Genomic DNA, 223,093 nt, shown 5'->3' on the forward strand with positions numbered 1-223,093 from the left:
GCATCAAAAGCGGCGCCTAACCTGTGGATAACGTGCGAAAATCTCATGGTTTCGCCTCCGCCGCCGCGCGCGCCTTCAACTCCTTGCGGATCACCTTGCCGGTGACGGTCATCGGCAAGGCGTCGACAAAGGCGATTTCGCGCGGGTAGGAATAGCTGGCCAGCCGCGATTTGACATGCTCTTGCAGGGCCTCTGCCGTAACCTCGGCCCCGGGTTTCAGAACCACGTAGGCCTTGACGATTTCCGTGCGCAAGCTGTCGGGCTTGCCCACCACACCCACGGTTGCGACTGCCGGATGGGTCAGCAGGCAATCCTCGATCTCGGCAGGGCCGATGCGGTAGCCGGCGCTGGTGATCACGTCATCGTCGCGCCCGACGAAGCGGATATAGCCGTCCTCCAGCCGCCCCCGGTCGCCCATCACCAGCCAGTCGCCGCGAAACTTCGCCGCCGTTTCCTGAGGCCGGTTCCAGTAGCCCAGCATCATCGATGCCGCACCTTGGCGGATGGCGATGTCGCCCTCTCCCGTTTCATCGGCGTCCAGCACCGTCACGTCGAAACCCGGCACCGCCTTGCCGATGCAGCCCGGTTTGGCCGGGAACAAAGCCCCGCAGGACGAGGCGACCATGTTGCATTCGGTCTGGCCATAGAATTCGTTGATCGCCACGCCGAAGGCCTCGCGCCCCCAAGCCAGCATCTCCGCCCCGAGCGGTTCACCCCCCGACGCGACCGAGCGCAGCCCGTCGATCCTGACCCCCTCGGCCTTGAGCATACGCAGGGCCGTGGGCGGGAAAAACACATTGCGAACAGCGCCTTCGCGGATGACGTTCAAGCAGGTGGCCACGTCGAAACGCGGCATCCGGCAGGCGACGACGGGCACGCCAAGCGCCAAGCCCGGCATCAGCACGTCGAACAGCCCGCCGATCCACGCCCAATCCGCAGGCGTCCAGATCACGTCGCCGTCACGCCCCAGAAAGTCATGGCTGACCTCGACCCCCGGCAGATGCCCGGTCAGGACACGGTGGCCATGCAGCGCGCCCTTGGGCGTGCCGGTGGTGCCGGAGGTGTAGATCAGGACGGCGGGCGTCTCTGGCCCTGTCTCCGCCGGGGCCAAGCCCGTGGCCACGCCCAGATCCGCTTCGGTCACGGCCACCACGTCGAAGGGCGTCAGCATCGCGACGCCCTCGTCATCGGTGACCACGACCCGCGCGCCACTGTCGCCCAGACGCGACCTGAGCGCATCCTCGCGGAACAGCTTGAACAGCGGCACCGAAATCGCCGCCATGCGCCAGCAGGCGATATGCGCAGCGGCACACAAGGCCGACTGGCTCAGCAGCACGCCCACGCGGTCGCCGGGCCGCACGCCGCGCTCCTCCAATGCCGCCTGCACCTGCCGCGCCATCAGGGCCAGATCGCCAAAGGTGATCTCTTCGCGCCCCCGGCTGAGGTCCAGAATGGCAAGCCGATCCGGGTCGGCCTTTGCCCGCGCCTCGCAGACCTGCACCGCCATGTTGAGCCTCGCCGGGATGTCCCAGCGAAAGCCCGCGACAAGCGCGTCATATGAGGGCGCGGGCGTCAGCATCAGCCGCGCGACGCCATGGATTCAAGGAATTGCACCTGCCGCGCGGTTTCCTGCATCACGCATTCGATGGAGGCCGGTCCCGCACCGGTGCCGCCGCCCCATGTGCTGGCGACATAGCCGCATTTGGCATCGCGAAAGGGAATCCACTTGCGCTGCATCTCGCGCAGCGCCTCGGCTTGGCTGGGGGCATAGTCGCCGTTCTCGGCATCCATCTCGCGCGCCTGCACCATCAACGCCTGATAGGTGCGGTTCAGGTCCGCATCCCAAGCCTGCCATTCCGCGTCGAAGCACGCGCCCACGATCACCGTGGCATAGCCGCCGGGCGTGTTGGTCATGCAGGCCTGTGCGGATTCGCCGACGCATTGGTCATAGCCGCCGCCCCGGTCGAAACAGTCCATCGTCGCAGACATATCAAAGGTCAATTCCTGCGCCGCGACAGGCGCGGCCAGACAGGACAGAAAGGCAATCAGGTGTTTCATATGGGTCTCCTCAAATCAAATTCCCGCCCCACGCGTGAGCGAGACCAACTGGCCGAACCGGCTGATCCGATAGGTCCACGCCCTCTCGTCCGCGCCGCAGCGCAGGGCGAGCCAAGCCGCCTCGTCGGGTAGGGCGAGGCAGGTGGCCGGATCGCCCCCCGCTTCGCGTGCGTAATGCGCCGCCCAGACCGCCGCCGCCTCGCCGCGATCCATATTGACCCAGACCACGCCATAGCGGTAGCCCAGCAAGGCGCTGGCCAGCAGGATCAGCGACAGCGGCAGATACCAAAGCCAACGCGGCACCTTACATCGCCGCCAGCAGCTCGCGCCCGACCAGCATGCGGCGGATTTCACTGGTGCCCGCGCCGATCTCCATCAGCTTGGCATCGCGGAAGATGCGCGCCACCGGCGCATCGTTGAGGAACCCCGCCCCGCCCATCGCCTGCACCGCCTGATGCGCCTGCACCATGGCCTGTTCGGAGGCATAGAGACAGCAGGCCGCTGCATCGGCGCGGGTGACCTCGCCCCGGTCGCAAGCCTTGGCAACCTCGTAGACATAGGCGCGGGCGCTGTTCATCGCCGTATACATGTCGGCCATCTTGCCCTGCATCAGCTGGAACGAGCCGATCGGTTGGCCGAACTGGTGGCGGTCGCGCATATAGGGCATGATTTCGTCCATGCAGGCGGCCATGATCCCCAGCCCGATCCCGGCCAGCACGACGCGCTCATAATCTAGGCCGGACATCAGCACGCGCACGCCTTTGCCTTCCTCGCCAAGGATGTTCTCGAAGGGCACTTCGACATTCTCGAAGATCAGCTCGGCGGTGTTCGAGCCGCGCATGCCGAGCTTGTCGAAATGCGGCGAGGTGCTGAACCCGGCCATGTCCTTCTCGATCAGGAAGGCGGTGATCCCCTTGGGGCCGGCATCGGGGTCGGTCTTGGCATAGACCACCAGCGTATCCGCGTCGGGGCCGTTGGTGATCCAGTATTTGTTGCCGTTCAGGACAAACCGGTCGTTCTTCTTTTCCGCGCGCAGCTTCATGCTGACCACGTCGGACCCGGCAGAGGGTTCGGACATCGCCAAAGCCCCCACATGCTTGCCAGAAATCAGCCCGGGCAGGTATTTCGCGCGCTGCTCATCCGTGCCGTTCAGCTTGATCTGGTTGACGCACAGGTTGGCATGGGCGCCATAGGACAAGGAGACCGAGGCCGAAGCCCGCGCCAGTTCCTCGACCGCGACCACATGCGCGAGATAGGACATGCCCGCCCCGCCCCACTCCTCAGGGACGGTGATGCCCAAGAGGCCCAGTTCGCCCATCTCGGTCCACAATTCATTCGGGAATTCATTGGTCTTGTCGATCTCGGCGGCCATCGGCTTGACCCGCTCCTGCGCCCAGCGGTGCACCATGTCCCGCAAGGACAGGACATCCTCACCCAGATCGAAATTCATGCTCGCCAGGAACATCGGCCTCTCCTCCCAGATCCGCCGCCGCCCGGCCACCGGCCCGAACGGCTTTATTGAACGCTTGTTCATATCCTAGGAGCGCGCGCCCGAAGGGTCAACGATTCGTGCCGCCACGCAAAAAGGCCCCCCGACCAGCAAGCCGGGGGGCCACGTGTGCCGAGGCAGAGAGAGACAGGGCTCAGCGCACGATATAGACGATCTCGCCGGTTTCCGGGTCGACCAGGGCGTAGGTGTTGTTCAGGTTCACATAGGAATAGGGGCTGTCGGGCACGGTGACGAAGTCGGCATCGCCCTCGATCTTGGCCCCCACGACGACCTCGCCATCGGCATAGATCGGGTCGATCGGGTTCTGTCGGATATAGGTCACCGTGGTTTCCTCGGGGTCGATGGCCGCGCCGGTGCTTGCGCCCAGCATCGCGCCACCGATGATCGCCAGCGGGCCACCCACGGCAGCCGCGGCCAGCGCGCCCCCGGCCACGGCGCCTGCGGCGGCGTTGCCTTCGTTCGGGGCCTCGTAGGTGATGGTTTCCACCTCGACCGTGGCCTCGGGCGAATAGATCGGCACCGGGTTGTCCATCTGATGCGCGAGGTATTCGCCATAGGCCCAGCCCTCGGTGCCGTCATAGCTGACCTTGCACCAGTTGGTCTCGGGCAGGCAGCCCATCACGTCGGTCTGCGCCTGACCATCGATCACGCCGATGATCTCGTGCTGCGGGCCGGGACCTGCGCGCAGGTTCAGGTCGGTGGTGGCAAAGGCGGTGGTGGCCGCAGAAGCGGCGGTGCCGGAAATCAGGGCGATGGCCGAAGCGGCGGCAAGGGTACGAGTCAGCATTTATTCATGCTCCTTCTTCGTTCATGGATGCTGGTCCAACCCGACACCCGCCCAAACCGTTCCCATGCCCCGGCAGGGGGCACGGCGAAATAACGCCTTATGAGCAAGGACTTGCCAATGACGCAGCGGCAGGTGCGCTCAGGCCGCGCCCTGAAAGACCGCGCCGACCTCGGTGCGGATGATGCGGGCGATCAGCGCGCAATCCTCAAGGCTGAAGGTCAGCGGCAGGCGCATGTCCAAGAGCCCCGCAAGGATGCGGTCGCTGGCGGGCAGCGGCTCTGACGGGGCATAGCGCCAGCTGTCATATCGCGAGGTAAAGCCCGTGGGCTCTGCGCCCCCGAACCATTTCAGCTCGACCCCGCGCGCCGCGCAGCGTTCCAGCACGGCTTGCACCCGCGACGGTGCCCAGTCCAGCAGCAGAAACTGGATCGACGAGCCGACCGGGGTTTCGCGCGCGTCGCGCTCGATCACCGTCAGGCCGGGCGTGCCGCGCAGGCCCGCCTCGACCATGCGGTAACGGTCGTTCCAGCGTTTCACCTGCCGGTCGAGCGCGCGCAATTGCGGGCGCAGGATCGCCGCGCGCAGGTTGTCCATCCGTCCCGAGACATTGGGCGTGTCATACTTCACCCGTTCGAAGACCTCGCGCGCAGGCGCGGCCAGATGCCGTTCGTACAGCATGTACGAACCCGACAGGATCACCGCGCGGGCCGCGATCTCTTCGTCATCGGTCACCAGAAAGCCACCCTCGCCAGAATTCACATGCTTGTAGGTCTGGGTCGAATAGCAGCCGATCACCCCATGCCGCCCCGAGGGCACGCCGTTCCACGAGGCCCCCATGGTATGGGCGCAATCCTCGATCACACGCACGCCATGGGCGTCGCAGATCGCCATCAGCCCGTCCATGTCACAGATATGCCCGCGCATATGGGACAGCATCAGCACATCCGCCTGATCCGCCTTGGCCTCCAGATCGTCGAGATCGATCACGAGGCCTTCGGTCACGCCGACGAAGACCGGCACCGCCCCAACCGAGGCAATCGCGCCGGGCACAGGGGCGAGGGTAAAGGCATTGGTCAGCACCCGGTCCCCCGGTTTCACCCCCACGGCGCGCAGGGCGCATCCCAGCGCATAGCCGCCCGAGGCCACCGCCAGCGCGTATGTCGCCCCGGTCAGGGCCGCGACCTCCTGTTCGAGCAGGGCCGTTTCCGACAACTCACCGGGGGCGGTGTTGTAGCGGTGCAGGCGGCCGTGTTGCAGCACGGCGAGTGCGGCGTCGATGCCCTCTTGGGGGATGGGTTCCTGCTGGGTGAAATTGCCGGTGAAACGCTCTGTCATGGCGGTGTTTTGCGCGGGCTTTGCAGCGCGGTCAATGGCTTTCAAAGCCGCTCGGGGCTTTGCCCCGGCCTGCGCGAGGTCGCAGTTGCCATGCTGGCATGTCGCAAACGCTGCGGACGGGCGCGGGCCGCGCGCGCAGGCTGAGGTCATGGACAGCATCGACTTCATTCATTCCGTGCGCTGGTCGGACCTGCCACCCCAGGTGCAGGCCCGCGCCAAGGCCTGCCTGCGCGACCTGCTGGGCGTGGCGGCGGGCGGGCAGGACACCGCGATGGCGCGGATCACCCGCGCGCACGCCGCCGAGGACATGCCCGGCCCGGTGCCGATCCTGTTTTCCGATGCGCGGGCCTCGGCCCCGGCGGCGGCCTTGGCCATAGCGACCGGGATCGACAGCCTTGACGGGCATGATGGGTATAACCCGTCCAAGGGCCATGTGGGTTGCTCGCTGCTGGCGGCGATGCTGGCGCTGGGGCCAGAGGACCTGTCGGGTGAGGCGTTCCTGACGACGCTCGCCATGGGCTACGAGATCGGCAGCCGCTGCGCCGAGGCACAGCATGCCAGCGCGCCGGATTACCACACCTCGGGCAGTTGGGGGGCGGTGTCGGCGGCGGCGGCGGGGGCGCGGCTGCGGGCGCTGACGCGTGACCAGACCCGCCACGCGCTGGGGATCGCCGAGTATCACGGGCCGCGCAGCCAGATGATGCGCTGCATCGATGCGCCGACCATGGTCAAGGACGGCTCGGGCTGGGGGGCGATGGCGGGGGTCTCGGCGGTGCTGATGGCGCGGCGCGGCTTCACCGGCGCGCCTGCGCTGATCGTCGAAGAGGTCACCGGCCCATGGGCCGATCTGGGCCATGACTGGCGGATCCTGAAGCAGTATTTCAAGCCTTGGCCGGTCTGCCGCTGGGCGCAGGCGCCGGTCGCCGCCGCGCTGTCGCTGCGCGCCGCGCATGGGCTGATATCGGCGCAGATCGCGGCGGTGACGGTCGAGACCTTCCACGAATCCTGCCGTCTGGCCTGCGCAGTGCCGCAGACCACCGAAGAGGCGCAATATTCCACCTCCTTCCCGGTCGCCGTGGCGCTGGCGCGCGGCGCCTTAGGGCCTGCGGATCTGGACGGCGAAGCCTTGCACGACCCCGAGATCCTGCGCCTGAGCCGCGCGCTGACGATGGTCGAGGATCCGCAGACCAACGCCGCCTTTCCGCTGAAACGCTACGCGCGGGTGACCCTGACGCTGGTCGATGGGCAAGTGCTGACATCAGAGCGGTTCGAGCCACCTTGGGACTGGGACGCGCCGCCGACAGAGGCGGAGCTGCGCGACAAGTATCACTGTCTGGCGGACCCGGTCCTCGGCGCGGCGCGGGCGGCGGCGATCTCCGACGCGATCAACCGGTTGGACAGTCATCCCTTCGCGACGCTGGCGGCTTTGCTGGACGGGGGGCCAGGGATGACCCCCGGCCTACGCCGCTAGAGCGCGCGCTCAGCCGATCAGGCGGCGGACTTCGTCGGAGAGCGCGTCGAAATGGTCGATCACGCCTTCGGGGTCGAGATCGCGCACCGCCTGCCCCGGCGGCGCGAATGTCACCAGAATCGAGGGCACGCCCGCATTGGCCGAGGTCTTTCGGTCGGTCTCCGTATCGCCCACCAGCAGGCAGGCATCGCGCCGCCCGCCCGCGCCATCGACGGCGGCCCACAGATGCGCCGGGTCGGGTTTCCTGACCGGCAGCGTATCCGCGCCGATCAGCGAGCCGAAGAGATCGCGCACGCCGAGTTCGCGCAGCAGCGCATCCGCCAGACCAAAGGGCTTGTTCGTGGCGATCCCCACCGCGTAGCCGGTTTCGCGCAACCGCTCGACCGCCTCGACCGCGCCGGGATACAGGACCGTATGCACGGCAATCGCCTGCGCATAGGCGTCGAGCAGCCGGGGATACCACTCGAGCACCAGCGCCTCGTCAAAGCGGTCCGCGCGCTGCAACCCGGCAGTCAGCATCGCGCGCCCGCCGCGCAGCGCCACCCCCGCATCCGCCACCGGATCGAGTCGCACCGTCTCACCCATGCCTGAAAAACAGGCATTTGCCGCCGCGACCAGATCCCCGCTGGTATCCGCCAAAGTCCCGTCGAGATCAAAAATTACACATTTCATGGGCTTGGCCCCTTTCTGTCACATGCCGAAATCTTGTGTGAGACGCAGCGCCTTGCCCCGGCAGATACAGCAGATAAAAGGGCCACAAGCGAAAGACAAACCGGATTTGAACATGAGCATTGCCCTGATCGTGCTGGCAGCCGGCAAAGGCACCCGCATGCAAAGCGACCTGCCCAAGGTCCTGCACCGCATCGCCCACGCCCCCATGCTGTGGCACGCCCTGCGCGCAGGGTCCGCACTGGCCCCCGAACGCACCGTCGTCGTCGCCGGACACGGCGCCGACCTCGTGGAAACCTCGGCACTGGAATACGACCCCGAGATGCGCGTCGTGCTGCAAGAGGAACAGCTTGGCACCGCCCACGCGGTGGCACAGGCGCGGCCCGCGCTGGACGGCTTCGAGGGCGACGCCATCGTGCTTTATGGCGACACGCCCTTCATATCCGAGGCGACGCTGAACGCCATGGCCGAGGCGCGGCGCAAGCACGACATCGTCGTGCTGGGCTTCGAGGCAGCAGACCCGGCGCGCTACGGGCGGCTGGTCACCGAGGGTGACGACTTGCTGCGCATCGTCGAATTCAAGGACGCCACCGAAGAGGAGCGCGCCCTCACCCTGTGCAATTCCGGCGTCGTCGCCGCCGATGCGCAGACCATGTTCGAGCTGATCGAGGCGGTGGGCAATGCCAACGCCTCGGGCGAATACTACCTGACCGACATTCCCGGCATCGCCCGCGCACGCGGTCTGTCCGCCACCGTGGTCCGCTGCCCCGAGGCCGAGACGCTGGGCGTGAACTCCCGCGCCGATCTGGCCGCCGCCGAGGCCGCCTTTCAGGCCCGCGCCCGCGCCGAGCTGCTGGACCTGGGTGTCACCCTGCCCGCCCCGGAAACCGTGCATCTGGCATGGGACACCGTCATCGGGCGCGATTCGGAGATCGAGCAGAACGTCGTCTTTGGCCCGCAGGTCACGGTGGAAAGCGGCGCGCGCATCCGTGCCTTCAGCCATCTCGAAGGCTGCCATGTCAGCCGCGGTGCCATCGTCGGCCCCTATGCCCGTCTGCGCCCCGGGGCCGAGCTGGGCGAGGATGTGCATGTGGGCAACTTCGTCGAGGTCAAGAACGCCATCCTGCACGAGGGCGTCAAGGCCAACCACCTGACCTATCTCGGCGACGCCGAGATCGGGCGCAAGACCAATATCGGCGCGGGCACGATCACCTGCAACTATGACGGCGTCTTCAAGCACAAGACAACGATTGGCGAGGGGGCCTTCATCGGGTCCGACACCATGCTGGTCGCCCCCGTCACCATCGGCGACGGCGCCATGACCGGCTCCGGTTCGACCATCACCGAAGACGTCCCCGCCGGCGCTCTGGCCCTGTCGCGCGCGCCGCAACAGGTCAAACCCGGCATGGCCACGAAATTGATGAATATGTTGAGATCGCGCAAGGCCAAGGGCCAATAACGCGACTTATCCACATTAAATGGAAGGTTTTTGGAAATGTGCGGAATTGTAGGCATTCTCGGAAAACACGAGGTCGCGCCGATGCTGGTCGAAGGCCTGCGCAGGCTGGAATATCGCGGCTACGACTCGGCCGGCATCGCCACGGTCAATGACGGCGTGCTCGACCGCCGCCGCGCCGTGGGCAAGCTGGTGAACCTGTCGGACCTTCTGGTGCACCAGCCGCTGGCGGGCAAATCCGGCATCGGCCACACCCGCTGGGCGACCCATGGCGGCCCCTCCGCCACCAATGCCCACCCGCACCGGACCGGCCCCGTCGCCGTCGTGCACAACGGCATCATCGAGAATTACAAGGACCTGCGCGCCGAGCTGGCCAAGGCCGGGATCGACGCCGAGACCGAGACCGACACCGAAACCGTCGCCATGCTGACCAAGCTGCATATCGATCAGGGCATGGCCCCGGTCGACGCGGCCTTTGCCACCGTCGAGCGGCTCGAAGGCGCGTTCGCGCTGGCCTTCCTCTTTGACGGCGAGGGCGACCTGATGGTCGCTGCGCGCAAGGGCTCGCCCTTGGCCATCGGCCATGGCGAGGGCGAGATGTTCGTCGGCTCCGACGCCATCGCGCTCGCCCCCATGACCGACCAGATCACCTATCTGGAAGAAGGCGACCGCGCCGTCCTGACCCGCACCTCGCTGGAAATCCGCGACGAGGCGGGACGTCTGGTCAACCGAGATCAGCGCACCATCCGGATGGATGCGGCCCGCGTCGACAAGGCCGGGCACAAGCACTTCATGTCCAAGGAAATCGCCGAGCAGCCGACCGTCCTTGCCGGTGCGCTGTCGGCCTACCTGACGCAGTCCGGCATCGCCCTGCCCGATCCGGGCATCGACTTCACCAAGGTCGACCGCCTGACCATGGTCGCCTGCGGCACCGCCTATTACGCCTGTTTCACCGCCAAATACTGGTTCGAGCAATTGGCCGGGCTGCCGGTCGAGGTCGATATCGCGTCCGAGTTCCGCTACCGCGAACCGCCGATCACCCCCGGCACCACGGCGCTGTTCGTCAGCCAATCCGGTGAGACCGCCGACACGCTGGCCGCGCTGCGCTATTGCGCGGGCAAGGCCGACAGCATCGTGTCGGTCGTCAACGTCCCCGAAAGCTCGATCGCGCGCGAAAGCGATCTGGCCCTGCCGATCCATGCGGGCGTGGAAATCGGCGTCGCCTCGACCAAGGCCTTCACCTGCCAGCTGACCGTGCTGCTGCTGCTGGCGCTCAAGGCGGCGCAGGCGCGTGGCCGCCTCAGCGATGACCGGCTGACCGGGATTCTGGCGGACCTGCGCGCCCTGCCGGGTACGTTCAACGCCGCGCTCGACCGCGACCACGTGATGAAGGAAGTCAGCCAAGACCTTGCCAAGGCGCGCGACATCCTGTTCCTCGGGCGCGGGCTGATGTATCCGCTGGCGCTGGAAGGTGCACTGAAACTCAAGGAAATCAGCTACATCCACGCCGAAGCTTATGCATCTGGCGAGCTGAAGCATGGCCCCATCGCGCTGATCGACACCTCGGTGCCGGTGGTCGTGATGGCCCCCAAGGACAGCCTCTTCGAAAAGACCATCTCGAATATGCAAGAGGTCATGGCACGGGGCGGCAAGGTGGTTCTGGTGACGGACGCCGCCGGGGCGGCGATTGCCGGTGATGAGGCGTGGAAGACGATCATCCTGCCGCAGGTGCCCGAGGTGCTCTCGCCCCTGCTCTACGCCCTGCCCGCGCAGCTTCTGGCCTATCACACCGCCATCGCCAAGGGGACGGATGTGGACCAGCCGCGCAACCTCGCGAAATCGGTGACGGTGGAGTGACACCCGAAGACGCGCTGGCACAGATCGAGGCGGCGGGCGATCCGGCCCGCGCCGAGGGCATGGCCGCCTATCACAAGGCCCCGCGCCGCTATCTGGGCACGCCCAACCCAGTGCTGAACGACCTCGCGACCGGCTGGCGCCGGACCCTGTCGGTCGGGGACCGCGTGGCGCTGGCCGATGCGCTGTGGCGCACGGACATCCACGAGGCCCGCATCACGGCGGCCAAGCTGCTGACGCAGGCCCGCCTGCGCCCCGATGACGCCGCTTGGGCGCTGATTGCCTCCTGGGTGCCAGAGTTCGACGCTTGGGCCATCGCCGACCACGCCTGCATGGCCGGGCAGCGCCGCCTGCTGGCCGATCCGGCCCGGCTCGACGCGGTCGAGACATGGACGCGGTCCGACCACATGTGGACCCGCCGCGCCGCGCTTGTCATCACCCTGCCTTGGACCAAGCAGAACAACCCCACCAAGGCGGATCTGGCGATCCGCGACCGGGTGCTGGGCTGGGCGGCGGGGTATGTGGACGACCGCGACTGGTTCATCCAGAAGGCCGTGGCGTGGTGGCTGCGCGACCTGTCGAAACACGACCCCGCCCGCACGCGCAGCTTTCTCGACACTCATGGCGACCGGCTCAAAGCCTTCGCCCGCAAGGAAGCCGGGAAATACCTGCCCTAGCGCGGGGCTGCCCCCGCGCACGCCTCACTCGCCGGAATAGACCTCGACCTCGGGCAGGTCCGTCAGCGGCGCCTCGATCAGCCGCATCGCCGCCAGCGAGATTCGGCTGCCGGTCTCGGAGGGGCGCAGTTCGACCTGCGCCGACTTGCCCGTCACCGGATAGACCACGCGCCCCTGCTCGGTCGCCGACACAAGCGGCGTTTCCAGCCAGAATCCCGGCTGCGTCGGATCGCCCAGCGACACCACCGTCGTGCCCAGAAGACGCTCACCACCCGCCGCAGGCGCGGCAGCCTCGGCGCGCTCCTCGGCATTGGTCGTGTCGAACTGCTCGGCGGTGCGCGCCGCCGCGGTGGGAACCGGCGCCTGCGCGGCGCTGTCGGGGCGCGCCTCGGGGCGGGTCTGGCCCGCCTCGGCCACCGGCGCCGCACGGTCGCGCGACTTCAGCCCAAACGGCATCGAACCGCCGCAGCCGGACAAAGCCAGCGCGATGACGCCGATCCAGACATGTTTCATGCGATCTCCCCCTTTGGTCGCAGATGACAGCGCGACCGTACCGCGCCAGTTTGCGTGATACAATTGCACGCGCCACCCTTGCCCCATTCTTTGCCGACGACTAGGTTGCCTGCCATGACCACACCGCTCATAGACCCGTTCCAGCGCCCGATCTCCTATCTTCGGGTTTCCGTCACAGACCGCTGCGATTTCCGCTGCGTCTATTGCATGTCGGAAAACATGACCTTCCTGCCAAAGAAGGAGCTGCTCACGCTGGAGGAGCTGGACCGCATGTGTTCCACCTTCGTCCGGCTGGGCGTGGAAAAGCTGCGCATCACCGGCGGCGAGCCCTTGGTGCGGCGCGACATCATGACCTTCTTCCGGTCGATGACGCGGCATCTGGACAGCGGCGCGCTGAAGGAGCTGACGCTGACCACCAATGGGTCGCAGCTGGCGCGGTTTGCCGACGATCTTTACGCGGCGGGTGTGCGCCGGGTGAACATCTCGCTCGACACGCTGAATGAGCAGAAATTCGCGGATGTGACCCGCTGGGGCCGCCTGCCGCAGGTTCTCAAGGGCATCGATGCCGCGCAGAAGGCTGGTCTTCGGGTCAAGATCAATGCCGTGGCGCTCAAGGGGTTCAACGAGGACGAGCTGATCTCGATGACCGAATGGGCGGCCGAGCGGGACATGGACCTGACCTGGATCGAGGTCATGCCCATGGGCGATATCGGCAACGAGGACCGGCTCGACCAGTATTGGAAGCTGTCCGACCTGCGCGCGCAACTGGCGCAGACCTATACGCTGACCGACCTGCCCGAGCGCACAGGCGGCCCTGCGCGCTATGTCCGGCTGGAAGAGACGGGGCAGAAGATCGGCTTCATCACGCCGCTCACGCATAACTTCTGCGAAAGCTGCAACCGCGTGCGCCTGACCTGTACGGGTGAGCTGTTCATGTGTCTGGGGCAAGAGGACAACGCCGACCTGCGCGCGGCCTTGCGCAATCATCCCGGCGACGATGCCCCGCTTGAGGATGCGATCCGCGCCGCGATCCGGCTGAAGCCCAAGGGCCACGATTTCGACTATTCTCGCCAGACGGTGGACGGTCGTGTCTCGCGCCACATGAGCCACACGGGCGGGTAAGCGCCTTCGAAGGCGCTTGGACCAAGCGTGTTGCAACACGCTTCCAACGCCATTCGAATGGCGTTGATCCAAGGCGCTTCGAAGCGCCTTGCTGCCTAGACCGGACGGCTGATCCTCCCCCCGCCGATGGCCGCTGCCACACCGGTCGTGGTCTTGCAGGAGGTCGGCAAACCCCGCGCCACGCGCGCCGCGAGGAAGGCAAAGGCCTGCGCCTCCAGCATGTCGCCATCGAGACCCGCGGCCTCGACCGGCTCCACCGGGCAATCCAGACCCGCCGCCAGCATCTGCATCATCACCGGGTTGTGCCGTCCGCCCCCCGTCACCAGCAACCGCTCCGGCGGGGAGGGGCAATGCTCCATCCCCTGCATCACCGCCGCCGCCGCCATGCCCGTCATGGTCGCCGCCGCATCCGCGTCGGACAGTTCCCGCACCAGATCCAGCATCAGGGAAAAATCGTCCCGGTCCAGCGACTTGGGCGGGATCTTGCGGAAATAGCCTTCGTCCAGAAACAGCTCCAACGCGCCTTCCTCGACTCGGCCCTTGCGGGCCAGCGCGCCGTCGCGATCGCAGTCCAGCCCCAGCCGCTGCGCCACCAGATCGTTGATCGGTGCATTGGCCGGCCCCGTGTCAAACGCCAAGAGCGCCCCCGGCGCCTCTGGCTTGGCGCTGCGCGGATCGACCCAAGTCAGGTTGCCCACACCGCCGAGGTTGAGAAAGGCCAAGGGCCGTTCCGCCCCGATCCACCGCGCACAGGCCCAGTGGTAGAAGGGCGCCAAGGGCGCCCCCTCGCCGCCCAGTTCCACATCCATCGACCGGAAATCCCAGACCACCGGCAGCCCCAACGCCTCGGCGAGCGCATCGCCATCGCCCAATTGATGCGTGCCGCGCCCGCGCGGCTCATGCGCCAGCGTCTGACCGTGGAACCCCACCAACTCGGCCCGGTCGAAACCCGACAGCACCTCGATATGCGCCCGCTGGATCACCTCCAGCGCCTCGGCCACATCGTCCCCTTGCCAGCGCCCCAGCGCCGCGCGCAGCACCGCGCGCTCCTCCGGCGAATACGCCCGGTAGGCCGACGGCCCGAATTCCAGCACCTGAACCCCGTCCGTCAGCACCATCGCCGCGTCCACACCGTCCAGCGATGTGCCCGACATCGCGCCCAAAACCCAAATCGGCCCTGACACCTTGCCCATGCCGCCTGCCCCACTTATAGCTTCGCGCGTTGTATAAATGAGGCGGACCATGACCTACCATCCCAAATCGGACTTCATGCGTGTCATGATGGAGCGCGGCTTTCTCGCCGATTGCACCGATTATCAGGCGCTCGACGACGCGCTGAACAACGGCGTGGTTCCCGGCTATATCGGCTTCGACGCGACGGCCAAGTCGCTGCATGTGGGCTCCCTCATCCAGATCATGATGCTGCGCTGGCTGCAAAAGACCGGCCACAAACCGATCGTTCTTATGGGCGGCGGCACGACCAAGGTGGGCGATCCCAGCTTTCGCTCCGACGAACGCCCGCTGCTGACGCCCGACCAGATCGATTCCAATATCGCGGGGATAAAACAAGTTTTTGCCAAATATCTGGATTTTGCTTCCTCCGAAGAAGAGCGGTTTTGGGCAGGTAGCGTAGCCGGCAATCCGAACTACAGAATCGATCCCCAAAAACTCAGTCCCGCCGCCCTGATGCTCAACAACGCCGAATGGCTCGACGGGCTGAACTACCTCGAATTCCTGCGCGACATCGGGCGGCATTTCTCCGTCAACCGGATGCTTTCATTCGAATCCGTCAAGTCCCGGCTCGACCGGGAACAGTCGCTCAGCTTCCTCGAATTCAACTACATGATCCTGCAAGCCTATGATTTCCTTGAGCTGAACCGCCGTTATGGCTGCCTCGTGCAGTTCGGCGGCAGCGACCAATGGGGCAATATCGTCAACGGCATCGACCTGACGCGCCGCGTGCTGGATCATGAGATCTTTGGCCTGACCTCGCCGCTGCTGACCACCTCGGACGGCAAGAAGATGGGCAAGAGCCAAGGCGGCGCCATGTGGCTGAACGCCGACATGCTGTCACCTTACGAGTTCTGGCAGTTCTGGCGCAACACGACCGACGCGGATGTGGGGCGCTTCCTCAAGCTCTATACCGAGCTGCCTTTGGAGGAATGCGAGCGTCTTGGCGCGCTGGAAGGGTCCGAGATCAATCAGGCCAAGATCATCCTCGCCAACGAGGTCACGACGCTGTGCCACGGCGCCGAGGCGGCGGCGACGGCGGAACAGACCGCGCGCGAAGTGTTCGAAAAGGGCGGCGTGGGCGACGACCTGCCGACGCTGGAACTCACCCGCGCGGAACTGGGCGACGGGCTGTCCATCGTGCAGGCGCTGGTGCGCTCGGGTCTGGCGAAATCCGGCAAGGACGCGAAACGCCTGATCGCCGAGGATGGCGCACGTCTGGACGACGCGCCGCTGACCAATGCCGGGCTCGTGCTGGACGCCGATGCGCTGGCACAGCCGGTCAAGCTGTCGGCGGGCAAGAAGCGTCACGCGCTGGTCAAACTGGCCGACTAAAGCGCCAGTTGCACCACCGCCAGCGCCAGAAATGGCAGCGACAGCACGCTGGCCAGCAGCAAGGCCGCCGCTGCGGTCGGACGCGGCCGCGCGGCGGCAATCATTTTGGGGCGGGGCGCAGCACGGCGCAGGGAATCGTGTCTCATGCGGTCAAGTTAACCACATGGAAACTTTCCAGGTGGTTAACTCCGGCCATGGATGAATCCCTGGTTCTGCCCCTGCCCCAATCGCCCGAATTCGCACGCACCTGCGACCTGCTCGGGCTGCCGATCCGCCAGTGCAAACGCGAAAGCGGCGGGCAGGCGCATGTCTGGTGGCAGGTGCAGTCGCGCAGGCTGCCGCTCCTTGGCCGTGTCGACCTGATCTCGCGCGGGCCGGTGGCGCGCAGCCCTGCCGATCTCGACGACTGGCTGTCGGGCTGGCTGCGCTGGCATGACAACCGCCCGCTGCTGCTGAATGCCGACGGCATCGCCACCGAAGCCCTGCGCGATGCCGGGTTCTGGCCGCTCATCACGCCCGCCACGCTGGCCCTGCTGCCGCTGGCGGATCGCGCGACCCTGCGCGCGGCGCTGCAGCCGAAATGGCGCAACCGTCTGGTCCGCGCGGAAAATGCCGGGCTGCGGGTCACGCGCCACGGCGTGACCTCCAACCACTGGCTGTTCGAGGCCGAGAAGACCCAGATGCGCACCCGGCGCTATCGCGGTCTGCCCCCGGCGGTCTGCCTCGCCTTCGCCAGCGCCAACCCCGGTCAGGCCGTCCTGTTCGAGGCCCGCAACAAGGGCCGCCCAGTGGCCGCCGCATTGATGCTGCGCCACGGCCCGATGGCCACGTGGCAGATCGGTCATTCGAACGAGGAAGGCCGCCGTTTGAACGCCATGAACCGGCTGTTGTGGGAGGCGATGGGTTGGCTCGCCGATCAAGGCCACACGGTGCTCGACCTCGGCACGATCAACCAGCAGGACGCGCCGGGCCTTGCGCATTTCAAGCTGGGCACCGGCGCGGTTGCGCATCGGCTGGGCGGCACATGGCTGCATCAAGGGGCGCTGGCGCCCTTCGCCCGCCGCCTGCCACGGGCGCTTGCGGCCTAGACCCCGACCGGATCGGCCCAAATCCCCCTTTCTTTGGGCCCCAAATATCCCGGAGAGCGCGAGAGGCAGCGCCTCTCGCACCTTCGCCCAAAGGCGAAGGTCCAAAGCCTCACTCCAGCATCCAAGCCCCGTCGGGCCAGAACGCGTGAAAGGCAAAGGCGAACATCAGGTCATGCGCCACGGGCTCCCCCTGCGCATAGACCCGCACATTGCCCACATCGCGCCCGTCAGCAATCACCGCCGCATCCAGCGCCGAGGCCTGCCCCGCACTCCAATCCAGCACCACGCCCGCCTCCGCGATCCGGCCCGCCTTGCGCAGCCGCTCCAAGGGCCACGCCCGGTCGCCCACCCGCACCACCCGCGCCAAAGGCGCGATCCCGTGCGGCGGCATCTCGCCGCTATACAGGAAGGGCCGATGCGACGAGTCATACTGACGATACGGGTTCTGCCCATACGGCCGGTTCCACGATGGTTCCGCCATGACCAGCCCATCTGGGTTGCGGGCACGGAACACATCGAACCCCTCCATCCAACTCGGGACCTGCGCCAACTCGACCCCGGTCATCTCGCCGACGATCCCCTCGCCGATGGCCTGCTGCCACCAGCTTTGCGTCTCGCGGTCATACATGATCATGTCGGAATGGCGCAGCTTGCCCGACACGCCAAAACTCAGCACCTGCCCGTCCACCCGCCGGTCAAAGGTCAGCGCCGAATTGCACAGTGGGCAGAACGTCACCGCCACCGGCACACCGCCCACCACATCGTTCACGATTTCATGCCATGTCAGGTAGCGGATCGGATAGGCGCGCGGCACCTCTCCGTCGATCTCGACGGCAATCACCGGCTCATTGCCCGCGATCCCGGTCACCGCATCCACCGCAACAAAAGACGGATCGCTCAGCGCCGGAATGCCATCCTTCGGCGGCCCGCCAGAAATGATCTCGACCCAGTTGTCCACCGAAGTCGTCTCGAAATCGGTCTCCGGCCATTCGTGCTTCCAGAACGCCGGGTCTGCCGCCGCCGCGGAGGCCCAGACCATAAGACAGACAAAGAAAAAGCGCATGACACATCCTCCCCGGATGCATTCTGCGCCAAACGCCGCTCTCGAACCAGCGACAAATCCGTTATTCTGGGTCGGCCCGCCACGCGGTCCCCTCCCCCGGTGAAACGGGGGAGGGACAGGGAGGGGGCCGAAGCAGCCTGCGACGCGAAAGCGTCACCGCTGGATCACCCCACCCCGATCACTCGGTCACGGTGACCGTCTCCATCCGATCCGGTTCGCCCAGAACCGCGCCGTTGCGGCCCTCGCCGCGCTTGATCGCGTCGACCACATCCATGCCTTCGGTCACGCGGCCCACGACCGTGTATTGCCCGTTCAGGAAATGGCCTTCGGCAAACATGATGAAGAATTGCGAATTGCCCGAATCCGGGTCCTGCGACCGCGCCATGCCCACGACCCCCCGGTCAAAGGGCACATCCGAGAATTCCGCCTTCAGGTCGGGCCGCTCCGAGCCACCCATCCCCGCCATCTGCATCGAGAAACCGTCGCCGCCCATCTGGCCGAACTGCACATCGCCGGTCTGCGCCATGAACCCGTCGATCACCCGGTGAAAGACGACGCCATCATAGGCACCGCTTTCCGCCAGCGCGGTGATCTGCGCGACATGGCCGGGGGCCACGTCTTCGAGCAGGTCGATCTTCACCACGCCCTTCTCGCCGTCAGGGCCCGCCACGGTGATGTCGATCCCCGTGGCAAAGGCCGGCGCGGCCAGAAGCGTGAACGCCACTGCCAGCTTATGCATCGGCGGCCACCTTGACCGAGATCATCTTGTCCGGGTTCGGCGCAGGCTCGCCCCGGGTGATGGCATCCACGTGCTCCATGCCGGAAATCACCCGGCCATAGACCGTGTATTGCCCGTTCAGGAAATGGTTGTCCTTGAAATTGATGAAGAACTGCGAATTCGCCGAATTCGGGTTCTGCGAGCGCGCCGCGCCCAGCGTGCCCCGGTCATGCGGCAGCTTGGAGAACTCCGCCGGCAGATCCGGCAGGTCCGAGCCGCCCGTGCCCGCGCGACGGATGTTGAAGCTGTCGCTGTCCGCGTTGCCATGCTCGACATCGCCCGACTGCGCCATGAACCCGTCGATCACGCGGTGAAACACCACGCCGTCATACTTGCCCGCGCGCGCCAGCTCCTTCATGCGTTCCGCATGTTTGGGCGCCACATCGGGCAAAAGCTCGATGATGACGGTGCCGTCCTTGAGTTCCATCAGGATGGTGTTTTCCGGATCCTTGATCTCGGCCATGGGTCTCTCCACTGTCAAAACATTGTTGCCGATGTAGCCTGCCGCGCGCGCGATGCCAAGTCAGCGTTGACCTCTGCCGCCGGACAAGGCAGTGAAAGGCAAATTGGATCGGAGTGAGACCATGGCCTGGAAAACCCTCGACGAGATGGATCTTGACGGCAAGCGCGTGCTGACGCGCGTCGACATCAACGTGCCGGTCAAGGACGGCGAGGTGACCGACACCACCCGCATCGAACGCATCGCTGCCACCGTGCAGGACATCCTCGATCGCGGCGGCAAGCCGGTGCTGCTGGCGCATTTCGGCCGCCCCAAGGGCGAACGCCGCGACGACATGAGCCTGCAGGTGCTGATCCCGGCGCTGGAATCTGTGCTGGGCGTGCAGGTGATCTTTGCCGCCGATTGCGTGGGCCCGGCGGCGGCGGCTGTCGTCGACAGCCTTCAGGACGGTCAGGTGGCGCTGCTGGAAAACACCCGCTTTCATCCGGGCGAGGAAAAGAACGCCCCCGAACTGGCGCAGGCCATGGCCGCGCTTGGCGATGTCTATTGCAACGACGCGTTTTCCGCCGCCCACCGGGCGCATGCCTCGACCGAAGGTCTGGCGCATCTGCTGCCCGCCTGCGCGGGCCGTCTGATGCAGGCGGAGCTTTCGGCGCTGGAAGGCGCGCTTGGCTCGCCCGACCGGCCCGTGCTGGCGGTGGTCGGCGGGGCCAAGGTCTCGACCAAGCTCGACCTGCTGGGCAACCTCGTGGAAAAGGTCGACATGCTGGTGATTGGCGGCGGCATGGCCAACACCTTCCTCGCCGCGCAAGGCCACGCTGTTGGTGCGTCGCTCTGCGAGCACGAAATGGCGCAGACCGCGCGCGAGATCCTGTCCAAGGCCGAAGCGGCAGGATGCAAGATCCTGCTGCCCGAGGACGTCGTCGTCGCCCGCGAATTCAAGGAAGGTGCCGCGCATGAAACCGTCGCCGCCCATGCCTGCCCCGAGGATGCGATGATCCTCGATGCGGGTCCCGAGGCGGTCGAGGCGGTCAAGGCGGCGATTGCCGAGGCGAAGACACTGATCTGGAACGGCCCCTTGGGCGCGTTCGAGATCGCGCCCTTCGACACGGCGACGAACGCGGCGGCGCTGTTTGCTGCCGAACAGAGCGAGGCGGGCAAGCTGGTCTCGGTCGCCGGGGGCGGCGACACGGTGGCGGCGCTGAACAAGTCCGGCGCGGCCACCGATTTCACCTATATCTCCACCGCCGGGGGGGCCTTCCTCGAATGGATGGAGGGCAAGACCCTGCCCGGCGTCGCAGCCCTCGGGTAAACGCGCGTGCAAGGCGCTTCGAAGCGCCTTGGATCAAGCGCCTTCGAAGGCGCTTCATACGCAAATTCGAATTTGCGTGGTCCAAGGCTGTTCGAACAGCCTTGCCACCGCTCAGCCTCCAAGCCCCTGCAACAACCGGATCGCGGCGGGCGCGGTGAAGGCGGTGCTGTGGCCACCGGCATCGCCCCCCTCGATCTCGGACAGGTCGACGATCGACACGGGCAGCCCGCCCAGCCCTTCCGTGTCACGGATTGCCCCAAGACGTACCGGCGAAACCGACAGCCACGCCGACAGGCCCAGAATCCGGTCCCGCGCCGAGGTCACCAGCATGAACGGCTCGGGGAAGGGGCGGATTCGCCGCGCCTGCTGAACGAACACCTCGTTGTCGATATCCGGGCTGATCAGCGCCACGCCCGACAAGCCGTCCAGCACCGCGCCCCGGCCGGAAATCGACAGCTGCCGCAGCACCTCCATCACCAGCTGGCTGCCCATGGAATGCCCCACCAGCAGCACCCGCCGCCCGTCCCCGGTCAGCGCCTCCAGCAGCCGCTCCAGCCCGTCGCGTGAGAAGATCACGCTGTCGCGGTCATGCACATAACCGCGCGGATTCCCCGCCGAGGGCCAGCTATAGGCGATCACCGGCAGGTCCGCGTCGAAGTCATGCGCGATCTGCGCCAGCCGGTAGACCGCCTCGGCATGGTTGACGTTGTAGCCATGCACGAACAGCACCACCTCTGGCGCCGGGCCGAACGCCTCCAGCAGCGCCACCTCGGAGCCATACTCCGCCTCGCCCACCGCCACGAAATGCCGCGCGGGGTCCGGCGCGCCCTGCCCCGGCCATTCGATCCGGCCCATCTTGTGCCCCGGCGGGATCGAGATATCGACCCGCCCGAAGCGCAGCCGCGCATCGCGCGTCACCCCCAGCCCGGCCTGTCCCGCGCCGTCCGGCGCATAACGGTTCGTCGCGACGAACACGGCCTGCACCGTGCCCGCATCCCCCGAGGCCATGACAAACGCCCCGCGCGGGGCGCAGGAGGCAACGAAACACAGGCAGATCAGGACCAGATAGCGCATCATGCGCGCAACCTAAGCGCGGATTCGTTAAAGCACCAGAAGCATCACGCGCGCCCCGCGCGGCAGGAATGCAACGCTTGGCCCCGCAACCGCCGCGTTAACCAAAGCCCCCCTTTTCCGGGCCGGGCCGGTCGGGCACACTCTCCCAACGCATCCACCCAAGAGATGCATGAGGCATATCGGCATGACCAACCGCTCCGCGCGCCCGTCCTTCGGGGCCCTGATCTTCTTCACCGTGACGCTCAGCCTCACGGCCTATTTCACCTTTGCCGCCGTGCAGGGCGATTTCGGCCTGTTCCGCCGCGCCGAGATCATGGTCGAAAGCCGCAAGCTGACCGCCGAGCTTGACACGCTGCGCGCCGAGGTCGGGCGGATGGAGAACCTCACCACGCGCCTCAGCAACGAATTCCTCGACACCGACCTGCTCGACCAGCAGGTGCGCGACGTGCTGGGCCTGATCCGCACCGACGAGATCGTCGTCAACTAGGCCATCGCGACAATTCACGGCGAAACAATCTTGCGCACTCTTTACGCGCGCAAGCGGCCTTGCTACGCTTCCCCAAAAGAAGTTTAACACTAAACTTTCAGGGAGGAGCGCCCATGGCCCCGCGCAAAGCAGCGGCTCAGGATACTGTCGCGGCCAAGACCCCCGGCCCGGCGAACATATCCGCCGAGGACCTTACGGCCTATTACCGCGACATGCTCTTGATCCGCCGGTTCGAGGAAAAGGCAGGCCAGCTTTACGGCATGGGGCTGATCGGCGGGTTTTGTCACCTGTATATCGGGCAAGAGGCCGTCGTCGTCGGCCTTGAGGCCGCCACCAAGGAGGGCGACAAGCGCATCACCTCCTATCGCGACCATGGCCACATGCTGGCCTGCGGCATGGACCCGAAAGGCGTCATGGCCGAGCTGACGGGCCGCGAGGGCGGCTATTCCAAGGGCAAGGGCGGCTCCATGCACATGTTCAGCCGCGAGAAACATTTCTACGGCGGGCATGGCATCGTCGGCGCGCAGGTGCCGCTGGGCGCAGGCCTCGCCTTCTCCGACAAGTATCGTGGCAATGACAACGTCACCTTCACCTATTTCGGCGATGGCGCGGCGAACCAAGGACAGGTCTACGAGACCTTCAACATGGCCGCGCTCTGGCAGCTTCCGGTGGTTTTTGTCATTGAAAACAACCAGTACGCCATGGGCACCGCGCAGGCGCGCTCGACCTCCACCCCTGACCTATACACCCGGGGCGCGGCCTTTGGCATCCCCGGCGAGATCGTCGACGGCATGGATGTGCTGGCGGTGAAAACCGCCGGTGAAAAGGCGGTGAAACACTGCCGCGCGGGCAAGGGCCCCTACATCCTTGAGGTCAAGACCTACCGCTATCGCGGCCACTCCATGTCCGATCCGGCGAAATACCGCACCCGCGAAGAGGTGCAGAAGATGCGCGAGGAACGCGATCCCATCGACCATGTGCGCGACCTGCTGCTGACTGGCAAACACGCCACCGAGGATGACCTGAAGACCATCGACAAGGAGATCAAGGCCATCGTCTCGGACAGCGCCGACTTTGCGCGCGAAAGCCCGGAACCCAGCTTGGATGAGCTTTGGACGGATATCTATGCCGAGCCGATCAAAGAAGGGGCCGAGTGATGCCGCATTTCGAAATCCATGTGAACGACGTCCCCCGCGCCAAGGCTTTCTATTCCGGCCTCTTCGGCTGGACGATCACCCCCGCCCCCATGGGCGAGGAAATGCAGTACCAGATCATCACCGGCCCCGGATTCGTCGCGCCCGATGACCCAAATGGCGGTCTGACGGGCGGCATGATGCTGCGCATGGGGCCATCCGCACCTCCCGGCTCGCCCATACGCGGCGGCACCCTGACCTTTGACGTGGACGATTGCGACGAACGCTATGCCTGGGCGCTGGCCAATGGCGGGGCCGAGGCGATGCCGCCCGAAACCATGCCCGGCATTGGCCGTTTCGCCTATGTCGAGGATGGCGAGGGGAATATCGTGGGCTTCCTGTCCCAGATCGCAGAGGGGGCGCAATAATGGCCACGGAAATTCTCATGCCCGCTTTGTCTCCGACGATGGAGGAAGGCACGCTCGCCAAATGGCTGGTCAAAGAGGGCGACACCGTGTCCTCGGGCGACATCATCGCCGAGATCGAGACCGACAAGGCCACGATGGAGTTCGAGGCTGTGGACGAGGGCATCATGGGCAAGATCCTGATCCCCGAGGGCACGGCGGATGTGAAGGTGAACACCCCCATCGCCGTTCTGGTCGAAGCTGGCGAGGAGGTCCCGGATCAAGTCCGGGACGCGGGTGCGCCTGCTCCGGTCCCTGCTGAAAAACCTGAAGAAAATACAACCCCTGCGCGCGCAGAAACGCGATCTACGCAACCGTTTCGCGACGAAACCCCTGCGAAACCCGAACCGGACTGGCCCGAGGGCACCAAGGTCAAATCCCAGACCGTCCGCGAGGCCCTGCGCGATGCCATGGCCGAGGAAATGCGCGGCGACGGCGACGTCTTCCTGATGGGTGAGGAGGTCGCCGAGTACCAAGGCGCCTACAAGATTTCCCAAGGCCTGCTGGACGAATTCGGCTCCAAACGCGTGATCGACACGCCCATCACCGAGCACGGCTTTGCCGGGATCGCCGTGGGGGCGGCCTTTGGCGGCCTCAAGCCCATCGTCGAATTCATGACCTTCAACTTTGCCATGCAGGCCATCGACCAGATCATCAACTCCGCCGCCAAGACGCTCTATATGTCTGGCGGGCAGATGGGCTGCCCCATCGTCTTCCGTGGCCCCAACGGCGCCGCCGCCCGCGTGGGCGCGCAGCACAGCCAGGACTACGCCGCATGGTACAGCCACATTCCCGGGCTGAAGGTCTGCATGCCGTACAGTGCCTCCGACGCCAAGGGCCTGCTGAAATCCGCGATCCGCGACCCCAACCCGGTGATCTTCCTTGAGAATGAAATTCTGTATGGCCGCAGCTTCGACGTGCCGGTCATGGACGATTTCACCGTCCCCTTCGGCAAGGCCCGCATCTGGCAGGAGGGCACGGATGTCACCCTCGTCTCCTTCGGCATCGGCATGAGCCACACTTTGGCCGCCGCCGAAAAGCTGGCCGCCGAAGGGATCAGCGCCGAGGTCATCGACCTGCGCACGCTCCGCCCGATGGACACCGCCACGGTCATCGCGTCGGTGCAGAAAACCAACCGCTGCGTGACGGTTGAGGAGGGCTTCCCCGTCGCCTCGATCGGCAACCACATCACGGCGGTGCTGATGGAGCAGGCCTTTGACTGGCTCGACGCCCCGGTGATCAACGTCACCGGCAAGGACGTGCCCATGCCCTATGCCGCCAACCTCGAACGCCACGCGCTGGTCACGCCCGACGACGTGATCGCCGCCGTGAAAAAAGTCACCTACCGCTGAGGAGCGCCCCATGGCAGACGAGATCGAAATCCTTGGCCTGACGACCCACGGGCTGCATATCGGGCTGGGCCCGGAAACCGCGCTGGCCCCCATGTCGCTGCTGGAACGCGAGATGTCCAACGTGACGGAGGAGGGCGCCGCCGAATGGGCCGCCGCGCAGAAATCCGAACTGGAAGTCGCCATGACCAAGCTGATCAAGGGCGAAAGCCCGCCCGCGCCCTTCGACGGGTTGCAACTGGTGACGGAGGGCTGAACCATGGCCACGGAAATCCTGATGCCCGCCCTCAGCCCCACGATGGAGGAAGGAACGCTGGCCAAATGGCTGGTCAAGGAGGGCGACACCGTCCAGTCCGGCGACATCCTCGCCGAGATCGAAACCGACAAGGCGACGATGGAATTCGAGGCGGTGGATGAGGGCGTGGTGGGCCGCATCCTGATCCCCGAGGGCACGTCCGAGGTCAAGGTCAACACCCCCATCGCCTTGCTGGTCGAAGAGGGCGAGGCCGTGCCGGAGACCACCGGTTCCGCCGCGAAACCTGCTCCGACTGCTGCGCCGGAGCCTCCGGCTCAGCCCGCCCCGGCGGCGCCTGTGGCGCGAGACGGTGAACGCATCTTCGCCTCGCCTCTGGCCCGTCGGATCGCCGAGCAAAAGGGCCTCGACCTGTCGCAGATCACCGGCTCGGGTCCGCGTGGCCGCATCGTCAAGGCGGATGTCGAGGGGAGCTCTGCCCCCGCCACGCCCAAAGCGCCGCCGCCGCCGGTCACGGCCAGCGCTCCTGCCCCTGCCCCCAAGCCGGTCTCCGCCGATGCCATCGCCAAGCTCTACGAGGGCCGCGCCTATACCGAGGTGCCGCTGGACGGCATGCGCAAGACCATCGCCGCACGCCTTACCGAGGCCAAGCAGACCATCCCGCATTTCTACCTGCGCCGGGATATCCACTTGGACAAGCTGCTGGATTTCCGGTCGCAACTGAACGCCCAGCTCAGCGCCCGCGGGGTCAAGCTGTCGGTCAATGACTTCATCATCAAGGCCTGCGCCCTGGCCCTCCAACAGGTCCCCGCCGCCAATGCCGTCTGGGCGGGCGACCGCATCCTGCAACTGACGCCGTCGGACGTGGCGGTCGCCGTCGCCATCGAGGGCGGGCTGTTCACCCCGGTCCTGAAGGATGCCGAGACCAAGACCCTCTCGGCGCTGAGTGCCGAGATGAAAGACCTCGCCACCCGCGCCCGCGACCGCAAGTTGGCCCCCGAGGAATACCAAGGCGGCAGCTTTGCGATTTCCAATCTGGGCATGATGGGGATCGAGAATTTCGACGCGGTCATCAACCCGCCCCACGGGGCCATTCTGGCGGTAGGTGCCGGGGTGAAGAAGCCCGTCGTGGGCGCCGACGATCAGATCACCGTGGCGACGGTGATGAGCGTGACCCTGAGCGTCGACCACCGGGTCATCGACGGGGCCTTGGGGGCCGAGCTGCTGGCCGCGATCAAGGACAACCTCGAGAACCCGATGGCCATGCTGGCCTGAGGGGGCGTTCGGTGGGGTAAGGGTTTGTTAAGAAGGTTTGGTGTGGGGCGGGTCAGGTCTGATTGGGTCCCGGAAATCAGAAATGGCTCGAATGGCAGTCAGAGCCGTCTTCCAGCGAAGCTGCGTTATGGTCGAAAGACTGCCAAGCGCAAGTCTTGCTTCACGCAAAGCGGAAAAGTATCTCAACCTTTCACGGCAGACCCGGCGCTGGAGCGACTGCGGCCTTTAAGGGCTGTTGCTCTGGGTACCATTCTCCAGAGTAGGTGTTAAAACTAACAATTGGAGGGAAGAAGAATGGAGTCGGCTTTGGTTTTTCCCAGTTATTTTTGCCAAAAAACCTAGAGAACACAGACACGCAATCTTCTGGGAGGGTATTTTTTCGGCGAACGTTTAATTCAGGGGCGAGATACGCAATAAGTGCGTGTTCCGTAGCATCCAAGTCGGTGGGAACCTTCTTGCGCCGACGCCCTGCAAGACCTGAAGTAGTAATTTCCCCAATGAAGAATTGCTTTATAATCGGATTGGTTAGCGCATGATGGTTGGCGAAGCGAGTATTGGGTCGTGTGGACAAGCCAATGTAGACGACTCGAAGGTTGCCTGCGTCACCGCCTACGCCCATGTAAACACAACGATTTGTCGTCATCACGCGCGCTTATGAAGTAAATCGCTTGTAAGATCTGTATGGGCCATACCAGTCCACGATAGAAGCTACCGGCATTTTCACCCCTCCCAAAGGTGCACAAAGAGCCAGATCGGTAAGACGACCCAACCCACGGCCCACCATGCTCGTGATACAAAAATGGCAAATGGCGAGTCGTATCGCCATGCAAATAGCCACCTGAAAAATCTAAAGGTCCAAACAAAGTGCAGAAGAAACCAAGCAATGCCGACCGTTACAATCAAAAAAGAATATGCGTGCTCCATGGATACCACCAGATTTGGTCTTAGCCTTCAGTCAATTCATCCTAGAACGGTTCCTCCCTCCTCCAATCGATCCACACTTTACCGCTCACGCGAGGGAACTGCAACTTGCCATGGGCTGATTCCACCTTTCGCGACGGCGCGCCTACTCTTACAGCACCACGCATGAATATCTCGGAAGGGGTGGAAACTCCGTTCGTCCAAAAACAATAAGCGACGCTTTGTCCCAAATCGCGGACGCCACTTCATATTTATCTAGAAATTGCCACGAGTTAATACAAAAAAAGCCCCCATCCGGGGGCCTTTTCCTGTCACAAACCCAAATGCTCAGTCCGGGATGACCGCCGAGAACGCGTGGTCCATGTTGATCGAGGGTTGGTCACAGCCCGCTTCGCCCACGACCTTGGCGGGGACGCCTGCGACGGTGGTGCAGGGCGGGACTTCTTTCAGCACGACCGAGCCTGCGGCGATGCGCGAGCAGTGGCCGACCTTGATATTGCCCAGAACCTTGGCGCCCGCGCCGATCAGCACGCCGTCGCCGATCTTGGGGTGGCGGTCCTCTTCTTCCTTGCCGGTGCCGCCGAGCGTCACGGAATGCAGCATCGAGACGTTGTTGCCGACAACGGCGGTTTCGCCGATCACGATGGCATGGGCGTGGTCGATCATGATGCCCTGCCCGATGCGGGCGGCGGGATGGATGTCGATCCCGAACACCTCGGAGGTGCGCATCTGGAAGAAATACGCGAGGTCCTTACGGCCCTGCTTCCACAGCCAATGGGCGACGCGATAGGCCTGAACAGCTTGGAAGCCCTTGAAGAACAAGAGCGGCTGGAGGAAGCGGTGGCAGGCGGGGTCGCGCTCATAGGTGGCGGCGATGTCGGCTCGGGCGGCCAGCGCCAGCGCCGGTTCGGCGCCATAGGCCTCGTCGCAGATTTCCCGCAGGATCTGTTCCGACATCTCGCCATTGGCGAGCTTGAGCGAGACGCGATAGCTGAGCGCGCGTGCAAGCGTCGGATGGTGCAGGATGGAATAGTGGATCATGCCGCCAAGGAGCGGTTCATGGGTGACAGCCTCTTCGGCCTCGCGCATGATGCGCGCCCAGACCGGGTCGAGTTCTGCCAGTTTTGCGCGGGTTTCTGCCATCGGTCCCTCCGTTCACGGGTCGAGTCTAGCAGATAGGCGGTTTGACGCGAAACGCAAATGCGTGATGGTGCAAATTGCGAAAACTGATCGGAGCCGCGCAAGAAAAACGCCGCCGGGGCGACCGGCGGCGTCATGGGCTCAGGCGATCTGGGTGATCGCGAATGGTCCGGGCCCGTAGCGGCCAGAGATCTGCGCCACGGCGATCTGGAAGGCGCCGGTCAGGCTATCGGCGCTGCGCTGGCTGGCCGGGTAGGTCCAGTCGGGCGTGGTGACGGCGGTCTCGCGGATCACCGTGTCGCCCTGCTGGACGCGGACCAGATAGGTTTCCTGATCCTCGCCAAGGGGCACGTCGTACAGGTCCCAACTGTCGCCGTCGATGCGGGTGCGGCGCGTCCAGCGGACCTCGATATCGCTGCCCGTGTCGCGCGCGCGCAGGTGCACGGGGCGATAGGGGCGCAAGCCGTTGCCGTCGAAGGCGTGGTTCACATGGGTATAGGTCGGGTCGTCATAGCCGCGCTTGGCCGGGCCGATGCGGAAGTGACGGTTGATCCGGCGATGTGCCTGCGCCAGCGCGATCTGGGCGGGAGCACCGTCAAGCGCAACGACGATGGAGCCCGCAGGCCAAACCGGCTGCATCAGCGCGTCGCTGCCCAACTGCCCGCGCAGACGGTGCGAGACCAGCCAGCGATCCTCGGACAGTAGGGTGACATCGCGGAACTGGAACAGTTCCCAATTGTTGGGGCTGCCGTCGCCGATGGCAAAGAGGTTGCCGCCCGCCAGCAGGTCCGCGTCGGGGATGCTTTGCAGCGTGCCGCTGGCGAGGCGCAGTTGCAGCGGCGCACCCCGGTCGATCATGCCGGAGCGCCCCGGCAGAAGGGGCGTTTCGGTGACGCCGATGACGGAGCGCGCCGCAAAGACGCTGTTCAGCGCGTAGTCCGCATCCTGCGCGGCATCATAGACGGCGACAGAGCCGGGCCACGGCTCGGCGGTCAGGGCCAGATGCGGGGCGTGCTCGACCTCGCTGCCGGTGACCAACGGCAGGTCGAGGAAGAACGGCGTGACCGGCACGGCGGGTGTAAAGGGCCGCAGGGTGGCGCCATCCTCGCCATAGCTGCTGGGCTTGTAGACGTCAGGCTCGATCCGGACGGCATCGATGACCTGATGCTCCATCACCTCGACCCGGTCGATCCGCGCCAGCGTCGGGCCGGATTTCGACGGCAGGCGCACGATATCCCCTGCCCCGAGCTCCAGATGCGAGGGCGGCAGCGCAAAGCGCAGGGTATCGCGCGAGACGCGGCCCTCGGTCAGCCAGCGCTCGGTGGTCATGCGGCCTTCGGCGCGGGTCAGCGCAAGGCTGAGTTCGGTTTCGGCCACCGCATGGGTCTGCTCGTCGGGCAGCACGGTTTCCTCGGAGGCCAGTTGATGATCGCTGTCGGCAAGGACAAAGCCAACGCGGACACGGCCCGCCATCTCGGCCTCGGCGGCGCGGGTTTCGCTCAGATCGCCTTCGATCTCGTCGGACAGGGCAAGGTCGGCGAGGGTCAGGTCGGTCGGCATCTGCCCGTCGCGCATGCGGAAGACCACGCGCCCGTCGCGTTCAATGGCGTCAAAGCCATAGGCCAGCATCAAGGGTTGCAGCGCGCGGCGCGCATCGCCCACCTGCGGCACGACATAGCCGCGCACGAACCCGTGCAGGCCCGATGTGTCGATCCGGGTGAGGCCAACGCGGTTGCAGATCTCGGTCACGACCGAGGCAAGGCTGCGCCCCGAGATACGCCCGTTCAGCCAGTGCCCGCGACGGTAATTCGCCCCGTCCGACCACAGGTCGGCATTGCCCGGGAACCACGGGTAAGGCCGCGCATCCCAAGCCCAGACGAAGGCGCGCGTCATGTCCAGCATCGGTCCGCCATAGAGGTCCGATTGCGGGTTGTTCTGCGGATCGCCCCAGTAGCCCAGCATGGCGCGCAGATAGGCGCGCTGCATCTCCTCGTCACGGGTCCCGTTGGAGTAATGCGGCAGCTGGCTTTCGGACGATTTCGGATCGAGGAACTTGTTGGGCTGGTTGGCCCCCTTGTCGAGCGCGGCACAGCCCAGTTCGGTGAACCAGATCGGCTTGGAGCGCGGCTGCCAATCGGTGGGCTGGTCGTTGCGCTGACCGCTCACACGTTCGAAATGGCGGTTCTGCCACCAGTTGCGGATGTCCTTGTAGCGCCAGACCCAAGGCTCGTCATGTTCGCCATCGGTGATTGGCGTGCGCCGCTGGGCATCGCGCGCCTCGGGCGAGTTGTAGTACCAGTCGTAGCCCTCGCCGCCCTCAATATTCGATTGCAGATAGCCGATGTCATACGTGCTTTTCCAATCGGCATCGGCGTGGGTATGGCCATCGCGCCAATCGGCGAGCGGCATGTAGTTGTCGATCCCGACGAAGTCGATCTCGACATCGGCCCAGAGCGGGTCGAGGTGGAAATACAGATCGCCGGAGCCATCCTGCGGGTGGTATCCGAAATACTCGGACCAGTCGGCGGCATAGCCGATCTTGACCGACGGCCCCAGCAGGGCGCGGCACTCTGCAGCGAGCGCCTTGAGCGCGTCGACGGCAGGGAAGCCGTTTGTGCCCCTGATCTGGGTCAGGCCGCGCATCTCTGAACCAATGCAAAAGCTGTCGACACCGCCCGCGGCTGCACAGAGCGCGGCCTGATGCAGGATGAACCGACGATAGGACCATTCGGCGGGGCCGGAATAGGTGACATTGTCGCCGGAGATTGCGAAATCTGCAGCAGACGCCGTGCCGAAGAAGGCCGCGACTTCTGTTTCCGCGTCTGCGGTCCGGTCCGGGCTGCCTTCGACACCGGGGGCGAGCGACAGCGTGATGCGGCCGCGCCATGGCAGCTTGGCCTGTTCGCCAAACCCGCTCCAAGGATCGGTGAGGCCATTGCCGGGCATCTGGTCCATCAGGATGAACGGGTAATACATCACCGCGAGACCCTGATCCTGCATGCGGCGGATCGACTGAATCACGGACTGGTCGGTGGGCGTGCCGCCATAGACCGGGCGCTGGTTTTCGGTCGGGACCATCTGCGCCTGCGCGCGCGACAGGCCCGAGACCGACCACGGCATGGTCTGCGCCTCATACTGGGTCTGCTCGACCTTGGGTTGGATGGTGCATTCGCCACAGCGCAGGTCATCGCCGAACCAGCTGACCACAAGCGACGCGGAACGGCAGTTCGGGGCCTCTTCGACCAGTTGGTCGAGCGAGGTGTTGAAATCCGGCTCTTCGGAGGGTGAGTTGACGTTGACCACGGCCTTGCCGTTCTTGCCCGCGCCAAAGATCCCGTTCGGATCGGCGCTGTAGGTCATGTAGACCGGCTGGGTTGCCAGCGCGTATTCGCCCGTGCCGGGGATCATCGCGACGCCCTGCACCGCTTGCGGCACGTCGTCAGAAGCGGCCTCGGGGCGGGTAACTTCGAAACTAAACTGCGGGACACGGTTGCCGAACCGTTCGAGATACATGTCCTCGATCACCACATAGGCGGTGCCGCGATAGGCGGGCACAAGGCCTGTGCCCTCGACCGCCTCGATCTTGGGGTCGGGCAACTGGTCGCTTGTGCCGCGATAGACCCGCATGTTCAGGTCCTTGACGGGGATTTCGGCGCCGTCGGCCCAGATGCGATTGACGGATGTGATCTCGCCCTCGCACAGCGCGATGGCGAGGCTGATCGAGTAGCTGTATTGCTTGATCTTGGGCTGAGGCGGAGCGCCCTTGCCACCGCCGCCACCCTTGGTCGAGACGTGTTCCTGAAACTCGGTCGACCAGATCACATGGCCACCGACGCGCATCCGGCCATAGACCTGCGCGATGGGCGCGCCTTCACCGGCGCCGGTCAGGCGGAACCGCTCGATCCGGCCCGTCTCGACGGTCTCCGCGCCTTGCCCCATAAGCCGCTGATCCAGCATCCGCCCCATCGAGGCCCCGATGAACCGCCCGACGGCGGTCATCGACAGGCCCAGAACGGACCCGCCGATGGAACTGCCGATTGCCGCGCCTGCGGCGGAAAGAAGGATCGTCGCCATCACTCAATCTCCGTTTGGAAAGGCAAAGCGGGCCACGACCCGCCGCGCCCAAGGCGCGCTCAGCGCGCTTTCGACCACCCCATGCCCCGAATAGGCATGGATGAAAGAGGCGTCGCGCCCGGTCCGCGCCTGCAGCCCCACATGTTTCGCAACCGACCCGTCGCGCATCCGGAACAGCAGGACATCGCCCCGCGCAGCAAGTGCAACCGGTTTGACCAGAAGGTGCCGTTTGGCGGCTTGCCAGAGCCGCTCGTCACCCTGGGGTTCGGACCAGTCCATGCTGTAGGCCGGAACGGGTTCCGGCTCTGCCCCCAGCACCTCGCGCCAGACACCCCGCAGCAGGCCAAGGCAATCGCAGCCCGCGCCCTTGACCGAGGCCTGATGCACATAGGGCGTACCGATCCAGCCCCGTGCCACGTCGACCGCGCGAGTCATCGGCGGCTACCGCCGCCTGTGCGCTTGGACTGTGTGGGGTGGATGGTCATCCAGTCCTCTTCGGGGATGTCCGGAAATCCCTGAAAGTTCAGCACGTTGTTGAATTTCAGCCGACAGGTTTCAAACCGCTTGTCACAGCCTGCAGTGATCCGGATCGTGTCGCCGATCACCGGCTTGGCCCTGAGCGGCTCCCAGATATCGATATGGCGCAGGCCCGTCTCGTCGAACCGGTCACGCTTTACCATGGCCGTCAGCCCCTGAGCCGCGCCGTCGAGGATTTCGACCCGACCGCGCGTGAACCAATCCGGCTCGAAACCGGTCTGCTTGCCAATGCCAAAGGCGCGATTGTCCAGAACCGAGGTCAGCGGCCCTTCGAAGACAAAGCCATTGGCCGCCAGATCAAAGCCACAGGCCGCATCGCCCAGCACGGCCGAACAGGGTTTTTGATAGACCCGCCCGACGGGGCGGTTCAGGGCTTCGGTCAGACCGCGCAGTTCCGCATGAAAGGCGCCTGCACCGCGCCGGATCTCGCCAATATGGCCGCGAAACATAACGCGCCGCGCGGTGACATCGGCCCAGTTGACCAGCCAAGCCACAACCTCGGCCCCGTCAAAGCGACCCGCCGCGATATCCTCTTCGCGGATCGCCGCATCGGACAGCGCGCCCATCGCTTCGGTGTTGTCGATGGACAAGCCCGTCGACTGGCTCAGGGCTTTGGCCGTGAGGCCGGTCTCTGCCTTGAAGACGATGCCGTCGAATTGCAGGTCGAGATCGTGATCGGTAAAGCCGTAGACCGTTCCGTCACGCCGCGTAACCGCCCAAGCGCGCGCCACCGTGCCGATACCGTCGGCCAGGTGCGCATGAAGTGCCTCGGCGCCCATCAGACCCGCACCTCGACCACCGGTACGTCAGGCACTTGGCCTGCGCGGAAACTGGCGACGCTGACATTGATGCGATCCGTGTCGAAGCGCACCGGCACGTCGAATTCGAAACCCACGCTGATCTCGGCATCCTTCAGAGGCGCCTCGACGAAGGTGATGACACCGGTCTCGACATCGATTTCGAAATGGACGCCTTGCAGCATTTCCACGTCTTGAACCGCCGCGAGGATCGTACCCTGCACGGGCTTCTTGATCGGTCGGGCATAGCTTTGCGCACCGGACCGGTAGGTCTTGATCAGCTGAAAGCTCTTTGTGGCGCCATCGCCGCGCGCGATCACCTGATCGCCCGGCTGGACCTGTTTCGACGGCGGGCATGACTTGTAGTCGGCCCAGTCTTTCCAGCGAAAGCCGAACAGCTGTCCCTGCCGCGCCTCGAAGAACGAGATCAGCGCCTCGACATCATCGAGCGATCGCAGACCGAGACCCGCGTCATAGCGCCTGCGCGAATGCGCCCAAGGTGTGTTGCGCTCTTCGTGGCCGCTGGTCAGCGTCACGATATCCGTGCGCCGCTCGGGGCCGCCAATCGAGCCAAAGCTCAGATCGGCGGGAAATCTCACCTCGTGAAACGACATCTGTCCCTCCTTTCACTTGTGTCAGCGATTGCGCGCGCCGCGGCTGAGTGCTTGGCTCATGCGGGCGGCGATCTGGCTTTGGCTGCGCTCGAAACTGCGCGCGTCGGGCGTCTGGATGTTCATCACCACGGTCACACCCTGCCCGCCCCCGGCCGAGCGCACGCCCAGCTTGCCGTCCGGGCCACGGGTCAGCGGCATGATCGCCTCTGGCCCCGCCTCGCCCATCAGCCCTGTGCCACCGCGCATAGGGAAGGTCGTCGGGCCGGACACAACGCCGCCATTGGCGAAGGGCATGACACGCCCTTGGCTAAAGCTGCCACCATTGGCAAAGGGCGAATAGGCGCCGAACATGGACGACACACCGCTGGCCAGCATTCCGCCGATATGGCCAGCAACCGGCTGCACCGCGGCCTTCCAAGCCGCGTCGATCATCGAGTTGGCCACCGTGCGCAGAGCATCGGACAGCTTCATGCCGTCCATCACCACGCCATCGATCGCCCGCGTCACACCCCGTGTCAGGGTGGATTCCAGCCGCTCGGCGCCCTTGCCGGTGGCCGAGAACGTCTCGTTGATGCGTTTGAGTTCGGCATCGAATTCTGCCGCCATGCTCACCGCGCCACCAAGCGAGGCTTCCAACGCCTCGACCTGTGCGCCCAAGTCATCCACTGTTCCGGCCATCGTCATCACCTTTGCTTGCATCGGGGAAGGCCGCCATCAGCTCGTCGAGCCGCGACCGCCCCATGGATCTTGCTCCGCCCTCTTCGCCCAGCATCAGCCGCAGCTCTGCCGGCGTCAGGGCCCAGAATTCGCCGGGCGTCAGGCCGAGGCCGCGCATCCCGGCCTGCATCAGGGCAGGCCAGTCAAACCGGCCCATTTGCCTGCTCCGGCAACATGAAGGCACGCGCCAGCAATTCCGCCGCCGCCCGCGCCGCCGCCATCGGGCCGCCCGCAATCTCGGCCTGCATAAGGTCGCCTGCGCGCCCCTGCCAGCCGCCGCCGCGCAAGCCCGCCACGATCAGCGCCAGCACGTCGCGTGTGCTGAACCCGCCCGCCTCGAAGCGCTGAACCAGCGCGACCAGCGTGTCGCCGTCCAATGATGCCTCCAGCTCGGCCAACGCGCCCAGCGTCAGCCGCATCACGTGGGGCTGGCCATCGATGACCAGCTCCACCTCCCCCCGCCACGGATTGCCCATCACGTCACCGGCTGCGCGGTGAAGGCCAGTTCGCCCGCCGAGGCCAGTGCGACCTCGTAGGTCGCCTCGCCATTGTGCGAGCCCGCATATTCGATGCTGGTCACCTGAAACTTGCCGCGCACCGTGCCGAAATCGGGGATGATCACCTGAAACTCCGGCGTCTCACCATCGAAGAAAATCTGCCGCGCGCGTTCGTCGGTATTGGCGTCCTTGAACACGCCCGAGCCGCTGATCGAGGCGGATTTCACGCCTGCACCGGCCAGCAATTCGCGCCAGCCGCCAGCGGAGTCCAGCGTCGTCACATCGACCTGTTCCGCGTTGAAGCTGACGCGCGTCGCACGCAGCCCCGCCATCGTCTCGAACTGACCGTCCCCGGTCAGATCCACCTTGATCAGAAGATCCTTGCCGTTCTGAGCACCCATCGTCTCACTCCTTCGATAAAAGGTCAGTTGTCTTCCACGCTCGCGCGGAAGGTCAGGTCGATGCGCCGCAGGCCGTCACGCTCGCGCGCGGCCTTGGCCTTGATGAACCACAGCCCCGCCAAGGACCCCCGCGACAGTGTCAGCGTAGCTCCGTCCAGCGCATCGCTGATCGCGCCCGCCGCTTCCTTGGCCGCCTGAAAGCCCGCCACTTCGGTCACGACGCTGACGACGAAGTCATGCACCGCGCCGCAGCCGGTCGAATGGTTCGCGCCGGTCACCGTCTCAGGACCAAGCGCCACGTAGGTGTCGGGCAAAGGCCCGGGTGGGGGCGCGTCGAAGACGTTGCTGCCGACCAGCCCCTGCAAAGCCGCATCCGCGACCAGTGCTTGGTAAACCGCCGCCTGCAGCGGTGCGGAAACCGCGTAAGTCATACCGCCAGCTCCTCTTCACATTGACAGGTCAGGTACAGGCCGCGTTCGTCCGCCTCGCTCACCGCGTCGACGCGAAAGACCCGTGGCCCCATGCGGAACCGCTGCCCCGGACGAGGACGGTTGCTGTGCCCGACTGGCGCCGCGCGCAGGGTAATCCGGTGGCCCGTCGCCGACACCGCCACTGCCTCGCCCGAGACAAGCCGCCCCGTCCGCGCCGTGACCTCGCCCCAGACCGTGCCCAAGGGCGCCCAGGTCTCGATGAAGCCACCGGCCCCGTCGGCGATCCGCTCGGGCGTCTCCAGCAGCAGTTCCATGTTCAGACGCGGGGAACTCATGCGCCCAGCCCCAGCCGTACGGGACGGAAACGCGCAATCAGCGAGGTGACACCAAAAGGCATGCAGCCCTGGCTCAGCGCCGTCTCATCGCGGTATTCGTAATAGTGCGCCGCCAGCAGCAAAACCGCCTGTTGCAGGTCGGCCGGGATGTTGGCAAAGGCGGCCCCGAACCCCGCCGTCAATCGGATTTCTGCCGCGCCACCGGTCGGAATGGTCGGAAGCATTGCGCCCATCGGCGCCAGCTTCGGTTCAAAGGCATCCTTGACCAAGCGGTAACGCCCCGCATCGATCACGGTGGCCACGCCATAGGCATCGATGACGGCCAGCTCCGTGATCGCCGTCACCGGCGAGACCGGCAGAACCTGCGCATCGGTCGCGCGCCAATCCGCCAAGGTAATGACAAAGCCGCGTTCGATCAGCGCCTTGCCGGTGCGGGCCTCGATTGCCGCCATGGCGGCCCGCAAGAACGACCCGAGAACGGAATTCTGCACGTCATCCTCGGCAAAACCCGTGCCCAGCCTCAGGTGCCGCTTCAGCTCCGCCACCGGAAGGGCCACCTCGGGCACTTGTGTTTCTTCCACCAACATCATGTCTCTTCTCCGAAATCCCAGGTCCGCACCGCCCCGCCGGATGGCGGGTCGGGCGCGCGCTCCCCACGCTGCACGGGCGGAGGGACAGCTGGACAGCCAAGGCGCGCGCGCCCTCGGAGGGGTGGAAACCTGCCCCCACCCCTCGTCTCAGGCGCCTCTTACGAGGTCGCGCACTTCAGAAGCTTGATCGCGGCAAAGTCGCTCACGTCGCCGCCCACGCGCTTGGTGGCATAGAACAGCACGTGCGGCTTGGCCGAGAACGGGTCGCGCAGGACGCGCAGATCGGGACGCTCGGCGATGGTGTAGCCTGCACCGAAATCGCCAAACGCGATCGGAACGGTGCCGGTGCCGATATCGGGCATATCCTCGGCGATCAGCACCGGGTAGCCCAGCAGACGCGCCGGTTCAGCCTGGGCAAAGCCATCGGCCCACAGGTGACGACCGTCATTGTCCTTCAGCTTGCGCAGCGCGCCCGCGGTCTTGGAGTTCATGACAAAGGACGCACCCGCGCGGTATTGGGCCCCCAGCGCATAGACCAGATCGATCAGCTTGTCGCCGTCGCCGATATTGTCTGCCACGCCGGTAAAGACATAGCCCAGCGAACCCCAGGCCCAGGTGCTGTCTTCGACCTGGGTATGGTCGAGGATGCCGCGCGGCTTGTCGACGCCGTCGCCATTGATGAAGGCGGACGCTTCGGCGCGGGCGAACTTGTCGGCGATGCGCTTGGCCAGCCAGCCCTCGATATCGAACGCTGCGTCATCCAGCAGGCGCTGCGAGATCTTCGGCAGGGCGTTCAGCTCGTAGAGCGGGATCGAGATGCGCTCGATGGTCGGCGTGCCGGTCTCGGCGGTCGAGGAGGTCTCGTTCGCCCAACCTGCGCCGGTGTCGTTCTGGTCGACCAGCACGTCAAAGGACGAGGCCTCGACATTGACGACATTGGCGATGGCACGGATCGACGCGGTCGAGGACAGCACGCCCTTGATGGTCTCGGCGGTCTGCGGATCGACCAGATAGCCGCCATCCGAGTTCACCGCGGTGTTCATCGACTTGCCTTCCAGCACGAGACCGCGCAGCGCGTCATCGTCACCCGAACGCAGGTAGGCATCGAAGGCCTTCTGATGGGTGCCGTCCAGTTCCGCGCTTGCGGTGGACAGTGCCGGGCGGCCCAGACGGGCGGATTTTTGATCAAGCATGGTCAGTCGCTCTTCCTGTTTGTTAAGCTTCTCTGAGAGGTCGGCCTGAAGGGCCTTGAAATCCCCGATCAGTCCCGCCATCGCGGCACTCACCCGGGCGACCGGGGACACGTCTTCCCCGGTCCGAGACTTGGTCTCGGTTGTGCTCATCCTGATTTACCTTTCACTTGCCCCGCCGCTTTCGCGATACGCGGGCAGATCGGTTGCCCTGCCGCCCGGTTGCCCGGCAACGGCGATGAGTGGCGCGCGTCAGCCGCCCGCCAGGTTGCGGCGCATGTCCTCAAGGACCTCCGCCAATTCACGCCAGTCGCTGGCATCGGGCGCATCGCCCTTGGCCCCGACCCGCGCACTGGGCAGCATCGGGAAGGTCACCAAGGACACCTCCCAAAGCTCCAGTTCCGAAAGGAGCCGCTGCCCCTTGTCATTCTTTGCCGCCTTGACGGTGCGATAGCCGATCGACAGCCCGTCGATCGCGCCCGCCTCGATCAGCGCAGCGGCCTCGCGGCCCTTTTCCACGCTGGCCAGAATGCGGCCCTTCACGTACAGACCGCGCTCATCCTCGCGCACCTCGTCCCAGATGCCGATCGGCTGCGCCGGATCGTGCTGCCACAGCATCTTGACGCCGCGATTTTCTGCGGCGAGCTTTTGCAGGGACCGCGCATAGGCGCCCTTGGCCACCACATCGCCACCTTGATCGCAGGCACCGAACAGGCTGGCATAGCCTTCGATCACCGTGCCATCCTTGGCTTCGGTCACGGCCACATCCGTGCCCAGCCGACAGAACTTGTGTTCCAGATCCATCAATCGTCTCCTCGTTCACGGGGCCGCAGCCACGATCCCCTGAAAGGCCTGCGCCAGGATCACCCCGACGACGCCGTAAACCGTCAGCCAAAGCCGCCGCTCCAGCCGCTCCATCAAGCCTTCGAGCCGCGTCAGCTGGGCTTCGAGCCGCTCGATATGCAGCTTTGATACGCGCTCATGGGCCTCCAGCCGCATCGCGGGAGCGCAGGCAAACGCCTCGCGCCTCAGCCGATCAGTCATCGTCGCTCTCCAGCGCGGGCAGACCCAGCATCGCGCGTTTTTCCGCGGTGGTCAGGAAATCGGCCTTGGCCACGCGCGACCACTGCGCATCGCGTTCCCCGGCCAGCGCGGGAACCTGATCGAGATCAGGCTTCAGCTGCATCTCTTCGCCCAGATGATCCGACAACCAACGCCCGATCTGCGCCGTCACCTTCGAGGCCAGCGGCAGCACCGTCTGGCGATAGAACGCCCGGTGCGCCTCGGCGTAGTTGGCGAATGTCGCCTCGCCCGGAATGCCAAGCAGCATCGGCGGCACACCAAAGGCCACGGCGATCTCGCGCGCCGCCGCTTCCTTGGTCTTCTGGAATTCCATGTCCGAGGGCGAGAAGCCCATCGGTTTCCAGTCCAGACCGCCTTCCAGCAGCATCGGACGGCCCGCATTGCGCGCACCCTGATGATGGCTCTCCATCTCCGAGACCAGCCGGTCATATTGTTCTGGGGTCAGGTGGCCCTGCCCCTCTGCGCCCTTCCAGACAATCGCACCTGACGGACGCGCGGCATTGTCGAGCAGGCCCTTGGACCAGCGTGACGCGCTGTTGTGCACGTCGACCGCCTGCGCCGCCGCCTGCAAGGGCGACAGGCCGTAATGGTCGTCCTGCGGGTGGAAGGACTTGATATGGCAGATCTGGCTGACCGGCCCGGTGACGTCGAAACGATGCTTGCGCGCGCCGACGCTGTATTCATAGGCGATGGGCCAGCCATCGGCGCCCGGCACGACCGCCATGCGATCCGAGCGCAGGACATGCAGTTCGAAGGGCAGTCCCGTCTCGCCGCTGACCGCCTCGACATAGCCGTCGCCCGACAGCAGCATCTGACCATACAGCGCCTCGAACAGCTCGGCGCGGCCCTGGCCCGGATTGGGCTGGGTGATCAGCTTGAGCATCGGGTGGTCCGCATAACGCATCGTCGCATCCTGCAGAACCACCGGCAGCGCCGCGGCAGCCTCCGCAATCAGCTTGACCGCACGAAAGCCCACCGGGTTGCCGGTAAAGGCCTGCTTGGTCAGCGACACCGTATCACGCGGCGACCAGGCCACGCGGCCCGCGCTCATATGGGCGACGACGCGCCCCGTGGCCGAGGCCTTGGCCTCGGGCGCTGCTGCCTCCGTCGTGCTGCGCCGCAGAAAATCGAATACCATCGCTCGCTCCTTTTCCCGGCCCCGGGGGCCAAACCCGCGCCGTTCAGGGAAAGCGCGCTTTCCCCGTCCGGGCCTGTCATCGCTGTTCGGATCAGGTCGAAAGGCTGTCCCTTCATCCGTTGAGAAGCACCCTACGAATGAGAAGTTAAAGGCTTTTCACACCACCGTACGGTGCCCCCAATGCATTGATTCCACATCAAAACTCGGGGGAAGGGCGCTTCGAAGCGCCTTGGACAAGCGCCTTCGAAGGCGCTTGGTCACGCAAATTCGAATTTGCGTCTGCCAAGGCCCTTCGAAGGGCCTTGCACCGCGCCCCTACAGCGACCGGAAACGCGGATTGGTTCCGTCACTGTTCAACGCCTCCGTCACCCCCCAGACCAGCGCATCGACGCGGTCCGGGCTGCCCTGCCCCTGATAGCCCTGCACGGTCATCAGGCACATCTGCTCTTCGAGCCGCTCCAACCCGCGCCCGTGGTAGACCCGGCCCGCCTCATACAGGGCCGCGACCGGTTCCGCCCTGGCAGACTTGCCTTTGGACGCATGCACCATCTTGACCGGCAGAACCGGGTCGACCTGCTGCAGGACCGTGCGCACCATGGCTCCGCCCTGGTTCGCCTCGGCTACTACACGGCCTGCCTCCCAGCGCCGGGCGGCGGCCACCGCCGCCTCGGCCCAGCCGAGCGGCGTCAGCCCCTGCACGCTGGCATCCTCCAGCACATAGGCCTTCCACTGCTGCGGAGGTCCGTCCATCACCGCCCCCACCACGACGATCCCACAGGTATCGGCGCGGGCGCCTTCGCTGGCTGGGGGATCGACCGCAACCACCACGCGCCCCATCTCGGGCAAGCGCCCCACCGATTGCCGATCCAGCACCTCGTGCGTCCAGAGCGCGCCCTCGATATCCTCGACCAGCTCGCCGTCCAGTTCCTGCAGCGCCAGCGCGCCGTGATACCGGCTGCGCACCTCTTCGAGGAAACTCTTCGCCAGATAGGCCCGGTTCGTCTCGGTTTTTGCCTTCGTCACCACGGTCGAGGGCGCCGCCATCAGTTCTTTCAACACCGGCACATTGCGCGGGGTCGTCGTCACGCAGACCTGCGGATGATCGCCCAGACGCAAGCCGAATTGCAGCATGTCCCACGTATCCTGCGCTTTCTTCCACTTGGCGAACTCGTCCACCCAAGCGCCATCAAATTGCGGCCCGCGCAACGCCTCGGGTTCCTGCGCGGAAAACACCATCGCCTCGGCGCCATTGGGCCAGACCAGACAGCGCCGCGTGGCCTTCCATTCCGGGCGGCGGTCGGGCGGCGAACAGGCCATGATGCCGCTTTCGCCGAACACCATCACCTCGCGCGTCTGGTCGAACGTCTCGCCGATCAGCGCCAGCCGCCGCGCGCGTCCACGGTCCAAAGGCTTTGCCCCCTCGACCATCGAGCGCACCCATTCGGACCCGGCGCGCGTCTTGCCCGCGCCGCGCCCGCCCAGGATGACCCATGTCCGCCAGTCCCCCTCGGGGGGCAACTGGTGCGCATGTGCCCAGAAATCGAAAAGATAGGGGAGCGCCATGCGCCCCCCCACCGATAATTCATTCAGAAACCTCTCCCTCTCCGCAGCACTCGCGGATGCGATTGAGACGGCACCAGACCTCAGATCGGGCAGCGTCGAGGTCAAGCCCCCACGCCCCTTCGAGCCCCAGTTCCTTGCGTCGGATGTTTTCAAGTTCGGCCTCCGTTTCCCTGACCGCTTTCAGCCAGTATCTGAGATCACTCAACAATTTGCCGGTCTCGGCTTTCCTCTCGACCTCCCCCTGTCGCAATTGGCCTTGGACAAACCGAATGTCCGCGACCAGTTCATCCAGCGTCTCGGCGATCTCTTGTCGCTGTTCCTCCAAACGCTGGTTGTCGGTCAGTTTCGCGACCAGAAGGGCCGCGGTTTTGTTGTCGTTGCTGCTCATGCTCGACACCTTTCTTGCCTGTAAGGATGCCCCTCCAGAGGCAAGGCACGAAAAAAGCCCGACCGGGGTCACCCCCGACGGGCCTTTGCCGTACCTCGTCCAGCATGTCACAAACACTACTCGGGACCGTTCGATCGGTCAAGCCGGGCACCGCGCGCAAGCCATTGACTTCATTCACACAACTGGACGGATCATTAACCTTTTGGCAACCTGCTTGCCGCGGCTCGCGCGCTCTGGCACCGTGCGCCCAAAAAGGAGTTCGCCCATGCCACATCTGTCCCGGCGCATCACATCCCTCAACGACGGCGGCTCCGACGGGTGGGAGGTCTTCTACCGCGCGCGCCAGATGATCGCCGCAGGCACGCCCGTGACCGAGTTGACCATCGGCGAACACGACATCCGCACCGATCCCAGCATCCTCGACGCCATGGACCGTGCCGCAAAGGCCGGCCATACGGGCTATGCCATGGTCCCTGGGATCGCCCCCCTGCGGGCCGAGGTCGCGCAGCGGATCACGGACCGCACCGGCACGCCGACCACCTCTGACAACATCCTGATCACGCCCGGCGGGCAGGCCGCGCTGTTCGCCGCGCATATCGCCCTGCTGCAACCGGGCGAGACGGCGCTGTATATCGATCCGTACTACGCAACCTATCCGGGCACCATCCGCGCGGCGTCGGGGATCGCCGTGGCCGTCCCGACCCGCGCCCGCGACGCGTTCTACCCCGATGCCGAGCAGATTCGCGCCGCCGCCCGGCAGCACGGCGCGAAAACCCTGCTGATCAATACGCCCAACAACCCGACCGGCACGGTCTATCCCCCCGAAATCCTGCAAGCCATCGCGCAGGTCTGCATCGAGGAAGACCTCTGGCTGATCTCGGACGAGGTCTACGACACCCAGATCTGGGAGGGCGCGCACCTCTCCCCCCGCAGCCTGCCCGGCATGGCCGAGCGCACCTTCGTCGTCGGCTCCATGTCCAAAAGCCACGCCATGACAGGCTCGCGCATCGGCTGGATTTGCGCCCCCGAAGCCGCCATCCCAGCCCTGATCGACCTTGCCACCGTCACCACCTACGGCGTGCCCGGCTATATTCAGGACGCGGCGCTATATGCCCTGCAACAGGGCGCCCCGCTCGAAGACACCGTCGCCGCCCCCTTCAAACGCCGCCGCGCGCTGGCGCTGGACATCCTGTCGAAGCAGGACACCGTGACGGCGATCCCATCCCAAGGGGCGATGTACGTGATGCTCGACATCCGAAAGACCGGGCTGTCGGGCCGCGCCTTCGCCGAAAGCCTGCTTGACGCCCATCACATCGCGACCATGCCGGGCGAAAGCTTTGGCACCTCGTCGGCGGGCCATCTGCGCGTCGCCCTGACCGTGGATGACGACGCCCTCGCCCAAGCCCTGACAACCCTGTGCCACCATGCAGAAAGCCTGATCCCATGAGCTTCCGTGACCTTCACCAGCCCGGCAATCCCTTCATCCTTGCCAATGCATGGGACCGGGGCAGCGCAAAGATGCTGGCAGCACTCGGCGCGCAGGCCATCGCCACCTCGTCTGCCGCACATGCCTTTACTCTTGGTCGGCCCGATGGCGGCACGATCACCCGAGACGAGGCGCTGGCCCATGCCCAAGACCTGATCTCGGCCGTCGACGTCCCCGTCTCCGGCGATTTCGAGAACGGCTTTGGCGACGCACCAGAGACCTGCGCCGAAACCGTGCGCCTGTCGGCTGAGGTGGGCCTTGCGGGCATCTGTATCGAGGACACCGCCCTGCCAAGCGACACCGCCTATCCCCGTGATCTGGCCATCGAACGTATCCGCGCCGCCACCGCTGCGGCCCGCGCCTTGCCGGGCGATTTCGTGCTGTGTGCGCGCGCCGACGGGGTCATGACTGCGGCCTACGACATGGACGAGGCCATCGCCCGCATTCAAGGCTATGAGGACGCCGGCGCCGATTGCGTCTACATCCCCGTGCCCCCGGATTTCGCGGCGCTTCAACGCATCTGCACATCCGTCAGCGTCCCGGTCAACGCGCTGGTGGCCGGACCGATGACCCTGCATTCCCGCGCCGCCTTTGCCGATGCGGGCGTCGCACGGCTGTCGCTGGGCTCGGCGCTCGCCCGCGTCACGCACCGAGCCATTCACGACGCCGCGCGCGCCATGTTCGACACGGGCGACTTCACCCCGCTCGGCCACTCGATCCCCGGCGCAGAGATCGACAAGCTCTTGCGATGAGCACCCCGATCTCGACCATCCGCAACCTTGGCCCCGCCTTCGAACGCGAAGCCGAGGCGGCAGGCATCCCCGACGCGGAAACCCTGCGTAGCCTTGGCGCGCATGAAGCGTATAAACGAATGCTCTCTGCCGGAACGAAGCCGCATTTCATCGGCTATTACGTGCTGCACATGGCCCTGCAAGGCCGCCCGTGGAATGACTGCAAGGGCGCGGAAAAGGACGCTCTGCGCAAGCAATTCGACACGCTCAAAGCGGCCGAGCAGCCCAAGACCGACAGCGCCCTGATGCGCGCGCTGGACGAAATCGGCGTGATCGCCCGCCCCAAATGAAAACGCCCGCCGGATGTCCGACGGGCGTTATGGTCAAATCTGAAGGATCGGCTTAGCCGACCAGTTCCAGACCCGAGAAGAAGTAGGCGATTTCGACCGCGGCGGTTTCCGGTGCGTCGGAGCCGTGGACCGAGTTCTCGCCAACCGATTCGGCGAATTCAGCACGGATGGTGCCCGGTGCCGCGTCGGCGGGGTTGGTCGCGCCCATCACTTCGCGGTTCTTCGCGATGGCGTTCTCGCCTTCCAGCACCTGAGCAACGATCGGAGCCGACGCCATGAATTCGCACAGCTCGTCATAGAAGGGACGCTCGGCGTGGACCTTGTAGAACTCGCCCGCCTGCGCCTTGGTCAGGTGGATGCGCTTTTGTGCGACGATGCGCAGGCCCGCTTCCTCGAACTTGGCATTGATCTTGCCGGTCAGGTTGCGGCGGGTTGCGTCGGGCTTGATGATCGAGAAGGTGCGCTCAAGAGCCATGGGTCTCTCCATAAGTAAAAAGCCGGGCACCACGCCCGACCGAATATCCTGCGCGGCGCGGTAGCACGGGTGGCATCGTTTGAAAAGACCCGTCAGGGCATCGGCACCGCCTGTCCCGCCTCGGTCAACCGGACCTCGCGACGCCGCATTGCCGCGCCATCGCCACGGATTTCCACCAGTGCGGGATCACGCCGCGCCATGTCTTCCAACAGCTTTTGCAAAAAGCCATCGCGTGGATAGTCCTTTGGTCCATCCCGCGGCCCGGCCATGACCTCGGCGACGATGCGTGTCATCTTGCGCCACGCGGGTTGCGTTACGCGCAATAGGTCCCGCTCCAACTCGGTCAGTCCATCCGCCCCGGCCCTCCGCCGCATCAGGGCGGTGCAAACGTCACCATCTAACTGGGCCAGCGCCTCGACATCCCCGTCCACCCAAGACGTCCAAAGGGCCGTGAACCGCGCAATCTCCGCCTCGCGCAGGACTCTCGCAGGCGCGGCCAGCACCTCATCCAACTGCGGAAGACCGTCATGCTGGATCGCGGCGAGCCGCCCGACCCCCGACCTTTGCACCGCGGTCAATAGATAGGCCGCGAACAGAGTCCCTTGGACGCTGTCACCATAGGCGATCACGACACGTTCAGCCTTGGTCACGACCTCTTCCCAAGGCTCCTGCGCCTCCCAACTCTCAAAGAACGCCTCGGCCTCTGCGGTGCTGACCGTCAGCCAGTCGAGCGTTTGCACCGGATAGGTCGGATGCCATGGATCAAGAAGCACCTCCTCATCCCAATCCTGCGTGACCTCGTCAAAGCTGCATGCCAGTTGGAATCGCGCCCGCTGCCGTCGGAACGCTTCCACATCGCGCCAGTCCGACACTGGCCCGACGCTTAAATCATCGATCCACTCAAAGACCCGAACCCCTTCGACCACTGCCCCGCGACAGTCCAGCCCGCCTTGCGCAAGGATAACCCGCATACCCGCTTCTCCCGATTGACAACCTCGCGGCGCTCTGCCACCCGCTACGCCATGTTGCGCATCTCATCCATCAATTTCTCCATCGAGGGCCGTCCGCTCTTCGAAGAAGCCTCCGCCACCATTCCCGAGGGCCACAAGGTTGGCCTTGTCGGGCCCAATGGTGCGGGCAAGACCACGCTGTTCCGCCTGATCCGGGGCGAGCTCACGCTGGATGGCGGAGAGATCTCTCTGCCCTCGCGCGCCCGCATCGGCGGCGTCAGCCAAGAGGTGCCCTCCTCAGAGACCTCGCTGATCGACACCGTGGTCGAAGCCGACACCGAGCGCCACGCCCTGATGGCCGAGGCCGAGACCGCCACCGACAGCCACCGCATCGCCGAGGTGCAGACCCGCCTCGCCGATATCGACGCATGGTCCGCCGAGGCACGCGCCTCGACCATCCTGCGCGGCCTTGGCTTTGACCCCGAACAGCAGCTCATGCCCTGCTCGGCCTTTTCCGGCGGCTGGCGGATGCGTGTCGCGCTGGCGGGTATCCTGTTCGCCCAGCCCGACGTGCTGCTGCTGGACGAACCGACCAACTATCTCGACCTCGAAGGGGCGCTGTGGCTGGAAAGCTACCTCGCGAAATACCCCCACACGGTCATCGTCATCTCCCACGATCGCGGGCTATTGAACCGTGCGGTCGGCAGCATCCTGCACCTCGAAGACCGCAAGCTGACCTATTACGGCGTGCCCTATGACGGCTTCGTCAAGCAGCGCGCCGAAAAGCGCGCGCAGCAGGCCTCGCTCGCCAAGAAGCAACAAGACCGCCGCGCCCATCTGCAAAGCTTCGTCGACCGCTTCCGCGCCAAGGCGACCAAGGCGAAACAGGCCCAAGCCCGCCTCAAGATGATCGAACGGATGGACATGGTCAGCGCCCCCGAAGAGGCGGCTAAGCGTGTCTTCACCTTCCCGCAGCCTGATGAGCTGTCCCCGCCCATCGTCAATATCGAAGGCGGCTCAACGGGTTATGGCGAAACGGTGATCCTGCGCAAACTCAACCTGCGCATCGATCAGGACGACCGCATCGCGCTCTTGGGCAAGAACGGTCAGGGCAAGTCCACCCTGTCGAAACTGCTCGCCGACCGGCTGCCCTTGATCGAGGGCAACCTGACGAAATCCGCCAAGCTGCGCGTCGGCTATTTCGCCCAGCATCAGGTGGACGAACTGCATCTGGACGAAACGCCCCTGCAACATCTGCAACGCGAACGCCCCGACACCCAGCCCGCGCAATTGCGCGCGCGGCTTGCGGGCTTTGGCCTGCACGCCGTTCAGGCCGAAACCGAGGTCGGGCGCCTGTCGGGCGGTCAAAAGGCCCGCCTGTCGTTGCTGCTTGCCACGCTCGACGCGCCGCATATGCTGATCCTCGACGAGCCGACCAACCACCTCGACATCGAATCCCGCGAGGCGCTGATGGAGGCGCTGACCGCCTATTCCGGCGCCGTGATCCTTGTCAGCCACGACATGCACCTGCTGTCGATGGTGGCCGACCGGCTCTGGCTGGTCTCGAACGGCACGGTCAAACCCTATGAGGAAGACCTCGACGCCTATCGCGCCATGCTGCTCGCCCGCGACACGCCCGCCAAACCCGAAAAGCCGAAAGAAAAACCCAAGCGCCCCTCGCGCGACCAGATCCTCGACCTGCGCGCCGAGGTCCGCAAATGCGAGGACCGCATCGCCAAGCTCGAAGACATGCGCGACAAGCTGGCGAAAAAGCTGGCCGATCCTGCGCTCTACGAAAACGACAAGGTTGGCGAGCTGGAAGTCTGGAACAAGAAATACGCCGAGGTCATGGACGGTCTGCACAAGGCCGAAGCGCTGTGGGAAAAGGCTGCGGAAAAGCTGGACGCCGCCGAAAGCGCCTGACCGCTTGACACCCGGCCCACGCGCAGGAAACCCTGACGGCATTCAGCCACAGGATTTCCCATGCGTGCCTTTCTTCTCGCCCTCGCCCTGCCCACGGCCCTCGGCGCTGCCGAACTCAACCCGGTCGGCCCCTTGCCCTATGACGACAGCCATCCCAAGCCCCGCGCGGGCTGTACCCATCGCCTGACCGGCCAGATCGAGGCCGATGATCTGGCCAAGGTGCAGGCCATCCCGACCGATCCGCAGGTGGTGCTGTGCCTCGACAGCCCCGGCGGAGCGTTCCGTGCAGGGGTGCAGATTGGCGCCTTTATCCGGGATGCCGGGATCGGCACCCGGCTGGAGGAAAATGCAATCTGCGAAAGCGCTTGCGCGCTGATCTTCATGTCCGGAAGCTACGTCTCGGACAGCCCACGCTACGCCTTGCAACCCTATGGCATGACTGAGGAGGAAGAGTGGCTTCTGGGTCTGCAACCGTGGCGCACGATGCACCCAACGGCGCGTCTGGGCTTTCACGCGCCGCGCCTGACCGTTCCCGCCGGGCAATATGACGAGGCCACCGTTCAGCGCGCCTATGACATCGCCCTTCTGGGCCTGTCGGAATTCACGTCACAGCTGATGCAGCCCAGCGATTATGAAAGCGAAACCGTGGCTTGGGACCCGGATCTGTTCGCCCGCATGATCGCCACACCGCATGACACGATGTTCTATACCGACACGGTCGAAAAGGCCGGTCGCTACAGGATCGACATCGGCCCGATCGCCAATCCGCCGTCAGCGCCTGACGATCGAACCCTGATCCGGGCCTGCGCCAACGCCATGGGTTGGGGCGAAGGATTCGGGTCATACCTCTACGAAGACGGCATCCCCGGCGCGACCCTGCGCGGCACGAGCCTGGAATTGTCCAACGGCTTGCCCTGCGATTTCGAACGCGGCGGGCGCGACAGCCAGTGGCGCATGTTCCGCTATGACGTGCCCGACATCACCTTCTTCGATCCCGCGACCCCCTTGGCGGCGCTGGCGCCCTGACCGCTGGACAGGGGCAGTCCGACCGGCTACCCCTGAGCCATGGACAGCGCGTTTCTCATCTCTGCCTTCGCCACACTCTTCGTGGTGATCGACCCGATCGGCCTTGCGCCCATCTTCATCGCGCTGACCCAAGGAACGGATGCGAGGCACCGCCGCACGGTGGCCCTGCGTGCCGTAACAATCGCCTTTATCCTGCTGACCCTGTTCGCCTTTTTCGGCGAGGCGGTGCTGGGCTTCATCGGCATCTCCATGCCCGCCTTCCGCATCGCGGGCGGCATCCTGCTGTTCATCACCGCGCTCGACATGCTGTTCGAACGCCGCACCAAGCGGCGCGAGGACAAGGCCGAGGAGCATGACGAGGAACACCCCGATCCAAGCGTCTTTCCCCTCGCCATTCCGTTGATCGCCGGCCCCGGTGCCATCGCCACCATGATCCTGCTGGTGGGTCAGGCCCCCGGCCCCATCGGCATCGCCTCGGTCCTTGGCGTCATGCTGTCGGTGCTGCTGCTCGTGCTGGTCCTGTTCCTGTTGGGCGGCATCATCGAACGCGGGCTTGGGCGCACCGGCATCAACGTCGTCACCCGCCTGCTGGGCATGCTGCTGGCGGCGCTGTCGGTGCAATTCGTGCTGGACGGTCTGCGGGCTTTTGGCATCGGCGCTTTGTAATCCGCCCCGCGCGCCCCTAGATTACCCTCAGGAGGCACGCCCATGACCGAAGACCAGATCGGCAACCTGATATATCTCAGCCTGCTCGGCGGGGCGATTGCCGGTTGGTATCTCGTCAACCAGCGCACGCAGTTGAACAAGAGCCTGCAATATGCCGCGCTCTGGGCGCTGATCTTCATCGGGGTCGTCGCCGTCTACGGGTTGTGGGAGGACCTGCAAGGCACGATACGCCCGCAGCAATCGGTCTTTGCCGAACAAGGTCTGATCGAACTCCCGCGCGAGCGTGACGGGCACTATTACATGACGCTCGACATCAACGGCGCGCCGGTGCGCTTCGTCGTCGATACCGGGGCCAGCGCGATGGTCCTGACGAAATCCGACGCCGCCCGCGCCGGTCTGCACCCCGAAGACCTCGTTTTTCTGGGCGAGGCGATGACGGCGAACGGCCCGGTCCGCACCGCGCCCGTCCGGCTGGACGAGGTCGCGCTTGGCCCTGTCGTAGACCGCAACCTGCGCGCCTATGTGAACGAGGGCGAGATGGACACCTCGCTGCTGGGCATGGAATATCTCAACCGTTTCAATCGCTTGGAAATATCTGGCGGCAAGATGCGGCTGGAACGCTGACCCCGTCCCGGGCTTGACCCGGGACCTCGTGCTCAGGCCTCGGCCTTCATCTCCCAGCGGCCCGACTCCTCGGACCAGTATTGCGCCTTGCAGCCCGCCCCGGTCAGCGCCTTCCATTGCGTGCGGGCAAAGCCCACCGCGTCCATGTCATGCCCGTCGAACAGGATGCAGACCCGCTCCATCGCGTTGACCTCGTCGGGGCTGACCTCTGCCCCGTCGACGCTCATCAGGCAGGTCGGATCGTTTTCAGCCTGCCCGGTCGTCAGCAAGATCGGTTGCAGCGCATCGTGTTCGCCCCCCGCCAATCCATGCGGCAAGAAGCCCTCTTCCGGCCCAAGCCACAACTGCTGGTCCAGCCATTCCAACCGCCCCGGATCGCGCCCGCGCACGGCGACCCGCCAGCCCACGCCCAAGGATTTCTCCAAGAGCACGGGCAAGGTCGCCTCCAGCGGGCGGCGCGTCAGGTGATAGAAAAAGGCCGCTCCCACAGGCGCTTATCCCTCGAACTTCATCCGAACCAAGCGGTCCAGCGCCAGCACGCCCCAGCCGGTCGCACCTTTCGGGGCCAGCGCGGTCTCACCCGGGGTCTGGGCCACCCCCGCGATGTCAAGATGGATCCACGGCATGTCCTCGGCCACGAATTTCTGCAGGAACGCGGCGGCGGTGATCGACCCGGCGGGCCGCCCGCCGGTGTTCTTGATATCGGCCTTCATGCTCTTGATCAGATCGTCATAGGCCTTGCCCAGCGGCATCCGCCACGCGCCTTCGCCCTCGGTCTCCGCCGCCTTGAGAAAGTCCTTCGCGAATCCATCGTCATTGGCAAACACCGCCGCGTTCTCGTGTCCAAGCGCGATGATGCAGGCCCCGGTCAAGGTCGCCAGATCGACCATCGCGGCGGGCTGTTCGGCCTGTTGCGCGTGCCACAGCACATCGGCCAGAACCAAGCGCCCCTCGGCATCGGTGTTGATGACCTCGATCGTGTCACCCTTCATCGAGGCGACGATGTCGCCCGGACGTTGCGCGCGCCCGTCGGGCATGTTTTCCACAAGACCCACCATGCCGGTCACATTGGCCTTGGCCTTGCGCAGCGCCAGCGCCTTCATCACGCCCGCGACGACACCCGCGCCGCCCATGTCCATGGTCATGTCTTCCATGCCCGCGCCGGGTTTCAGGCTGATGCCGCCGGTGTCGAACACCACGCCCTTGCCGATCAGCGCCAAAGGCGCGCCCTCGCCGCCCTTCCAGCGCATGGTGACGACCTTGGACGGGCTTTCCGAGCCTTGGCCCACGCCCAGCAGCGCGCGCATGCCCAGCTTCTCCATCTCCGGCTCGTCCAGCACCTCGACCTCGACGCCAAGGTCCCGCAGCGCCTCCAGTTGGGCGGCGAATTCCGTCGTGGTCAGCACATTGGCCGGTTCCGACACGAGGTCGCGGGTAAAGCACACGCCCGCCGCCAGCGCCCCCGCATCGACCCAAGCCGCCTGCGCCGCCGCGACTTCCTTGACCATGAACACCGCCTTGCCGGGCGTGTCCGAGGGCGTCTCCTTGCGCTTGGTAAAGGCCCAGCTGCGCAGGACCAGCCCCAGCGCGATCTCTTCGGGCGCCTTCTGGCCCTCGGCCAGCACCGTGAGCGTGGCCCCGGCGGCGCGCTTGGCGATGCCGGCCCCGGCCTTGCGCAGGCTCACCGTGTCGGCGCGGCGCTCCAGCTTGACGATCTCGACCGCCTCGGCGGCAAGGCCCGCAGGCCAACCCAGAACCAGCGCCTCGCCCTCGGAAAGCTTGCCGAAGGCCTCGCTTTCGACCGCGCGGGCAACGGCGCCCTTGGTCAGGCGATTGACGCGCCGGGCGGCAGTGCCGATCGTGCCGGCCCCCGGTACGAAAAGGACCAGACGTCCAGCCGCCCCGGCAAGCGTGTCCAGATCGACGTCGGCAAATTCGACGGTGCGCAATTCGGTCATGTCATACCTCGATTAATCCCTCCCCCAGACCTAGCGGCAGGCCGCGCCGATGACCAGTCCCACCTTTCCCCCGCGCGCACGATCCGTTAGGCTGCGCCAAAGACGATGTTCTGGGGGGAACGCGCGGTTGCAACGATTCGACAGATATGTGCTGTCGCAACTTATGGTGCTGTTCGGCTTTTTCGCCCTAGTCCTTGTGGCTGTCTATTGGGTGAACCGGGCAGTGATCCTGTTTGACCAGTTGATCGCCGATGGCCATTCGGCCAGCGTGTTTCTGGAATTTTCCGCCCTGTGGCTGCCCGCCGTCATCGCCAAGGTCCTGCCCATGGCGAGCTTTGCCGCCGCGGTCTATGTCGCCAACCGGCTCAGCTCGGATTCCGAGTTGATCGTCGCCAAGTCCTTTGGCTACTCGCCTTGGCGCTTGGCCCGCCCGGTGCTGGTCTTCGGCCTGATGATCGCTGTGATGATGACCATTCTCGCGCATTTGCTGGTGCCGCAATCGCTGCAGCAATTGCGCCTGCGCGAGCAGGAAATCGCCACCTCGGTCACCGCCCGGCTGCTGCGCGAGGGCACGTTCCAGCACCCGTCGAAGGGCATCACCTTCTACATCCGCGAGATCACCGCCGAGGGCGAGTTGAAGGATGTCCTGCTCTCGGATCGGCGGCTCGAAAACCGCGCGGTGAACTATACCGCCGAACGCGCCTACCTGCTGCGCGACGACGAGGGCACGAAACTGGTGATGCTGGCGGGGATGGCGCAGACCCTCGACATCAAGGACAACCGTCTGTCGACGACCAATTTCTCGGACCTCGTCTTCGACATCACGGCTGTGCTGAGCCCGCCCCGCGCAAAAAGCCGCAAGCTGGAATACATCCCGACGCTCGAATTGCTGACCTCGCCGCAGATCGTGTCGACCGAGGCCCGGGAATCGCTGGGCGAGGTCTTCGAAGAGGCGCATATGCGCTTTCAATCTGCGATCCTGTGCACGGTGGCCGCATTGATCGGCTTCTCGGCGATGATGGTCGGCGGATTTTCGCGGCTGGGGGCGATGCGGCAGGTGGTGCTGGCGATCTTCCTCATGGTGTCAGTCAAGCTGGTCGAAGGCATGGTGACCGATCCGGTGCGCAGCAATGCCGCGCTCTGGCCGCTCGTCTACCTGCCATCGGTCGTGGGCCTCGGCCTGACCGCGGGCCTGTTGTGGCAGGCCGGGCGCGGCTATCGCCCGAGGCGGCGCGCGGCGGAGGTCGCACCGTGACGCTGCATCTGTACTTCGCCAAGCGGTTCCTGCTGATCTTCCTCGCCGTTCTGGCGATCTTTGCGCTGTTGCAAGGCCTGCTCGACCTGATCGAGGAATTGCGCAATCTCGGCGATCAATCGACCTTTGGCCGCGCGCTTCGGCTGACCTTGCTGCGCCTACCCGAGGCGCTGTACGGCATTCTGCCGCTGGTGATGATCCTGTCGACCATCGCCATGTTTCTCGGGCTGGCGCGATCCTCGGAACTGGTCGTCTCGCGGGCCTCGGGGCGGTCGGGCCTGACCACCCTTGCCGCGCCGCTGGCGGTTGCGCTGGCGCTGGGTGGGCTGATCGTGGCCATGGTCAACCCGATCGTCGCGTCGACCTCCAAGCGGTACGTCACCCTGACCGAGACCTACGACACCGGCAGCGCCGCGGCCGTGTCCATCGGCCCCGAGGGCCTTTGGCTGCGGCAAGGCGGCGAGACGGGTCAGGCGGTGATCCGCGCCAGCCGTGCCAATGCCGAGGCGACCGTGCTTTATGATGTCTCTATCGTCTCCTACCGGCCCGAAGGCGGGCCGCAGACCCGCTACGTGGCCGACGAGGCCGAATTGATCGATGGCGAATGGCAGCTGCGCCGGGTCAAGACATGGGACCTGACCGCCGGGCTGAACCCCGAGGTCGGCGCGCGCGAACATGACAGCCTGTCGATCCCCTCGACCCTGACCCGTGACAGCATCCGCGACCGGTTCGGCAAGCCGAACTCCGTGCCGATCTGGGACCTGCCGGACTTCATCGCCGGGCTCGAAGAGGCGGGCTTTTCGGCACGACGCCATCTGGTCTGGTACAATATCGAACTGGCGCGACCGTTGTTTCTGGCGTCGATGGTTCTGCTGGGCGCGGCCTTCACCATGCGACCGGCGCGGCTAGGCCGCACAGGGCTGGCCGTGCTGTCAGCGATCCTTCTGGGGTTTGGCCTGTATTACATCCGCAATTTCGCACAGATCCTTGGGGAAAGCGGCCAGCTTTCGCCGATCGTGGCCGCTTGGGTGCCTCCGGTGGCCTCGATGCTGTTGGCGCTGGGTCTGGTTCTGCATATGGAGGACGGATGATGCGTCTTCTTCGTCTCGCCCTGATCCTCGTCGCGCTGGCCCTGCCTGCCCTCGCTCAGGACGAGGGCGACGCGCAGCCCGCGCTTCTGGTGGCCGACAGCGTCTTTGTCGAGGGGGAAAGCCTGCTGGTCGCCACCGGCAATGTCGAGGTGTTGCAAGGCGACATCCGCATGACCGCGACCGCGATCCGCTATGACGACACCACCGGCGATCTGCAGATCGAAGGGCCGATCCGTCTGGTCGACGGGACCGGCAACATCGTCGTTGCCGACGCGGCCGAGCTGGACCGCGACCTGATGAACGGCCTTCTGACCGGCGCGCGCATGGTGCTGGACCAGCAATTGCAGCTGGCCGCCGTCGAGGCGCGCCGGGTCGAGGGGCGCTATACCCAGCTGTCCAAGGTGGCGGTGACCTCCTGTCAGGTCTGCGAACACAGCCGCACCCCGCTATGGCAAATCCGCGCGCGCCGCGTGATCCATGACGAACAGGAACGGCAACTGTATTTCGACGAGGCGCAACTGCGCGTGCTCGACGTGCCGATCTTCTATCTGCCGCGCATGCGCCTGCCCGACCCCACGCTGGAACGCGCGCGTGGCTTCCTGATCCCGGTGATACGCTCTTCGTCGATCCTTGGCTTCGGCATCAAGACGCCGTATTTCATCCCGCTGGGCGATCATCAGGACATCACGCTGACGCCCTACCTTGCGCCGCGCACCCGCACGCTGGAATACCGGTACCGCCGGGCCTTCCATAACGGCGACCTTCTGGTCGAGGGGGCGCTGTCCTCGGACAACCTGATGCAGGACACCCTGCGCGGTTATCTCTTTGCCGAGGGCAATTTCGACCTGCGCAACGATTTCAAGCTGGAATTCGCGGTCAAGGCCGTGTCCGACATCGCCTATCTCAACGATTACGGCATTCCGGGCGGCGACCGGCTCGACAGCAAGCTGAGTTTGACCCGGACCCGGTGGAATTCGCTGATCGAGGCAAGCGTCATCCATTACCAGTCGCTGCGCGCGGCGGAAAACGACGACACGCAGCCGACGGTCTTGGCGCGCGGGTCGTATGAGCGGCGGATGTTCCCGCGCGGGCTGGGCGGCGAATTCCGCACCAGCATTCAGGCGCAGGGCCATTTGCGCTGGTCCTCGCGCCCGGTCGACGGTCCCGATCCCGATCTGGATGTGGACGGGCGCGACGTGACGCGGGTCAATGCGGAACTCAGCTGGCGCAACCGCTGGACGCTGGCGGGCGGTTTGCGCGCCGGTGTCTCGGGGCATCTGTGGCTGGACCATTACAGCACCGCGCAGGATGCCACCGCCGCACCCAGCGTAAGCCGCGCCATACCCGGCCTCGCGGTCGAACTGCGCCTGCCGTTGGCGCGGCGCGGCGCATTAGGCGGGCGCAGCCTGCTGGAACCGATCCTAATGGCGGGCTATACTGGCGGCGACCGCCTGCAAAACCCCAATGACGAAAGCACCCGGGTCGAGTTCGATCAGGGCAACCTGCTGTCGCTGTCGCGCTTTCCGGCACCGGACCGGCGTGAGCACGGGCTGACCGGCGTGGCCGGTCTGCGCTGGCTGCATCAGGCGCCAAGCGGCTGGACGGCGCAGCTGTCGCTGGGGCGGGTCTGGCGAGAAACGACCGATCCCGCGTTTTCCCGTTCGTCCGGGCTGGAAGGCAACCGGTCCGATTGGCTGATAGCCGGGGCCTTCATGCACCCGGCGGGCCTATCGCTGTCGGCGCGCGGCCTGCTGGACACCGAAAACCGCCTGTCCAAGGCCGAGGCCCGCGCCGGGTTCACCAATGACCGTTTCGATGTCAGCGCGTCCTACCTGCTGTTGACCACCGACCTCGCCGAGGATCGCCCCAAGGCGCAATCCGAATGGACGCTGGACGGCAGCTATCGCATCAACCGCCATTGGTCGACCTCGGTCGAGGCCCGTTATGACCTTGCGGATCGGCGGCTTGACCGCACGGGCCTCGGACTGCAATACCAGAACGAATGCGTTCTGGTGGACATCTCGGCAAGCCGCAAATTCGCCTCTGCCACCAATCTGGAACCGTCTACCGATTTCGACCTGTCCGTCGCGCTGAAAGGCTTCAGCACCGGCGGCAGCGCCAAGGAGTATCGACGCACATGCGCACATTGACCCGTCTGGCGGCCCCTGCCGCCCTTGCCCTGTCGCTGGCCCTTGCCCCGGTCATGGCCCCCGCGCAGGGCCTGTTCGCCCCGGCCATCCTCGTCAATGACGGGGTCATCACCGGATACGAACTGAATCAGCGCGCCGAGATGCTCAAGCTGCTGCGCGCCCCCGGTGATCCGCTCAAGGTGGCCCGCGAACAGCTGGTCGACGACCGTCTGCGCGCGCAGGCCGCCGCCGCCGCGGGCATCCGGCCTTCGGAACAGGACGTGCTAGACGGGATGGACGAATTCGCCGGTCGTGCGAACCTGACGCGCGAGGAGTTCACGCAGGCGCTGGAGGCCAGTGGCGTCGCCGAACAGACCTTCCGCGATTTCGTCGCCGCTGGCGTGGCGTGGCGGATGCTGGTGCGGCAGCGCTTTGCCGGACGGTCCAGCGTGTCCGAATCCGAGATCGACCGCGCCCTGTCCGACACTGGCGGCAGCGGCTCGGGCGTGCGCGTCCTGCTGTCCGAGATCATCATGCCCATGACCCCTGCGACCGAGGACACCGTACGCGCCCGCGCGCAGCGGATCGCCGAACTCGAGGATATCTCGGCCTTCTCGGCACAGGCGCGGCGCTATTCCGCCACCGCGACCCGGGGCTCCGGTGGGCGCTTGCCCTGGCAGGACCTGACCGAACTGCCGCCTGCCTTGCAGCCCATCGTCCTGGGCCTGCGCCCGGGCGAGGTGTCTGACCCGCTGCCCTTGCAAGGCGCGATCGCGCTGTTCCAGCTGCGCGACATCGAGGAAACCGGCTACACGCCGCCCGAGGTGGCCGCAGTCGAATATGCCGCTTATTACATGCCCGGCGGGCGCTCGGACGAGACGCTGGCCAAGGCCCGCGTGCTGGCCTCGAAGGTGGATCGCTGCGACGACCTCTACGGCGTGGCCAAGGGCCAGCCCGCCGAGGTGCTGGAACGCGGCACCCTGCCGCCCTCTGACATCCCGACGGATATCGCCTTTGAACTGTCCAAGCTGGACCCCGGTGAGGTTTCGACAGCCCTGACCCGCGCCAACGGCCAGACGCTGGTCTTCTTGATGCTCTGCGGGCGCACCAATGCCATCGCCGAGGACGCGGATCGCGATCAGGTGGCGCTGGGGCTGCGCAACCAGCGCCTGACCGCGCTGGCCGAAGGCTATCTGGCGCAGCTGCGCGCCGATGCGCGGATCATCGAAAAGTAAGGCCTTGGGCCTGCCCCTTTGACCTGCGGCGTCGGGGCGACCGGCGCCGCGCTTGTTTGACCGGAGAGCCAATGGCTGACTTGCCCATCGCCCTGACCTGCGGCGAACCTGCCGGGATTGGCCCGGAACTGGCCGAAGCCGCATGGTCCGCGCTACGCACCGATCTGCCTTTTGTCTGGCTGGGCGATCCAGCGCATTTGCCCGGGACCGTGCCGGCTCAGGTCGTGACCAATCCGGACGAGGCCCTGCATGTCTGCGCCACGGCCCTGCCGGTTTGGCCTGTGCCCTGTGCCGGGCCACGCACACCCGGCCAGCCACAACCGGCGCAGGCGCAGGGCGTGATCGACAGCATCATGCGCGGGGTCGATCTGGTGCAGGCCGGGCAGGCTTCGGCGCTGTGTACCCTACCGATCCACAAGCAGGCGCTGGCCGAGGGGGCAGGCTTTGCCTATCCCGGCCATACGGAGTTTCTCTGCGCCCTTGGGGGCGTCGACGAGGTGGTCATGATGCTGGCCTCGGACCAGTTGCGCGTGGTGCCGGTGACGATCCATATCGCCGTCGCCGATGTGCCCGCCGCGCTGACGCCCGACCTTCTGGAACGCCGCATCCGCATCACCCATGACGCGCTGGTCCGCAAATTCGGCCTGCCTGCGCCGCGCATCGCCGTCGCTGGGCTGAACCCGCATGCGGGCGAAGGCGGGCGCATGGGCACCGAGGAACAGACCCTGATCGCGCCGGTGCTGGACCGTCTGCGCGCCGAGGGGATGGAGATCGCGGGGCCGCTGCCGGGTGACACCATGTTCCACGCCGCCGCCCGCGCGCGGTATGACGTGGCGGTCTGCATGTATCACGATCAGGCGCTGATCCCGATCAAGACGCTGGATTTCGACCGGGGCGTGAATGTCACGCTGGGCCTGCCCTTCATCCGGACCTCGCCGGATCACGGCACCGCCTTCGACATCGCCGGGACGGGTCTTGCCAATCCCAGTTCGACCATCGAGGCGCTTCGCCTCGCTGCCCGCCTCGCAAGGACCCAAGCATGAGCCGGATCGACGGGTTGCCCCCGCTGCGCGACGTGATCGCCACCCATGGCCTACAGGCCCGCAAATCGCTGGGGCAGAATTTCCTGCTCGACCTGAACCTGACCGCGCGGATCGCGCGCATCCCCGGCGACCTGTCCGGCATGGACGTGCTCGAAGTCGGGCCGGGCCCGGGCGGGCTGACCCGGGGGCTCTTGTCCGAAGGCGCGCGCCGGGTGCTGGCCATCGAAAAGGATCACCGCTGCATGGCCCCGTTGGCCGAAATCGCCGAGGCCTACCCCGATCGCCTGCAGGTGATCGAGGGCGACGCGCTGGAGGTCGACCCGCTGGCGCATCTGACCCCGCCCATCGCGATCTGCGCCAACCTGCCCTACAATGTCGGCACCGAGTTGCTGGTGCGCTGGTTGACACCGAAGGACTGGCCGCCCTTCTGGTCGTCGCTGACGCTGATGTTCCAGAAGGAGGTCGCCGAGCGGATCGTCGCGCAGCCCGGGTCCAAGACCTATGGCCGCCTTGCGATCCTCTCCCAGTGGCGCACCGATGCGCGGATATCGTTGACCTTGCCGCCGGGCGCGTTCACCCCGCCCCCGAAGGTCTCATCGGCGGTGGTGCATCTGACCGCCCTGCCGGAACCGCGTTACCCGGCCGATCCCAAGGTCTTGGAACGGGTCGTGGCACGGGCCTTCAACCAGCGGCGCAAGATGCTGCGGGCGGCGCTGAAAGGCGAGGCGCCCGACATCGAGGACCGGCTTCTGAGCGCCGGAATCCAGCCCACGGACCGGGCCGAGCAGGTGTCTCTGGAACAGTTCTGCGCCTTGGCCCGGGTGATGGAGGCGTGATTTGCGGTAGGATGGGTGATCACCCATCCTCCATCAGGCGCGCGACGAAAAACGGCCCCGCTTGGGGCCGTTTTGTCATTCTGCCGCGTCCTGCGACGTGTCCTTGGGGGCCTCTGCATCGCCACCAGAGGTCTCTTCGGGCTTGGGCTTGGGCTTGCGGGGCGCGCGGGGCCGCTTCGGTTTTTCGCCTTCTTCGGCCTTCGGCGCGTCGGCGGTTGTTTCGGCTTTGGGCTTGCGCGGCGCGCGCGGCTTCTTGGGCTTGGCTTCGGGCTGCGTCTCGGAGCGCGATTCCGGGGTCTCGACCAGACCGCTTTCCTCGTCGCCACCAAAATCCATCACATCCGGCTGCGGTGCCTCGGACAGGTCGCGCTCAGCCCGCTTGGACTGCTGCTGCTCGGCCTGCTCCGGCTGCTTGTCCTGCGGCTGGTCGCCCTGCGGCTTGTCGCGTTCGGACCGCTCGCGGTCGCGCTGCGCCTGACGTTCGCGGTTCTCGCGATCCTGCTGCTCGCGCCGCGCATCCTGCTCCTTCTGAGCCTCGCTCAGCAGGCGCAGGTAATGTTCCGCGTGCTGCTGGAAGTTCTCCGTCGCGACGCGGTCATTGCCAAGCGCCGCATCGCGGGCCAGCTGGTTGTACTTGTCGATGATCTGCTGCGGCGTCCCGCGCACCTTGCCTTCGGGACCATTGCTGTCGAACACGCGGTTGACGACATTGGCCAGCGAATTGCGATTGTTGTTGCGGTTGTTCTTATTCCGCGAGCGGGATTTGGAGGAACGCATAAGTTGATATCCAGCCTGTTCTTCGGCAGCTTGGTGACCCACCGGGCGCAGCGTGCGCCCCAAACCGTGATCACCTTGATTTATGGCTTGGCGTCGAGAGGGAGGGTCAACACCGTCCGCTGTCCCGACTGACCTGACATATGCATACAGGGCCCAAGGTGACAAGGGCAAATGACCAGATTCCGGCCAATTTGACGCAACTACTGGCCGGATTCCGCCGGAGCCGTGGCCGAGACCACACGATCCCGACCATCGAGGTCGGAAATCACGCGGACATCGCGCAGGCCCGCCCGGGTCATCAATTCCGACACCGCCGCGCCTTGGCTTGGGCCGATCTCGACCATCAGCCGCCCACCGGGCGCGAGCCATGGCGCGTGCCCCGCGACGATGGTGCGGTAGCATGACAGACCGTCGCCCTCGTCGGTCAACGCCATGCGGGGCTCATGATCGCGCACCTCCGGTGCAAGGCCCGGCATTTCGTCCAGCGCGATATAGGGCGGGTTCGAGACGATCAGGTCGAATTGCTCGTTCATGCCGGCCAGCGGCTCGTACCAACTGCCCGTTTCCAACGCCGCGCGCGGTTCCAGCTTCAGCGCGTTGCGGTTCCAGAAGGCGACGTTCAGCGCCGCCTCCGACAGATCGGTGCCGACGCCGATGGCGGCCTCGCGTTCGGCCAGCAGCGTCAGCAGGATGCAGCCCGACCCCGTGCCGAGATCCAGCACCGAGCCGAACGGCTCTGCCAGCGCGGCCTCGATCAGGGTTTCGGTTTCCGGGCGCGGGTCGAGCACCTCTGGCGTGACAAGGAATTCGCGCCCGTAGAACAGCCGCCGTCCCGTCAGGTGGCTGACCGGCACGCGCTCGGCCCGGCGCGCCACGAGGGCGTTGTAGATCACCGTCAATTCGGGGGCCACGGGTTCGGGCAGGAACAAGGTCAGCCGACCGGGCGGTACCTTGAGCACATGCGCCAACAGGCGCCGCGCATCGCGCCCGCCATCGGGCACCCCGGCTGCCACCAGCTCTGCGGTGGCCCGCGCCAACAGGTCCGCGCCGCGCATCAGGCCTGCAACTCGGCCAGCAGCCCGGCCTGATGTTCCGTGATCAACGCGTCGACGATCTCGTCAAGGTCGCCCTGCATGATCTGGTCGAGCTTGTATAGCGTCAGGCCGATGCGATGATCGGTCATGCGCCCCTGCGGGAAATTGTAAGTACGAATGCGCTCTGACCGGTCGCCGGAACCGACCTGGCTTTTGCGATCGGCCGAGCGCGCCTCGTCCGCCTTCGACCGCTCAAGATCGAACAGCCGGGCGCGCAGCACCTGCATGGCGATCTCGCGGTTGCGGTGCTGGGATTTCTCGGAACTGGTCACGACGATGCCGGTGGGAATATGGGTGATGCGCACCGCCGAGTCGGTCGTGTTCACATGCTGCCCTCCGGCCCCGGACGAGCGCATCGTATCGATGCGGATGTCGTTGGGATCGATGCGGATATCGACCTCTTCGGCCTCGGGCAGCACGGCGACCGTGGCGGCCGAGGTGTGGATGCGCCCACCGGATTCCGTTTCGGGCACGCGCTGGACACGGTGCACGCCGGATTCGAACTTCAGCCGGGCAAAGACGCCTTCGCCTGCGATGCGCACCACCAGTTCCTTCAGCCCGCCAAGGTCCGAAGGCTGGTCCTCGATCACTTCCCAGCGCCAGCCCCGCGCCTCGGCATATCGCTGATACATCCGCGCGAGGTCACCGGCGAACAGCGCCGCCTCCTCGCCGCCGGTACCGGGACGGATTTCCAGCATGGCAGCGCGGGCATCGGCGGAATCCTTGGGCAGCAAAGCCAACTGCACCGCGTGCTCGACCTGCGGCAGACGGGCCTTGAGCGCGGGCAGTTCTTCCTCTGCCAGTTCGCGCATCTCCGGGTCCGACAGCATCGCCTGAGCCTCGGCCAGATCGGATTGCAGCTGTTCCCAATCCGCGATCACCGCCACCACCGGGCGCAATTCCGCGTATTCCCGTCCAAGCGCGGCAATGTCCCCCGTGCCCGAGGACATGCGCGCCTCGACATATTCGAGGCGTTCCTTGATTTGCCGGATGCGGTCTATCGGGATCATGCCGATGGCATTGCCCATCGCGCGCGGGTCGTCAAGCGGTTACGAACGTTGCGCGACGGTGCGCAGCTGTTCCAGCCAGCCATCGACGCGGGCCTTGTTCACGCCCATGTCGGATTGGCCAAAGCGCAGCCGCCCCCAGATTTCCAACCGGTCGCCATTGAGCATGACGGTGGTGTAGTCGGGAAAGCCCATCCAGCGCGAGCGGCTGACATAGGTGACGTGCCCGTCTTCGACAGACCCGGCAAGACGCTGGGTGCGCGGGGTCTGGCGAATGATCGTATCGAGCTCGGCCAAGGTGCTGCTGTCGGCGGCCAGCTTTCGCCGGACGCCGCCTGCCAGATCCTGGTCGGCGGTGACATGCGGGTCTACGTGCCAGACCTGCGGGTCGGACGGGGCCAGGCGTATCCACGCCAAGCCGCCAATCACGAGAATCAAGAGTGCATAGAAAACCATACGCATGATATGGGCCGCTCCTGCTCTTTGTCCCGCCTCTTTTTCGGTGCCACGTTCCATCGTGATCTGAAAGAGGCGCTTTGGCCAACCGTCAATTTCCTGCCGATCGCCGCGACGGGGTCGGTGAAAACCCGCCTGCCCCCGGACAGCCGGTCGGCAGGCCGCGCAGATTCGGCAGCGTCAGGGTATCGCAGGGGCGCGACCCGCCCAAGCAGAACCCTGTGGATTACCGCCGCGTCCACCCCCAAAGGCAGAGGATTTCCGTCGCGACATGCGCCGCCGCGACCGCCGTCGCCCCGGTGGTGTCGAAGGGCGGCGAGACCTCGACCACGTCGCCGCCGACGAGGGTCACGCCCGCGATCTGCCGCAAGATCACCGCCGCCTGATGGCTGCTCAGCCCGCCCCAGACCGGCGTGCCGGTGCCGGGCGCAAAGGCCGGGTCGAGCGCGTCGATGTCGAAGGTCAGGTAGCAGGGCGCGTCGCCGACGATCTGCCGGATGCGCTGCGCGATGGCTTCGGGGCCTTCGGCATGCACTTGCCGTGCGTCGAGGATGTTGAAGCCCATCGTGTCGGGATTGTCGGTGCGGATGCCGATCTGGACCGAGCGTTCGGGGATCACGATCCCCTCCTTCGCGGCCTTGCCCATGAAGGTGCCGTGATCGACCCGTTTGGGGTCGTCATCGGCCCATGTGTCGGTATGCGCATCGAACTGGATGACACTGAGGGGGCCGTGTTTGGCCGCATGGGCGCGCAGGCAGCCATGGGTGACGGAATGGTCGCCCCCAAGGGCGACGCAGGCGGCGCCCTGCGACAGGATAGCGGCCACATGGGCCTCGATCCGGGCGGGCACGTCCGAGGGCATGGCGTAGTCGAAGGCCATGTCGCCATAATCGGCAATCGCAAACTCGGACAGCACATCGTAGCCCCAGCCGTAGGGCGCATCGCAGGGTTGCAGGAGCGAGGCCTCGCGGATCGCCCGTGGACCAAGCCGGGTGCCGGGGCGGTTGGTGACCGCCTGATCGAAGGGCAGCCCGGTGACGGCGATGTCCACGCCGGTCAGGTCCTTGGTGTATTTTCGGCGCAGGAAACTGGTGGCGCCGGCAAAGACGTTTTCAAAGGACGGCCCCTTGAGGTCGTCTCGGGTAAAGGCGTGGTCGATCTGTTTCTGCGCGTCTTCGAGGCTCAATGTCTCGTGTCCTTTTAAGGGTAGGATGGGTGATCACCCATCCTACACAGGGTCGTTGTGGCAAAGTAGGATGGGTGATCACCCATCCTACCCCGGCTCAGGCCAGCGGCAGCGCCTTCTCGACCAACCGGGCAAAGAAGCTCGCTCCGATCGGCGCGATCTCGTCGCGGAAATCGTATTTCGGGTGGTGACAACTGGGCGTGTCCCCCTGCCCCAGAAACAGATAGGCCCCCGGGCGCGCCTCCAGCATATAGGCGAAATCCTCGCCCGGCATGATCGGCGGCGTATCGAGGTCCACCGCCTCGGCGCCGACCACCTCGCGCGCGACCCCGGCTGCAAATTCCGCCTGCGCCGGATGGTTGATCGTCGGCGGATAGCCCTCGTCATAGACCAGCTCCGCCGTCATCCCAAAGCTACGAGCCTGAAATTCTGCCAGATCCGCCATGCGGGCCTTGACCTCGGCCTGCGCCGCCTTGTCGTAGTAGCGCACCGTGCCGTTCAGCATCGCCTGATCCGGCACGATGTTCATCGCGCTGCCCGTGTGGATCTGCGTCACGCTGACCACCACTTGATCCAGCGCGTCAATATTGCGGCTGACAATCGTCTGAAGGGCCATCACCAAAGACGCCGCCGCGACCACCGGATCGCGCGTCCGGGCCGGTTGCGCCCCATGCCCGCCCACGCCGGTCAAGGTGATGGTGAACTCATCCACCCCCGCCAGCAGCGCGCCGCGATTGGTGACCAGATGCCCCTCGGGCGTGCCGGGCGAGTTGTGGATGCCATAGACCTCGTCGATCCCGAAGCGGTCCATCATGCCCTCCTCGACCATGATCCGCCCACCGCCCTCGTTTTCCTCGGCCGGTTGAAAGATCAGCGCCACGCGGCCTGCGAAATTGCGTGTCTCGGCCAGATATTTCGCCGCTCCCAGCAGCATCGTCGTGTGGCCGTCATGGCCGCAGGTATGCGCCATGCCCGGCACTTTCGATGCGTGCTCCGCCCCCGAGAGGTCCTGCATCGGCAAGGCGTCCATATCGGCGCGCAGACCGATGGTGCGGCCCGGTGCGCGGCCTTCGATGATGGCCACGACGCCGGTGCGGGCGATGCCCTCGTGGATATCCGTGATGCCGAACTCCTTGAGGCGTTCGACGACGAAGGCGGCGGTCTGGTGACAGTCCAGCCCAAGTTCGGGATACTGGTGCAGGTGACGGCGCCAGCCGGTCATCTCGTCGGACAGCGCGGCGATGGAATTGACGATGGGCATGGGCGACTCCTTTTATGGCGCACAGTGGCGCGGGCGAACCGCAAAGAAAAGCCCCCTGTCGCGGCGTCACCCGTGCCGCTTCTCGATCACCCGGGCGAAAAAGCTGGCCCCGACGGGCGCGACCGCGTCGTTGAAGTCAAAGGCCGGGTGGTGCACCGACGGCCCCTTGCCCTGCCCCAGAAACAGGAAGGCACCGGGCCGCGCTTCGAGCATGTAGGAAAAATCCTCGGCCCCCATCTCGGGTGGCAGATCGTCGACGACCTGCCCGGACACCGCGCGTGCAACGTCGACGGCAAAGGCTGTCGGCACGTCATGGTTCACCGTCGCGGGGTAGTTGCGGCGATAGTCGAGATCAGCCGCAACACCGTAAGCCGCAGCCTGCCCGGCGACGATCTCTGTGATCCGCCGTTCGGCCATGTCGCGCACCTCAGGCGTGAAACTGCGCACCGTCCCGCCCAAGCTGACCTCGCCCGGGATGACGTTATAGGCCGATCCGCCCTGCACCATCGTCAAGGACACCACCAGCGCGCCCAAAGGGTCGACATTGCGCGCCACGATGGTCTGAAGCGCCTGCCCGATGGCCAGCGCGCAGGGGATCGGGTCGGCGCAGTCGTGGGGATAGGCGGCGTGTCCGCCCTTGCCGCGCACCGTGATGGTGAACTCGTCCGCGGCCGCCATGATTGGCCCGGCGCAGGTGCGGAACTCGCCCGCATCGCCAAAGGGATCGGTGTGCAGGGCATAGACTTCCTCGATGCCGAACCGGTCCATGATCCCCTCTTCGACCATGATCCGGCCACCGCCGATCGTCTCTTCTGCGGGTTGAAAGATCAGCACGACACGGCCCGAGAAATTGCGCGTCTCGCACAGGTATTTCGCCGCGCCCAGCAGCATCGCCGTATGCCCGTCATGGCCGCAGGCATGCATCCGCCCCGGCACCTTGGAGGCCCAGATCGCGCCCGAGGCCTCCTCCATCGGCAGGGCATCCATATCGGCGCGCAGGCCCGTGACCGGCCCCGGCCCGCGCCCTTCGATCACCGCCACTACGCCAGAGGTGGCAATGCCGGTTTCGATTCTGTCCACACCAAATTCCCGCAGCCGGTCGACGACGAAGGCCGCCGTCTCATGACACTCCAGACACAGTTCGGGATGCATGTGCAAATGCCTGCGCCAGCCCGCCATTTCCTCGGCGAAGCCCGCGATGCGGTTGATGACGGCCATGTGCTGGACTCCCGTGCCTTGATGCCCCATCCCTGACCTGACGCGAAATCCGGGGGACATGCAATGATCGACGATCTGATCCACAATCCCAATGGCGGCATGCCGCGCCTTGTCGAGATCATGCGCCGCCTGCGCGACCCGGAGACCGGCTGCCCGTGGGATCTGGAGCAGGATTTTGCCACCATCGCGCCCTACACGATCGAAGAGGCCTATGAGGTGGCCGATGCCATCGACCGCGAGGCATGGGGCGAGTTGAAGGGCGAGTTGGGCGATCTGCTGTTCCAGTCGGTGTTCCATGCGCAGATGGCATCCGAGCGGGGGTTGTTCACATTCGACGAAGTGGCCGACACGATGAGCGACAAGATGGTCGCCCGCCATCCGCATGTCTTTGGCGGGGAATCGCGCGAAAAGAGCGCGGAACAACAGACCCGCGACTGGGAGACGATCAAGGCCGCCGAGCGCGCGGCCAAGGCCGAGAAGGGCGTTCTGGCCGGGGTGGCGCTGGGTTTGCCCGCGCTGCTGCGGGCGGTGAAGCTGCAAAATCGCGCGGCCCGCGTGGGGTTCGACTGGCCGTCGACCGACGAGGTGCTGGACAAGGTCGCCGAGGAAATGGCTGAACTGCGCGAGGCCGAGGACGAAGACCACCGCTTCGAGGAATTCGGCGATCTGCTGTTCGTCATGGCGAACCTCGCCCGGCATATGAAGATCGACCCGGAAGCTGCCCTGCGCGCGGCCAATGCCAAGTTCACCCGGCGGTTCCAGTCCATCGAGGCGGCGCTGGCCGCGCAGGGGCGCACGCCCGCAGACAGCGATCTGGCCGAGATGGACGCGCTTTGGGATCAGGCCAAAGCGGCAGAGCGTGGCGTGGAGTGATCCAAAGGCGCGCTGACGCGCACAGGGGAGCGGCCTTCGGCCGCCGCTTGGCGCCCGTGGCACGGGACACCGCGGATCAACCGGCGCGCAGGTGGTCAGGACGGGCCTTGCGACGCCCAAAAAATAACCTGAACTTTCTACTCAGGTATTGACCCGACCATTTTACTCGGGTTATCTGCGCCCAATCGAGGACGCAACATCCGGAGGCATTCATGTTCCTGCGCCTAACAACCGCCCTGACCCTTGCCGCAGCCCCTGCGCTGGCTCAGGAGGTCAATCTGTATTCCTATCGCCAGCCCGAATTGCTGGCGCCGTTGACCGACGCCTTTACCGAAGAGACCGGGATCAAGGTTAATGTCGCCTTCCTTGAAAAGGGCATGGTCGAGCGCCTCAAGGCAGAGGGCCGTCGCTCTCCCGCCGACCTGATCTTTACCGTCGACATCTCGCGTCTGGCCGCCGCCGTCGAGGCGGGCGTGACCCAGCCGGTCGACAGCGAAGCTCTGCGCGAAAACGTCCCCGCCCAGTATCACGACCCCGATGGCAACTGGTGGGGTCTGACGACCCGCGCGCGCATCGTCTATGCGTCCAAGGACCGTGTCGATCCCGGTGAGGTCACCACCTACGAGGATCTCGCCGACCCGAAATGGGAAGGCCGCATCTGCACCCGCTCCGGCACCCATGTCTACACCATCGGCCTTGTCGCGGCGATGATCGCGCATCACGGCGAAGACTACACCAAGACTTGGCTCGAAGGCGTGAAATCCAACCTCGCCCGCAAGCCGCAGGGCAACGACCGCGCACAGGTCAAGGCGATCTGGGCCGGCGAATGCGACATCTCGCTGGGCAACACCTATTACATGGGCAAGATGCTGGAAGACGAGGAACAGACCGAATGGGCCAACTCGGTCAACGTGCTGTTCCCGGAATTCGAGGATGGCGGCACGCATGTGAACATCTCGGGCGTGGCGATGACGGCGTCGGCGCCGAACAAGGAAAACGCGCTGAAGATGATGGAATTCCTCGCCTCGCCCAAGGCGCAGGAAATCTACGCCGCCGCGAATTATGAATACCCGATCGCACCGGGCACCGAGGCCATCGACACCGTGCAGGCGTGGGGGGAGTTCGAAGCGGACGACCTGAACCTGATGGACATCGCGGGCTACCGCGCACAGGCGCTGCGTCTGGTCGAAACGGTCGATTTCGACGGCTGACAGAGCGCGCAACACGCCCCGGGCTTGACCCGGGGCCTCCCCTTCAAAGCGCCCTTTCGAGGGCGCTTTGTCACATTCATGACAGACGCCGTTGCGCCGCTCTTTGCGGCCAGACCGTTGCGCCGTCGGACGCCTGCTCACACGTCGATATGGGCATGTGGCGTGGCCGCACTCGCCGCAATCTCATAGCCTAATTCTGAACACCTGCATTCCCGACTGCGCTCAGGCGTGGTTCAGCCTGCCTCGGATGACCGGGCGCAGGTCCTGCGCCCCTCTCAGCCCCGGTCCAATCAGCAAGAGCCGCGCGTCACACCGCCCGCCGGCCAGTCACCGCGCGTCGCCGTCAGTCATCGCACCCGCAGGTCTTCGCTGCCTCCACCAGCAGCGGTCGTCAAAGGGATGGTGGGCGGGGCGATGTGCGCAGCACGAGCGTCCGACCCCATCCCATACAAACGAAAACGGCGCCCCCAAGGGACGCCGCATCGGTACCGGAATGTCCGTCGAAAGCTTACTGGGCTTCCGAGATGAACTTCACCGCGTCGCCGAAGGTCTGGATGGTTTCGGCGGCGTCGTCCGGGATCTCGATGCCGAACTCTTCTTCGAAAGCCATGACCAGCTCGACGGTGTCGAGGCTGTCTGCGCCCAGGTCGTCGATGAACGAAGCGGACTCGGTCACCTTGTCCTCTTCAACGCTCAGGTGCTCGACCACAATCTTCTTCACGCGATCTGCGATGTCGCTCATGTCTTGTCCTCACAGTCTGTTCGGGCTGTCGCCCTGTTTGCCCTGCCCGATCGGGTGGCGTCTGGGTTGCCCGAATTCGGGCGGCTGATTATCCCGGCGGGCCGGGGCGCGCCGAAGGGTGAATCCCCAACGGCTGAAATCAGGGGCGGCTATAGCACAGGCAACGGGGATGGCAAATGCTTTCCGTAGCTGCCGGTGCAAAGCTCATCAGAGCATAGCCATGCCACCATTGACGTGCAGCGTGGTGCCCGTCAGGTAGGCAGCCTCTGCACTGGCCAGAAAAAGCACGCTTGCGGCGATTTCCTCGGGCGTGCCCATCCGCCCCGTGGGGATCTGGGTCAGGATGGCGGATTTCTGGTCGTCGGTCAGCTTGTCGGTCATCGCCGTCTCGATGAAGCCCGGCGCGACCGCGTTCACGGTGATGCCGCGGCTGGCGACCTCGTAGGCGAGCGACTTGGACATGCCGACCATGCCCGCCTTGGCGGCGGCATAGTTGCCCTGACCGGGGTTGCCGGTGGCCCCCACGACGGACGAGATATTGACGATCCGGCCCCAGCGGGCCTTCATCATGCCGCGCAGCACGCCCTTGCACAGGCGGAAGGTCGAGGTCAGGTTCACGTCCAGCACGCTTTGCCATTCGTCGTCGGACATGCGCATGAACAGGTTGTCGCGGGTGATGCCCGCATTGTTCACCAGAATGTCGACAGAGCCCATCGCCTCGGCGGCCTGTTTCGGCAGGGCGGTCACGGCCTCCGCATCGGACAGGTTGCAGGGCAGCACATGGGCGCGCTCGCCCAATTCCGCCGCAAGCGCCTCCAGCGGCTCCACGCGGGTGCCGGACAGGCCCACGGTTGCGCCTGCGCCATGCAACGCCTTGGCGATCGCACCGCCGATGCCCCCGGATGCGCCGGTGATCAATGCATTCTTGCCCGTCAGATCGAACATGTCTCTCTTCCTTCCTCTGTTGCCCTTGGCCGTTCAGGCCGGGGCTTTTCCCTCAGCCCTTCAGGCTGTCGACTGCGGCGGTCACGTCGGCGGCCGCGCCGACATTGCGCACCGTGGCGGGTTTGTGAATCCGGCGGACCATGCCGGACAAGGCCTTGCCCGCGCCGATTTCCCAGAACTCGTCCGCGCCCTGCGCCACCATCCATTCCACCGACTCGCGCCAGCGCACAGCACCACAGACCTGCTCGACCAGAAGCGCGCGGATCGTGTCGGGGTCATTGACCGCCTCGGCGCGCACATTGGCCACAAGCGGCACCACCGGCGTCTTGATCGTCACCTCGGCCAGCGCCTCGGCCATCGCGTCTGCCGCAGGCTGCATCAGCGCACAATGGAAAGGCGCAGAGACCGGCAACAGCAACGCGCGTTTCGCGCCTGCCGCCTTGGCAATGTCCACGGCGCGTTCCACGGCGGCCTTCGCCCCCGAGATCACCACCTGTGCCGGGTCATTGTCATTGGCCGCCTGACAGACCTCGCCCTGCGCGGCCTCGTCAGCGACCTTGCGCACCGCCTCCAGATCGAGGCCCAGCACCGCCGCCATGGCCCCCTGCCCGACCGGCACCGCCGCCTGCATCGCAGCCCCCCGCTTGCGCAGCAGCCGCGCCGCATCCGCCACGCTCAACGCGCCCGCCGCCGTCAGCGCCGAATACTCGCCCAAGCTATGCCCCGCGACGAAATCCGCCTGCGTGACCGACACGCCCTCTGCCTCCAGCGCGCGCATCGCGGCCAGTGACGTCGCCATCAGCGCCGGTTGCGCATTGGCCGTCAGGGTCAGCTCGTCCGCATCGCCTTCCCAGATCAGCGTCGACAGCTTTTCGCCCAAGGCCTCGTCGACCTCGTCGAAGACGGCGCGCGCCGCCGGGTAGCTGTCTGCCAGATCGCGCCCCATGCCGATGGTCTGAGCGCCCTGACCGGGGAAGATGAATGCGCGGGCCATGCCCCTCTCCTCTCGTATTCTGTTTGACCCAAGCCCTTAGCGCCCCACGCGCAAACGCGCAACGCCCCGCGCACCATTGCTGTGCATGCATACAGATTGCGCTGCGACGCGGCATGGCTAGGTCGATGCCAAAGCCTTTACGGAGTCACCCATGACCCTCGCCAATACATCCCGCCGCTACGGCAGCCTGTCGAAGTTCTTTCATTGGTCCATCGCGCTTGGCATCCTGACGCTGATCCCGCTGGGCATCATCGCCACGGACATGGCGGCCGATACCTCGGCGCAGCTGGCGCGCAAGGCCACGCTGTTCTCGATCCACAAGACGCTGGGCATCGCGATCTTTGCCATCGCCGTGGCGCGCATCCTCTGGGCGCTGAGCCAGCCCAAACCCGCGCCGCTGCATCCCGAGCGCAAGCTGGAAACCTTTGCCGCCGAGACGGTCCACTGGCTGCTTTATGCCTCGCTCGTCATCATGCCGCTGTCGGGCTGGGTACACCACGCCGCGACCGATGGCTTTGCGCCGATCTGGCTGATCGGACAGGACCTGCCGTTTGTGCCCAAGGACGAAACCCTGTCCGCCGCCGCGTCCGCCGTGCATTCGATCTTTGAGAAGGTGCTGATCGTCACGCTGATCCTGCACATCGCGGGCGCGTTGAAGCATCACGTGATCGACCGCGACGCCACGCTGCGCCGGATGCTGCCGGGCCGGACCGAGGCCGGGACGCCTGCGCCCCACGCCGTGCTCGCGCCGTTTGGCGGGGCGGTGGCGGTGATCGCGCTGGCGCTTGGCATCGGCTTTGCGACGGGCGCACCGCTGACGGAAACCGGCGCAAGCGCGCCGCAACTGGCGCAGGTGCAATCGGACTGGGAAAAGCAGGACGGCCAGATCGCCCTGACGATCCGCCAGTTCGGCAAGGAGGTGTCCGGCCAGTTCAGCGACTTCACCACCGAGATCAGCTACGAGGACACGCCCGAACCGGGGACGAAGGGCACCGTGCGCGTGACAGTCTCGATCCCGTCGCTGACGCTGGGCTCGGTCACGGATCAGGCGATGGGCCCGGATTTCTTCGACGCCGAGACCCACCCGACGGCCGTTTTCGACGCCGATATCCTGCGCACCGATGACGGCCTGATCGCTGAAGGCAGCTTGATGATCCGCGACCAAAGCGTGCCGCTGTCCCTGCCCTTTGACCTAACCATCGAAGGTGAGACCGCGCGGATGACCGGGCAACTGACGCTGGACCGGCGGGATTTCGGCATCGGCAGCCAGATGGACGATCCGGGCCAGCTGGGTCACGACGTGCAGCTTGACCTGAGCCTGACCGCGACGCGCGCCGCCAAGCAGGATCTGGGCGCCTGAGCGCCGAAAGCTTAGGGGGCGCAGCTTTGCCCCCAGCCATCCAAATTGCGGCCCGTCGCCCTGCGTGACGGGCCGTTTGCTTGTCCGCCCGCCCGAGACGGCCAAAAACCAGCCCCGAGCACACGAAAAATCCCCGGCTCCTGCGGAACCGGGGGTCTGGGTTGTCGCGATGTCCGAAGGGATCAGTCGGCCTTCATCGCCTCGATCGAGATCATCACCTGAACCTCGTCGCTGACATAGGGCGCGAACATGCCGAGGTTGTAGTCGGAGCGCACCAGCGTGGTAGTGGCGTCGAAGCCCGCCCACGGCTTGCCCTCCATCGGGTGGTCGCCCTGCTGGTTCAGCGTGGCGTCCAGCACGACCGACTTGGTCACGCCGTTCAGGGTCAGGTCGCCGGTGATGTTGGCGGTGTTTTCGCCGGTCACTTCGATGCCGGTCGAGGTGAAGGTCACCATCTCATCATCGGCGGCGTCGAAGAAATCGCCGGACATGAAGTGGTCAAAGCGCGCTTCCCAGCCGGTCAGCATGGATTTGACGGGAAAGGACACCTCGACCGAGGACGCGGCGGGGTCTTCCTGATCGAACTGGATCGTGCCGTCGAAGCCCGAGAACATGCCATAGGTGGTCGAATAGCCAAGGTGGTTGTAGGTGAACACCACTTGGCTGTGGCTGGCATCCAGCACGTAGGTTTCTGCTTCTGCGAAGGCGGCAAGGGGCGCCACGGAAAGCAGCGCGGCAAGGGTCAAGTTTTTCATTTTGCACCATTTTTCGGTTGTCACATATGCGCCAACAGATGGGGCAATCGCCGCATTGCGGCAACTCGGCGAAAACTAACAGACCCTGCGCATTTCTGTGGATCAGCGGCGCAGCGCGCTATAGGCACCCACGGCCGCAGCCAGCAGGCCCAGCGACACTCCCAACCGGATCAGCGCAACCCCCGGCCGCCCCGCCAGCCCCGGCATCAGCCAAAGCCCCAGCGCCGCCACGACCAGCACACTCACCGGGAAATACCGCAAGCGCACCCGCCGCACCGGGCCATGATGAAAAACGTCCGACATGACACATACCTTTCAAGATCAAGGTTAATGTATCCTTCAAATCAGGCGACAACGCGGCAGCTTTGCGAAAACCGGTTCCGAGCCTTGCGCATTGGGCCAAAGCGTGTATACCGCGCGGACCTTCCGCGACACATCATGTGAATCGCGCAGTCTCTCGTGGGTTCGGGGCGGAAGGCATGACCCGGCCCTTTGAAATGCGCCTCGATAGAAATGGAGAGCACATGCCCCTGTATGAGCATGTATTCATCTCGCGTCAGGACTTGTCCAACGCGCAGGCCGAAGGCCTGGTGGAACACTTCAGCACCGTTCTGGCGGACAATGGCGGCAAGGTCGTCGATTCCGAGTACTGGGGCGTGAAGACCATGGCCTACAAGATCAACAAGAACCGCAAGGGCCATTACGCCTACCTGCGCACCGACGCGCCCTCGGCCGCCGTGCAGGAAATGGAGCGCCTGATGGGTCTGCATGACGACGTCATGCGCATTCTGACCATCAAGGTCGACGCCCACGAGGAAGGCCCCTCGGTCCAGATGCAAAAGCGTGACGAGCGTGGCGACCGCCGCGAGCGCCGCCCGCGCGACTGATCCCAGAGAACAAGGAGCTAAACCATGGCTGCAAAACCGTTTTTCCGCCGCCGGAAGGTCTGCCCGTTCTCCGGTGAGAACGCGCCCAAGATCGACTACAAGGACACCCGTCTGCTGCAACGCTACATCTCCGAGCGTGGCAAGATCGTGCCCTCGCGCATCACCGCCGTCTCGGCAAAGAAGCAGCGTGAACTGGCCCGCGCCATCAAGCGCGCCCGCTTCCTCGCCCTGCTGCCCTACGCCGTGAAATAAGGAGCGACTGACATGCAAGTTATCCTTCTCGAACGCGTGGCCAAGCTGGGCCAGATGGGCGACGTCGTCGACGTCAAGCCGGGCTTCGCACGCAACTACCTGCTGCTGCAGGGCAAGGCGCTGACCGCCTCGAAAGAGAACATCGCTCATTTCGAAGAGCAGAAAGCGCAGCTCGAAGCACGCAACCTTGAGACCAAGAAAGAAGCAGAGGCTCTGGCCGCGCGTCTGGATGGTCAGCAGTTCATCGTGATTCGCTCTGCTTCCGATGGCGGCAACCTGTACGGCTCCGTCACCACCCGTGACGCGGCTGACAAGGCCACCGAAGAGGGCTTCTCGATCGACCGCAAGCAGGTCATCATCCGCACCCCGATCAAGGTTCTGGGCCTGCACGAAGTCGAGGTGCACCTGCACCCCGAAGTCATGTGCCTCATCACCCTGAACGTCGCCCGTTCGCCGGAAGAGGCCGAGGTTCAGGCCTCCGGCAAGTCGATCCAGGAACTGGCCGCCGAGGAAGAGGCACAGGCCGAATTCGAAGTGTCCGAACTGTTCGACGATCTGGGCAGCGCAGCGTCCGACGACGAGGGTTCGGACGACTGATCCTTCACCGGATGACACAAGACATGACCGCGCGTGGACCAGTCCTCGCGCGGTTTTTTTAACTGCGACATCTTCGCGGCACCTTTTAGGAAATTGTCAGTGAATTTCCGCTAGCTCTCGGTCCAACCCGATATTCTGGAGGATCGAATGAGCCTTTTCAAACGCAGACCCCCACCGCAGCCGGCTCTTTCCGAATCCGACACTGCCTTGTTGCAAATGATCGAACGCTCGCAGGCCGTCATCTCTTTCGAGCCTGACGGCACCATCATCAAGGCCAACGACAACTTTCTTGCGGCGATGGGCTATGAACTGGACGAGATCGTCGGGAAGAACCACGCGATCTTCGTCGATCCCGGCTTTGCCAAATCGCACGAATACCGCGTCTTTTGGGAGGAGTTGCGTAGCGGCAAGTACTTTACCGACCAGTTCGCGAGGCTCCGCAAGGATGGCAGCGTGATCTGGATACAGGCCACCTATTCCGCCGTTGTGAACGGCGAGGGCAAGGCGACCCGCGTCATCAAGATCGCCACCGACATCACCGCGCGGCAACGCTGCATCGACGCGCTGTCAAAGGGGCTGGCCGAGTTGAGCGCTGGAAACCTCGCCCATCGGATCACCGATGAGACCGGCAGCGACCTGATGGAGGTTGTGGATGCCTATAATCACGCGGTCGGCAATCTCGATGCGCTGATCCAGCAGGTGCAAGGCGCATCGGCCACGATCTATTCGGCGGCCGAGGCGATCCGAAGCCTGTCGGAAAACCTGTCTGCCCGGACCGAAAACCAAGCGGCTACGCTGGAACAGACCGCCGCCGCGGTCGAGGAGTTGACCGCGAACGCGACCGCCGCGGCGCGCAATGCGGTGGATGTCGACTCGTCGGCCAACGAAACCCGCGGGGCGGCGCGCGACAGCAGTCAGGTGGTCGACAGCGTGATCAATGCCATGGGCCAGATCGAACAGTCCTCGGACGAGATTTCGCAGATCATCACCGTGATCGACGACATCGCCTTCCAGACCAATCTTCTGTCGCTGAATGCCGGGGTCGAGGCTGCCCGCGCGGGCGAAGCTGGGCGTGGCTTTGCCGTCGTCGCCTCCGAGGTGCGCAGCCTTGCCCAACGCACCGCCGAATCCGCGCGCGAGATCAAGACGCTGATCGCCGAAAGCACGGACTTCGTCGGCAACGGCGTGTCGCTGGTCAACAAGGCCAGCGTGGAATTGTCCCATATCTTCGACGGGGTCGGCACGATTTCCGACAATATCCGCTCGATCTCTTCGGGGTTGTCAGAGCAGTCCAGCACCCTCAACGAGATCAATACCGCCATTTCCGAACTGGATCGCGTGACCCAGTCGAACGCGTCCATGGTGATGGAAACCAATCAGAATACCAGTCTGCTCGCCCGAAATTCGAAGGCGCTGGCGGATGAGGTTTCGCGATTCCGCACCAGCAAATCCGACGGCTGGCATGTTCCCGAAAGCGCCGGTGGGTTCGGTCTGTCCGCCACCGGCTGACGCCCCCCCACACCCAAACGAAAAAGGGCCGCTCGATCGAGCGGCCCTTGATCCGATATAGCGGCGCGACTTATTCGTCGTCCAGCGCCTCGACGGCCTTTTGCAGATCGTCTTTCGAGACTTCCTTTTCCGACACTTTCGCCTGCTCGACGATATGGTCGATGACCTTGTCTTCGAAGATCGGCGCGCGCAGCTGCTGCTGCATCTGCGGGTTCTGGCGGATATAGTCGAAGAACGCGCGTTCCTGGCCCGGATACTGACGCGCCTGGTTCATGATCGCCTGAGTCATCTCGGCTTCGGTCACCTGAACCTCGGCCTTTTGGCCCAGCTCGGCCAGCAGCAGGCCCAGACGGACGCGGCGCTCGGCCAGTTTCACATGCTCGTCGGTGGTCTCGATCTCACCGTGGTTGTGATCGTGAACCTCGGGGTTTTCCTCGTGCCACAGCTGATGCGCGATCTGCTTGGCCTCGGCATCGACGAGCGTCGGCGGCAGGTCGAAGGACACCAGCGCATCAAGCTTGTCGAGCAGGTCACGCTTCATCACCTGACGGGCGGCACCGGAATACTCGGCTTCGAGACGCTCGCGGATCTGGCCCTTGAGGCTTTCGAGATCCTCGGCGCCGAATTTCTTGGCCAGCTCGTCGTCGATCTCTGCGGCCTTGGGCGCCTTCACTTCCTTGACGGTCACGTCAAACACGGCGTCCTTGCCAGCGAGGTTTTCCGCGCCGTATTCCTCGGGGAACTTAACCTCTACGGCCTTCTCGTCACCGGCCTTCACGCCGACCAGCTGCTCTTCGAAACCGGGGATGAACGAGCCCGAGCCAAGCGCCAGCGGGTAGTCCTCGGCGGCGCCACCGTCAAAGGCCTCGCCGTCGATCTTGCCGACGAAATCGATCACGACCTGATCGCCATCCTCGGCCGCGCCGTCCTTGGTTTCGAATTCCTTGGCGGTCTCGGCCAGCGAACCCAGCGTTTCCTCGACGGCTTCGTCCTCGGCCTTCACGACCAGCTTTTCGACTTCGATGCCGGACAGGTCGACTTCGGGCACGTCGGGCAGCGCCTCGTAGGTCATCTCGACGGTGACGTCGTCACCCTCTTTCCACTCTTCGCCATTGGTCATCTTGACCTCGGGCTGGAGCGCCGGGCGGTCGCCCGACTCCTCGAAATGCTTGTTCATCGCGCCGTCGATGGCCTCCTGCATCGACTCGCCCAGAATACGCTGACCGAACTGCTTCTTCAGCAGCGCCATCGGGACCTTGCCCTTGCGGAAACCCTTCATCTCGATTTCCGGCTGCGCTTCTTTCAGCTTTTCATTGACCTTCTCGTCCAGCTCGGCCGCCGTCAGAGTGATGGCGTAGCCGCGCTTGAGGCCTTCGTTCAGCGTCTCGGTGACCTGCATGTATCTTCCCTCGGAATTGCGGAGCGCCCCGGGGGATCCGAGGCGCTGAATACGAATTTGGCACCTTCTATTGTCCGAAAGCGCCCGGTGCAAGCGTGATTCACCGGGGTTTGGCGCTGTTTTGGCGGGTCTCAGCCGCGAAGCGCGTCGATCAACTCGTCCTTGGTCATGTCTGACCGGCCCTCGATCTCAAGCTCTTGCGCGCGCTCGTACAGATCGTCCTTGGTCCAGTCCTCGTAGGGGGGCTGTTCGCCGCCCTTTTTCGACGGGTGCATGTTGTCATTGGCCTGCGCATTGGCGATACGCGCGGCCTTGGACTTGGACATGCCCTCGTCGCGCAGGTCCTCGTACAGTTTGTCATCCTTGATCTGGTTGCCGTGGTCCTTGGTCATGGTCACACTCCTTTATATAACAGCGCGTGAGGCAGGCTCAGGTTCCCGCGAGGTGGATTGTGCGCCGTTTCGTTTCACGGTAACGGAGCGCCATGACCAATCGCCCCGCCCTCCCCGCCGAAATCGCCCGCCGCCGGACATTCGCGATCATCTCGCACCCGGATGCGGGCAAGACGACCCTGACCGAAAAATTCCTTCTGTATGGGGGCGCCATCCAGATGGCCGGTCAGGTGCGCGCCAAGGGCGAGGCACGGCGGACGCGGTCGGACTTCATGCAGATGGAAAAGGATCGCGGGATTTCCGTGTCCGCCTCGGCCATGTCCTTTGATTTCAAGACCGGCGACAAGGATTTCCGGTTCAACCTCGTCGACACGCCCGGCCACTCGGACTTTTCCGAGGACACCTATCGCACGCTGACGGCGGTGGATGCGGCGGTGATGGTGATCGACGGGGCGAAGGGCGTGGAAAGCCAGACGCAGAAGCTGTTCGAGGTCTGCCGGTTGCGCGACCTGCCGATCCTGACCTTTTGCAACAAGATGGACCGCGAGGCGCGCGACACGTTCGAGATCATCGACGAAATTCAGGAAAACCTTGCGATCGACGTGACGCCCGCAAGCTGGCCCATCGGTCAGGGGCGCGATTTCCTCGGCTGCTACGACATGCTCAACGACCGGCTGGAGCTGATGGACCGCGCCGACCGCAACAAGGTGGCGGAATCGATCCGGCTGGAGGGTCTGGATGATCCGCGCATGGCGGAGCACATTCCGGCGGATATGCTGGAGAAACTGCGCGAAGAGGTCGAGATGGCGCGCGAGTTGCTGCCCATGCTCGACCCGCAATCGGTTCTTGAAGGTCACATGACCCCGATCTGGTTTGGCTCGGCGATCAACTCGTTCGGCGTGCAGGAGCTGATGAACGGCATCGGCACCTACGGGCCCGAACCGCAGATCCAGAAAGCCACCCCGCGCGAAATCGCGCCGGAGGAAACCAAGGTCGCGGGCTTCGTCTTCAAGGTGCAGGCCAACATGGACCCCAAGCACCGCGACCGCGTGGCCTTTGTCCGGCTGGCCTCGGGGCATTTCCAGCGCGGCATGAAGCTGACCCATGTGCGCACGAAAAAGCCCATGGCGATTTCCAACCCGGTGCTGTTCCTCGCCTCGGACCGCGAACTGGCCGAAGAGGCATGGGCCGGGGACATCATCGGCATTCCCAACCACGGGCAATTGCGCATCGGCGACACGCTGACCGAGGGCGAGGCGCTGAAGGTGACGGGCATCCCGTCCTTTGCGCCGGAGCTGTTGCAGAATGTGCGCGCGGGCGACCCGATGAAGGCCAAGCATCTGGAAAAGGCACTGATGCAATTCGCCGAGGAAGGCGCTGCGAAAGTGTTCAAACCGATGATCGGTTCGGGCTTTATCGTCGGCGTCGTGGGCGCGCTGCAATTCGAGGTGCTGGGGTCGCGGATCGAGCTGGAATACGGCTTGCCGGTGCGGTTCGAGGGGTCTCAGTTCACCTCGGCGCGCTGGGTGCATGGCGCGAAAGATGCGGTCGAGAAGTTCGTGAACGCGAACAAGCAGCATATCAGCTACGATCACGACGGGGACGTGGTCTATCTGACGCGCCTGCAATGGGACATCGACCGGGTGGTTCGGGATTACCCGGATGTGACGCTGAGCGCGACGAAAGAGATGCTGGTCTGATCGTGGTTTCGGCCCGCTGACGCGGCCCCCTCTGCGCGCGCCTGCGGTATTTTGAGCCAGAAGAAACGAAGACGCGGCGCAAGATCGATGCGCCGCGTCAACGAGGGAAGGGCTAGGCCCGATGATCAGCCGCCGTTCAGCAGCGGCGTGATCCGGCGCACGGCCGCGCGGCGGTTGGCCCGTTCGGCGGTCGGCGTCTGCACCAGCAGGTCGCTTTCGCCATAGCCTTGCAGCACCATGTTTTCCGGCGGCACGTTGAAATACTCGGTCAGGGCAAGCGCCACGGATTCCGCCCGGCGGTCCGACAGGGCAAGGTTGTAGCTGTAGCGCCCGACCGCGTCGGTGTGACCTTCGATCAGAAAGACCTCGCCCGGATTGCGCGCGATCAGCTCGCGCATGGCGTTGCCAAGGGCGGCCAGTTCCTCGGCCTCGTCGGGACGGATCGCCGCCGAGTTGGTCTCGAAGTTGATCGTGTCCACGGACAGCGCGGGCACCAGTTGGCGCACCGCGTCGATGTTGCGGATCTGGTTGAGCGAGAAGCTGCGGCTGACACCGCTTTGCTGCGCGGCCAGCGCGGTGGCCAGATCCTCGGCCTCGACCCGGCGGTAATCGACGGTCCGTCTGTCGGTGGTCTGCGGCAGTTCGTTGACCGCGACATCCTCCTGCGCGCGGGTGTCATCGAACAGGACGACCTCGGACCCGTCCTGCAGGATGCGGGTGCGGCGCAGCACACGCCCATCCGCCGCGCGGATGGTTTCGACCTGCGTGCCATCGTCATAGGCGATCACCGTCCGGGTCGAGCCATCGTCGTAGCGCTGGGTCTGCACATCCGCGCCGGGGCGGCGCAACAGCACGTCATCGTTGCGCAGCACGCGGTAGGAGCCGTCGCCCTGCTGGATGACGATCCGGTCGCCACTGTCGGACACGACCTCTTCGTCATCGGACAGGATTTCGTTCAGTGCAACAGCCCCAAGCCCGAGAAGTGCTGCGGTGCCGAATTTGCGCAGGTTGTCGTTGTCATCATCCGCATCGGCATTTTGGCCGGTCTGGTCGAAGAGGCGCGTGGTGAAATCCTCGGAGGATCGGCGCACGTCGTTCTCGTCGACGGTTTCCTCGACGACCTCGGCATCGGCCTCGTTGCCGTCGCGCCGGGCGGCGGCGGAGTTCGCGGCTTGGGCGTCGCGTTCAGCCACGGCTTCGGCCTGCTCTTCGGCGGTCTGCTGCGGGGGGACCTCTTCGGCGGCCTGCGCGGGCGCGGCGTCCTCGGGCTGGGCTTCGGGTTCGGGCGCCGGTGCCTCGGCCTGCGCGTCGTCCTGAGGAGCCTCGTCGGGCGCCTGCTCTGCGAGTTCATCGCGCAGGGCGTCCACCTCGTCCGCGTCGGCCGGACCCACATTGGCCTCCTCGGCGGTTTGCGCGGGGGCCTCGTCCGCCTGCTGAGGGGCCGGATCGGCCGGGGCCTCGGCTGCTTGTGCGGGGACCTCTTCGACCGGTTCGGGAGCGGGGGCATCTGCGGGGGCTTCGGCGGCGGGCGCTTCGGCGGCCTGCTCATCGGCCGGGACATCCTGCGCGGGCGCGGGTTCTTGCGCGGGCTCGGTCACCTCGGCGTCGGCATTCGCCGTATCGGGCTCATCCCCGGCCATCAACTCCCGAAGAACGCTCGGGTCCTGTGCCAGTGCAGCCTGAAGTTCGGGGGTCTGAGCGATCCGATCGATCAGGGCGCAATCCAACCCGTCGGGCGTCGGCGCGCCGCCATTGCACAGGGTCGACAGCTGGGTGAAGATTTCGGTGATCTCGGCTGCGCTGCGGCCTTGGACCAGCGCCATGGGATCGGCATTCAGCAAGCCTCGCGCGGACTGGTTCTGGGCCTGCGCAAGCTGCGGGGCCGCAAGCGCGATCACGCTGGCGGACACGGTGGCAAGAAGCGTCGTCTTCATCTTCATCATCCTTTTCTGCCCGATTTCGGGCGTTTGCGCCCCAACGTCGCAACCGAGGGTTCGGTTGCATGCGAAAACGGGCGCGCCTGCGGGGCAGGAAAGGGCAATAGAGGGCTGTCAGGCAAAACCATCCGGTTGTTATCGGATGGCAAGGGTCCCGAGATCAGGGGCAAGCCCCTGAAAAGGATGGTTTTTACAGGAGGGCCATTAGGCGCGCCTTTTCGCCCGCATCGTCGGGGCGGGAAATCGCCTGCGCGAGGTCTTCGAGCGAGGCGATGGAGTGGCCGGCGCGGAAACTGTGGACATGGGGCAGCATGGCGCGGATGCCGGTGGCCTTGGGGGCAAACCCATCCCACCGCAGCAGGGGATTGAGCCAGATCAGACGGCGCGAGGAAAGGTGCAGGCGCTCCATCTCCTTTTCCAACTCCCCCGGGTCGTCGCGGTCGAGCCCGTCGGTGATCAGCAGCACAACCGCGCCCTGCCCCATCACGCGGCGCGACCAGTCGCGGTTGAAGGCGTGCAGGCACTGGCCGATGCGCGTGCCGCCCTCCCAATCCTGCGCTTCGGCCCCGGCGGCCTTGAGCGCGGCGTCCACGTCGCGGGTGGCAAGGTGGCGGGTGATGTTGGTCAGGCGGGTGCCAAAGGTGAAGGCGTGCACCTTCGCCCAGCCCGCGCCCTTTTCATTGGCGACCGCATGCAGGAAATGCAGCACCATGCGGCTGTATTGGCTCATGGAGCCGGATATGTCGCAGAGCACCACGAGGTTGGGCCAGCGCGGGCGCGGTTTGGCCTGCGCGATTGTGCGGATCTCGCCGCCCTTGCGCAGCGCCTCGCGCAGGGTGCGGCGGCGGTCCATGCGCTCGCCCAAGGCGGTGGCCATCGACCGGCGCGATTTGATCGGTTTGACGGGCAGTTTCAGGCGCGCGATCATGCGTTTTGCTTGCGCGATTTCTTCGGTCGACATCTGTTCGAAGTCCAGCTTCTTCAGCTTTTCCTCGGTCGAGATGGTCATCGAGGCGTCGATCTCGATCTTCGTCGTCTCTTCCTTGTCCTCACCTTGCGGCATTTCGGGCATGTTGTCGCCCAGCAGGGCCTGCGCGGCGCGCTTTTCCGCCGCCAATGCCAGCTTTTCCTCCTGCACACCGCGGACGGCGGGCAGCATGAGCGACATCATGTGTTCGAGATAGCGCGGATCGCGCCAATAGAGGCGAAAGATCTGGGCAAAGACCACGCGATGCTCGGGCCGGTTCACGAAGCAGGCGTGCAGCGTCCAGTAGAAATCCATCCGGTCGGTGAAGCCCGCCGCCTCGACCGCGCGCACCGCGTCGATCACGCGGCCCGGCCCCACCGGCAGCCCGGCGCGGCGCAGCGCGCGCGCGAAATGCATGATGTTTTGCGCAAGGCGCGGGTTTTCCGGCAATTCGAGCGGGATGTACTCAGCCATGGGCGCGGTTTCTTTCGGCACGCGCCGGGGGTTTCACACCCCCGGACCCCCGTGAGGTATTTTTGGACCAAAGAAGCACTACGCTGTTTCCAGCCCGGCCTTGGCCTCGTCCAGCAGGCGTTTGGCCTCGCCGCCTTCGATCTTGGCGATGTCGTCCTGATATTTGAGGATCGCGCCGAGCGTGTCGGATATGACTTCGGGCGACAGGTCGACCACATCGAGCGCAAGCAGGCATTTTGCCCAGTCGATGGTTTCCGCAACGCCCGGTTTCTTGAAGATGTCCTCGGTGCGCAGGGCCTGCACGAAGGCGATGATTTCGCGGCTGAGGTTTTCGGGCACCTCGGGGGCGCGGGCGTTCAGGATTTCGACCTCGCGGGCGAAATCGGGGTAGTCGACCCAGTGATAGAGGCAGCGGCGCTTGAGCGCGTCATGCACCTCGCGCGTGCGGTTCGAGGTCAGGATGACGATGGGCGGCTCTGGCGCCTTGATCGTGCCGATCTCGGGAATGGTGACCTGAAAGTCGCTCAGCGCCTCCAGCAGGAAGGCCTCGAACGGCTCATCGGTGCGGTCGAGTTCGTCGATCAACAGGATCGGCGCGCCGTTCTCATCCGGGCGCATGGCCTGCAACAAGGGGCGTTCGATCAGGAAATCCGGGCCGAAGAGTTCGGTGTTCAGCGCTGCGCGGTCTGCGCCGCCCTGCGCCTCGGCGGTCCGGATGGCGATCATCTGCGCCGGGAAGTTCCATTCGTAGACCGCCGAGGACGCATCCAGCCCCTCGTAGCATTGCAGCCGGATCAGGCGGCGACCGAGGCAGGCGGCCAGCGCCTTGGCGATCTCGGTCTTGCCGACACCGGCCTCGCCTTCGAGAAACAAGGGCCGACCGAGTTTCAGCGACAGGAACACCACGGTCGCCAGTGCGCGCCCGCAGACGTAACCGGTCTCGGACAGGCGCTGTTGCACCTCGTCGATGGAGCTTGGAATGGGCATGAACGTCCTCCTTGGCCCCCTGTGTCCCAAGCCCCCAAGGCGCGGTCAATAGCGCCAAGGTCGCACATGCCGGGCAATTGGGCGCCCTAGATTGACGTGTTGGCCCGGGCCTGTATGATTCACCTCATAAAAATCGGGGCAAACCCCGGGGGACGAGCAGATGCCAGGTAAAAACGCGGAAGGCGCAGCCATGCGTATCACCGCCGTCACATGCGTGAAGAACGAGGGGCCCTTCCTGCTGGAATGGATCGCCTTCAACCGCTTGTTGGGGGTGACGGATTTCCTGTTTTATTCCAACGATTGCACCGACGGCACCGATGCGCTGCTGGATGCCTTGGCAGAGCGCGACGGAGTCGTTCACCTGCCCAACCCCGCCAAGGGGCGCAACTACCAGATGGAGGCATTGAAGGACGCGCAGCGGCAAGCGGTGGTGCGCAATGCCGATTGGGTCTGGGTGGCGGATGTCGACGAGTTCCTGAACATCCATGTGGGCGATCACACGATCCCCGCGTTGATCGCGGCTTGCGGCAACCCGCAGGCAATTTCCGTGACCTTCCAGTTCTTTGCCAATGACGGGGTGGAGGCGTTCGAGGACCGCCCCGTGATCGAACAATTCACCCGCTCCCACAATCCCGACCTGTGGTGCTCTGAGAGCGCGATCGAGGTCAAGACCCTGACGCGAAAGGACTTTCCGCTGCATTATTACGGCGCGCACCGGCCCTTCTTCAAGGACAAGCTGCCAGAGGCGAAACGGCCGAAATGGACGGATGGCTCGGGGCGCAAGGTCCAGCACAAGTTCCACGTTGCCGCCAACCCGCGCCGCATCCGCAAGTTTCCGGCTGCCGGCGCGCGCGAATTTGCGACGCTGAACCATTACGCGCTGCGCTCGCTCGACAGCTATCTGGTCAAGAACGACCGCGGCGATGTGAACCGCGAGAACCGCGCCTTTGACGACACATATTGGCGCGAGCGCAATGACCGCGCCTATGAGGACCGCTCGATCCTGCGCTACCTTCCGGCGCTGCAGACCGCGCTGGAGGTTATGAAATCCGACGCCGAGATCGCCCGCCTGCATGACGCCTGCTGCGCGGCGCACCGGGCGAAACGCGACGACTTGATGGCGCAGCCCGCCTATGCCGAGATGTTTGCGCATCTGAAAGCCCTTCCGCCTTATCCTCCGGGCGAGGTCGAGTTGATGGAGGAGTTGGGGCTGTCATGAGCGTGAAATTGGTCAATCTCGGCCTGCCGAAATCCGGCACGACGACGCTGGCCCATGCGTTGACGCAGGGCGGCTGGCTGGCGGCGGATCACAAGATCCGGCGGGTGCATACCAAGAACCCCGCGCTTGGCGGCACCTTTGTCGCGCGGCAGATCTATGACGCCTATTTCGCCGGTGAGGACCCGTTTGCCCGCGTCGACCTGTATGACGCGCTGACAGAGATCAGCGTGCTGCAGGCCGAGACCTCGCTCTGGCCGCAATGCGACTACGCGCTGCTCAAGGCGATGCGCCTCGCCCGCCCCGAGATGCTGTTTGTCGCCACGTGGCGCGATCCGGTCGAGGTCGCGGATTCGATGCGGCGCTGGACGAACCTTGGCACGGACCGCTTGCCGCATGGCTGGGTGCCCGGTCTGCCGCGCGGTTATGGCCGTACGGATGCCGAGCTGATCCGCTGGATCGAGGGGCATCATGACATGCTGCGCGACGTGTTTGGCGACGATCCACGCTTTTTGGAACTGCCCGTGGGGGCTGCGGATGCGCGCACGCGTCTGGAGGCCCATGTCGGGATCGAACTGCCTTGGTGGGGGCGCATGAACGAGAACCCGGCCAAGGGGCCGGCGGCGGGGGCGGCGTGACGCGGATTTATGTGCATATCGGGCCGGACGGGGCCTCTTCTGATCGCTTGCAGCGGGTGCTGAGCGACAAGCGCGATCAACTGATCGGCAAGGGCGTGCTCTATGCCCGCTCGCCCGGCGCGCGCAATCATACCCGGCTGTTCCTTGCGGTGACGGATCCGGAAAACGTCGACTCACTGCGCTTCAATCGCGGCTATATTGCGCCGGAAAAACAACAGGTTCTGCGCGAAGACGTGGCCAAGCAACTGCTGGCCGAGGTGACACGCACCAATGCCGACGTGCTGATCCTGTCGGCCCATCAGCTTGGCTCGGGGTTGGTTTCGCGGTCCGAGTTGGAGCGCCTGCGCGCGCTGCTGTTGCCGATTTCGGACGATATCCGCATCGTCGCGCATCTGGATGACCCGGCGCGCATGCTGATCCGCCGCTATGCCGCGCAAATGATGGAGGGCAGGTCCTCCAGCCTGCAAGCGGAGCTGGATTGCCTTGGCGCGGACCGTTTCTGGGACGCAGCCATGGCGACCCGCCCCGCCCCCGACCCGCAAGCAGGCCAGTTCGGCGAGGTTCAGGGCGCTTGTTTCTGGATCGATTTCAAACGGTTGCAAGACGAATGGGAGGCTGTGTTTGGCCCCGGAACGGTCGACTTCCGAACACTGGATTACGCCACCTTCGCATCCGAAACCGTGACCGAGGAACTGCGCGCGGCCTTCGCCATTCCCGAGACCATGGGCAAAGCGGACCCGATCACCTTTGCCGAGCAGCCCTCAGCCGCGTGGCTGACCCGGTGTCGCCTGTTCAACGACGCGGTCGGGCGCTTGTTGGCCCAAAAGGAGGTGATCCTGCCGCGCCAGTTGTGGCGAAAGTTCCTTGGAGAAATCAAGGTGCATGGCGACCCGATCGCACCTGGTAGCCTGTCTGCCCTGTCGCTGCATTTCGAAAAAGATATCAAGGCCTTGTGCAAGGCGCATCCGGCGCTGGACGCAGAGAAGATGAAGCGCGACCGCAAGCTGCCGGACTGGTCGGAAGCCGATCCGACACGCGGTTTCCGCGCCACGCAATACCTGATGGCCTTCCGCTGGCGCATCAATCAGGCCACCAAGGAAGAGTTGGCGAACAAGGCTGCCGATCTGGCCAAGCTGGATACCGTACAGCCCGATACGCCTGTGACAGCCCCCGGAGACGAGGTCGATCAGATCCTCACGCCCACGGCGCGCAAGGTCATGCCACCGTTGGCCAAGCAGAACTTCGTCAAATTGCAAAGCTCGCCCTTTGCACCGCACAACCGGCTGGGCCGCGTCAACGAGGAAGAACTGGCCGCCGCATATACACCGATGCCGCCACGCCAATTGCCCCCCGGCAGCAGCGGCAATGTCATCGTCGGCTGCATGAAGAACGAGGCGCCCTATATCCTCGAATGGGTCGCCTATCACCGTGCCGTCGGCTTTGACAATTTCCTCATCTATACAAATGGCTGCGAAGACGGAACGACCGAGATCCTCGATCGTTTGCAGGAACTGGGTATCCTCCAGCACCGCGACAACAACAATTGGTCGGGAAATTCGCCGCAACAACATGCCTTGGACAACTCCTTGACGGAGCCGGTAATCCAGAATGCCCAATGGATTGCGCATATTGACGTGGATGAGTTCGTCAATATCCGCTGTGGTAATGGCACGCTGGACGATTTCTTTGCCCGTGTGCCCGACGCGACGAATGTTGCCATGACATGGCGGCTGTTCGGGCATAATGACGTGGTCAAGCTCGAAGACAGGCTGGTGATCGAACAATTCGATGCATGCGCGCCGAAATATTGCCCCAAACCCCACACCGTCTGGGGATTCAAAACCATGTTCCGCAATATCGGCGCGTATAAGAAGATCTCCTGCCATCGCCCCAACAAGCTGGTCGACGGCTTTGAGGATAAGGTGAAATGGGTCAATGGTTCGGGCCAGGACATGACCTCGGAAGCGATCAAGAACGGCTGGCGGAATTCCAAGAAATCAATCGGTTATGACCTGTTGCAGCTGAACCATTACGCGCTGCGCTCGGCCGAGAGTTTCCTGATCAAGCGCCAGCGCGGCCGAGCGCTGCATGTGGACCGCAATATCGGCATCAATTACTGGATCCGCATGGATTGGTCCGCCAGCCGCGATATCACCATCAAACGCAACATTCCGCGCGTACGCGAAGAATACGCGCGATTGCTGGCTGATCCGGTATTGGCGGACTGGCATGCAAAAGGGCTTGTGTGGCACCATGCCAAGGCCGCCGAATTGCATGACATGCCGGAATTCGAGGACCTGTTCCAGCAGGCTCTGACCCTGAAACTGACCGAAACGGAACGGGTGGCCTATGCGCTTGCCCTCGACATGGAGAACTGACATGGCCGACGGGACCGAACTCAAGCAACGCTCGCCCTTCATCAATTCGCGCGGACTGAAAATCCCGAAGCATCCGCAATTGACGACGGGGCGCGTGCGTGGCGCCTTGCGCGACAACCTGTATGAGCGCAAGGAATGCGACGCGGTGATGCGCGTCGTCCAGAAAGGCGACCGGGTTCTGGAATTGGGCGGCGGCATCGGCTATATGTCGACCCTGCTGTCTGTGAAGAAACAGGTGGAAAAGGTCGTCAGCTACGAGGCCAATCCCTCGCTTATCCCTTATATCAAGTCCGTGCATGCGGCGAATGACGTCTCGAATGTCGATCTGCGCAATGCCCTGCTGTCACCCGAAGCCGGCGACCCGGTGCCGTTCTACGTGCGCAAGAACTTTCTCGGCTCGTCCATGGATCGCGACGCCGATCCGGACACCATCATCGAAGAGGTGCGGATCGCGCAGCACCCGATCGGCCCGGTGCTGGAGGATCTGAAGCCCGACGTGCTGGTCTGTGATATCGAAGGCGCCGAGGCGCATCTTTTGCCCGCAGGCGACTGGTCCGGCCTGCGCGCGGCGATCATCGAACTGCATCCGCAATGGATTGGCCAGGCCGGTGTGCAGGCTGTGTTCGACGCCATGCACAAGGCCGGGCTGACCTATTTCCCGAAGGCGTCGGAAGCGAAAGTCGTCACCTTCCGGCGCGGATGGTAAGGGCGATGGGGGCTCTGCCCCCGGCCTGCGGCCTCCCCCGCGGTATTTCGGGCCAGAAGAAGACATGACCGCACCGAACATCACCGCCGTTCTTTGCGTCCGCAACGAGGGCGCGTTCCTGCTCGATTGGGTGGCGCATCATCTGCGCGTGGGCGTGAGCCACGTGGTGTCGCTGTCCAATGACTGTCAGGACGGGACCGATCTGATGCTGGATCGGCTCGCCGAGATGGGCCATGTAACCCATATCCGCAATGACGGTCCCTATGACAAAGGCGGTATCCAGTTCACCGGGTTGAAGCTGGCAGATAAGGCGCGGGCGGTGAAGCGGGCCGATTGGTTGCTGGCGCTGGATATCGATGAGTTCGTCAATGTGCATGTGGGGGATCGGACCCTGCCGGCCTTGATCGACGCAACCCAAGCCGACGCGATCACGCTGACCTGGCGCTTGTTCGGCAATGCCGGCGTGGTCCGCTACGAGGACAGGCCGGTGACGGAGCAGTTCAGATCGGCCGCGCCGGAGGTGATGTTCTGGCCATGGCGCGCGGCGATGTTCAAGACGCTCTATCGCAACACCGGAATCTACTGGAAACTTGGTGTACACCGCCCGCGCAACCCCGATCCGGCGCGCGTGGGGCAAGCGCGCTGGGTCGATGGCAATGGCGTGCCGCTGGATGACCAGTTCCGGACGCGGCGGATCTTTTCCAATTACGGTAAAGAGATGTACGGTTTGGCGCAGCTGAATCACTATCCCCTTGGCGCGATGGAAAGCTATCTGCTCAAGGCGGATCGGGGGCGCGCCGTGCATTCGGATCATGTGCTGGGCATGGATTACTGGGTCGAGCGCAACTGGTGCGAGGTCGAGGACGCGACGATCCTGCAGCTGGAGGGGGTCGCCGCGCTACGCGCAGAGCTTGCCTCCGATCCGGTGCTCGGTCCCTTGCACGAACGCGCGGTGGCGTGGCGCAAGGCGAGGTTCGACGCGTTGCTGGCGCAGGAACCCTATCGCGCCCTCTTTGCACGGCTGCTGATGACACCGCCAGCGCGCCCGATCACGCGCGAGGCGGCGCAATTTCTGGCCGGGCACGCGACGCGCGCGCGACAGGCCGAGGGCTGACTCCGCCGAATTTCCACGCATTTACCACAATCTCGCCCAATCCCCCGTTCATTGTTTCCTGAGTAAGCCGCAAATACGTGCGGTCAGAGGAATTGGGCATGCAGCGTAACGATCACTCCTTCCCGCCGGATTTCAGTCGTCTCTCGCGCAGCGAGTGGCTGGGAGCCCTGCGCAAGATCGGGCAGGCGCGTGGCTTTGCCGAACCGTTGGGCAAGGTGCATGCCGGTGTTTTCGTCGAGGAAGGCGATACGCTGCTGGTCAGTTTCGAGACCATGTCGGGGATCGAGGCGCTGTCCGAAACCAAGACGCCGCTGGGCTGGGACATGGTGCAAAGCCATGGCTGGTCGTCGCTGTCGATCCTGAGCCATGGCGAGACATGGTTCCGCGATCCGCGCGTCTACGGGTTCTTCGACCAGTTGCTGGATGACGGCTTTTTCGACGAATTCGAAACCGTCGTGTTCTATGGTGCCGGTCCTTGTGGCTATGCCGCAGCCGCCTATTCCGTCGCCGCCCCCGGCGCGCGCGTGCTGCTGTTGCAGCCGCAGGCGACGCTGGACCCGCGCGTCACCGAATGGGATGACCGGTTCACCGAGCAACGCCGCCGCGACTTTACCTCGCGCTACGGGTTTGCGCCCGACATGATCGACGCCGCGCAGCAGGCGCATGTCATCTACGACCCGCAAGAGCGGCTGGACGCGATGCATTCCGCCCTGTTCGAGCGCCGCAATGTCCAGCGCCACCGCGCGCCCTTCATGGGCGGGGCGTTGCAAGCGGACCTGCGGGTGCTCGACCTGATGCCCAGCTTGCTGTCTGCGGTGGCCGAGGACCGGCTGGACACCCGCACCTTTGCGCAATTGCTGCGCGCGCGACGCAACCATGCGCCCTACCTGCGCAAGCTATTGATGCGGCTCGATCAAGAGGAACGCTTTGGCCTGTCGCGGCTGCTGTGCCAGAACGTGGTCAACCGGATGAAGGCGCCGCGCTTTCGCCGCCGTCTGGCCGAGCTCGAGGCAGAGATGGACGCACCGCCCGCGCCCGGCAGCTAGGGCACTGGCGCGGCGCGCGGCGCCATGCTAACGCGACGTCCATGGACCAGATCACGCTTCGACGCCCCGACGATTGGCACCTGCACCTGCGCGATGGCGCGATGCTGCGGGCTGTCGCCCCTGAAACCGCGCGCCATTTCGCCCGCGCCATCATCATGCCGAACCTCGTGCCGCCGGTGGTCACCGGCGATCAAGCCGCCGCGTACCGCGAGCGTATCCTCGCCGCGCTGCCCGATGGTGATTTCGAGCCGCTGATGACGCTTTACCTGACCGAGGAGACCGATCCGAATGACGTGGCCGCCGCCCATGCCAGCGGTCTGGTCAAGGCGGTCAAGCTGTACCCGGCCGGGGCCACGACGAACTCGGCCTCCGGCGTGCGCGACTTCGACAAGGTGCGCCCGGTGCTGGAAAAGATGGCCGAGATCGGCCTGCCGCTGTGCGTGCATGGCGAGGTCGTGACCCACGATGTCGATATCTTCGACCGCGAGGCGGTCTTCATCGACACGGTGCTGGACCCGCTGCGGCGCGCCACCCCCGGCCTGCGCGTGGTCATGGAACACATCACCACGAAACAGGGCGCGGACTACGCCCGCGCAGGTGGCGATGATCTGGGCGCGACGATCACCACGCATCACCTTGTCATCAACCGCAACGCGATCCTCGTGGGCGGGATCAAGCCGCATTACTACTGCCTGCCCGTCGCCAAGCGCGAAGAACACCGGCTGGCGCTGCGCGCGGCGGCGACCTCGGGCGATGCCAGCTTTTTCCTTGGCACCGACAGCGCCCCGCATGTCGACCCGCTCAAGGAAAACGCCTGCGGCTGCGCGGGCTGTTTCACCGCGACCAACACGATGTCGATCCTTGCCGAGGTGTTCGAGCAGGAAGGCGCGCTGGATCGGCTGGAGGCGTTTACCAGCCTCAACGGCCCGCGTTTCTATGGCCTGCCTGTGAACGAGGGCACGCTGACCCTGACCAAGGGCGACCCCGTCACCTACCCCGCCAAGATCGAGACCGAGGACGGCGCCGTGACGGTCTTCGACCCGATGATGCCGCTGCACTGGCGGGTGGACTGACCGGCCCGGCTGGCCTCACTGGGCGGGTAGCCATTAGACAGATGAGGGTCGATGACCCTATGCACTAACGTGATGTCCGGGCCGCACTCTATGCCAGATGCTGCGGCCCGCGACCGAGGCCCCCAATCGCCCGATCGGACATCTGCTCTAGCGCGTGTGCCATCAAGAACAGGCTGGTCACCGATCCCTTGTCCAACAATCCCGCCGCACTAAATCCCGCCAATTCAACGGCATGCGAGGCGATCTTCAACTGTTGCGCCAACTGTAGCCGGTCTGCCTCGTCTTCCGTTCCCGACCCTTCGGCCTTGTTATCTGTCATGACGCCTCCTGCGTCTTCCTGATGCGCGCCATTTGGCGCGCCTGTCCGTTAATACTTGATTAACAAGTTCGCGATTTCCGATGTATCGCGTTCGGTACCGGAGGAAACCCGCGCAAAGGGCCTATCCTCATCGCAGGAGGATAGGCCGGGTCATCCTTTCGGATAGGTGATCCTTGGCACGGTTGGAAATCGCTGTTTCCCAATGCGCCGCAAGCGGGTAAAGCGGCGCTGATGCATATAGGAGAGTTGCCGATGATCCCGTCCACCTACCCCACCGCCGAAGAAATGGCCCGTCTGACCGCGCGCATGTTGTGGGAGATCGAGGCGGTGAACTTCATGGGCGACGAGCCCTTCAAGCTGGCCTCGGGCCAGCTGAGCCCGGTCTATATCGACTGCCGCAAGCTGATCTCCTATCCACGCATCCGATCGACTCTGATGGATTTCCTGACCATCACGGTTATGCGCAATGCGGGCTTCGAGGCGTTCGACAACATCGCCGGGGGCGAAACGGCGGGCATCCCCTTTGCCGCGCTGGTGGCCGAGCGCATGGGCCTGCCCATGACCTATGTGCGCAAGAAGCCCAAGGGCTATGGCAAGAATGCCCGCATCGAAGGCGCCATGACCGAGGGCCAGCGCGTGCTGCTGGTCGAGGATCTGACCACCGATGGCGGGTCGAAATTGTCCTTCGTCGATGCGATCCGCGACACCGGCGCGACCTGCGCGCATACGGCGGTGATCTTTTACTATGGCATCTTCCCCGAGACGATCAAAACGCTGGGCGATCACAGCGTGTCGCTGCACCATCTGTGCACGTGGTGGGAGGTGCTGGCCGAGGCCCCCGAAAAGCACAAGGGCGTGCTGGGCGAGGTCGAGTCGTTCCTCAAGGACCCGCACGCTTGGCGGGCCGCGCGGGCCTGACAAGGCCTGCCGCCTATCCCGAAGGATAGGCAGGGGATTTGAGCTTTGACTTGTGGCCTTCGGGCCACGAGAGTCGTCCACAGCCACCAGATGTTGACGGCAGGATGACAAAGATGCCAAGATGCTGGGGCACGTGACCAGCTGAGTTATCCACCGAGATATACAATTTGCGCCCGCCCCGCGGGACGCAGTAGTCAGCCCACCTGAGCAGTTGGGGGACAAACATGAACGAGATCACGACCATCAATCCGACAGGCGTCCAAGTCGAGGCCGCCGACACGATGCCCCATTCCATCGAGGCGGAACAACAGCTTCTGGGGGCGATCCTCACCGATAACGAGATCTATGACCGCGTCGCCGCGATCATCAATTCCAAGCATTTCTACGACCCGGTCCACCAGCGAATCTATGAAATCGCCGCCGCACGGATTTCCAAGAACAACCTCGCCTCGCCCGTGACGCTCAAGGCCTTTATGGAGGATGATGATGGGCTGAAGGAACTGGGCGGTCCGGCCTATCTGGTGCGGCTGGCGGGCTCTGCCGTGTCGACCTTTGCGGTGCGCGACTATGCGCAGATGATCTATGATCTGTCGGTGCGCCGCGACCTGATCCGTCTGGGCCGCGACATCGCCGACCGCGCCGCCAAGATGGACGTGCGCGAAGAGCCCAAGGAACAGATCGTCGCCGCCGAACAGGCGCTTTACAAGATGGCCGAACAGGGTCAGGCGGATTCGGGCTTCAAATCCTTCCTCGCCGCCGCAACGCAGGCCGTGAACGTCGCCAACGCGGCCTATCAGCGCGAGGGCGGCCTTGCGGGCATTTCCACCGGCCTGATCGACATGGATGCCAAGCTGGGCGGGTTGCACAAATCCGACCTTCTGATCCTTGCCGGGCGTCCGTCGATGGGCAAGACCTCGCTGGCGACCAACCTCGCCTTCAATATCGCCAAGGCCTACCGCAAGGGCGATTTGCCGGACGGGTCCAAGGGCGCGGTCGAGGGCGGCGTGGTGGGCTTCTTCAGCCTCGAAATGAGCGCCGAGCAGCTGGCGAGCCGTATCCTCGCCGAGGCGTCCGAAATCTCCAGCCACAAGATCCGTCAGGGCGACATGGACGAACGCGAATTCCGCCGTTTCGTCGAGGCCGCCAAGGAGTTGGAGGCCTGCCCGCTCTACATCGACGACACGCCCGCCCTGCCGATTTCGCAGGTCGCCGCGCGGTCGCGACGGCTGAAACGGACGCACGGGCTGGACCTGATCATCGTCGACTACCTGCAACTTCTGCGCGGCACCGCCGACAACCGGGTGCAGGAAATCGCCGAAATCTCGATGGGCCTGAAGGCCATCGCGAAGGAACTGAACATCCCGGTGATCGCCCTGTCACAGCTGTCGCGTCAGGTCGAAAGCCGCGACGACAAGCGCCCGCAGCTGTCCGACCTGCGGGAATCGGGCTCGATCGAGCAAGATGCCGACGTGGTCATGTTCGTGTTCCGCGAGGAATATTACGTGGAACGGGAAAAGCCCTCGGACGACCGGCTGGACGAGATGGCGGCTTGGCAGGAACGCATGAGCCGGTTGCACGGCAAGGCCGAGGTGATCATTGGCAAGCAGCGTCACGGCCCGATCGGCACGGTGGAACTGTCCTTCGAAAGCCAGTTCACGAGGTTCGGAAACCTTGTGAAGCCATGGCAGAACGGTCAGGGCGGCGGCGAGTTTTGACGGGGTTGGGGGCGCTGCCCCCCGCCTTCGGCTCCCCCCGAGGTATTTCGGGACCAAAGAAGCCAACGTGTGTGTGGGTGCGTGCCCGGATGCCACGGGCGCCCGCACGAGGCATAGGGCGCAGCCCGGCGCCGAGATATCAAGCGCGGCGCAGCCGCTCCGCTGGATCACAGCGCCATCGAGAGGCCCAGCAGGACACCCAGTTCGGCCAGTTGCTCGACCCCGCCAAGACAGTCGCGGGTATATCCGCCCATCCGGTTGATCGCGCGCATCCGCCAGACCTGCCCCAAGGCGATGGACCCCAGAAATGCCAGAATCGCCGCCCACAAACCGGCTGCCGCCGTGACCAACGCCAGCAGCGCGATGGTCGTGGCCAAGGCGATACGGTAGCCGTCCTTGGTGGTCTTGGGGACCACTGCGCGCAAGCCCTCTTCCTTTGCGTAATGGGTTGTGGCGACCACGTGCACGGCCGCCATGCGCCCGATTCCATGCGCCGCGATCAGCGCCACCGCAGCCAGCCCTTGGCTCATGTCCATCAGCAAAGCCACCTTTAGCGCCATCACGAGGCCCAGCGTCATCGTGCCCACCCGGCCAAAGGGCTTTGATTGGAAACTGCGCAGAACCGAGGCGCGTCCGCCCTCTTCTGACAGCGCCTCGGCGGACCGTGCCAGTCCCTGTTCATGGAACGCCCCGGTCAGCACCAGCGTCGCCACCACCGAAAGCAGGACCGCGACCGGTGCCGACCAGACCGTCTCGCCCAGCCACAGCACCAGCGCACCGGCGGCGCCGACACAAGCGCCGACCGCCGGGTGATACTTGGTCGAGCGGGTCATCAAATCGTCCGATTGCGGCAAATCGGCGGTCACGGGCACGCGCGTGAGATAACGCAATGCCATCAGGAACATCAGGGATTCGAGCCGCAGGCTCTCTTTCATCGTCACCCTTTCCCGGCGCGTGGACCCTCAGAATACAGGCAGGATATTTCGCAACAATAGCGATATCGTTGATTTCCCCTTGACCCTTGCGGTCAAGAGGACAAGACACGGGCGCATGGCACAGGCAGAATTGACCATCGATCTCGCGGCGCTTTGCGCCAATTGGCGCGCCCTGCGCGATGCCTCCGGCCGGGCCGAGGCAGGCGCCGTGGTGAAGGCCAACGCTTATGGGCTGGGCGCCGACCGTGTGGCGCCCGCGCTGGCAGACGCAGGGGCGCGGCGCTTCTTCGTCGCTGTCGCAGAGGAAGGCGCGGCGCTCAGGCGCATCCTTGGCCCCGGCCCGGAAATCTGCGTGTTCTCCGGGCATATGGACGGCGATGCCGACATGATCCGCGCGGGCAACCTCGTGCCGATGATCAACTCGATCGACCAGATGCTGCGCCATGTCGAGGGCTTGCCGGGCCATCCGTTTGGCCTGCAACTCGACAGCGGGATGAACCGGCTGGGGATGGAGGACAGCGAATGGCGCGCCCTGCGCGACATCGCCCTTGCGCAGAACCCGGTTCTGGTCATGAGCCATTTGGCCTGCGCGGATGAGCCCGATCACCCGATGAACCGCCAGCAATTGCACGCCTTCCGCGCGATGACGGACGGGATCGACGTGCCCCGCTCGCTTTCGGCGACGGGGGGCATCCTGCTGGGCGAAGACTATCACTTCGACGTCACCCGGCCCGGTGTGGGGATGTATGGCGGCCTGCCCTTCGTCGAGGCGCGCCCCGTCGTGCAGTTGACCATTCCGGTGATCCAGACCCGCGAGGTGCAACCGGGCGAGACCGTGGGGTATGGCAACAGCTGGACGGCGGACAGGCCGACCCGGGTGGCCACCATCGCGGGCGGCTATGCGGATGGCATCCTGCGCGCCATGGGTCCGGAGGCCTCCCTGTGGGCGGGCGAGGACAAGTGCAAGGTGCTGGGACGGATTTCCATGGATCTGATCGGCGTCGACGTGACCGGGCTGAAGGACATCCCCGACCGGCTCGAACTCTTGGGCCAACACCAGTCGGTCGACACGCTGGCCGATTGGGCGGGGAGCATCGGATATGAAATCCTGACCTCGCTTGGCCTGCGCTATCATCGCACCTACCTGCCCGCATGATCCTGCTCTCGCCTCTGGGCGCGCTGGGGCGGGCCGTGCTGGCGCTGATGGCGGCTGTGGGGCGGGTTGCGCTGTTTGCGTTCTCCGCCGTGTCGCACATGGTCCGACCGCCTTTTTATGCGCGCGAACTGGGCGTGGCGTTGGTGAATATCGGCTGGCTGTCGCTGCCGGTCGTGGGCTTGACGGCGATCTTCACCGGGGCGGCGCTGGCGCTTCAGATCTATTCGGGCGGGGCGCGGTTCAACGCCGAAGCGGTGGTGCCGCAGATCGTCGCCATCGGCATGGTGCGCGAACTGGGGCCTGTGCTGGTCGGCCTGATGATCGCCGCGCGCGTGACCTCGTCGATCGCCGCCGAGATTGCCACGATGAAGGTGACCGAACAGATCGACGCGCTGGTGACCTTGTCCACGAACCCGATGAAATACCTCGTCGCGCCGCGCGTTCTGGCGGCGCTTCTGGTCGTGCCCGCCTTGGTGGGCGTCGGCGACGTGATCGGGATATTTGGCGGCTATGCGGTGGCGACCGGGTCGCTTGGCTTCAACGCCGCCGCCTACCTGAAGAACACCGTGGATTTCCTCGAACCGCTCGACGTGATTTCCAGCCTCGTCAAGGGCTGCGCCTTTGGCGGCATCGCGGCCACGATGGGCTGCTATTTCGGCATGATGTCGGGCCGCGGCGCGCAGGGCGTGGGCCGCGCCACCAAGGGCAGCGTCGAGGCCGCCGCCGTGCTGATCCTTGCCGCGAACTTCCTGCTGACGGGGGCGTTTTTCTCGCTATGACATATTCGGGCCCTTTCGGATCTGCGCGGGCAATCGTCTTCGAAGACGCTTGGCAAGCGCGTTCGAACGCGCTTGCGCCCGTGGCCCGCGGAGGTGACGCATGATTGAACTTTCCCGCGTGTCGAAGGCGTTTGGCCCCAACCACGTTTTGCGCGGCGTCGACCTGTCCATCCCCAAGGGCACGTCCATGGTCATCATCGGCGGGTCGGGCACGGGCAAGTCGGTGCTGTTGAAATGCATCCTCGGTCTGGTCACGCCCGATTCCGGGGTGATCACGCTGGACGGTCAGGACGTGACCAAGGGCGACCGCGACGCGTTTCTGGCCCGCTTCGGCATGCTGTTTCAGGGCGCGGCGCTGTTCGACAGCTTGCCGGTCTGGCAGAACGTCGCCTTCCGCCTGCTGCGCGGGCGGCTGAAGCGCCCCAAGGCCGAGGCGCGAGAGATCGCCATCGAGAAACTCCGCCGCGTGGGGCTGACGCCCGATGTGGCAGACCGCTTGCCTGCGGAACTCTCGGGCGGGATGCAGAAACGTGTGGGCCTTGCCCGGGCCATTGCCGCCGAGCCCGAGATCATCTTCTTCGACGAGCCGACCACGGGGCTAGACCCGATCATGGCGGGTGTCATCAACGATCTGATCCGCGAGATCGTGACCGAGATGGGGGCGACGGCCATGACCATCACCCATGACATGACCAGCGTGCGCGCCATCGCCGACAACGTGGCGATGCTGCATGGCGGGGTCATCCAATGGACCGGGCCTGTGTCGCAGATGGATGCCTCCGGCGATCCTTATGTCGACCAGTTCATCTTTGGCCGCGCCGAAGGCCCGATCGAGGCGGTGCGATGACAGCCTTTCAGCCCGCCCCCGAACTGATTGTCTTCCTTTTCGTCAAGAAATTCGTCTATCTTGAGCTTCTGGCACTGCTTGCGCTGATGCGCATCATCCTTGGGCGCGGTCTGGCGCGATGGCCCGCGCTGATCGCCCTGTTGCTGAGCCTTGGCGGCATCGCGACGACATTTGCCCCGGCGCTGGGACTAAACGAGGGCCCGGTCTATGCGCGCGCCGCGCAGGCCATGGCCGGGCAAGGCGGGCTGTCGGCGCTGCTGGTGCCATCCGCCGTGTTCCTTTTGTGCAGCCTGACGCCACGGGCGCGCTGGCGCTGGATCGACGTCGTGCATATCTTGCTGTTGCTGGGGCTTCTGGGCCTCTGGTGGTACACCTCTTGAGGGTAGGATGGGTGATCACCCATCCTACGGCAAAGATCATGCGCTGGCTCAACCTTGTCCTGTTCGTCCTCTACCCGGTGTCCTGGTTCGCGCCGCTGTTGAAGGCCGGCCTGCTTCCCCTGTTCGGCCTGTCGGAAATCAGCGTGATCTCAGGCCTCCAGTCGCTGTGGGAGACCGACATCTTCCTTGCGCTGCTGGTCACGCTCTTCGCGCTCTTTGCCCCCATGCTCAAGACGCTGGGCCTTGCCCTCGTCCAGTTCCACATGCTCGACCGCCGCGCCCTGCCCGCGCTCAACCTGTTGGGCAAGCTCGCCATGGCCGATGTCTTTCTCATCGCGCTTTACATCACCCTGTCCAAGGGCATGGGCGTGGGCCGGGTCGAAACCGCATGGGGCCTGTACCTGTTCACCGCCTGCATCCTTGCGTCGATCACGTTCGGGGCACTTGAAAGCCGCCGTAAACCAAACGCGGACTAGGGTGGCAATCCGCCCATTGGCGCGCGGGCCGGTTTGGGCCATAAGAACACAAAACCGAGCAGCGTAACCATGGCCAAAGCCCAAACCACATTTGTCTGTCAGTCCTGCGGCGCGTCCTACAACAAGTGGTCGGGCCGCTGCGACGCGTGCGGCGAGTGGAACACCATCCAGGAAGAAAAGCCGCTCTCGACCGGCCCGGCCAAGAAATCGCTCGGCGCGATGAAGGGCCGCGCGGTGCCCTTGTCGGACCTGTCGTCGAAGGAGCCTCCGCCGCCGCGCGACGCCTCCGGCATGGAGGAATTCGACCGGGTGCTGGGTGGCGGGCTGGTGCCAGCCTCGGCGGTTCTGGTCGGCGGCGATCCGGGCATCGGCAAATCCACGCTGCTGTTGCAGGCGGCGGCGAGCTTTGCCCGCGCGGGGCTGAAGGTCATCTATATCTCGGGCGAGGAAGCCTCGGCGCAGGTGCGGCTGCGCGCGCAGCGTCTGGGTCTGGCCGATGCGCCGGTGAAACTGGCCACCGAAACCAACCTGCGCGACATCCTCACCACGCTGGAGGAACACAAGCCCGATCTTGCCATCGTCGATTCGATCCAGACCATGTGGGCGGACAATGTCGACAGCGCGCCCGGATCGGTCAGCCAAGTGCGCGCCGCCGCGCATGAGCTGACCACCTTTGCCAAATCGCGCGGCAGCGCCGTGATGATGGTCGGCCATGTCACCAAGGACGGTCAGATCGCCGGTCCGCGCGTGGTCGAGCACATGGTCGACACCGTTTTGTATTTCGAGGGCGAGCGCGGCCACCAGTTCCGCATCCTGCGCTCGGTGAAGAACCGCTTTGGCCCGGCGGATGAAATCGGCGTGTTCGAGATGACCGGCGGCGGTCTGGCCGAGGTGCCGAACCCCTCGGCGCTGTTCCTGCAGGATCGCGGCCAGCCCGCGCCCGGATCGGCGGTGTTTGCAGGCATCGAAGGCACCCGCCCCGTTCTGGTCGAGTTTCAGGCGCTGGTCGCACCCTCGCCGCATTCCCAACCCCGGCGCAGCGTCGTCGGCTGGGATGGCGGGCGGCTGGCGATGATCCTCGCCGTGCTCGAATCGCGCTGTGGCATCCCCTTTGCCGGGCTCGACGTCTATCTCAACGTCGCGGGCGGCATGCGGGTCAACGAACCGGCTGCCGATCTGGCCGTCGCCGCTGCGCTGCTTTCCGCGCGCGAAGATGCGGCACTTCCCCCGGAAACCGTTGTTTTCGGCGAGATCAGCCTGTCAGGGGCGCTACGCCCCGTCAGCCAGACCGAAAATCGGTTGAAAGAGGCGCGAAAACTTGGTTTCTCCACGGCGATCCTGCCGTCGGGGGGCAAGGCCGCCGGGACCGGTGGCATGGCGCTGTCGCAGATGGGAGAATTGACCTCCTTTGTCGGCGACGTGTTCGGCGCAGGGTAAACGAAAGGAACGGGCCGCATGGAAGGTTTCACGATCGTAGATGGCGTGGTCGCGGGGGTGATCTTCCTCTCGGCGATTCTGGCCTATTCGCGCGGTCTGGTGCGCGAGGTGCTGGCCATCGGCGGGTGGATCGTGTCGGGCATCATGGCCTATATGTTCGCGCCGCAATTGCAGCCGCTGGTCAAGGAAGCCCCGGTGGTCGGCAAGTTCTTTGCGGAAAGCTGCGAATTCTCGATGGTGGCATCGTTCTTCGTGGTGCTGACGATCGGCCTTGTGGTGATGTCGCTGTTCACGCCGCTGTTTTCCTCGCTGATCCAGCGCTCGGTGCTGGGCGGGATCGATCAGGCGCTTGGCTTCCTGTTCGGCGCGGCGCGCGGCATCCTTTTGGCGGTTGTGGCCTTCTTTGTCTACGAGACGGTGATCACCTCGCAGGATCTTCCCATGGTGGACGATTCCCGCACGGCGGCGATCCTGTCGCGCTTCTCCGATCAGGTGGCCGGTCAGGACCCGGAAGCGGCGCAGGGCTGGGTCTATGCGCAATATAACGGCCTGATGGGCGCCTGCGACGCACCGGGCAGCGACATCTGAACCGCGCGCAATCACCAGAACACACGCCGCCCGCGCCCGTTGCGCGGGCGTTTTGCGTTATCGGACATCAGCACGCACCTGTGACCGACCACCACAGCATTTCCGTGTGATGATTCCGTGACACGGGCCTGCAAGCCCACTATGTAGGGCGCCAACATCCCACAGGAATCGGAGCGTGCCCTTGTCAGAGGCCCACTTTCCCCCCGCCCACCCCTTCGACGATGACAAGCTGAAGGAGGAGTGCGGTATCTTCGGCGTGGTCGGCGTCACCGATGCGGCGAACTTCGTCGCCCTTGGCCTGCACGCCCTGCAGCATCGTGGTCAAGAGGCGGGTGGCATCGTCTCCTACGCGCCCGAACACGGCTTCAACTCGGCCCGCCGGTTTGGATATGTGCGCGACAACTTCACCAAGCAGTCGTTGATGGAAACGCTGCCGGGGCAGCTGTCCATCGGGCATGTGCGCTATTCGACCGCCGGGTCCAAGGGCCAGACGGCCATTCGCGACGTGCAGCCCTTCTTTGGCGAATTCTCGATGGGCGGCGCGGCGATTGCCCATAACGGCAACATCACCAATGCCGATGCCCTGCGCAAGGAACTGATCGAGCGTGGCTCGATCTTCCAGTCCTCGTCCGACAGCGAATGCATCATCCATCTGATGGCGCGATCCTTGCAGCGTGACATCCCCTCGCGGATGGAAGACGCGCTGCGCCGCGTCGAAGGGGCGTTTTCGGTCGTCGCCATGACGCGGACCAAGCTGATCGGCGTGCGCGACCCGCTGGGCGTGCGCCCGCTGGTGCTGGGCAAGGTCGGGGACAGTGGCTGGGCCCTGTCGTCTGAGACCTGCGCGCTGGACATCATCGGCGCCGATTTCGTGCGCGAGATCGAGCCGGGCGAAATGGTCGTCATCACCGCCGAGGGCGGCGTCGAAAGCAGCCATCCCTTCCGCCCGACCAAGTCGCGCTTCTGCATCTTTGAACATGTCTATTTCTCGCGTCCCGATTCGATCATCGGTGGCCGGTCGGTCTATGAGACCCGCCGCCAGATCGGCGTGGAGCTGGCGCGCGAAACGCCGGTGGAGGCCGATCTGGTCTGTCCTGTGCCCGACAGCGGCACGCCCGCCGCGATCGGCTATGCCCACGAATCCGGCATCCCCTACGGCATGGGGATCATCCGCAACCAATATATGGGCCGCACCTTCATCGAGCCGACCGAGCAGATCCGCAACATGGGTGTGCGTCTGAAGCTGAACGTCAACCGCGCGCTGATCCAAGGCAAGCGGGTGGTGCTGGTGGACGACTCGGTGGTGCGCGGCACCACCAGCCGCAAGATCAAGGAGATGATCCTTGATGCGGGCGCCGCCGAGGTCCACTTCCGCATCGCCTCGCCGCCCACATCTTGGCCGTGCTTTTACGGGGTGGACACGCCGCAGCGTGAAAAGCTGCTGGCCGCGACCATGTCCGAGGACGAGATGCGCGATCATCTGGGTGTGGATTCGCTGAAATTCATCTCGCTCGACGGTCTATATCGTGCCGTGGGCGAGGCCGGGGGCCGCGATGCCAAAAGCCCGCAATATTGCGATGCGTGTTTCTCGGGCGAATACCCGGTGAAACCCGCCGACATGATCGAGAAGGGCTTCAAGCTGAAGGCCGCCGAATAAGCGCCTGTTACACCGGTTCACAAAAGGCCTGACGGGGATGACATCCCTGTCAGGCCTCTTTCTTAGGCAACTCCGCGCGGGCAGATTGAAGGCATCGCAAAGGAGACCCGCCATGCCCGATCCAACCCGCCGCCTGATCCTGACCGCCGCCCTTGCCGCGCCCGTGCTGTGGCTCGCCCGCCCCGCACTGGCCCGCGAGCCTGAAATCTACGCGGAAGCGGGCATCGCCATCGATGGCGCCGACGCCGTTGCCTATTTCGACGGCAATGGTCCCGTCGCCGGGTCGCAGGACTACACCGTCGACTGGAACGGCGCGGTTTGGCTGTTTGCCTCCGCCGACACCGCTGCGGCCTTTCAGGCCGATCCGACGGCCTACGCGCCGCAATTCGGCGGGTACTGTGCCTATGCTGCCTCGCGCGGCTATCTTGCCCCCACCATCCCCGAGGCATGGTATCTGCATGACGGCAGGCTGTACCTGAATGCCAGCCTGCGGGCGCGCGAGCTTTGGCTGCGCGACATTCCCGGCAACATTGCCAAGGGAAAGGCCAACTGGCCCGGCATCTTGGGCTGACCCAGCGCGTCCTGCGCTGACGGCGCAACCGCATCGGTGCGGGGCAGACCGGTTTTCCGCGCGATGGTCTGCGCCCTATCGCCGCGCATGCCTTGGCGCCATGCGTCATTCCGCCGATCCCAAAGACGGATCGGCAGCGGCACGCCCATGCGCGAAACGCCCTCTATCATGCATCAAGGACCTGTCTTATCTGCGCTGCGATGCAGAAAAGGCTGGAAATCGTACGATGCTTTACCGTTCCCTGCGCCCTCAGGCGCGCCCGCAAACCCTCGTCCACCGCATCTCGCAGCAGGCGAAGGAGCCACAGACCCAACCAGAGAAAATGGCCACGCGTCAGGTCAAGCTGCCGCCGGACAATGCGCTGCTGCTGATCGGCATCTTTGGCCGGGAAGACGCGCCACATGCGCTGATCCGCATGCCCTCGGGCAAGATCGCGCGCGTCGAAAAAGGCAGCCGCGTCGCCAGCTACCCCGTGCTGGCCATCACCGCCGAGGCGGTGACGCTGAACGTCAGCGGACAGGCCCGCAAGCTGACCCTGCCCTGACCCCGCTTGACCTTGGCGCAAAAGGCGCTCAGAAGCGGCGCATGACACAGATTGCCCTCATCACGGGCGCCTCGCGCGGTCTTGGGGCCGCCATGGCGCTGACCCTTGCCCCGAAATACCATGTCGTCGCCGTCGCACGCACGATCGGCGGGCTCGAAGAGCTCGACGACCAGATCAAGGCGCAGGGCGGCGAGGCGACGCTGGCGCCGATGGACATCTGCAACCGCGACGCCATGGCGCATCTGTGCCGACAGGTCCATGACCGCTGGGGCAGCGCGGCACTGTGGGTGCATACGGCGATCCATGCCGCGCCGCTGACACCGGCCCATCACATGGACCAGAAGGATTGGGACAAGTCCGTTGCCACCAATCTGAACGCGATGGGGCACCTCGTGCCGTTTGTCGGTGCCTTGCTGGGCGAGGCAGGTCAGGCCGTGTTCTTCGACGACCCGCAGGGCGGCGAGAAGTTCTACGGCCATTACGGCACGACGAAGGCCGGGCAGATCGCCCTTGCCCGCAGTTGGCAGGCCGAGACGGCGAAGCACGGTCCAAAAGTCCATATCGTGACGCCCCGCCCCATGGCGACGCATACCCGCGCCCGGTTCCATCCCGGCGAGAACAAGGACGTCCTCGCCAAACCCCTCGACGAAGCCGCGCGGATCGTGTCCGACCTCGCGCTCTGACAGGATCGGGGCGCAAGGCGCTTCGAAGCGCCTTGACACAAGCGCCTTCGAAGGCGCTTGTCCAAGCAAATTGGAATTTGCTTGATCCAAGGCTTTTCGAAAAGCCTTGTACGCCCGGCCCGCTTGCCCCACGCCCCCCCTTGGCCTAATGAAACTCCAACGGGCAAAGACAGGCGGGACCATGCGCATTCTCATCACCAACGACGACGGCATCAACGCTCCGGGGCTTTCCGTCCTGCACGACATCGCGACCGAGCTCGCAGGGGCCGATGGCGAGGTCTGGACCGTCGCGCCGGCCTTCGAGCAATCGGGCGTCGGGCACTGCATTTCCTACACCCATCCGACGATGATCGCCGAGATGGGCGCGCGCCGCTTTGCCGCCGAAGGCAGCCCCGCCGATTGCGTCCTTGCCGGCATCCACGACGTCCTGAAGGACACGCCCCCCGACCTCGTCCTGTCCGGCGTGAACCGGGGCAATAATTCGGCCGAGAACGCGCTGTATTCCGGCACGCTCGGCGGCGCCATGGAAGGCGCGCTGCAAGGGCTGCCCGCCATCGCCCTGTCGCAATATCTCGGGCCAAAGACCCACGGGCTGGACAACCCCTTTGAATGCGCCGCCGCCCACGGCGCACGGATCATCCGCCAGATCCTCGATGCGGATCCAAAGGACCAGACCGGCTACCGCTTGTTCTACAATGTGAATTTCCCGCCCTGCGCCGCCGTGGACGTGGTCGGCACCGTGGCTACGCCGCAAGGCATCCGGCCCGAGCCCTCCTTCAAGGTCGAGCCGCACACCGCGCCCTCCGGGCGGCGTTTCCTCTGGGCCTCGGGCGGCAACCAGCGCATCCCCACCGCGCCGGGGACGGACGCGGCGATGAACCTGCAGGATTACATCACCGTCACCCCGATGCGCGCCGACCTGACCTGCCATGACAGTCTTGCGCGGCTGAAAGACGCGCTGACATGAGCTTTGACGCCGAAGCCAAGATGCAGTTCCTGTTCGCGCTCCGATCAAAGGGCGTGACAGACAGCACCGTGCTGAACGCGATGGAGCGCATCGACCGGGGACTGTTCGTCCAAGGCTACTTCAACGACCGCGCCTATGAGGACACGCCGCTGCCGATCCCTTGCGGCCAGACCATCAGCCAGCCCTCGGTGGTCGGCCTGATGACGCAGGCGTTGCAGGTCGGCCCGCGCGACAAGGTGCTGGAGGTCGGGACCGGCTCGGGCTATCAGGCCGCGATCCTGTCGCTGCTGGCGCGCCGGGTCTATACCGTCGACCGGCACAAACGGTTGGTGGCCGCCGCCCGGCAGGTCTTTGACGCGCTGGAACTGGTCAACATCACCGCCTTCACCACCGATGGATCGCACGGTTTGCCCGATCAGGCGCCCTTTGATCGCATCATTGTCACCGCTGCCGCCGAAGACCCGCCCGGGCCGCTCTTGGCGCAGTTGAAGATTGGCGGTATCATGGTCGTGCCGGTGGGCCAGTCCGACACGGTGCAGCAGTTGATCCGCGTGACCCGGCATGAAAACGGGTTCGATTATGACGAGCTGCGCCCGGTGCGCTTCGTGCCCCTCGTCGAGGGGCTGGGCCGCGACTGACCGATCCGGCAGGACAGTGCCGTGACGCCCTGACACAAGGGGCGCATACGAGGAAATCGAGTAGGACAGCCAGATGACCCTTTCGCCACGATTGATCCCCGCCATGGGTATGGCCCTGACGCTGGCGGCCTGCGGCAGCACCATGGATTTCGACATGCGCGGTCGCATGGGCGGCCAAGTCGACACCTCCGAGGCCGCGATCAAGGCCACGATCGACCGGCCTAGCCCCGACAATCGCGGGGTGATCTCCTACCCGAATTACCAAGTCGCCGTGGCCAAGCGCGGTGACACGCTGGCCGATCTGGCCACCCGCCTCGGGCTCGATCCTGCCGAACTCGGGCGCTACAACGGGATCAAGCCGGAGGACCCGCTGCGGACCGGCGAACTCGTCGCCCTGCCCCGGCGCGTGGCCGAACCTTCGCCCGCCACCGGCGCCGCGCAGACCGGGCCGATCCGGCCGGCATCCCAAGTCGACGTGGCGACGCTCGCTGGCAATGCGCTGGACCGTGCCGCGCCGACACCCGCCGCGCAGGGCAAGACCGGTGCCGGGGTCGAGCCGATCCGCCACAAAGTGGCACGCGGCGAAACCGCCTTTACCATCGCCCGGACCTATTCGATCTCGCCGCGCGCACTGGCGGAATGGAACGGGCTGGACAGCGCCTTTACCCTGCGCGAGGGGCAGTTCCTGCTGATCCCACCCGCCGATCCGACCGCCGTCGCAGCGGCAGCGCCGGTGGCGCAGCCCGGAAACGGATCGCCGACACCGCCGCCGCCATCCGCCGCCCAGCCCTTGCCGGTGGATGAGACGCCAGCCCCCGCCGCCGTCGAAACCGCCGCCTTGCCCAAAGCCGACGCGCCCGCAGCGAAGCCCGCCGCGCCCGTGGCCGATATCGGTCAGGACAAGGCGAAGAACACCGATGCGCCGATGCTGATGCCGGTCTCCGGCTCGATCATCCGCGAATATGCCAAGGGTCGGAACGAGGGGATCGACATCTCGGCCGCGGCTGGCACGCCGGTCAAGGCGGCTGCCTCGGGTCAGGTTGCCTCGATCTCGACCACCGCCGAAGGGGTGAAATTCCTGCTGATCCGGCATCCCGGCGACCTGATCACGGTCTACACCCATGTGGACGATATCAGCGTCGCCAAGGGCGATGCGGTCAGCCGGGGTCAGACGATTGCGCGAGTGCGGTCCTCCACCCCGTCCTTCCTGCATTTCGAAGTCCGCAAGGGGTTCGAATCGACGGACCCGATGCCGTATATCCAGTAGGTTTCGCCGCGCTTTGCGCGTCGACCGGGGCCACGCGCAGGCTGACGCCTGCGCGCGGCCTGTTCATTCGGGAGAGCGCTGGGTTTGTTTTATGGCGGGCACAGGGGCATTGCCCCTCTTCGCCGGCGGCGAATTCACCCCACGGTATTTGAGGCCAGAAGAAAACCGGGACCGAACGCGCAGGTCAGGCGAGCGCGACGCCCTTGCGGCCTGCGAGGTCCGTGAAATACTGCCACGCAACCCGGCCAGAGCGGGCGCCGCGTGTGGCCTGCCATTCGATGGCCTCGGCGCGTAGCGTGTCGGCGTCGATTTCGACGCCATAGGCAGAGCAATATCCACGGATCATCGCAAGGTAGTCGTCTTGCGAACAGGGGTGGAAGCCCAGCCACAGGCCAAAGCGATCCGACAGCGATACCTTTTCCTCCACCGCTTCGGCGGGGTTGATCGCGCTGGAGCGTTCGTTTTCGATCATGTCGCGCGGCATCAGGTGACGGCGGTTCGACGTGGCATAGAAGACCACATTGTCCGGGCGCCCCTCGACGCCGCCATCCAGCACCGCCTTGAGCGACTTGTAGTGCTGATCGTCATGGCTGAAGGACAGGTCGTCGCAGAACAGGACGAAGCGATAGGCCGCGTCGCGCAGGATATTCAGCAGGCGGGCGACGCTTGGCAGGTCCTCGCGCTGGAGTTCGACAAGCTTGAGGTCATGCCCCTCTTCGCGGATCGTGGCATGCACCGCCTTCACGATGGACGACTTGCCCATGCCGCGCGCGCCCCACAAGAGCGCGTTGTTCGCGGGCAAGCCACGAGCGAATTGCCGTGTATTGGCCAGCAACGTGTCGCGGGAGCGGTCGATGCCGACCAGCAATTCCAGTTCGACGCGCGAGACCTTGGCCACCGAGGCGAGACGGTCGGGGCCGACATGCCAGACAAAGGCCTCGGCCGCGTCGAAATCCGGGGCGGCCATCGGCGCCGGAGCCATCCGCTCCAGCGCCTCGGCAATGCGGGTCAGCGTCTGATCACTCACTTGCCCTTGTCCTCGTCGAATTCCTTGAGCAGCGGATCGTTCTCCGTGTCCGGCTCATCCTCGAACCACAGGCCTTGGGCACGCAGCTCTTTTTCACGTTTCGTCTCGGTCATTTTCACGAGGAAGATGGATATCTCGTAAAGCCCGTAGACCACCGTGAACAGGATCAGTTGCGTCACGACATCCGGCGGGGTCACCACGGCGGCCAGCACGAGAATCGCGACCATGGCGTATTTGCGAACCGAGCCCAACCCCTCGGACGACACCATCCCCGCCTTGCCCATCAGCGTCAGCAGCACCGGCAGCTGGAAGCACAGGCCAAAGGCCATGATGAACATCAAAGAGGTGTGCAGGGATTCGTTTACCTTGCCGAAGAAGGTGATCTGCAACCCTTCGGTGGTGGTCGGGATCACGGCGGTCGGGTCGACGTCGACCGAGTTCTGCAACATGTTGGCAAAGAGCGACGGCGCATCGGTGAAGCCAAGGAAGAACGCCATCGCCAGCGGCGTGACGACGAAATGCGCAAAGCTTGCGCCAAGAAGGAACATCACCGGCGAGGCGATGATGAAGGGCAAAAACGCGTTTTTCTCGGATTTATACAGGCCCGGCGCGATGAAGCGCCACATCTGGTGGGCGATCACCGGGAAGGCGAGGCCAAAGCCGAACACCAGAGAAATCCGGAACAGCACGAACAGGTATTCCTGCGGGCTGGTATATTGCAGCGTCGGCGAGGGGTCGCCAAGCGCGCGCAGGCTTTGCTCGATCGGACCCAGCAGGAAGCGCAGCACGTGTTCGGCAAGGAAATCCCCCTGCCACGGGATGAACAGCACGCAGATGCCGATGAACAGCGCGATCACCGAACGGATCAGGCGCGTGCGCAGCTCGGCGAGGTGTTCGATCAGCGGGGCGGAGCTGTCCTCGATCGTGTCGTCATTCATGCCTCGCCATCCTTCTTGTCGGCCGGCGTGTCCTCGACCGGCTCGTTCGCGGCCTTCTCCAGCGCGTCGGCGCGTTGCAGCGCCTCTTGCGCCTCGCGGGCCTTGCGCTCGGCCGCCTTGCGGGCGGCGTTCGCCTCGATCTTGCGCTTGGCGTCCTCGCGTTCCTTCGCCAGCTTGCCCGTCTCGCTGTTCGGGTTGATGTCGGTCATCGAGCGCGCGGCATCCTTGACCCCGTCCATGGCGCTGCCCACCGGGTTCGTCGCGGTCTTGAAGGTCTTCTGGATGTCCTTCACGCCCGCATCATCGGCGGCCTCGTTCATGGCGCGGCTGAATTCGCGGGCCATGCCACGCGCCTTGCCCATGAACTGGCCCGCCTTGCGGAACAGAACCGGCAGGTCCTTTGGACCGACCACGATCAATGCAACGATGCCGATGACGAGAAGCTCGGCAAACCCAAGATCGAACATTGGCGATTACACCTTGTCCTTGTCCTCGGACGGGGTGACGTCCTTGGCCTCTTCGGCCTTCTGGTCTTCGAGTTCCTGACCGCCTTCGCTGACGCCCTTCTTGAAGGCGGTGATGCCCTTGCCGACTTCGCCCATCAGCGACGAGATCTTGCCGCGTCCAAACAGGACCAGAACGACGACGGCGATCAGCAGAAGACCCGGAAGACCGATATTCCCGATACCCATGATATTTCTCCTAAAGCGGGGGGTGCGCGCGGCACCAAGTGTGGGATGTCGAGGCCCGGTTCTATCGGCATTCCCGCCCTTGGAAAAGCGGCAAACTGTCCGCTTTCACCGCGTCGTGTGTCATGAGATTGTCAGTTGTCAGGATTTTGTCAGGAGCAGGCCCGAATGCGGGCCCACCGAGGGGACGCGATGAACCGCAAGGACAGGCTATACGCGCTGATGCAGCGCCTGCGCGACGGGCATTTGCACACCGCAGAGGCGATGGCACAGGATCACGGCGTCTCGGTGCGCACGATCTATCGCGACATGGAACTGCTGGCAGAATCGGGCGTCCCGGTCGAAGGCGCGCGGGGCTATGGCTATTCCATCGCCGCCGCGATTACCTTGCCGCCGCTGAACCTGACCGAGACCGAGCTGGAGGCGCTGCATGTGGCGCTCGCCGCCCTGGGGCAGTCGGACCTGCCCGACCTTGCCGACGCGGCCCGCGCCCTGTCGGCCAAGATCGAGGCCGTTCTGCCCGAGGACGCCGATGCGCCGCGCGCGCCTTTCGGCTTTGCCGCCGGGGCCTTTGCCGAGGCGGCGCGCGGTTTCACCCACATGCCCGCGATCCGCGCCGCGATCCGGGCGCGGCAGAAGCTGCGGGTGACGCTGGCCGATGGCGTGCATGACATCCGCCCCCTCCATATCGATTTCTGGGGACGGGTCTGGAGCTGCGTGGCGTGGGACGAGTCGACCGGCACCTTCCTGTCCTTCCGCATCGACCGGGTGGAGGACATGACCCCCCTGCCCGGCCTGTTCGTCGACGAGCCGGGCAAGACGCTGGGCGATTGGCGCGCGCGCGACAAGCCATGAAAAAGCCCCCTCGGCGGGACATCCGAGGGGGCATGGCGCGGGCGGGAGCGACCCGCAGGCAGGGACAGGGATCAGCCGGAAATGGCGCTCAGCGGCAGGCCGGTCACGCTGCACGACCACGGCTGGGTGACGTCACCGCCGACCACGATCGACTTGGTGGAATACTGCGCGCCGCTGGGATCGGTCTTGAAGCACTCCATCTCGCCGCGCAGGGCGGTGTTCCAATCGGCCCAGCCATACATGCGGCTGCCTTCCATGACCCACTGCTTGACGGCGGTCATCTGGGCGTGGGCCTTGGTCTGGCCAAATCCGATGGCGGTGATCAGTTCCACCTGCTGGGCTTGGGCGGTGCCTGCACCGGCAACGGCGAGGGACAGGGCGGTCAGGGCGATTTTTGCAAACTTGGTCATGGGTCTATCTCCGAAATCAAAGGGTTTGGTGTTTGTAGGATCGTCTGGTCTGTCGTGGTCCGCCCGGCGTCTTCTTCCGAGCTTCAGTATTGAGACGATCCTGCGCGCAAATTCCTTGGCCCGCAGGTCATGTATTTCGGAGTTTTCTTTTAAGGAACTGATTTCTATCGGGAATTTTCCGTAAATTTATCATCGGCAGGGTAAGAACGCCAATCACCGGGTACGGAAAACCCCGCCTCCGTCACCGGAAGCGGGGCTATTGTGGCGGTTCAGGTCCGGCTTAGAGCGAGGCCTGATAGATCTTGTCGATGTTCGACCCAAGCGCCGCGTTGAAATCCGCGTCCGATTGCTGATAGGTCAGACCTTCCGCCAGCGCACGGCTGAAGGAGGCGATCATCTTGGGCTGCTGTGCCAGCTTTTCGCAGGCATCATCGGTGGTGTAGCCACCCGACAGCGCCACGACGCGGATCACGCGCGGATGGTCGGCCAGATCGTCATACAGCCCCGCCTTGGTCGGGATCGTCAGCTTCAGCATCACGTCATCGCCCTCGGCCAGCGCATCGAGATGCGACAGGATCGAGGCCTTGAGCATATCCTCGGCGGCTTCCTTGGTCTCGGAATGAATGTTCACCTCGGGTTCGAGGATCGGCACGAGGCCGCAGGCCAGAACGCGTTTGCCCAGTTCGAATTGCTGCGCGACGACGGCGTCGATGCCCTCGGCATTGGCCTCGTGGATCACGCTGCGTTCCTTGGTGCCGAACACCTTCATATCGGCGGCTTCGGCCAGAAGCTCCTCAAGGCCCGGGATCGGCTTCATCATCTGGACGCCGTTGGCCTGATCCTCCAGCCCCTTGTCGATCTTGAGGAAGGGTACGACGCCCAGATCGTCCCACAGCGCCAGCGAAGTCGGCTTGCCGTTGACCTGACCGCGCATCGTCTTTTCGAACAAGATCGCGCCGATCACCTTTTCGCCGGTGAAATCGGGCGCGGTGATGATGCGCGTGCGCATCTGGTGGATCATGTCGAACATGGCGTCCTCGCCGTCATACATGTCCTCGGTCACACCATAGAGCCCCAGCGCCTTGGGCGTCGAGCCGCCGGACTGGTCCAGCGCCGCGATGAAGCCCTTGCCCGACGCCATCTGCGCCTTTTGCTTGTCGAAATCGGAATTTGCCATGGGGTCCCCCGCCTGCGAAATGAAATGCGTTGCGCCTTCGATACCCCAAGCCCGCGCGGCGGTATAGAGGCGCAAGGTGCTGTTATCGCTAAACTCGGGCGCTTCGTGTCAAACCCTGTCACGCGGGTCGATGCGCAGCCAGATGCCGTCACGGGATCGCACCGTCAGATGCGCCTCGGGCATCGGTGTCTTGCCCGCAACCGGGCTGACCCGCAGGTCGCGCAGGATCATCGACAGCATCAACGGCCCTTCCAGCATGGCAAAGCCCGCCCCGGTGCAGACCCGCGGCCCGGCACTGAACGGGATATAGGCGTCGCGCCCGCATTGCTTGCCATTCTCGGTCTGCCATCGTCCGGGATCGAAGCCATCTGGGTTGTCCCACAGCCGCTCGTGCCGGTGAAGGTGCCAGGGCGAGAGGACGATTTGCGACGAAATCGGGAGTTTTCGGTCTCGAAATGTCTCGGGACAGGTCGTTTCGCGCACCATCATGGGCACTGGCGGGTAAAGCCGCAGCGCCTCGCGAAAAACGTCGCGGCTGACGCGCATCCGGGCGACGGAGCTGAAATCCTGCTCCAGCCCCTGCGCCTCGGCGGCCAGCTTGTCCTGCCAATCCGGGTGGGTCGCCAGCAGATACAGCGCCCAGCCAAGGGCACTGGCGCTGGTCTCGTGCCCGGCGAGGAAGAAGATCGCCACCTGATCGACCATTTCCTCGGTGGTGAAGGTCTGGCCCGTGACCGGATCGACCGTCGTCATGATCTTGGTCGCCAGATCTTCTGGCGCGGTCCCGGCCTTGATCTGGGCCATGCGGGCTTCGGTCAGTTGCGTGATCAGGCTGCGGATGCGTTTCGCCGATGCCTTCGTCTCGCGCTTGAAGAAACGCGGCATCCAGCGCGGGCCGGGGATGAAGGCGGCAAGGTTCAGGATCGGCTGGGTGCGCTGATAGGCGCGGAATTCGTGGAAGACGGCGCTAGCGACCTCATCCTCGATCGGGATGCTGAAGAGCGTGCGAAAGATCACGTCGGCGGCGAAATGGCTGGAGACTTCCTCGATCTCGACCTGTTCGGCGGTGCGGGTCTTGAGCCGGGTCAGGGCCGCCTCTGCCGCGTCCCACATGGCTGGAAAGGTCTCGCGCAGGCGTCCGCCCTCGAACGCGGGGTCGATGATGCGGCGCTGCCTTAACCATGTTTCGCCATTGGTCAAAAACACCGACTCGCCCAGCAAGGGCCGCAGCCCGGCGCCGATCCGGTCGGATTTGGGGAAATCCATGGGCCGGTCCTTGAGCACGCATTTCACCAGTTCGGGCTGGTTGACAAGGTAGCTGCGGAAGAAGGGGGTTTTGAATTCCGCCATCCATGCGCGATAGAGCCGCGCGGGCTGGGCCGACAGGATGTCTTGCCGGAACAGTTTGACGTATTTCCACAGCGAGACCTTTTCGGGCCGCGCTGGGGGTTTCGGCGGCATCATGGCGCGGTGCTCGTGTATTTCGACACGGCCTTGTCGATGCGGCTGGCCGAAGGGGGCCGGTCGCGGTAGCGATCCGCCAGCGTCACGGGCCCGGCGGTGATCTGGAAATAGTCGTAATCCAAGGGCCGGTCGAAGGCGCAGAGATACTGGAAATGCAGTCGGAAAAAGCGCCAGCGCAATTCCTTCCAGCGCGCGGGGCTGAGCGATTTGGTGAATTGCGCGGAAAAGACGAGGGGCCAACGCTTGTCCTTTGGTGCCACGCCCGAAACGGAGACGGGATCGCACAGCGCAAAGGCACAGCCGTCGCCGGGCGCGGTCACGTCCGCCCAGAACAGCGCATCAGATGCCCCCAAAAAGGCCAGATCGGCCCTCAAACGCCACGCATCGCGCAGGAAAGACACCATCGGCACGACCTGCCCCAGGCTGAGGAAGCCCAGCTTGCGCCCCTCCGGCACACGGCCCGCGCGGATCAGGTCGGCGAGGATCGACACCGACAGATGCGCGCCAGAGGAATGGCCAACCACCAGCACCTCGTCCCAGTCCTCTTGCAGGGCGGCGGCGATGATGTCGCCAAAAACGGCCATCCGCGCCTCCAACGCGGGGGGATTGGCCCCGCGATAACGCGCGGAAAAGGCGTAGTCGTGCATCAGGTAATAGGCGAAGAACTTGCCATCCTTCTTCTTGAACCAGCGCAGCAGCGCATAGCCTGCGCCCGCCCCGACCGCCGCGCCCAGCCACGCGCCCCAAGGCGCGATCAGGCCACCCAAGGACGCCGCCATCCAGACCGCCGCCAGTGCCACCAAAGCCTGCGCCAAAAGCATGCCAATGGGATAAAGCGCCGCAATCACCGGGCCTTTGCGCAGCTTCATCAGGCGGAAAAGCGCGCCGGTGGCGATATATTCCCATGCCGTGCGGACCAGTTGCGCGTAGGTCGCGGGGATCGTGTTCGACATGCTGTCGCGCACGATGTCGGACCAGACCAGAACCTCGATATCGGCGCTGGTCTCGGCCTCGCCGATCACGCTTTCCACGTGCCAACCGTAGAGCCCGCCTTGCTGCTTGGGCTTCAGGCCGATCTGGTAGCCGGAAATGCGCGCCTGCTCGGCGCCTTCCTTGCGGTAAAGCTCGCGGTAGCGGCGGGGGTGAATCGGATCGTAGCCGGGAATGTAGAAGACCCGACGGCGTTTGACCTGATTGTCTGCGGTTCCTTGCTCGACCATGACCCGCCCCTTGTTTGCATCAGGGTAGCGTGCATTTTCGGCAAGAGTAAGGCCCCGCTGCGGCGCGTCCGGGGGCTTTGCCCCCCGGCTCTTCGAGCCTCCCCCCAAGGTATTTCAGGACCAAAGAAGCCGGGCTTATCCAAGCGCGCCCAAGGCCGGGAAGGTTTCGAGCAGCCAAAAGCTGAGCGCCGAGAAGCCGCCAGTGAGCATGAGCAGGCCGATGGTCCAGAGCAGCAGGCCCATGGCGCGTTCGATGCGTTCCATGTGGCGCTTCATCCAGTTCATCGTGCCGGTCAGGCGCGGCAGGAAGGCGGCGACCAGCAGGAAGGGTACGCCCAGACCCAGCGCATAGACGGCGAGCAGAATCGTGCCGCGCGCGACGCTGGCCTCGGAAGCGGCAAGCGACAGGATCGCGCCCAGTTGCGGGCCGATGCATGGGGTCCAGCCGAAGGCAAAGGCGAGGCCCAGCACATAGGCGCCGAACGCGCTGCCGCCCCGGTCGCCGGCGTCCAGTCGCGCCTCGCGGTCGAGAAAGGCGATGCGGTAGACGCCGACGAAATGCGCGCCAAAGACCATCACGATCACACCCGCAATGGTGTTGAAATACCCTTGGTATTGCAGCAGGGCCCGCCCCGCCGCCGAGGCCGCGATGCCCAGCAGCAGGAAGACCGTCGACAGCCCCATGACAAAGAACAAAGCCGCCAACAGCGCCTTGCGCTGCGACTGGCCCAGATCGGACATGCTGACGCCGGACATATAGGCCAGATAGGGCGGCACCACCGGCAGCACACAGGGCGACAAAAAGGATATCAGCCCGGCCAGCAGGGCTACCAGCATGGCGGGCAAAAGCGACGCGTCGATGATCTCGATTCCGAACATGTCCTCGGCTTACGCCATGGCGCGGGCGGCGTCACCTCGCTTTGGCTCACATCGCTGTGGACGCGCTGAAATATCGCGACTATCTGGGGATCATGGACCATGAACTCGATGCTTTGGGGCTGCTGTGCCCCCTGCCCGTTCTCAAGGCGCGCAAGCGTCTGGCGCCGCTGGCCAGCGGCGACCGGCTGCGCGTGGTGACCGATGATCCGGCCGCCGTGATCGACATGCCGCATTTCTGCAAGGAAGCCGGACATACGCTGGTCTCCAGCGAGGAAGACGGCGCGACCATAATCTGGGTGATCGAAAAGGCGTGACGCCGGGCCGGGCGACGGTCCGGGACGTTTGGGTCGGTGTAGACCCCCATAGGAAAAAGGCCCCGCCATCGGCGGGGCCTTGTCGTTTCGTCAGGCTGCGGGCTTAGCGGCCCAAGGACCACCAGCCGCGTTTCTTCGGCTTGGAGTCCTCCTCGGCGGTCTCTTGCGGCGCGTCCGGTTCCGGCGCGGCCTCGGGCTGGGCTTCGGCTTCAGCCGCTGTGTCGTCCGCAGCCGCCTCCGGCTCCGCCTCGACCGTGCCCATCGCCTTGGCGATGATGTCGGACGCCTTCACGCGGGTGCGCTTGGGCTTCTCCTCCTGAACCTCCGCCTCGGGCGCAGGTTGATCTGCGTCCTCGGTCACCGGCGCGGGCTGAGCCTCTGCCTCGGTCACCGGCGCGGGCTGCGCTTCGGCCTCGGGGGCAGTCGCTTCGGCCGGAGCGGGCGCATCGGCCGTCTCATCGGACTTCTTCGCCGAGGACCGCGAGCGGCTGGAACGGGAGCGCGACGGCTTCTTCGGCTGCTCGTCCTTGGCCTCTTCGGTCTCGGGCGCAGTTTCTGCTGCGGCCTCCGCCTCGGCGGGCTCGTCGGATTTCGGCGCGTCGTCCTTGTCCGAATCGTCGTCCTGGCGGTTTTCGTCATCCTTCGACTTCGAGCGCGAGCGCGAGCGCGACCGGCGGCGGCGCTTCTTCTTGGGCTTGTCGTCGTCGGACTCGACCTCGGGCGTCTCCTGCACTTCGGCTTCGGTTTCTGCCTCGGCCTCTTCGGCTTCGGCTTCGGCGGCCGCCTCCTCGTCGAGTTTCTCCATCAACTTGCTGTCCACCGACACGACCGGCGCGGTCGCCTCGGGCACGGCGCGCGTCGCCGTCTTGAACTTCTCAAGCGAGAAGTCCGGCGCGATCAGATGCGTGTCGCCCTCGATGCGCACGGCCATGCCGTAGCGCGCCTCGATCATGGCGATATGTTCGCGCTTGGCATTCATCAGGTAGTTGGCGATGCCCACGGGCACCTTGACCAGCACCTCGCGCGAGCGGCGGCGCACGCCCTCTTCCTCGATCTGGCGCAGGATCTGCAGCGCCATATTGTCGTCCGAGCGGATCAGGCCCGTGCCGTGGCAGGCGGCACAAGGCTGGGTCGTCGCCTCGATCATGCCGGGGCGCAGACGCTGGCGCGACATTTCGAGCAGGCCAAAGCCCGAGATGCGGCCCACCTGGATACGCGCGCGGTCGGTCTTCAGCTTGTCTTTCAGCTTCTTCTCGACGGCGGCGTTGTTCTTGCGCTCGTCCATATCGATGAAGTCGATGACGATCAGACCGGCCAAGTCGCGCAGGCGCAACTGGCGGGCCACCTCTTCGGCGGCCTCAAGGTTGGTCTTGAGCGCGGTTTCCTCGATCGAGCCTTCCTTGGTAGCGCGGCCAGAGTTCACATCGATGGCCACCAGCGCCTCGGTCACGCCGATCACGATATAGCCGCCGGATTTCAGCTGCACGGTGGGGTTGAACATCCCGCCCAGATAGCTTTCCACCTGATAGCGCGCAAAAAGCGGCATCTGTTCGGTGTAATGCTTCACGTTCTTGGCGTGGGACGGCATGATCATCTTCATGAAGTCCTTGGCGATGCGATAGCCGCCCTCGCCCTCGACCAGAACCTCGTCGATGTCGCGGTTATAGAGGTCGCGGATCGAGCGTTTGATCAGGTCGCCCTCTTCATAGATCTTCGCCGGCGCGATGGATTTCAGCGTCAGCTCGCGGATCTGCTCCCACAGGCGCTGAAGGTATTCGTAGTCGCGCTTGATCTCGGTCTTGGTGCGTTTTGCGCCCGCGGTGCGGATGATCAGGCCCGCGCCCTTGGGCACGTCGATCTCGTTCGCGATCGCCTTCAGCTTGGACCGGTCCGCCGCATTGGTGATCTTGCGCGAGATGCCGCCGCCACGGGCGGTGTTCGGCATCAGCACGCAGTAACGGCCCGCCAGCGACAGGTAGGTGGTCAGCGCGGCGCCCTTGTTGCCGCGCTCTTCCTTGACGACCTGCACCAGCATGATCTGGCGGACCTTGATGACCTCTTGGATCTTGTAGCGGCGCGGGCGCGGCTTGCGGGCCGGGCGGATGTCCTCAGGCGCATCATCGTCTGCGACGTTCTCGATCTCGTCGGCGCGGTCGGCCTCCTCGGGCTGGGCCTCGTCCTCGACATCGTCCTTCGCAGGCTTCTTCGCGCGCGAGCGGCTGGAGCGTGTGCGCGGCTTCGGCTTGTCCTCGTTCGATTCGGGGGCGGCATCGCCATCACCCGCCGCCTCAGACGGGTCGGCGGTCACCACCGCATCCTCGTCGCCGGTGGATTCGGCCATCGGGCGCGACGGCTTTTCATCCGCCTCGTCCGCGGTCTCTGCCTCGGCGTCCGGCGCATCCTGCGCTGCCTCGGCCGGAGCTTCTGCCTCGGCGGTTTCAGCCTCGGGCGCGGCTGCTTCATCGTCATCGGACAGCGCGACCTCGGCCTGCGCCACCTCTTCGATTTCCGCAACGCTGTCCTGCGCGACGATCTCGGCCTGGCTCTCCGCCAGCTCAGAGGGGGCGGCGACGTTCAACTCGGGCTCGTCGGCCACCTCGACCGGCTCCGCAACGGGCGTTTCATGCACCGTTTCCATCGGCGACAGCCCCTCGCCGGGTTCGCCCGCCTCGGAATCATCGCCAAGGTCGATCGTCTCCATCCCCTTGATCTCGTCCGAGGATTTCGCCGCTGTCTCGTCCGTCTTGTCGTCCGACGTCTTCTTCGGCTTGGAGCGCGACCGCGAACGCGACGAACGAGAGGTCTTCTTGGGCTTCTCGTCCTCGTCCTCGGCAGCCGCCAAGGCGGCCTCTTCTTCCAGAAGGGCCTGACGATCCGCGACCGGGATCTGGTAGTAATCCGGATGGATTTCCGAGAAGGCAAGGAAGCCGTGCCGGTTGCCGCCGTAATCGACGAAGGCCGCCTGAAGCGACGGTTCGACCCGTGTTACCTTTGCTAGATAGATATTGCCAGCGAGCTGGCGCTTGTTTTCCGATTCAAAGTCGAATTCCTCGACCTTGTTTCCGTCCACCACAACCACACGGGTCTCTTCCGTGTGGGTGGCGTCGATGAGCATTTTCTTTGCCATTGTATCCGTTTGCACACGAAAGCGCCCCGCACCCCTGGCGGGGCCGAGGCGGATGTCGCGTGTCTTGTCAGGGCGAGGGACGGCGCGCAGGCCAAGGGGGCGCGGTTGCGTCCTGCCCTATGCCTCATCTGTGTCGCGCGCTTCATCGCGGTTCTTCTCCGACGCGTCGTACCGGGTCATATGCGGTTCGCATGAAACCCCCGGGAACGCGCCCATTCATGAAACCCGTCGCTTGGTTAGCGGTCCGGGTCGGTTCTTTGACCCCTTGGGGTCGGATCGGTCTGTCCGGGGGGCATGTGCTGCCAGCCCACGTCCAGCGAAACTCTCTGGGCCGCGCGGTTCCCCGCGCATACGGCCTAACCGCCAACATAAGGGCAGAAGGGCTGTCATGACAATGCCCAAAGTTGTCACACGGCGTATCTTCTCGGCGTTTGGCGGGAATGGTTATCCACAGGCGGAACAGCCCTGTTCCGGGGTCGGCCTGACAAGCGGTCCCCTCCCCCAATGAAATGGGGGAGGGTCAGGGAGGGGGACAAAGGACCCTGCGGCGCGTCAGCGCCTCATTTGGATCACGCCTGATCGAGCTTGCGCAGCCGTGCGAACAGCGACGAGGTATCCCAGCGCCCGCCGCCCATCTTCTGCACATCCTTGTAGAACTGGTCGACCAGCGCCGTCACCGGCAGGCTCGCGCCAACCTCGTCCGCCGTCTGCAGACAGATGCCCAGATCCTTGCGCATCCAGTTGGTGGCAAAGCCGTGGTCGAACTTGCCATCCAGCATCGTCTCGTAGCGGTTGACCATCTGCCAGCTGCCCGCCGCCCCGCCGCCGATCACCTCGACCACCGCGCGCCCGTCCAACCCGGCCTTCTCGGCAAAGTGCAGACCTTCGCTCAGCGCCTGCACAAGCCCGGCGATGCAGATCTGGTTGACCATCTTGCACATCTGACCGGCCCCGGTGTCGCCCAAACGCTTGCACAGCTTGGCATAGGCGTCGATCACCGGCTCGGCCTTGCCATAGGCCTCTTCCGAGCCGCCGCACATCACCACAAGCTGGCCGTTCTCGGCCCCCGCCTGCCCGCCCGAGACCGGCGCATCGACAAAGGCCACGCCCGTCTCGCCCGCCACGTCGGCCAGCTCGCGCGTGACCTGCGCCGACACCGTCGTGTGATCGACAAAGATCGCGCCCGCGCCCATCCCGGCAAAGGCCCCGTCCTCGCCCAGACACACGCCGCGCAGGTCGTCGTCATTGCCGACACAGGACATCACGAAATCCGCCCCCTCGGCCGCCGCGCGCGGCGTTGCGGCCATGGCACCGCCGAACTCGGCGACCCATTTCTCCGCCTTGGCGGTGGTGCGGTTGTAGACCGTCACCTCATGCCCGGCCTTTGCAAGGTGGCCCGCCATCGGATAGCCCATCACACCCAGCCCGAGGAACGTCACTTTCGCCATGTCTTTCTCCCGAATTCGTGCCCCGGCTCCACTTGGCATTCAGGGGCTGTCCGTTTAAATCGCTGTGAACCGAGGTACACCAGGACGAAGGGAAGGGAAATGGCGCTCGTGTTCCGATGGCTCCTTCGCCTGACCAGCCTCGCCCTCGCGCTGGCGGTGATCGGCGTGGCGCTGGCCTATTACCTCGCCTCGCGCTCGCTGCCCGAGTATGACAAGGACCTGCCCGTCGCCGGGACCACCGCCGATATCGAGATCGTGCGCGACAATGCCGGCGTGCCGCATATCCTTGCCCTGTCCGACCGCGACGCGTTTTTCGGGTTGGGTTACGTACATGCGCAGGACCGGCTGTGGCAGATGACCCTGCTGCGGCGCACCGCGCAGGGGCGCTTGTCCGAGCTCTTCGGCACCCGCACGGTGGAGACGGACACGCTGTTGCGGCGCCTCGACATCTACGAATTGGCCCGCCAGTCGGTGCCGCATCAGGATGCCCGCACGCTCGACGCGCTCGAAGCCTATGCCGCAGGCGTGAACGCAAGGATCGAAGAGATCAACGCCCGGTCCTTGGGCCGGGGCGCGCCGGAATTCTTCCTGTTCGACGCCGCAATCGCGCCTTGGCAGCCCGCCGATTCCATCGCCTTGGTCAAGCTCATGGCGCTGCAACTGACGGGCCATCTGACCGAAGAGGTGCTGCGCGCCCGGACCTCGCTGGCGCTGGATGACGAGGACCGCCTGTCCGACATCCTGCCCGACATGCCCGGCGATGGCGTGGCCGCCCTGCCCGCCTATGCCAGCCTGTTCGATGCGCCGTTGCCCCGTTTCGCGCAGGCCGACCCGCATTTGGATTTCCTGCCTTGGGTGCAACCGCGCGGGTTGGCGGGGGCGTCCAATGCATGGGCCGCAGCGCCGGACCGCTCCGCCGCGCGCGGCACTTTGATGGCGAACGATCCGCATCTGGGCTTCACCGCGCCCTCGACATGGTATCTGGCCCGGATGAACCTGCAAACCGGCCCGGTGATCGGCGGCTCGATCCCCGGCATTCCCGCGATCATGGTGGGCCGCTCAGATAAGCTGGGATGGGCGCTGACCTCGTCCTATATGGACGATCAGGACCTTTATATCGAGGAACTGAACGCCGACGACCCCGAGCAGTATCGCACGCCGGACGGTTGGGCGCGCTTCACCACCAAGAAGTCCATCATCCAGATCAAGGATGCCGAACCGGTCACCTTGACCCTGCGCTGGACGGAAAACGGCCCCGTGCTGCCCGGCACCCTGTTCGATCTGAAAACCATCACCCCGCCGGGGCACGTGGCCTCGCTCGCATGGACGGCGCTCACGCCCGAGGACACCTCGATCAGTGCCGCGGTGGGCCTGATGATGGCCGACAGTGTCGAGACCGCGATCGAGTCCTCGCGCGCCTATGTCGCCCCCAGCCAGAACCTGACCTTGGCCGATCGCGACACCGTCGCGCTGAAGACCGTGGGGCGGATGCCGCGCCGCGACCCGAACCACCAGTCGCGCGGGCGTCTGCCCAGCCCCGGCTGGATCGCCGCCAATCGCTGGCAGGGCGCGATGCCCTTTTCGGCCAATCCCGAATTCCTCGCCCCGCAAGGCGGCATCGTCGGCAACACCAACAACAAGCTCGTCGACCGCCCCTTCCCCAACCACATGTCCTATGACTGGGGTGACAGCCAGCGCGTGCAACGCTGGCAGACCCTGATGATGGGGCGCAAGGTCCATACCCGCGACAGCTTCATCGAGGCGCAGCTAGACACCGTGTCAACCGCCGCGCGGACCCTGCTGCCGCTGATCGGGCGCGATTTGTGGTACACGGGCGAGGCCGCCGCCGAGGGCACGCCGGAACGCCGCCGCCAGACCGCCCTGCGTCTGCTCGCCGACTGGAACGGCGAGATGAACGAGCACATGCCAGAGCCGCTGATCTACGCCGCTTGGGTGCGCGCGCTGCAAGACAGGCTGATCCGCGACGACCTTGGCCCGCTGGCCGATGAATTCCCCCGCGTCGAGCCCCTGTTCATCGAGCGGGTCTATCGCAATGTGAACGGCGCCAGCACATGGTGCGACGTGATCCGTTCGGCCCGCGTCGAAAGCTGTTCCGACATCGCCCGCCTTGCGCTGGACGATGCGCTGGTCTGGATCGACGAAAACCACGGCCACGCGCTGGAGGCGCTGCGCTGGGGCGATGCCCATGTCGCGGTGCACAAACACCCCGTTCTGGGCGATGTGCCGCTGCTGAACCATTTCGTCAACATCCGCCAGAACACCTCCGGAGGGGACCAGACCCTGATGCGCGGGCGGGTGTCTGGCAAGGAGCCGACCCCCTTCCACAACGTCCATGGCGCGGGGTATCGCGGGGTCTATGACTTTGCCGATCCGGACAGTTCGGTCTTTGTCTCGGCCACCGGTCAATCGGGGCATTTCCTGTCGCGGCATTATGACGATCTGGGCCAGCTTTGGCGGCGCGGCGAATATATCCCTATGTCGCTGGACGTGGATCTGGCGCGCGCCGCCTCGGTCGGGATAACCCGCCTGCTCAAGCCTTGACCCCGTGGGAGGCACAGGACCGGGCGGCGCGGGCGCTGGCTCGGCATTGGGACGCGGTCGTTCCCGTGCCCGTGACCGCCGAAGGCAATCGGCAGGCCCATCTGTTCACCGGCTACGGCCCCAAGGGGCGCATCATGGTCAAGCTCTGGGCGCCCGAGGTGGCCGAGCGTGCCGTCCGGCAGGTCACGCGCCAGATGGCCTTGGCCGAGGCCATGGACAGCGGTCCGTTCCGCGTGCCGGGGCTGATCTTCTTCGATCCTGACACGCTGGCATTGGGGATGCAGGCGGTGGCGGGCGACGATCTGCGCAGCGCTTGGGGGCACGACAATGATCCCGAACTGGGGCTGGCCGCCGGGCGCTGGCTGCGGGCCTTTCATGATCTGACCCGACGCCCGGTGGGATTTCGACCTGCTGGGCAAGTGAATTGGCTTGCGCGCTTGATCGAGGCCAGTGCCGAAGGCAGCCGTGTCATCCAGGATGCGGAGAGCTTTGCCCATGTGGCCCGCAGCGTGCAGGCGATGGCCGATCCCCTGCGCAAAAGGCCCGCCTTTCGCGCCGTCACCCATCGCGACATGACCCTGTCGAACCTGCTGCTGGATGCGGACGGGACGCTTTGGGGGATCGATTTCGAAAACGACCGCGAGGATGAACCGTTGCGCGATGTGTTCACGCTGGCGCTGGATTTCCTGAGTGAAGGCAGCAACGGCGACGCGGCGGTGGCGGAGCTGCGGCGCGGCTATGCGGATACGGACACGGACCCGCAGGTCCGGCTGTTCCTGCAACGGTGCTTTTGCCTGTGGGTCTGGGCGAACACGCCGCTGACACCCTCGGACCGGCAATTCCATCGCCTGGAAGTGGCGGAACGGTTGCTGCACGCCCGGAAGCCCCTGATCTGAGGCCGGCGGGGGTGGGGGCGCCGGGGTTGGGGGCGCTGCCCCCGGCCTTCGGCCTCCCCCGAGGTATTTTGAGACCAAAGAAGCTGGACGCGGTCAAAGACTGTCGAAGCGGGCGCGGTCGCTGGCGGACCAGTGCACGGTCAGGTGATAGCCGTCTTCCTCGGGGATTTCCTGTTCCACGAGGCCCTTTTCGAACAGCCATGCGCGCTGGCGGCCCTGATCATAGCCCAGCACCAGCACTTCGCGGCGCTTTTCCTCGCCCAGCTTGCGGGTCACGTCTTCGAGGAAGGCGTCGAGCCCCTCGCCGCTCAGGGCCGAGACCGCATAGGTGCCATCCTCGCGCGAGGCGCGCTGGCGCAACGCGTCGGCCTGATCGGCGTCGAGCCGGTCGAGCTTGTTCCACAATTCGATCTGCGCGGTGTCCTCGGCCACGCCGAGACTGTCGAGGATGGTGCGCACGTCGCGGGCCTGTTCCTCGGTCTCGGGGTGGGAAATGTCGCGCACATGGACGATGACATCGGCGGCCAGCACTTCCTCCAGCGTGGCGCGGAAGGCGGCGACCAGTTCGGTGGGCAGGTCCGAGATGAAGCCCACCGTGTCCGACAGGATGACATCGGCGCCGGTGGGCAGTTCGACGCGGCGCATGGTCGGGTCGAGCGTGGCAAAGAGCATGTCCTTGGCCATGACCTCGGCCCCGGTCAGGCGGTTGAACAGCGTGGATTTCCCGGCGTTGGTGTAGCCCACGAGGGCGACAATCGGGTAAGGCACCTTGGCGCGGGCCTTGCGGTGCAGTTCGCGCGTTTTGACAACCTTGTCGAGCTGACGGCGCAGGCGCACCAGTTGTTCGTCGATGGCGCGCCTGTCGGCCTCGATCTGGGTTTCGCCGGGGCCGCCGACGAAGCCAAGCCCGCCGCGCTGCCGTTCGAGGTGGGTCCAGGCGCGGACAAGACGGGTGCGCTGGTAGGACAGATGCGCCATCTCGACCTGCAAAACGCCCTCGCGCGTGGCGGCGCGGTCGCTGAAGATCTCAAGGATCAGGCCGGTCCGGTCGAGCAGCTTGACCTTCCATTCCTTTTCGAGGTTGCGCTGCTGCACGGGCGAGACCGGGCCGTCGACCAGCACCAGTTCGACCTCTTCGGCCTTGAACCGCTCTTTCAGCTCGGCGATCTTGCCCGAGCCGAACAGCATGCCCGCATGCGGGCGCGGCAACGGCACGACGGTCTGCCCCACGACCTCCAGTTCCGGCAGCGCATGCGCAAGCGAGACAGCCTCTTCCAAGGCCATCTGGGCATCGCGCCGGTCCCGGTCGCTCTTGATATCGGGGTGCAGGACCCAGGCGCGGGTCACATGCGGGTCATGTTCGTTCAAGAATTGTCTTCGCCGTCATACAGGTTGATCGGCTGCGACGGCATGATCGTGCTGATCGCGTGTTTGTAGACCAGCTGGGATTGCCCGTCGCGGCGCAGCAGCACGCAGAAATTGTCGAACCACGTGATGACGCCCTGCAGTTTCACACCGTTGATCAGGAAGACCGTCACGGGCACCTTCGTCTTGCGCACGTGGTTGAGAAATGCGTCCTGCAAATTCTGTCTGTCCGAAGCCATTGACTTGCCTTTTGTTCTTGTCAGCCCGGAATAAGGGCCCCCTCGTCTCGGGGGAGTATGTCGCGCCCGTTCCGGAGTTTCCAGTGGAAAAACAACGCGCGAACACGCAGCATGGGACAAGTGCCGTCAATTGCGCCACACATCCGGGGTCAGCATGACGATCACGGCCAGCAATTCAAGCCGCCCCAGCACCATGGCGAGGCTCAGGATCACCTTGAGATCCCAGCCCATCGCGGCGACCATCACCGGTTCGGATCCAGCCGTCGCGATCAGCGGTCCGGTATTCGACAGGGTGGCGATGGTCAGCACGATGGCCGGTTCCAGACCGACACCGAACAGGCCCAAGAGCATGGTCAGGGCGGCGATGGTGATGGCGAACAGCATGAACGACACCCAGGCGATGAACGCCCCCTCGCGGCGGATGCGCCCGCCGGCCAGCCCCTTGCGCCCGACCGAATGGGGGTGGATCAGACGTTCAAGCTCGCGCTTGCCATTGAGGTACAGCGCAAAGACCCGCAGCAGCTTGACCCCGCCCGCCGTGGTGGCAACTCCGCCCCCCAGCAGCGCCAGCCCCATCAGGATGATGCCGGGCGTCGACAGGCCCGACCAGCCCTGCGCGGTCGCCCAGTCGGCGCTGACGAATCCGGTGGTCGACAGGAAGGACAGGCCGGTGAACAGCGCCCCCCACAGGGCGCGCAACCCGGCGGTCAGGTCACGCTCGTCCCCGATATCGAAGGCGGCCCACCAATGACGCAGGAACAACAGAACCGGCACGGCGACGACGATGATCACGCCGAGCCGGAATTCCGGGTCGTACCAAAGCCCGCGACCGTTGCGGGTATCGGTGGAAAAGGTCAGGCGCGACAGGGCGAAGAACAGGAAGCAAAACAGGACGATCTCGCCCGCCATGCCGCTGGGCGCGCCCGCCACGTTGCCGATGGGCGAAATCCCCGAGGTTGCCATGGCCGACATCGCGTGGCTGACCGCGATCAGCGGCGGGTCGCCCGCCACCAGCAGCATGATCGCCAGCGCCACGGTCAACCCGGTATAGACCGGCAAGAGCAGGCGCACGCTGCGCCACAGCCGCTGTGCCGGATCGTTGACGACAGACCGGGCAAGACCGGGCAGCACCGCCTGCCCCGGCTCGCCGGTGGCCGTCACTTCGAAGCCCCCCAGCGCCAGCGGCGCAAGGATGCCCGAGGCCGCAACCCACATCAACAAGCCGCCCATCCAGCCCACCTGCGCGCGCCAGAAATGTTCCGGCACCGACAGGCGCGCGGGATCGAACAGGGTCGCTCCGGTCGTGGTCAGCGCCGAGACCATCTCGAAGTAGGCGTTCTCGAAACTGGTGGTGCGCACGGCCTCGTGGAAGGGCACGGCAAAGAACAGCGGCAGAAAGACGAACCCGGCGGCCAAGGCCACCAGTTGCCGCAGCGCGCTGGTATTGTGCCTGCGCCCGGACATGGCGATGCCCACGAGGACCGTCACCAGCAGGCCGATAACCGCCGCATAGAAGAACGCCCGCGCATCGTGATAATCCCGGGTGACCCGCGCGATCACCGCAGGCACCACCATCGACGCCGAAGAAATGCCCAAAAGCAGCAGGAACAGCGGCAGTTGCGCGACCCGGGCCAGCATCAGAAGAAGTCGATCGAAACCTGCAAGAGGCGCTCGACCTCCGGCACGTCCTTGGCCAGTGCGAAGATCACGATCATGTCGCCCTCGTCGACGCGCAGATCGCCCGACAGCTTGACCACCTTCTCGCCCTTGCGCACCGCGCCGACCAGCACGCCTTCGGGGAAGTCGATCTCGCGGATGCGCGAGCCTGCGATGGGCGAGGTCGAGAGCACCTCGGCCTCGATCACCTCGGCCTCGGCATCGCCGATGGAATAGACCGAATGCACGCGGCCATGGCGGATGTGGCGCAGGATCGACGACACGGTGGTGGCGCGCGGGTTGATATAGGCGTCGATCCCGAGCGGCTCCATCAGCGGCACCAGCGTCGGGTCGTTGATCAGCGCGATCACCATCGGGCAGCCAGCCGCCTTGGCGCGCACGGCGGCCAGCATGTTGGTCTTGTCATCGTCGGTCACGCAGAGCGTCGCGTCGGCGCGTTCCACCCCTGCCTCGGACAAAAGCACCTGATCCAGCCCGTCGCCATGCAGGACGATGGTGCGTTCCAGCGCCTCGGCGGCGATCTCGGCGCGCTTGCGGTCGCGTTCGATCACCTTGGCGCGGATGCGTTCGGTGCGGCCTTCGAGGCTGCGGGCCACGGAGAGGCCGACATTGCCGCCGCCCACGACGACGACTCGTTCCTGCTTGCGGTGGGTCTTGCCGAAGATTTCCATCGTGCGGCTGATATCGTCGCGATGGACCATCACGTAGATGCTGTCGCCGACAAACAACTGGTCGCCGCTTTCGGGGGCGAACAGCACGCCGTCGCGACGCACGCCCACAACCACCGCCCGCAGCGTGGAAAACAGGTCCGACAGTTGCCTCAGGGGCGTGTTCACCACCGGGCAGTCATCGTCCAGCGAAATGCCCAGCAGCTGCGCCTCGCCATCGAGGAAGCTTTCGGTGTCGAAGGTCGACGGCGCCGAGAGCCGCTGCATCGCCGCCTCTGCGACCTCGCGTTCGGGGCTGATGACCACGTCGATGGGCAGGTGGTCGCGGCGGTAGAGATCGGAATAGATCGCGGTCAGATAGGATTGCGCGCGCAGGCGCGCGATCTTGCGCGGCACGGCAAAGACCGAATGGGCCACCTGACAGGTGACCATGTTGACCTCGTCGGAATAGGTCGCGGCGATGATCATGTCGGCGTCGCGCGCCCCTGCCCGATCCAGCACATCCGGATAAGAGGCAAAGCCCGCGATCCCCTGCACATCCAGCGAATCCGTGGCGCGCCGCACCAGATCGGGGTTGCTGTCGACGACCGTGACGTCGTTACGCTCGCCCGAGAGATGCCGCGCGATCTGCCAGCCAACCTGACCCGCGCCGCAAATGATGACCTTCATGGCCCGCCCTCTTTATTTTGCAGGTCTTGGCATGGCACGCCCAAGGGCGGTGGTCAACGGCCTGCTCTTGCAGGTCGCGCATGACCGGGCCGCACAGGACTCGCCCCGGGTCTTGCGAGGCCTGCTTATGACGCCTCTTCGACCTCGTCTTCGAGCCGGGCGATGCGGCCACCGGATTTCTGGCTGGTGACGACACCCAGCGATTTCAGCTTGCGGTGCAGGGCCGAGCGCTCCATCCCGACAAAGGACGCGGTGCGCGAGATATTCCCGCCAAAGCGGTTGATCTGCGTCAGCAGGTATTCGCGTTCGAACGCCTCGCGCGCCTCGCGCAGGGGCAGCGTCGCCAGCGTGCCGGACAGCACCACGCGCCCGTCGCCCTCATCTGCCGGACCGCTGTCGGTGGGCAGTTCGCGCGCCTCGATCGGGCCGGTGCCGTCGCCAAGGATCAGCACACGCTCGATCAGGTTCTTGAGCTGACGCACATTGCCCGGCCATGTCATGGTCTGCATCAGGGCGATCGCATCCTCGGACAATTCCCGCAAAGGCAGCCCCTGCGAGGCATTGCACGCCTCGATGAAATGCTGCGCCAGAACCGGGATGTCCTCGCGCCGTTCCGCCAGCGAGGGCACGGCAATCGGCACCACGTTCAGCCGGTGATACAACTCCTCGCGGAAGCGGCCCATCTGGATTTCTTCCTGAAGGTCGCGATTGGTCGAGGAGATCACGCGCAGATCGACGCGCACCTTGTCATTGCCGCCGACGCGGGTGAATTGCTGGTCGACCAGCACGCGCAGGATCTTGGACTGGGTGCCGACGGGCATGTCGGCGACCTCGTCGAAATAGATCACGCCGCCATGCGCCTGTTCCAGCAGGCCTGGTTCGACGCCGCGCTGCGCGCTTTCCTTGCCGAACAGCATCGCCTCCATCATCTCGGGCTCGACGCCCGCGCAGTTGACGGTGACGAAGGGCGCATTGGCCCGGCCCGACTTGCCGTGGATGTAGCGCGCCGCCACTTCCTTGCCGCAGCCCGCAGGCCCGGTCAGCATGACCCGGCCATTGGATTTCGTGACCTTGTCGAGCTGGCTGAGCAGCGCGCGGTACGAGGCGCTTTCGCCGATCATCTCGGCCGCTTTCACATCGCCGCGCTTGAGTTGCTGGTTCTCGCGGCGCAGTTGCGAGGTTTCCATCGCACGCCGGATCACAACCAGCAACTGGTCGATATTGAAGGGCTTCTCGATGAAGTCATAGGCCCCTTGCTTGATCGCGGCCACGGCGATCTCGATATTGCCATGGCCGGAAATGATCACCACGGGAATGTCGGGGTTGTCGCGCTTGACCGTCTTGAGGATATCGATCCCGTCCATCTTGCTGTCCTTCAGCCAGATGTCGAGGATCAGAAGCGCGGGCGGCTCGGCGTTGATCTCGGTCATCGCGTCCGAGGAATTGCCCGCAAGCCGGGTCGTGTAGCCTTCGTCTTCGAGGATATCCCCGATGAGTTCGCGGATGTCGCGTTCGTCGTCGACAATCAGGATGTCACTCATGTGTCTGCTGCCCTCTGTTTCCTGCGTTCTCAAACTGCTTCCAAGGCCGCGTCGCCCTCGGGCTGTGCGGCGGGGGTCAGCGGCAGGCGGATGACCGCCATGGCGCCGCGATGTGCCCCCTCGGCGAAGGCCGGTGCGTCGTCCAGCACCAGCGTTCCACCGTGTTCCTCGATGATCTTCTTGACGATCGGCAGGCCAAGGCCCGTTCCCTTGTCGCGCGTCGTCACATACGGCTCGAACAGCCGCGCGCGGTCCTCGGGCAGGCCGATGCCATTGTCCATGATGCGGATCGTGCCCTTGCCGTCCTCGATTCCCGCCGAGACCCGGATTTCCGGCACATGCCCGTCGGGTGCGCCCTTTTCCTGAAGCGTTTCAATCGCTTCCCCAGCGTTCTTGATCAGGTTGGTCAAGGCCTGACCGATCATCGTCGCGTCCAGTTCCGACGGCATCGCCTGCGCGGGGATGTCGCTGACAAAGCGCACGCCGGGCTGGCCGGTTTCCTGCAACAGCACCGCGCCGCGCAGCAGGTCCCCCAGATCCTCGGGCTTGCGCTCGGGTTCCGGCATGCGCGCGAATTTCGAGAATTCGTCGACGATGCGGCGCAGGTCCTCGGTCTGGCGGACGATGACCTCGGTCATGTTTTCCAGCTGCTCGGCGTCGTTTTCCGCCAGTTGGCGGCCGAACTTGCGCTTGATGCGCTCGGCAGAGAGGCGAATGGGCGTCAGCGGGTTCTTGATCTCATGCGCGATGCGGCGGGCCACGTCGCCCCATGCCGCCATGCGCTGTGCGCTGACCAGATCAGTCACGTCGTCAAAGGCGATCACGAAGCCTTCGAGGCTGCGATCCTGACGGCGACGCGTCGACAGACGCACCAGCAAGTGTTCGAGACGGCCCTCGCGGCCCACCTTGACCTCTTCCTGCGCGGTCTCAAGACCCTCGGCGCGCAGGCGGTCGAACAACGGTCCGAATTCCGGCACCGCCACGGGCAGCGGGATTTCGCGCTGCGTCTCGTGCCACCCCAACAGCCGTTCGGCCGAGCGGTTGACGAAGGCCACCTTGCCCGTCGCATCCAGCCCCACGACGCCGGACGTGACCGAGGACAGCACGGAATCGAACAGCCGCTGGCGGCGCTCGATCTGGCGGGTGTTTTCCAAGAGCGTCTCGCGTTGGCCCTTCAACTGTCGGGTCATCTGGTTGAAGTAGCGCCCGAGCATCGAGATCTCGTCATCGCCCTCTTCCTCGATGACCTGCACGTCCAGATCGCCCGCGCCGACGCGCTGCGCCGCCCCGGCCAGACGGCCCACGGGCCGCGCCAGACGTTCGGCGAACCACAGGCCCGCCCATGTCGCCGCAAGGATCAACAGCAGCGCAAAACCCAGATACAGCACGGCAAAGTCGAACAGCCGCCGCCCGCGTTCCTTTTCCTGCTGCTGGTAGAAACGCGCGGTTTCCTGCGTCTCGTCCAGCAGGTTCAGGATCTGCCCGTCGACGTCGCGGGTGACATACAGATACCGGTCCGCATAGGCCTGCAAGGGCACCAGCGCGCGCAATTCGTTGATGTCCCAATCGGGGATCAGGGCCACGCCGTCGGCGGTGGCGCGCTGCATGGCCTCGGGTGCGGGCTGTTCGAAATCAAAGAGGTAGGACCGCTCGCCGCGGGCTTCGATCGTGCCTTGACCGTCGATCACGAAAGCCTCGCGCAGGCCGCGCTGGATGCGAGCCTGACCGTCGGCCAGAATGTCACGCAGGGTGATCGTCGGGTCCTGCAAGGGCACGCGGCGGTTGGCGTCGAGATAGTTGGCAAGGCTGCGCGCGTCCTGTTCGAGGCCTGCGCGCTGCTCGGCCTCATAGGCCTCGGCGGCGGCAAGGGAGGCGCCCACGACGTTCTGCACACGGCTGGAAAACCACGTCTCAAGCCCGATATTGATGGTCAACACGGCAAAGACCGCAACGGTCACCGTGGGCAGCAGCGCCATCAGCGCAAAGGCCGCCGTCAGCCGCAGGTGCAGCCGCGATCCGGCGGATTGTGCGCGGCGCTCCGCCACCATGCGCGCCACCCGCGCCAGCACCATCGCCGCCAGCAGCAGGACATAGACAAGGTCCGCCAGCAGCACGAGGCGCAGCGACAAGGCGCTTGCGCCTTGGTTCAACGGGCCCAGCACGCTGAACGTGGCAAAGGCCAGAAGCGGCCCCAGCAACACCAGTGCGAGGGCTATGAAATTCTGCACCCGACGTTGCCTGCGCAAGCGCATAAGCCGGGCCCATGTGCCGGAGGAAACCCCGGCAGGTGTGATGGAGCGTGCCCGCGTGGCCACAGCCAACCCCCGATAAGATGTGTCAGTCCTGCATCAGCAAGGCCTGACGACCGCCATATATTGTGACCTTCTCAACCGCGCGATGCGGCGGGGCCACAGTTATGTGGTCTTTTTACATCAACTTCCGGCGGCGTGTCACGCGAATATCAAGGTCGGTGATCTTCTTGCGCAAAGTATTGCGATTGATTCCCAGAAGGTCGGCGCATTTCGCCTGATTTCCCCCCGTGGCCTCCAGCGCGATCTCGATCAGCGGGCCTTCGACCTCTTTCAGAATGCGGCCATACAGACCGGGCGGCGGCAGCATCGCCCCGTGCAGGTCGAAATAGCGCCGCAGGTGGCGCGCGACGCTGTCGGCCAGCTTGTCGCTGTCGCCACCGCGCAGCACGGCGCTGGTTTCGGGCTGGTTGCCCAGAACGGCCTCGACCTCGGCGCGGGTGATTTCCTCGGCCCGGCTGGTCAGGCTCAGACGGCGCACGGCGTTTTCCAGCTGCCGCACGTTGCCGGGCCATGAATAGACGCGGAACAACTCGGACGCGCCGTTGGACAGCCAGCGTTTCGGCATCCCCTCGCGCTCGGCCCGGTTGAGGAAATGCTCGGTCAGCAGCGGAATGTCCTCGACCCGCTCGCGCAAGGACGGCACGGCAATCGCCGCCCCGTCGAGACGGTAGAACAGGTCCTGCCGCACCTTGCCGCTGTCCACCAGCGATTGCGGATCATATTGCGACGAGGCCAGAAAGCGCGGCACGTGATCGCCCGGCACATCCATCATGCGCACGATGCGGCCTTGGATTTCATCGTCCACATCGGCGATCTCGTCGATCAGCAACGTCCCGCCCTTGACCCGCGCCAACACCCGCGCAGGGCCGTCGAGTTCCCGCAGGTCGCTGCCCGTCACGGTGACGAAGGGCAAGGTCCGCCGGTCGGAAAAATCGTGCAAGGCCTTGGCGATCAGGGACTTCCCCGTGCCGCTTTCGCCGGTGATCAGCACCGGCAGATCGGTGTTCATCACCCGCGCGACCAGCCGGTACAACGCCTGCATCGCGGGGGTCTTGCCCACCAGCGGCAGTTCATCGGGCGCATCGGCACCCACCACCGTTTCCTGTGACCGGGGCGCGGCGCGCTTGCGGTTGTCCAGCGCCTTGGCCGTGCGCTTCATCAGGTCCGGCAGGTCGAAGGGCTTGGGCAGGTAATCATAAGCCTCGGCCTCGGCGGCCTGAATGGCGGTCATGATCGTGTTCTGGGCCGAGATCACGATCACCGGCAATTCGGGCCGGTCCTGATGGATCTTGGGCAGCATTTCCAAGCCATTGCCATCGGGCATGACCACGTCGGAAATCACCACGTCGCCCTTCCCCTCGCCCACCCAGCGCATGAGCGTCGTCAGGCTCGACGTCGCATGCACCTTGCACCCGGCTCGGGTCAGCGCCTGCGTCAGAACGGTGCGGATCGTGCGGTCGTCATCTGCGACCAGTACAGTGCCATCCATTTGAGTTCTCTCCTTGGTCTGCCCCTAGCTCTGCTCGGGGGTCTCGCCGGTGGAACGCGGCAGCGAAATGCGAAAGACGGTGCGGCCCGGGACAGAATCCACGGATATCCAGCCGTCATGGTCGGAAATGATCTTGCTCACCAGCGCGAGCCCCAGCCCCGTGCCGTTTTCCCGGCCCGACACGAACGGGTCAAAGATGTCGCCCTTGATCGCGTCCGGAAGGCCGGGGCCGTCATCGATCACCTCGATCTGAAGCGGCAGGGTCTGCCCGCTGCCATCGGCGCGGCGCAGGCGGAAGCTGTGCTCGTAATAGGTGTGCAGGCGGATCGTGCCGCCGCGGATCGGGTCGGCCGCCTCGGAGGCGTTCTTGATCAGGTTCAGCACCACCTGAAGCAGCTGGTCCGGGTCGCCCAACGCCATCGGCAGCGAGGGATCGTAATCCTCGATGATCTTCATATGCGCGCCGAATCCCAGCGCGGCCGACCGGCGGGCGCGGTCCAGCACGTCGTGGATGTTGACCTCGCGCCGTTCGGGCGGCGACAGGTTGCCAAATTGCTCGACCTGTTCGAGCAGTTTCACGATGCGGCGCGTCTCGGCCACGATCAGATCGGTGAATTCGAGGTCTTCCTTGGGCAGGCCCATGCTCAGCAATTGCGCCGCGCCGGTGATGCCCGCCAGCGGGTTCTTGATCTCATGCGCCAGCATCTCGGCCATGCCGATGGCGGATTTGGCGGCAGATTTCACGCTGTGGCTTTGGGTCATCCGCCCGGCCAGTTCGCGCGGCGAAATCAGCATGACCATCCAGCCGGGTTTGCCCATGACCGGCGCGATCTGAAGGTTGCAGACCAGCGGTGCGCGGCTGCCGGTGCCCACATCCACATCGTTGACGAAAAGCGGCGTGCCGTGCTCGCGCGCACGAGCGAGGCTTTCCTCCAGCGGCGCATCGACGGCGAGCCGATCCCAGATCGGCTGGCCCGTCAGCCACTTGGCCGAGTTGTTCAAAAAGCCCTCGGCGGCGGGGTTCAGATCGGCGATCCGCTCATTCTCGTCGATGAGAATCGCGGGAACGGGCAAAGACGACCAGATCTGCATATCCGTGACGTCCGTCATGCGGCCTCCGTCATGTTGAGCGCATCCGGCAAGAGCCGCAGCACGTTCGCGGGCGTCTTTTCAGTCAGGAGGGTCTGGCGCAGCGCGGTATCGGTGCCGGCGCGGTCCATATACCAGCCCAAATGCTTGCGGGCGACCCGGTTGCCCAAGGTTTCCCCGTAAAAGCTCAGCATGGCCTCGTAGTGTTCGCACACCATGTCGGTCAGCGCCCGCCCCTGCGGGATGTCGGGCTGTGGCGTGCCAAAGAGGTCGGCGGCGATCTGCGCCAGCACCCAAGGGGCGCCCTGCGCCCCGCGCCCGATCATCACGCCATCCGCGTCGGACTGTTCCAGCGCGGTCCGCGCCGTGGGGGCGTCCACGATGTCGCCATTGGCCACAACCGGGATGGTCACCGCATTTTTGACGGCGCGAATCGCCGCCCAGTCGGCGCGGCCCTTGTAAAACTGGCAGCGCGTGCGCCCGTGGATGACGATCATCCGCACACCCGCCCCTTCGGCGCGCCGCGCAAGATCCGGCGCGTTCAGCGTCGCGTCATTCCAGCCAAGCCGGGTCTTGAGAGTGACCGGCACATCGACCGCCTCCACCACCGCCTCGATCAACCGCAGCGCGTGGTCGGGCACCTGCATCAGCGCCGAGCCGGACCAGCCGCCCGTCACCTTCTTTGCCGGACAGCCCATGTTGATGTCGACCACCCGCGCGCCCATGTCGACGACCTGCCGCGCGGCCTCGGCCATCGGTGCGGCCTCGCGTCCGGCGATCTGGACCGAGGTGTTCTCGATCTGCGCGCCCAGTTCGGCCTTTTCGCGCGTGCCGGGGCGGGCTGTCAGGAACTCGCCGCTGGCAATCATTTCGGACACGACCAGCCCCGCGCCGAAGCGGCTCACGAGGCTGCGGAACGGCAAGTCGGTGATTCCCGCAAGCGGTGCCAGCAAGACAGGCGGCACGATTTCTCTGGTTCCAAGGGTCAGGCCCAAGTGCTTATTCCTTGTGCAGTCCATTCCGACGTACCTCTCGCCCCGTTAGGGTTCAATAAAATCACGGTAATATTGCGGGCAGATCGGGCGTGTCGCACAATTTTTGGGCAGTTACCACCGGATTGAAAAGCGGCCCGCCTCTGCCTATGACACGGGTCAGTAGCGAGGACATTACATGCGCGACGCGATCGTGATCGTGGCTGCCGGGCGCGGATTGCGGGCTGGCGGCGAAATACCCAAGCAATGGCAAAGCCTTGCGGGCAAACCGGTGGCACGCTGGACGCTGGAGCGCATGGCGCCGTTCGGGCAACTGGTGCTTGTGGTCCGGCGCGAGGATATGCATCTGGCCCATGCCGCCGCCCAAGGGTTAACCGTTCGGATCGTCGAAGGCGGCGCCGAACGCGACGCATCGGTGCGCGCCGGGCTGGAATCTCTGGCCGGACCCGACGCGCCGGATCGTGTGCTGATCCATGACGTCGCGCGCTGCGCCACTCCGCCCGAGGTTGTGTCGCGCGTGCTCGATGCGTTGATCGAACATGACGGCGCGGCCCCCGCTCTGCCGGTGACCGATGCGCTGTGGGTCGGCGAAAACGGACGAGTGGGCGGGACCCGCGAGCGCAGCGGCCTATATCGCGCTCAGACGCCCCAAGGCTTCAAATTCGACGCGATCCTTGCCGCGCATCGTGCGCATCCCGGCGGGGCGGCGGACGATGTGGCCGTGGCGCGCGCCACAGGCATCGATGTCGCGATCATCGAAGGCTCGGAGGCCAATCTCAAGATCACCCACCCGGAGGATTTCACCCGGGCGGCCAACCTGCTGGAGGCGCAGATGGACATTCGACTGGGCAACGGGTTTGACGTGCATGCGTTCGAGGATGGCGATCACGTCATCCTCTGCGGGGTCAAGATCCCGCATGACAAGGCGTTGAAGGGGCATTCTGACGCCGATGTCGGGATGCACGCGGTGACGGACGCCATTTACGGCGCGATGGCCGAAGGCGATATCGGGCGCCATTTCCCGCCCTCCGAGCCGCAATGGAAGGGCGCCGCTAGCGAGATTTTCCTGCGGCATGCCCGCGACCTCGCCGCCGAAAAGGGGTTCACGATCTCGAACATCGATTGCACCTTGATCTGCGAACGCCCGAAGATCGGCCCACATGCCTCTGATATGATGGAAAAAATGGCGTTCTTTCTTGGCATCGACAAGGATCGCGTCTCGATCAAGGCGACGACATCGGAACGGCTCGGCTTCACCGGGCGCGAAGAAGGGATCGCGGCCATTGCCACCGCGACGCTGGTGCGGTCATGAGAGCCATCGCGTCGCTGTTCTACATCGGCTTCCTGCGCCCGGCGCCGGGCACGTGGGGGTCGCTCGCCGCCCTGCCACTGGCTTGGCTGGTCCTGACGGCCGGTGGGTTCTGGCTTCTCCTCCCCCTTACTTTCGTTTTGTTTTTCATTGGCTTGTACACGACTTCTCAAGTCACACACGAAGGCGATCACGATCCCAGCTGGGTGGTGATCGACGAGGTGGTCGGACAGTGGATCGCGCTGTTCCCGGTGGGCTACGGCGCCGCCATGATGGGCGTCGATTACCTTGCCTTGTATCCGGGATGGATCAGCGGCTTTATCCTGTTTCGCCTCTTCGACATCTGGAAACCGTGGCTCGTGGGTAAGGCCGACAGGCGCGGCGATGCGCTAGGCGTCATGCTGGACGATGTCTGGGCTGGCGTGTTCGCGGCGGTGGTCAGCATTGCCCTTGCAGGTTTCGCGCACGGGGTGTTGATGTGATGACACGCGCCAGCGACATTCTTGAAACCGCCCTGTCCCAAGGGGCAACCGTCACCGCAGCGGAAAGCTGTACGGGAGGCAAGGTCTGCGCGGCGCTGACGGATCTTCCGGGGTCGTCCGCGATCTTCCAGCGCGGCTTCGTCACCTATTCCAACGATGCCAAGATCGACATGCTCGGGGTCCGTCAAGCGACGCTCGATGCGCACGGCGCCGTATCAGAGGAGGTCGCTGGCGAAATGGCGCTCGGGGCCCTGCAGGCGGCAGGCGCCGATGTGGCCGTGGCGATCTCTGGCATTGCCGGGCCGGGCGGGTCCGAATTCAAGCCCGAAGGCCGCGTCTGTTACGCCATTGCCACCGCGCAGGTTGTGCGCACGGAAACAGTGGAACATGGCGCCCTTGGTCGCGACAAGGTTCGCGACGCCGCGACCGACCATGCCTTGCAGCTGATCCTAGACGCCTTGTCGCCGTCAGGCCGGTAAACTTCGTCACCAATTTCCGAATGACAGCCCGGAAATCCCTTTAACGCTCAAATTGTCGCCATTGGCTGAATTTTCAGCCCATTTTTAGGGCATTTCGCAAACTGCCCCATTATTGACCGCCCCCACGGCCAAAAGATGGTTTTTTCCGCATCCGAATCCTGCATTGAGCCCGCCAACCAAGGGACAAAGGAAGGAAAACACCAATGGTCGGAGCGGATACCGCGTGGATCATCGTCGCCACGGCGCTGGTCCTGTTCATGACGTTGCCGGGGCTTGCGCTGTTCTACGGCGGCCTCGTGCGGGCGCGCAATGTGCTGAGCGTCTTCATGCATTGTTACGCCATTGCCTGCCTCATGAGCGTTTTGTGGCTGGCTTTCGGCTATTCCATCGCCTTCGGTGACGGCGGCGCCTATTGGGGCGGACTCGGCAAGATGTTCCTCAACGGCGTCGATGCGGACAGCGTGTCGGGCACCCTGCCCGAGGTCTTGTTCTTTGCCTTCCAGATGACCTTTGCGATCATCACCCCCGCGCTGATCGTCGGCGCCTATGTGGAGCGCGTGGGCTTTGGCTTCGTTCTGCTGTTCTCGGGTCTGTGGATGCTGCTGTGCTACGCGCCGGTGACCCATTGGATCTGGGGCGGCGGTTTCCTTGCGGATGGCGGGATCTTTGGCGAGACCGGGGTGCGGGACTTTGCCGGTGGCATCGTGGTGCATGAGACCGCCGGGCTTGCCGCCTTGCTGATCGCGGTTTTCCTCGGGCCCCGCAAGGATGCGAAACATCCGCCGCACAATCCGGGCTACGTCATGATCGGCGCGGCGATGCTTTGGGTCGGCTGGTTCGGCTTCAACGGTGGCTCGCAACTGGCAGCGGACGGTGGCGCGGCGATGGCGCTGACCGTGACGCATATCTCGGCGGCGACCGCATCGCTGAGCTGGGCGCTGTGGGAAAAGATCAAGTTCGGCCGCGCCTCGCTGGTGGGTATCGTCACCGGGACCATCGCGGGGTTGGCCTCGATCACCCCGGCATCGGGTTTCGTCGGGCCGATCGAGGCGCTGGTGATCGGCGCAGTCGCTGGTATCCTGTGCCAAGAAGCGGTCAACCTGATCCGCAACACGCTGAAGATCGACGACACGCTGGACGTCTTCGCGGTGCATGGCGTGGGCGGCATTTTCGGCACGATCATGATCGCGGTCTTTGGGGCCGGAACATGGGCCGCGCAGCTTGGATCGCTGGTCATCGTCGGCGTGTTTACCGTGGTCGTGACGGTGGTGCTGATCTTCATCGTCAAGGCCATCACTCCGATGCGCGTCGACGAAGAGACCGAATATCAGGGTCTGGATATCACCGCTCATGGGGAGCGGGCGTACGATCACGCCTCCTAAGCGGCAGATGATGCACGAAAACGGGCCCTTCGGGGCCCGTTTGTCATGCGCTCATCATCAGCCGCGCGGTCTGCGGTTCCGAGGTTGTCTGTGCGGACGCGGAATAGCCGAGACTGGCGCGGTCCGCAGCGCTTCGGCCCGGATCGACAGGCGCACCGGCCATGGCAGCGGTGACCATCGTCGCGATGCGCCGGATTTCTTGAGCGGCCGCCTCGGCGCGCGTCTCGGGGGCCACGCGGGCCCCGACCTCGGCCACCTTGACGCGGGTGACGAGGCGCTTGATCTCTTGCTCGGCGGTTGGGGCCTGCTCTTTCGGCGTGGCCTGAGGGCGCGTATAGGCGGGGATACTCCAGTGATCTGCATGGACGGACTCCTGAACGGGTTTCCCATCTGCATGATCGTGAAAATTGTCGGCAATGCGGCAAGGCCCGATTAACCTGATCGCGTGGTTAACGCCTGCTTCAGCCGTACAATTCCGCCGCGCGGCGCTCGAACGCCCGGACGATCCGTTGCATCGCCTCGTAGAAGAACATCCCCGCCGCACCTTGCAACAGCCTGTTCTTGAACTCGAAATCGACGTAGAACGAGACCTCGCAGCCAGCCTCGACATCCTTGAACGCCCAGTTGGATTTCAGGTGATGAAACGGCCCGTCGAGATATTCGGTATCGATCTGCGACCGCTCCGGCCACAGCGTCACGCGGCTGCCGAACTTTTCGCGGAACACTTTGAACGAGATCACCAAGTCGGCGAGCATCACCTCGTGATCGCCGCAATCCTCGCGCGAGCGGATGCGGGCCGCCGCCGTCCACGGCAGGAATTTCGGATAATCCGCCACGTCGGCCACCAGATCGTACATCTGCTGCGCGGTGTAAGGCAGGGTCTTGGTTTCGGCGTGGGTCGGCATTTTACGTCATTCAGGGCTGTCGATAAGCCCACGATGTCGTATACAGGCGCGCGGAAATCAAGGGTTTGACGGGAATTCACCATGACACAGCGTCCTTATGTCGTAGACGAGATGATCTCGGCCAAGGCGATCGCCGCGCGGATCGAGGCGTTGTGCCGCGAAATCCATGACGAGTTCGAAGACACCCAGAAACTGGTGGTGGTCGGTCTGCTGCGCGGCTCGTTCATCTTTATCGCCGATCTGGTGCGCGAGTTGGACCTGCCGGTCGAGGTCGATTTCCTCGAGGCCTCGTCCTATGGCGACGGCATGGAAAGCTCGCGCGAGGTGCGCATCCTCAAAGACCTCCGGTCCGGTATCGAGGGGCGCGATGTGCTGGTGGTCGAGGATATCGTCGATACCGGCCACACGCTGAGCCACGTGGTCAGCCTACTGACCTCGCGCAAACCCGCCCGGATGAAAAGCATCGCTTTGCTCGACAAACCGGCGCGCCGCGAGGTGGACTTCAAGGCGGACTGGACCGGCTTCGAGATTCCCGACGAATTCGTGGTGGGCTATGGCATCGACTACGCGCAACGCAACCGCAACCTCGGATTCATCGGCAAGGTCCGCTTTACCGACTGACTGCGCGCAGAATTTGCGCATCCCCTGTCGCGTGGCGTTCAACATATCTTGATCCAAGGCGGGCCTGTGGGGCCAATTGGGCCAAATCCCCCAAGGGTCTGGTATTCCTTGCCCTGCATTTCCGCACAATCGCCCTAAGCTGTCGCGTGGTAATTGTCATTGCCACAACACACAGCACGGATATGCTGGACGCATTGCGAAACAGGGAGATACCGATGAAAAAGTCTTTTGCCGCACTGGCCGCATTGGCCGTTCTGGGCAGCGCAGCTTTCGCGCAGGATATGCCCAAGGAGGTCAAGGCACGCCAGGGCCAGTTCCAGATCTTGGCTCTGAACCTCGGTGTGCTTGGTGGCATTGCCAAGGGCGCCATCGAATATGACGAGGCCACCGCAACCGCCGCCGCCGATTCCATCGTCGGGGTCAGCATGGTGCATCAGGCGACGCTGTTCACCGAGGGCACCGATTCCATGTCGATCGACGGCACCCGCGCCATGCCCGCCATCTGGGAGAACATGGACGATTTCGCATCCAAGTGGGGCGACCTCGGAACTGCGGCGGCCGAAATGCAGACTGCGGCGGCAACCGGCAAGGAAGCGATCGGCCCGGCGCTTGGCAAGATCGGCGGCGCGTGCAAGGCCTGCCATGACACCTATCGCGCCCCCGAGTAAGCGATGGGCATTCTGAAATACCTGATCCCGGTGGCGGTCATCGCCGCCGGGGTTGGATGGGTGGTGACCGCGCCCGGCTCTGTCGACGCGGCGCGCTATGACGGTGTGACCGGAAATGCCGAGGCGGGTGAAACCGTGTTCACCGCTGCCGGATGCGCCTCTTGTCACCATGCGCCCCAGTCAGAGGACAAGCTGGTTCTGGCGGGTGGCCAACCCTTTGCTTCCGATTTCGGTACATTCTACGCGCCCAACATCTCGCCTTCGGACGCAGGCATCGGTGGGTGGACCGTTGCGGATCTTGCCGGGGCGTTGACGCAGGGCGTCTCTCCGGACGGGCAGCACTATTACCCGGCCTTTCCTTATACCTCCTACGCCAAGATGGAACCACAGGACGTGGCCGATCTGCATGCCTACATGCAGACATTGCCCGCCTCGGACGTGGCATCGAAACCGCATGACGTGGGCTTTCCCTTCAACATCCGTCGCAGCCTTGGCGGATGGAAGCTGTTGTTCTTCAGCGATGACTACGTGATGGAGGCCTCCGACGAGGCAGGCGGCGCGCGCGGTCGTTACCTCGTGGAAACCCTGGCCCATTGCGCCGAATGCCACACGCCGAGGAACCCCTTGGGCGGGCTCGACAAGGCCATGTGGATGGGCGGCGCGCCGAACCCCTCGGGTCAAGGCACGATCCCGCGCCTGACCCCGGACAAGCTGACATGGTCGGCCGAGGACATTGCCTATTACCTCGAAAGCGGATTCACGCCCGAATACGACTCGGTGGGTGGGCATATGGCCGAGGTGGTCGACAACTTCAGCAAGCTCAGCGCCGAGGACAGGCTCGCCGTGGCGCAGTATATCAAGGCCCTGCCCGCGCTCGGACAATGAGCGGGCAACGACCAGAAAAAGGCCGGATCGCACGGTGATCCGGCCTTTTTTGCGATTTATCACATGTCCGGCCAAGGAAGCGCCGTCGAGGCGCGTCATACCCGTACAGCCGCGAATTCATTGCCCCTCAACCCAAAGGATTTCTTCCATGCGCGTACTTCTTTCCCTTTGCACCGCCCTTGCGTTTTCAGCCGCGGCGGTCCCCGCTCAGGCCCGCTCCATCGAGGCCGGGCCGATCTGGAACCAACAGGATGCGCAGGTCAAATGCCCCGCCATCGCCGCCCATTGGAAAGGCAAATGGACCGGCCAGTGGTGGACCACCGTTCAGGGCAAGATGTCGGTCTGCCAGATCGTCAAGATCCCGAAGAAGGCCGTCGAGGTCGGACCGATCTGGAACCAGCAAGACGCGCAACGGAAATGCCCCGCCATCGCCGGTGCGGAGCGCGCCAAATGGACGGGCCAATGGTGGACCACCGTGCAGGGCCGGATGTCGGTCTGCGAATTGGACTACAACTGACGAACGGGGCTGGCCGAGGTCAGACGTTGGCCAGCTTTGCCTCGCGGGCGTCCCGCAGGCGGGCAAAGTCGTCGCCCGCGTGATAGCTGGACCGGGTCAGGGGCGTTGCCGACACCATGAGGAAGCCCTTGCCATAGGCGGCTTTCTCGTAAGCGGCGAATTCATCGGGATGGACGAAGCGGTCGACCGCGTGGTGTTTCGGCGTCGGTTGCAGATATTGCCCGATGGTCAGGAAATCCACATCCGCCGCGCGCATGTCATCCATCACCTGCGTGACGGACTGGCGATCCTCGCCGAGGCCGACCATGATGCCGGACTTGGTAAAGATATGCGGGTCCAGTTCCTTGACCCGTTGCAGCAACCGAAGCGAGTGGAAATAGCGCGCGCCGGGGCGCACCGTGGGATAGAGGCCCGGCACGGTTTCGAGATTGTGGTTGAAGACGTCCGGCTTGGCCGCGACGACCACTTCCAGCGCCTGCGCGTCGCATTTCAGGAAATCCGGCGTCAGGATTTCGATCGTGGTTCCGGGCGCGCGGTGGCGGATGGCGCGGATGGTCTGGGCGAAATGCTCGGCCCCACCATCGTCCAGATCGTCGCGGTCCACGCTGGTCACCACCACGTGGTTCAACCCCAGCTTCTGCACGGCGTCAGCCACGCGGCCCGGCTCGAAGGCATCCAGCGTCTGCGGCTTGCCGGTGGCGACGTTGCAGAAGGTGCAGCCGCGGGTACAAATCTCGCCCATGATCATCATGGTGGCGTGGCCTTGGTTCCAGCATTCGCCGGCATTGGGGCAGCCCGCCTCTTCGCACACCGTGACCAGCTTGTTCTCTCGCATGATCCGACGGGTGTCGTTGTAGCCCTTGCCCGACGGCGCCTTGACCCGGATCCAGTCGGGCTTCTTCGGCTGGGCATTGTCGGGACGGTGCGCCTTTTCGGGATGGCGCTCTTGCGGAAGTTTGAGATCACGCATGTGGGTTCCCCTCACGGTCGGGATATGCATGCAGTCATACGGAAACGCGCGGGAAAGTACCAGTGGGCAAGCTGTTGCAGCGGCAAACGCCGCAAAGCCCCCTGTCGCTACGGCGTATTTTGCCTATGTTGATAGAAGATCGGGGTGGAAGACTGCCGCCTTCCCCCCTCTCAATTCTGCTCGACGGTTGATTCGCCTTAACCTTTGTTTCGATTATGGAAACAAACTGTTTACAGAGAGTTAATGCTCACCAGGTTTCGTCGGCCCGGCTGACAAATCGCTGCCCCACGCCGCGCAGGGTCGCGATGATTCCATCGAGCCAAGCGCCACTGGTGGCCGCCCGGTGCACCATGCCGATCCGGCGAGAGGGCTCGGGCGCGTCGAAGCGGCGCAGGACCAGACCCGGCGCCGCGGCGCATTCCGTGCCCGCCGCGAGTTCCGGCATCAGCGTATACCCGAATCCCGCCTCGACGAGGCGGGACAGGGTCGGCAGGGACGATGCGCCCGTGTTGATCCGTCCATGCCCCCTGCCCCGGCCACATACCGCCAGCGCCTGCTCCGTCAGGCAATGCCCATCCTCGAGCAGCAGCAACTGGCTTTCGGCCAGTCCTTCGGGACGCGGCACCGGCCCAAGTTCGGCCAGTCGCGCCGCCGATCCTGCCAGCAGAAAGCGGTCCTCGAACAGAGGTACCTCGGTCAACCCGGCGCGCTCGGTTGGCAGCGCGAGGATGCAGGCATCCAGCGCACCATCGCCGAGCATGTCGAGAATACGGTCGGTCTTGCCCTCGGTGACATCCACGCCCAGCGAAATGTCGGTCGCCCGGATCGCGGCCAGCGCCTCGGGCAGAAAATACGGCGCGATCGTTGGAATCACCCCCAGCCGCAACGTCACACCGGGGCCGGTCTGTACGGCTTGCTCAAGCTGGGCGATCTCGGCAAGCACGCGGGTCGCCACCTCCAGCGTGCGGCGCCCCAGCGGGGTCAGCGTGACGCTGCGCGCCTGACGCTCGACCAAGGTGCCGCCCAAGGCCCGTTCGAGTTCCTGAATCTGGACGGACAGCGCCGGTTGGCTGACGTGACTGACCTCGGCCGCGCGCCGAAAATTCTGCTGTTCGGCAAGGGCCTTGAAATAGGACAACTGGCGCAGAGTGACTTTCATAGCCAGAACTTATCACGACTCGGCAAAACGAAAAGGGCGACCCGCATCGGGGCCGCCCTGCTCATGGGTGACAGGTTTGGGACCGACTGGGTCAGCCCATGAGGTCTCCGCCCTGACGGGCGCGTTCTTCGTAATGGCGCTTGAGCCGTTGCAGCGCGATGCGCAGCACGATCTTGCCGGACCGGGCCGACCAGCCAAGACGTTTCTCGGTGGTCTCCAACCCTTCGAGGAAGCAGCAGCAGCGCAGCGCCACATCGCCGAGGCCGGGACCAAGGTCACGCAGCGCAGCCTGAACGCGGCCCTGCGCGTCGGTCGGCGTGCCGCCGCCATTGCCCTGAACGTCGATCCCGGCGGTCAGGAACTGGTCCCAGTTCTGCGTGGTGCGCGGGCCCATCTGGCTTAGCTCGAAATCTTCGCGCAGGCGTTCGCCAGCGGCGATCAGCGCATCGGTCAGGAAGGGCTGGCCATCCTTGTCCTTGCGCCGACCCAGCGCCACAAGCGGGCTTTCCGCCAGCAGGTAGCGCGCCTTGCGGGCGCGTGGATCGGCCTCGACCTCTTCCAGAGCGGCCTCTGCGGCGCGGCCCGTATCGAACCCGGCCTGCGCCTCTGCAAATCCGCGCACTTTGTTTTCCTGTTGTGCAACAAGACGTTGCAGCTCTTGCCGACCGGCAGCGGTGATTCGATAGCGCGAGATGCGGCCCGGCTCGTCGCAAGCGATCCACTCCTTCAGCGCCATGGCTTGCGCGATGGGTGAATCCACGACGGCGGTGCGGGTGCTTCCACCATCTCCGGTGTCGCGCACGACAACGGCCTTGTCCATTTCTGCGGCGACGGCCAGAACCGCCCCGCTTTCGCAAAGTCGACGCAGAACGCGGCGCGCCTCGCGCGCCAGCGTCGCCCCGTCGGGCGGCGTCGGTGTATTCACGGCAGCGTTCATAGGATCTTCATCCTTCCTTGAATGAATGGCCCCCAACTGGACCCTCGTAGCCCCCAGGCTTAGTAAAGCGGCGTCGATCAGCGGGTCATCCCGTCTTGTTTCAATGCGACGCACCTGACGTAGGACGGTCGAGGCATGACATCCGGCCTGCCGCGCCAGTTCGCGAATGGAATGACCCTCTTCCACATGCGCAAGGTAGATGCGCGCGGCATCGGGCACCCATCTGGGCAACCCTCCTTGCGCGTGTCTGGTCCTTGCATCAGTCATTCCGGCGTCCTGTTTTGCGGGGCCTTTTCCACAGAGTTATCCCCAAAACCGTCAATCGCAACCATCCGTTGTGTTAGTTACTCTGCGGTTAACGAAAAGAGGCAAAAACAAGGTTTTCAATGAATTGACAAAAACTTCTGACCCCTGCGCACGCCTTTTCGCGGGTTTGCGCAACACCTGTGGAACCTGTGTATCGTTCTGGCTATCGCAAAGGTTGACCATTGGGGATGTCACCATGAAGGACTTGCTAGGACTGTTGAACGACCTTCGCCGCCCGCGCCTGCTGATCCGGGCCGCCCGCGCCGGGGTCGAGGATTACGACCGCGACATGCACCTGCCGCGCATCCTTGGAGGCGGGGCGATGCTGCGACCCGGCCCTGCGCTGATCAAGCTGATGGAGCTGGAGGCCGAATTCGATGAAGCCCGCCGCCGCGAAGACGCGACCTATACCGTCCGGCGTCATGTCGAACTGCTGGTCGCCATGATGGGCGAGGCGCGGCAATTGCGGCTGCAACGCTATGACCAGACATGAAAACGGGCGCGTCCCCGGCGGAGACGCGCCCTGTGAGCCGCAGCGCGGAACAGATCAGGTGAAGCTGTCCGGCATCGATTCCTTCTTCTTGGCCACGTAGCTGGTCAGAGCCTCATGGATGGCCGGGTCCATGTGCGGTTGCTGGTAGTTGTCCAGCAACACCTGCATGCGGGCACGCGCCAAGGCAACCGTGTCACGCGCGCCCTCATCGGCCCAGGTCTCGTAAGGTTTGTAATCCAGCAATTCCGAGCGCCAGAAGGCGGTCTTGAAATTGGCCTGGGTGTGGGCGCAGCCAAGGTAGTGCCCGCCGGGCCCGACCTCGCGAATCGCGTCCATCGCCTGTGCGTTCTCGTCGATCGCGACGCCCTTGGCGAGGTGATGCAGCGTGCCCAACTGGTCGGCATCCATGACGAACTTCTCAAAGCTGGACACGAGGCCCCCTTCGAGCCAGCCACACGCGTGCAGCATGAAGTTCACGCCGGACAGGAGGCCCATATTGAGGCTGTTCGCGGTTTCATAGGCGGCCTGCGCATCGGGCAGTTTCGAGCCGTTGAACGACCCGGACGAGCGGAACGGCAGGCCCATGCGGCGCGCCAGCTGGCCGGCACCATAGGTGATATGCGCCGCTTCGGGCGTGCCAAAGGTCGGCGCACCCGAGTTCATGTCGATCGAGGTCACAAACGCCCCGAAGATCACCGGCGCCCCCTTGCGGATCAGCTGGCTGTACGCCACGCCCGCCATGACTTCGGCCAGAACCTGCGTCAGCGTGCCCGCGACGGATACCGGCGCCATCGCCCCGCCCACGATGAACGGCGAGATGATGCAGGCCTGATGGTTGGCGGCATAGACTTCGAGCGCGCCCATCATCACGTCGTCGAAGGTCAACGGCGAGTTGATGTTGATCAGCGAGGTGGTGACGGCGTTGTCCTTGACGAACTCCTCGCCGAACAGGATGCCGCACATGTCGACGGTATCCTGCGCGCGGCTGGCCTCGGTCACCGAGCCCATGAAGGGTTTGTCGGTCAGGGTCATATGCGCCATCAGCATGTCGAGGTGACGCTTGTTCACCGCGATATCCGTGGGTTCGCACACGGTGCCGCCCGAATGGTGCAGCCACTTGGACATGTGGCCCAGCTTCACGAAGGTGCGGAAATCCTCGATCGTGGCATAGCGACGACCGCCATCGGCATCGCGCACGAAGGGCGGGCCGTAGACCGGCGCGAGGACGAGGTTCTTGCCGCCGATCTCGACGCTCTTGGCCGAGTTGCGGGCATGCTGGGTGAATTGCGAGGGCGCGGTCTTGCACAACTCACGGGCGAGGCCGCGGGGGATGCGCACGCGCTCGCCGTCAACCTCGGCCCCGGCATCCCGCCAGCGCTGCAGCGCGCCGGGGTTGTTGACGAAGTTCACACCGATCTCGGCCAGCACGGTTTCGGCGTTGGCCTCGATGATTTCAAGCGCCTCTTCGTTGAGGATCTCGAGGTTCGGAATGTTCCGCTCGATATATTTCGCGGTCTCGACCTGAAGGGTGGTCCGTTCGGCCCGACGGGCTGCCCCGCCGCCGCCCCGCGCCCGTTTGCGTGCTGTCGCTTCTGCCATGTGATGAGTCCTCACGACTGGGACGGGGCCTTGATGACCCCGAATTGGACCCTGATTTATCGTGCCGCGACCGGGGCTCGATTGCCCGTAGCGTCACTTGCGGGGGGAAAACGACATCCCGACCCTCTGCAACGCCGTGTTTCGACGGTTTAGTCGAAAATTTTGGCAATTCCGTCTGCCGCCTTAAACCGGTGTTCAACTGACTGTGCGAGACAGACCGGCATTCGACCTGACCGGAGACGCCTCATGAAATCGCTTCGTCCTGAACTTTGGCTTGCGCTGCTCCTGACGCTGCTGGCCGGTCCCGCGTCCGCGATCTGCACCGGATTCGGCCCACAAACGCCGAGGGACATCTCGAACACCTACGGGCGCAACCCGGTACGCTTCACCCCGGCGCCGCCCTCGACCGAAATGAACCTGTGCAACATCCATACCCACACCAATGCCGAACATATGGGGCCAGGCTTTTCGATCTTTGCCGGGAATGGCGAACATGGCGGCTTCAAATGCACCGGCTCGCATACCCTGACCGAGGCCGAGCGCACCCGCCCGCATGGCGCTCATGGCGGGTTTCACGGTGTCGAACCGGGCGACACGATCGAGGTGCACTGGGTCTATTCCTCGTGCAACGTCACCCCCGGCAAGGGGCTGGGCGCCTGCCTGTCCGAAGGGTGCTCCAATCCGCAATTGCGCGTGGAAAGCCAGGTCTTTCTCGTGGTGAACGACCCGAACGCCTTGAACTTCATCGATTTTGCCTATCGCGGCACGATGCGGAACGGGTTACACCAGCCCCGCACACTGCCCACCGGCACCGGCGCCCCGGTGACCTTTCTGGGATCGACCACCGGGCCCAGCTACGACCAGACCACCTGTTCGCCGCTTCAGGTCACATGGTCCGTGCGCCCGCGCTGTGCACGGCTCGACATCTCGTCGCTTGACGCGTGGGCGGTCGAGGGCAACGTCTTCGAAGAGGATCACAGCCACGGCGTGCGTCAACTCGTGACCTCACCCGAGTTGCTGGCTCCGATCGACTGACGGGCCGGTCGTCAGTTGCCATCCGGACTGCTCGGGCACGAACACCTCTATGGCGACCGCGGCAACGACGTGATCGGCCGAAACTAGGCCGCCCTGACGGACGGTGATGCTGACATCGCCCAGTGGAAACAGCGCCCGCAACCTGTCTGCATCCACGCTCGACGGATCGGCGACGCCGATGGTGACGCGAGTCTCTGCCCCGTCGATCTGCTCCAACACGGGCAAGGCGACATGGCCAAGGCAGGACCGGATGCCGCGTTCGGCGGCCTTGGTGAGATCGCCGCCGCGCAGGTCCACGCCCATGCCCATCTCGATGATCAACCGCCTCATGCTGCGCGCTCCATGTCGAACCCGACCGAAATCGCCACGATCGCGATCACCGTCGCCTCTCCCGTCCCCTCGGGGCGTGGCACGTCCAGCCCCCCTTCGGTGACCCGGATATCGACCTCGCCATAGGGAAACACCTGCGCAACCTTTTCGACATCCACCCGCTCGGGCCGTGCCACCCCGATCTCGACCGTCAGGCGCATGTCCGCCTTGTCGAACCCGAACACCTCCGCCGCGTTGATCGAGTTGCGCCACAGCGCATTGCGCACCGCCCGTGCCGCCGCTTCGGTATAATCGCCGCGCCGTAGGGAGGTCCCCATTCCGAATTCCGTCAATATGCGCATCGCGCAGCCCTTCCTCATATTGCCTTTTTCCCACCCCCTGCCTACAGGGAGACATGACCCAAGCCCAGCATGACCGCCTTCTGATCATCGACTTTGGCAGCCAGGTAACGCAGCTGATCGCGCGTCGCCTGCGCGAGCTGAATGTCTATTGCGAAATCCATCCCTACCAGAACGTCACCGATGACAGTCTGAGGGAATTTGCCCCCAAGGCCATCATCTTTTCCGGCGGCCCGGATTCGGTGATGCGCGAGGGCAGCCCCCGCCCGCCCAAGGCGGCCTATGAGCTGGGCGTGCCGATTCTCGGCATCTGCTATGGCCAGCAGGTGATGATGCATGACCTCGGCGGCCGGGTCGAAGCGGGCGAACACGCCACCGCCGAATTCGGGCGCGCCTACGTTTCGCCGACCGAGCGGACCACCGATTTCTTCAACGGCTGGTTCATGGACGGCACGGGGCGCGAGCAGGTCTGGATGAGCCACGGTGACCACGTCGCCGAACTGGCCCCGGGGTTCGAGGTCTACGGCACCTCGCCCGGCGCGCCCTTCGCGATGACCGCCGACCTCGACCGCCGCTTTTACGCGGTGCAGTTCCACCCCGAGGTCCATCACACGCCCAACGGCAAGACTCTATACGAGAATTTCATCAAGCTGGCGGGTTTCACCGGCGACTGGACGATGAACGCCTATCGCGAGGAAATGATTGCGAAAATCCGCGAGCAGGTCGGCGACAAGAAGGTCATCTGCGCGCTGTCCGGCGGCGTCGACAGCTCCGTCACCGGCATCCTTCTGCACGAGGCGATTGGCGACCAGCTGACCTGCGTCTTCGTCGATCATGGCCTCTTGCGCCTGAACGAAGCGGAGCAGGTCGTCGCCATGTTCCGCGACAACTACAATCTCAACCTGATCCATGCGGACGAGGCCGACCTGTTCCTCGGCGCGCTTGAGGGCGTCAGCGATCCCGAGGTCAAACGCAAGACCATCGGCAAGCTGTTCATCGACGTGTTCCAGAAATACGCCGACCAGATCGAGGGCGCCGAATTCCTCGCGCAAGGCACGCTCTACCCCGACGTGATCGAAAGCGTCAGCTTCAGCGGCGGCCCGTCGGTGACGATCAAATCGCACCACAATGTCGGTGGCCTTCCGGAAAAGATGGGGCTCAAGCTGGTCGAACCGCTGCGCGAGTTGTTCAAGGACGAGGTGCGTGCACTGGGTCACGAACTCGGCCTGCCCGCGTCGTTCATCGGCCGCCATCCCTTCCCCGGGCCGGGTCTGGCGATCCGCTGCCCCGGCGAGATCACCCGCGACAAGCTGGAGATTCTGCGCAAGGCCGACGCGATCTATATCGACCAGATCCGCAAGCACGGTTTGTATGACGAGATCTGGCAGGCCTTCGCCGCGATCCTGCCAATGCGCACCGTGGGCGTGATGGGGGACGGGCGTACATACGATTACGCCCTCGCCCTGCGCGCGGTGACGTCGGTCGATGGCATGACGGCGGATTATTATCCGTTCACGCATGACTTCCTCGGCGAGACCTCGACCCGGATCATCAACGAGGTAAAGGGCGTCAACCGCGTCTTCTACGATTGCACGTCCAAACCGCCCGGCACGATCGAGCTGGAGTGACCCAAAGGGATGGTGGGCGGGGCGCCTTCGAGCGAAGCGAGAACAGCGTCGTCCCACCATCCTCCTCATATAAAACATGCGTATTATGAATTTGCCTTGCCTTGCGGGCTGTGAAACACAGCCAGTGCATGCAAACAAAGGTTCCCTTCATGACCGACGCACTGACCCGCGCCCTCGCCTCGCGCGACTGGATTCTCGCCGACGGCGCCACCGGCACAAACCTGTTCAACATGGGGCTCCAGTCCGGTGACGCGCCGGAATTCTGGAACCGTGACGAACCCGAGAAAATCCGCACCCTGTATCGCAACGCGGTCGAGGCCGGGTCCGATCTGTTCCTGACCAACAGCTTCGGCGCCAATGCCTCGCGCTTGAAACTGCACGATGCCGCAGACAAGGCCTATGAATTCTCGAAACTCGCCGCGGAACTTGGCCGCGAGGTTGCCGACGCCTCGGGTCGTGAGATCATCGTTGCCGGCTCCGTCGGCCCCACCGGCGAGATCATGGGCGCGGCGGGCACGCTCACCCACGAAAGCGCCGTCGCCATGTTCGAGGAAACCGGGCGCGGCCTGCTGGATGGCGGCGCGGATGTGCTCTGGGTCGAAACCATCTCCGCCCCCGAGGAATACAAGGCCGCCGCCGAAGCCTTTGCCAATCTGAACGCGCCATGGTGCGGCACCATGAGCTTCGACACCGCCGGGCGCACCATGATGGGTCTGACCTCCGAGGCGATGGTCAAGATGGTCGAAGACCTGCCCAATCCGCCCATCGGTTTTGGCGCCAATTGCGGCGTCGGCGCTTCTGACCTGCTGCGCACTGTGCTGGGCTTTGCCGCCACCGGCACCGAACGCCCGATCATCGCCAAGGGCAATGCGGGCATCCCGAAATATGTCGATGGCCACATCCACTATGACGGCACGCCCGAGCTGATGGGCGAATATGCCGTGATGGCACGGGCTTGTGGGGCCAAGATCATCGGCGGCTGCTGCGGCACCATGCCCGACCACCTGCGCGCCATGCGTGCGGCGCTGGAAACCCGCGAGCCGGGTCCGCGCCCCACGCTTGAAGAAATCGCCGCGACACTGGGCGGCTTCTCGTCCGACAGCGACGGCACGGGCGACGACGCGACCGAGGGCCGCGCCCGCCGTGGCAGCCGCCGCCGCAGCAAGGCAGATTGAGCCATGACGACCGCCTGCATCAGGCCCGCCGCGTGCGGGCGGTCAGAACAACGACAGTTGGTCGCCCGCCTTCGGGGGGACGCGAAAAAGGTCGCATCGCAAGGGTGGCTGGGCTTCATCGAGGCCCAACGCACGCGTCGCGCGCCTGAACCGCTGCGCGATCAAGTCGGCATAGGGTCCTTCCCCACGCATCCGTACATGCCATTTCGGCGAGTAGACCGCGCCGCCATGCATGGCGCGCAGGTGGCCCATGATCCGCGCCGCGCGGTCCGGGTAATGCTCGGCCAGCCAGTCCTGCCACAGCTCGGCAACCTCCAGCGGCAGCCGCAACATGATCCAGCTGGCCGAGGTGGCGCCCGCATCGCGCCCGGCTTCGAGGATATGTTCCAGCTCCGGATCGGTCAGCGCCGGGATCATCGGCGAGGCCATGACGCGCACCGGAACCCCGGCGTCGGTCAAGCGGCGGATCACCGCAAGACGGCGCAGGGGCGCGGGACAGCGCGGCTCCATCTTGCGCGACAGGGCTGCGTCCAGCGAGGTGACCGACAGGCCCACCCGCGCCAATCCCTGCCCGGCCATATCCGACAGAATGTCGATATCCCGTTCGATCAACGTGCCTTTGGTGACGATGGCCACCGGGTGGCGAAAGTCGCGCAGCACCTCGAGACAGGCGCGCATGATGCCGCGATCGCGCTCGACCGGCTGATAGGGGTCGGTGTTGGTGCCGATGGCCAACGGCGCCACCGCGTAGCGTTTCGCCGACAATTCGCGCGCCAGCACCTCGGGCGCGTCGGGGCGCGCAATCAGCCGGGTCTCGAAATCCAAGCCCGGCGACAGCCCCAGATAGGCATGGGTCGGGCGGGCGAAACAATAGATGCAGCCATGCTCGCACCCCCGGTAGGGGTTGAGCGACCGGTCAAAGGGCAGATCCGGGGACTTGACGTAGTTGATGATACTGCGCGGGCGTTCCTCGGTGACGACTGTGCGCCACGCAGCCGTCTCTTCGGGCAGGTCCCAGCCGTCATCCACCGGCACGTGGCTGAAACGCTCGAACCGGCCGGTCGCGGAACTCGCCGCGCCGCGCCCCGGACGCAACGATTTGTCGATGATGATGGGCACGTCATCCATGCCCCCAAACTAGAACACAGCAAGAACATTGACAAGCCGGAGGCATTCTTGGCCACTCAGGTCGGAAGCGCCTTACCGCATGTCGCAATCCGCCAATTGCCTGCGCAAAAACCTGACAGATAGTCGCAACAATACGGGACCTCCCCGGCCCCCCGATCCAAGGAATACTGACATGTCCGACCAAGAAGACGACATCATCCTCTCCGAACTCGACGACGAGGAGCTTGTCCAACAGATGTTCGACGACCTTTACGACGGTCTCAAGGAAGAGATCGAAGAGGGCGTGAACATCCTGCTGGAGCGCGGCTGGAGCCCCTACAAGATCCTGACCGAGGCACTGGTCGGCGGCATGACCATCGTCGGCAAGGACTTCCGCGACGGCATCCTGTTCGTGCCCGAGGTCCTGCTGGCCGCCAACGCGATGAAGGGCGGCATGGCCATCCTCAAGCCGCTGCTGGTCGAAACCGGCGCACCGCGTCAGGGCAAGATGGTGATCGGCACGGTCAAGGGCGACATCCACGACATCGGCAAGAACCTCGTTTCGATGATGATGGAAGGCGCCGGGTTCGAAGTCGTCGATCTGGGCATCAACAACCCGGTCGAAAACTACCTCGAGGCGATCGAGCGTGAGCAGGCCGACATCCTCGGCATGTCCGCCCTGCTGACCACCACCATGCCCTACATGAAGGTGGTGATCGACGCGATGGTCGAAAAAGGCATCCGCGACGATTACATCGTTCTGGTCGGTGGCGCGCCCCTGAACGAGGAATTCGGCAAGGCCATCGGCGCCGACGCCTATTGCCGGGACGCGGCCGTCGCCGTGGAAACCGCAAAGGACTATATTTCGCGCAAGCACAACCAGATGAGCGCGGGCTGAGCCTTGCGTCCCTGAACGATCTGAAGGCCCCTCCGGACGGTGGGGCCTTTTCTTTTGCGGCGGATCTGTCCATGCTCGCCACGGGAGCACCGCATGAAACTTGATACACTTGTATTGATCACCGTCTGCGTCCTCGCCGGGTTCGCGGTCACGACGTGGTTGAGCATGCTCGTACTGGCGGCCTTTGCGGTGCCTTTTGCGTGGCTTGCCCTGTTTCCCGCGGCGCTGGTGGGATACGTGATCTACCGGGTGATCGCCGAACGCGTCGGCAATGCCGAAGACGACCACTATGACGGGATGAAACACTGATGCTGATCGCCACCACGGATACGCTTGCGGGCCACACCGTGACCCTGTCGCTTGGGCTGGTCCGCGGCGCGACCGTGCGGTCCAAGCATGTCGGCACCGACATCGTGGCCGCGCTGAAATCCATCGTCGGCGGCGAATTGTCCGGCTATTCGTCCTTGATGGCGGGTGCGCGGGAACAGGCCATCGACCGGATGATCGCCGAGGCCGAGAAGATGGGCGCCGACGCCATCGTCGGCATGCGGATCCAGACTTCGGCCATTGCCAAGGGCGCGTCCGAGATCGTCGCCTATGGAACCGCCGTCCGTCTGGGTTGAGCAGCGGATATCCGCGAAAATCTCCAATCCAGCCTTTTTCTTTTCACCCATTTGCCACATATAAGAGGTATAGGAGGTCCGAATGCCCGTCACATCCTTTGCCATGCTTGTCTTTCTCGTGATCGCCGCAGCGGCGCTGACCGTCTGGGCCGTCGCATCGTGGGGTTTGCTGACCATGCTTCCGGTTCTCCTTCTGGCTGTGCTGGTTGCCCGATGGGCGCTTGCGCACGTACCTTACGATGACCACCGAACCTGACGCAGCCCCCCTGCCCGATGATGTAACGCTGACGCGCGACGGACTTGCCCCGCGTGGCGAAGGCCGTGTTCTGCTGATCGCCTGCGGCGCGCTGGCGCGGGAAATCCTTGCGCTGCGCGATCGCAACGGGTGGGACCACCTCGACCTGACCTGCCTGCCCGCGATCCTGCACAACCATCCGGAAAAGATCACCGACGCGGTGCGAACCGCCGTGGACAAGCATCGCGACGACTACGCGCGGATTTGCGTGGTTTACGCCGATTGCGGCACTGGCGGCCTGCTGGAGGCAGCCTGCGCCGAGATGGGTGTCGCGCTGGTGCCGGGTCCGCATTGTTATGCATTCTTCGACGGGATCGACCGATTCGCCGCACGGGACGAAATCACCGCCTTCTACCTGACGGATTTCCTTGTCCGGCAATTCGATGCCTTCGTGTGGAAGCCGCTCGGTCTCGACCGGCACCCGCAACTGCGCGACATGTATTTCGGACATTATGAGACGTTGGTCTATCTCGCGCAGACCGACGACCCCGAACTGACCGCCAAGGCAGAGGCGCAGGCGGCGCGGTTGGGGCTGCGCTTCGAACGTCGGATGACCGGCTACGGCGATCTCGCGACCACCCTGTCGCACTGGGCAGACCGTTGATCTGAGGGAGGATGGGTCGAGACCCATCCTACCCGCTATTGCCCTGCGGACTCGATCAGGACAGTGGAAACCGGGACCAGCGCAATCGCCCCGCTGCGGTCCTGCAATCCCCAAAGCAACAGCGCCGAGATCGTGTCGGGCCGCAGCCGCCCCAACATGATCACAGCCCCTTCCTGACGCGCACGAAACGCCGCCTGATCCAGCGTGCGACGGATGACGGTGCTGTCCTGCCCTTCGGAATCGAGGTCCCGGAACAAGGTCGCCGAGGGTACGCCGGCCTTCAGCGCCAGCTTTTGCGCCGTGTTCAGACCTTTCGGCATCATGACCACGCCATGTCCGCTTTCGGAGAGAACGGACGTCACTTGGTCAGAGACCTCCTTGCTGGGTTGCAGGCTGGCCTCCGGGTCTTCGATCACCGCGACCGCCTCGGACAGCTGTGCCAGCGTTCCGGACAAGGTGACCTCGACATCCGAAGGACGCGCCCCGGCTGGCAGGCTGGCCATGGCCAGCACTTCGAAGCCCATGTCACGATAGGCCGCCTGCGCGCCCGCAGGATCGGGATGATCCGGCGTGATGGCAAAGCTGACCGGGAACGGGAAGGCATCGAACGCATCCGGACCCATGACCTGCGTGCCGTCATCGACCAACACGATCGCCATGCGCGGGACATCGGCGGCCACCTCGACCGGCGCGGCAAAGCGCAAGAGCGGGCTGTCCGGGGTCGGCTCGGCGACGGGCTCCGCGTCCGGTTCTTCGGCCCCGATGCGCGGCAAGCGGCCCTCGGGAACGGCGGGCGTGCGATCCAGCAAGGACCCTGCTGGACGACCGATACGCACGCCGTCCTCTGCCGGTGCGTCCTCCGGTTCGGTAACGCCGGGTCTGACCGTTACCCGGGGTTCGGGTTCGGGCTCGGCGTTGGGTTCGGGCTCTGGTTCGGCATCGGCTTCGGCCACGCGGTCCGGCTCGGCTGGCGCGATCTCGGGCTGCTCCGCAGGTTCGACCCCCTCGGGCGCGATTTCAGGGGCGAGCGCGCTGTCCCCATCCGGCACCGGCGGCAGCGGCGGCTGGGCCGGGTCCAAGGAGATATCGGGTTCGGCTTCCGGTTCGGGGGCGTCGGGCGCCTGCCCCTGATCGACCGGCAAGACCGGCGCATCCGTGGCCACGGCAATCCCTGCGCCCTCGTCCGCGGGCGCTGCACCCTCGGGGGCATCCGGCGCCGCACCGATTTCCGGCGCCTTGGGCGGGGCGGTGTCGACTCCGCTTTCCACCGGGCGGGGCGGCACGGGCGGCGCTTCGGGCTCGCCCTCGGGCGCGTCGACGGCGACTTCGGGGGCAGGCAGACGGCCCGGCTTTGCCGGGTCCTGTGGCGCTGGCGCTGCGGCTTCGGGCCGTTCGCCCGTGGGCGCAGGATAGGGCGCGGTCTCGGACGGTGCCACCGCCTGCACCGGCATCTCGCTCAGTTGCGACAAGGTCCCGGCCCCGATTCCGGCCACGACCGTACCCCAGATTACGCCTGTCAGAAATCCGCGTGCCATCGCGCCTGCCCCTTTGACCTTTGCCGGCCCGGCCCCGTGTACCCGGGCCTCGGGCGGCGTGTTCTCCCCGGCGGGCCTTGACGCCATGCCGCCCGCCTGCGCATGTATACCGCGAGTTTTGGCCCTCGTGCCAGCCCCAAGACAACGGGACCGCCCATGCTTCTCCTGATCGACAATTATGACAGCTTTACCTACAATCTCGTGCACTTTCTCGGGGATTTGGGGGCCGAGGCGGTTGTCCGCCGCAACGACGCGCTGACGGTGCAGGATGCCATGGCGATGAACCCGTCGGGGATCGTGCTGTCGCCCGGGCCGGGCACGCCGTCGCAATCGGGCATTTGCCTCGCCATGGTCGAGGCCGCCGCCGAGACCGGCATTCCGCTGCTGGGCGTCTGCCTTGGCCACCAGACCATCGGGCAGGCCTTTGGCGGCACCGTGGTGCGCCATTCCGAGATCGTGCATGGCAAGATGGGCGAAATCCACCATAAGGATGGTGGCGTTTTCAAGGGCTTGCCCTCGCCCCTGCAGATGACCCGCTATCACAGTCTGGTGGTGCAGCGCGACGATCTGCCCGAATGCCTCGACGTCACTGCCACCCTGCCCGACGGCACGATCATGGGCCTGTCGCATCGCACGCTGCCCATTCATGGGGTGCAGTTCCACCCCGAAAGCATCGCCTCGGAACACGGGCATGACATGCTGCAAAACTTCCTGAACGAGGTGAAAATCCCCGCATGAGTGACGACCTGAAGCCGCTGATCGGCCAAGCCGCAGACCGCCCCCTGTCCCGCGCCGAGGCCGAGACCGCCTTTACCGCGCTGTTCGAAGGGGCGGCGACGCCCGCGCAGATCGGCGGGTTGTTGATGGCGATGCGCACCCGGGGCGAGACGGTGGATGAGTATTCCGCCGCCGCCAGCGTGATGCGCGCCAAGTGCAACAAGGTCGCGGCCCCCAGTGGCGCCATGGATATCGTCGGGACGGGCGGCGACGGCAAGGGCACGCTGAACATCTCGACCGCGACGGCCTTTGTCGTGGCGGGGGCTGGCGTGCCGGTGGCCAAGCATGGCAATCGCAATCTCAGCTCGAAATCCGGCGCGGCGGATGCGCTTGGTCAGATGGGCATCGACGTGATGGTCGGGCCGGATGTGGTGGAAAAGGCGCTGGCAGAGGTCGGCATCTGCTTCATGATGGCGCCGATGCACCACCCCGCCATGGCGCATGTTGGCCCTGTTCGGGCCGAATTGGGCACGCGCACGATCTTCAACATTCTCGGTCCCTTGACCAATCCGGCCGGGGTGCGGCGGCAACTGACCGGTGCCTTCACCCGCGACCTGATCCGGCCCATGGCCGAAACCTTGGGCCAGTTGGGGTCCGAGCGCGCGTGGCTGGTCCACGGCTCGGACGGCACCGATGAGTTGACGATCACGGGTGTCAGTTGGGTTGCGGCGCTGGAGGAGGATGGCGCGATCCGCGATGTCGAGCTGCACCCCGAGGATGCGGGCCTGCCGGTTCACCCGTTCGAAGCCATCGTCGGCGGCACGCCCGAGCAGAACGGCGCGGCGTTCCGCGCGCTTCTGGCGGGCGAGGCGTCGGCCTATCGCGATGCGGTGCTGCTGAACACCGCCGCCGCTTTGACCATCGCGGGCAAGGCTGGTGACCTTCGCGAGGGTGTGGCCATGGGGCGTGAAAGCATCGACAGCGGGGCGGCGCTGGCCAAAGTCGAGGCCTTGGCAAAAGCGACCCGTCCGAAGGGCTGATACCGACTGCAAGACGTTCCTGCGCGCCCGACCTGTCTGGCATTGAACGGTCGGGAGCGCCGCCGTTTGGCGCAATCATGCATGAAACGCCTGATTTCGTGCCTTGACTGCCCCGCTGATGGATGAAGCGATCTGAACACAAGGGCCTGCCAGTGGCATCATGCGCAAAACGCCGGTTTTCATGCTTCAAATGCCCGCGTCAGGCGGTAATCATGCACAAAACGCCCGCATTCGTCGCTCAAATACCGTCGCTTCGACCACAGGGGACGCCGCCCAAGACATGCCATACCTGACACCCCCAGCGACTTGGCAGGAACTGCCCTTTTTCGTGCAGGAACTGCCCGCCATCGAAGCGCATCTTGCGCAAAACGCCCAAAATCATCTGCCACCTGCCCATCAGGTCTTTGCCGCTTTGTCAGCGTGCCCGCCGGAAACGACCCGTGTTGTGATCCTCGGGCAGGATCCCTACCCCAAACCCGGCCATGCCCATGGCCTCGCGTTTTCGGTGGAACCCGATGTCAGGCCCCTGCCGCGCTCGCTGACCAACATATACAAGGAACTTCAGGACGACCTTGGGGCCTGTCCCCCCGATGGCGACCTGCATTTCTGGGCCAATCAGGGAGTTCTTTTGCTCAACACCGCGCTGACCGTCCTGCCGGGACAGGCGGGCGCGCATGCGAAACTCGGATGGTCCACCCTGACCGAACAGGTGCTGACGAAACTCGATGACAGCCCCCGCGCCTTTGTCCTGTGGGGCAACCACGCGCAGGGCTTTGCCAAGCATCTGACCCATCCCGACCACCTGATCCTGCGCTCGGCCCATCCCTCGCCCCTGTCGGCGCGCAAGGGCTTTTTCGGCTCCCGCCCCTTTTCCCGCATCAACGACTGGCTTAAAGCAAGGGGCGACACGCCGATCAACTGGACCACGCCGGAGGCCCCATGACCACCACGATCCTCGACAAGATCAAGGCCTACAAGCTGGAGGAAGTCGCCGCCGACAAGGCCGCCAAACCGCTCAGCACCATCGAGGCCGAAGCGCGCGAGGCCCCCGCCATCCGCCCCTTTGCGCAGGCGCTGTTCGACGCGGCCAAGACCGGCTACGGGCTGATCTCCGAGGTCAAGAAAGCCTCGCCCTCCAAGGGGTTGATCCGCGCCGACTTCGACCCCGCAACGCTGGCCAAGGCCTATGAGGACGGCGGTGCGACCTGCCTGTCGGTGCTGACCGACACCCCCAGCTTTCAGGGCGCGAAACCCTTTCTGACCGCCGCGCGCCAAGCCACCAACATGCCCGCGCTGCGCAAAGACTTCATGTATGACACCTATCAGGTGGCCGAGGCGCGCGCGCTGCACGCCGATTGCATCCTGATCATCATGGCCTCCGTGTCCGACGCGCAGGCAGCGGAACTGGAAGACGCGGCCTATCACTGGGGCATGGACGCGCTGATCGAGGTGCATGACCGCGCCGAACTCGACCGCGCGCTGGCGCTGAAAAGCCCGCTGATCGGTGTGAACAACCGCAACCTCAAGACCTTCGAAACCACGCTCGACACCACGCGCGAGCTGTCGAAGGGTATCCCCGAGGGGCGCTTCCTGATCTCGGAGTCGGGGCTGAACACGCCATCCGATCTGGCCGACATGGCCGCCCATGGCGCACGCGCGTTTTTGATCGGCGAAAGCCTCATGCGGCAGGAAAACGTGCGCGAAGCGACCGAAACCTTGCTGAAAAACCCGGTGCCCGCATGAGCGACCTGACCCATTTCGACGCCCACGGCAACGCCCATATGGTCGATGTCTCGGACAAGGCCGTGACCTCGCGCATCGCCACCGCCGAGGGCTATGTGAAGATGGCGCCCGAGACCTTTGCCCTGATCACCGAAGGCCGCGCCAAGAAGGGCGACGTGATCGGCGTCGCGCGGCTGGCGGGCATCATGGGCGCAAAAAAGACGCCCGAGCTGATCCCGCTATGCCACCCCCTGCCCGTCACCAAGGTCACCGTCGATCTGACACAGGATCCCGACCTGCCCGGCCTGCGCATCACCGCCACCGTCAAGACCACCGGCCAGACCGGCGTCGAGATGGAGGCGCTGACAGCGGTCTCGACCTGCGCGCTGACCGTCTATGACATGGTCAAGGCGGTCGACAAGGCGATGGAAATTGGCGGCATCCGGGTGATCCTCAAGGATGGCGGCAAGTCGGGGCGCTACGAGGCATGATCACCGTCAGCGACGCGCTCGACCGCCTGTTCGCGCTGGCCCAACCGCTTGGCACCGAAGAGGTGCCGCTGCTGCAGGCCAACGGCCGCTGGTTGACGCAGACCGTCACCGCGCGGCGCGACCAGCCGCCCTTTCCGGCCTCGGCCATGGATGGGTACGCCGTGCACGCGGCAACTCCGGGCGAGACCCTGACAGTCATCGGCGAAAGCGCGGCCGGGCATCGGTTCGACGGCATGGTTGGTGCCGGACAGGCCGTGCGCATCTTTACCGGCGCGCCAGTGCCCGAGGGGGCGACGCGAGTCGTCATACAGGAAGACGTGACCCGCACCGGCGACACGATCACGGTGAATGAGGCCGAAGGCGGCACCAATATCCGCCCCGCCGGGACGGATTTCGTCACCGGCACGGAAATCTCCGCGCCGCGCCGGCTCGGCCCCAACGACATCGCGCTGATGGCCAGCATGAACATCGCGCGGGTGCCCGTGGCGCGGCGGCCCAAGGTGGCCTTGATCTCGACCGGCGACGAGTTGGTGATGCCCGGCGAGACGCCCGGCCCCGACCAGATCATCGCCTCCAACACTTTCGGCTTGTATGCCTTGCTGCAAAATCTGGGCGCCGAGCCGCGCCTGCTGCCGATCGCGCGGGACAATGCCGCCTCCTTGAAGACCGCGTTTTCCCTGATCGGCGACGCGGATCTGGCGATCACCATCGGCGGGGCCTCGGTCGGGGATCACGACCTTGTCGCGCCGGTGGCGGCGGACCTGGGCATGGAGCGGGCGTTCCACAAGGTGGCGATGCGCCCCGGCAAGCCTCTCATGTCCGGGCGTCTGAACAAGGCGATGATGATCGGCCTGCCCGGCAATCCGGTCTCGGCCATGGTCTGCGGCCATGTCTTCGTCGCGCCGGTGATCCGGGCGATGATGGGGTTGGGCGCCGCGCCCGCGCCACGACGCACCGCACCACTGGCTGCCCCGGTCGCCGGGAACGGACCGCGCGAGCATTACATGCGCGCGCAATTGGACGAGTCAGGGCTGACCAGCTTTGAACGGCAGGATTCGAGCCTGCTGAGCGTTCTGGGGGCCGCAAACGCGCTATTGGTGCGCCCGGCTGGCGACGATGCGCGCAGAGCGGGTGAAATCGTCGAATATTTACCGCTCTAACCACAAGTTAACCAATCATTAGGGACTGCTCCGCACACTGTGGATTAAATTCGACTTTTGTTGACACAAAACGGGAACGTGAGTAGAACAAAAGTTAACGAAAGCGGAGAGGCCCGGGCAATGCTGACGAAGAAACAACTCGACCTGCTGGATTTCATCAACAAGCGTGTGGCGCGTGACGGTGTGCCACCCAGCTTTGACGAGATGAAGGAGGCGCTCGATCTGAAATCGAAATCGGGCATTCACCGGCTGATCACGGCGCTCGAGGAACGCGGATTCATCCGCCGTCTGGCGCATCGCGCCCGCGCCATCGAGATCGTCAAGCTGCCCGACAGCCTTGGTGGCAAGCCCGCCGGTTTCACCCCGAAGGTGATCGATGGCGACCGCCCCGACAGCCTGCCCCAAGCGGCCCAACAGGTCAGCCGCGCCGATGTGGCCGAACTGCCGATCCTTGGCCGGATTGCCGCCGGTGTGCCGATCGAGGCGATCAACGACTCGCCCCCGGAAATCGCCGTGCCCGGCGCCATGCTTTCGGGACGTGGGCGGCACTACGCGCTGGAGGTCAAGGGCGACTCGATGATTGAGGCCGGGATCAACGATGGCGACGTCGTGGTGATCCGCGAGACGTCGAGTGCATCGGACGGCGATATCGTCGTCGCGCAGGTCGAAGGCTACGAGGCCACGCTGAAATATTTCCGCGAGCGCGGTGACAGCGTCGTGCTGGAGGCGGCCAACCCCGCATACGAACCGCGCATCCTGCCCAAGGGGGCAGTCGCCGTCCAAGGGCGTCTCGTCGGGCTGATCCGCACTTATTGAGCAACGGCGAGGCGGGTCGGACCTGTTTCCGGCCTGCCATGCCAAAGCCTTTTGCCGCTTTGGGCCACGTCCGTGACAAGACGCGGCCCGCTCTCGTCGAAATAGACGGCCACTGAACCGGTGCGTTTCAGACGTTTCGGATCGAGGATCAGGCAGCCCCCCTCCACCACCAGATCCGTGCTCGACACAAGGATGTCGCCGGGAGTACAGCCCTCGACGCTGCGCGCGGCGCGCTTGCCTTGCACATGGATCAACGCGCCGCCCGGCATCGCGGCCCACGCCAGCCGGTCCCTGACCGGTTCGGGCCACAGTTCAGCGGCGCCGGATTGATCGACAAGCAGGCCGTCATTCTCCAACCAAGTCGAGGCGACGAAGCCCGCGCCGCTGTCGCGCGACAAGGCCCGGCCACGGTCGGTCATCAGCCCGACCAAAGTGCCACTGTCCGAGATCAGCACGTCTGGGCGCTCGGTCCCGGCCCAGCCCATCAGCGCAAAGGCCAGCGGAGCCAGCCCCGCCAGCCGCCCCGGCCCCCGCCACAGGCACAGGATCAACCCGCCCATAGCTATCACCGGCAGCACCCACGGGGCAGGCGCCACCACGGGCCGCACCGCGCCGGGCCAGTCCATGACCGTATGCGCGACCCACAGGATCCAATCCAACCCCAGCCCCATGATCCACAACCCGATCCAGTCCAGCCCGAACGGCATCAGCAGCGCCGACAGCACCCCTGCGGGCACCACCACAAGGCCCATGACCGGCACCGAGACGAGATTGGCCAGCAGGCCGTAGCTGGCGATCTGGTTGAAATGCGCCATGCCCACCGGCCCCGTCGCCGCCCCCGCCACCGCCGAGGACAGCGCGACGCCCAACACCGCGTTGACCCATTTCGGCAAGCGGCGCTGGGATCGCGAGAGCAGCTCGAACACCGCCACCAAGGCCGTGGTCGCGGCAAAGGACATCTGGAACCCCGGCGACAGCAGCGCCTCGGGCCGGATCGTCAGCACCACCACCGCCGCGATGGCGACGGAGCGCAGCGACAGCACCCGCCGGTCCAGCATCAGGGCCGTCAGTCCGACCGCCGCCATGATGAAGGCACGCTGCGTCGCAATTGCCCCGCCCGACAGGGCCAGATACCCTGCAGCCGCCAGCAGCGCCCCCGCCGCCGCCCATTTCCGCAAGCCTCCTGAATGGCGTGTCGCGGGGATCAGCAGCAGTCCCAGCCGCAGCGCCGCGTAGACGAAGCCCGCCAACAGCCCCATATGCAGACCGGAAATCGCGATCAGGTGGGCGAGATTGGTGTCGCGCAGGGCCTTCAACGTGGCCTGATCCAGCCCCGACCGCTCGCCGGTCATGATCGCCGCGGCAAATGCACCGGTATCGCCGGTCAGTGTCTTTTGCACCCGTGCAGACAGCCACATCCGCGCCTTGAACACCCACAGCCCCTCGTCCGGTGGGTCGAGCAGCAAAAGCGGGTTGCGGGTATAGCCCACCGCGCCCAAGCCCAGAAACCACGCGTGGCGGCGGAAATCGAAGCCCCCCGGCTCGACCGCGCCGCCCGGTGCGCCCAGATGCCCGGTCAGGATCACGAGCGCGCCGGGCTCCGGGTCGGCAAAGCCCTGTTGGCCATGCAGCGACACCCGCACGCGGCGCGGGGTCTCGGCCGGGTCCATGCGCTCCAGCACCACGCGGTCCAGCGTCAGCCGCACCGCGTCCGAAGACGACCGGTCGATATCCACGATCCGGCCCTCGATCGCGCCGTAATAGCGGAAATCCAGCACCGGGCCGGCCACCCAATGCGCGCGCAGCCCCGCCCAGCCGAAGCCAAGGCAGATCAAGCCGACAGCGACCACCAAAGGCCCGAACACCGCGCCAAAGGGCACCATGCGGAAGGCCGACAAGCCGCCAAGGCCCATCAGCAGCAACAGCCAGATCGCCGGCTCCCACCGGATCTCGAAATAGGCGCCGATACCGAGTGCCAGAAACACCGGGGTCCAAGGGAACAGGTGTCCCCTCTGGCTCAGCAGCAGCGCCGCTGGCGAAGTCAGCTTCAGGCCCATGCTTGCCCCGGTCACAGTGGCTCGTTAGGAACGCGTCAAGCTTTGCCCCAGACCCGTAAGGAAAAGGTTAACCAAGATGACCGACGTCGTGACCCGTTTCGCCCCGTCCCCCACCGGCTACCTGCATATCGGTGGCGCGCGCACGGCGCTGTTCAACTGGCTGTATGCGCGGGGACGCGGCGGCAAGTTCCTGCTGCGGATCGAGGACACGGACCGCGCGCGCTCCACCCCCGAGGCGACGGCGGCGATCCTCAAGGGGCTCGACTGGCTGGGTCTGGACCATGACGGCGAGGCGATAAGCCAAGCGGCGCGCGCCGAGCGCCATGCCGAGGTGGCATTGCAGATGCTGGCCGAGGGCAAGGCCTACAAGTGCTTTTCCACGCAGGAGGAGATCGAGGCCTTCCGCGAGGCCGCCCGAGAGGAGAAACGCTCGACCCTGTTCCAAAGCCCGTGGCGCGATGCGGACCCCGCGACGCATCCCGATGCGCCCTACGCCATCCGCCTGAAGACCCCGATGGAAGGTGAGACGGTGATCGAGGATCAGGTGCAAGGCACCGTCCGCATCCAGAACGACCAGCTCGACGACATGATCCTGCTGCGCTCGGACGGCACGCCGGTCTACATGCTGGCCGTGGTGGTCGACGACCACGACATGGGCGTGACCCATGTGATCCGGGGCGACGACCACCTCAACAACGCGGCGCGCCAGATGGGCATCTACACGGCGATGGGCTGGCCCCTGCCCGTCTACGCCCATATCCCGCTGATCCACGGCCCCGATGGCAAGAAGCTGTCGAAGCGTCACGGCGCGTTGGGGGTCGAGGAATATCAGGCCATGGGCTACCCCGCCGCCGGCATGCGCAACTACCTCGCGCGGCTGGGCTGGAGCCATGGCGATGACGAATTCTTTACGGATTCTCAGGCAAAGGAGTGGTTCGACCTTGATGGAATCGGCAAGGCGCCCGCCCGGCTGGACTTCAAGAAACTGGAACACCTGTGCGGTTTGCACATCGCGCAGGCTAAGGATGCTGCGTTGCTGCAAGAAATCGAGGCTTATCTTGACGCGTCGGATGGTGCGACCTTGCGCCCCGAGCAGCGCGCCATGCTGCTGGAGGGCATGTATTGCCTCAAGGAACGCGCCAAGACCTTCCCGGAACTGCTTGACAAGGCTCACTTTATCCTGACCGACACGCCCATCGAGCCGGAAGAGAAGGCCGCGAAGAACCTTGATACGGTATCCCGTGGTATACTGGGATCGTTGACGCCGCACTTGCAAAATGCTAGCTGGACGCGAGATGAATTGGAGGCGGTTTTGAACCGCTTTGCCGAGGATCAGGGCACCAAGTTCGGCAAGCTGGCCGGACCGATGCGCGCCGCCCTAGCGGGCCGCGCAGCGACGCCCTCGGTCTTTGACATGATGCTGGTACTGGGCCGCGAGGAAACCATTTCCCGTCTGGCCCACGCCGCGGCCGGGGCGACGGCTTAGAACCGTCCGGGGCCATGTGACTTCAACCGGCAGGGCCGACCACGGCCCGGCCTCACGCGACAAAGAGGGATGACAAGCATGGCTGACAAAAGCGCCAAACTGACGATCGACGGCAAGGAATTCGAGCTGCCGATGCACTCGCCGACCGCAGGCCCCGACGTGATCGACATCCGCAAGCTGTACGGCCAAGCGGGCGTGTTTACCTATGATCCCGGTTTCACCTCCACCGCGTCCTGCGACTCGACCATTACCTTCATCGATGGCGACAAGGGCGAGCTGCTGCACCGCGGCTACCCGATCGACCAGCTGGCGGAAAAGTCGCACTATCTCGAAGTCTGCTTCCTGCTGCTCTACGGCTACCTGCCCAAGGCCGAGGAACTCGAAGAGTTCGAGAACACGATCACCCGGCACACCATGCTGCATGAACAGATGCAGTATTTCTTCCGCGGGTTCCGCCGCGACGCGCACCCGATGGCGATCATGGTGGGCGTGGTCGGCGCAATGGCGGCGTTCTACCACGACTCGACCGACATCTCCGACGAGCGCCAGCGCGAGATCGCTTCGCATCGCCTGATCGCCAAGATGCCGACCATCGCCGCATGGGCCTACAAGTATTCGGTCGGTCAGCCCTTCGTCTATCCGCGCAACGACCTGACATATTCAGAGAACTTCCTGCATATGTGCTTTGCCGTCCCGGCGGAGGAATACAAGGTCGACCCGATCCTGTCCCGCGCCATGGACCGCATCTTTACCCTGCACGCGGATCACGAACAGAACGCCTCGACCTCGACCGTGCGTCTGGCTTCGAGCTCGGGTGCGAACCCGTTCGCCTGCATCGCCGCCGGCATTGCCTGCCTCTGGGGTCCGGCGCATGGTGGCGCCAACCAAGCCTGCCTCGAAATGCTCAAGGAAATCGGCACCCCGGATCGCATTCCCGAATTCATCGCCCGCGCCAAGGACAAGAACGATCCGTTCCGCCTGATGGGCTTTGGCCACCGCGTCTACAAGAACTTCGACCCGCGCGCGACCGTGATGAAACAGTCCGCCGACGAAGTGCTTGACCTGCTGGGCGTCGAGAACAACCCGATCCTCGCCACCGCGAAGGAACTGGAAAAGGCGGCGCTCGCCGACGACTACTTCGCCGACAAGAAGCTGTTCCCGAATGTCGACTTCTATTCCGGTGTCATCCTCGAGGCGATGGGCTTCCCGACCTCGATGTTCACCCCGATCTTTGCGCTGTCGCGCACCGTCGGCTGGGTCAGCCAGTGGAAGGAACAGCTGGCCGATCCGCAGATGAAGATCGGTCGCCCGCGCCAGCTGTACCAAGGCGAAACCTTCCGCGACTACGTCGATATCGAAAACCGCTGATCCCGAAGCTACAGAAATTCAAAAGGGCGGTCCGGACCTATCCGGATCGCCCTTTTTCTATACCAATGCGAATCGCGCCTTCGTTTCCGGCCCCCGCTTGGCCCCAAATTATGGGTTAATTGCGACACTTACCCGGTAGAGTTTCCCGAACAACAATTTCAGAACCTGAGGCATTGTTTTCAATCCAGCGCCGGTCAAGCCCGAATTGGGCCGAAATGCGGCGGAAACGATGTGTTTCTGCGAAACCAGAGCGTCCCGCGGCGAAATTGTGTCATTAACTTTTGCGAAACGTCCCAATCCCGCCGCAATTCCCGAGGTACACGATTATGAGCACTGGTCTGAACACCGAACTTCTTCTGGGCTGCGACCCGCAGGTCCGCGTCGTCATCATCGAGGATGAGGGCAATCTTGTCCTTCAGGTCTTTGCCGAGGACCCGGCGGCGGTCGATATCGACGCGCTGTTCTTTTCCTTTGCAGACGGGTTCGACGCCACCGGCCTGACGATCTATCCCGGTTTCGACGAGGCGATCGGCTCGAACGGCGAAAACGTCACCGGCTTCGACTTCTCGACCGGCGCGCTCAACCAGATGAACAATGGCGCGCAGATTCAGGACACCCATGACGTGCGCCTCGAATTCGGCACCGTGCCCTACACCACGATGGGCGATGTCGATCAGGCGGCGCTGACCTTCTACATCGATGGCGGCGCGTCGAACCTCACCGCCGAAAGCCTCGACCTGACCAGCATGACCGCCGTGATCAACACCGACAATGGCGGTGGCATGGCGCTGACCGGCGGGCTGGGCAATGGCGGCGACGATCCGACCACCGTCTACGAGACCAACACCGTGCTGGCCGACGATTTCGACGGCCTGTCCTATGCCAACCAGTCCGACATCGTGTCCTGGGGCGGTCACTGGCAGGTCCGCAATGGCGAGCTTGCCGCCAACGGCTGCAATGACGGCTACATCTACTTCGATCAGGTCGCGGTCGAGGGCGAAACCACCCTGTCCTTCGACGCCCGCGTGCCCCATGCCGAGAACTTCGAGGATGGCGGCTATTACGGCGACAGTTTCGAGGTCTGGGCGCTGGTCGACGGCTCGGATTGGCAACTGCTGGATGTGTTCACGGTCAATGACGACGGCACCGCGCTGGTTGGTAACACGACCGGCCAGACCATCGGCGCAGACAGCCAGACCTTGACCTATTCGGGCGGGGAACTGGCCGATGCGGACACGGTCCAGCTGGTTTTGGGCGCGCATTTCACCGCCTCGGACGAGCAGATCTATGTCGACAATGTCGAGATCACCGACACCGTGCTGGTCGACGAAGAGACCTCCGACGAGGTGATCGCCGAAGAGGGCTTCGACAGCGGCTACCACGCCAGCGATGCCGACCTTGTCGCCAATTACTACACCCGCTGGGACATCCGGGATGGCGAGTTGCAGACCGACGGTTGCGACGACGGCCAAATCTGGTTCGAAGAGGTCCAGACCAACGGCGAAACCCAGATCTCCATCGATGCCCGCGCGCCGCATACCGAGTATTTCGAGAGCGGCGGCTGCTACGGTGACAGCCTGGATGTCTGGGCGCTGGTCGATGGCACCACGTGGCAGCATCTCGACACCTTCACGGTGAACGGCGAAGGCACCGCGCTGGTTGGCAACGAGACCGGTCAGGCGATCACCGCCGAGAGCACCACCCTGTCTTGGGACGGCGGCCTGCTGGCGGATGCGGACAGCGTCCAGCTTTACATGTATTCGGACATCTCCAGCAGCAACGAAGAGGTTTTCTTCGACAATCTGACGATCTCCAATGTCACCGACGACACCGAGGATGACGGCACCGATCCGAATTGCGGGCAGTACGACATCGTCTATGACGAGTTGATGAACGCGCAGCTGACCGAAGAAGAAGTCGACGCCATGTTCGGACAGACCGATGAGGCCGACAACGACGAGGCCCTGATGGGCGTCTGATCGCTTGCGACGCGGCGCCGGCCCGTCTGGCGCGCGTCCTCCGCAATGGCACGTGAAGGGCACGCTTTTCGCCGGGATTGCCTCGGCGGAAAGCAATCGCGCATTACAGCACCAGTGATTTCGAGAACGCATTTATTGCACCTTGGCCAAGCCCGAGGCGATTGGCATTCAAAGCTGCCACCCATAAATGGCCGCGAAATGGGTGAAATCATGGTTAATAAAGGCGGAATTGGTACGGGAAACAATGCGTTTCCCCATTTTGCGCCATATTCAATCAAATTTGCCCAGATTTCGCCACAAACTCGGGTAAAAACACGCTCAATCAGGTGGGGGCCTGATATACGAAAGAACGTGTAATGGCCCTTCAGTCGATGTCCTTTATCCTTGCAGACACCACAGAGACCCAGATCGACGTGGTTGCGAATGCCGATGGTTCGCTGACGTTCACGCTCCGGGTTCAGGACAGCGGCGAGATTGCCGACCTGCGCGGTTTCTTCTTCGACCTTGACGATCCGACCTTGGCAGACGGCCTGTCCGTGACCGGGGACGATGTCACGGGCAGCCGGTTCGGCGCCGGGAAGGTCGCGAGCCTCGGCAAGGGCTGCAACATGAAGGGCAATCATGGCAGCGACTCGGAATTCGATGGCGGCGTGTCCTTTGGTCGGCCCGGCATGGCCAAGGGCGACGACCTGCAGGAGGTCAGCTTTACCCTGTCGCACGACGAGGTCGCCCTGACGCTCGACGATCTCGACGGCATGGATTTCGGCCTGCGTCTGACTTCGGTCGGCGATGACCGCGAAGGGTCGCTGAAACTGGTCGGTGAATTCCCCGAGGTCGACAAACCCGATATCGACGACCCCAAGGACGACGACGACGACGACGACGACGAGGGCCCCGTCGTTCTGACCGACGTGGTCGAGGCCGGGGATGACGACACTGATCCGGACGACGATACCGCGGGCGCAGGTAACGGAACCCCGTCGAACGCCGCCGATCCGCGCGACGAGTCCGCGGATCACGACCTTCCGCTGGTCGATGCCACACCGGACGAACTGGCAGAACTCACCGAAGCCGGAGAAGTGGCGGACGAGATGGCGGAGCTGCCGGAATTCTTGTTCTGACCACCCCAGACCGGGTTCCGGCAGCGACCGCCCATCGGGGCGGTCGACCGGGTCGAGGCTCTTAGCGGCCCTCGAATTCAGCCGGGCGCTTTTGCATGAAGGCGACGACGCCTTCCTTGAAATCGCGGGTCTTGCCGCATTGCCCTTGCAGCTGGGCCTCCAGCGTCAGTTGCGCTTCGAGGTCGTTGTCGAACGAGGCCATCATCGCCTGTTTGACACGGGCATATGCTGCGGTCGGCCCCTTGGCCAGATAGTCGGCCCGGCGCGCCACATGTGCCTCGAACGCGGTGTCGGGGACCGCTTCCCAGATCAGGCCCATGGCGCTGGCATCATCTGCCGTGATCTTTTCCGCAAACAGCGCAGCCCCCATCGCCTTGGCCAGACCGATCTGACGGGGCAGGAACCACGTCCCGCCTGCATCGGGAATCAAGCCGATCTTGGTGAAAGCCTGCATGAAAAAGGCGCTTTGCGTGGCGATCACCACGTCGGCGGCCAAAGCAAGATTGGCCCCGGCCCCGGCAGCGGCACCGTTGACGGCGGCGATGATCGGCACCGGGCAGTCATACATCGCCTTGAGCATCGGCACGTATTCGTCGCGCAGCACCCGTTCCAGATCGAGCTTTGCCGCCGAGGCCCCATCGCCGAGGTCCTGACCCGAGCAGAAAGCCTTGCCCACGCCGGTCAAGACCACCACGCGCGCCTCTCGCCCTGCACGCGCCACCGCATCGGTGATCTCGGCGCGCATCTGGGTGTTCAGGGCATTCATCACCTCGGGCCGGTTCAGCGTGACCGTGGCGATGTCATTGTCCAGCGTATAGGTGATCGTCTCGTAAATCATGGGGCCTCCGGTCCGTTCCTGCGCGCATCAAACACCGCCCGCCGGGGAAAGGCAAAGCCAAACGCGGCGTCACTGGCCCTTGAGGATTTCGTCGAGCCGCTTGCGTTCATCGTCGCTGAGACCGGCCTCTGTCGGGGCCTCGGCGGTCGAACGGCGGCGCACATAGGCGATCCCGAGGCCGAGCGCGATGACGAACATCAGCGGCCCCGCCGCCCAGAGCAAGCTGTTCCAGCCACCGGTCGTGGGCTTCAGCAGAACGAATTCGCCGTAGCGCGCCACGATATATTCGACGACTTCCTCGTTGCTGTCGCCCGCCAGAATGCGCTCGCGCACCAGCAAGCGCAGGTCACGCGCCAGCGAGGCATTGCTTTCGTCGATACTTTCGTTCTGGCAGACAAGGCAGCGCAGCCCGGCGGAAATCTCGCGCGCACGCGCTTCTTCGGCGGGATCGTCCAGCATTTCGTCCGGTTGCACGGCCAGCACCGGCTGGGCCATGCCGCCGAACGCCAGAATAAGGATCACGGCAAAGCGTTTGAGCACAGTCATGGCAGCCCTCATTCCGCCGGTACCGCGCCTGCGCCGCTGGCCGATTTGCGGGCCCCCGCCGCCACGCGATAGCGCCGGTCCGACAGGCTCAGCCCGCCACCCAAGGCCATCAGGATGCACCCGGCCCAGATCCAGTTCGCCAGCGGCTTGATATAGATCCGCATGACATGGCCACCATCCGCCTGCGGATCGCCGATCACGACGTAGATGTCGCGCAGGAACCGGTAGTCGATCGAGGCCTCGGTCGTGGGCATCCGCGCCACCGGGTAGTTGCGCTTTTCCGGGTACAGATGCGCGATCTCAACGCCGTCGCGGCGCACGCTGACCTCACCCATCTGCGAAACATAATTCGGCCCCTGCACCCGCTCGACCCCCTGCAATTCGAACTCGAATTGCCCGACGGTCCACGGCTCGCCGATCTGAACGGCGCGGATGTCTTCCTCATCCCAAGCCATCAGCCCGGCAACTCCGATCATTGTCACACCCAGCCCCGCATGGGCCACGGCCTTGCCCCAATCGGCGCGCGGCAGGCGCCACAGACGGGAAATGTCGCGGTTCTGGCCGGTGCGCGACCACAGGTCGGTGGCCGACCCAGCCACCAGCCAGACGCCAAGGAACACGCCCACAGGACCCAACAGGCTGCGGCCCGTCTGCATGGCCCAGACCAATCCAGCAATCGCGAGGGCCAGCACGAAGGCCGGGACCAGCGTGCGGAAGACACGCGGCAGTTTGCCCCGCTTCCATCCGATCATCGCACCGATCGGCAGGATCAGACCAAGCACGACCATGAACGGCGTGAACGCCATGTTGAAGAAGGGCGGACCGACCGACAGCTTCTTGTCCCAGATCATCTCGGCGATCAGCGGCCAGATCGTGCCGATGAACACGACGAAGGACGACACCGCCAGAAGGATGTTGTTCGCCACCAGCGCGCTTTCGCGGCTGACCACGCCAAAGACTCCCTTGGCCTCCATCGCCGCCGCGCGCGCGGCAAACAAGGTCAGCGCGCCGCCGGTGAACACGACGAGGATGGCAAGGATGAACACCCCGCGTTCGGGGTCATTGGCAAAGGCGTGCACCGAGGTGATGACGCCAGACCGCACGATGAACGTCCCGATCAGCGAGAACCCGAAGGCCATGATCGCCAGCAGCACGGTCCAGCTTTTCAGCGCCTCGCGCTTTTCCACCACGATGGCCGAGTGCAGCAGCGCAGCAGCGAAAAGCCACGGCATGAAGGATGCGTTTTCCACCGGGTCCCAGAACCAGAACCCGCCCCAGCCCAGTTCGTAATAGGCCCACCACGATCCCAGCGCGATGCCGATGGTCAGAAACACCCAAGCCGCCAGCGTCCAAGGGCGCACCCAGCGCCCCCATGCCGCATCCACGCGACCCTCGATCAGCGCCGCCAAGGCAAAGCTGAAGCAGATGCTGAGGCCGACATAGCCCAGATACAGGAAGGGCGGGTGAAAGGCCAAACCGGGGTCCTGAAGCAGCGGGTTCAGGTCTTGGCCGTCGAACGGCGCCACATCCATGCGGGTGAACGGGTTCGAGGTCCACAGGATAAAGGCGTAGAACGCCGCGCCGATCGACGCCTGCACCGCCAGAACCCGCGACTTCAACGTCGGTGGCAGGTTGCCCCCGAACCACGCCGCCATCGCACCGAACAAGGCGAGGATCAGCACCCAAAGCAGCATCGACCCCTCGTGGTTGCCCCACACGCCCGAGATCTTGTAGATCATCGGTTTGGCCGAATGGCTGTTCAGGTAGACAAGTTGCAGCGAGAAATCCGAGGTGACGAAGGCCCATGTCAGAGCCAGAAACGACGCCGCGACCAAGATGAATTGCGCGCTCGCCGCCGGTTCCGCCACGGCCATCCAGCCGGGCCAACGCTTGTGCGCCCCGATCAACGGAACGGTCATCTGGACCAGTGAGACCAGAAAGGCGAGGATCAGGGCGAAGTGGCCGAATTCTGTAATCATGAGATGAGTTATAGATGCGCCTTCGTCTTCGGCCAATCGGAATCGCCTGCGTCAGGTCATCACATTCCTGCCACTCAATACATCGCCGGACCCGAAATGCAAAAAGGGCGGGGTCTCCCCCCCCGCCCTGCCCTTTAGCTGCGACCGGCGCGCCAATCCGCCAAAGCTGGATTGTCCGAAGGTGGCGCCTCGTCTTCGGGGGTGATGTCGCGCAGGCCCTCGACCTCGCGCACCGTGCGCACCACCTGCGGGACCGCCGCCATGGTCTCGGCCAGTTCGCGCTGGAAATCCTGCCCCTTAGCCTGATGCCGCGCGCCGAAATAGAACGACACGATCGCCGCCAAGAGCCACCACAGCGGCTCTGGCACCAAAGCGATTCCCGCCATGCGCGCCGCGAACCAGACCGGGTCCACCATCGCCGCGATGAACAGGCCCAAGGTGCCCAGCGCCATCGCCGGGCGTGGCACGCGGTTCAGGGCGTCCATCAGGCGGTCGAACCAGCCGCGCCGCGCCAGCCGGAATTCGCCGCCGAACTGCTGAAGCGCCGCAGATTGCGCGTCATGCGCACGCGCCGCCTGAGCCTCGGCGTTGACGCGAAAGACCTCGGCCGTCTCCGCCACCACGTTGCGCCCATTGCCGAACAGCGCCGTGAACAATTGCCCGATCAGCCCCATGCGCGCACCCGGGCGTCGAACTCGGCCTCCGTCATGTGGTAGCGGGGCGAAATGAACTCTTCGGCGCGCTTGATCCAGCCGCCTTTGCCGCCTGCCCGCGTCCGCGCGTATTTGCGCGATGCCGGGCGCCGGTCGGCGATGCCGAAGTAGTAATTGCGCCGGGCGATGCCATAGGCATCGACGATATGGTCAGGGGCCTTCGCCGCCGCGCGGGCCGCCGCCGCGATGGTCTGCGGGCCGATGGCACCATCAACGCCCACGGGTTCGCCCATCTCGCCCAGTAGCCGTTGCAGGATCTTCACCGCATTGGCCCCGGCATTTACATACATGTCGAACACCGTCTCGTGCAGCATCGCGGGCAATTCCGCGATGCGCGGCTTGACGAAATAATGCTGCAAGAAGATCTCGACCGCCTGCTTGCGCGACAGGCGCCGCACGTCCTCGGCGTCGATATCGCCATCCCCGTCCAGATCCAGCCCCAGCCTGCGCATGGTGTGGATCGTGACGCCAAAATTCGTTGCGCCGCCCGGATCGTCCGGGTCGTTGACATAGCCACCCTCGCGGGCGACGATTTCTTCGGCCATCTGCCGAACCTTGCCTGTTGCCGCCATGTCTGCCTCCTGCTCGAAGCGGTTTTCGGTGGCATCAGGAATCCGGCATCTTTGTTAACGCTTGTTGGGAGCTGCGTACGGTACCCATGACGGACACCCCCCTGACCGCCGACCGGATCATCGAGATGCTGGATCTTTCCCCGCACCCCGAGGGCGGCCATTATCGGCAAACCTGGCAGGCCGAGGACGGCCCGCGTGCGTCGGGCACCTGCATCTACTTCCTGCTGAGGTCGGGCGAGCGCAGCCATTGGCACCATGTGGACGCCGCCGAGATCTGGCATTTCTACGCGGGAACGCCGCTGACCTTGTCGATCGCGGAAACGTCGCAAGGCCCGCGCCAAGATTTCACGCTTGGCCCGGACCTTGCCGGCGGTCAGCGGCCCCAGATCCTCGTCCCGCCGCATCACTGGCAAGCGGCCCACGCCCCCGATGGCTGGGCGTTGGTCGGGTGTACCGTCTCCCCGGGGTTCGAGTTCGAAGGGTTTACCCTTGCCACGCCCGGTTTCGACATTCCCTGACCTGCGCCTGCAGCACAGACAAGAAAAGCCCGGCGGGATTTCTCCCACCGGGCCTGTTCAGTCGAACTGGATCGTTCAGTCCATCATGGCGTCTTCGTAGCCCTGCATATCGGTCAACTGATCCGAGGTGAACGGCGTGACGACGGCGTAGTCGTCATCATCGACCTTGACCAACTTCATCTCGTTCAGCGGCAGCATCACGAGCTTGTCGCCAATGCCGAGAAAGCCGCCGACCTCGGTGACGATGCCGTGGATCTTGCCGGTTTCGTCAAGAACGACATCCTCGATCGAGCCGATGCGCTCCCAGTTGTCGCCCACGGCGTCGAAGGTCATGTTCACATCCCAGTCGGACGCTTCGTTCGACGACAGGGTGTAGACGGCGCCGCCCTCGACTTCGGACAGAGCGATCATGCCGGTCAGGCCCAGCTTGCCACCGGTCGCGGCGTCGTCCGCTGCCATGTCGGTTTCGTCGGCGGCGGGCATCATGGCGTCGTCACCTTCGGCCATGTCGGTTTCCCCGCCTTCCGGGTTCATCGGGTCGTCATCTTCGGCCATTTCGGTCGCGTCTGCGTCCTCGGCCATCGGATCGGCGGTTTCTGCCTGTTGTTCGGTCTTCGGCTTCATCGCTTCTTCGTCCATGTCACCGGAGGAGTGGCTCTCGGCGAGGGCGAAGGCGGGGATCAGGGCGGCAACGGCAACTGTCATCATGAGACGGTTCATAGCGATATCCTTTCGCGTTCTAACTGCCCATGCAACGTGCCGATGAGTAACGAGTTCCTGACTATATTTTTCGTTGCGCCGGGAACTTCAGCCCGCCTTTTGCGTATGAACGAACCGCAAGAGTTGGGCCGTCGATCCGTCCTTGCCATCGACCGGCTGATCGCCGCTGACCAATGGGCCCAGCGCCGTCGCCAGCTCCTTGCCCAGCTCGACGCCCCATTGGTCATACGAGTTGATCCCAAGGATCACCCCTTCGACGAACACCCGGTGTTCATAAAGCGCGATGATCCGCCCCAAGGTCGCCGGATCGAGCAACGGATAGATCAGCGTGGTCGAGGGCCGGTTGCCGGGAAACACCCGGTGCCGCGCCTGACGTTCCAGCTCTTCGCCCTCGAACTTGCCCGCCATCCTGTCGCGCGCTTCTTCGAGATCGCGCCCGCGCATCAGGGCTTCGGACTGCGCGAGGCAATTGGCGATCAACAGGTCATGGTGATGCTGCAATTCGGGCTCATGCCCGCGCGCGGCAATCAGGAACTCGCAAGGCACGACCCGCGTGCCCTGATGGATCAGCTGATAGAAGGCGTGCTGGCCATTTGTGCCCGGTTCCCCCCAGACGATGGGCCCCGAATCGTAGGACAGCGAGATGCCGTCCATCCGCACGCCCTTGCCATTGCTCTCCATCTCCAGCTGTTGGAGATAGGCGGGCAGCCGCGCCAGACGGTTGTCATAGGGCAGCACGGCGCGGGTAGCGTAGCCCAGCACCTGATTGTGCCACATCCCCACCAGCGCCAGCGCAACCGGCAGGTTTTCCGCCAGCGGTGCCTCGACGAAGTGCCGGTCCATCTCCTGTCCACCTTGCAGGAAGGCGCGGAAATCCTCGGGCCCGATGGCGATCATCAGCGACAGGCCAATCGGCCCCCACATCGAATAGCGCCCGCCGACCCAATCCTCGAAGCCAAGAACCCGGTCCTCGGGGATGCCAAACGCCCCGGCCTTTTCCACGTTCGAGGACAGCGCGATGAACTTGCCCGAATCATCGACCCCGTGCCGCGCCAGCCAGCCCTTGGCGGTCTGGGCATTGGTCATGGTTTCGATGGTGGTAAAGGTCTTCGACGCGACGATGAACACGGTGCGTTCCGGATCGCAGCCTTTCAGCGTATCGGCGATATCTGCCCCGTCCACGTTCGACACGAAATGGCAGCGCGGCCCGTCCGCATAGGGCGCCAGCGCCAGATAGGCCATCGCCGGACCAAGGTCCGAGCCGCCGATGCCGATATTGACCACATCGGTCACGTCGCTGTCGCGGATGTCGCGCGCCAGCCGCTCCATCCGGTCGAGCGTGTCCAGCACGGCGGGCATCACATCATGGCCATCCACCAGCACCGGCCGCGCGTCGAGATTGCGCAAGGCGGTGTGCAGCACCGCGCGCCCCTCGGTCTCGTTGATCTTTTCGCCAGCGAACATGGCATCACGCTTTGCCGGTACGGCGGCCTTGTCGGCCATCTCCAGAAGCGCCTCCCAGATGCCCTCATCGAGCTGCGTCTTGGAGAAATCGAACAGCATCCCGCACGCGGTCAGCGAGAAATCCTGCGCGCGGGTCTCGTCTGCGAACAGGTCCTCGATCCGGCGGCCCTCGCAAGCCTCGGCCATGGCCTTGAGATCATTCCACATCAGTCTTACTCCGCCCAGTGTATATAGGCCTCGTCGAGCACCGCGTTGATCGGCGCCTCTTCGACGGGCAATCCCTTTGCGCCTTCCAAAGCCGCGCGTTTCTCGGCGCCAAAGATCAGCACATGTTTGCGTAGCGCCCCGTCAAGCACAGGCGCGCTGAGCGTGATCCGCGGCTCGGGCGCGCCCGAGGCGCGCATCGGCAGCAGCGTCGGCGCGTCATGGGCCAAGGCGTCGGTCAGCCGGTCAGCGCCGGGAAACAGCGAGGCCGTGTGCCTGTCCGCCCCCATGCCCAGCAACAGCACCGCCAGCGGCAAGACCGCCTCGATGGGCTTTGCCAGTTCGGCAAGGGCATCGTCGGGTTCGGGATGCGGGGCGTACAGGGGCAGATATCGGGCCTTTGCCGCACGATCGACCAATAGTCGCTGCCGCAGAAGGCGCGTATTGGACCGCTCATGATCCTCCGGCACCCAGCGTTCGTCATTCAGCAGCACATCGACCCGCTCCCAGTCCAAATCCGCCGCGCAGAGCGTGTCAAAGACCGGCCCCGGGGAGGTTCCCCCCGGTACCGACAATGCCACCCGGTCCTCGTGCTTCAACGCGGCGCGCAGATCGCTGGCCAAGCGGTCGGCCAAGTGCATCGCCAGCATCTCGCGATCGGGGTATTCGATGAACTCGTAGGTCAAGCCTTGATCTCCCGCCATTTTCGGCCCTGCCGGTGCAGCATCATCGCCGCATCTTCCGGGCCGTTCGACCCGGCCTCGTAGGGTTTGGGCACGTCACCGCGCTGCTGCCAGCCCTCGATGATCGGATCGGTCCAGGCCCAGGCGGCCTCGACCTCGTCACCGCGCATGAACAGCGTCTGGTTGCCCCGGATCACGTCCATGATGAGGCGTTCATAGGCATCGGGCACCTCTTCGGCGTCCGGGCCCAGCGCCTCGGCAAAGCTCATGTCGAGCGGCACATCAACCAGACGCATGCCCCCCGGTCCCGGTTCCTTGATCGTGACCTTCAGCGTCATGCCCTCGTTGGGTTGCAGGCGGATCGCCAGCACGTTGGCATGCTTGCCCGCCTCCGGGCCAAAGATCGAATGCGGCGCATCCTTGAAGATCACCGCGATTTCCGACGACCGCGCCTTCAGCGCCTTGCCGGTGCGAAGGTAAAACGGCGTTCCCGCCCAGCGCCAGTTCGACACGTTCACCTTCATCGCGACAAAGCTTTCGGTGGTCGAGCGCGGATCGCCCACATGCGCGCGGTAGCCAGGCTGGTTGTCATCCGCCGCGTATTGCCCGCGCACGATATGATGCCAATCCACCGGGTCGAGCGCGCGGATGACCTTGAGCTTTTCGTCGCGCACCGCGTCCGGTTCGAACCGCGCGGGGGGTTCCATCGCGATCAGGCACAACAGCTGCATCAGGTGGTTCTGCACCATGTCCCGCATCGCGCCGGACGTGTCGTAGTACCCCCCACGTCCGGACACATCCACCGTTTCCGCCACGGTGATCTGAATGTGATCGACATATTGTGCATTCCACAGCGGCTCGAACAGCATGTTGCCAAAGCGCACGGCCATCAGGTTCTGGACCGTTTCCTTGCCCAGATAGTGGTCGATGCGGTAAATCTGCGTTTCGTCGAAATGCCGCGCCAGGGTGGCGTTCAGCGCACGCGCGCTCTCCAGATCCTTGCCAAAGGGCTTTTCGACCACCACGCGGCTGTCATCATCGGCCAAGCCGAAGCTCCGCAACCGCTCGGCGATGTCCCCGAACAGTGCAGGCGCGACCGAGAAATAGAACGCCCGCACACGCCCCGCGCGCAGCCGCCCCTTCAGCGCCTCCCAGCCGCCCGAGCCCTTGGCATCCACCGCCTCGTAGCTCACCCGTTCCAGGAATTGCTCCAGCATCTCCTCGGCCGCCTGTCCGCCGCCGAATTCCACAACCGCCTCGCGGACCATGTCGCGAAAGCCCGCATCGTCCATCTCAGACCGGGCCGCGCCAATGATCTGGGCCTCTTCGGGCATCTGCCCCGAACAAAAGCGCCGGAACAGGCCGGGCAGGATCTTGCGCCGGGCCAGATCGCCCGTGCCGCCAAAGATTACCAGATCGAATGGGTCCACCGGAATGACGCGAGAAACCATTGGGCACCTGCCTTTCATAGGGTCGTTAGCGCTAACGACGTCCGCTTAACCCATAACTGGCACAGAGTCTAACACCCAATTCATGCATCACAATGGCAGGGCGGAAATTCTTTGGCCACGCTTGCGCATGCCATGCCGGTCGGCCCCCTGCCCGACGCGCAGCGCACCCCTGACAGGCAGCCTGTTGCCGACCGGCCCGGCGATGCCGCTTGATCCCTGCCGCATGACATGCAACCAACTCGCCAGCCAAGGGAGAGCGCCATGACCGCACGCAAGATCATCATCGATACCGATCCGGGCCAGGACGACGCCGTTGCGATCCTCCTTGCCCTCGCCTCGCCCGAGGATCTCGACGTGCTGGGCCTGACCTGTGTCGCCGGCAACGTGCCGCTCGATCTGACCACCCGCAACGCCCGCATCGTCTGCGAACTGGCGGGCAAGCCCGACACCCGCGTCTTTGCGGGCTGCGACGCCCCCTTGCAGCGCAAGTTGATCACAGCCGAGCATGTGCACGGCAAGACCGGCCTCGACGGTCCGGTGCTGCCCGAACCGACCATGCCATTGCAGGACCAGCACGCGGTCGATTTCATCATCGACACCCTGCGCAGCGAACCCGAGGGCACGATCACGCTTTGCCCGCTCGGCCCGCTGACCAACATCGCCACCGCCCTGCAACGCGCCCCCGACATCGGCGCGCGCGTGCAGGAAATCGTCCTGATGGGCGGCGCCTATTTTGAGGTGGGCAACATCACCCCCACCGCCGAGTTCAACATCTATGTCGATCCCGAAGCCGCTGACATCGTGTTCAAATCCGGCATCGCGATCACTGTCCTGCCGCTCGACGTCACCCATCAGGCGCTGGTCACCAGCGCCCGCAACGACGCGTTCCGCGCGCTCGGCACAAAGGTCGGCACCGCCGTCGCGCAGATGACCGACTTCTTCGAGCGGTTCGATATCGAGAAATACGGCAGTCAGGGCGCGCCTCTGCACGATCCCTGCGTCACCGCCTACCTGATCGCGCCGCACCTCTTCTCCGGTCGCTTCATCAATGTCGAGATCGAGACCCAGTCCCCCCTGACGCTGGGCATGACCGTCGCCGACTGGTGGCGCGTCACGGATCGCAAACCCAACGCCACGTTTATCCGCGAGATCGACGCAGACCACTTCTTTGCCCTGCTGACCGAACGCCTCGCACGTCTCTAGACGCATCAGACCGCAGCGCGGGGCCCCGTGCGCCCCGCGCCCCTCCGACAAAAGGCCAGACCCATGAAAGCGCTTCACCTTGCCGGCCCGGACGATGCCGGCAAACTGCTGGCCCTCGTCGCCGGTTTCCACGCCGAGCAGGGCTTCGACACCGACGACGCCCACCGCGAGGGTGCCATCCTGCCGCTGCTCGACGGCTCGCCCCACGGGGCGATCTGGCTGATCGGGCCACGACGCGCGCCGGTGGGCTATATCGCCGTGACCTTCGGCTGGTCGATCGAGTTCGGCGGGCTGGACGCCATCGTCGACGAGCTCTACATCCGCCCCGCCGTGCGCAACCGCGGCATGGGCTCCGAGGCGCTGTCGGGCATCTGCAAGGCGCTCAAGGATGCAGGCGTCAAGGCGCTGCACCTCGAAGTCGACGCCTCGGACGAGGCCACACAGCGCCTTTATGCCCGCGCCAAGTTCCGCCTGCGCGAAAGTTACCACTATATGTCGCGCGTGCTTTAATCGGGGAGCGGGATGAACTCCGCATCATCCCCCGGCGGCAGGTGAAACCGGCCAGAGGCCCAATCGCCCTTGCGCCACGCTTCCTTCGCCTCCTCGATGCGCTCCTGCGAAGAGGCGACGAAGTTCCACCAGATATAGCGCGACCCTTCCAGCGTCTCGCCCCCCAGCAGCATCACCCGCGCACCTTGCGGCCCGGCCTTCAGGCTGACCCGGTCGCCGGGCCGGAACACCATCATCTGCCCCGCCTCGAAGACCTGCCCCGCCTGCGCGACCGAGCCTTCGGCCACGTAGACGCCGCGATCCTCGTGATCGTCGGGCAAGGGGATCGCCGCCCCCGGCTGCAAGACGGCGTCGGCATAGAACATCTCCGACGCGGTCTCGACCGGCGCGCGTTCGCCATAGGCAGAGCCGAGGATCAGCCGAACCTCCTTGCCCTCGCCTTGCAGGAACGGCAGGTCCTCCGCCGCCGCATGCTGGAACAGGGGCGCGCGGTCTTCGTGATCCTTGGGCAAGGCAACCCATGTTTGGATGCCGAAGAACGGCATCGGGTCGCGCTGCGTCGCATCATCGGTGCGCTCCGAATGGGTGATGCCATGGCCCGCGACCATCCAGTTCACCGCGCCCGGCTCGATCCACGCATCAGTGCCCAGACCGTCGCGATGATGCATCCGGCCGCGATACAGGTAGGAAATCGTGGCCAGCCCGATATGCGGATGCGGGCGCACGTCCAGCCCCCGGCTCGGCAACAGCTCTGCCGGTCCCATCTGGTCGAAAAAGATGAACGGACCCACCATCTGCCGACGCGGCGCGGGCAAGGCACGGCGCACCTCGAAATTCCCGAGATCGCGGGCGCGCGGGATGATCAGCGTGTCGATCGCGTCCACCTCGTCGCCCGTCGGGCAATGCGGGTCCAAAGCGGGGTTCCAGCTCATGGCGTTTCTCCTCTGGTCTCACCTGCCTGCAATCTAGCGCAGCCGCCGCCAAGACCTATTGGGCATTCGCGCGCGGAGCCTGTGCGCAACGCTTCCCTTTGCGCGCAGAACGCTTATCTAGGGGGCATGACCCAGCAGCATATCCCCTTCGACAACAGCTATGCCCGCCTTCCCGAGGGCCTGTTTCACCGCCAATCCGCCACCCCGGTCAAGGCCCCGAGCCTGATCGCGTGGAACGCGCCGCTGGCCGCCGAGCTTGGCATCACCGGCGATCCCGATCCGATGGTCTATGCCGGGAACGCCACGCCCGAGGGCGCCGCGCCCTTGGCCCAGCTCTATGCCGGGCACCAGTTCGGCCAATGGAACCCGCAGCTCGGCGACGGGCGCGCCCTACTGCTGGGCGAGGTCGTGGACCGCGATGGCCACCGCCGCGACATCCAGCTCAAGGGCTCGGGCCCGACGCCCTATTCGCGTATGGGCGACGGGCGCGCGGCGCTTGGACCCGTCTTGCGCGAATACGTGGTATCCGAGGCAATGCACGCGCTTGGCATTCCGACGACCCGCGCGCTGGCCGCCGTGCGCAGCGGCGAAGAGGTCATCCGCGAGCGCCCCCTGCCCGGCGCGGTGCTGACCCGGGTGGCGTCGAGCCATATCCGCGTCGGCACCTTTCAGGTGCTGGCCGCGCGCCAGCAGGACGAGGCCCTGTCCGCCCTGTACGCGCATACGGTCGACCGCCACTATCCCGATGTCAAAGACCCGGTCGACCTGCTGGCCCGCGTCACCGAACGTCAAGCCGAGCTGGTCGCGCAGTGGCTGTCCGTCGGCTTCATCCATGGCGTGATGAACACCGACAATTGCGCGCTGTCGGGCGAGACCATCGACTATGGCCCCTGTGCTTTCATGGACCAATACAACCCCGAAATGGTGTTCTCCTCGATCGACCGGCGCGGGCGCTACGCCTATGCGGCGCAGGCCGATGTGATCGTCTGGAACATGGCGCAACTGGCCACCGCCCTTGTGCCGCTGCTGCCTGACACCGATGCCGCGATCAAGGCCATGACGGAAGTCGTGCACGGCATGGGCGACCTGCTGCGCGCGGCTTGGCTGAAACGCTTTTGTGCCAAGATCGGCATTGCCGAGCCCCGTGCCGAGGATGCCGCCCTGATCGGCGAGCTGATGCAGTTGATGGACGCAGGACAGGCGGATTTCACCAATACCTTCCGTGCCTTGGGACGCGGCGATGCCCGCGACCAGTTCACCGACCGCGCCGCGTTCGATGCGTGGGAGAGCCGGTGGAAGACCCGGCTGGAGCAGGAAACGCACGACCCGGCGGCGTTGATGCTGACGGTCAACCCGGCGATCATCCCGCGCAATCACCGGATCGAACAGATGATCGCCGCCGCCGAACAGGGGGACGATACGCTGTTTCATCGCTTGAACGCCGCGCTGGCCAATCCCTTCGACGCCCCCGATGCGGATGAGGATCTGCGCCGTCCGCCCTTGCCCGATGAACGCGTCCGCGCGACCTTTTGCGGAACCTGAGGTAGGATGGGTCGGGACCCATCCTACTTTGTCTTTCATCCCGCCTCGACGGGCACGGGCCGCTTCCGGCGCTTGTTGATCAGCACGATCCCGACCGCGACCAGCGCGAGCGCGCCGAGGAAACCGGGGCCCACCGGTTCGCCGAACACCGCCCAGCCAAAGCCCACCGCCAGCACCGGTGACAGAAACGAGAACGACGCAATATCCGAGGCGGGGTAGATCGACATCAGCCGCAGCCAATACAGAAAGCCCAGCGACGCCACGAGCACCACCTGATAGCCCATCCCGACCCAATGGATCAGCTCCGGTGCGCGCCACAGGTCCCCGAACAAGGGGGCAACCGCGCTCAGCACCACCGCGCTGACGCCCAACTGCCAGAACAGCTGGCTCTCGGCAGGCAGGTCCGACACCTTGGTCAGGCGCACGGTCAGCGCGATGCCGCCCCATGACAATGCCCCCAGCAGCGCCAACGCATCGCCGCGCAGGTCACCCGCGCCACGGCTGTCAGGGTCGGCCAACGCCCAGACCACCCCTGCCATCGCCAGCACCAGCCCCAGCACGCGCCGTTGCGACAGGCGCTCCCCCGGCAAGGCCACATGCGCCACGATCGCCAGCCAGATCGGCATCGAATAGAACAGGATCGAGGCCCGGCTCACGGTCGTCATGTCCAGCGCATTGAAAAGGAAGATGAATTCGACGCTAAACAACAGGCCCAGCATGATCCCCGGCCAAAATGTGCGCCGCAATCCGGTGATCCGTCGCCCCGTCACCACGCACCACAGCATCAGCACGGCCAGCGCCAGAACCGAACGCAGCCCGGCGCCAAAGACCGGCGCCAGCCCGTCATTCGTGACCTTGACCACCACTTGATTGAAGGCCAGCACGGCGGCAAAGGCCACCATGCCGGACGCCCCGGCGAAATCCATGGAATCCTTGCGTGTCATGCCTTCAAGGACACTGATTTGACCGCGCGGTCAATCCCGGCTTTGCCTTTCCGCACCGGGCGAAACGTGCCACAGTCGGGACAAGGAACATCAGGGAGGATTGGTATCATGGGACTCATGGGCACTCTGGCAAAGGTCGCCATCGGATATGCCGCCGCACGCGGCGTCGACAAGCTGTCGGGCGGTCAGGGCCTTGGCGGGCTTCTGGGCGGCGGCGCGCAGGTCAAGGCGTCGGATCCCAACGCGGCGGCGCAGGCACAGATGTTGTCCGGCGGGCAGCCCGGTGGCGAGGGCAATCCGCTCAAGGGGATGCTCGACATGTTCCAGCAAAACGGCCTTGGCACCATGGGCGCCTCTGCCGCCGGAAACCCGATGACCGGGCTCATGGACCAGTTGAAGTCGATGGCCGGCAGCACGGGCGGCAGCGGCTTGCTGTCGCAACTGGGCACCGGGGGCACGGGCATGGCTGGCATGCTGGCCGCGCTCGGCGGCACGGCGGCAGCCGCACAGGGCAAGGGCACTGCCGGACTGCTCGATGCCTTGAACACGAAACAGACCGCCCCCGGGGCAGAAGAGGCCGCAGGCCTGATGCTTCGCGCGATGATCATGGCCGCCAAGTCCGACGGTGCAATCGACGAATCCGAAAAGGCCAAGCTGCTGGAGACGGTCGGCCCGGATGCTGACCCCGAGGACATGGCCTTTGTCCAAGCGCAACTGGCCGCCCCCGTCGACCCCGAGGCGCTGGCCGCCGACACGCCAGAGCCGCAGCGGATGCAGGTCTATTCCGCCTCTTTGATGACGATCCGCGTGGATACGCAGGCCGAGGCGCAGTATCTCGACAGGCTCGCCAAGGCGCTGAAGATCGACGAACCCACCGTCAACATGCTGCATGCCCAGATGGGGATCGCGCCGCTTTATGCCTGACCTTCAGGCGAGGCTTGGCCCCGCGGCCATCCTCGCCTAAAACACCCCGACGACAGCCGGGTAAGACCATGACCGAAACGATTTCAGACCGCGCCGCCGCCGCCGGATTGCGCATGACCGGCCAGCGCCGCACGATCACGCAGGTCCTCGAGGATTCGACCGATCATCCCGATGCCGAGGAACTGCACGCCCGCGCCGTCGCGCGCGATCCCGGCATCTCGATCGCGACCGTCTATCGCACGGTCAAGCTTTTGGAAGAGAACGGTATTCTCGACAAGGTCGACTTTGGCGACGGGCGCGCGCGTTATGAAGATGCCGAACGCGCCCATCATGACCACCTGATCGACGTGACCACCGGCAAGGTCATCGAATTCTTCGACCCCGAGATCGAAGCCTTGCAGGAAAAGATCGCGCGGAAGCTGGGGTATCGGTTGCAGGGGCACCGGATGGAGCTTTACGGGGTTCCCATCCCCTCAAACGACGACGAGTGATCCGACCGTCTGGAACGAGGGGCCAGCCCCTCGTGCTCCCCGCGGTATTTGTCGCCAGAAGAAGCCAGGACGGGTGCTAACGGGTCCCTGCCCGGTTTCTTGGGGCCGCGATGCCATGGCGAGGGCCTCGCAAGACCGTTCGCCACCGGGACCCGGTTTACTCTAGGGCGATGTTCACCCGCCGGTTCTGCTTGCCCTTGTTCTCGACCCGGCCGAGGCGCAGGGCGCCAATTTCACCCGTACGCGCCACATGCGTGCCACCACAGGGTTGAAGGTCCACCTGCCCCGCGCCGCGCCCGATCCGCACCAGACGCACCTGTCCGGCACCACGCGGCGGCTTGACCGACAGCGTCTTGACCAGTTCGGGGCGCGCGGCCAATTCGTCTTCGGTGATCCAGTCCTCGCTGACCTCCAGATCGCGGTCGACGAGGTCGTTCAGCGCCGCCTCCAGCGCGTCGCGGTCTTCGGGCGGGTCGGGCATCATGAAATCAAGCCGCCCCGTTTCCGTACCGATCTTGCCGCCGGTCACCGGCAGCGGGATGACGACGCTCAGCAGATGCAGGGCCGTATGCACCCGCATGTGCCTGTGGCGGCGTTCCCAGTCGATCACCTGCACGACATGCGCGCCCTTGGGCGGCAGGGCCGCCGGTTCGGCGGGCACCAGAACGGACAGGCCGTCCTCGCCCTTGACCGCCGTGGCGATGGGCAGGCGGGCACCGTCCCATTCCAGCCAACCGCTGTCGCCGGGCTGGCCGCCGCCGGTCGGATAGAACAGGGACGGGGAAACGATCACCCCGCCCTCTTCGGTATGGCCCAGCACGCGGCCCGGGGCCTCGCGCCGATAGGCGTCCTCGCGATACAGCAACGCGTTACTCATCACCGATCTCCTGCTTCGGGCTCGACACCCGCGGAACTGCCCGGTCCGGCCGGAGGCGGTTCGACCTCGGGTTTGCTTTCGACGGCGGGCGCCGAGGAGGCGGGCTTTTCGCCGCCAAGCGCCTCGGGATTGCGAATCCACACGTCGCGCTGCGCATAGGGGATCTCGATGCCCTCTTCCTTGAACTTCTCATAGATCTGGTGGTGCATCTCTGTGCGCACCACGAGCCCCGCGCCCACATCGCGCAAGATGCAGCGGATTTCGAAATCCAGACTGTCCGCGCCGAACCCCTTGAAGAACACGAAGGGTTCGGGGTTCATCAGCACCATGTCGTGGTGCCGGGCGATATCCAGCAGGATCTTTTCCACCTTGCGCGTGTCGCTGCCATAGGCCACGCCGACGCTGACGATAATCCGGCCAAGGCTGTTGCCGCGCGTGTAGTTCGCCACGGTGCCTGACACGAAATCGGCGTTGGGGATGATCAAGTCGTACTTGTCGAAGGTCTCCAGTCGGGTCGAGCGGACAGAGATGTCCTTGACGATGCCGTGTGTGCCGTTGACCTCGATCCAGTCGCCCTCGGTGATCGGGCGTTCGATCAGCAGGATGATCCCCGAGACGAAGTTCGACACGATGTTCTGAAGGCCGAAACCGATGCCCACGGACAGCGCACCGGCGACGATGGCCAGCGAGGACAGGTCGAGCCCCCCGGCGGTGATCGCGACGATGGCGGCAACGAAGATGCCGACATAGCCCATGCCCGACACGATGGCGTTCTGCCCGCCTTGGTCGATCTTGGTCTTGGGCAGGATCGAGGTGCGGAACGCCCCCTGAAGCAGGCGCGTCACCATGTAGCCCAGCACGAAGACGATGATGACGATCAGGAAATCCGTGGGCGAAATCCGCGTGTCGCCCAGCGTGAACCCCTCTTGGAAGCGGGCCCAGATTTCCGTCAGGTCGGCGACCCGAGCGCCCCAGATCAACGCCACGAAGGGGATGAAGATCAGCGTCAAGGCAAAGCCGCCCAGCACCGGCAAAAGGCTGTCCTGCGCATCGGCGCGGCGCCCGGTGGCCAGTTCGTACAGGTCGTTGATGAAGCGTTGCAGCACCAGCAGCAGACCGACCAGCGCCAGCGAGGCGATGAACGGATAGACCATCGCCTCGCCCACGCGGGAATAGCCGATCGCGGCCATGACCGGGCCGACAACCCCGATGATCATCGCCGCGCGGCCCATGAGCCGGGCAAAGCGCAGGCGGAAGAAGCTGGTCTCGCCCTCGCGCGCGGCGGCGCTGCCAGCCATGGCCACGTCGTTGCGCACGCGCCCGAGGCGGAACAGGACCAGCCCCGAAATCACCAGAAGCGGGAAATCGAGAACGGCGTGAGTCTCGGCGCTGTAATCGTCGAATTGCCCGATGGAATCGAGGATTTCCTTCAGGACATAGGCCCATGCCAGAAGGTCGGCATACCGCCCCGCCCGGACCCGCTCGGACGGCTCCAAAGGCAGGGTCGCGATCTCGTCATTCTCGTGAAAGCTTTCATCGGCCAGCCAGTGGATGCCCAGCAGCAAGGTCGCCCAAAGCGGGACCTGTTCCAGAAGCAACAGCCAGCGCGTCCCGACGAAGCCGGTGGCCAGCGCCGCCTGAACCAGCGCGTAAATGCCGATCAGCGGCAAGGCCACCTGTCCCAGCGACACCAGAAAGCGGAACACACCCGTGCCGCGCGGCGCCTTGCCCCGGAGGTATTGCACCGCGGCCCGCGCCCAGCTTTGACCGTGTGACAACAGCAGGAAACCAACGACCGTCAGCACGACGATCACCGGCAGGTTCTGCCGCGCCACGTCCTGCCGGAAAGATGAGGTCGCGTTGGTTTTGACCTCGATCCACGATTTGTGCAGCGAGTCCAGAACGTCGTTCAGCGCCCGGGGCCAGTAGGTGGGATTCAGCGGTGTCGGCCCCAGTTCCAGCAACGCATCCGCTTGCCGTTCGCGAATGACCCGGTCGATCTCCGCGATCAGGCCGTTGGCGCGGGTATAGGCCTCTTCTGCGCGCAGGATCGGAGCGCGCAATTCGGTCAACTGGCCGTTCAACTCTTCGCGCCGCTTGGCGATTTCCGGGTCTTCGGTCTCGCCCTCGGCGGGGGCGGCGCCCAACGCGTCGATCTGGCTTTCGATCGTCGTGATGCGGGCCGCGTTGATATCCTGCGCCGCGAGGAACCGCTCGCGCCAATCGGCGATCGAGGCCCTCAGCCGCTCCAGCGCGTCATCGGAGGCCTGCCCGGCGGCCAGCACCTCCTCTGCGTTGGAGGCGGTGGTCGCCCAGCCCGCGTAATCGGGCAGCGAACTTGCGTCTTGTGCAAACGCCCCCACCGTCAGGGTGAGGGTCACGAACATGGCCAGAAGCCAGCGGTGTATCAGTCTCATACGTCCTCGAACACGCCGGGGATGCTGGCAGGCGCCTGGGTCATCCAGCCCGGAACCGGCAGCCCCTTTTCCTTGAGGAAACTCGGGTTGAACAGTTTCGATTGATATCTGGTGCCGTAATCGCAAAGGATAGTCACGATGGTGTGACCCGGCCCCATCTCCTTGGCCATCCGCATCGCGCCCGCGACGTTGACACCGGACGATCCGCCCAGACACAGCCCCTCTTCGGACAGCATGTCAAAGACCACCGGCAGCGCCTCTGCATCGGGGATGCGACAGGTGAAATCGGGGGTGAAGCCTTCGAGATTGGCGGTGATGCGCCCCTGCCCGATGCCTTCGGTGATCGAGTTGCCGGGGTTTTCCGCGCCGGTATAGATCTTGAACAGGCCCGCGCCCTCGGGATCGGCAAGACCGATCTTGACGCCCTTGGGTTGCAGCGCCTCGGCCACGCCCGCGAGCGTGCCGCCCGAGCCCACCGCGCAGATGAAACCGTCGACCTTCCCGCCGGTCTGATCCCAGATTTCCGGGCCTGTGGTTTCGATATGGGCCTGACGGTTGGCCACGTTGTCGAACTGGTTGGCCCAGATCGCGCCCTTGGACTCGGTCTTGGCCAGTTCCTCGGCCAGACGGCCGGAATAGCGCACGTAATTGTTGGGGTTGGCATAGGGCGCGGCGGGCACCTGCACCAGCTCGGCCCCCGCCAGACGCAGCATGTCCTTCTTTTCCTGGCTCTGCGTTTCGGGGATCACGATCACCGTCTTGAACCCCATCGACGCACCCACCAGCGCAAGGCCGATGCCGGTATTGCCCGCCGTGCCCTCGACGATGGTGCCACCGGGGGCCAGCAGGCCCTTTTCGACCGCATCCTTGATGATATACAGCGCCGCGCGATCCTTGACCGACTGGCCCGGATTCATGAATTCGGCCTTGCCGAGGATGGTGCACCCCGTCATCTCAGAGGCCTTCTTCAGCTTGATCAGGGGCGTCTGCCCGATGGCCTGTGCCAGATCCGTCGCGATGCGCATGGGCGGCGTCCTTTTCTTGTCGTCCTGTGGAAATGTGTAGGTCCGCGAACACCGGAACTCAAGGGCCGACGCCCGGTTGTCCGGGGCCTGCCCCGGCGCCTTTGGGATCAGCGGCGCAGGTCGGCGCGCTTGTTGGCCAGCCACAGCAGCATCATCGCCAAGGGGGCCGCGTTGATCTCGCCACTGTCGAGCAGCGCCATGGCCCGGTCGAAGGGGATGACGTGGTTGCGGATATCCTCGTTTTCGGATTCCAGCCCGCCTTGGCTCTGACCCCGTCCGGACAGGTCGGCCAGCCCGAGGAAACAGTGATAGAATTCCGTCGAATAGCCCGGCGAGGCATAGCCGCCGACCATCTTGATCAACTCGTCCACCTGCAAATGCGCCTCTTCGACGGCCTCGCGACGCGCCGCCTCTTCGGGCGCCTCGCGGGCATCGACCAGACCGGCAATGGGTTCCAGCACCCAAGGCGCCGGATCGCCGCGATTGATCGGGCCAAAGCGCAGCTGTTCGACCAGAAGCACCGTGTCGTTGACCGGGTCATAAGGCAGCACCAGCGCCACGTCGAAGGACATGAAGCATTCGCGCCCCAGCTCCGCCGACCATGACCCGTCGAACCGCCGATAGCGCAGGTTGAAGGCATTCATGGTGAAAAACCCGTGCCAGCCCTCGCGCCGCCCGGTGATCTCGACCTGATCGGTGGTCATCGGGTTGCGCAAGGTCTGCGGCGCGGGCTGCGCGGCGATCTGCTGCGCCCAAGCGCGCGCCCGGAAGAAGGGCAGCACCTGCGCAACGGCCTCGGGCGGCCAGTTGCCCCGCCGCGCCATGACCTCCTCCGCCGCGCGGACCGAGATCTCGGCCCAGTCGCGCAGCCAGTCGTCGAAGGACCACGCCGCGCCCGGCACCCAGCGGCGATCGGCGGGGAAATAGACCTGCGCGGGCCGCTCGCCCTCGGCCGTCGTCACCCCCAGTTCGCGCGTCACGAAGGCAAATCCACCCTCGTAGAAATCCAGCCGCGCGAGGTCGTCGGCGTCGAGCCCCGGCACCAGCACCCCCTGCGCCTCGGCGCCCGGCTCGGCCACCAGCATCGGAAAGGCCTGCCCCTCGGCCCAGCGAACGGCGTGCCCGGGCAGAACCGCCGGATGAACCGAAGGGACGCGCCCAAGCACGCGTTCCAGCAGCGGCGCATGCCGCAACGAGCCATAGAAGAACAGATCAGCCAGCGGTCATCTCCAGTGGCGCGACACGACCTCGGCCACGAAGCCCGTGATGATCGCGCCAACGAGCAAGGCGGTGATCACGGTCACGTCCTGCAATTCCTGCGCGTATTTCACGGCGCTCTCGAAAATGCCCATGATCGCTTCCATGACGGTCCGGTATTTCCGGTCGAGCGAGTTCTCCACCATGAGGTTGGCGGAATGGATGAACAGCGCCCACAGCACCAAGGCAACGGTGCCGGTAAAGCCATTCGCGATGGCCGCCGATTGCCCACGCCCCGCACGGCTGCCCACGATCAGCCAGCCGCACAGGAAACCGATCACCGCGTTGACCTCGGAGAATATGCCAAAGCGCGTGCTGGCCGGCATATTCGTCTTGATGATTTCGGATACGGCATAGCCCAAGACTGCCAGACAAATCCCGGCAAAGAGTTTCGCGGCAGTGGGCATCAGGCGTCAGGGCCTCGTAATCGTTATCTGTGTCACATCACAGTTACCGCTTTGAAACGTCGCCGCGCAAGAGGTGAGATAGATATTCCACATCCGCCGAAACCGTTCATCGAACCCAAGCTGTGCCACATCCGGCCATCTCGCGTTGAACGTGTCATACCAGCGGCGCAAGGTCTGGGAATAGCTCTGCCCGAACTCGACCGAGCGGACCTCCTGCAAGCCGGCCTTGGCCACCTGTTCGCGCAAGACGACATCGCTGGGCAACATGCCGCCGGGGAAGATGTATTTCTGGATGAAATCCACGCCACGCCGGTAGATGTCCCAGCGGCGGTGCTGGACGGTGATGATCTGCAGCGTGGCATTGGCACCGGGCTTGAGACAATTCCGCAGCTTCTGGAAATAGACGGGCCAGTATCTTTCACCGACCGCCTCGAACATCTCGATCGAGGCGACCCCGTCATATTGCCCGGTCTCGTCGCGGTAATCCTGAAGCTTGATGGTCACCCGGTCGCTCAAGCCCGCCTTGGCCATGCGCGCCACGGCATAGTCGTATTGCGCTTGGCTGATGGTCAGGCCGGTCACCCGCAGGCCGCGTTCGCGCGCCGCGTATTCGGCAAAGCCACCCCAGCCGCAGCCGATTTCCAGAACGTGATCGCCCGGTTGCGCGCCCATCTGGTCGACCATGCTGGCATATTTGGCGATCTGTGCCTGTTCCAGCGTCTCGTCGCCGGTTTCGAACAGGGCGCTGGAATAGGTCATCGTCGGGTCCAGCCACAGCCCGTAGAAATCGTTGCCCAGATCATAGTGATGGGCGATGTTCTTCCTCGCTTGGCTTTTCGAATTGCGCTGGAACCAGAACCGCGCCTTTTCGAACGCCCGCACCAGCCCCATGCCGGGATAGCCGTCGAACATTTCCTCGTTGGCATGCACGAGATCCATGAACCCCATCAGGTCCGGCGTCGTCCAACCCCGATCGAGATAGGCTTCGCAGAACCCTAGATCGCCGTCGCGGATCAGCCGCGCGAACAGATCCTCGTCATGGATTTCCAGCATCGCCGTCGGTCCGGGACGGTGGCCCTGTGCCCGAAAGGACTGACCGTCCGGCAGCACGAAATCCAGTTGCCCCACCTCCATCTGCCCGGCGATGTCGAGCACGCGTCGAAAGTAGCGCGGCTGCGGCGCGTCGGTGGTATCGGTGGTGCGGGTATCAGTCAGAGTCATTTTGCCTCCCGGGCATGGTCGTTGCGCCCGTTCTGTGCAATTGGGCCTTTCTTGATTTACGCACATGACGCCGAGGCGGATGCAAAATTTCCGCAAAATTTCTCATGTGTGTCAAAATCCCTTATTCTCGTAGGCGTTCAACGCCTTTTCGCGCCCCTCTTTCACGCCGATGACCGGGTCCGGATAGGCATCGTCCGGCGACAGGCCCCAACTGACCGGAACGGCGTCGAAATACGCCAATGCCTCGGCGGAGGGATTGCGGCGGCCTTCGGCAATCCAGCGGTCGATATAGGCGCGGTCGGGGTCGAATTTCTCGCGCTGGGTCACCGGGTTGAAGACCCGGAAATAGGGCGTTGCATCCGGGCCCGACCCCGCCACCCATTGCCAGCCCATCGCGTTCGAGGCCGGGTCCCAGTCGATCAGACAATCCTCGAACCAGCGCATGCCGATCTTCCAATGCATGAGCAGATGCTTGCACAGGTAAGAGCCGACGATCATCCGCACGCGGTTGTGCATGCGGCCCGTCACGTACATCTCGCGCAGCCCCGCATCGACAAACGGAATGCCGGTGCGCGCCTGCTTCCACGCCTTGACCTCGCGCAGGCGTTCATCGTCGCGCCACGGGAAGGCATCCCATTCCTCGCGCCAGTTGTCCGTCAGCAGGCGCGGACTGTGCCACATCAGGTGATAGGCGAACTCGCGCCAGACCAGTTCCTTGAGGAAGGTCTCGGCACCCGGCTTGCCCTCTTCCATGGCGCGACGGCCCGCGTGCCAGCATTGCTGCGGGCTGATCTCGCCCAGCGACAGGTTCTCCGACAGGCACGAGGTGCCGTCGACGGCAGGCCGGTCGCGGGTGTCGTTGTAATCGGCCACCTTGCCGCCCATGAAGGCCCCCAAGCGCCCCTGCGCGGCCTCTTCGCCCAGTTGCACATAGGGGCGCACGACATCCGCACCGCGCCGCATTGCAGCGCCAAGGGCCCAGTCCTCCAGCGCCTCGCTGTCGGGCCAGCTGTCGGGCGCGGGCAGCCGCGCGGGCGCGGGCAAGGGCGCGGCGACATCGACATCCTTCACCGCGCGCCAATAGGGGGTGTAGACCTTGTAATAGCCGCCCTGCTTGGTCTCGACCGTCCAAGGTTCGAACATGACATGCCCGGCAAAGCTTTCAGCCTCCAGCCCGGCCTCCTTGAGCGCGCTCTTGACCTCGGTGTCACGGTCGACGCTGTCCGGATCGTAGGCGCGTTGCCAGTAGACGGCCCCTGCCCCAAGCGCCTTTGCCAGGTCCAGAAGCACATCACGGGCCTTGCCGGATCGCAGGATCAGCCGCGAGCCCTTGTCGCGCAATGCCTCCGCGTAATGCTCCAACCCCAGCCCAAGCCGCCATTTCGGCGCGGCGCCCAAGGCATCGACCAGCCCGTCGCGGATGAAGATCGGCACGACCGGACCACCCCGCGCCACCGCCTCGGACAGGGCGGCATGGTCGCTCAGCCGCAGGTCGCGGCGGATCCAAACGAGGGTGGGACGGGTATCGGACATCGGCGGCTCCTGTTAACTCAGGCAGACCTAACGCCGCGCGCGCAAAAGAAAAGCCCCGCCGGGGTGGCGGGGCTTTCCAAGGTTCGTATCGCTGGGATCAGCTATGCTTGCGCTCGGCCTGAAGGCCTTTCCAGATCGCCCAGCACATGACCAGCAGCACCACCGTAAACGGCAGACCGGTCGAGATCACCATGGATTGCAGCGATTGCAACCCGCCCGCCGACAGCAGCAGCACGATGGCCACCGCGCCTTCGAAGACGCACCAGAACACGCGCTGCGGCACCGGCGCGTCGACCTTGCCGCCCGCGGTGATCGTGTCGATCACGAGCGAGCCGGAATCCGACGAGGTGACGAAGAAGACGATCACCAGAACGATGCCGATGAAGCTGGTGATCGATGCCAGCGGCAGCACGTCCAGCATCTTGAACAGCTTGAGTTCCAGCGACGCGTCCTGCGCGGCGGTGTAGCCGTCATTGACCACTTGGTAGACAGCCGTGCCGCCAAAGACGCTCATCCATAGCACGCAGACCAGCGAGGGGATCAGCAGCACGCAGATGATGAATTCACGCACGGTGCGGCCACGCGACACGCGCGCGATGAACATGCCCACGAACGGCGACCAGCTGATCCACCACGCCCAGTAGAACGAGGTCCAGCCCTGCGAGAAGTTCACGTCTTCACGGCCAACCGGGTTCGATAGCGCGGGCAGGTATTGCAGGTAGGCGCCAAGGTAGTCGACGAAGCCCGTCAGCAGGACAATCGTGGGTCCGGTGAACAGCACGAACAGCAGCAAGAGCGCCGCAAGGCCCATGTTGATTTCGGACAGCACCTTCACCCCGCCGTCGAGGCCGCGCAGCACCGAGACCAGCGCCACGGCGGTGATCGCCGAGATCAAGATGACTTCGGTGGTCGATCCGACGGGCACCCCGAACAGCTCGTTCAGGCCCGCATTGGCCTGTGTCGCGCCAAAGCCCAGCGAGGTGGCAAGGCCGAACAACGTGGCAAACACCGCCAGAACGTCGATGATATGCCCCGGCCAGCCCCAGACCCGGTCCCCGAGGATCGGATAGAAGGCCGAGCGGATCGTCAGCGGCAGGCCCTTGTTATAGCTGAACAAGGCCAAGGCCAGAGCCACCACCGCGTAGATCGCCCAAGGGTGCAGACCCCAGTGAAAGATCGTCGCGGCAAAGGCCAGACGAACGGCCTCTTCCTCAGTTGCGGCGGCGCCCAACGGGGCCCAGTCCGACCGGATGCCGTTTTCGCCCAAGGCGGTGCCGCCTGCGGAGGACGAGAAATGGCTCATCGGCTCGGACACGCCGTAGAACATCAGGCCAATGCCCATGCCGGCGGCGAACAGCATCGCGAACCAGCCCAAATAGGTGTAGTCCGGCGTCGCATCCGCGCCGCCCAGCCGCACACTGCCCACCGGCAGCACGATCAGCAGCAGGCAGAACAGCACAAAGATGTTCGCCGCCCCGATGAAGAACCAGTCGAAGCCCTTCGTCACCGCGTCGAACATCCAGGTGAACGCCCCGCCCGCCTGCTCTGGCAGGGCCAGCGTGTAGAACACGAACAGGATGACGCTGAGACCCGAGATCAGAAAGACCGGGTTGTGGATGTCCAGGCCGAACGGCCCGATCTGGGTTTCGATATTGTCCTGCCCGATCTCGTAATCGGTCTGGATTATTTCTGACGCGCCCTCGGGCTCTGGTATGCCCTGGCTCGTTTCGTCAACGTCGGTATCGGCCATATGCCGTCCCTCCTCTGCGCGTTTCGTTTGTTGTCTTTGGGGTAGCGTGTCGTTCGACCCGGGCGCCCTCCGCCCGGTCGAGGATGGAGGTCATCGCACCACCAGAACCGAGACCTTGGCGTGCCCCGCAACCGTTCCGCCATTGGACGGCCAGATATAGTCGGTCACGTTGGGAATATGGCTGGCCATCACCACCAGATCGGCCTTCGTTTCGTCCACCGCCTTCAGAAGCGTCGGATCCAGATCGGTCGACGGGTCATGGCTGGTCATGGCATGGGCTTCGGTCTCGATCCCCGCGTCCTTGCCCTGCGCCTCGGCGAACTCGGCCAGCTTTGTGGCGAATTCCTGCGGCGAATGGGCGACCGAGCTCGGCGTTGCCGCCGAGACCCCGACATAGACGACCGACGCGCCATAGGTCTTGGCCAAGTCGGCAGCGCAGGTCAGTGCGCGCGACAGGCGGTCAACATGTGCCAGATCGACCGGCACCATGATGCGTTTGAACATGTGTCCTCTCTTTCCTTGCGGCACGGGGACCATGTGAACCGAAGCTTTTTCATCTTCTGAAACACATCCCCGTTACCTGGGGATGTGAAATAACCTAGGTCAGGCCTTTCACAGGTCCAGACTAGAGGCCTTGCGCCCCCCGGGTCCACCCGGCGCGGCGCAATATGTTAAGAAAACGACGCGGCGTGTCGTAACCAAGCATCAAAGCCACGGGCCGTCGTCGGGCATGAAGATCACGTCGGTGACCGGCGCCTCGACGCCCGCGGCGGTCAGCATGGCGTGAATCTGGCCACGGTGATGGGTCTGGTGGTTGAACATGTGGGCAATGCACAGCCCGCGCGGCTTGCTGACCTCGCGCCCGAGAATGCCGGAATGCCAGCTGAGCGGGCCGGTCAGATCCACGCTGCGCAGGCGGTTTGCCCAGTCCAGCAGCGCGGCGTCGGTGCGAAAGCGGGCGATCTCCCAATCGCCGAGCGTCCGGGTCATGCGCACGCTGTCCGACCCGGGCAGTTCCGGCCCGGGCGATCCCGTCAACAGCGACAGCCAGCGGGAATCTCCCCACAACAGGTGGTTGGCGGTGCCGAAGATCGAGCCGAAGAACGCCCCGCGATCTGCGTGCAGCGCGGTTTCGTCCAGTCTTGCAAAGGCCAGCTTCAACTGGCGGTTCTGCCACGCGTTGTAACGCGCCATGGTCACGCAATAATCCACGGTGATCATCCAGGCTCTCCCTTCGGCAAGTCCCGGATGCAGGATGTAGCCAAATTCAAGCGACCCGCAAGATCGCGCCCGGCTTTGGATCATCGAAAAAGGGAAATGGCGCACCCGATAGGATTCGAACCTATGGCCTCTGCCTTCGGAGGGCAGCGCTCTATCCAGCTGAGCTACGGGTGCCTGAGCCGGTCTATACCTGCGCCCCTGCCGGTCTGCAAGCGCAATTGAGCGCGCGATTTCCGGGCCGCATTAGCAGATTTGCAAGGCTCGGGGTCTAGGGTGGCCGCGCCGCCGCCCGGCGATGCGCCGATCCGCCGTTTCCTCCGAAGGGATGCCCCGATGACCCGTTTCCTGCCCCTGCTCCGACGCGCACGTTTCGTGATCTGGTCGGCCTTGCTGACCGTTGCGCTGACCCTGCCCGCGCAGACGCGGGCCGGGGAATATACCTTCGGCGTCGTCCCGCAATTCGAGGCGCGGCGGCTGATGTCGATCTGGTCTCCCATCCTCGATGAACTCGAACGCCGGACCGGGCACAGGTTTCGCATGATCGGCTCGCCACGCATCCCCGATTTCGAGGATGACTTCATGCATGGCCTGTTCGATTTCGCCTATATGAACCCCTACCACGCCCTGATCGCCAACGAACTGCAAGGGTATCGCCCGATCGTCCGCGATGGTGCCCGCGACCTGTTCGGCGTGCTCGTGGTGCGAGAGGATTCCCCCTACCAAAACGTCTCGGAACTGGCCGGACAGACCATCGCCTTTCCCGCCCCCAACGCTCTCGGCGCGGCGCTGCTGATGCGGGCCGATCTCGACCGCCAATTCGCCCTCGATTACCGCGCCAGCTATGTCGCCACCCACAGCTCTGCCTATCTCAACGTCGTGTTCGGAGAGGCCGCCGCCGCCGGTGGCGTCATGTCCACGCTGGAGGCGCTGTCCCCGGCGGCGCGCGCGCAATTGCGCATTCTTTACGAGACGACCCGCATGCCGCCGCATCCGGTCACCGCGCATCCGCGTGTGCCCGAGGACGTGATCACCGCCGTCCAGGCCGCCTTTGTCGAAATGGCCGCCACTCAGAGCGGCGCGGCCCTGCTGGCTCAGGTCCCGATCCGAAGCGCGGTCGAAGCCCGCGAACACGATTACGACACGCTGCGCGAGCTGCGCCTGTCGCACTACTACATCAAGCCCGCGAGCGGGCAGCGATAGGCCGGGGCGAACACATGCGACCGGTCTGGACCATACGGCGCACCGTGCTGCTGCTGTTGCTGGGGGTTTCCCTCGCGTGGCTCGTGGTGTTCCAGGTGCTTTGGGTGCCTCGGGTCACACGCGTCGTCATCACCAGCCATACGGAGGAACTGCAACGCGAACTCGATGTCATCATCGACGCCATCCTGCCATTCCTGTTGTCGCGCCAGTTCGGGGCCATCACCGAAACCCTGTCCAGCATCGAGACGCGCAACGCGAACTGGATCGGCATCGAATTGCACGACCAGACCGGTCGGCGGCTGTTTCCGCTCGAAGAGCGCGTGATCGCCATGGGGGGCTCCCGCATCATGATCGACCAGTCGATCGCCCTGCGTGGCTCGCAATTCGGCAGTCTCAAGGCGGTGATCGACCTGACCACCACGCTTGACCGCGTTCAGGCCGAAACCCGGCGGCTGGGCCTGTTCACCAGCGTGGCGGTCATCATCATCATGGCGCTGTTGACCGTCGCCATCGACCGCCTCGTGACGCGCCGCGTCTCGGTCTTGGCCGCAGCCGCCGATCGCATGAAGAACGGGGATTTCGAGGCGCGCTTGCCCGATCCGCATCCTGACGAACTGGGGCGCCTGACACTCAGCTTCGATGCCATGCGCCGGCAGATCCGGCGGCAGACCGATGCGCTGCAGAGCGCCCGGATCGAGGCCGAGACCGCGCTGACCGCCAAGTCGCAATTCCTCGCCCGGATGAGCCACGAGATCCGGACACCGCTCAACGGTGTCATTCCGGTGGCCGAGCTGCTGGCCGACACCCACCTGACCGACGAGCAGGCCGATCACGTCGACACCATACGCGAGGCCGGGACGGCGCTGCTGTCCATCGTCGACGATATTCTCGACCTGTCGAAATTCGAAGAAGGGCGGCTGGAACTCAACCCGGCCCCGTACAACCTGTCCGATCTCGTGAACGGCGTGGTGCGAATCCTGCGCGTCACCGCCGAATCCAAGGGATTGCGGCTGGAGGTCGACATCGCGCCGGACTTGCTGGGGGTCTACCTGATCGGCGACAGCGACCGCCTGCGACAAGTCCTGATCAACCTGACCGGCAACGCGGTCAAATTCACCCGCACCGGCTCTGTCTGCATCAAGGTGGCGCGGACGATCTGCGACACCGCGCGCGAGGGGCTGTGCATTTCGGTCATCGACACTGGCATCGGCATCGCGGAAAAGGACCATGCCCGCATCTTCGAGCGGTTCGAACAGGCCGAGGGCGGGCGCAACCGACGGTTCGGCGGCAGCGGGCTGGGGCTTGCCATCGCGCGCAGCCTGATCGAGGCGCATGGCGGTCAGATCCGGCTGACCAGCGAGGAAGGCAGCGGCAGCCGCTTCGATGCCATGCTCCCGCTGAATCTGGCCACCGACATCCCGCAACAGGTCGCGTCTGAGACGGTGCTGGACTCCGATCTGGCAAACGGGCGCGCGCTTGTGGTCGATGACAACGCGACCAATCGCAAGATCATCGCGGCGATGCTGCGGCGGCTGGGCTACCGGACCGAAAAGGCCTGCGATGGCGCGCAGGCCTTGAACATGATCATGAGCGAGCGGTTCGATATCGTGCTGATGGACATGCACATGCCCGAGATGGACGGGCTGGAGGCGACCCGCCACATCCGTTCGCTGACCGGCTTGCGCGCCCGAACCCGGATCATCGCCCTGACGGCCAGCGTGCTGGAAGAGGACATGCGCCGCTGCCAAGAGGCCGGGATGGACGGGTTCCTGTCGAAACCCGTCTCGCGCCAAGCATTGGCCGCGGCGCTGCGCGCCTCGTGAGGCTCAACCGAACAGGTCGTGCGCCAGTTCGAGCGCATCCACCAGCGCATCCACTTCTTCAACCGTATTGTACATCGCAAAAGACGCCCGGCAGGTCGCCGTCACACCCAGATGATCCATCAACGGCCCGGCGCAATGGTGGCCCGCACGCACCGCGACCCCCTTCTTGTCGAGGATGGTCGAGATGTCATGCGCATGCCCAGCCCCGTCCATGGTAAAGGAAAAGATCGCACCTTTGCCGGGTGCATGGCCCTGCACCTGCAACCAGTTCAGCCCGGTCAGCCGCGACTGCGCATAGTCGCGCAGCGACGCCTCATGCGCGGCGATCCGGTCCATGCCGACGCCCATCATGTAATCCAGCGCCACACCCAGTCCGATCTGCTGGACGATGCCGGGCGTGCCCGCCTCGAACTTCATCGGCGGATCGTTATAGGTGACCTCGTCCTTGCTGACCTCGCGGATCATATCGCCGCCGCCCATGAAGGGGCGCATCTCGGCCATGCGGTTCTTGGCAATCCAGATCGCGCCGGAGGCGGATGGACCATACAGCTTGTGCCCGGTGATGGCATAGAAATCGCAGCCGATCTCGGCCACGTTGACCGGCATGTGCACCGCGGCCTGAGAGCCGTCGACCAGAACCGGCACGCCCTTTTCGCGCGCCGCGTGGCAGATGGTTTTCACATCGACCACAGTGCCCAGCACGTTCGACATCTGGGTGATCGCCAGCAGTTTCGTCTTGGGACCGATGGCGTCGATCACCTTTTGCGGGTCCAGCGCGCCGGTTTCATCCACATCGACCCATTTCAGCACGACGCCCATGCGCTCCCGCAGGAAATGCCACGGCACGATATTGGCGTGATGCTCCATCACCGACAGCAGGATTTCGTCGCCCGCCTTCAGATGCTCCATCGCCCAACCATAGGCCACGAGGTTGATCCCCATCGTGGTGCCGGTTGTGTAGACGATTTCCTCGGGATCGGGCGCGCCCAGAAACCGCGCGATGATCTCGCGCACGCCCTCGTATTTCTCGGTCGCGAGGTTGCTGAGGTAGTGCAAGCCCCTGTGGACATTGGCATATTCCTCGGCATAGCCGCGCGTGACCGCGTCGATCACGGCCCGAGGCTTTTGCGCCGACGCGCCATTGTCGAGATAGACCAGCGGCTTGCCGTTCACCTCGCGGGCGAGAATGGGAAAGTCCTTGCGGATCTCTTGGACATCATACATCGGGCAACATCCCTTCGGGTGAGACCCCCGCCAGGGTCAGGAGGAAAGACAAGGCAAAGGCCATGGCCAGAAGGCCCAGCACCAGCGTGCCGAAGGCCTTGAACAGGTTTACGAACCCGTGCGCCTCGTCGATGAAATTCAGCGTGATCCAGAATCCCAAGGCCGTCATGGCAAAGATCACCAACATGCTCAACAGGCCCGAGACCATCATCAGCACCGACAACAGCACCAGCACGACCACGCGGATCGCGTTCAGCCAGATCATCAGGACAGCGATGTCGGACAGCCGCGCGGTGCCGCCCAAGATACGGCCCATGCCGGTCAGCGCCGCGATTGTCGCGCCTTGGACCACCGCCTGCAAGATGACAAAGCGGATCGGGTCCGCCAGCATCACCGGCACCGGGCCGGGCGACAGCAGGTTCGAGACGTGAAAGACCAGCCCGCTGGCGATGATGACAAGGCCGAAAGCCGTCAGCAGCGCCTCGCGCGACAGGTTCGCAGACATCAACAGGCGTGCTACATCGCGCGGGGCCGCAATCGTCTGCAAGGCAAGGGACAGGAACGCAGCCGGGGTCATTTCGATGCCTCATAAACGACCCGCAAGCCGCTGATCCAAAACCAGAAAAACACCGCCGCCCACAAGACACCGGTCAGCGCCAGCGCCGGACCGGGGCCGACGAAGCCAGCGGTCAAGCCATTGAGCAGCGCCATCGGCACCGCCGCCAGCAAGGCCCAGAACAGCGCCAGACGCGATCCAAAGCCCGAGCCGCGTTTGGTCACCGTGCCCAGCACAAGATGCACCACCGCCGCCAACACATACAGGATGAGCGGCAGGATGAAGACCGTGCCCAGCAACGCCCCGCCCATCAGCGGGTTCAACTCGGTCTCTTGCAGATGCGCTTGCCGCGACAAGGCGGGCAAGCGCGCCACGAACATCAGCGCGCAGGCCCCCATGACGAAGGCCAGTGCCCGGTCCTCGCGCGGACCGAGCGCCAGAAGGCGGCGCACAACCGCCCCCGGCCCCCGATAGGTGGCCGCGATATCGCGCGAGATCGCCATCAGCCGCGCCGACGCTCCAGCCAGCCAGCGACGCGCTCGACCAGTTCCTCTTGGAGCGAGGTGTCCTCGACCTCCTGCACCGCTTCGGCGATGAAGGCGATGGTTAGCAGGTCCTCCGCCGTACCGCGCGGCAGGCCACGGGCACGCAGGTAGAACAACCCGTCCTCGTCGATCGCGCCAGAGGTCGAACCGTGCGAGCACGCGACGTCATCTGCGTAGATTTCCAGTTCCGGCTTGGCGAGGAACTGGCTGTCCTCGTCCAGAAGCAAGGACTGGGAAATCTGGTAGCCATCGGTCTTTTGCGCGTCGGGTTTCACAAGGATCTTGCCTTGGAAAACACCGGTCGCGCCGTTGCGCAGCACCTTCTTGAACACCTGACGGCTTTCGCAGCCCACCGCGTCATGGGTGACGAAGACGGTGTCGTCGTGGTGGAAATCGCCGTCGCCCATGCAGGCCCCTGCGATATGCGCGACCGCGTCGTCGCCGGTCAGCTCGACCACGCATTCGTTGCGCGTCAGCACGCCGTTGACCGTCAGGGTGAAGGTCTTGAACACGCTTTCCGTGCCCAGTCGCGCAAAGATATGCGTGGCGGCGCGGCGTTCGTGGTCGCGGCCCTGCGCGCGGATGTGGTGCAGCTTGGCGGTGTCGGCCAGATCGACCTCCATCACCTTGTTGAAGCGCGCGGCAGCGGGGCCGTTTTCAAGGATCGTCGCCTCGGCCCCCGCATCGACCTTGACCACGTGATGCAGGATCGCATCCGAGGCAGAGTCGCTGTGGACATAGCTGATATGGATCGGCTTGGACGGGGTCTGCGTGACGTGGATCAGCAGGCCGTCGGTGGCAAAGGCGGTGTTCAGCGCCGCAAGCGGGCGGTCCACCGGCTTTTGACCTCTTGCTTCAAGAACGCCGTACAAGTCCTTGGCCCAATGGATATCTTTCACCTCAGCCAGACGGTCGATCTGCACGCCCTCCAGCGCCAGATCGTCGGACGCCTCGGCGTCGAAGACTCCGTCGACAAAGACAATTTTCAGCCGGTCGCGGCCCTCGAAGAGCGGGGCCTCGTCGCCATGATCAAGCGCCTGCGCCTGCGGCGCATCCACCTGCACCAGCGTCGACGGTGGGGTGTATTTCCAATACTCGTCCCGCGCACCGGGCAGGCCCATGGCCTGCACGCGGGACAGCGCGTCGCGGCGGGCCGCGTCAGGCCAGCCGCCGGTGGGCAGGGTCAGCGCGGACAGCCGCGCCTCGGTTGCGGTTTGTTTCGCCTGCGGCAATGCCATCACTGCGCCTCCTCGAGCAGGTCGGCATAGCCATTCTGCTCGACTTCCAGTGCCAGTTCGGGGCCGCCAGTCTTGATGATGCGGCCATTGGCCATGATGTGGACGACGTCCGGTTTGATGTGGTCCAGCAGACGCTGGTAGTGGGTGATGACAAGGAAGCCGCGCCCCTCGTCGCGCAGCGCGTTCACGCCATCGGCCACTAGCTTCATCGCGTCGACGTCAAGACCCGAGTCGGTCTCGTCCAAGATGCACATCTTGGGTTCCAGCATGGCCATCTGCAGGATTTCGTTGCGCTTCTTCTCACCACCGGAGAAGCCGACATTGACCGGGCGCTTGAGCATCTCGGCGTCGATCTTGAGGCTCTTGGCCTTTTCACGGATCACCTTGAGGAACTCGGCAGAGGACATTTCCTCTTGCCCGCGCGCCTTTCGCTGCGCGTTCACAGCCGTGCGCAGGAAGGTCATATTGCCGACGCCGGGGATTTCCACCGGGTACTGGAAGGCAAGGAACAGGCCAGCGGCGGCGCGTTCCTCGGTTTCCATCTCCAGCAGGTCCTCGCCCAGCAATTCGGCAGAGCCGTCGGTGACCTCGTACCCATCCTTGCCGGACAGGACATAGGACAGGGTCGACTTGCCAGAGCCGTTCGGCCCCATGATCGCGTGCACCTTGCCCGCCTCGACGGTCAGGTCGACGCCTTTGAGGATCTGCTTGTCCTCTTCTTCAAGTTTGACGTGCAGGTTCTTGATTTCAAGCATGTTTCTTCCCTTCGTGTCGTGCGCCCCTCGGTTGGGGCAAATTCAAATCTTTGGTGCGGAACGGGGTGACGCGCTCATGCCAACACCTCGCCCTGTCGCAGATGCGCCGGAAGCCGGTCGACATATTCCTTCGCCAGACCCCGCTCGCACGCGCCACGCGCGGTCAACTCGTCGAGACACCACAGGACGAGGTCATGGCTGCCAAACACCCCCGCCGCGATCATCGCCAGCTTCTTCAGCTGCATGTCGGTGACGGAAGCGCGGTCTTCGAGCAGGCGGATATAGGCGGCATCGCCGTCGATCAACTGGCTGCCGATGGCGTTTGGGCGCACGCGATTGCGCTGTGAATGGCCCAGCATCCGCGATTTCTGATGCAGGAAGCGGTGAAGCGCAAACCCCTGATCCCGCAGGGCCTTGTCCAGTTCCCACAGCGCGGGTTCGCCCTCGTACAGACGGTAAAAGCGCATCTCGGCCACAACCGCAACGGCCTGCCCCAGCTTTGATTGCGCACCGAGAATGACATCGCGTTCCGCGCCCTGTGCATCGATCTTGAGCAGGTCAAAGGCTGGCACCTCTTCCAGATCATCCAGCGCGTGGAGCACTGTCGGCATTTCGGTCTCGGCGCCCAAATGTCTTTTGAAATGGCCGATATAGCCGATGCTCTTCACGCAAAGCTTGAAGATCGAAGACATTTCCGAGGCGGGGTATGCGTTGAACACGGCAGATCCCGGTTGACCAATCGCCTTGTCCAGAACCGTGACACCTGTCCCGGCCTCGGCCCGCAGACGCGCGCAGGCCTCCGGGTTGGGCTCGAAGCCCCAGACATGCGCAAAACCGGCTTCGACCAGCGTCTTGTAAGGCGGCTCGCCCAAAGGGTTCGCCCCCACATCGACGATGTGCAGGCGATCCGGGCGCAGTTCCGCGCCCAGCCAGGATATGAGGCCCGCAGTCTTCATACAACAAACAGCGCGACCACGGCCGAGACCGCCCATGCCGCCATGCCCGCCAGCACAGCGGTCTTCCAGACGGAGTCCTGCACAAGGCCGCTGCGCTGGCCCTTGCGGGCGCGCAGGCCAACCCCGATCAATGTGCCGATGAACACGCCAAGGCCTACACCGACGGTCTGGTTTACTGCTTCGGCCAACATATCCGCGCCTTTCAAAGGTAGGATGGGTGATCACCCATCCTACTCAAGATCACCCAACGGAGCCTTCGAGCGAAATCGCCACAAGCTGTTGTGCTTCCATGGCAAATTCCATCGGCAGCGCCTGCAGCACCTCGCGGCAGAACCCGTTGACCACCAAGGCGACAGCCTCTTCCTCATCCATGCCACGCTGGCGGCAATAGAAAAGCTGATCGTCGTCGACCTTGGACGTGGTCGCCTCGTGCTCACAACGGCTGCTGTTGTTCTTGACCTCGATATACGGCACCGTATGCGCGCCGCATTTGTCACCGATCAAGAGCGAGTCGCATTGCGTGTAGTTGCGCGAATTCTTCGCCTTCGGATGCATCGATACCAGTCCACGATAGGTGTTCTGGGCTACCCCCGCGCTGATCCCCTTGGACACGATGCGCGACTTGGTATCGCGACCCAGATGGATCATCTTGGTGCCGGTATCGGCCTGCTGGTGATTGTTCGCGATAGCGATCGAGTAGAACTCGCCCTGCGATTCATTCCCGCGCAGGATGCAGCTGGGATATTTCCACGTCACGGCAGAGCCGGTTTCCACCTGCGTCCACATCACCTTGGCCCGGTCGCCCCGGCAATCGGCGCGCTTGGTGACGAAGTTGTAGATGCCGCCCTTGCCGTTCTCATCGCCGGGGAACCAGTTCTGAACGGTCGAGTATTTCACCTCGGCGTCTTCCTCGACGATGATCTCCACCACAGCCGCGTGCAGCTGTGCCGTGTCGCGCTGAGGTGCCGTGCAACCCTCCAGATAGGAGACATAAGACCCTTTGTCGGCGATAATCAAAGTCCGCTCGAACTGGCCGGTATTTTCCGCGTTGATGCGGAAATAGGTCGACAGTTCCATCGGGCAGCGCACGCCCGGCGGCACGTAGACAAACGACCCGTCGCTGAACACAGCGCTGTTCAGCGTCGCATAGAAGTTGTCCGACACCGGCACGACCGAGCCCAGATACTTCTTCACCAGTTCCGGATGCTCGCGGATCGCCTCGGAGATCGAGCAAAAGATCACGCCCGCCTTGGCCAGTTCCTTCTTGAAGGTCGTGCCCACCGACACGGAATCGAAGACCGCATCCACGGCCACCCGGCGCTCGCCTTCCTTGGCCTCAGCCGGGGTCGCGTCCGCCCCCTCGACACCCGCAAGGATCATCTGTTCCTTCAGCGGAATGCCCAATTTCGCATAGGTTTCCAGCAGCTTCGGGTCCACGTCATCCAGCGATTTCGGCTTCTCCGTCATCGATTTGGGGCGCGCGTAGTAATACTGCTCCTGAAAGTCGATCTTGGGATAGTCGACCATCGCCCAAGTCGGCTCTTCCTTCTGCAACCAACGCTCATAGGCCGCGAGGCGCCATTCGGTCATCCATTCGGGCTCTTCGTTCTTCTCGGAAATCAGCCGCACGATATCCGGGGTCAGCCCTTTCGGGGCGTATTCCATCTCGATATCGGTGTTCCAGCCGTGCTTGTATTGGCCAGCGGATTTCACCGCATCGACGGTGCCCTGATCGACGCCGTCCTTGACCTGAACCTCATCCGTCACAGACATCAGCCCTTCCTTTCCTCACGCGGCCCGATCCCGGAACCGTTTGTATTTCGTCCCCCACGCCTCAGCAAAGCGCAGGACCTCATCTTCGGTCGTTGTGGGGCCAAGGCTCACGCGGATCGCGGAACTGGCCACCACATCGTCGTATCCCATAGCAGCCAGCACCCGGCTGGCCTTGACCTTGCCGCTGGAACAGGCGCTGCCCGCACTCACCGCAAAGCCCGCGAGGTCCATCTGCATGACCTGCGTCTCACCCTTCCATCCGGGCATCGCAAAGCAGGACGTGTTGGGGAGTCGCGGCGCGTCTTTCCCGACAAAAATAGTCTCTTTAGCGATATCCTCAATAGAGGATTCTAGAATGTTTCTAAGTTTTTCCACCCCGGCCCAGACACCCGCGTCAAGATCGCGCGCCGCAGCCTCTGCCGCCGCCCCGAACCCCGCGATTCCAATCAGGTTTTCGGTGCCGGAGCGGCGCCCCATCTCCTGCCCGCCGCCCTTGATCTGAGCCGCCAGATCGGTGCCGCGCTTGATGACCAAAGCCCCGATGCCTTTCGGCCCGCCCAGTTTATGGGCAGAAACCAAAGCCCGCTCGCAGCCCAGCCAGTTGAACGCCACCGGCAGCTTGCCAAAAGCCTGCGTCGCATCGACGACCCGCACACCATGGGGAAGCTGTTGCACCACGCCGGTTTCGGAATTCGCCAGTTGCAACGCCGTCCGCGCCGGATCGACCACCGTGACGGCCCCCTGTCCGTCGACCGCCAATTCGGGCCGCAGCCACGACACGACCGCGTCATGCTCGACATCCGCCCCAACGAGGTCCAATCCAGCACAGGCCAGCGCCGCCGCCTCGGTCGCGCCCGAAACGAAGACCACGTCCGCGCCGTCCGCGCCAAACGCCGCGGCCACCTGTCCGCGCGCCTTCTCGACCAACGACTTCGCCGCGCGCCCCTCGGCATGCACCGAAGACGGGTTGCCCACCACCTCCATCGCGGCGATCATCGCGTCGCGCGCCTCGGTCCGCAAAGGCGCGGTCGCGTTCCAATCCAGATAGACCCGGCTCAAACCCGCCCCCAGCTTCTTTGGTCCCCAAATACCTTGGGGTGAATGCGCGCCAGCGCAGAGGGGCAAAGCCCCTTGGCCTCACTTCTCATCATCAACCACCGCAAAGATATTGGGCACCGCAGGGCACGGCGCCAGCGTATTGTCCACCACATCCGACAACCGCGTTTGGTGCAGAAACACGTAGACCTGCGCCGACAGACTTTGCCACAAACGGTTGGTCAGCGACTGCGCCTTCGATCCCGACGCCGCCCCCGACGCCCCCGCCCCCTTGTGCATCGCATCGACCGTCTCGTCGACCGCCGCCAGCACATCGACCACCCGGATCTCACTCGCCGGTTTCGCCAGCCGGTAACCGCCGCCCGGGCCGCGCACCGACTCGACCAGCCCGCTCCGGCGCAGCTTGACGAACAACTGCTCCAGATAGGGCAACGAGATATCCTGCCGCCGGGAGATATCCCCCAACGTCACCAAGCCTTCCGAGGATTGCATCGCGATATCGGTCAGCGCGACCATCGCATAGCGTCCCTTTGTACTCAGCTTCACGTCCCGTCCTCCCTAACCCACGCGAACAATTGACCTTGCCGCGCCGATTGCCTATCTGCAATCAACCCGTTTCCGGCAACATTGCCGGTTTAGAACCGTTCTAAGTTGCCCAAGGGAATTCGTCAAGAATTCCTGTCCGGGCCAGTCAGGAGCAAGACCACCCCATGCCCGAGGTCATTTTTCCCGGACCCGAAGGCCGCCTCGAAGGCCGCTACCACCCGCAAAAGGACCGCGACGCGCCGATTGCCATCGTGCTCCACCCGCATCCGCAGTTCGGCGGGACGATGAATCAAAAGGTCGTCTACAACCTGCATTACGCGTTCTACAACATGGGTTTCACCGTGTTGCGGTTCAATTTCCGCGGCGTCGGCCGAAGCCAGGGCGAATACGATCAGGGCGTGGGCGAGCTTAGCGATGCGGCATCGGCGCTCGATTACCTGCAATCGATGAACCAGAACTCGAAACATTGCTGGGTCGCGGGCTTCTCCTTTGGTGCGTGGATCGGCATGCAGCTTCTGATGCGCAGGCCCGAGATCACCGGCTTCGTCTCGGTCAGCCCGCCCGCCAACATGTACGATTTCTCGTTCCTCGCCCCCTGCCCCTCGTCCGGCCTGATCATCAACGGCACCGCCGACCGCGTGGCCCCGCCCGCCGATACGCGCGCCTTGGTGAACAAGCTGCACGAGCAGAAGGGCATCACCATCACCCACGAGGAAATCGAGGGCTCCGGCCACTTCTTCGAAGAGCCGCATATGGACACGATGATCAACTCGGTTTCCGGCTACGTCAAACGCCGCCTGACCGAGACCACGCGCTGAGCCATGGGCGTCGTCGACGATCTGGCCGACCGGTTGGCCCAGGACGTGATCAAGGCGATGGACGCGCTTGGCGATGAAAACCTCGCCGATCAGGTCGCCAACGTTCTGGGGGCCTCGTCGCCCTCCTCCGAAGAAGTCTTCCGCGCCGCCGTCCGCATCCGTCTTGCGGAACGGCGGGCGCGGACCTTCCTGAACGAACACGTCAAGGCCGCGCTCGAGGCGAAAAAGGCTGGCAAGGCCATCCCGCAGGCCATTGCGCCGACCTCCGACAATGAAAACCTCTGAGGACCGGCTGACCGCCCAGATGGCCTTCTTGATGGAGGCCGACCAGCTGAAATCCGTGACCCGCGCCACGCGGCTTGCGGATGGTTCTCGCTTCGAGAACTCGGCAGAGCACAGCTGGCAACTGGCGCTGTTCGCCCTGACCTTGTCGGAACACGCGCCCGAGGGCGTCGACCGGGCCAAGGTCATTGCCATGCTCGTGCTGCACGATCTGGTCGAGATCGACGCAGGCGACGCGCCGGTCTTTGGCACCCATGACAGCGCCGCGCTGGCGAGGGCCGAGGCGCAGGCCGCCGACCGCATCTTTGGCCTGCTGCCCGCCGATCAGGCCGCGCAGTTCCGCGCGCTCTGGGATGAATTCGAGGCCAATGAGACGCCCGAGGCGCGCTTTGCCAAATCCCTCGACCGGTTTGTGCCGCCCAATCTGAACATCGCCAATGGCGGCGGGTCCTGGGTGGATTACGATGTCGATCACGCCACGTTCGAACGCACGATCGGCGCAAAGATCGCCCGTGGCGCGCCCGCCCTGTGGGACTGGCTTGCCCCGCGCGCCAAGGCCATGTTCCAACGTCTGAACAAGCTCTGACCTGCCGTAGCGCGGGGCTCTGCCCCGCGCCGCCTCACTCCGGAAAAACCGGCCAACGCTGGCCCAAATCGGCCAGCCCGGCCCGGATCAACTCCGCCAGAACATCGAGATCGACCTTGGACAAGGCCCCCAGATACAGGCAGGACTTGCCCAATCGATGCGGCCCCAGCCGGTCGAGGATCTCCGAGAAATCCGCATAGCCCGGCATGACATAGACCACCATATTGGCCTTGCGCGGGGCAAATCCGGTCGCCAGAAACGACCCGCTGCGCCCGCTTTCATAGGTATAGTCATAGCGCCCGTAGCCGATGATCGTGTCGCCCCACATGCGCGGTTGAAATCCGGTCACCTCTTGAAAGAGCCGGTCCAACACCATCGCGTCCTCCCGCCGGCGCGGATGGTCAACCGCCTCCAGATAAGCCGCAACGGATGCGCTGCCCGGCTGTGTCTTGTTCTGCGCCATGATCACCTCCCGACCGGAGCGTGGCTTGGAGGGTGGGCCGCTGGTGGGCCTCAGGCCCGCCAGTCGGGGCGCCCGGAGCCACGCCTCAGAAATGGATCGCCCGGCCCCACGCGTCCAGCACGCTTTCATGCATCATCTCGGACAGGGTCGGATGCGGGAAGACCGTCGCCATCAGGTCGGCCTCGGTCGTCTCCAACTGTCGCCCGACGACATAGCCTTGGATCAGTTCGGTCACCTCGGCGCCCACCATATGCGCCCCCAAAAGCGCGCCGGTCGTCGCGTCGAACACGGTCTTCACCATGCCCTCCGGCTCCCCCAGCGCAATCGCCTTGCCGTTGCCGACAAAGGGGAACCGCCCGACCTTCACGTCAAAGCCCTGTTCCTTGGCCTGCGCCTCGGTCAGGCCGACGCTTGCCACCTGAGGGTGACAATAGGTGCAGCCCGCGATGCTGTCGGGATCGACCACGTGGGGATGGCCCCCGGCAATCATCTCGGCCACCATGACGCCCTCGTGGCTGGCCTTGTGCGCCAGCCAAGGCGCACCCGCCACGTCGCCAATTGCAAAAAGGCCGGGCACGCCGGTGCGGCACATCGGATCGGTCACCACATGGGTGCGCTCGACCTTGACCCCCAAGGCCTCCAACCCCAATCCCTCGACATTGCCGACAATCCCGACGGCGGAGATCACGGTGTCGAACGCGTCCTTCGTGGTCTTCCCGCCTTGCGACAGATGCGCCGTGACGCCATCCTTGCGGCGCTCCAACTGCGCCACCTGCGTGCCCTCACGGATCACCATGCCTTGCTTGACGAATTGCTTTTTGGCGAATGCGCTGATCTCGGCATCCTCGACCGGCAGGATGCGGTCCATCACCTCGACCACCGTAACCTCGGCGCCAAGCGCGTTGTAAAAGCTGGCGAACTCGATCCCAATCGCGCCAGAGCCGATCACCAAGAGCCGCTTCGGCATCCGTTTCGGCTGCAACGCATGCTTGTAGGACCAGACCCGGTCCCCGTCCGCCTCAAGCCCCGGCAGCTCGCGTGCCCGCGCGCCCGTCGCGAGCACGACATGTGCAGCCTCCAGCACCTCTTCGCCCGTGTCGGTCTGCACGACCACGCGACCGGGCGCCTCCAGACGCGCCGCGCCCATCACGACGGCGACCTTGTTCTTTTTCAGCAAATGCCCGACGCCAGAGGTCAACTGCTTGGCCACGCCCCGCGACCGCTTGACCACCGCGTCCAGATCGAAGCCCAGCCCCTCGGCCTTCAGCCCGAATTCAGCGGCGCGGTGCATGAGGTGAAACACCTCCGCCGACCGCAGCAGCGCCTTGGTCGGAATGCAGCCCCAATTCAGACAGATGCCGCCCAGATGCTCGCGCTCGACAACCGCGACCTTTAGGCCAAGCTGCGCACCGCGAATGGCGGCCACGTAGCCCCCGGGCCCGGCACCGATCACCACCATGTCAAAGCTCATTGCGTCCTCCCGACTGTCCTCGGGACAGACGCTAGCCCAAGCCCATCCGCCCGGCAACTCGGTCTGGACAGACGTCAAAGGTCGGGGGACGGGGCCATGCCCCGCCCCTGTCCGGGATCACGCTGCGACGGCTTCGATCTCGCGCAGCGTGCGGCCATAGCCGCCCTCGTCCACGTAGCTGCGTTCGGCATCCGTAAAGCGCCGGTCAAGCGCGTCATTGCGATAGGGGAACCGTCCGAATTGCCGGATGACCTCGCGATGCACCTTGGCATGCAGCAGGTTGGGCGCGCCGGTTTCCGGCATGCGTTCCTTCATCAGGCGCACGCAGCGGTCCTGATCGCAGAGGTTCTCGGAATGCATCAGGGGCATGTAGAAGAATTGCCGCGCGGGTTCGTCGATCTTCATGTCCCAGCCGCGATGGATCGCCTGTTTGGCGGCGGTCAGGGCCACACGGTCCGAGGCAAAGGCCTTGCCCTGCCCGCGGAACATGTTGCGCGAAAACTGATCGGCGAGGATGATATAGGCCAGAACCCCGCTCGGATAGGTCAGCCACAGGCCGTAGCGGCCCTGCATCAATCCCTCCCAGGCGGGCAGGAAGCGCTCGCGGATCTGAGCATCCAGCGCCTCGTCCTGCTTGTACCACCCCTCGGGGCCAACTTCGTCCAGCCAAAAGGCCAGGATGTCGTCGGGCGTGACCATATCGTCCTCCATCGCACCCGTTACCATTGACCGAATCGTAACCACGTCAGCGCGTTGGGGACCAGTCACAATTTCTGTCAGAAGTTAACAACCCGGTCATTCATCCTCTTCAGCGGCCTCGATGGCGTATTCCTGTGCAGCCTCCAGCGCGACCGGCGTGGCCGACGGCATGATCGGCGCATAGGTGCCCGTCTCGTCCACCGGCACGCTCTTGCGCTGCGTCATCCGATAAAGCGCATAGGCCCCCAGCAACAACAGAAGACCGGCAATCAGCGCAAAGAAGCCGCGCGCGCCGACCGCCTCCATCGTGTAACCGATGACGATCGGCCCGGCGATCGCCCCGAGGCCGTTGATGAACAGCAGACCGGCAGACGCCGCCGCCATATCCTCGGCCTGGAGGAAGTCGGTCGTGTAGGCGATCAGCAGCGAATACAAGGGGTTGGAGCAGCCACCGATGACAAAGGCAGAGGCAAGCAGGATCGGAAAGATACCGCCCAGCACCAAGGCCACCACCGCCGCGCCGCCGCCGGCAAGGGCCACCACCATGATCAGCACGCGCCGGTCCATGCGGTCCGACATCCAGCCCAGCGGGTATTGCATCACCACCGCGCCGACATAGAACGAGGCCACGAACATCGAAATCTGGCCAAGGCCCAGCCCGGCCTCGGTGCCATAGACCGCCGCCATGCCGAATTGCGCGGCAAACACGCCGCCCAGCAGGAACATCCCCACGATGCCCAGCGGCGACACGTTGTAGAGTTCACGCAGTGTCATCGGCTTGGTGGAATCGAAGGCCGGCGTCGGCGAAATCGATAGCAGGATCGGCGCGAAGGCGATGGAGACCAGCACCGACGGGATCACGAACAGCAAAAAGCCGCTCGCGTCCGGCACCACAAGCAGCGCCTGCGCCGCGATGATGCCCACCATCTGCACGATCATGTAGGCCGACAGGGTCTGGCCGCGCGTCTCGTTGGTGGCGGTGTTGTTCAGCCAGCTTTCCGCCGTCACGTAGACCCCGCAGAAACAAAAGCCGAGGATCACCCGGCCCACCGTCCAGGCGATCGGGTCCTGCACCGCCGGGAACAGGATGATGACCGCCGAGATCATCGAGCCGAGCGCGGCAAAGACGCGGACATGGCCGACCCGTCGGATCATGTTCGGCGCCACCCGCGACGCGATCAGGAAACCGGCGAAATAGCCCGACATGACGACCGACATGGTCCCGGCCGAGAACCCCGCCTGCGCCCCGCGCACACCCAAGAGCGACCCCTGCAAGCCATTGCCCAGCATCAACAGCAGCATGCCCAGCAGCAGCGCCCAGGAATTTCGCAGCACGTTCAGCATGTCGCCCTCATTTCGGTCTCAGATGTGTCGTGTGGTGTTTCGCGGTGGGGGCCAACGTCACCCAGCCCCGCGCGACATGCAATGCCGTCGCGGCGACAGGCACAGCAAATACCCGTAAAGTCATGAAAACTTCATGACTCCGGCCAGCCTAACCGACCTTGTTCGGAATCAAAAGCGATGCATCCCCGTAAGAGAAGAACCGATAGCCCTCCGCCACTGCATGTCCGTAGATGCGGCGGATGCGGTCTTGGCCCATCAGGGCCGAAACCAGCATCATCAGCGTCGATTTCGGCAGGTGGAAGTTGGTCATCAGCGCATCGGTCACGGTGAAGGTGAAGCCGGGATAGATGAAGATGTCGGTCACCCCTTCGAACGGCGCGATCTGCCCGCCCCGCCCAGCCGTCTCGATCAGCCGCAGCGCGGTGGTGCCCACGGGGATCACGCGCCCCCCGGCGGCCTTGGTCGCGGCGATCTGGGAGGCGGCCTGCGGCGACACCTCACCCCATTCGCCATGCATCTTGTGGGTGGTCACGTCCTCGACCTTGACCGGCAGAAAGGTCCCCGCGCCGACATGCAGCGTCACATGGGTGAACAACACACCCATTTCGGCCAGCCGGTCCAGCAGCGGCTGGTCGAAATGCAGCGAGGCGGTGGGCGCGGCCACGGCACCGGTATTGCGGGCCCAGACGGTCTGGTAGTCCTGCTTGTCCTGCGCATCCGCCGGACGCTTGGCGGCGATATAGGGCGGCAGGGGCATCGCCCCGGCGGCGTTCAGGGCCGCGTCGAAATCGTCGCCGGCAAGGTTGAAGCGCAGCTGCGCCTGCCCGTCGCTGCGCGCCTCAAGAACGGCGGACAAGTCGTTGGAAAAGCGGATTTCCTCGCCATCCCTGACCTTCTTCAGGGGTTTGACCAGCGCCTGCCAAGTGCCATCAGCGCGCGGCTCCAGCAGGGTCACTTCGATCTGCGCCTCGGTTCGTCCCTGCGCCCCGTCGCGCGCCCGCGTGCCGGACAGCCGCGCCGGAATGACCTTGGTGTCGTTCAGCACCAGCCGGTCACCCGCGCGCAGCCAGCGGGTGATGTCAAACACCTGCGCATCGGTGATCTGGTCGCCCTCGGCCACCAGCAACCGGGCCGAGGACCGGGGCCGCGCGGGTCGGGTGGCGATCAGCCCGTCGGGCAGGTCGAAGTCGAAATCGGACAGGTGCATGGCGCCTCGCGGATTATTGCGTCACCTGCGGCGGCGGGCGCCGAAAGATGTCGCGGAACATGCCGGGGGTGAACACCGAAAGCGGATTGACCGCAACCCTCGGCGCGCTCACCGCGCCCTTGAGATTGAAGTTGAAACCGATCAGCCCCTCGCCCTTGCGCGAGAATATCTGCCCTATCCCGTTCAGGAAGTAGACCGGCGACAGCACGCCCTGCATGTCCATATTGCCGGAGGCAAGGTCGTAATAGCCATCCAGCGAAATCCCCATGGACGGGCCGACCGCGCTGGAGCGTGTCAGGATCACCCGGCTGGGCGTCAGGCGGAAATTGGCCTCGACCTCGGAAAAGAAGATCCCCGGCCCATTGAGCTGGTCGATCAGGCCGACGACGCTGACCGCATCGAGCAGCGCGCCGATGGCGGGGGCATCGCGCAGGCGCGGGCCTTCGATGCGCATGGTGCCGTCATAGGTGCCGCTTTGGCCCGCGACCGGCTCCATATCCAGTTGGAAAGTGCCGTTCTGCACGGTGCGCAGCAACCCCGCGCCTTTCAGCACGTCGCCCGCATCCTCGCCCGTCACCCGGAACGCGGTGCCACCATTGCGCGGCACGACCGTGCCGTCGATCGGGGCACGCCCGCCCAGCAGCCCGTCGAAACGCCCGCGCAAGCCGCCGCCGGTCTCGAAATTGCCGCGAAAATTGCGGATCGCGATGCTGTCGGTGATCTGGAGCGTGTCGAGCGTCAGGGCCACCGGGCTGCTGCTGCCAGCACTGCCGCCGCCGCCCGTGCCCCCGAAGGTCGCCTTGCGCATGTCGATCCGCCCCGAGGCGATTTCGATCGCCGGGGCCTGCCCGCCGCCGCGCGCCCGCACCCGGCCCGCCACGTCCAGCCAGTCGGACAGGGACAGCCGCCGCAGGGTCAGCGTGTCCATGCCGCCCGAGCCGGTCAGCGACAGGTCGGCCTCGGCCTCGATCCCCGCGCCCGACAAGCTCAGCCCATCGATTCGCATCGGTTCGCCCAACTGCCCCGAGATCGCAAAGCGCCCCTGCGCCCCGGGCGGCAACTGCCAGCCCAGTTGCGGGATCGCCACGCCCAGTCCCGCAAGGTCGCTGGTCAGGCTGAACCTCGGCGCGCGCCCGTCGCCGAGGTCGAGCGCCAATTGCCCCCGCCCCCGGCCAAAGAGCATGCCATCGGGCAGCGCGATGCCAAGCGCGTCCAGACCGGCGGGCGTGATGTCCAGACTGGCCTCGACCGCGCCCGGCGCGCCGTTCAAGGGCTGGGTCCAGCGCCCGGTGGCAGGCACGCCTTCCACGCTGACCGCGCCCTCGACGGCAACCCGGTCACGCGTCAGGG

Annotated in this window: 225 protein-coding genes and 1 tRNA gene (1 of these 226 cut by a window edge); 101 read left to right on the top strand and 125 right to left on the bottom strand. The window is 64.8% G+C overall.

Features of this window, described 5'->3' with window-relative positions:
• Positions 1-43: 43 nt before the first annotated feature.
• The 6 genes from D8Z78_RS00580 to D8Z78_RS00605 all read right to left on the bottom strand — a co-directional run bounded on the left by D8Z78_RS00580 (position 44) and on the right by D8Z78_RS00605 (position 5,690).
• Positions 44-1,579, bottom strand: coding sequence for an AMP-binding protein (locus D8Z78_RS00580; RefSeq protein WP_121629996.1), 1,536 nt, complete (start codon positions 1,577-1,579; stop codon positions 44-46).
• Positions 1,579-2,058: a lysozyme inhibitor LprI family protein gene (locus D8Z78_RS00585; RefSeq protein ID WP_121629995.1), complete on the bottom strand. Its 480-nt coding sequence runs from the start codon at positions 2,056-2,058 to the stop codon at positions 1,579-1,581. Before D8Z78_RS00585 ends, D8Z78_RS00580 begins: the two co-directional genes overlap by 1 nt.
• A gap of 15 nt (positions 2,059-2,073) precedes the next feature.
• On the bottom strand, positions 2,074-2,361 hold the full coding sequence (locus D8Z78_RS00590; RefSeq protein WP_121629994.1) for a hypothetical protein: 288 nt from the start codon (positions 2,359-2,361) through the stop codon (positions 2,074-2,076).
• Position 2,362: 1 nt separating this feature from the next.
• Positions 2,363-3,523, bottom strand: coding sequence for an isovaleryl-CoA dehydrogenase (locus D8Z78_RS00595; protein WP_121629993.1), 1,161 nt, complete (start codon positions 3,521-3,523; stop codon positions 2,363-2,365).
• A 178-nt stretch (positions 3,524-3,701) separates the two neighbouring features.
• The gene (locus D8Z78_RS00600) at positions 3,702-4,355 is read right to left on the bottom strand and encodes an SH3 domain-containing protein (protein ID WP_121629992.1); all 654 of its coding nucleotides are present in this window, start codon (positions 4,353-4,355) and stop codon (positions 3,702-3,704) included.
• 138 nt (positions 4,356-4,493) lie between these two features.
• On the bottom strand, positions 4,494-5,690 hold the full coding sequence (locus D8Z78_RS00605) for a DegT/DnrJ/EryC1/StrS family aminotransferase (protein ID WP_121630115.1): 1,197 nt from the start codon (positions 5,688-5,690) through the stop codon (positions 4,494-4,496).
• A 34-nt stretch (positions 5,691-5,724) separates the two neighbouring features.
• Between D8Z78_RS00605 and D8Z78_RS00610 the strand changes: the two genes are divergently transcribed.
• Entirely contained in the window at positions 5,725-7,161 is a 1,437-nt protein-coding gene (locus D8Z78_RS00610) for an MmgE/PrpD family protein (protein ID WP_240671958.1), read from the top strand.
• A 9-nt stretch (positions 7,162-7,170) separates the two neighbouring features.
• Here D8Z78_RS00610 and D8Z78_RS00615 read toward each other — a convergent pair whose 3' ends face one another.
• Positions 7,171-7,833: an HAD-IA family hydrolase gene (locus tag D8Z78_RS00615; RefSeq protein ID WP_121629990.1), complete on the bottom strand. Its 663-nt coding sequence runs from the start codon at positions 7,831-7,833 to the stop codon at positions 7,171-7,173.
• A 112-nt stretch (positions 7,834-7,945) separates the two neighbouring features.
• On the opposite strand from D8Z78_RS00615, the gene glmU reads away from it, so the two are divergent.
• Genes glmU through D8Z78_RS00630 form a run of 3 tightly spaced genes read left to right on the top strand, consistent with a single transcriptional unit; the run spans position 7,946 to position 11,817 of the window.
• On the top strand, positions 7,946-9,289 hold the full coding sequence (glmU, locus tag D8Z78_RS00620; RefSeq protein WP_121629989.1) for a bifunctional UDP-N-acetylglucosamine diphosphorylase/glucosamine-1-phosphate N-acetyltransferase GlmU: 1,344 nt from the start codon (positions 7,946-7,948) through the stop codon (positions 9,287-9,289).
• 36 nt (positions 9,290-9,325) lie between these two features.
• The gene (glmS, locus tag D8Z78_RS00625) at positions 9,326-11,143 is read left to right on the top strand and encodes a glutamine--fructose-6-phosphate transaminase (isomerizing) (RefSeq protein ID WP_121629988.1); all 1,818 of its coding nucleotides are present in this window, start codon (positions 9,326-9,328) and stop codon (positions 11,141-11,143) included.
• Positions 11,140-11,817, top strand: coding sequence for a DNA alkylation repair protein (locus D8Z78_RS00630; protein ID WP_121629987.1), 678 nt, complete (start codon positions 11,140-11,142; stop codon positions 11,815-11,817). The genes glmS and D8Z78_RS00630 overlap by 4 nt, the downstream gene beginning before the upstream one ends.
• 24 nt (positions 11,818-11,841) lie before the next feature.
• Here the strand turns inward: D8Z78_RS00630 and D8Z78_RS00635 are convergent, their stop codons facing one another.
• Entirely contained in the window at positions 11,842-12,330 is a 489-nt protein-coding gene (locus D8Z78_RS00635; RefSeq protein WP_121629986.1) for a hypothetical protein, read from the bottom strand.
• A 114-nt stretch (positions 12,331-12,444) separates the two neighbouring features.
• Here D8Z78_RS00635 and moaA point away from each other — a divergent pair, with 114 nt between their 5' ends.
• Positions 12,445-13,452, top strand: a complete 1,008-nt coding sequence (gene moaA, locus D8Z78_RS00640) for a GTP 3',8-cyclase MoaA (protein WP_121629985.1) — start codon at positions 12,445-12,447, stop codon at positions 13,450-13,452.
• A 95-nt stretch (positions 13,453-13,547) separates the two neighbouring features.
• On the opposite strand, the gene D8Z78_RS00645 is transcribed toward moaA, so the two are convergent.
• Positions 13,548-14,645: an anhydro-N-acetylmuramic acid kinase gene (locus D8Z78_RS00645; RefSeq protein WP_121629984.1), complete on the bottom strand. Its 1,098-nt coding sequence runs from the start codon at positions 14,643-14,645 to the stop codon at positions 13,548-13,550.
• 49 nt (positions 14,646-14,694) lie between these two features.
• Between D8Z78_RS00645 and tyrS the strand changes: the two genes are divergently transcribed.
• The gene (gene tyrS, locus D8Z78_RS00650) at positions 14,695-16,017 is read left to right on the top strand and encodes a tyrosine--tRNA ligase (protein WP_121629983.1); all 1,323 of its coding nucleotides are present in this window, start codon (positions 14,695-14,697) and stop codon (positions 16,015-16,017) included.
• Here the strand turns inward: tyrS and D8Z78_RS24465 are convergent.
• Positions 16,014-16,163 carry a hypothetical protein gene (locus D8Z78_RS24465; RefSeq protein ID WP_164932853.1) on the bottom strand — a complete coding sequence of 50 codons (150 nt, stop codon included), beginning with the start codon at positions 16,161-16,163 and terminating at the stop codon, positions 16,014-16,016. The genes tyrS and D8Z78_RS24465 overlap by 4 nt on opposite strands.
• A gap of 48 nt (positions 16,164-16,211) precedes the next feature.
• On the opposite strand from D8Z78_RS24465, the gene D8Z78_RS00655 reads away from it, so the two are divergent.
• Entirely contained in the window at positions 16,212-17,105 is an 894-nt protein-coding gene (locus D8Z78_RS00655) for a GNAT family N-acetyltransferase (RefSeq protein WP_121629982.1), read from the top strand.
• A gap of 109 nt (positions 17,106-17,214) precedes the next feature.
• Here the strand turns inward: D8Z78_RS00655 and D8Z78_RS00660 are convergent, their stop codons facing one another.
• The 3 genes from D8Z78_RS00660 to D8Z78_RS00670 all read right to left on the bottom strand — a co-directional run bounded on the left by D8Z78_RS00660 (position 17,215) and on the right by D8Z78_RS00670 (position 19,409).
• On the bottom strand, positions 17,215-18,168 hold the full coding sequence (locus D8Z78_RS00660) for a DUF3179 domain-containing protein (protein ID WP_121629981.1): 954 nt from the start codon (positions 18,166-18,168) through the stop codon (positions 17,215-17,217).
• Between the two features lie 178 nt (positions 18,169-18,346).
• A complete protein-coding gene (locus D8Z78_RS00665) occupies positions 18,347-18,907 on the bottom strand; it encodes a peptidylprolyl isomerase (protein WP_121629980.1) in 561 nt (186 codons plus the stop codon).
• Positions 18,900-19,409: a peptidylprolyl isomerase gene (locus D8Z78_RS00670; RefSeq protein ID WP_121629979.1), complete on the bottom strand. Its 510-nt coding sequence runs from the start codon at positions 19,407-19,409 to the stop codon at positions 18,900-18,902. Before D8Z78_RS00670 ends, D8Z78_RS00665 begins: the two co-directional genes overlap by 8 nt.
• 121 nt (positions 19,410-19,530) lie before the next feature.
• On the opposite strand from D8Z78_RS00670, the gene D8Z78_RS00675 reads away from it, so the two are divergent.
• Entirely contained in the window at positions 19,531-20,718 is a 1,188-nt protein-coding gene (locus D8Z78_RS00675) for a phosphoglycerate kinase (protein WP_121629978.1), read from the top strand.
• 111 nt (positions 20,719-20,829) lie between these two features.
• On the opposite strand, the gene D8Z78_RS00680 is transcribed toward D8Z78_RS00675, so the two are convergent.
• Positions 20,830-21,795, bottom strand: coding sequence for an alpha/beta hydrolase (locus D8Z78_RS00680; protein WP_121629977.1), 966 nt, complete (start codon positions 21,793-21,795; stop codon positions 20,830-20,832).
• 181 nt (positions 21,796-21,976) lie between these two features.
• On the opposite strand from D8Z78_RS00680, the gene D8Z78_RS00685 reads away from it, so the two are divergent.
• The 6 genes from D8Z78_RS00685 to D8Z78_RS00710 all read left to right on the top strand — a co-directional run bounded on the left by D8Z78_RS00685 (position 21,977) and on the right by D8Z78_RS00710 (position 26,753).
• Entirely contained in the window at positions 21,977-22,279 is a 303-nt protein-coding gene (locus tag D8Z78_RS00685; RefSeq protein WP_121630114.1) for an FtsB family cell division protein, read from the top strand.
• Positions 22,280-22,392: 113 nt separating this feature from the next.
• On the top strand, positions 22,393-23,436 hold the full coding sequence (gene pdhA / locus D8Z78_RS00690) for a pyruvate dehydrogenase (acetyl-transferring) E1 component subunit alpha (protein WP_121629976.1): 1,044 nt from the start codon (positions 22,393-22,395) through the stop codon (positions 23,434-23,436).
• Positions 23,436-23,840 carry a VOC family protein gene (locus tag D8Z78_RS00695; protein WP_121629975.1) on the top strand — a complete coding sequence of 135 codons (405 nt, stop codon included), beginning with the start codon at positions 23,436-23,438 and terminating at the stop codon, positions 23,838-23,840. The genes pdhA and D8Z78_RS00695 overlap by 1 nt, the downstream gene beginning before the upstream one ends.
• Positions 23,840-25,228 carry a pyruvate dehydrogenase complex E1 component subunit beta gene (locus D8Z78_RS00700; RefSeq protein ID WP_121629974.1) on the top strand — a complete coding sequence of 463 codons (1,389 nt, stop codon included), beginning with the start codon at positions 23,840-23,842 and terminating at the stop codon, positions 25,226-25,228. Before D8Z78_RS00695 ends, D8Z78_RS00700 begins: the two co-directional genes overlap by 1 nt.
• A gap of 10 nt (positions 25,229-25,238) precedes the next feature.
• Positions 25,239-25,481 carry a hypothetical protein gene (locus D8Z78_RS00705; protein ID WP_121629973.1) on the top strand — a complete coding sequence of 81 codons (243 nt, stop codon included), beginning with the start codon at positions 25,239-25,241 and terminating at the stop codon, positions 25,479-25,481.
• Positions 25,482-25,484: 3 nt separating this feature from the next.
• Positions 25,485-26,753, top strand: coding sequence for a pyruvate dehydrogenase complex dihydrolipoamide acetyltransferase (locus D8Z78_RS00710; protein ID WP_121629972.1), 1,269 nt, complete (start codon positions 25,485-25,487; stop codon positions 26,751-26,753).
• A gap of 190 nt (positions 26,754-26,943) precedes the next feature.
• On the opposite strand, the gene D8Z78_RS00715 is transcribed toward D8Z78_RS00710, so the two are convergent.
• The 19 genes from D8Z78_RS00715 to D8Z78_RS00805 form a co-directional block, all read right to left on the bottom strand.
• Positions 26,944-27,396 carry a hypothetical protein gene (locus D8Z78_RS00715; protein ID WP_128910548.1) on the bottom strand — a complete coding sequence of 151 codons (453 nt, stop codon included), beginning with the start codon at positions 27,394-27,396 and terminating at the stop codon, positions 26,944-26,946.
• A gap of 605 nt (positions 27,397-28,001) precedes the next feature.
• Complete coding sequence (cysE, locus tag D8Z78_RS00720; RefSeq protein ID WP_121629971.1) at positions 28,002-28,817, bottom strand: serine O-acetyltransferase; 816 nt, start codon at positions 28,815-28,817, stop codon at positions 28,002-28,004.
• Between the two features lie 138 nt (positions 28,818-28,955).
• The gene (locus D8Z78_RS00725) at positions 28,956-32,888 is read right to left on the bottom strand and encodes a baseplate multidomain protein megatron (protein ID WP_121629970.1); all 3,933 of its coding nucleotides are present in this window, start codon (positions 32,886-32,888) and stop codon (positions 28,956-28,958) included.
• A gap of 3 nt (positions 32,889-32,891) precedes the next feature.
• A complete protein-coding gene (locus D8Z78_RS00730) occupies positions 32,892-33,323 on the bottom strand; it encodes an NlpC/P60 family protein (RefSeq protein WP_121629969.1) in 432 nt (143 codons plus the stop codon).
• Complete coding sequence (locus D8Z78_RS00735; protein WP_121629968.1) at positions 33,320-34,204, bottom strand: DUF2163 domain-containing protein; 885 nt, start codon at positions 34,202-34,204, stop codon at positions 33,320-33,322. The genes D8Z78_RS00730 and D8Z78_RS00735 overlap by 4 nt, the downstream gene beginning before the upstream one ends.
• A complete protein-coding gene (locus D8Z78_RS00740) occupies positions 34,204-34,836 on the bottom strand; it encodes a DUF2460 domain-containing protein (RefSeq protein WP_121629967.1) in 633 nt (210 codons plus the stop codon). The genes D8Z78_RS00735 and D8Z78_RS00740 overlap by 1 nt, the downstream gene beginning before the upstream one ends.
• 21 nt (positions 34,837-34,857) lie before the next feature.
• On the bottom strand, positions 34,858-35,520 hold the full coding sequence (locus D8Z78_RS00745; protein WP_206169615.1) for a phage tail tape measure protein: 663 nt from the start codon (positions 35,518-35,520) through the stop codon (positions 34,858-34,860).
• Positions 35,495-35,710 (bottom strand): rcc01693 family protein, encoded by a 216-nt coding sequence (locus tag D8Z78_RS00750; RefSeq protein ID WP_121629965.1) that lies wholly within the window; start codon positions 35,708-35,710, stop codon positions 35,495-35,497. The genes D8Z78_RS00745 and D8Z78_RS00750 overlap by 26 nt, the downstream gene beginning before the upstream one ends.
• Positions 35,697-36,029 (bottom strand): gene transfer agent family protein, encoded by a 333-nt coding sequence (locus tag D8Z78_RS00755; RefSeq protein WP_121629964.1) that lies wholly within the window; start codon positions 36,027-36,029, stop codon positions 35,697-35,699. The genes D8Z78_RS00750 and D8Z78_RS00755 overlap by 14 nt, the downstream gene beginning before the upstream one ends.
• Positions 36,029-36,451, bottom strand: a complete 423-nt coding sequence (locus D8Z78_RS00760; protein ID WP_121629963.1) for a phage major tail protein, TP901-1 family — start codon at positions 36,449-36,451, stop codon at positions 36,029-36,031. The genes D8Z78_RS00755 and D8Z78_RS00760 overlap by 1 nt, the downstream gene beginning before the upstream one ends.
• A 23-nt stretch (positions 36,452-36,474) precedes the next feature.
• A complete protein-coding gene (locus D8Z78_RS00765; RefSeq protein ID WP_121629962.1) occupies positions 36,475-36,882 on the bottom strand; it encodes a DUF3168 domain-containing protein in 408 nt (135 codons plus the stop codon).
• The gene (locus D8Z78_RS00770) at positions 36,879-37,217 is read right to left on the bottom strand and encodes a phage head closure protein (RefSeq protein WP_121629961.1); all 339 of its coding nucleotides are present in this window, start codon (positions 37,215-37,217) and stop codon (positions 36,879-36,881) included. Before D8Z78_RS00770 ends, D8Z78_RS00765 begins: the two co-directional genes overlap by 4 nt.
• Positions 37,214-37,807: a head-tail connector protein gene (locus D8Z78_RS00775; RefSeq protein ID WP_121629960.1), complete on the bottom strand. Its 594-nt coding sequence runs from the start codon at positions 37,805-37,807 to the stop codon at positions 37,214-37,216. The genes D8Z78_RS00770 and D8Z78_RS00775 overlap by 4 nt, the downstream gene beginning before the upstream one ends.
• A gap of 158 nt (positions 37,808-37,965) precedes the next feature.
• Positions 37,966-39,150, bottom strand: coding sequence for a phage major capsid protein (locus tag D8Z78_RS00780; protein ID WP_121629959.1), 1,185 nt, complete (start codon positions 39,148-39,150; stop codon positions 37,966-37,968).
• A gap of 99 nt (positions 39,151-39,249) precedes the next feature.
• A complete protein-coding gene (locus D8Z78_RS00785) occupies positions 39,250-39,801 on the bottom strand; it encodes an HK97 family phage prohead protease (RefSeq protein WP_121629958.1) in 552 nt (183 codons plus the stop codon).
• Positions 39,802-39,816: 15 nt separating this feature from the next.
• The gene (locus D8Z78_RS00790) at positions 39,817-40,041 is read right to left on the bottom strand and encodes a GTA head formation protein, RCAP_rcc01685 family (RefSeq protein ID WP_121629957.1); all 225 of its coding nucleotides are present in this window, start codon (positions 40,039-40,041) and stop codon (positions 39,817-39,819) included.
• Positions 40,034-41,218 (bottom strand): phage portal protein, encoded by a 1,185-nt coding sequence (locus D8Z78_RS00795; protein ID WP_121629956.1) that lies wholly within the window; start codon positions 41,216-41,218, stop codon positions 40,034-40,036. The genes D8Z78_RS00790 and D8Z78_RS00795 overlap by 8 nt, the downstream gene beginning before the upstream one ends.
• Positions 41,219-41,533: 315 nt before the next feature.
• Positions 41,534-42,781, bottom strand: a complete 1,248-nt coding sequence (locus tag D8Z78_RS00800; RefSeq protein WP_121629955.1) for a DNA-packaging protein — start codon at positions 42,779-42,781, stop codon at positions 41,534-41,536.
• A 19-nt stretch (positions 42,782-42,800) separates the two neighbouring features.
• Entirely contained in the window at positions 42,801-43,169 is a 369-nt protein-coding gene (locus D8Z78_RS00805; RefSeq protein ID WP_121629954.1) for a hypothetical protein, read from the bottom strand.
• A gap of 265 nt (positions 43,170-43,434) precedes the next feature.
• Here D8Z78_RS00805 and D8Z78_RS00810 point away from each other — a divergent pair, with 265 nt between their 5' ends.
• Genes D8Z78_RS00810 through D8Z78_RS00820 form a run of 3 tightly spaced genes read left to right on the top strand, consistent with a single transcriptional unit; the run spans position 43,435 to position 45,736 of the window.
• Positions 43,435-44,616, top strand: coding sequence for a pyridoxal phosphate-dependent aminotransferase (locus D8Z78_RS00810; protein ID WP_121629953.1), 1,182 nt, complete (start codon positions 43,435-43,437; stop codon positions 44,614-44,616).
• Entirely contained in the window at positions 44,613-45,407 is a 795-nt protein-coding gene (locus tag D8Z78_RS00815) for an isocitrate lyase/PEP mutase family protein (protein ID WP_121629952.1), read from the top strand. Before D8Z78_RS00810 ends, D8Z78_RS00815 begins: the two co-directional genes overlap by 4 nt.
• Positions 45,404-45,736: a TfoX/Sxy family protein gene (locus D8Z78_RS00820; RefSeq protein WP_121629951.1), complete on the top strand. Its 333-nt coding sequence runs from the start codon at positions 45,404-45,406 to the stop codon at positions 45,734-45,736. Before D8Z78_RS00815 ends, D8Z78_RS00820 begins: the two co-directional genes overlap by 4 nt.
• A gap of 52 nt (positions 45,737-45,788) precedes the next feature.
• On the opposite strand, the gene ndk is transcribed toward D8Z78_RS00820, so the two are convergent.
• On the bottom strand, positions 45,789-46,211 hold the full coding sequence (gene ndk / locus D8Z78_RS00825; RefSeq protein ID WP_121630113.1) for a nucleoside-diphosphate kinase: 423 nt from the start codon (positions 46,209-46,211) through the stop codon (positions 45,789-45,791).
• 92 nt (positions 46,212-46,303) lie between these two features.
• On the bottom strand, positions 46,304-47,182 hold the full coding sequence (locus D8Z78_RS00830; protein ID WP_121629950.1) for a hypothetical protein: 879 nt from the start codon (positions 47,180-47,182) through the stop codon (positions 46,304-46,306).
• Between the two features lie 51 nt (positions 47,183-47,233).
• Here D8Z78_RS00830 and D8Z78_RS00835 point away from each other — a divergent pair, with 51 nt between their 5' ends.
• The 4 genes from D8Z78_RS00835 to D8Z78_RS00850 are packed head-to-tail and all read left to right on the top strand — an operon-like array spanning position 47,234 to position 51,400.
• The gene (locus D8Z78_RS00835; RefSeq protein ID WP_121630112.1) at positions 47,234-49,084 is read left to right on the top strand and encodes an ABC-F family ATP-binding cassette domain-containing protein; all 1,851 of its coding nucleotides are present in this window, start codon (positions 47,234-47,236) and stop codon (positions 49,082-49,084) included.
• Positions 49,085-49,144: 60 nt separating this feature from the next.
• On the top strand, positions 49,145-50,110 hold the full coding sequence (locus D8Z78_RS00840) for a hypothetical protein (RefSeq protein ID WP_121629949.1): 966 nt from the start codon (positions 49,145-49,147) through the stop codon (positions 50,108-50,110).
• 39 nt (positions 50,111-50,149) lie between these two features.
• Positions 50,150-50,776 (top strand): MarC family protein, encoded by a 627-nt coding sequence (locus D8Z78_RS00845; RefSeq protein ID WP_121629948.1) that lies wholly within the window; start codon positions 50,150-50,152, stop codon positions 50,774-50,776.
• 42 nt (positions 50,777-50,818) lie between these two features.
• A complete protein-coding gene (locus D8Z78_RS00850) occupies positions 50,819-51,400 on the top strand; it encodes a retropepsin-like aspartic protease family protein (protein ID WP_121629947.1) in 582 nt (193 codons plus the stop codon).
• Positions 51,401-51,432: 32 nt separating this feature from the next.
• On the opposite strand, the gene D8Z78_RS00855 is transcribed toward D8Z78_RS00850, so the two are convergent.
• Together D8Z78_RS00855 and D8Z78_RS00860 are read right to left on the bottom strand one after the other, a co-directional pair.
• A complete protein-coding gene (locus D8Z78_RS00855) occupies positions 51,433-51,888 on the bottom strand; it encodes a DNA polymerase III subunit chi (RefSeq protein WP_121629946.1) in 456 nt (151 codons plus the stop codon).
• A 6-nt stretch (positions 51,889-51,894) separates the two neighbouring features.
• Complete coding sequence (locus D8Z78_RS00860; RefSeq protein ID WP_121629945.1) at positions 51,895-53,358, bottom strand: leucyl aminopeptidase; 1,464 nt, start codon at positions 53,356-53,358, stop codon at positions 51,895-51,897.
• Positions 53,359-53,485: 127 nt separating this feature from the next.
• Between D8Z78_RS00860 and lptF the strand changes: the two genes are divergently transcribed.
• The 6 genes from lptF (at position 53,486) to rsmA (ending at position 60,947) form a co-directional block, all read left to right on the top strand.
• Positions 53,486-54,613 carry an LPS export ABC transporter permease LptF gene (lptF, locus tag D8Z78_RS00865; RefSeq protein ID WP_121629944.1) on the top strand — a complete coding sequence of 376 codons (1,128 nt, stop codon included), beginning with the start codon at positions 53,486-53,488 and terminating at the stop codon, positions 54,611-54,613.
• Positions 54,610-55,704 (top strand): LPS export ABC transporter permease LptG, encoded by a 1,095-nt coding sequence (gene lptG / locus D8Z78_RS00870; RefSeq protein ID WP_121630111.1) that lies wholly within the window; start codon positions 54,610-54,612, stop codon positions 55,702-55,704. The genes lptF and lptG overlap by 4 nt, the downstream gene beginning before the upstream one ends.
• A complete protein-coding gene (locus tag D8Z78_RS00875; protein ID WP_338064664.1) occupies positions 55,701-57,854 on the top strand; it encodes an LPS-assembly protein LptD in 2,154 nt (717 codons plus the stop codon). Before lptG ends, D8Z78_RS00875 begins: the two co-directional genes overlap by 4 nt.
• On the top strand, positions 57,842-59,068 hold the full coding sequence (locus D8Z78_RS00880) for a peptidylprolyl isomerase (RefSeq protein ID WP_121629942.1): 1,227 nt from the start codon (positions 57,842-57,844) through the stop codon (positions 59,066-59,068). Before D8Z78_RS00875 ends, D8Z78_RS00880 begins: the two co-directional genes overlap by 13 nt.
• 71 nt (positions 59,069-59,139) lie before the next feature.
• The gene (gene pdxA, locus D8Z78_RS00885) at positions 59,140-60,111 is read left to right on the top strand and encodes a 4-hydroxythreonine-4-phosphate dehydrogenase PdxA (RefSeq protein WP_121629941.1); all 972 of its coding nucleotides are present in this window, start codon (positions 59,140-59,142) and stop codon (positions 60,109-60,111) included.
• Positions 60,108-60,947 carry a 16S rRNA (adenine(1518)-N(6)/adenine(1519)-N(6))-dimethyltransferase RsmA gene (gene rsmA, locus D8Z78_RS00890; protein WP_121629940.1) on the top strand — a complete coding sequence of 280 codons (840 nt, stop codon included), beginning with the start codon at positions 60,108-60,110 and terminating at the stop codon, positions 60,945-60,947. The genes pdxA and rsmA overlap by 4 nt, the downstream gene beginning before the upstream one ends.
• 75 nt (positions 60,948-61,022) lie before the next feature.
• Here rsmA and D8Z78_RS00895 read toward each other — a convergent pair whose 3' ends face one another.
• The 7 genes from D8Z78_RS00895 to D8Z78_RS00925 form a co-directional block, all read right to left on the bottom strand.
• Positions 61,023-61,724, bottom strand: coding sequence for a DUF4167 domain-containing protein (locus D8Z78_RS00895; protein ID WP_121629939.1), 702 nt, complete (start codon positions 61,722-61,724; stop codon positions 61,023-61,025).
• A 200-nt stretch (positions 61,725-61,924) separates the two neighbouring features.
• A complete protein-coding gene (gene prmC / locus D8Z78_RS00900) occupies positions 61,925-62,779 on the bottom strand; it encodes a peptide chain release factor N(5)-glutamine methyltransferase (protein ID WP_121629938.1) in 855 nt (284 codons plus the stop codon).
• Entirely contained in the window at positions 62,779-63,828 is a 1,050-nt protein-coding gene (prfA, locus tag D8Z78_RS00905) for a peptide chain release factor 1 (RefSeq protein ID WP_121630110.1), read from the bottom strand. Before prfA ends, prmC begins: the two co-directional genes overlap by 1 nt.
• A gap of 39 nt (positions 63,829-63,867) precedes the next feature.
• On the bottom strand, positions 63,868-64,287 hold the full coding sequence (locus D8Z78_RS00910; RefSeq protein ID WP_121629937.1) for a DUF1499 domain-containing protein: 420 nt from the start codon (positions 64,285-64,287) through the stop codon (positions 63,868-63,870).
• A gap of 220 nt (positions 64,288-64,507) precedes the next feature.
• Positions 64,508-65,467, bottom strand: a complete 960-nt coding sequence (gene speB / locus D8Z78_RS00915) for an agmatinase (RefSeq protein ID WP_121629936.1) — start codon at positions 65,465-65,467, stop codon at positions 64,508-64,510.
• A gap of 97 nt (positions 65,468-65,564) precedes the next feature.
• Positions 65,565-66,728: a M20 aminoacylase family protein gene (locus tag D8Z78_RS00920; RefSeq protein WP_121629935.1), complete on the bottom strand. Its 1,164-nt coding sequence runs from the start codon at positions 66,726-66,728 to the stop codon at positions 65,565-65,567.
• 66 nt (positions 66,729-66,794) lie between these two features.
• The gene (locus D8Z78_RS00925) at positions 66,795-67,946 is read right to left on the bottom strand and encodes a M20 aminoacylase family protein (protein WP_121629934.1); all 1,152 of its coding nucleotides are present in this window, start codon (positions 67,944-67,946) and stop codon (positions 66,795-66,797) included.
• A gap of 63 nt (positions 67,947-68,009) precedes the next feature.
• Here D8Z78_RS00925 and mazG point away from each other — a divergent pair, with 63 nt between their 5' ends.
• Together mazG and D8Z78_RS00935 are read left to right on the top strand one after the other, a co-directional pair.
• Entirely contained in the window at positions 68,010-68,819 is an 810-nt protein-coding gene (gene mazG / locus D8Z78_RS00930; RefSeq protein WP_121629933.1) for a nucleoside triphosphate pyrophosphohydrolase, read from the top strand.
• A gap of 212 nt (positions 68,820-69,031) precedes the next feature.
• Positions 69,032-70,030 carry a Fe(3+) ABC transporter substrate-binding protein gene (locus tag D8Z78_RS00935; protein WP_206169616.1) on the top strand — a complete coding sequence of 333 codons (999 nt, stop codon included), beginning with the start codon at positions 69,032-69,034 and terminating at the stop codon, positions 70,028-70,030.
• 508 nt (positions 70,031-70,538) lie between these two features.
• On the opposite strand, the gene D8Z78_RS00940 is transcribed toward D8Z78_RS00935, so the two are convergent.
• From D8Z78_RS00940 to fabD, 3 genes are all read right to left on the bottom strand, one after another.
• On the bottom strand, positions 70,539-70,772 hold the full coding sequence (locus D8Z78_RS00940) for an acyl carrier protein (RefSeq protein ID WP_058248321.1): 234 nt from the start codon (positions 70,770-70,772) through the stop codon (positions 70,539-70,541).
• 207 nt (positions 70,773-70,979) lie between these two features.
• Positions 70,980-71,717, bottom strand: coding sequence for a 3-oxoacyl-ACP reductase FabG (fabG, locus tag D8Z78_RS00945; RefSeq protein ID WP_121629932.1), 738 nt, complete (start codon positions 71,715-71,717; stop codon positions 70,980-70,982).
• A 52-nt stretch (positions 71,718-71,769) separates the two neighbouring features.
• Positions 71,770-72,711 carry an ACP S-malonyltransferase gene (gene fabD, locus D8Z78_RS00950; protein WP_121629931.1) on the bottom strand — a complete coding sequence of 314 codons (942 nt, stop codon included), beginning with the start codon at positions 72,709-72,711 and terminating at the stop codon, positions 71,770-71,772.
• Positions 72,712-72,862: 151 nt separating this feature from the next.
• Between fabD and D8Z78_RS00955 the strand changes: the two genes are divergently transcribed.
• Positions 72,863-74,071 (top strand): cytochrome b/b6 domain-containing protein, encoded by a 1,209-nt coding sequence (locus tag D8Z78_RS00955; protein ID WP_121629930.1) that lies wholly within the window; start codon positions 72,863-72,865, stop codon positions 74,069-74,071.
• Between the two features lie 182 nt (positions 74,072-74,253).
• On the opposite strand, the gene D8Z78_RS00960 is transcribed toward D8Z78_RS00955, so the two are convergent.
• Both D8Z78_RS00960 and D8Z78_RS00965 read right to left on the bottom strand, forming a co-directional pair.
• Complete coding sequence (locus D8Z78_RS00960) at positions 74,254-74,826, bottom strand: YceI family protein (protein ID WP_121629929.1); 573 nt, start codon at positions 74,824-74,826, stop codon at positions 74,254-74,256.
• Between the two features lie 102 nt (positions 74,827-74,928).
• Positions 74,929-75,129 carry a hypothetical protein gene (locus tag D8Z78_RS00965; RefSeq protein ID WP_121629928.1) on the bottom strand — a complete coding sequence of 67 codons (201 nt, stop codon included), beginning with the start codon at positions 75,127-75,129 and terminating at the stop codon, positions 74,929-74,931.
• A 221-nt stretch (positions 75,130-75,350) separates the two neighbouring features.
• On the opposite strand from D8Z78_RS00965, the gene rpsF reads away from it, so the two are divergent.
• The 4 genes from rpsF (at position 75,351) to D8Z78_RS25295 (ending at position 78,071) form a co-directional block, all read left to right on the top strand.
• Positions 75,351-75,713 (top strand): 30S ribosomal protein S6, encoded by a 363-nt coding sequence (gene rpsF, locus D8Z78_RS00970; RefSeq protein WP_121629927.1) that lies wholly within the window; start codon positions 75,351-75,353, stop codon positions 75,711-75,713.
• Between the two features lie 24 nt (positions 75,714-75,737).
• The gene (gene rpsR, locus D8Z78_RS00975; protein WP_005608650.1) at positions 75,738-75,965 is read left to right on the top strand and encodes a 30S ribosomal protein S18; all 228 of its coding nucleotides are present in this window, start codon (positions 75,738-75,740) and stop codon (positions 75,963-75,965) included.
• A gap of 12 nt (positions 75,966-75,977) precedes the next feature.
• On the top strand, positions 75,978-76,562 hold the full coding sequence (gene rplI, locus D8Z78_RS00980; RefSeq protein ID WP_121629926.1) for a 50S ribosomal protein L9: 585 nt from the start codon (positions 75,978-75,980) through the stop codon (positions 76,560-76,562).
• Positions 76,563-76,709: 147 nt separating this feature from the next.
• On the top strand, positions 76,710-78,071 hold the full coding sequence (locus tag D8Z78_RS25295) for a methyl-accepting chemotaxis protein (RefSeq protein WP_121629925.1): 1,362 nt from the start codon (positions 76,710-76,712) through the stop codon (positions 78,069-78,071).
• A 70-nt stretch (positions 78,072-78,141) separates the two neighbouring features.
• Here the strand turns inward: D8Z78_RS25295 and tig are convergent, their stop codons facing one another.
• Positions 78,142-79,470: a trigger factor gene (gene tig / locus D8Z78_RS00990; RefSeq protein WP_121629924.1), complete on the bottom strand. Its 1,329-nt coding sequence runs from the start codon at positions 79,468-79,470 to the stop codon at positions 78,142-78,144.
• Positions 79,471-79,601: 131 nt separating this feature from the next.
• Complete coding sequence (locus tag D8Z78_RS00995; protein ID WP_121629923.1) at positions 79,602-79,862, bottom strand: DUF7218 family protein; 261 nt, start codon at positions 79,860-79,862, stop codon at positions 79,602-79,604.
• Between the two features lie 92 nt (positions 79,863-79,954).
• Here D8Z78_RS00995 and D8Z78_RS01000 point away from each other — a divergent pair, with 92 nt between their 5' ends.
• On the top strand, positions 79,955-81,562 hold the full coding sequence (locus D8Z78_RS01000; protein ID WP_121629922.1) for a peptide chain release factor 3: 1,608 nt from the start codon (positions 79,955-79,957) through the stop codon (positions 81,560-81,562).
• A gap of 125 nt (positions 81,563-81,687) precedes the next feature.
• Here D8Z78_RS01000 and D8Z78_RS01005 read toward each other — a convergent pair whose 3' ends face one another.
• From D8Z78_RS01005 to D8Z78_RS01015, 3 genes are all read right to left on the bottom strand, one after another.
• Positions 81,688-83,496, bottom strand: coding sequence for an OmpA family protein (locus D8Z78_RS01005; protein ID WP_121630108.1), 1,809 nt, complete (start codon positions 83,494-83,496; stop codon positions 81,688-81,690).
• A 193-nt stretch (positions 83,497-83,689) separates the two neighbouring features.
• Entirely contained in the window at positions 83,690-84,940 is a 1,251-nt protein-coding gene (locus D8Z78_RS01010; RefSeq protein ID WP_121629921.1) for a vWA domain-containing protein, read from the bottom strand.
• A 78-nt stretch (positions 84,941-85,018) separates the two neighbouring features.
• The gene (locus tag D8Z78_RS01015) at positions 85,019-85,927 is read right to left on the bottom strand and encodes an AAA family ATPase (RefSeq protein WP_121629920.1); all 909 of its coding nucleotides are present in this window, start codon (positions 85,925-85,927) and stop codon (positions 85,019-85,021) included.
• Between the two features lie 190 nt (positions 85,928-86,117).
• Between D8Z78_RS01015 and D8Z78_RS01020 the strand changes: the two genes are divergently transcribed.
• The 7 genes from D8Z78_RS01020 to pyrC all read left to right on the top strand — a co-directional run bounded on the left by D8Z78_RS01020 (position 86,118) and on the right by pyrC (position 94,098).
• A complete protein-coding gene (locus tag D8Z78_RS01020; RefSeq protein WP_121629919.1) occupies positions 86,118-87,146 on the top strand; it encodes a glycosyltransferase family 2 protein in 1,029 nt (342 codons plus the stop codon).
• Positions 87,143-87,781: a sulfotransferase family protein gene (locus tag D8Z78_RS01025; protein ID WP_121629918.1), complete on the top strand. Its 639-nt coding sequence runs from the start codon at positions 87,143-87,145 to the stop codon at positions 87,779-87,781. Before D8Z78_RS01020 ends, D8Z78_RS01025 begins: the two co-directional genes overlap by 4 nt.
• Complete coding sequence (locus D8Z78_RS01030) at positions 87,778-90,159, top strand: glycosyltransferase family 2 protein (RefSeq protein ID WP_121630107.1); 2,382 nt, start codon at positions 87,778-87,780, stop codon at positions 90,157-90,159. The genes D8Z78_RS01025 and D8Z78_RS01030 overlap by 4 nt, the downstream gene beginning before the upstream one ends.
• Before the next feature lies 1 nt (position 90,160).
• Entirely contained in the window at positions 90,161-90,865 is a 705-nt protein-coding gene (locus tag D8Z78_RS01035; protein WP_121629917.1) for an FkbM family methyltransferase, read from the top strand.
• A 64-nt stretch (positions 90,866-90,929) separates the two neighbouring features.
• Positions 90,930-91,979 (top strand): glycosyltransferase family 2 protein, encoded by a 1,050-nt coding sequence (locus D8Z78_RS01040; protein ID WP_121629916.1) that lies wholly within the window; start codon positions 90,930-90,932, stop codon positions 91,977-91,979.
• A gap of 98 nt (positions 91,980-92,077) precedes the next feature.
• Entirely contained in the window at positions 92,078-93,025 is a 948-nt protein-coding gene (locus D8Z78_RS01045) for a phosphoadenosine phosphosulfate reductase (RefSeq protein WP_121629915.1), read from the top strand.
• Between the two features lie 41 nt (positions 93,026-93,066).
• Entirely contained in the window at positions 93,067-94,098 is a 1,032-nt protein-coding gene (gene pyrC, locus D8Z78_RS01050) for a dihydroorotase (RefSeq protein WP_121629914.1), read from the top strand.
• An 88-nt stretch (positions 94,099-94,186) separates the two neighbouring features.
• On the opposite strand, the gene D8Z78_RS01055 is transcribed toward pyrC, so the two are convergent.
• Positions 94,187-94,417: a hypothetical protein gene (locus D8Z78_RS01055; RefSeq protein ID WP_121629913.1), complete on the bottom strand. Its 231-nt coding sequence runs from the start codon at positions 94,415-94,417 to the stop codon at positions 94,187-94,189.
• 252 nt (positions 94,418-94,669) lie between these two features.
• On the opposite strand from D8Z78_RS01055, the gene D8Z78_RS01060 reads away from it, so the two are divergent.
• Both D8Z78_RS01060 and D8Z78_RS01065 read left to right on the top strand, forming a co-directional pair.
• Positions 94,670-95,335, top strand: coding sequence for an orotate phosphoribosyltransferase (locus D8Z78_RS01060; RefSeq protein WP_121629912.1), 666 nt, complete (start codon positions 94,670-94,672; stop codon positions 95,333-95,335).
• Between the two features lie 224 nt (positions 95,336-95,559).
• Positions 95,560-97,050, top strand: a complete 1,491-nt coding sequence (locus D8Z78_RS01065; RefSeq protein WP_121629911.1) for a replicative DNA helicase — start codon at positions 95,560-95,562, stop codon at positions 97,048-97,050.
• A gap of 167 nt (positions 97,051-97,217) precedes the next feature.
• Here the strand turns inward: D8Z78_RS01065 and D8Z78_RS01070 are convergent, their stop codons facing one another.
• Positions 97,218-97,985: an adenosylcobinamide-GDP ribazoletransferase gene (locus tag D8Z78_RS01070; RefSeq protein WP_121629910.1), complete on the bottom strand. Its 768-nt coding sequence runs from the start codon at positions 97,983-97,985 to the stop codon at positions 97,218-97,220.
• Between the two features lie 115 nt (positions 97,986-98,100).
• On the opposite strand from D8Z78_RS01070, the gene alr reads away from it, so the two are divergent.
• The 14 genes from alr (at position 98,101) to D8Z78_RS01140 (ending at position 109,975) form a co-directional block, all read left to right on the top strand.
• Positions 98,101-99,141, top strand: coding sequence for an alanine racemase (gene alr / locus D8Z78_RS01075; RefSeq protein ID WP_121629909.1), 1,041 nt, complete (start codon positions 98,101-98,103; stop codon positions 99,139-99,141).
• Entirely contained in the window at positions 99,138-99,920 is a 783-nt protein-coding gene (locus D8Z78_RS01080) for an MlaE family ABC transporter permease (RefSeq protein WP_121629908.1), read from the top strand. The genes alr and D8Z78_RS01080 overlap by 4 nt, the downstream gene beginning before the upstream one ends.
• Before the next feature lie 100 nt (positions 99,921-100,020).
• Positions 100,021-100,767 carry an ABC transporter ATP-binding protein gene (locus tag D8Z78_RS01085; RefSeq protein ID WP_121629907.1) on the top strand — a complete coding sequence of 249 codons (747 nt, stop codon included), beginning with the start codon at positions 100,021-100,023 and terminating at the stop codon, positions 100,765-100,767.
• Positions 100,764-101,147 (top strand): hypothetical protein, encoded by a 384-nt coding sequence (locus D8Z78_RS01090; protein WP_121629906.1) that lies wholly within the window; start codon positions 100,764-100,766, stop codon positions 101,145-101,147. The genes D8Z78_RS01085 and D8Z78_RS01090 overlap by 4 nt, the downstream gene beginning before the upstream one ends.
• 38 nt (positions 101,148-101,185) lie before the next feature.
• Positions 101,186-101,623 carry a paraquat-inducible protein A gene (locus D8Z78_RS01095; RefSeq protein ID WP_121629905.1) on the top strand — a complete coding sequence of 146 codons (438 nt, stop codon included), beginning with the start codon at positions 101,186-101,188 and terminating at the stop codon, positions 101,621-101,623.
• A 69-nt stretch (positions 101,624-101,692) separates the two neighbouring features.
• Positions 101,693-103,060 (top strand): DNA repair protein RadA, encoded by a 1,368-nt coding sequence (gene radA, locus D8Z78_RS01100; protein WP_121629904.1) that lies wholly within the window; start codon positions 101,693-101,695, stop codon positions 103,058-103,060.
• Between the two features lie 18 nt (positions 103,061-103,078).
• Entirely contained in the window at positions 103,079-103,648 is a 570-nt protein-coding gene (locus tag D8Z78_RS01105) for a CvpA family protein (protein WP_121629903.1), read from the top strand.
• Positions 103,649-103,829: 181 nt separating this feature from the next.
• Positions 103,830-105,305, top strand: coding sequence for an amidophosphoribosyltransferase (purF, locus tag D8Z78_RS01110; protein ID WP_121630106.1), 1,476 nt, complete (start codon positions 103,830-103,832; stop codon positions 105,303-105,305).
• A 112-nt stretch (positions 105,306-105,417) separates the two neighbouring features.
• Positions 105,418-105,876 (top strand): YHS domain-containing (seleno)protein, encoded by a 459-nt coding sequence (locus D8Z78_RS01115; protein ID WP_121629902.1) that lies wholly within the window; start codon positions 105,418-105,420, stop codon positions 105,874-105,876.
• A 226-nt stretch (positions 105,877-106,102) separates the two neighbouring features.
• A complete protein-coding gene (locus D8Z78_RS01120) occupies positions 106,103-106,420 on the top strand; it encodes a hypothetical protein (protein ID WP_121629901.1) in 318 nt (105 codons plus the stop codon).
• A gap of 41 nt (positions 106,421-106,461) precedes the next feature.
• The gene (locus tag D8Z78_RS01125; RefSeq protein ID WP_121629900.1) at positions 106,462-107,103 is read left to right on the top strand and encodes an SDR family NAD(P)-dependent oxidoreductase; all 642 of its coding nucleotides are present in this window, start codon (positions 106,462-106,464) and stop codon (positions 107,101-107,103) included.
• A gap of 181 nt (positions 107,104-107,284) precedes the next feature.
• Positions 107,285-108,070, top strand: coding sequence for a 5'/3'-nucleotidase SurE (gene surE / locus D8Z78_RS01130; protein ID WP_121629899.1), 786 nt, complete (start codon positions 107,285-107,287; stop codon positions 108,068-108,070).
• Entirely contained in the window at positions 108,067-108,708 is a 642-nt protein-coding gene (locus tag D8Z78_RS01135; protein WP_121629898.1) for a protein-L-isoaspartate(D-aspartate) O-methyltransferase, read from the top strand. The genes surE and D8Z78_RS01135 overlap by 4 nt, the downstream gene beginning before the upstream one ends.
• A 73-nt stretch (positions 108,709-108,781) precedes the next feature.
• Entirely contained in the window at positions 108,782-109,975 is a 1,194-nt protein-coding gene (locus D8Z78_RS01140; protein WP_121629897.1) for a peptidoglycan DD-metalloendopeptidase family protein, read from the top strand.
• Between the two features lie 184 nt (positions 109,976-110,159).
• On the opposite strand, the gene D8Z78_RS01145 is transcribed toward D8Z78_RS01140, so the two are convergent.
• Genes D8Z78_RS01145 through D8Z78_RS01160 form a run of 4 tightly spaced genes read right to left on the bottom strand, consistent with a single transcriptional unit; the run spans position 110,160 to position 112,632 of the window.
• A complete protein-coding gene (locus D8Z78_RS01145; protein WP_420824297.1) occupies positions 110,160-110,957 on the bottom strand; it encodes an ATP-binding protein in 798 nt (265 codons plus the stop codon).
• Between the two features lie 41 nt (positions 110,958-110,998).
• Positions 110,999-111,940 carry a twin-arginine translocase subunit TatC gene (gene tatC, locus D8Z78_RS01150; protein WP_121629895.1) on the bottom strand — a complete coding sequence of 314 codons (942 nt, stop codon included), beginning with the start codon at positions 111,938-111,940 and terminating at the stop codon, positions 110,999-111,001.
• Entirely contained in the window at positions 111,937-112,407 is a 471-nt protein-coding gene (gene tatB / locus D8Z78_RS01155; RefSeq protein WP_121629894.1) for a Sec-independent protein translocase protein TatB, read from the bottom strand. The genes tatC and tatB overlap by 4 nt, the downstream gene beginning before the upstream one ends.
• Positions 112,408-112,413: 6 nt before the next feature.
• Positions 112,414-112,632, bottom strand: a complete 219-nt coding sequence (locus D8Z78_RS01160) for a twin-arginine translocase TatA/TatE family subunit (protein ID WP_121629893.1) — start codon at positions 112,630-112,632, stop codon at positions 112,414-112,416.
• A 189-nt stretch (positions 112,633-112,821) separates the two neighbouring features.
• On the opposite strand from D8Z78_RS01160, the gene D8Z78_RS01165 reads away from it, so the two are divergent.
• On the top strand, positions 112,822-113,484 hold the full coding sequence (locus tag D8Z78_RS01165) for a helix-turn-helix transcriptional regulator (RefSeq protein ID WP_121629892.1): 663 nt from the start codon (positions 112,822-112,824) through the stop codon (positions 113,482-113,484).
• Between the two features lie 71 nt (positions 113,485-113,555).
• Here the strand turns inward: D8Z78_RS01165 and D8Z78_RS01170 are convergent, their stop codons facing one another.
• From D8Z78_RS01170 to D8Z78_RS01190, 5 genes are all read right to left on the bottom strand, one after another.
• Positions 113,556-113,894 carry a hypothetical protein gene (locus D8Z78_RS01170; protein ID WP_121629891.1) on the bottom strand — a complete coding sequence of 113 codons (339 nt, stop codon included), beginning with the start codon at positions 113,892-113,894 and terminating at the stop codon, positions 113,556-113,558.
• Between the two features lie 280 nt (positions 113,895-114,174).
• Positions 114,175-115,071, bottom strand: coding sequence for a fructose bisphosphate aldolase (locus D8Z78_RS01175; RefSeq protein ID WP_121630105.1), 897 nt, complete (start codon positions 115,069-115,071; stop codon positions 114,175-114,177).
• 108 nt (positions 115,072-115,179) lie between these two features.
• The gene (locus D8Z78_RS01180; RefSeq protein WP_121629890.1) at positions 115,180-116,535 is read right to left on the bottom strand and encodes a cytochrome P450; all 1,356 of its coding nucleotides are present in this window, start codon (positions 116,533-116,535) and stop codon (positions 115,180-115,182) included.
• Positions 116,532-117,755 (bottom strand): hypothetical protein, encoded by a 1,224-nt coding sequence (locus D8Z78_RS01185; RefSeq protein ID WP_121629889.1) that lies wholly within the window; start codon positions 117,753-117,755, stop codon positions 116,532-116,534. The genes D8Z78_RS01180 and D8Z78_RS01185 overlap by 4 nt, the downstream gene beginning before the upstream one ends.
• Before the next feature lie 135 nt (positions 117,756-117,890).
• Positions 117,891-118,634: a cytochrome c biogenesis CcdA family protein gene (locus D8Z78_RS01190; protein ID WP_121629888.1), complete on the bottom strand. Its 744-nt coding sequence runs from the start codon at positions 118,632-118,634 to the stop codon at positions 117,891-117,893.
• 92 nt (positions 118,635-118,726) lie between these two features.
• On the opposite strand from D8Z78_RS01190, the gene D8Z78_RS01195 reads away from it, so the two are divergent.
• A complete protein-coding gene (locus tag D8Z78_RS01195) occupies positions 118,727-118,948 on the top strand; it encodes a sulfurtransferase TusA family protein (RefSeq protein WP_121630104.1) in 222 nt (73 codons plus the stop codon).
• A 103-nt stretch (positions 118,949-119,051) separates the two neighbouring features.
• On the opposite strand, the gene D8Z78_RS01200 is transcribed toward D8Z78_RS01195, so the two are convergent.
• Positions 119,052-122,075 (bottom strand): Rne/Rng family ribonuclease, encoded by a 3,024-nt coding sequence (locus tag D8Z78_RS01200; protein ID WP_121629887.1) that lies wholly within the window; start codon positions 122,073-122,075, stop codon positions 119,052-119,054.
• 569 nt (positions 122,076-122,644) lie between these two features.
• A complete protein-coding gene (locus tag D8Z78_RS01205; protein ID WP_121629886.1) occupies positions 122,645-123,523 on the bottom strand; it encodes an NAD(P)-dependent oxidoreductase in 879 nt (292 codons plus the stop codon).
• A 99-nt stretch (positions 123,524-123,622) separates the two neighbouring features.
• On the opposite strand from D8Z78_RS01205, the gene D8Z78_RS01210 reads away from it, so the two are divergent.
• A complete protein-coding gene (locus tag D8Z78_RS01210; RefSeq protein WP_121629885.1) occupies positions 123,623-126,085 on the top strand; it encodes a penicillin acylase family protein in 2,463 nt (820 codons plus the stop codon).
• Positions 126,082-126,981: an aminoglycoside phosphotransferase family protein gene (locus tag D8Z78_RS01215; protein WP_121629884.1), complete on the top strand. Its 900-nt coding sequence runs from the start codon at positions 126,082-126,084 to the stop codon at positions 126,979-126,981. Before D8Z78_RS01210 ends, D8Z78_RS01215 begins: the two co-directional genes overlap by 4 nt.
• A 93-nt stretch (positions 126,982-127,074) precedes the next feature.
• Here D8Z78_RS01215 and hflX read toward each other — a convergent pair whose 3' ends face one another.
• The 9 genes from hflX to dusB all read right to left on the bottom strand — a co-directional run bounded on the left by hflX (position 127,075) and on the right by dusB (position 139,025).
• Positions 127,075-128,328: a GTPase HflX gene (gene hflX / locus D8Z78_RS01220; RefSeq protein ID WP_206169619.1), complete on the bottom strand. Its 1,254-nt coding sequence runs from the start codon at positions 128,326-128,328 to the stop codon at positions 127,075-127,077.
• A gap of 17 nt (positions 128,329-128,345) precedes the next feature.
• On the bottom strand, positions 128,346-128,585 hold the full coding sequence (gene hfq / locus D8Z78_RS01225; protein WP_058246736.1) for an RNA chaperone Hfq: 240 nt from the start codon (positions 128,583-128,585) through the stop codon (positions 128,346-128,348).
• Positions 128,586-128,711: 126 nt separating this feature from the next.
• Positions 128,712-130,223, bottom strand: coding sequence for a TrkH family potassium uptake protein (locus tag D8Z78_RS01230; RefSeq protein ID WP_240671959.1), 1,512 nt, complete (start codon positions 130,221-130,223; stop codon positions 128,712-128,714).
• Complete coding sequence (trkA, locus tag D8Z78_RS01235) at positions 130,223-131,599, bottom strand: Trk system potassium transporter TrkA (protein ID WP_121631552.1); 1,377 nt, start codon at positions 131,597-131,599, stop codon at positions 130,223-130,225. The genes D8Z78_RS01230 and trkA overlap by 1 nt, the downstream gene beginning before the upstream one ends.
• 125 nt (positions 131,600-131,724) lie before the next feature.
• Positions 131,725-133,140, bottom strand: a complete 1,416-nt coding sequence (gene ntrX, locus D8Z78_RS01240) for a nitrogen assimilation response regulator NtrX (RefSeq protein ID WP_121631551.1) — start codon at positions 133,138-133,140, stop codon at positions 131,725-131,727.
• Positions 133,141-133,169: 29 nt separating this feature from the next.
• Complete coding sequence (locus D8Z78_RS01245; protein WP_121631550.1) at positions 133,170-135,392, bottom strand: sensor histidine kinase NtrY-like; 2,223 nt, start codon at positions 135,390-135,392, stop codon at positions 133,170-133,172.
• A 175-nt stretch (positions 135,393-135,567) separates the two neighbouring features.
• Positions 135,568-136,941 carry a response regulator gene (locus tag D8Z78_RS01250; RefSeq protein ID WP_121631549.1) on the bottom strand — a complete coding sequence of 458 codons (1,374 nt, stop codon included), beginning with the start codon at positions 136,939-136,941 and terminating at the stop codon, positions 135,568-135,570.
• Positions 136,942-136,965: 24 nt separating this feature from the next.
• Positions 136,966-138,051, bottom strand: coding sequence for a two-component system sensor histidine kinase NtrB (locus D8Z78_RS01255; protein ID WP_121631548.1), 1,086 nt, complete (start codon positions 138,049-138,051; stop codon positions 136,966-136,968).
• Positions 138,048-139,025 carry a tRNA dihydrouridine synthase DusB gene (gene dusB / locus D8Z78_RS01260; protein ID WP_121631547.1) on the bottom strand — a complete coding sequence of 326 codons (978 nt, stop codon included), beginning with the start codon at positions 139,023-139,025 and terminating at the stop codon, positions 138,048-138,050. The genes D8Z78_RS01255 and dusB overlap by 4 nt, the downstream gene beginning before the upstream one ends.
• Positions 139,026-139,200: 175 nt before the next feature.
• On the opposite strand from dusB, the gene D8Z78_RS01265 reads away from it, so the two are divergent.
• From D8Z78_RS01265 to D8Z78_RS01280, 4 genes are all read left to right on the top strand, one after another.
• A complete protein-coding gene (locus D8Z78_RS01265) occupies positions 139,201-140,334 on the top strand; it encodes a bifunctional 2-C-methyl-D-erythritol 4-phosphate cytidylyltransferase/2-C-methyl-D-erythritol 2,4-cyclodiphosphate synthase (RefSeq protein WP_121631546.1) in 1,134 nt (377 codons plus the stop codon).
• Complete coding sequence (locus D8Z78_RS01270) at positions 140,331-140,813, top strand: phosphatidylglycerophosphatase A family protein (RefSeq protein WP_121631545.1); 483 nt, start codon at positions 140,331-140,333, stop codon at positions 140,811-140,813. The genes D8Z78_RS01265 and D8Z78_RS01270 overlap by 4 nt, the downstream gene beginning before the upstream one ends.
• Positions 140,813-141,292 carry a CinA family protein gene (locus tag D8Z78_RS01275; RefSeq protein WP_121631544.1) on the top strand — a complete coding sequence of 160 codons (480 nt, stop codon included), beginning with the start codon at positions 140,813-140,815 and terminating at the stop codon, positions 141,290-141,292. Before D8Z78_RS01270 ends, D8Z78_RS01275 begins: the two co-directional genes overlap by 1 nt.
• Before the next feature lie 203 nt (positions 141,293-141,495).
• On the top strand, positions 141,496-142,674 hold the full coding sequence (locus D8Z78_RS01280) for an ammonium transporter (protein ID WP_121631543.1): 1,179 nt from the start codon (positions 141,496-141,498) through the stop codon (positions 142,672-142,674).
• Between the two features lie 43 nt (positions 142,675-142,717).
• On the opposite strand, the gene D8Z78_RS01285 is transcribed toward D8Z78_RS01280, so the two are convergent.
• Together D8Z78_RS01285 and D8Z78_RS01290 are read right to left on the bottom strand one after the other, a co-directional pair.
• A complete protein-coding gene (locus tag D8Z78_RS01285; RefSeq protein ID WP_121631542.1) occupies positions 142,718-142,930 on the bottom strand; it encodes a hypothetical protein in 213 nt (70 codons plus the stop codon).
• Positions 142,931-143,135: 205 nt separating this feature from the next.
• Positions 143,136-143,579: a type II toxin-antitoxin system RatA family toxin gene (locus D8Z78_RS01290; protein ID WP_121631541.1), complete on the bottom strand. Its 444-nt coding sequence runs from the start codon at positions 143,577-143,579 to the stop codon at positions 143,136-143,138.
• Positions 143,580-143,660: 81 nt separating this feature from the next.
• Between D8Z78_RS01290 and hpt the strand changes: the two genes are divergently transcribed.
• The 4 genes from hpt to D8Z78_RS01310 all read left to right on the top strand — a co-directional run bounded on the left by hpt (position 143,661) and on the right by D8Z78_RS01310 (position 146,270).
• Positions 143,661-144,200 carry a hypoxanthine phosphoribosyltransferase gene (gene hpt / locus D8Z78_RS01295; protein ID WP_121631540.1) on the top strand — a complete coding sequence of 180 codons (540 nt, stop codon included), beginning with the start codon at positions 143,661-143,663 and terminating at the stop codon, positions 144,198-144,200.
• A gap of 215 nt (positions 144,201-144,415) precedes the next feature.
• Positions 144,416-144,868: a c-type cytochrome gene (locus D8Z78_RS01300; RefSeq protein ID WP_121631539.1), complete on the top strand. Its 453-nt coding sequence runs from the start codon at positions 144,416-144,418 to the stop codon at positions 144,866-144,868.
• Positions 144,869-144,871: 3 nt separating this feature from the next.
• Positions 144,872-145,753 (top strand): cytochrome c, encoded by an 882-nt coding sequence (locus D8Z78_RS01305; protein WP_121631538.1) that lies wholly within the window; start codon positions 144,872-144,874, stop codon positions 145,751-145,753.
• Positions 145,754-145,901: 148 nt separating this feature from the next.
• On the top strand, positions 145,902-146,270 hold the full coding sequence (locus D8Z78_RS01310; RefSeq protein ID WP_121631558.1) for a mannan-binding lectin: 369 nt from the start codon (positions 145,902-145,904) through the stop codon (positions 146,268-146,270).
• Positions 146,271-146,289: 19 nt separating this feature from the next.
• Here D8Z78_RS01310 and lipA read toward each other — a convergent pair whose 3' ends face one another.
• The 3 genes from lipA to D8Z78_RS01325 all read right to left on the bottom strand — a co-directional run bounded on the left by lipA (position 146,290) and on the right by D8Z78_RS01325 (position 149,603).
• Positions 146,290-147,240 carry a lipoyl synthase gene (gene lipA / locus D8Z78_RS01315; protein ID WP_121631537.1) on the bottom strand — a complete coding sequence of 317 codons (951 nt, stop codon included), beginning with the start codon at positions 147,238-147,240 and terminating at the stop codon, positions 146,290-146,292.
• Positions 147,241-147,487: 247 nt separating this feature from the next.
• On the bottom strand, positions 147,488-148,399 hold the full coding sequence (locus tag D8Z78_RS01320) for a hydrogen peroxide-inducible genes activator (RefSeq protein WP_121631536.1): 912 nt from the start codon (positions 148,397-148,399) through the stop codon (positions 147,488-147,490).
• A 91-nt stretch (positions 148,400-148,490) separates the two neighbouring features.
• Positions 148,491-149,603, bottom strand: coding sequence for a DUF6456 domain-containing protein (locus D8Z78_RS01325; RefSeq protein WP_121631535.1), 1,113 nt, complete (start codon positions 149,601-149,603; stop codon positions 148,491-148,493).
• A 235-nt stretch (positions 149,604-149,838) separates the two neighbouring features.
• On the opposite strand from D8Z78_RS01325, the gene D8Z78_RS01330 reads away from it, so the two are divergent.
• On the top strand, positions 149,839-150,135 hold the full coding sequence (locus D8Z78_RS01330) for a DUF6477 family protein (protein ID WP_121631534.1): 297 nt from the start codon (positions 149,839-149,841) through the stop codon (positions 150,133-150,135).
• 54 nt (positions 150,136-150,189) lie between these two features.
• Here the strand turns inward: D8Z78_RS01330 and D8Z78_RS01335 are convergent, their stop codons facing one another.
• Positions 150,190-151,734 carry a trimethylamine methyltransferase family protein gene (locus D8Z78_RS01335; RefSeq protein WP_121631533.1) on the bottom strand — a complete coding sequence of 515 codons (1,545 nt, stop codon included), beginning with the start codon at positions 151,732-151,734 and terminating at the stop codon, positions 150,190-150,192.
• A 246-nt stretch (positions 151,735-151,980) separates the two neighbouring features.
• Here D8Z78_RS01335 and D8Z78_RS01340 point away from each other — a divergent pair, with 246 nt between their 5' ends.
• Positions 151,981-152,769, top strand: a complete 789-nt coding sequence (locus tag D8Z78_RS01340) for a delta-class carbonic anhydrase (protein ID WP_121631532.1) — start codon at positions 151,981-151,983, stop codon at positions 152,767-152,769.
• Here D8Z78_RS01340 and D8Z78_RS01345 read toward each other — a convergent pair.
• Together D8Z78_RS01345 and D8Z78_RS01350 are read right to left on the bottom strand one after the other, a co-directional pair.
• Positions 152,740-153,099: a Lin0512 family protein gene (locus D8Z78_RS01345; RefSeq protein WP_121631531.1), complete on the bottom strand. Its 360-nt coding sequence runs from the start codon at positions 153,097-153,099 to the stop codon at positions 152,740-152,742. The genes D8Z78_RS01340 and D8Z78_RS01345 overlap by 30 nt on opposite strands.
• The gene (locus tag D8Z78_RS01350) at positions 153,096-153,440 is read right to left on the bottom strand and encodes a Lin0512 family protein (protein ID WP_121631530.1); all 345 of its coding nucleotides are present in this window, start codon (positions 153,438-153,440) and stop codon (positions 153,096-153,098) included. Before D8Z78_RS01350 ends, D8Z78_RS01345 begins: the two co-directional genes overlap by 4 nt.
• 53 nt (positions 153,441-153,493) lie before the next feature.
• Here D8Z78_RS01350 and guaA point away from each other — a divergent pair, with 53 nt between their 5' ends.
• Both guaA and bmt read left to right on the top strand, forming a co-directional pair.
• A complete protein-coding gene (guaA, locus tag D8Z78_RS01355) occupies positions 153,494-155,065 on the top strand; it encodes a glutamine-hydrolyzing GMP synthase (protein ID WP_121631529.1) in 1,572 nt (523 codons plus the stop codon).
• Positions 155,066-155,214: 149 nt separating this feature from the next.
• Positions 155,215-156,240 carry a betaine--homocysteine S-methyltransferase gene (gene bmt / locus D8Z78_RS01360; protein ID WP_121631528.1) on the top strand — a complete coding sequence of 342 codons (1,026 nt, stop codon included), beginning with the start codon at positions 155,215-155,217 and terminating at the stop codon, positions 156,238-156,240.
• 42 nt (positions 156,241-156,282) lie between these two features.
• Here the strand turns inward: bmt and D8Z78_RS01365 are convergent, their stop codons facing one another.
• A complete protein-coding gene (locus D8Z78_RS01365; RefSeq protein ID WP_206169617.1) occupies positions 156,283-157,368 on the bottom strand; it encodes a PA0069 family radical SAM protein in 1,086 nt (361 codons plus the stop codon).
• Between the two features lie 172 nt (positions 157,369-157,540).
• Between D8Z78_RS01365 and D8Z78_RS01370 the strand changes: the two genes are divergently transcribed.
• From D8Z78_RS01370 to D8Z78_RS01385, 5 genes are all read left to right on the top strand, one after another.
• Positions 157,541-158,245: a corrinoid protein gene (locus tag D8Z78_RS01370; protein WP_121631527.1), complete on the top strand. Its 705-nt coding sequence runs from the start codon at positions 157,541-157,543 to the stop codon at positions 158,243-158,245.
• 93 nt (positions 158,246-158,338) lie between these two features.
• Positions 158,339-158,554: a hypothetical protein gene (locus tag D8Z78_RS01375; protein ID WP_121631526.1), complete on the top strand. Its 216-nt coding sequence runs from the start codon at positions 158,339-158,341 to the stop codon at positions 158,552-158,554.
• A complete protein-coding gene (locus tag D8Z78_RS01380) occupies positions 158,554-158,868 on the top strand; it encodes a YbjQ family protein (protein ID WP_121631525.1) in 315 nt (104 codons plus the stop codon). Before D8Z78_RS01375 ends, D8Z78_RS01380 begins: the two co-directional genes overlap by 1 nt.
• An 82-nt stretch (positions 158,869-158,950) precedes the next feature.
• On the top strand, positions 158,951-159,124 hold the full coding sequence (locus tag D8Z78_RS24470; RefSeq protein WP_164932855.1) for a hypothetical protein: 174 nt from the start codon (positions 158,951-158,953) through the stop codon (positions 159,122-159,124).
• The gene (locus D8Z78_RS01385) at positions 159,108-159,767 is read left to right on the top strand and encodes a DUF1638 domain-containing protein (protein ID WP_121631524.1); all 660 of its coding nucleotides are present in this window, start codon (positions 159,108-159,110) and stop codon (positions 159,765-159,767) included. The genes D8Z78_RS24470 and D8Z78_RS01385 overlap by 17 nt, the downstream gene beginning before the upstream one ends.
• Before the next feature lie 35 nt (positions 159,768-159,802).
• Here the strand turns inward: D8Z78_RS01385 and D8Z78_RS01390 are convergent, their stop codons facing one another.
• Positions 159,803-161,302, bottom strand: a complete 1,500-nt coding sequence (locus tag D8Z78_RS01390; RefSeq protein WP_164932856.1) for a divergent polysaccharide deacetylase family protein — start codon at positions 161,300-161,302, stop codon at positions 159,803-159,805.
• A gap of 156 nt (positions 161,303-161,458) precedes the next feature.
• Here D8Z78_RS01390 and D8Z78_RS01395 point away from each other — a divergent pair, with 156 nt between their 5' ends.
• The 7 genes from D8Z78_RS01395 to lexA all read left to right on the top strand — a co-directional run bounded on the left by D8Z78_RS01395 (position 161,459) and on the right by lexA (position 167,248).
• A complete protein-coding gene (locus D8Z78_RS01395) occupies positions 161,459-162,040 on the top strand; it encodes an anthranilate synthase component II (RefSeq protein ID WP_121631522.1) in 582 nt (193 codons plus the stop codon).
• Positions 162,037-163,059: an anthranilate phosphoribosyltransferase gene (trpD, locus tag D8Z78_RS01400; RefSeq protein WP_121631521.1), complete on the top strand. Its 1,023-nt coding sequence runs from the start codon at positions 162,037-162,039 to the stop codon at positions 163,057-163,059. Before D8Z78_RS01395 ends, trpD begins: the two co-directional genes overlap by 4 nt.
• 280 nt (positions 163,060-163,339) lie before the next feature.
• Positions 163,340-164,002 (top strand): uracil-DNA glycosylase, encoded by a 663-nt coding sequence (locus D8Z78_RS01405; RefSeq protein ID WP_121631520.1) that lies wholly within the window; start codon positions 163,340-163,342, stop codon positions 164,000-164,002.
• Positions 163,999-164,802, top strand: a complete 804-nt coding sequence (gene trpC, locus D8Z78_RS01410; protein WP_121631519.1) for an indole-3-glycerol phosphate synthase TrpC — start codon at positions 163,999-164,001, stop codon at positions 164,800-164,802. Before D8Z78_RS01405 ends, trpC begins: the two co-directional genes overlap by 4 nt.
• Positions 164,799-165,272: a cyclic pyranopterin monophosphate synthase MoaC gene (gene moaC / locus D8Z78_RS01415; protein WP_121631518.1), complete on the top strand. Its 474-nt coding sequence runs from the start codon at positions 164,799-164,801 to the stop codon at positions 165,270-165,272. The genes trpC and moaC overlap by 4 nt, the downstream gene beginning before the upstream one ends.
• On the top strand, positions 165,269-166,432 hold the full coding sequence (locus D8Z78_RS01420) for a molybdopterin molybdotransferase MoeA (protein WP_121631517.1): 1,164 nt from the start codon (positions 165,269-165,271) through the stop codon (positions 166,430-166,432). Before moaC ends, D8Z78_RS01420 begins: the two co-directional genes overlap by 4 nt.
• Positions 166,433-166,552: 120 nt before the next feature.
• Positions 166,553-167,248: a transcriptional repressor LexA gene (gene lexA / locus D8Z78_RS01425; protein ID WP_121631516.1), complete on the top strand. Its 696-nt coding sequence runs from the start codon at positions 166,553-166,555 to the stop codon at positions 167,246-167,248.
• On the opposite strand, the gene D8Z78_RS01430 is transcribed toward lexA, so the two are convergent.
• Positions 167,242-169,305 (bottom strand): ComEC/Rec2 family competence protein, encoded by a 2,064-nt coding sequence (locus tag D8Z78_RS01430; RefSeq protein ID WP_121631515.1) that lies wholly within the window; start codon positions 169,303-169,305, stop codon positions 167,242-167,244. The two genes, lexA and D8Z78_RS01430, sit on opposite strands and share 7 nt — an antisense overlap.
• A gap of 76 nt (positions 169,306-169,381) precedes the next feature.
• Between D8Z78_RS01430 and gltX the strand changes: the two genes are divergently transcribed.
• The 4 genes from gltX (at position 169,382) to D8Z78_RS01450 (ending at position 175,259) form a co-directional block, all read left to right on the top strand.
• On the top strand, positions 169,382-170,791 hold the full coding sequence (gene gltX, locus D8Z78_RS01435; protein WP_121631514.1) for a glutamate--tRNA ligase: 1,410 nt from the start codon (positions 169,382-169,384) through the stop codon (positions 170,789-170,791).
• A gap of 78 nt (positions 170,792-170,869) precedes the next feature.
• A complete protein-coding gene (gene gltA / locus D8Z78_RS01440; protein ID WP_121631513.1) occupies positions 170,870-172,159 on the top strand; it encodes a citrate synthase in 1,290 nt (429 codons plus the stop codon).
• A 326-nt stretch (positions 172,160-172,485) separates the two neighbouring features.
• Positions 172,486-174,138: a hypothetical protein gene (locus D8Z78_RS01445; RefSeq protein ID WP_121631512.1), complete on the top strand. Its 1,653-nt coding sequence runs from the start codon at positions 172,486-172,488 to the stop codon at positions 174,136-174,138.
• A gap of 356 nt (positions 174,139-174,494) precedes the next feature.
• Positions 174,495-175,259, top strand: a complete 765-nt coding sequence (locus tag D8Z78_RS01450) for a hypothetical protein (RefSeq protein ID WP_121631511.1) — start codon at positions 174,495-174,497, stop codon at positions 175,257-175,259.
• 61 nt (positions 175,260-175,320) lie between these two features.
• Here the strand turns inward: D8Z78_RS01450 and D8Z78_RS01455 are convergent, their stop codons facing one another.
• The 5 genes from D8Z78_RS01455 to D8Z78_RS01475 all read right to left on the bottom strand — a co-directional run bounded on the left by D8Z78_RS01455 (position 175,321) and on the right by D8Z78_RS01475 (position 179,907).
• A complete protein-coding gene (locus D8Z78_RS01455; protein WP_121631510.1) occupies positions 175,321-176,097 on the bottom strand; it encodes an enoyl-CoA hydratase-related protein in 777 nt (258 codons plus the stop codon).
• Between the two features lie 69 nt (positions 176,098-176,166).
• Positions 176,167-176,643 (bottom strand): cytochrome c-type biogenesis protein, encoded by a 477-nt coding sequence (locus D8Z78_RS01460; RefSeq protein ID WP_164932857.1) that lies wholly within the window; start codon positions 176,641-176,643, stop codon positions 176,167-176,169.
• Positions 176,644-176,651: 8 nt separating this feature from the next.
• Positions 176,652-178,622 (bottom strand): heme lyase CcmF/NrfE family subunit, encoded by a 1,971-nt coding sequence (locus D8Z78_RS01465; protein WP_121631508.1) that lies wholly within the window; start codon positions 178,620-178,622, stop codon positions 176,652-176,654.
• A 134-nt stretch (positions 178,623-178,756) separates the two neighbouring features.
• On the bottom strand, positions 178,757-179,296 hold the full coding sequence (locus D8Z78_RS01470; protein WP_121631507.1) for a holin family protein: 540 nt from the start codon (positions 179,294-179,296) through the stop codon (positions 178,757-178,759).
• Complete coding sequence (locus D8Z78_RS01475; protein ID WP_240671960.1) at positions 179,287-179,907, bottom strand: holin-associated N-acetylmuramidase; 621 nt, start codon at positions 179,905-179,907, stop codon at positions 179,287-179,289. Before D8Z78_RS01475 ends, D8Z78_RS01470 begins: the two co-directional genes overlap by 10 nt.
• 86 nt (positions 179,908-179,993) lie before the next feature.
• Between D8Z78_RS01475 and D8Z78_RS01480 the strand changes: the two genes are divergently transcribed.
• The gene (locus D8Z78_RS01480) at positions 179,994-180,425 is read left to right on the top strand and encodes a cupin domain-containing protein (RefSeq protein WP_121631506.1); all 432 of its coding nucleotides are present in this window, start codon (positions 179,994-179,996) and stop codon (positions 180,423-180,425) included.
• Positions 180,426-180,500: 75 nt separating this feature from the next.
• Here the strand turns inward: D8Z78_RS01480 and D8Z78_RS01485 are convergent, their stop codons facing one another.
• The 4 genes from D8Z78_RS01485 to zwf form a co-directional block, all read right to left on the bottom strand.
• Entirely contained in the window at positions 180,501-181,145 is a 645-nt protein-coding gene (locus D8Z78_RS01485; RefSeq protein WP_121631505.1) for a PRC-barrel domain-containing protein, read from the bottom strand.
• 87 nt (positions 181,146-181,232) lie between these two features.
• Positions 181,233-182,816: a glucose-6-phosphate isomerase gene (gene pgi, locus D8Z78_RS01490; RefSeq protein ID WP_121631504.1), complete on the bottom strand. Its 1,584-nt coding sequence runs from the start codon at positions 182,814-182,816 to the stop codon at positions 181,233-181,235.
• A gap of 5 nt (positions 182,817-182,821) precedes the next feature.
• Positions 182,822-183,499: a 6-phosphogluconolactonase gene (gene pgl, locus D8Z78_RS01495; RefSeq protein ID WP_240671961.1), complete on the bottom strand. Its 678-nt coding sequence runs from the start codon at positions 183,497-183,499 to the stop codon at positions 182,822-182,824.
• Positions 183,496-184,947 (bottom strand): glucose-6-phosphate dehydrogenase, encoded by a 1,452-nt coding sequence (zwf, locus tag D8Z78_RS01500; protein ID WP_121631502.1) that lies wholly within the window; start codon positions 184,945-184,947, stop codon positions 183,496-183,498. Before zwf ends, pgl begins: the two co-directional genes overlap by 4 nt.
• A 261-nt stretch (positions 184,948-185,208) precedes the next feature.
• Here zwf and D8Z78_RS01505 point away from each other — a divergent pair, with 261 nt between their 5' ends.
• Both D8Z78_RS01505 and D8Z78_RS01510 read left to right on the top strand, forming a co-directional pair.
• Positions 185,209-186,150: a nucleoside hydrolase gene (locus D8Z78_RS01505; RefSeq protein ID WP_121631501.1), complete on the top strand. Its 942-nt coding sequence runs from the start codon at positions 185,209-185,211 to the stop codon at positions 186,148-186,150.
• Between the two features lie 63 nt (positions 186,151-186,213).
• Positions 186,214-186,660 carry a GNAT family N-acetyltransferase gene (locus D8Z78_RS01510; protein ID WP_121631500.1) on the top strand — a complete coding sequence of 149 codons (447 nt, stop codon included), beginning with the start codon at positions 186,214-186,216 and terminating at the stop codon, positions 186,658-186,660.
• Here the strand turns inward: D8Z78_RS01510 and D8Z78_RS01515 are convergent.
• A complete protein-coding gene (locus tag D8Z78_RS01515; RefSeq protein WP_121631499.1) occupies positions 186,657-187,592 on the bottom strand; it encodes a pirin family protein in 936 nt (311 codons plus the stop codon). The two genes, D8Z78_RS01510 and D8Z78_RS01515, sit on opposite strands and share 4 nt — an antisense overlap.
• Positions 187,593-187,718: 126 nt before the next feature.
• On the opposite strand from D8Z78_RS01515, the gene D8Z78_RS01520 reads away from it, so the two are divergent.
• Positions 187,719-189,134 (top strand): protein adenylyltransferase SelO, encoded by a 1,416-nt coding sequence (locus D8Z78_RS01520; RefSeq protein WP_121631498.1) that lies wholly within the window; start codon positions 187,719-187,721, stop codon positions 189,132-189,134.
• 35 nt (positions 189,135-189,169) lie between these two features.
• Here the strand turns inward: D8Z78_RS01520 and D8Z78_RS01525 are convergent, their stop codons facing one another.
• Positions 189,170-190,078, bottom strand: a complete 909-nt coding sequence (locus tag D8Z78_RS01525) for a DMT family transporter (protein WP_121631497.1) — start codon at positions 190,076-190,078, stop codon at positions 189,170-189,172.
• Between the two features lie 108 nt (positions 190,079-190,186).
• Between D8Z78_RS01525 and D8Z78_RS01530 the strand changes: the two genes are divergently transcribed.
• Positions 190,187-191,002 carry a tellurite resistance TerB family protein gene (locus tag D8Z78_RS01530; RefSeq protein WP_121631496.1) on the top strand — a complete coding sequence of 272 codons (816 nt, stop codon included), beginning with the start codon at positions 190,187-190,189 and terminating at the stop codon, positions 191,000-191,002.
• Positions 191,003-191,070: 68 nt separating this feature from the next.
• Positions 191,071-191,493 carry a Fur family transcriptional regulator gene (locus D8Z78_RS01535; RefSeq protein ID WP_121631495.1) on the top strand — a complete coding sequence of 141 codons (423 nt, stop codon included), beginning with the start codon at positions 191,071-191,073 and terminating at the stop codon, positions 191,491-191,493.
• 157 nt (positions 191,494-191,650) lie between these two features.
• On the opposite strand, the gene D8Z78_RS01540 is transcribed toward D8Z78_RS01535, so the two are convergent.
• The 11 genes from D8Z78_RS01540 to D8Z78_RS01590 all read right to left on the bottom strand — a co-directional run bounded on the left by D8Z78_RS01540 (position 191,651) and on the right by D8Z78_RS01590 (position 203,375).
• Positions 191,651-192,370, bottom strand: a complete 720-nt coding sequence (locus tag D8Z78_RS01540; RefSeq protein ID WP_121631494.1) for an alanyl-tRNA editing protein — start codon at positions 192,368-192,370, stop codon at positions 191,651-191,653.
• A complete protein-coding gene (locus tag D8Z78_RS01545; RefSeq protein WP_121631493.1) occupies positions 192,370-194,787 on the bottom strand; it encodes a DUF3772 domain-containing protein in 2,418 nt (805 codons plus the stop codon). Before D8Z78_RS01545 ends, D8Z78_RS01540 begins: the two co-directional genes overlap by 1 nt.
• Entirely contained in the window at positions 194,784-195,812 is a 1,029-nt protein-coding gene (locus D8Z78_RS01550; RefSeq protein ID WP_121631492.1) for a cysteine synthase A, read from the bottom strand. Before D8Z78_RS01550 ends, D8Z78_RS01545 begins: the two co-directional genes overlap by 4 nt.
• Positions 195,813-195,919: 107 nt before the next feature.
• Positions 195,920-197,032, bottom strand: a complete 1,113-nt coding sequence (locus D8Z78_RS01555; RefSeq protein WP_121631491.1) for a gamma-glutamylcyclotransferase — start codon at positions 197,030-197,032, stop codon at positions 195,920-195,922.
• A 3-nt stretch (positions 197,033-197,035) separates the two neighbouring features.
• Positions 197,036-197,476, bottom strand: coding sequence for a TrgA family protein (locus D8Z78_RS01560; RefSeq protein ID WP_121631490.1), 441 nt, complete (start codon positions 197,474-197,476; stop codon positions 197,036-197,038).
• Between the two features lie 6 nt (positions 197,477-197,482).
• Entirely contained in the window at positions 197,483-198,697 is a 1,215-nt protein-coding gene (locus D8Z78_RS01565; RefSeq protein WP_121631489.1) for an SAM-dependent methyltransferase, read from the bottom strand.
• Positions 198,698-198,808: 111 nt separating this feature from the next.
• Positions 198,809-200,230, bottom strand: a complete 1,422-nt coding sequence (locus tag D8Z78_RS01570) for a cryptochrome/photolyase family protein (RefSeq protein WP_121631488.1) — start codon at positions 200,228-200,230, stop codon at positions 198,809-198,811.
• Positions 200,231-200,327: 97 nt separating this feature from the next.
• On the bottom strand, positions 200,328-201,980 hold the full coding sequence (locus D8Z78_RS01575) for a BCCT family transporter (protein WP_121631487.1): 1,653 nt from the start codon (positions 201,978-201,980) through the stop codon (positions 200,328-200,330).
• Between the two features lie 90 nt (positions 201,981-202,070).
• Positions 202,071-202,484 carry a universal stress protein gene (locus D8Z78_RS01580; protein ID WP_121631486.1) on the bottom strand — a complete coding sequence of 138 codons (414 nt, stop codon included), beginning with the start codon at positions 202,482-202,484 and terminating at the stop codon, positions 202,071-202,073.
• Positions 202,485-202,685: 201 nt separating this feature from the next.
• Positions 202,686-203,201, bottom strand: a complete 516-nt coding sequence (locus D8Z78_RS01585; RefSeq protein ID WP_164932858.1) for a DinB family protein — start codon at positions 203,199-203,201, stop codon at positions 202,686-202,688.
• Between the two features lie 97 nt (positions 203,202-203,298).
• Positions 203,299-203,375 (bottom strand) — tRNA-Arg (locus D8Z78_RS01590).
• A 159-nt stretch (positions 203,376-203,534) separates the two neighbouring features.
• On the opposite strand from D8Z78_RS01590, the gene D8Z78_RS01595 reads away from it, so the two are divergent.
• The gene (locus tag D8Z78_RS01595) at positions 203,535-204,401 is read left to right on the top strand and encodes a phosphate/phosphite/phosphonate ABC transporter substrate-binding protein (RefSeq protein WP_121631484.1); all 867 of its coding nucleotides are present in this window, start codon (positions 203,535-203,537) and stop codon (positions 204,399-204,401) included.
• A gap of 14 nt (positions 204,402-204,415) precedes the next feature.
• The gene (locus D8Z78_RS01600; RefSeq protein ID WP_121631483.1) at positions 204,416-206,224 is read left to right on the top strand and encodes an ATP-binding protein; all 1,809 of its coding nucleotides are present in this window, start codon (positions 204,416-204,418) and stop codon (positions 206,222-206,224) included.
• 3 nt (positions 206,225-206,227) lie between these two features.
• Here the strand turns inward: D8Z78_RS01600 and D8Z78_RS01605 are convergent, their stop codons facing one another.
• The 10 genes from D8Z78_RS01605 to iscR form a co-directional block, all read right to left on the bottom strand.
• Entirely contained in the window at positions 206,228-207,448 is a 1,221-nt protein-coding gene (locus D8Z78_RS01605; protein WP_121631482.1) for a cysteine desulfurase, read from the bottom strand.
• A complete protein-coding gene (locus D8Z78_RS01610) occupies positions 207,441-208,025 on the bottom strand; it encodes a YIP1 family protein (RefSeq protein ID WP_121631481.1) in 585 nt (194 codons plus the stop codon). Before D8Z78_RS01610 ends, D8Z78_RS01605 begins: the two co-directional genes overlap by 8 nt.
• The gene (locus D8Z78_RS01615) at positions 208,022-208,507 is read right to left on the bottom strand and encodes a YIP1 family protein (protein WP_121631480.1); all 486 of its coding nucleotides are present in this window, start codon (positions 208,505-208,507) and stop codon (positions 208,022-208,024) included. Before D8Z78_RS01615 ends, D8Z78_RS01610 begins: the two co-directional genes overlap by 4 nt.
• The gene (gene sufD, locus D8Z78_RS01620; RefSeq protein ID WP_121631479.1) at positions 208,507-209,787 is read right to left on the bottom strand and encodes a Fe-S cluster assembly protein SufD; all 1,281 of its coding nucleotides are present in this window, start codon (positions 209,785-209,787) and stop codon (positions 208,507-208,509) included. Before sufD ends, D8Z78_RS01615 begins: the two co-directional genes overlap by 1 nt.
• Positions 209,787-210,542: a Fe-S cluster assembly ATPase SufC gene (gene sufC / locus D8Z78_RS01625; RefSeq protein ID WP_121631478.1), complete on the bottom strand. Its 756-nt coding sequence runs from the start codon at positions 210,540-210,542 to the stop codon at positions 209,787-209,789. Before sufC ends, sufD begins: the two co-directional genes overlap by 1 nt.
• Before the next feature lie 74 nt (positions 210,543-210,616).
• Positions 210,617-211,498: an FkbM family methyltransferase gene (locus D8Z78_RS01630; RefSeq protein WP_164932859.1), complete on the bottom strand. Its 882-nt coding sequence runs from the start codon at positions 211,496-211,498 to the stop codon at positions 210,617-210,619.
• Positions 211,495-211,686 (bottom strand): hypothetical protein, encoded by a 192-nt coding sequence (locus D8Z78_RS01635; RefSeq protein WP_420824294.1) that lies wholly within the window; start codon positions 211,684-211,686, stop codon positions 211,495-211,497. The genes D8Z78_RS01630 and D8Z78_RS01635 overlap by 4 nt, the downstream gene beginning before the upstream one ends.
• Before the next feature lie 52 nt (positions 211,687-211,738).
• A complete protein-coding gene (gene sufB / locus D8Z78_RS01640) occupies positions 211,739-213,271 on the bottom strand; it encodes a Fe-S cluster assembly protein SufB (protein WP_121631475.1) in 1,533 nt (510 codons plus the stop codon).
• Between the two features lie 15 nt (positions 213,272-213,286).
• Positions 213,287-214,330, bottom strand: a complete 1,044-nt coding sequence (locus tag D8Z78_RS01645) for a cysteine desulfurase family protein (RefSeq protein WP_121631474.1) — start codon at positions 214,328-214,330, stop codon at positions 213,287-213,289.
• 78 nt (positions 214,331-214,408) lie between these two features.
• Positions 214,409-214,873, bottom strand: a complete 465-nt coding sequence (iscR, locus tag D8Z78_RS01650; protein WP_121631473.1) for a Fe-S cluster assembly transcriptional regulator IscR — start codon at positions 214,871-214,873, stop codon at positions 214,409-214,411.
• A gap of 164 nt (positions 214,874-215,037) precedes the next feature.
• On the opposite strand from iscR, the gene D8Z78_RS01655 reads away from it, so the two are divergent.
• Genes D8Z78_RS01655 through D8Z78_RS01665 form a run of 3 tightly spaced genes read left to right on the top strand, consistent with a single transcriptional unit; the run spans position 215,038 to position 216,559 of the window.
• Positions 215,038-215,691, top strand: a complete 654-nt coding sequence (locus D8Z78_RS01655) for an alpha/beta hydrolase (RefSeq protein WP_121631472.1) — start codon at positions 215,038-215,040, stop codon at positions 215,689-215,691.
• A gap of 3 nt (positions 215,692-215,694) precedes the next feature.
• Positions 215,695-215,976: a hypothetical protein gene (locus D8Z78_RS01660; protein ID WP_121631471.1), complete on the top strand. Its 282-nt coding sequence runs from the start codon at positions 215,695-215,697 to the stop codon at positions 215,974-215,976.
• Entirely contained in the window at positions 215,963-216,559 is a 597-nt protein-coding gene (locus D8Z78_RS01665; RefSeq protein WP_121631470.1) for an HD domain-containing protein, read from the top strand. Before D8Z78_RS01660 ends, D8Z78_RS01665 begins: the two co-directional genes overlap by 14 nt.
• Before the next feature lie 34 nt (positions 216,560-216,593).
• Here the strand turns inward: D8Z78_RS01665 and D8Z78_RS01670 are convergent, their stop codons facing one another.
• The 6 genes from D8Z78_RS01670 to D8Z78_RS01695 all read right to left on the bottom strand — a co-directional run.
• Positions 216,594-217,022: a DUF1801 domain-containing protein gene (locus tag D8Z78_RS01670; RefSeq protein WP_121631469.1), complete on the bottom strand. Its 429-nt coding sequence runs from the start codon at positions 217,020-217,022 to the stop codon at positions 216,594-216,596.
• Between the two features lie 85 nt (positions 217,023-217,107).
• Positions 217,108-218,493, bottom strand: a complete 1,386-nt coding sequence (gene lpdA, locus D8Z78_RS01675; protein ID WP_121631468.1) for a dihydrolipoyl dehydrogenase — start codon at positions 218,491-218,493, stop codon at positions 217,108-217,110.
• Positions 218,494-218,610: 117 nt separating this feature from the next.
• Positions 218,611-219,192, bottom strand: coding sequence for a DUF924 family protein (locus D8Z78_RS01680; protein ID WP_121631555.1), 582 nt, complete (start codon positions 219,190-219,192; stop codon positions 218,611-218,613).
• 96 nt (positions 219,193-219,288) lie between these two features.
• Complete coding sequence (locus D8Z78_RS01685; protein ID WP_121631467.1) at positions 219,289-220,536, bottom strand: MFS transporter; 1,248 nt, start codon at positions 220,534-220,536, stop codon at positions 219,289-219,291.
• Positions 220,537-220,684: 148 nt separating this feature from the next.
• Positions 220,685-221,743 carry a tRNA preQ1(34) S-adenosylmethionine ribosyltransferase-isomerase QueA gene (gene queA / locus D8Z78_RS01690; protein WP_121631466.1) on the bottom strand — a complete coding sequence of 353 codons (1,059 nt, stop codon included), beginning with the start codon at positions 221,741-221,743 and terminating at the stop codon, positions 220,685-220,687.
• Between the two features lie 13 nt (positions 221,744-221,756).
• A protein-coding gene (locus D8Z78_RS01695) for a YhdP family protein (protein ID WP_240671963.1) crosses the window boundary here: on the bottom strand, positions 221,757-223,093 show its end. 1,915 nt of this gene lie beyond the right edge of the window; the window shows 1,337 of its 3,252 coding nt (coding positions 1,916-3,252); its start codon lies off the right edge, out of view; the stop codon is at positions 221,757-221,759.

It is taken from the genome of Tropicibacter alexandrii (genome assembly GCF_003667315.2).
GTDB classification, from domain to species: Bacteria; Pseudomonadota; Alphaproteobacteria; order Rhodobacterales; family Rhodobacteraceae; genus Tropicibacter; species Tropicibacter alexandrii.

Coding starts and splice junctions, on each gene's coding strand:
- D8Z78_RS00580 (WP_121629996.1), bottom strand. CDS start 1,579: ATGCTGACGCCCGCGCCCTCATATGACGCGCTTGTCGCGGGCTTTCGC.
- D8Z78_RS00585 (WP_121629995.1), bottom strand. CDS start 2,058: ATGAAACACCTGATTGCCTTTCTGTCCTGTCTGGCCGCGCCTGTCGCG.
- D8Z78_RS00595 (WP_121629993.1), bottom strand. CDS start 3,523: ATGTTCCTGGCGAGCATGAATTTCGATCTGGGTGAGGATGTCCTGTCC.
- D8Z78_RS00600 (WP_121629992.1), bottom strand. CDS start 4,355: ATGCTGACTCGTACCCTTGCCGCCGCTTCGGCCATCGCCCTGATTTCC.
- D8Z78_RS00605 (WP_121630115.1), bottom strand. CDS start 5,690: ATGACAGAGCGTTTCACCGGCAATTTCACCCAGCAGGAACCCATCCCC.
- D8Z78_RS00610 (WP_240671958.1), top strand. CDS start 5,725: ATGGCTTTCAAAGCCGCTCGGGGCTTTGCCCCGGCCTGCGCGAGGTCG.
- D8Z78_RS00615 (WP_121629990.1), bottom strand. CDS start 7,833: ATGAAATGTGTAATTTTTGATCTCGACGGGACTTTGGCGGATACCAGC.
- glmU (WP_121629989.1), top strand. CDS start 7,946: ATGAGCATTGCCCTGATCGTGCTGGCAGCCGGCAAAGGCACCCGCATG.
- glmS (WP_121629988.1), top strand. CDS start 9,326: ATGTGCGGAATTGTAGGCATTCTCGGAAAACACGAGGTCGCGCCGATG.
- D8Z78_RS00635 (WP_121629986.1), bottom strand. CDS start 12,330: ATGAAACATGTCTGGATCGGCGTCATCGCGCTGGCTTTGTCCGGCTGC.
- moaA (WP_121629985.1), top strand. CDS start 12,445: ATGACCACACCGCTCATAGACCCGTTCCAGCGCCCGATCTCCTATCTT.
- D8Z78_RS00645 (WP_121629984.1), bottom strand. CDS start 14,645: ATGGGCAAGGTGTCAGGGCCGATTTGGGTTTTGGGCGCGATGTCGGGC.
- tyrS (WP_121629983.1), top strand. CDS start 14,695: ATGACCTACCATCCCAAATCGGACTTCATGCGTGTCATGATGGAGCGC.
- D8Z78_RS24465 (WP_164932853.1), bottom strand. CDS start 16,163: ATGAGACACGATTCCCTGCGCCGTGCTGCGCCCCGCCCCAAAATGATT.
- D8Z78_RS00655 (WP_121629982.1), top strand. CDS start 16,212: ATGGATGAATCCCTGGTTCTGCCCCTGCCCCAATCGCCCGAATTCGCA.
- D8Z78_RS00660 (WP_121629981.1), bottom strand. CDS start 18,168: ATGCGCTTTTTCTTTGTCTGTCTTATGGTCTGGGCCTCCGCGGCGGCG.
- D8Z78_RS00665 (WP_121629980.1), bottom strand. CDS start 18,907: ATGCATAAGCTGGCAGTGGCGTTCACGCTTCTGGCCGCGCCGGCCTTT.
- D8Z78_RS00670 (WP_121629979.1), bottom strand. CDS start 19,409: ATGGCCGAGATCAAGGATCCGGAAAACACCATCCTGATGGAACTCAAG.
- D8Z78_RS00675 (WP_121629978.1), top strand. CDS start 19,531: ATGGCCTGGAAAACCCTCGACGAGATGGATCTTGACGGCAAGCGCGTG.
- D8Z78_RS00680 (WP_121629977.1), bottom strand. CDS start 21,795: ATGATGCGCTATCTGGTCCTGATCTGCCTGTGTTTCGTTGCCTCCTGC.
- D8Z78_RS00685 (WP_121630114.1), top strand. CDS start 21,977: ATGACCAACCGCTCCGCGCGCCCGTCCTTCGGGGCCCTGATCTTCTTC.
- pdhA (WP_121629976.1), top strand. CDS start 22,393: ATGGCCCCGCGCAAAGCAGCGGCTCAGGATACTGTCGCGGCCAAGACC.
- D8Z78_RS00695 (WP_121629975.1), top strand. CDS start 23,436: ATGCCGCATTTCGAAATCCATGTGAACGACGTCCCCCGCGCCAAGGCT.
- D8Z78_RS00700 (WP_121629974.1), top strand. CDS start 23,840: ATGGCCACGGAAATTCTCATGCCCGCTTTGTCTCCGACGATGGAGGAA.
- D8Z78_RS00705 (WP_121629973.1), top strand. CDS start 25,239: ATGGCAGACGAGATCGAAATCCTTGGCCTGACGACCCACGGGCTGCAT.
- D8Z78_RS00710 (WP_121629972.1), top strand. CDS start 25,485: ATGGCCACGGAAATCCTGATGCCCGCCCTCAGCCCCACGATGGAGGAA.
- D8Z78_RS00715 (WP_128910548.1), bottom strand. CDS start 27,396: ATGACGACAAATCGTTGTGTTTACATGGGCGTAGGCGGTGACGCAGGC.
- cysE (WP_121629971.1), bottom strand. CDS start 28,817: ATGGCAGAAACCCGCGCAAAACTGGCAGAACTCGACCCGGTCTGGGCG.
- D8Z78_RS00725 (WP_121629970.1), bottom strand. CDS start 32,888: ATGGCGACGATCCTTCTTTCCGCCGCAGGCGCGGCAATCGGCAGTTCC.
- D8Z78_RS00730 (WP_121629969.1), bottom strand. CDS start 33,323: ATGACTCGCGCGGTCGACGTGGCACGGGGCTGGATCGGTACGCCCTAT.
- D8Z78_RS00735 (WP_121629968.1), bottom strand. CDS start 34,204: ATGGGCGCCGAGGCACTTCATGCGCACCTGGCCGACGGTATCGGCACG.
- D8Z78_RS00740 (WP_121629967.1), bottom strand. CDS start 34,836: ATGTCGTTTCACGAGGTGAGATTTCCCGCCGATCTGAGCTTTGGCTCG.
- D8Z78_RS00745 (WP_206169615.1), bottom strand. CDS start 35,520: ATGACGATGGCCGGAACAGTGGATGACTTGGGCGCACAGGTCGAGGCG.
- D8Z78_RS00750 (WP_121629965.1), bottom strand. CDS start 35,710: ATGGGCCGGTTTGACTGGCCTGCCCTGATGCAGGCCGGGATGCGCGGC.
- D8Z78_RS00755 (WP_121629964.1), bottom strand. CDS start 36,029: ATGGGCAATCCGTGGCGGGGGGAGGTGGAGCTGGTCATCGATGGCCAG.
- D8Z78_RS00760 (WP_121629963.1), bottom strand. CDS start 36,451: ATGGGTGCTCAGAACGGCAAGGATCTTCTGATCAAGGTGGATCTGACC.
- D8Z78_RS00765 (WP_121629962.1), bottom strand. CDS start 36,882: ATGACTTACGCGGTTTCCGCACCGCTGCAGGCGGCGGTTTACCAAGCA.
- D8Z78_RS00770 (WP_121629961.1), bottom strand. CDS start 37,217: ATGAGTTCCCCGCGTCTGAACATGGAACTGCTGCTGGAGACGCCCGAG.
- D8Z78_RS00775 (WP_121629960.1), bottom strand. CDS start 37,807: ATGATGTTGGTGGAAGAAACACAAGTGCCCGAGGTGGCCCTTCCGGTG.
- D8Z78_RS00780 (WP_121629959.1), bottom strand. CDS start 39,150: ATGAGCACAACCGAGACCAAGTCTCGGACCGGGGAAGACGTGTCCCCG.
- D8Z78_RS00785 (WP_121629958.1), bottom strand. CDS start 39,801: ATGGATCTGGAACACAAGTTCTGTCGGCTGGGCACGGATGTGGCCGTG.
- D8Z78_RS00790 (WP_121629957.1), bottom strand. CDS start 40,041: ATGACTGATCGGCTGAGGCGCGAGGCGTTTGCCTGCGCTCCCGCGATG.
- D8Z78_RS00795 (WP_121629956.1), bottom strand. CDS start 41,218: ATGGTATTCGATTTTCTGCGGCGCAGCACGACGGAGGCAGCAGCGCCC.
- D8Z78_RS00800 (WP_121629955.1), bottom strand. CDS start 42,781: ATGGCGCTCCCCTATCTTTTCGATTTCTGGGCACATGCGCACCAGTTG.
- D8Z78_RS00805 (WP_121629954.1), bottom strand. CDS start 43,169: ATGAGCAGCAACGACAACAAAACCGCGGCCCTTCTGGTCGCGAAACTG.
- D8Z78_RS00810 (WP_121629953.1), top strand. CDS start 43,435: ATGCCACATCTGTCCCGGCGCATCACATCCCTCAACGACGGCGGCTCC.
- D8Z78_RS00815 (WP_121629952.1), top strand. CDS start 44,613: ATGAGCTTCCGTGACCTTCACCAGCCCGGCAATCCCTTCATCCTTGCC.
- D8Z78_RS00820 (WP_121629951.1), top strand. CDS start 45,404: ATGAGCACCCCGATCTCGACCATCCGCAACCTTGGCCCCGCCTTCGAA.
- ndk (WP_121630113.1), bottom strand. CDS start 46,211: ATGGCTCTTGAGCGCACCTTCTCGATCATCAAGCCCGACGCAACCCGC.
- D8Z78_RS00830 (WP_121629950.1), bottom strand. CDS start 47,182: ATGCGGGTTATCCTTGCGCAAGGCGGGCTGGACTGTCGCGGGGCAGTG.
- D8Z78_RS00835 (WP_121630112.1), top strand. CDS start 47,234: ATGTTGCGCATCTCATCCATCAATTTCTCCATCGAGGGCCGTCCGCTC.
- D8Z78_RS00840 (WP_121629949.1), top strand. CDS start 49,145: ATGCGTGCCTTTCTTCTCGCCCTCGCCCTGCCCACGGCCCTCGGCGCT.
- D8Z78_RS00845 (WP_121629948.1), top strand. CDS start 50,150: ATGGACAGCGCGTTTCTCATCTCTGCCTTCGCCACACTCTTCGTGGTG.
- D8Z78_RS00850 (WP_121629947.1), top strand. CDS start 50,819: ATGACCGAAGACCAGATCGGCAACCTGATATATCTCAGCCTGCTCGGC.
- D8Z78_RS00860 (WP_121629945.1), bottom strand. CDS start 53,358: ATGACCGAATTGCGCACCGTCGAATTTGCCGACGTCGATCTGGACACG.
- D8Z78_RS00875 (WP_338064664.1), top strand. CDS start 55,701: ATGATGCGTCTTCTTCGTCTCGCCCTGATCCTCGTCGCGCTGGCCCTG.
- D8Z78_RS00880 (WP_121629942.1), top strand. CDS start 57,842: ATGCGCACATTGACCCGTCTGGCGGCCCCTGCCGCCCTTGCCCTGTCG.
- pdxA (WP_121629941.1), top strand. CDS start 59,140: ATGGCTGACTTGCCCATCGCCCTGACCTGCGGCGAACCTGCCGGGATT.
- rsmA (WP_121629940.1), top strand. CDS start 60,108: ATGAGCCGGATCGACGGGTTGCCCCCGCTGCGCGACGTGATCGCCACC.
- D8Z78_RS00895 (WP_121629939.1), bottom strand. CDS start 61,724: ATGCGTTCCTCCAAATCCCGCTCGCGGAATAAGAACAACCGCAACAAC.
- prmC (WP_121629938.1), bottom strand. CDS start 62,779: ATGCGCGGCGCGGACCTGTTGGCGCGGGCCACCGCAGAGCTGGTGGCA.
- prfA (WP_121630110.1), bottom strand. CDS start 63,828: ATGATCCCGATAGACCGCATCCGGCAAATCAAGGAACGCCTCGAATAT.
- D8Z78_RS00910 (WP_121629937.1), bottom strand. CDS start 64,287: ATGCGTATGGTTTTCTATGCACTCTTGATTCTCGTGATTGGCGGCTTG.
- D8Z78_RS00920 (WP_121629935.1), bottom strand. CDS start 66,728: ATGCCCATCGTCAATTCCATCGCCGCGCTGTCCGACGAGATGACCGGC.
- D8Z78_RS00925 (WP_121629934.1), bottom strand. CDS start 67,946: ATGGCCGTCATCAACCGCATCGCGGGCTTCGCCGAGGAAATGGCGGGC.
- mazG (WP_121629933.1), top strand. CDS start 68,010: ATGATCGACGATCTGATCCACAATCCCAATGGCGGCATGCCGCGCCTT.
- D8Z78_RS00935 (WP_206169616.1), top strand. CDS start 69,032: ATGTTCCTGCGCCTAACAACCGCCCTGACCCTTGCCGCAGCCCCTGCG.
- D8Z78_RS00940 (WP_058248321.1), bottom strand. CDS start 70,772: ATGAGCGACATCGCAGATCGCGTGAAGAAGATTGTGGTCGAGCACCTG.
- fabG (WP_121629932.1), bottom strand. CDS start 71,717: ATGTTCGATCTGACGGGCAAGAATGCATTGATCACCGGCGCATCCGGG.
- fabD (WP_121629931.1), bottom strand. CDS start 72,711: ATGGCCCGCGCATTCATCTTCCCCGGTCAGGGCGCTCAGACCATCGGC.
- D8Z78_RS00955 (WP_121629930.1), top strand. CDS start 72,863: ATGACCCTCGCCAATACATCCCGCCGCTACGGCAGCCTGTCGAAGTTC.
- D8Z78_RS00960 (WP_121629929.1), bottom strand. CDS start 74,826: ATGAAAAACTTGACCCTTGCCGCGCTGCTTTCCGTGGCGCCCCTTGCC.
- D8Z78_RS00965 (WP_121629928.1), bottom strand. CDS start 75,129: ATGTCGGACGTTTTTCATCATGGCCCGGTGCGGCGGGTGCGCTTGCGG.
- rpsF (WP_121629927.1), top strand. CDS start 75,351: ATGCCCCTGTATGAGCATGTATTCATCTCGCGTCAGGACTTGTCCAAC.
- rpsR (WP_005608650.1), top strand. CDS start 75,738: ATGGCTGCAAAACCGTTTTTCCGCCGCCGGAAGGTCTGCCCGTTCTCC.
- rplI (WP_121629926.1), top strand. CDS start 75,978: ATGCAAGTTATCCTTCTCGAACGCGTGGCCAAGCTGGGCCAGATGGGC.
- D8Z78_RS25295 (WP_121629925.1), top strand. CDS start 76,710: ATGAGCCTTTTCAAACGCAGACCCCCACCGCAGCCGGCTCTTTCCGAA.
- tig (WP_121629924.1), bottom strand. CDS start 79,470: ATGCAGGTCACCGAGACGCTGAACGAAGGCCTCAAGCGCGGCTACGCC.
- D8Z78_RS00995 (WP_121629923.1), bottom strand. CDS start 79,862: ATGACCAAGGACCACGGCAACCAGATCAAGGATGACAAACTGTACGAG.
- D8Z78_RS01000 (WP_121629922.1), top strand. CDS start 79,955: ATGACCAATCGCCCCGCCCTCCCCGCCGAAATCGCCCGCCGCCGGACA.
- D8Z78_RS01005 (WP_121630108.1), bottom strand. CDS start 83,496: ATGAAGACGACGCTTCTTGCCACCGTGTCCGCCAGCGTGATCGCGCTT.
- D8Z78_RS01010 (WP_121629921.1), bottom strand. CDS start 84,940: ATGGCTGAGTACATCCCGCTCGAATTGCCGGAAAACCCGCGCCTTGCG.
- D8Z78_RS01015 (WP_121629920.1), bottom strand. CDS start 85,927: ATGCCCATTCCAAGCTCCATCGACGAGGTGCAACAGCGCCTGTCCGAG.
- D8Z78_RS01020 (WP_121629919.1), top strand. CDS start 86,118: ATGCGTATCACCGCCGTCACATGCGTGAAGAACGAGGGGCCCTTCCTG.
- D8Z78_RS01025 (WP_121629918.1), top strand. CDS start 87,143: ATGAGCGTGAAATTGGTCAATCTCGGCCTGCCGAAATCCGGCACGACG.
- D8Z78_RS01035 (WP_121629917.1), top strand. CDS start 90,161: ATGGCCGACGGGACCGAACTCAAGCAACGCTCGCCCTTCATCAATTCG.
- D8Z78_RS01040 (WP_121629916.1), top strand. CDS start 90,930: ATGACCGCACCGAACATCACCGCCGTTCTTTGCGTCCGCAACGAGGGC.
- D8Z78_RS01045 (WP_121629915.1), top strand. CDS start 92,078: ATGCAGCGTAACGATCACTCCTTCCCGCCGGATTTCAGTCGTCTCTCG.
- pyrC (WP_121629914.1), top strand. CDS start 93,067: ATGGACCAGATCACGCTTCGACGCCCCGACGATTGGCACCTGCACCTG.
- D8Z78_RS01055 (WP_121629913.1), bottom strand. CDS start 94,417: ATGACAGATAACAAGGCCGAAGGGTCGGGAACGGAAGACGAGGCAGAC.
- D8Z78_RS01060 (WP_121629912.1), top strand. CDS start 94,670: ATGATCCCGTCCACCTACCCCACCGCCGAAGAAATGGCCCGTCTGACC.
- D8Z78_RS01065 (WP_121629911.1), top strand. CDS start 95,560: ATGAACGAGATCACGACCATCAATCCGACAGGCGTCCAAGTCGAGGCC.
- D8Z78_RS01070 (WP_121629910.1), bottom strand. CDS start 97,985: ATGAAAGAGAGCCTGCGGCTCGAATCCCTGATGTTCCTGATGGCATTG.
- alr (WP_121629909.1), top strand. CDS start 98,101: ATGGCACAGGCAGAATTGACCATCGATCTCGCGGCGCTTTGCGCCAAT.
- D8Z78_RS01080 (WP_121629908.1), top strand. CDS start 99,138: ATGATCCTGCTCTCGCCTCTGGGCGCGCTGGGGCGGGCCGTGCTGGCG.
- D8Z78_RS01085 (WP_121629907.1), top strand. CDS start 100,021: ATGATTGAACTTTCCCGCGTGTCGAAGGCGTTTGGCCCCAACCACGTT.
- D8Z78_RS01090 (WP_121629906.1), top strand. CDS start 100,764: ATGACAGCCTTTCAGCCCGCCCCCGAACTGATTGTCTTCCTTTTCGTC.
- D8Z78_RS01095 (WP_121629905.1), top strand. CDS start 101,186: ATGCGCTGGCTCAACCTTGTCCTGTTCGTCCTCTACCCGGTGTCCTGG.
- radA (WP_121629904.1), top strand. CDS start 101,693: ATGGCCAAAGCCCAAACCACATTTGTCTGTCAGTCCTGCGGCGCGTCC.
- D8Z78_RS01105 (WP_121629903.1), top strand. CDS start 103,079: ATGGAAGGTTTCACGATCGTAGATGGCGTGGTCGCGGGGGTGATCTTC.
- D8Z78_RS01115 (WP_121629902.1), top strand. CDS start 105,418: ATGCCCGATCCAACCCGCCGCCTGATCCTGACCGCCGCCCTTGCCGCG.
- D8Z78_RS01120 (WP_121629901.1), top strand. CDS start 106,103: ATGCTTTACCGTTCCCTGCGCCCTCAGGCGCGCCCGCAAACCCTCGTC.
- D8Z78_RS01125 (WP_121629900.1), top strand. CDS start 106,462: ATGACACAGATTGCCCTCATCACGGGCGCCTCGCGCGGTCTTGGGGCC.
- surE (WP_121629899.1), top strand. CDS start 107,285: ATGCGCATTCTCATCACCAACGACGACGGCATCAACGCTCCGGGGCTT.
- D8Z78_RS01135 (WP_121629898.1), top strand. CDS start 108,067: ATGAGCTTTGACGCCGAAGCCAAGATGCAGTTCCTGTTCGCGCTCCGA.
- D8Z78_RS01140 (WP_121629897.1), top strand. CDS start 108,782: ATGACCCTTTCGCCACGATTGATCCCCGCCATGGGTATGGCCCTGACG.
- D8Z78_RS01145 (WP_420824297.1), bottom strand. CDS start 110,957: ATGGCTCCGGCGCCGATGGCCGCCCCGGATTTCGACGCGGCCGAGGCC.
- tatC (WP_121629895.1), bottom strand. CDS start 111,940: ATGAATGACGACACGATCGAGGACAGCTCCGCCCCGCTGATCGAACAC.
- tatB (WP_121629894.1), bottom strand. CDS start 112,407: ATGTTCGATCTTGGGTTTGCCGAGCTTCTCGTCATCGGCATCGTTGCA.
- D8Z78_RS01160 (WP_121629893.1), bottom strand. CDS start 112,632: ATGGGTATCGGGAATATCGGTCTTCCGGGTCTTCTGCTGATCGCCGTC.
- D8Z78_RS01165 (WP_121629892.1), top strand. CDS start 112,822: ATGAACCGCAAGGACAGGCTATACGCGCTGATGCAGCGCCTGCGCGAC.
- D8Z78_RS01170 (WP_121629891.1), bottom strand. CDS start 113,894: ATGACCAAGTTTGCAAAAATCGCCCTGACCGCCCTGTCCCTCGCCGTT.
- D8Z78_RS01175 (WP_121630105.1), bottom strand. CDS start 115,071: ATGGCAAATTCCGATTTCGACAAGCAAAAGGCGCAGATGGCGTCGGGC.
- D8Z78_RS01180 (WP_121629890.1), bottom strand. CDS start 116,535: ATGATGCCGCCGAAACCCCCAGCGCGGCCCGAAAAGGTCTCGCTGTGG.
- D8Z78_RS01185 (WP_121629889.1), bottom strand. CDS start 117,755: ATGGTCGAGCAAGGAACCGCAGACAATCAGGTCAAACGCCGTCGGGTC.
- D8Z78_RS01190 (WP_121629888.1), bottom strand. CDS start 118,634: ATGTTCGGAATCGAGATCATCGACGCGTCGCTTTTGCCCGCCATGCTG.
- D8Z78_RS01195 (WP_121630104.1), top strand. CDS start 118,727: ATGGACCATGAACTCGATGCTTTGGGGCTGCTGTGCCCCCTGCCCGTT.
- D8Z78_RS01200 (WP_121629887.1), bottom strand. CDS start 122,075: ATGGCAAAGAAAATGCTCATCGACGCCACCCACACGGAAGAGACCCGT.
- D8Z78_RS01205 (WP_121629886.1), bottom strand. CDS start 123,523: ATGGCGAAAGTGACGTTCCTCGGGCTGGGTGTGATGGGCTATCCGATG.
- D8Z78_RS01210 (WP_121629885.1), top strand. CDS start 123,623: ATGGCGCTCGTGTTCCGATGGCTCCTTCGCCTGACCAGCCTCGCCCTC.
- hfq (WP_058246736.1), bottom strand. CDS start 128,585: ATGGCTTCGGACAGACAGAATTTGCAGGACGCATTTCTCAACCACGTG.
- D8Z78_RS01230 (WP_240671959.1), bottom strand. CDS start 130,223: ATGCTGGCCCGGGTCGCGCAACTGCCGCTGTTCCTGCTGCTTTTGGGC.
- trkA (WP_121631552.1), bottom strand. CDS start 131,599: ATGAAGGTCATCATTTGCGGCGCGGGTCAGGTTGGCTGGCAGATCGCG.
- ntrX (WP_121631551.1), bottom strand. CDS start 133,140: ATGAGTGACATCCTGATTGTCGACGACGAACGCGACATCCGCGAACTC.
- D8Z78_RS01245 (WP_121631550.1), bottom strand. CDS start 135,392: ATGCGCTTGCGCAGGCAACGTCGGGTGCAGAATTTCATAGCCCTCGCA.
- D8Z78_RS01250 (WP_121631549.1), bottom strand. CDS start 136,941: ATGGATGGCACTGTACTGGTCGCAGATGACGACCGCACGATCCGCACC.
- D8Z78_RS01255 (WP_121631548.1), bottom strand. CDS start 138,051: ATGACGGACGTCACGGATATGCAGATCTGGTCGTCTTTGCCCGTTCCC.
- D8Z78_RS01265 (WP_121631546.1), top strand. CDS start 139,201: ATGCGCGACGCGATCGTGATCGTGGCTGCCGGGCGCGGATTGCGGGCT.
- D8Z78_RS01270 (WP_121631545.1), top strand. CDS start 140,331: ATGAGAGCCATCGCGTCGCTGTTCTACATCGGCTTCCTGCGCCCGGCG.
- D8Z78_RS01275 (WP_121631544.1), top strand. CDS start 140,813: ATGACACGCGCCAGCGACATTCTTGAAACCGCCCTGTCCCAAGGGGCA.
- D8Z78_RS01280 (WP_121631543.1), top strand. CDS start 141,496: ATGGTCGGAGCGGATACCGCGTGGATCATCGTCGCCACGGCGCTGGTC.
- D8Z78_RS01290 (WP_121631541.1), bottom strand. CDS start 143,579: ATGCCGACCCACGCCGAAACCAAGACCCTGCCTTACACCGCGCAGCAG.
- hpt (WP_121631540.1), top strand. CDS start 143,661: ATGACACAGCGTCCTTATGTCGTAGACGAGATGATCTCGGCCAAGGCG.
- D8Z78_RS01300 (WP_121631539.1), top strand. CDS start 144,416: ATGAAAAAGTCTTTTGCCGCACTGGCCGCATTGGCCGTTCTGGGCAGC.
- D8Z78_RS01305 (WP_121631538.1), top strand. CDS start 144,872: ATGGGCATTCTGAAATACCTGATCCCGGTGGCGGTCATCGCCGCCGGG.
- D8Z78_RS01310 (WP_121631558.1), top strand. CDS start 145,902: ATGCGCGTACTTCTTTCCCTTTGCACCGCCCTTGCGTTTTCAGCCGCG.
- lipA (WP_121631537.1), bottom strand. CDS start 147,240: ATGCGTGATCTCAAACTTCCGCAAGAGCGCCATCCCGAAAAGGCGCAC.
- D8Z78_RS01320 (WP_121631536.1), bottom strand. CDS start 148,399: ATGAAAGTCACTCTGCGCCAGTTGTCCTATTTCAAGGCCCTTGCCGAA.
- D8Z78_RS01325 (WP_121631535.1), bottom strand. CDS start 149,603: ATGACTGATGCAAGGACCAGACACGCGCAAGGAGGGTTGCCCAGATGG.
- D8Z78_RS01330 (WP_121631534.1), top strand. CDS start 149,839: ATGAAGGACTTGCTAGGACTGTTGAACGACCTTCGCCGCCCGCGCCTG.
- D8Z78_RS01335 (WP_121631533.1), bottom strand. CDS start 151,734: ATGGCAGAAGCGACAGCACGCAAACGGGCGCGGGGCGGCGGCGGGGCA.
- D8Z78_RS01340 (WP_121631532.1), top strand. CDS start 151,981: ATGAAATCGCTTCGTCCTGAACTTTGGCTTGCGCTGCTCCTGACGCTG.
- D8Z78_RS01345 (WP_121631531.1), bottom strand. CDS start 153,099: ATGAGGCGGTTGATCATCGAGATGGGCATGGGCGTGGACCTGCGCGGC.
- D8Z78_RS01350 (WP_121631530.1), bottom strand. CDS start 153,440: ATGCGCATATTGACGGAATTCGGAATGGGGACCTCCCTACGGCGCGGC.
- guaA (WP_121631529.1), top strand. CDS start 153,494: ATGACCCAAGCCCAGCATGACCGCCTTCTGATCATCGACTTTGGCAGC.
- bmt (WP_121631528.1), top strand. CDS start 155,215: ATGACCGACGCACTGACCCGCGCCCTCGCCTCGCGCGACTGGATTCTC.
- D8Z78_RS01365 (WP_206169617.1), bottom strand. CDS start 157,368: ATGGATGACGTGCCCATCATCATCGACAAATCGTTGCGTCCGGGGCGC.
- D8Z78_RS01370 (WP_121631527.1), top strand. CDS start 157,541: ATGTCCGACCAAGAAGACGACATCATCCTCTCCGAACTCGACGACGAG.
- D8Z78_RS01375 (WP_121631526.1), top strand. CDS start 158,339: ATGAAACTTGATACACTTGTATTGATCACCGTCTGCGTCCTCGCCGGG.
- D8Z78_RS01380 (WP_121631525.1), top strand. CDS start 158,554: ATGCTGATCGCCACCACGGATACGCTTGCGGGCCACACCGTGACCCTG.
- D8Z78_RS24470 (WP_164932855.1), top strand. CDS start 158,951: ATGCCCGTCACATCCTTTGCCATGCTTGTCTTTCTCGTGATCGCCGCA.
- D8Z78_RS01385 (WP_121631524.1), top strand. CDS start 159,108: ATGACCACCGAACCTGACGCAGCCCCCCTGCCCGATGATGTAACGCTG.
- D8Z78_RS01390 (WP_164932856.1), bottom strand. CDS start 161,302: ATGGCACGCGGATTTCTGACAGGCGTAATCTGGGGTACGGTCGTGGCC.
- D8Z78_RS01395 (WP_121631522.1), top strand. CDS start 161,459: ATGCTTCTCCTGATCGACAATTATGACAGCTTTACCTACAATCTCGTG.
- trpD (WP_121631521.1), top strand. CDS start 162,037: ATGAGTGACGACCTGAAGCCGCTGATCGGCCAAGCCGCAGACCGCCCC.
- D8Z78_RS01405 (WP_121631520.1), top strand. CDS start 163,340: ATGCCATACCTGACACCCCCAGCGACTTGGCAGGAACTGCCCTTTTTC.
- trpC (WP_121631519.1), top strand. CDS start 163,999: ATGACCACCACGATCCTCGACAAGATCAAGGCCTACAAGCTGGAGGAA.
- moaC (WP_121631518.1), top strand. CDS start 164,799: ATGAGCGACCTGACCCATTTCGACGCCCACGGCAACGCCCATATGGTC.
- D8Z78_RS01420 (WP_121631517.1), top strand. CDS start 165,269: ATGATCACCGTCAGCGACGCGCTCGACCGCCTGTTCGCGCTGGCCCAA.
- lexA (WP_121631516.1), top strand. CDS start 166,553: ATGCTGACGAAGAAACAACTCGACCTGCTGGATTTCATCAACAAGCGT.
- D8Z78_RS01430 (WP_121631515.1), bottom strand. CDS start 169,305: ATGGGCCTGAAGCTGACTTCGCCAGCGGCGCTGCTGCTGAGCCAGAGG.
- gltX (WP_121631514.1), top strand. CDS start 169,382: ATGACCGACGTCGTGACCCGTTTCGCCCCGTCCCCCACCGGCTACCTG.
- gltA (WP_121631513.1), top strand. CDS start 170,870: ATGGCTGACAAAAGCGCCAAACTGACGATCGACGGCAAGGAATTCGAG.
- D8Z78_RS01445 (WP_121631512.1), top strand. CDS start 172,486: ATGAGCACTGGTCTGAACACCGAACTTCTTCTGGGCTGCGACCCGCAG.
- D8Z78_RS01450 (WP_121631511.1), top strand. CDS start 174,495: ATGGCCCTTCAGTCGATGTCCTTTATCCTTGCAGACACCACAGAGACC.
- D8Z78_RS01455 (WP_121631510.1), bottom strand. CDS start 176,097: ATGATTTACGAGACGATCACCTATACGCTGGACAATGACATCGCCACG.
- D8Z78_RS01460 (WP_164932857.1), bottom strand. CDS start 176,643: ATGACTGTGCTCAAACGCTTTGCCGTGATCCTTATTCTGGCGTTCGGC.
- D8Z78_RS01465 (WP_121631508.1), bottom strand. CDS start 178,622: ATGATTACAGAATTCGGCCACTTCGCCCTGATCCTCGCCTTTCTGGTC.
- D8Z78_RS01470 (WP_121631507.1), bottom strand. CDS start 179,296: ATGGGGCTGATCGGGCAATTGTTCACGGCGCTGTTCGGCAATGGGCGC.
- D8Z78_RS01475 (WP_240671960.1), bottom strand. CDS start 179,907: ATGGCGGCAACAGGCAAGGTTCGGCAGATGGCCGAAGAAATCGTCGCC.
- D8Z78_RS01480 (WP_121631506.1), top strand. CDS start 179,994: ATGACGGACACCCCCCTGACCGCCGACCGGATCATCGAGATGCTGGAT.
- D8Z78_RS01485 (WP_121631505.1), bottom strand. CDS start 181,145: ATGAACCGTCTCATGATGACAGTTGCCGTTGCCGCCCTGATCCCCGCC.
- pgi (WP_121631504.1), bottom strand. CDS start 182,816: ATGTGGAATGATCTCAAGGCCATGGCCGAGGCTTGCGAGGGCCGCCGG.
- zwf (WP_121631502.1), bottom strand. CDS start 184,947: ATGGTTTCTCGCGTCATTCCGGTGGACCCATTCGATCTGGTAATCTTT.
- D8Z78_RS01505 (WP_121631501.1), top strand. CDS start 185,209: ATGACCGCACGCAAGATCATCATCGATACCGATCCGGGCCAGGACGAC.
- D8Z78_RS01510 (WP_121631500.1), top strand. CDS start 186,214: ATGAAAGCGCTTCACCTTGCCGGCCCGGACGATGCCGGCAAACTGCTG.
- D8Z78_RS01515 (WP_121631499.1), bottom strand. CDS start 187,592: ATGAGCTGGAACCCCGCTTTGGACCCGCATTGCCCGACGGGCGACGAG.
- D8Z78_RS01520 (WP_121631498.1), top strand. CDS start 187,719: ATGACCCAGCAGCATATCCCCTTCGACAACAGCTATGCCCGCCTTCCC.
- D8Z78_RS01525 (WP_121631497.1), bottom strand. CDS start 190,078: ATGACACGCAAGGATTCCATGGATTTCGCCGGGGCGTCCGGCATGGTG.
- D8Z78_RS01530 (WP_121631496.1), top strand. CDS start 190,187: ATGGGACTCATGGGCACTCTGGCAAAGGTCGCCATCGGATATGCCGCC.
- D8Z78_RS01535 (WP_121631495.1), top strand. CDS start 191,071: ATGACCGAAACGATTTCAGACCGCGCCGCCGCCGCCGGATTGCGCATG.
- D8Z78_RS01540 (WP_121631494.1), bottom strand. CDS start 192,370: ATGAGTAACGCGTTGCTGTATCGCGAGGACGCCTATCGGCGCGAGGCC.
- D8Z78_RS01545 (WP_121631493.1), bottom strand. CDS start 194,787: ATGAGACTGATACACCGCTGGCTTCTGGCCATGTTCGTGACCCTCACC.
- D8Z78_RS01550 (WP_121631492.1), bottom strand. CDS start 195,812: ATGCGCATCGCGACGGATCTGGCACAGGCCATCGGGCAGACGCCCCTG.
- D8Z78_RS01560 (WP_121631490.1), bottom strand. CDS start 197,476: ATGCCCACTGCCGCGAAACTCTTTGCCGGGATTTGTCTGGCAGTCTTG.
- D8Z78_RS01565 (WP_121631489.1), bottom strand. CDS start 198,697: ATGACTCTGACTGATACCCGCACCACCGATACCACCGACGCGCCGCAG.
- D8Z78_RS01570 (WP_121631488.1), bottom strand. CDS start 200,230: ATGTCCGATACCCGTCCCACCCTCGTTTGGATCCGCCGCGACCTGCGG.
- D8Z78_RS01575 (WP_121631487.1), bottom strand. CDS start 201,980: ATGGCCGATACCGACGTTGACGAAACGAGCCAGGGCATACCAGAGCCC.
- D8Z78_RS01580 (WP_121631486.1), bottom strand. CDS start 202,484: ATGTTCAAACGCATCATGGTGCCGGTCGATCTGGCACATGTTGACCGC.
- D8Z78_RS01585 (WP_164932858.1), bottom strand. CDS start 203,201: ATGATCACCGTGGATTATTGCGTGACCATGGCGCGTTACAACGCGTGG.
- D8Z78_RS01595 (WP_121631484.1), top strand. CDS start 203,535: ATGACCCGTTTCCTGCCCCTGCTCCGACGCGCACGTTTCGTGATCTGG.
- D8Z78_RS01600 (WP_121631483.1), top strand. CDS start 204,416: ATGCGACCGGTCTGGACCATACGGCGCACCGTGCTGCTGCTGTTGCTG.
- D8Z78_RS01605 (WP_121631482.1), bottom strand. CDS start 207,448: ATGTATGATGTCCAAGAGATCCGCAAGGACTTTCCCATTCTCGCCCGC.
- D8Z78_RS01610 (WP_121631481.1), bottom strand. CDS start 208,025: ATGACCCCGGCTGCGTTCCTGTCCCTTGCCTTGCAGACGATTGCGGCC.
- D8Z78_RS01615 (WP_121631480.1), bottom strand. CDS start 208,507: ATGGCGATCTCGCGCGATATCGCGGCCACCTATCGGGGGCCGGGGGCG.
- sufD (WP_121631479.1), bottom strand. CDS start 209,787: ATGGCATTGCCGCAGGCGAAACAAACCGCAACCGAGGCGCGGCTGTCC.
- sufC (WP_121631478.1), bottom strand. CDS start 210,542: ATGCTTGAAATCAAGAACCTGCACGTCAAACTTGAAGAAGAGGACAAG.
- D8Z78_RS01630 (WP_164932859.1), bottom strand. CDS start 211,498: ATGAAGACTGCGGGCCTCATATCCTGGCTGGGCGCGGAACTGCGCCCG.
- sufB (WP_121631475.1), bottom strand. CDS start 213,271: ATGTCTGTGACGGATGAGGTTCAGGTCAAGGACGGCGTCGATCAGGGC.
- D8Z78_RS01655 (WP_121631472.1), top strand. CDS start 215,038: ATGCCCGAGGTCATTTTTCCCGGACCCGAAGGCCGCCTCGAAGGCCGC.
- D8Z78_RS01660 (WP_121631471.1), top strand. CDS start 215,695: ATGGGCGTCGTCGACGATCTGGCCGACCGGTTGGCCCAGGACGTGATC.
- D8Z78_RS01665 (WP_121631470.1), top strand. CDS start 215,963: ATGAAAACCTCTGAGGACCGGCTGACCGCCCAGATGGCCTTCTTGATG.
- D8Z78_RS01670 (WP_121631469.1), bottom strand. CDS start 217,022: ATGGCGCAGAACAAGACACAGCCGGGCAGCGCATCCGTTGCGGCTTAT.
- lpdA (WP_121631468.1), bottom strand. CDS start 218,493: ATGAGCTTTGACATGGTGGTGATCGGTGCCGGGCCCGGGGGCTACGTG.
- D8Z78_RS01680 (WP_121631555.1), bottom strand. CDS start 219,192: ATGGTCACGCCCGACGACATCCTGGCCTTTTGGCTGGACGAAGTTGGC.
- D8Z78_RS01685 (WP_121631467.1), bottom strand. CDS start 220,536: ATGCTGAACGTGCTGCGAAATTCCTGGGCGCTGCTGCTGGGCATGCTG.
- queA (WP_121631466.1), bottom strand. CDS start 221,743: ATGCACCTGTCCGATTTCGACTTCGACCTGCCCGACGGGCTGATCGCC.